Below are 230,686 nucleotides of genomic sequence, written 5' to 3'. Positions count from 1 at the left end.
ATGTATGAATACCATCCTGCAATTTGGTACAGACGAACAAAAAAACACCTATATGCCACACCTGACTGCAGGTACATGGTCAGGAACAATGTGTCTGACTGAACCACAATGTGGTACAGACTTAGGTCAAGTAAAAACTAAGGCTGAACCTAATGCTGATGGTACTTATGCGATTACAGGGACAAAAATCTTTATCTCTGCCGGTGAACATGATTTAACTGAAAACATTATCCATATCGTTCTTGCGCGTCTTCCAGATGCACCCGCAGGTACCAAAGGTATTTCATTGTTTATTGTGCCTAAATTCATCCCTACAGCTGAAGGTACAGTGGGTGAACGTAATCCTGTGACTTGTGGTTCTATTGAACACAAAATGGGGATTCGTGCATCTGCAACTGCAGTATTGAACTTTGATGGCGCAACAGGTTATCTGATTGGTGAAGTGAATAAAGGCTTACATGCGATGTTCACTTTCATGAACACAGCGCGTATTGGTACTGCTGTACAAGGCCTTGCTCACGCGGAATTATCATTCCAAGGTGCTTTACCATACGCAAAAGACCGTATGTCTATGCGTGCTCTATCTGGTAAAAAAGATCCAGATAAAGTGGCTGATGCAATCATTCATCATGCCGATGTACGTCGTATGCTTTTGACTCAAAAAGCATTTGCAGAAGGCGGTCGTGCCATGATTTATCACGCAGCTCAGCTTGCAGATAAAATGACTGATGCAATGTTACAAGGTGATCAAGCAAAATTTGAAGAATATGATGATAAGCTTGGTTTCTATACCCCGATTCTGAAAGGTTTCTTAACAGAAATGGGGCTTGAATCTGCGAATTTGGGTATGCAAGTGTTTGGTGGTCATGGCTATATCAAAGAGCATGGCATGGAACAAATTGCACGTGATGCGCGTATCGCGACTTTGTACGAAGGTACAACAGGTATTCAAGCACTGGATTTAATTGGCCGTAAAGTGCTGCTTTCATCTAAAGGCAAAGTGGTTCGTGAATATACCGCTGAAATCTTGAAATTCTGTGGTCAACATGCACGTAACAAATATATGCGTCGTTTTGCCTGGGATTTAACCAAAATCTGTGCACAATGGAATGCTTTGACTGTTCGTATCATGCTTGCAGCTCGCAAAGACCGTGAAATCGTATCATCTGCTTCTGTCGATTTCTTGATGTTCTCTGGTTATGCAATGATGGCTTACTACTGGGCGCAACAAGCAGCAGTCGCTTCTGAGAAATTAGCGTCTGGTAACGGTGCTGAAGTTCCTGAGTTCTATAAAGCAAAAATCAAACTTGCAGATTTCTACTTTGAACAATTATTACCACGTTCACAAGGTCATGCTGAGTCTATGGTGAATCCATCTCGTACCATGATGGCACTTGATGCAGAACACTTTAGTTTTGATTACTAAAATTTAACTTTTCGAGAAGAAAAACAAAAGAGCGCTGCGGCGCTCTTTTGTTCATTTAAGATATGGTATTACAAGCTGCACTACAGTGATATTCATTCATTTTTAGCAGAATTACAGCCTTAAAACCCGTAACTTAAAGATGCGCTTAAGCAATCACTTTGAGGTTTTAATGCCTTTAAAAAAATTGATCTGTTTAAAAGCCAACAAAAAACTCTGTCATCCCCTACTATTGAGTTTTAGATGCAGGCTGAGCAATGGTTTTAAGCAACTTAAATCGATTTTTTTCAAGCACATAAAAACGTGTAGTCACTTTATCCACTTCATAGTTTAGATCCATATGCTCTTCTTGTGTGACTAAGAGACGGCTGTTTGGACGTGTTGCAATCACATCTTCAGTCCGTTCCTCACCACCAAAACCGTCCGCTAAAAGCTGCCCAGTACGTTTATTGACAAAAGAATAGACTCTACATCCCCCGCCACAGCCCCACATGGTGGTGACATATTCACCGGCAAAATCTGGTTTTTGTGTTAATGCATCTCTTAGTCGAGTGCGAAACATATTGGCACTTGGATCTGCAAGATCAAGTTTCGCGGTCTTGCCTGTATACACAGCTTTAACAGGATAGTCGCTAAATTGAGGGACAACGTTTTTTGCATATGCCGGCGATGGGCTTGCCACAGCAAATAACATACTGATTAGAAACTTATTCATTGTGATGACCTTAACTTTTAATAGATTATTGTTTTAAGTCAGATCATAACAAAAGCTAAATTGTTGTGCTGTAGATTTATAGAAACTCTTCCAGCACAGAATTTAAAAATACATGACCTTGCGCTGTACATGCCAACTGTGTGTCATCATTTAACATCAATTTACGCTGTTTTAATGAACCAATCACCTGATCTAAATCAGACAAATTCAATCCTGTACGTTCAAGATATATTTGGGCCTGAACACCCTCATTTAAACGTAAAGCATTCATCATAAATTCAAAAGGCATGTCTTGTTTTTCAATACGTTTAAATTGCAAATGTTCAGCAGGCACTTTGGCTAAGTAGTCTTTAGGCAAACGGGTTTTTTGAAAACGGTATACGCCATCAGCTTGGGTAATTTTGCCATGTGCTCCTGCCCCAATCGCTAAATAATCGCCAAATTGCCAATAATTTAAATTATGTGATGACGGTTTTTCTTTACGCCATGCAGACACTTCATAATTGATAAAGCCATTGGCCTTTAAATATTGTTCACCCTGTTCTTGAATGGTTTCCAGAACATCATCTACAGGTAAAATAGGCTGAGTGCGGAAAAAAACCGTATTCGGTTCAATGGTCAATTGATACCATGAAATATGGGTTGCCCCATTTTCGACGGCAAGTCTTAAGTCATATAAGGCTTGTTCTAAAGTCTGTTCTGGCAAACCATGCATCAAATCTACGTTAACACGTTGAAAACCCGCTTGTTTGGCATGTTGAATGGCAGAAACAGCATCATCATTGGAATGGATACGCCCCAGCTTTGTTAAATGATCAGGATTAAAACTTTGTACCCCAAGCGATAAACGATTAATTCCAACATCTAAATAATCTGCAAAAGGATCATGTTCAACCGTCCCAGGATTGGCTTCCAAAGTAATTTCACAATCCGGCTCAAACGGGACTATAGCTTTTAACTGGGTAAAAAGCCACTGATAACCTTGTGCGGAAATCAATGACGGTGTTCCACCACCAATAAACACACTATGAATTTTACGTCCCTGAGCAAAATCTACTTGGGTTTTAAAATCTTCAACCAGTGCCAATAAATATTCTTGCTCTAAATCTAAAGACAGCTTTCCATCGGGTACAGCATGTGAGTTAAAGTCACAATACGGACACTTACGGACACACCACGGCATATGGATATAAAGCGACAAAGGTATATTTTGAGGTGTTAAATCAGTCAAAGAAGGCTCAGAACAAGTTTAGAGAGTGATTATTTTAACATGACTTCTACCATCCGATTAGAACAAGTCATGAATTTGCTTTAGACTGAACATTAACAATAAAAGTAGATGAAGAAGAATGCTGAAATTATCGAGTCAATTATTGTTCCTTTTACCACTCACCATGGGTATTGGCATTGCCATGACCTTTCAAACCGCTATCAATACTCAATTGCGCGAATATCTGCATTCTCCATTACAAGCTGCCCTTTTATCCTTTTTAGTTGGTACACTATTGCTCGCTATTTTGGTGATTGTGCAAGCTGAACAGAGACCAACCCTTTCAAGTTTAGCGGTGATACCTTGGTATCTTTGGCTAGGTGGCTGCTTAGGTGTTTATGCAATCAGTATGAGCATTTATACTGCACCGAAACTGGGTTTTTTAACCCTGTCAGGCTTAATCATTTTTGGACAAATTGCAATGTCGATGATCGTTGACCAATTTGGACTACTGGGTACAGATAAAACGCCAGTAAACTGGCAACGTCTTTTAGGTGGCGTGGTGATTTTTATAGGTGTGCTTCTCACTCTACAACGCTAACCAATCTATTTTCTAAGCACATTTAAAACGAGTATTTACTGTGTCTGCATCGATAAAAGCCACAACTACCCGCTTTGAATTAAAGCAACTTTTTAACTTAATGCTCCCAATTTTAATCACTCAGTTTGCTGCAGCAGGCTTTGGATTGATTGATACCATTATGGCTGGGCATATGTCTCCCGAAGATCTTGCCGCAATTGCTGTTGGTGTAGGTTTATGGATTCCAGTCATGCTGCTGTTTAGTGGCATCATGATCGCAACCACGCCTTTAGTGGCAGAAGCCAACGGCGCACGCACCCCAGAAAACATCCCTTCGATTGTTCGTCAGTCTTTATGGGTTGCCTTATTGCTGGGTATTATTGGCATGCTGGTTTTACAGATCATTCCTTTATTGTTGCCGTTGGTCGGTGTGCCTGAATCTTTATTACCTAAAGCCAGCTTGTTCTTACATGCGATTGCTTTTGGGATGCCTGCTTTTACCATGTATTCAACATTGCGGGGCTATTCAGAAGCTTTAGGCTACCCTCGTCCTGTCACAGTGATTAGCCTTGTTGCGCTTGTGGTACAAATTCCGCTGAACTTTATTTTTATGTATGGAATTGGGCCTATTCCACACTTGGGAAGTGCTGGCTGTGGTTTTGCAACAGCCTTGTTGCAGTGGATCATGTTCATCACGATTAGCATCTATATTTTAAAAGCCAAACGCTACCAAGCCACACAACCCTTAAATATGTTTGAGAAAATAGACCGCGTACTGATTAAACGTATCCTCAAACTGGGATTACCAATTGGTTTGGCGATTTTCTTTGAGGTCAGTATTTTCAGTACAGGTGCAATTGTACTCAGTCCGCTTGGTGAAGTTACCGTTGCAGCACATCAAATTGCCTTATCCATAACATCACAATTGTTTATGATTCCGATGTCATTGGCTTTAGCGCTGACCATTCGTACAGGGACTTATTTTGGCGAAAAGAATTGGTATGCGATGCGTAAAGTCCAAAAAGTTGGATTAATGACCAGTACCTTATTTGCCTGCATCACCATGTTACTTCTGTTAATTCTACGCCCTCAAATTGTGTCCGTTTATACCAGTGACTATGATGTTTCCCAAGCAGCAATATATTTAATTTTATTTGCGATTGGCTACCAACTTATGGATGCATGGCAAGTCAGTGCTGCGGGTTGTTTACGTGGAATGCAAGATACCAAAGGCCCAATGTGGATCACCATGCTGGCCTACTGGATCATCGCTTTCCCTGTTGGGATTTATTTAGCACGCTATACCGATATGGGCGCCGCTGGGGTATGGACAGGACTGATCATTGGACTAACCATTGCCTGTGTTTTATTATTAACGCGTCTGTATATGAACAATAAAAGGTTGAGTCAGGCTTAAATTAAAAACGCTTATATTGAATGCGTTTATCTAAAAATAATGCTGTTTAAATACAGCATTATTTTTTATAAGTGTCCTTTATTTTACTCAGATTGAAGCTGATAGGCTTGCTGAAACTTTTCAGACATCCCAGATTCATTGCCAACCTCTTTTACAATGGCTTGCCCGACAATGACATCAGTCCCATTAAATGTCATCGTCGGAGAACCATATAACTCATAGCCGTCATTTAAAGCTTTACTGACCCGTGCACAGAAATTCACATCATCCTTACCAGTTAAATAACGATAAACTTTCATGATCCAACAACGATTAAAATATTGAAGAATATTTTAATCCAAAACTCCTGAGAAGAAACCGATAGCGTGCTGGGTATTTTAAGATTAAAAATAGCCAAGTAGAAACAAACGCTTAACAAATTAGAGTAGGCAGTTTAACAATAGTCGCCTATGATCAAAATGAATTAAACGTCTAATCCCAATTAAAGGATGGTTACGAATGTCGAAAAGTACCAGTACCCCAGGTCGCCGCTTTATGAAACTTGCGAGTATGACTGCAAGTATCGCGACGAAAACGGTATCAAATTCAATTCGTAACTTTAATGCGGATGAAGAACAAAAAAATGAAGCGCGTAGTAAGCTGTTCCAAGATATTGGTGTTCAAATTGCAGATACCTTAGGAGAAATGAAAGGTGCTGTGATGAAAGTTGGTCAAATCGCCTCGCAATATAAAGATATCTTTCCACCTGAAGTCGCACGGGCAATTGCTAAATTGCAACGTCAAGCACCTGCAATGCCATTTGCTGAAATTAAACAACAAGTAGAACGCGAGCTAGGCAAACCGATTGATCAAACCTTTCTGCATTTTGATGAACAACCCTTCGCAGCAGCATCTATTGGTCAAGTCCACAAAGCCATGTTAAAAAATGGCACTGAAGTTGTGGTCAAAGTACAATATCCTGGGGTAGATGAAGCTTGTGAAAGTGACTTAAAACAGGTTCGTTTGGCATTACGCTTAATGGGTGTTTTAAAAGTAGATAAAAAATTACAAGATCGCTTATTTAAAGAGATTCAAGACAGCTTACATGAAGAACTCAATTACGAAATTGAGGCACAAAACTTGCAAGTTTTTAGAACATTCCATCAAGCTTTGGACACAAAAATCATTATTCCCAAAGTGTTTACAGACTATTCTAGTCGTCGCATCTTAACCCTAAGCCTTGAAAAAGGTGAAAGTATTGAAACTGCAAGTACTTGGGATTTATCTGTGCGCAATGAAATTGGTCGCCGCTTAATCTTGGCATTGGGTCAACAAATTTTCTTCTTAAAACGTTTCCATTGCGACCCTCATCCTGGCAACTTTGCTTTCCGTGAAGATGGCAGTGTGATCATTTACGACTTTGGCGGTGTAAAAACCTTATCCAATGAAATCATTACTCATTTCAAAGCATTGGTCAGAGCTGCACGAAAACAAGATATTGTGACAATTGAAGAGCATTTAACGGTTTTAGATGCGTTAGCTGAAAAAGGTAAGTTTCCCGTAGAATTGTATGAGGCATGGCTTGAAATTTTATTACGACCGCTGACTACACATTATGATTTTGCTGAAAATTCAGCACATCATGATGGCATCAAACTGGTGAAAAAATCATTGAAGTATTGGGATGTATTCAAACCATCGCCAGATACTTTAATGGTAAATCGTACGATTTCAGGACAATACTGGAATCTGATTCAACTTAAAGTCAATGATAATTTAAAAGATCTCTTTGAAGAGCTGGTGCCTTTACAAGACTAAGTTCTATTGATGTTTTTTATTGAAGTCGATTGCATCCAATTCATTTAAAAGTGACATGATCAACGCATTCATTTTAAAAAGTTTCGTTATGCACTTCATCTAATTTTAAGGATAAAACTTTACATTAAACTTATATTTGAAGTCTAAGCCAGATCCTCCTGCTTAGGCTTCTTTTTTATCTCACTTTTTTCCAAGTTCGATATACAACATGAATACGTATCAAATGAGGTACTTTACAAGTTAAATGTAATATTATAACATTACACCATGTTTAAATAATTAGAGGTTAAAACCATGCGCCAAGGTATCCACCCAGAATATCGTCAAGTGTTATTTCATGACACCAATGCCAATGCATACTTTGTTATTGGTAGCACGATCAAGACAACAAACACCAAAGAATATGAAGGCACACAATATCCTTATGTCACACTCGATATATCCAGTGCTTCACATCCTTTCTATACAGGTGAAATTCGTCAGACAAGCAATGAAGGTCGTATTGCCAACTTCAATAAGCGCTTTGCCCGTTTTAAACGTTAATTGAACTGTATGTTGTGTCTAAGCCTAAGCTTCCCTCAGCTTAGGCTTTTCATTTTGAATATTGCACATTATTTTGTGGATAAAAGCATTTGAAAAATATAAAAGCCAATCGCTAAACAGATCACACCAAAAATCACACTAGAAACGGTATAAGCCAAAGCGATTGGAAACTGTCCCTGCCGAATCAGCTGGAATGTTTCCAGACCAAAACTGGAAAAAGTTGTAAAACCACCGAGGATTCCAACCATTAAAAATAATCGAGTTTCATTCTGTAAAATAGGATAGCGTTGGCTAAAAGCAAAAAAAATCCCAGCCAAGAAACAGCCCAAGATATTGATCGACCATGTTGTCCAAGGGAATAGGCTATGTGGTTTAGAAATAATAAACCCTGCACCATAACGTAAACTTGCACCAATTGCCCCACCGCATGCGACCAATAGCCAATTCATGTTTAGATATCCTTAAAACTTTTTAAAAAACGCATTTACCCACCATCCGATTTTTTACAGCTCAGCTTGTGTATAAGCGGATAGTTATCCACAGATTAACATGGAGAAGCTTAACGATCTAATTTAAGTGGCAACTCATTTCTGACATAAAAGTCCAAAGTTGGCACAACAAAGGCAAATACATCTTGTTCACGAACACCCCATTGTTGTAGCAAGGGGCAAGCAATATTAAGCACTTGCGCAGGCAGAACCTGACTAAAATCAAAAGGCATTTCAATATCCCCTTGTGATAGTTTTTCAGGTTGATCGACCCATTCGACCCATGCATGGTCTTGTTCAGCCAGATATTGAATGGCCTCATCCCATGATAAGAATAAATTTTGCCACGCCTCAGGCAAGCGCGGATCTGTATTGATTTGAACCGTGCTGGATAATTGATAAACTGGATCAAGTTCGAGTTCTGTTTGAATCAGCTGTTCAGAGACTTGATGAACAAATTTCTTTGCATATTGTGCTGGCATCGCATCACTTGCCAAACGCCCACTCAAAACATAAAGCTGCTGGTCAATCACAACTTGCTCGAAAATCACCGTTTTATCCTGTTGTGTAGGGGCAATATAAAAGCGCCAATTGCTTTGTTTCGGTGATGGCATCAATTTGCGTAATGGACCTAAAAAAGAAAAACCAAAATGTTCATGCTGATATGTCAGTATGGTAAAAATCGTTTTCCCTTGCTTTTCCCATAACTGAATAGGCTGTGGATAGCGTGAACGAACTTGATCTATATCCACCAACCACGACAAATACACAATATTCTTGACCTGACTTTGTAACTGTAGGAAAGGAATAAAACGCATCAAGATACGGCGTAGTTTTAATAATAATGAGCGTTCAGCAAAAAGACCGATCAGGCTCAAAATAAAGTTTGAATCTTGATTTTTAATATTATGACGATTCATTCCGACCTATTTTTATGGATTTCGATGCTGTTATTTTAGCAAATATGGTTAAAGAATGGCCCATCTCAAAATATTAAATAGCATTACTGAATTATTTAACCATAGGCTATGATATTGGCACGATTTAACACGGAATTTTCACATCATGGCTCAAGAATTATTGAAACAACTTAAAGCAGGCGATGCAAAATTTGCAGATGTCATCAATCATATTGAAGCTCGTTATACCCACACCCCGACTGCATTCCAAAATGGTCAACAGCATAATGCTGCCACAGAGAACCAAGGCAGTGCCAAAGTTTTTTCTTTTGCACAATTAAATGATTTAGATCAACAACAAACGCTAAATCTATTTGCAGAACATTATGCTGCTGTTTTGGCAACACCTGATGCGACAGACCATCAGAACATTCGCCAATTTATGCAAAATGGTTGGAATGGCATCAAATTTGAAGGCGATGCTTTAACTGCAAAATAACAACAATACAATCAAGTCAGGGATCTATTCGATCCCTTTCTACACGATTATGGACGCTCATCATATTGAGGTAAACCGTCACAAATCGTATCCCACTCTGCTTTATAAGCAGTAAAAATATGCATTGTTGGCTTCTGTTCTAAAGCTGTATCTAAAGTTCCAATTCTTAAACGATAGGTATCTGGTGTCTCTGCTTTAATACTGATGATCGGTGAGCCACATTCTTGGCAGAAACAACGTGTTGTTGTTGCTGTCGATGCAAATTTTTTCAGTAATTCCTCACCTTTGGTAATTTTAAAATCTGCTTTTTGAATTGGCGCATTGGTCGCAAATGCTGTGCCATTGGCTTTACGACAACGTTGGCAATGACACTCGATCACCTCTCCAATTTCACCATGAATCTCATAGTGAATACCGTCACACAAACAACTTCCTGTATATATTTTTTCAGCAGACATTAAGAAAATCTCCCTATTTCAAAGGCTATTGGCAATAGCATCAAACTAGCATAAAAGTCGCGTTTTTAATCAAAACGCCATCATTTTTTTGCCTAATCTCATCTATTGAGATATTGATGCACACCCTCACCCGCAGCACGCCCTGTCGCAAAACACGCAGTCAATAAATATCCTCCTGTCGGGGCATCCCAGTCCAGCATTTCACCACAGCAAAATACATGGGGATTGGATTTTAGTTGTAAATGCTGTGTTAATACGGCTTGCTTTACACCACCGGCACAACTGATCGCTTCTTCAATCGGACGAAATCCCTCAAGCTCAATTTTTAAATGCTTAATCTGTTGTGCGAGTTTTTCAGGAGTGTTCCACACTGATTTATCTACCAATTCACGAATCAGATTGGCCTTGGCAGCATCTAACCCTGCTTTTCGCCAGATATTGGTACTGGATTGCTTTTTGGACGGCTGTAATTTCTGTGTAAGCTGTTGAACAGTTTGATCAGGTAACAAGTCTAAATAAATCGACATCGGTTGATTGTGCTGTACCAACTGACGTAATAATCGCCCCTGCTTATAGATGAGACCACTTTCTAATCCATAATGGGTAATCACAATATCACCTTGTGTCTTTGCAGAATTTCCCACCCAAGCATCTACACGTTTAAGAGGCTGACCAAAGACAGGTTGCATATAATTCGACCATATCCGAACCACACCGGCATTGCTCGCTTGAAACGCTTCAATTTCAGAAGCAGGCAACCACTTTTGCCATGCACCATCACTACCTAAACGTGACCATGACACAGCACCACAAGCCAGAATAATCGCATCAAAATTCAAAAGCTGTGCTTCATTGTTCCTGAGATCAAGAATTTCGAGTTGTTGCTGCTTTAAATCTATTATTTGATGACGATAATGAAATTGAACGTGCTGTGCTGCCAACTGCTTTAACCAAGCACGTAACAAAGGCGCGGCCTTCATTTCTACAGGAAAAATTCGTCCTGAACTGCCCACATAGGATTCAATCCCTAAACCATGCATCCAATTTTGAATCCAAGTCGCATCCCACTTTTCAACCCAAGATCTTAACCATTCCACATGATCATAACGTTGAATAAATTGTTCAAATGCTTCTGCATGGGAAATATTCAGCCCTGTCTTTCCAGCCATCAAAAATTTACGTGCAGCAGAAGGTTTCTGTTCAAAAACATGAACTTCATAATCAGTTGTAGATTGACTTAAAACATCTGCAGCCATTAAACCTGCTGGCCCAGCCCCAATGATGGCAATTTTCTTAATTGGCATCAGATGGCTCTGATTGGTTGTCAACACTTTTACCCTGACGTGGTCCAATCTCATCAAAACGGGTTTGATAATGCTCAGGTTTAGCAATAATCAATTGCTGACACAATTCACCACGTTCTAAATATTTAATTTCAAAATGCGTACGCGCTGAATCTGATGCAATCGTTTGTTTTTCATAAGGCAGCTTCCAAACATCTTTTAGTTGCTGTTCTGCTTCAGCAATATATTCAGGAATATTACTGGCTAAAGTGATGCTGCCATTTGGAGATAATCTGGAAATCAGAAATTCAAAAAAAGGCATATTTAACCAGCGTTGCGCAGGGTTATGCGGTTCTGGATTTGGATATAGAATAAAAAACTGTTGTACCTGATTGGGATAAAGTGCATGCACCACCCACGGTAATGCATCAGCATGAATAGGGGTTAAATTTGTTTGACCTTCCAACTGATGCTGTTTTTGCATTGCAATATATTTTTCACGGGTTCTTTCTATCGCAATCAATTTCAGTTCAGGGTGCTGTTCAGAAAAGAGCAAGGCATGTTTGCCCTTTCCTGCCCCAATTTCTACACAAATTGGGTTATTTTCAATACATTGAAAATCACGAGGAGCATGCATACGCTGTGCTTGAAATTGACGAATCGACATAATCAGATCAAACTAACAAGAAATCGTTCACAAGTTTAACAACTCTTTACGGTTTTTGCTTTTTTAAATGAGGATTTCCATATGTCTAAAACTTTTCCTTGCCCCCGCTGCGGTGAGCCTTCTACATGGGAAGGTAATGAATCCCGTCCATTTTGCTCTGAGCGTTGCAAACTGATTGATTTAGGTGCATGGGCCAATGATGAATATACTCTACCTACAGACGACGCACCGCAAGCAGAGGATTCTTAAGCTGTGTGACAAATTTATGTAATCATCACTGACTTAACATACTTAAACGCACCCTTTTCATTAGAAACAATTAAATAAAATTATACTTAAACTTTACAATAACTATTTATTTTTGGATCTGTATAGCGATATGATACTACATGTTTCATTTCACACTTTATATATAAAAATTTGATTAGTTTCAATTTATAATGAAACTTGGAGTATTAAGGTGCCTATAGGCTTAAAATTTTTTGTCGCCATCCTTGCAATTTTATGTGCATTTTTTACTTTTATTGGAGTATATGCTCTCGATTTTTCTCTTATCGTAGTTGGAATTCTATTTGCAATAGTCATCTTATTAATCAAATTAGAAATGGTAAAGGAGCGGTGATTTAAATCAATTTAACACTATTATTGAGTAATTTAATTTTCTCATTCTCCACGCATATTATTTCAATGGTGAGATGAATGACTTTTGCAGGAGTTATTTAAAAATGAGAATAAACAACATCGTTCTATGGTCTATTTTCACTCAGATCATTCACGTTACTATTACAGATTCTTACTAAATATTGGATCATCAATAAACTATACATTTAAAACAAAAATGGTGAGTAAAACATTCATTACTTCACCATTTTCTCATTTCTTATTTTTACTATAAAGCCAGACAGTGAATACTTAACCCGCTTTACTTGCCACAAAAGGATTGTGTTGCTTTTCAAAACCAATAGTACTCATTGGACCATGTCCTGAAATAAATTGAGTTTCATCAGGCAGGGTAAAACATTCACGCTGAATTGAATCTAAGAGCTGTTGATGGTTGCCTTTTGGAAAGTCAGTACGACCGATTGAACCTTTAAACAGCACATCCCCTGTCCAAAGCACGCCATATTTGGCATTGTAAAAAATGACGTGGCCTGGTGTATGCCCTGGTGCAAAACGCACTTCAAACTCTTCATTCCCTAAGCTTAGCTTTTCGCCACCCTCTAACCATTGATTGACATGAACAGGCTCAGGAATTGGAAATCCATAACGGGCAGATACTTCTTGAATCATTTCTAACCAAAACAGGTCTTCTTTATGCGGACCAATCACAGGCACATTCCATTCTTTGACCAATGCACCTACCGCACCTGCATGGTCCAAATGACCATGTGTTAACCATAATGCTTTGACTGTCAGTCCTAATGCTTCAACTTCTTGTTTTAATTTCTCAGGCTCACCACCAGCATCAATCAATACCGCTTCTTTGGTTTCAGAATCCCAAACAATAGAACAATTTTGGGCGAATGCAGTAACGGGTACAATCTTGACTTGTAACATGATAATTTTCCTAAAAAACCCTATACCTGTAAATGAAACTTGAGTGTATTCAATTGAGTCTGTAAAAGTTGCTCAAATAAGTCAATATGATCCGCACGGCTATTTAATGCCGGAATGTAAGCATAGTGTTGACCACCTGCCTTTAAAAACAATTCAGCATTTTGAATCGCCAGCTCTTCCAAGGTTTCTAAACAATCTGCCGAAAATGCAGGACTCAGCACTTGAACAGATTCGACGCCTTGCGCTGCCCACTCTTGCAATAGCTGGTCGGTATACGGTTTTACCCATTCTTGTTTGCCAAAACGAGATTGGAAACTGATCGCCCATTGGTCGTCTTTTAAATTCAACGCCTGAGCTACCTTAAGTGCAGTGATCCGACAACGCTCTGCATAAGGATCACCTTTATCTGCATAAGGCTGTGGGATCCCGTGAAAAGACATCAACAGTTTAGCTGCTGGTCCATATTGCTGCTGATAATCACGCACACTGTTGGCTAGCGCCTGAATATAAAGTGGGTGTTGATAATAATCTCGAATAAAACTTAAACCCGGAATATTGCGTTGCTTTAACAACCATTGTGCAACGGCATCATATAAAGGGGCTGTTGATGTTGCCGAGTACTGAGGAAAAAGCGGGAAAAGAATAATATGGTCATAATGCTTGGTTTTCGCATCATTCAATACAGCATCAATACCCGGTCGCCCATAGGTCATCGCTGGCACAATATCTAAATCTAAATCAGCATTCGTACTTATTAATTTTTCTTGTAGAGATTTAACTTGTTCAAATAGAATTTCACGCATCGGTGAATCATTTGACCAGACTTGTGCATAAGCTTCGGCAACACGCTTTGGTCGAAAAGGCAGAACAAATGCATTTAAAATAATTGCCCATAAAATTTTGGGAATTTCGATGACACGTTGATCTGATAAAAACTGCTTTAAAAAAGCCCGAACAGCTGAAGCTGTAGGCGCATCTGGTGTCCCTAAATTAGCAATAATAATCAGGACTTTAGGTTTAGATAAAGACATTTTCACCCGATTTACAGAATAGTTTATCTCGAATGATCAGCTTAACAGAGTCTTTATCTAAACAAAATTTTTTATCTTAACTCACTCAATTTATTTGATTTAAAAAATTGACGAACGACTGCTAATACGTTGTGAACTTTCAAGTAGTTTCACGCATTTATCCGTCATCTGCCATAGCATACGCTGACGATCATCACGCCCCACAGGGATGATCCATTCATTTTGACGGACTTGCTGCTTAATTGTATGCAAGGAACGCACATTAATCTGCGCTCTAGACACAGCATGGGCACGTGGCATCACCACTTGTGCGTCGGTTAAACCCGTATTATTCAAATATTCGTTTAAGACTTTAGAGAAAAAATCCTCAGACGTCGGTTGTCTAAATTCAACCGATAAAATTTTTAACAGCTCTGCCCAAGTCATCTCACGCACTGGCGATAACTCTTTAAAATTACCATCTTGATAGGCATGCATTCGATAATCAAAATTAAACACTTCATGCAATGAAACTTTGGGTAAAGTTAAAAATGGATCTGCTTCTTTTTTCCCTTGCTCTACGGAAACATGCGCCAACTTTGCTTTTAAACGATCAATCTCATCTTGTAAGACTTGAATATTCTGAGGTCTTACCCATCCTACAACAGGATAGCGCTCTAGCATTTGTGGCATATATGAACGTACCGCAAGTTCTAAATCTCGTAAAGTTCGATAAGTAACGACTTGCTCAACTTCTTTTTGTAGTTGATGTCTAAATTCATTAAACTTTTCTTTTAGCAGCGTACTTTCTTCTTTTAAATGCGGTTCGCGAAATTCAGGACTCTCATGCATAAATACAATAATTGGTTTCTGTTTGGTCACCGCATAAATATATTCAAGATGTAGATAACTCACCCCTGAAACAGATTGCTCACCATATTGACTCCCCAACAACAATAAAACGTAATCACAGTCATCTATCTGACGACGTGCAAATGCGGTACTTAATGGTGTCCGTTGTTCTAATCCCCAAGAAAAAAACCCCATCCCTATAAGGGTTTGTGACACGACCATCCGTTCTGGCTGCATTTCTTTGCCAGATGTTGTAATAAAAACTTGATACCGTTTATCGAGCATAGGTTAACCCATTCTTGTCACACCCTACTTAAATCCATCCATGAGCTTTAAGTTTGATATGCCCTACACTTATGAAAATATATTAAATCTGTTCAATATTGAAAGAATTAGCCGAGTTTTTCAACAATATTTTCTACAGACCATGTAATTTTTGGTTGTATTAGATGTTTGATGACATTTTCTAATTCTTTTGCATTTCCCCCACTCACAAAACATTGTAAACGCACCCCTTTTTCTTGCAAGCTGCTTGATATTAACTCATTTTTTAACAATATACGCGCCGTTTGTCGTGCAACGGCCAATCCAGAATCAATTAAGTTAAGCTGAGGACCGTATAATTCTTGAATACTCTGTTTTAAATAAGGGTAATGAGTGCAACCCAACACCAAATAATCTGAACCTTTTGCAATAACTGGATCTAAAACCTTTTGCAGGCTATGTTTACATTCCAAACTGTTATAACGTCCAGATTCAATCAAGGGAACCAGTTCAAGATTGGTAATCGTCAGTACTTCAACATTGGCAGGTTCTGCAAAACGCTGCATCACATCTTTGATCAATTTTCCACGAAAAGTGGCAGGTGTAGCCAAAACTGAAACCACTTTAGACTGGGTTTGTAGCACTGCTGGTTTTAAAGCAGGCACCAGTCCAACAATAGGAAAGTTTTCACCATAATGATCACGTAAATAATCCAGACTAAATGCTGAAGCGGTATTACATGCTACAACTGCGATTTTACAACCTTGACGATATAACCATTCAATTGCTTGTGCAGTTAATTCACGGATATTTTGATCCGTACGGGGGCCATAAGGGACATGTGCAGTATCAGCATAATAAACAATACGTTCATTTGGCAAATAATTGGCAATTTCCTGTGCAATAGAAAGCCCACCGATACCTGAATCAAAAATACCAATCGGGGCATCTGCCAAGGCTTTTGGCATTGGATTTTCTAGAGGAGAGAGAGGAAGAATCGCGCTCATTTGATCCACTATTGGCATACGGTAAAAATAAATAATAAGATTAAACCTCAAGTCCCTAATTGCAAGTGAAAATCACCACTTTCTAAAGATAAAATGGTATCTCCTTGTTCATTTTCAAGCAATTTCCCATATTCAATCAGGTGGAAAAAAGCAGAACGTTGAATCAAGGCATTTATCCCGAAACGAATATGTACATAAGGTCTTAACTCACCTTGATATTCACGCATAAAAATAGGGTGTTCTGGATCAATCAGTGTAATGTCTTGATTGGTGGTGGTAACTTGTAGATAGACCTGTCCATCGAGATTCACTTGATCAATTTGATTGACCAATAAAGGTTCATCCTCAACTTGAATTTCAATCTGTTCAACTGGGGTTTTTAAATAGAACTTTCCGTCTTCTTTCCAAAGTACTTTTGTAAACAGGTCTAAAAGCGCTTGGCGTTTGATCAATTGACCTTCGTGCCACCATTCTCCATTGGCTTTTACCGTCAAATCCATTTTGCCACAATGCTTTGGCTGCCACTGCTCTAAAGGGGGTATTGACCTTTTGTGACCCGCCTGTACATCTTTTAAGTATTGTGCAATGCTCATTAAGTTTTTATTATCAGAATCTGGCTGATTTTGAGCCGCTGATGTTGAATTATTTTGATTTACCATGGTTTATGCCTTGCTGACTTAAAAATAATACGACTCAGCCAATTGGCTAGATTAGGGTTTCTAACTATACTAGCGCAAAATATATTATTGGTACGAGCGTTAATTCGTATCACGGAATTTTTAGAACACTCATGGCAGCACCGATTTATTAATTCCCAATAAATGCTCACGGTTGCCACCCTTAGAAATATGAGGAGTCCTACATGGAACACATCGAACGCGAATCGATGGAGTTTGACGTAGTGATCGTAGGCGCAGGCCCTGCGGGTCTTTCTGCTGCGATTAAAATTCGTCAATTAGCTCTTGAAAACAATCTTCCAGACCTTTCCGTCTGTGTGGTTGAAAAAGGCTCTGAAGTTGGTGCGCATATCCTTTCTGGTGCTGTACTTGAACCTCGTGCAATCAATGAACTTTTCCCTGACTGGAAAGAACAAGGTGCACCTTTAAATGTACCTGTGACAGAGGACAAAACTTATTTCCTCATGTCTGCTGAAAAGTCACAAGAAGCACCGCATTGGATGGTTCCTAAAACCATGCACAATGATGGTAACTATGTTATTTCATTGGGTAATGTAGTGCGTTGGTTAGGTCAAAAAGCGGAAGAGTTAGAAGTTTCTATCTTCCCTGGCTTTGCTGCCTCAGAAATCCTTTATCATGAAGATGGTTCTGTAAAAGGTATCCAAACTGGTGATATGGGTATTGGTAAAGATGGTGAGCCTACTCATAACTTTACTCCTGGCTATGAACTTCATGCAAAATACACAATTTTTGCAGAAGGTTGCCGTGGACATCTCGGTAAACGTCTGATTGCAAAATACAACTTAGATCAAGATGCTGATCCGCAACATTACGGTATCGGAATCAAAGAACTTTGGGAAATCGACCCTGCAAAACATAAACCAGGTTTAGTGATGCATGGTTCAGGCTGGCCTTTGGCAGAAACAGGTTCTTCAGGCGGTTGGTGGTTATATCACGCTGAAAACAACCAAGTGACCTTGGGTATGATTGTCGATTTATCTTATGAAAATCCACACATGTATCCTTTTGCTGAAATGCAACGTTGGAAAACACATCCTCTAATCAAGCAATATCTTGAAGGTGGTAAACGTATTTCTTATGGCGCACGTGCAGTTGTTAAAGGCGGTCTAAACTCTCTACCTAAACTGACCTTCCCAGGCGGTTGCTTAATTGGTGATGATGCAGGTTTCTTAAACTTTGCTAAAATCAAAGGCTCTCATACTGCGATGAAATCGGGTATGTTGTGTGGTGAAGCTGTATTTGAAGCAATTCAAGCAGGCCATGAGAAAGGTGGTGATTTAGCGGTTGCGCGTGTGGCTGAAGGCGAAGACTTCTTTGCTAAAGAATTGACTGCTTATACTGACAAATTCAACAACAGTTGGTTAAAAGAAGAGTTACATCGTTCGCGTAACTTTGGCCCAGCAATGCATAAATTCGGTTTATGGATGGGTGGTGCATTTAACTTTATCGATCAAAATATCTTTAAAGTGCCATTTACCCTACATGACCTTGCACCTGACTTTAGTGCATTAAAAACTGTAGATGCTGCGACATTTAAACCTACTTATCCAAAGCCAGACGGTAAATTAACCTTTGATCGTTTATCTTCTGTATTTGTATCGAATACCGTACATGAAGAGAATCAGCCAGCTCACTTAAAGCTGACCGATGCTTCGATTCCAGTCAATGTCAACTTACCGAAATGGGATGAGCCAGCTCAACGCTACTGTCCTGCTGGTGTTTACGAGATTATGGAAAATGATGATGGTTCTAAGCGCTTCCAGATTAATGCTGCGAACTGTGTTCACTGTAAGACTTGCGATATCAAAGATCCATCTCAGAACATCACTTGGGTAACACCTGAGGGTGGCGGTGGTCCAAACTATCCAAATATGTAAATAAATAAACCCGCTTCGGCGGGTTTTTCATCTTTAAAAACTGAATTCTCTGAATCTCTTAAACTCCCCATTGTTATCCAATCTACTGGTGAAATTCTTGGATTTAATGTTATTTTATTATTAACACTTTTATTCTATTGATAGAAATCACTCACCTCTCTAATACTATCCAAGTAAGTTTATTTTTTACGTAAAATCATTATGTGTTATTTTATGATGACATCATATTTTTTCTTAAAATTAGTCATCCCACCAAAAGCTCCACCTCTAAAATTACCATCTAATAAAATATAATAATTACCTTTAACTTTAGGTACTCCATATATTCTTATAGAATTTTGATAAAGAAAGTCATTCTCCCCTACTTTTTCTATATTAATACCTGAGTTATCAGGTAAATCTGTTTTTATAACAAGTTCACCAAATATATTTAACTTCTCAATTTCTATTATCGTATTTCTTGCCATACTTCATTTCTGGCAAATTATTAGGTTCAATCTTTATTTGATGGCTGCAACCTAATATAAAAAAATATTGGAAATAAATATATAATTTTCATTTCTAAATTAAGTCTATTTCGCTAATATTTTATAAGGTATTTCAATAACATTAGAGTGTTTAAGCCCGCCAAAAATTTTTGCTGTAAAAACCTTACAGTTAATATTTCTTTTAACATTTGAAAATTCAGGTTTTTTCGTATGCATTAAAAGGACATTGTAACTATACATTTGTGTTTGTTTATTGAACTTCGCATGCTCAGTTCTTGAAATCACTCCTTCCAAAGCATTTAAGTTTTCATCAGGTTCAAAATTTCCATTATTTACATTAAAAGTATCATCTAATGCACAATATATGTAACTACCAGTTTCATTGCTTCCACGATTTGAAAAATCTTTATTAGCTTCAAACTTTAAATTAATATTATTATTAGAATCCAAGCTGGCATCACTATATTTTATAATGATATCATTTGAGTTTGTGCACCCACTTAAGAATAACAAAGCTAGAAAAAATTTAAATTTATTTATTTTTTTCATTTCAAATTACTCTTTAGAGAAGCCATTAATAAATTTAATCCAGTTAAATCTCCGACTACTTTTGTGTCTAAAATTAACTCTGCATCCACATGATTAGCTGTTGTTTCTACATTATACGTAGGACCCTTTTTGGGTCTCCATTGTCCCCCTACATCTGCTACAAGATCACTAAAATTATAACTTTTCGGTGAGCAACTTATATTAATCCATGTTTTTGCATTAACTACAGGATATTTCCAATAAATATCTGATATTACACTAACTTCAACATTTGTTCCTACAGGATCTAATGTTATAAGCATTTCTATTTTATAACCTTGTTTAGTTAAAATACTTGAAAGATGTGCTCCATTCCATCCACCTAAACTGTGACCAATAATATAGACTAAAACATCTTTATTCGGTATTTTTTCGATTACATTTTTTTGAATATCTGTCAGCTTATAAATTTCATAATATCCTAAATAGGTTTCTCCTCGATTTGCAATCACCAATTCATTTTCAACTTCTGTAAGGTCTTTAGCTGCTTGATTATAATAATTTTTCAGCACGTATATCACATTTCTATTTGGCCCACTCCCCGCATATGCTTTTTTATCTCCCGCACCACCTATAAAAAAAATAATTGCCTTCGGTATAGGTTTCGGTGGAATTTTAACATCCCTTTTATTTGAAAAATCTGGATTTTGTGTTGAGGTTGAGCTAGGAAGTTTTTGTGTTGATTGATCAAATGAACCTTTTTCTAATGCTAGAACTTTAAAATTTACTTTTTTATTAGGTCCATATACTACTTCACAACTCAATTTTTCGTCTTTAAAACAATCATAAATTTTGGTTATTCCATACGCACCATTATTTTTCACTTCAAAACTTTGAGGAGAGCTATCTAACCAGCCTCGTTTTAAACTAAACATTCTATACTTAATATGTGGCCAAAGAATTGGACTATCAACTAGTAATTTCAATCTGGCAGTTATCAAAACCCACCCCCATCTATATCTTTGTTTTTTATATCAAATCTAGGGTCATCCAGAATAATTGTATACTCTTTCGGCTCGCTTGATGGAGGAGTCTTAATGAATCCATCTTCAGATAATTTTCCAGTTATTACACTACCATCTGAACCATATAAAACATAACCCGTTCCAGCTGGTAACTTATTTCCTTTTTTATCAGTAGCAAAAAAACTTAAATAATTTAAGCCTAATAGTGGTAACTCTTCTATTTTTGCATCTATTTTTTGCCCACCCAAAAACTTATGCTGCCCCGCCTTACTCTCAAACTTACCCGCAGTGGTCGGTAAAACACCTGCACTACTAATTTCAACTTGCGAACCATCTGCAATCAAAATAATTTTCTTATCCGCTTTAATCTCAATCTTTTCTTCAGTTGAAATAATCTGAATACCTTTACGTGCAATCAAATCCGCACCATCGCCTTGTGCTTGGATTTCAACTTTACCTTTCCCTGCAAATAATCTTGCCCCTTCTTGTGCCGCAAAAAGACTGATCTTTGATTGTGCATGTGCAACTAAATTCTTTTGCGTACTCAATTGAATACTATCACCCGCAGTTTCATAGATTTGTCGATCGGCAGAAAGATGTAGATCTTCATTAGTAGCAAACGCAACCGAATTGGGTGAAGCCAATAACATTAGAGCTTGCTTAAAGGTATCTGCTTGGCTTTTTGCTTCACTGGATTCATCTTTTTCCAAAGATGAAATAAACGATTTCAAATGATCTAAATTTTCTAAAGGATCAGTTTGCTGGTTCTTGGCAACTTCACTTAAGGCCTTGGAATTATTTAGACTACTTTCTAACTGACTTTTGGCGGCGGTCGCATCGAGATGGTTACCTGAAGCTGAGTCTTGAGCATGGGTACTCAGCAATAAACCTTGTCCTGCACGCACTGCTCCCCATTGGTCTGTTCTTAGTTCAAAGCCTTCGCCTCGCCCTTCACTGGTATCGGTTTCTTTAGGATGACTCAGATTACCAAGGTTAAGTTGGCTCGCGCCGTGACTACTTTGTAGCTGGCTGCTGATTTGCTCTGTGGTATCGTCAAATCTAAGCTGGCCATAGCCACTGCCTTTAACTTCTCGACTTTTGATCCCTGCTAATTTTTTGGTATCAGGCAATTGGCCTTTGTCATCAAATTTCGTTGGATTTCGTTGTGCTTCATGAATACGCCCCACCACAAATGGTCGGTCAATATTGCCATCAAAGAAATCTATCACCACAATCTCACCAATCCTCGGTAAGAACCGCGCACCATAGCCTTCACCTGCCCACGGGGTCAGTACATCCACCCAAGCGGAATCGGTGTCGTTGTCATTGCTCCCTGCACCACCATCGTGACTGTGATCTTCATTGCGGGTAAACAGAAAGCGAACTTTAATACGTCCCCATTCATCGACATGAATTTCCTCTCCACTTGGTCCAACCACTTTAGCTCGTTGTGGATGGGTACTTGGACGGTGTTGTAGTGGATGGTATTCAGGAACAGTGGTGATATTACGGCGTTGTAGCACCAATTGATTGGCTTGACGTTCATCGCTGTTGTTGTCTACTTTATTTGAATTGACCCAGTTACTTTGTTCGAGCAAGCGATTGATTTGCTCATTCAGATCTTTGGGTAAGTTATTTTGGTTATAGAATGTCTTTGACGTAATCAGAAACTCTTTGTCTGAGCCACTGTGTTGATCTATTTCTGGGTGTTCGTTTAACTCAAACCAGTAACCTACTTGTGCATCACGTACAGTGGAGTTGGCAACAAATTGTTTGGATTGAGCATCGTAATAATGACTGAGGCTTTGGTTAATCTTTTCAATCTGATTGTTATTTGAAGCAGTTGCTTGATCTCCACCATTCAGGTCTTGAATCCATGCCGGACTGATATGCCAAGCTTGTTCTAAACCGAGACTGGCATTGTTCTGATTTTGACTGTGCTGGTGTTTGCTTTGAACACTGCCTGCACCCTCTTCTTGTTCTAACACATCTGCTTGCCAGCGTTGTACGTGGACAGCGGTGGGTTGTAAGCTACGTTGTCCGATAAAGCTGGTGATGCTGTCTTGTTGTTCTGTGGCACTGCTACGATGGAAGCGGATCCTTCTTCGATCTAGCGCTTTGTATTCGCTGTTATCATCCACCAAACGCAGTTTTTGTGGCTGAATTTGAGTCGCAGAACTAGGCACAATCAATTGTGCTTCATCAATCAACCAGTTGATCCCTTCACTGCGCATCAGGCGGGTTAAAAATGCATAGTCGCTTTCGTTACTCTGCATAATGAATGGGCGGATATCGTAATCTTTTTTCAGGCCACTTTTATCGAGGCTTAGACTGGAGGCAAAGAGTGGGCTTCTGTCTTGCCATTCTTTAAAAAGGGTTTCTATGACTTGCACAACCGACTTATTCATAAACACTCGGCTGTTACGGCGTTTATGCCATAGTGAAGTGGCATCTTCGAGTTTGAGTTTATATAGCGTTAGTGCGCCATCACTTTGCCCTTGTGCGGCCTCAGTAATTACCCCTGTGCTACGAAACAGTTGTCCATGATCTGTGACTTGATCAATGGCCACTCGGCTACCAATGAATTGTTTAAGCGGAATCGTTGCTGAAGTGGCAAGGCAAATCAGTTCAACAGATACACCTTGGTTTAGACCATGTTGTCCATCGATGCGTTGTAAGAAGACTTGGTTGTTTAAGTCTGTATTGCTAAATTGGATATGCAAAGCTCGTTTTTGTGCGTTTAGTCCAAGCTGATCCAATATTTTATAAATGCTATTTACTAAGCTGTTCATTTGAATGAGTTAATTATTATTAAAAAATATGTTTAGATTATAATCATAAGTCAAAATTCTGTCATTTTTAATTTTGTAAAATGATTCAATAACCACAATATAATTATTAAAATTCAATAAATTGAATATAACATAAATTTATTAACTATTAAAAATAGGCTAAATAAATTTCAATATTATTAAATCAATAAAAGGGAAATCATCACATATAACATAGACTGATTTCCACCCATCATGATCTTTTAACCTTTCTTCACTAAATAATGAAATTCCTTATTTCCGGCATCATCTAGTACTTCTTCTTGTAAAATCAACTCATGACCGAGATGCATACAAAATTTAGGAATGTCCCAAGAGGTTGAATTATCAGTTGCAAATACTTCAACGACATCACCTGATTTAGATTTACGAATTGCTTGATGCAACATCATTACAGGCTCAGGACAACGTAGTCCACGCGTGTTTAATTGAATGCTTGCTGTAGGCATCGGTTCAGACATTATCTATTCTCAAAAAGAAGCGAAATCAATCAATAATTTTAACACAAACTCAAATAATGAATAAGGCTTGCAATATATCTATAATATGACACATACATTCATCTATTTACCTAATTTAATAGATAGACATCTGTGTTTTCTTCGGTATGATAAAAAAACATTTACTAGATATTAAGCGTCTTTAGGAAAGATCATGCACGAGGAATCAGGCCCATCGTGGGGAATGCGTGGCTTACGCAAATGGTTAGGAACAGCGCCAGAAACCCGAGATGAACTGCTAAAATTAGTACAAGATTCACGTCGTTTTTTAGAACCCGATACTGTTGCAATGTTAGAAGGCGTATTAGACCTTCCAGCAACAAAAATCCGTGAAGTCATGACTCCGCGCACAGCGATGGTCAGTTTACAAGAAGATGATCAACTTCTTGATATTTTAGATATTCTTATTGAATCTGCACATTCACGTTTCCCTGTTTTCTCTTCTGATCAGCCTGAAAACGTCGTGGGTATTTTACTTGCTAAAGATCTTTTACCCTTTTTAACTGATCGTTCATCTGTTGTAGATGTACATGCGTTAATGCGTCAGCCATTATTTGTCCCAGAAAGTGCACGATCCGACCAAGTTTTGAGAATGTTAAAAAATACTCAAACCCATATTGCCATTGTAATTGATGAATATGGTTCAACAGCAGGGCTGGTCACTTTAGAAGATATTCTAGAAGAGATTGTCGGCGAAATTGAAGATGAGCATGATAACGTTGACGAAGAAGCGCAATTTATCATTCCAGATACAGCCCATACCACAGCCTATACATGGATTGTGCAAGCACTTACACCAATCGAACATTTTAACAATGTTTTAGATGCTGAATTTCCTGACGATGAAGTAGAGACTATGGGTGGATTACTGCTTCAAGAAATTGGTCTAGTGAGTGATCTTCAAGGCCAAGTGGTTGAGCTTGAAGATTGGGAATTTACAATTATTGAAGCAGATGCACGCACTATTCATCTGATTCGAGCTGTACATAAATGAGAGCATACTTTGACAAGCTGTTAAATTCATCACAACAACAAAAACAGCTGCCCTTCATTTTCCCATTATTGATTTCGTTAATGTCAGGCGCAGTGTTCAGTTTAGCACTGGCGCCTTATTATTGGTGGTGGTTGGCAATTTTATCGCCTGCCCTACTGTATGCTTGCTTAAAAGGCCGTACACCACGCCAAGCATTTGCGATTGGCTTAAGCTATGGCTTTGGCCTATGGTTTGTTGGCGCATTCTGGCTCTATACATCGATTCATGTGTATGGAGATACCAATGCTGTATTAAGTGTCTTGATGATCGCCATCATGGCCATTGTCATGGGGCTTTTTACCGCGATTCAGACTTGGGTATATCGTAGATTCTTTCCTGAAACGCCATTAACTTTCGCTCCTTTGTGGGTTATTTTTGAATGGTCGAAGACTTGGGTCTTTACTGGTTTTCCATGGTTATTTGCAGGTTACGCATTCACTGAACGACTCTTAGATGGCTATGCTCCACTGTTTGGTGTGTTTGCAGTATCTTTTGTTGTGATTATCCTTGCTTGTGCATTGGTTGAAATTTTAAATAGAAAAGTCTTTTGGATCTTTCCTGCAATCATTTTAATCCTTGGTGCATGGGGCGCATCGTTTATCACTTTCGTACAACCGAAAGCAGAAAAGCCGCTCTCCGTTTCTTTGATTCAAGGCAATATTCCGCAAGATTTAAAATGGTTGACTGAATATCAGGTTAAAACCTTAGAAATTTACGTCAATTTAAGCCGTACTGAATGGGGCCGAGATCTGATTGTTTGGCCAGAATCCTCGATTCCGTTGTTCCAAACAGATATTCAACAATTCTTGGATATGATGGATCAACAAGCCAAAAGTTCAGGCACAGCATGGGTAACGGGTATTCCTTATTGGGACTTAAAAGAATCACAGAAAAATGGCTATCCAATGTACTACAACAGTATGATGGCTTCTGGCGCGGATTCTTCAGGCTTATATAAAAAACAACGTCTGGTGCCTTTTGGTGAATATATTCCACTTTCAGGATTATTGGCTTGGGTGTTACCTGCGCTACAAAATGATCCATCCATGAGTGGATTTTCCCAAGGTGCATCCAATCAGAAACCTTTTAATATTAAAGGACATGATTTAGCTGCAGCCATTTGTTATGAAGTGGCCTATCCGAATCTCACTCGACGAAATGCGATTAATAGTGACTTTTTAGTGACTGTTTCTAATGATGCTTGGTTCACCGGTACAGCAGGCCCATTACAACATCTTCAAATGGTGCAAATGCGTGCCAAGGAAAATGGACGTTGGTTTATTCGTGCTACCAATACAGGCGTAACAGCATTTATTGACCACAATGGACATATTGTAAAACAAGCCCCTGTAGATCAAAAAGCTGTGCTTCGTGGTGATTTACCTGCCATGCAAGGTGAAACTTGGTACACCCGCTTTAGTGATTATCCTATTTTATTGCTATCCCTCTTATTATTAATTTTAGGTTGGATCTATCGACCTAAAGCAGTCGATATTAGCTTTAAATCTAGACGTTAATGTTTGAATCCCTCATCTCTGGTTTAAGGAGATGAGGTCAGCTTCAACAAAGCGCTTGATTCAATGATTAAAGTAACTTTGTTCCCAATGGCACATTTGCATCAGGCACACACAACGTCACATGCCCATCTTGATTATGGAAACCCGTCACTAAACACTCTGACTGAATCGGTCCAATTTGTTTTTTTGGAAAGTTCACAACAGCAACCACAAGCTTCCCAATTAAATCTTCAGGTTGATACAGGTTGGTAATTTGCGCACTCGATTTCTTTACACCGAGTGCTTCGCCAAAATCAACATGCAAAATATAAGCAGGCTTACGCGCTTTCTCAAATACTTCGGCTTGAATAATTTTTCCTACCCGTAACTCTACTTTAAGAAAATCATTCCATTCTATTTGTTGCATTGCTGAGTCCTCGTATTTTTATCAGTTCATCTCAAGAGATAAAATCATTTTAGATAAATTTAAAGCGATCAACCTTATACAAAACAGACAAATGATCCTGTTAAAAAGACAATCATATTCAATCCAAGCCCTATCAAAACGAAATTGAAAATATTTTCAGCGCATTATTTATTATATTTTTTTCAAGTTTATGCTAAATTATTTTCGCTGATCATAAAGCCGTAAACGTTTACGTCAATCAACGTGCCAACATATCTCCAACAAGGCTTGGGGCTATTTAAATCAAGATTTTAATATTTTGATGCGGCACTGGCGTTTGTTGGTTTACGGAGTAAAAAATGCAAAATTCTAAATCGTCTTATTTTAATTTTAAAAAGATTCCAAATCGCTATGCAGCGATTGTTTTACCTTTGTTACTGTCCATTATCATGACATTTATTGTTTCATGTATCAGTACATTCAGAAGCATGGGTTTTGAGAATTTTTCGCTATACACATGGCTTTCAGCTTGGGGGATTTCTTGGCTGATTGCCTTTCCAGTATTACTTTTTATCTTACCGATTGTGCGCAAAATTACCATGAGCCTGGTTCAGCCGACTTAGTTGAATAAACCTGAATCATTAAATTGTAGTGCAAAAAAACCGAGGATTATACCCTCGGTTTTCCATGATATTTCAACTAAAGTTGAGTCACCAAATAAGACATCATTGCAGCTAAAAATAACATTGGCACATAACGATATGAACGTACTAAATATTGTTCTAATAATGATGAGAATTCAGTTTTTAACTGAAATACTGTCAAATTTAAGGCATTATAAAAACTAATAATAGATAATGCACTAAATACGCTAATCGCCATAAAACCAATCATGATCTGGCTATTGGCATCGGCAACTTGCCAAATATTGAGAAAAAACTGGCTAATCGGTAATAGGCTCAAAATTAAAAGAACAGATTTGAGCATAGTCCAATGAAACTGGCTGATTTCATCTGGTAATAATAATGCTTTCATCTCATCCTCCTAAGCAATTCAGATTGCCCTGAGAACTATTATGCAAGCTTTTAATTAAATAAAAAGTCTATTTTTATACACAATTTAACTTTCTTGTAACTATTAAATATGGGAATAATTCTTATTATAACTCTCAAACATCGTTATTTTAAATAGCTGTTATATTTCAATAAATTAAATACACTTTAGCAAACAAGAAAGATTATCACTTCACTCAAGATTTATTAACTCGATTAAATGAAGTGATTAATCCCATAAATAATAACCTAAATAATCTTCAATTAAGGTTGGTAATAAATATCTGCATCATTTCCTTCACCACCTTGTTTACCATCGGCACCAAACGAATATAAATCAAATTTACGGCCTTCAGAACCTGGGATCACATATTGAATATCATTTTCCCAACTGTCTTTCGGATAACCACCTTTAACATAACCACCAGGTAACCAGTTTTTAGCCGTTGCAGGTTGATTTACAAGCGCGTCTAAACCACCTTCTTGGCTTGTCGGATAACGCCCATTGTCCAGTTTATACTGGTCTAAAGCACCCGCTACACCTTTTAATGCAATTTTAGTGGTGTCAACTTTGGCTTTTTCACCACGTCCCATCACATTGGGTACGATCAATGCTGCAAGTACGCCTAAAATAACAATCACAACCATCACTTCAATTAAGGTAAAACCTGACTGACGAGTCCTATTCATCTTTCGTTGCATCTGCTTACTCTCTATATATTCTTTATAAAAATAATTGGCTTAAATCATATTGTTCATATTGACGATTGGCAACATGACTGCAATCACAATAACCAAAACAATACCAGCCATAAACACCAACATTAAGGGTTCCAGTAAAGCCAATAATGTTGAAATAAATGAGGATACTTCTCGATCCTGCATATCTGATGCACGGCTTAACATTCGATCTAACTCACCCGAAGCTTCACCGCTTTTAATCATTTGTACCATCATCGGTGGGAAATAACCACAACGCTCCAATTGTGTTGCAAGATTTCCACCTTCTGTGACTTTCTCTGCTGCAATATTAACAGCATCTCGTATCACCCAATTGCTACTCACCGCTGCTCCAATTTTTAAAGCATCAACCAATGGCACGCCTGATTGGGTAAGAATAGATAAGGTACTGGCAAAACGCGCTGCATTTATACCACGAGATAATTTACCAAATAATGGCAATCTGAGTGTTAAACGATCAAAAGCATAGTGCCCCGCAGAAGTTCGCAGGAATCGAATTAATAAAAAGATCCCAACCACACTAAACACCAGCATAAAGGGCCAAGCCTGCCGAATAATCTCACTGGCTTTCATTAACGCCACAGTGATCCATGGCAAGGCTTGCTTACTTTGGTCAAAGGTTTTAACAATGTCTGGAACAACATACGTCATTAACCCCATCACAATCGCAAAAGACATAAACATCAAGATGATTGGATAGATCATCGCACCTTGAATTTTCTTTTGCATGGCAAAGCGGTTTTCGGTGTAATCAGATAATTGATCTAAAATTAAATCTAAATGTCCTGAACGTTCACCCGCAGCAACAGTCGCAATATACAAATCTGGAAAGCGTCCTGTTTGTTGCATCGCTTGAGCCAAAGAGTGCCCTTCAAGCACTTTTGAACGTGCCGAAAGTAAAAGATTTTGTACATGCACTTTTTCACTTTGTTTGGCAACTGCTCGTAATGCTTCCTCTAAAGGAATCGCAGCAGCGACCAAAACAGAAAGTTGACGTGTCATTAAGGCCAGATCATAAGCCGAGAATTTACGTTGAAAAAATCCTGAACTTTTATTTTTATCTTTTTGTTCAACAGCATCCACTGTGACAGGAATCAATTCCTTGTCCCGTAGTTGTTGTCGAATCTGGCGTGCTGAATCTCCCTCTAACACGCCTTTTTGCTGCTTTCCTGAAGCATCAATTGCAGTAAATTGATATGCTGGCATTATTATGCTCTAGTTTTCCAAAATTTTTTGATTACGCTGTTGCGTCATACCCTATAAATCATTCATATTCATGTTTATAGATGACTGTTACACTCTAACACAAGCCGAATCTGGACATGAAACAATTTCATCACAGCCTCACTAAATTAATGAGTCACTAAATTAAAAATGTCGAATACCCTTGCTACGCCACAGACGATTTATCGTATTCAAGTTGCTGTTCCAGTCTATTTGAATGACTGCTTTGATTACCAAGTCACCGCTGAACAATATGCGCAAGCTGAAGTCGGTGCGCGTGTTGCAGTGTCTTTTGGCAGACAAAATCTGATTGGTGTTATTGTTAAGAAAGTACCGATTGATGAACCTGTGGATTCTCATTTCAAACTCAAAGCCATTACTGAACTGTTAGATGAACGGGCTATTCTAGACAGTAAAGTTTTAAGTTTATTGACATGGTCATCACAATATTATCAATTTCCTATCGGTGAAGTGATTCAAACGGCGTTACCTACCTTATTACGCCAAGGTAAACCTTATAATTTATTGGCACGTATCTGGAAACTTTTAGACTTACATGCCGAAGACAAAGTTAAACGCTCTGAAAAACAACAAGAAGCCTATAAAATTTTAAAGCTACACCCGAAAGGGACACAGGAAAACATTCTTAATTTAAGTGGTGTTGAAACAGCCACACTCAAAATCCTTGAGAAAAAAGACATTGTTCGTTGTGATTTAGAACCACAAAATGTCACGCCAGAACCTGTGCAATTGGCACAGATGCCACTCACGCCAAATGACGATCAGAAGAAAGCCATTCAAGCGATTTTAAAAGCGCAAAAAAAATATCAAGCATTTCTATTGGATGGTTTAACTGGGAGTGGTAAAACCGAAGTTTATTTGCAAGTGATGCATGAAGTACTTAAACAAGGCAAACAAGTCTTGGTTTTAGTGCCTGAAATCGGCTTAACCCCACAAACCATCAGTCGTTTTCAATCACGTTTTCATTGCAATATCGCCTTACTGCACTCAGGCTTAAATGACACTAAACGTTTACAAGCATGGCAGCATGCGCAAACGGGCAAAGCCTCTATTATTTTAGGTACACGCTCTGCAATTTATACGCCTTTGCCACATTTGGGTTTGATTATTTTAGATGAAGAGCATGATCTTTCTTTTAAACAACAAGAAGGCTTTCGCTATCATGCTCGCGATGTGGCCATGTATCGTGCACATTTAGAAAATTGCCCGATTATCTTAGGTTCTGCCACGCCAAGCATCGACAGTTATTATCTTGCTCGCCAAGAAAAGCTGACACGGATTGAGTTAAATCAACGTGCTGGTGCCGCAATCATGCCGAAAATGCATTTGATTGATTTAAAAGTGGCAAAAAAACAGCATGGCTTAAGTGATGTTTTGATTGCTGAAATCAAAAAACGTTTAGAGAAAAAAGAACAAGTTCTGATTTTTTTAAATCGCCGCGGTTACGCCCCCGTGCTTATCTGTGAAAGCTGTGGTTGGCAGGCCAATTGCCCCAACTGCGATGCTCACTTTACCCTGCATTTAAAGCCTTATCAGCATTTACATTGTCACCATTGTGGTACGATTAATCGTATGCCTGATGCTTGCCCTCAATGCAATCAACAACAATTAAAGCCAATTGGCATGGGAACTGCCAAAGTTGAAGAAACTTTGAATGAGCTGTTCCCTCACTTCCCCGTCTTGCGCGTAGATCGTGACTCAACCAGTCGGGTTGGCAGTTGGCAAAAGATTTATGATCAAATCCAGAAAAGCGAACCGACCATTTTACTTGGCACGCAAATGCTGGCAAAAGGACATCACTTTCCTTATGTCACCTTAGTGGCAATTTTGGATATCGATGCAGGTTTGTTGAGTGTGGATTTCCGCGCCACAGAACGTACTGCGCAATTGATTATTCAAGTTGCAGGCCGTGCGGGTCGTGGTGAAATGAAGGGTGAAGTCTATTTACAAACCCTAAGACCTGATCATCCGTTATTAAACACCTTGATTCATAATGACTATCGGACCTTTGCCAAACAAACCTTAAAAGATCGCCAAGCTGCACTGCTTCCACCTTTTCGTTACACAGCTTTGATTCGTTGTGATTCAAAACATCAGGAAGAAAATTTAAAGTTTTTGACTGAAATGACGCAGCTCCTTAGACAAACTGCCGAAGATAATTTAATTGATATCTGGGGACCGATTCCAGCGCCAATGGAACGTAAAGCAGGGCGTTACCAAGCCCATGTGGTTTTGCTTTCTCAAGATCGGGCAAAAATGCATTTTTATATTCGTCACTGGTGGCAACAACTGTTACATAGCAAACCCTCTACGATGAAAGTCACCATAGATGTTGATCCGCAAGAATTGAGTTGAGTTTATTGTTGTATGTTGAATATCCTCATATCTTGATTCAATTGCTTGCATAACCGAATATTGATGTATTACAACCACTTCCTGCCATTAAGTAAATTGTAATTATCAGTATTTTTATCAATTTCATGGTGCTGATTCCAATTCAATACTTTTTATTCAATATATTTAGGACTTAGCTCTCCACAGACAAAGAATGCTATTTTTCTTGCGGATATGATTGTTTTATAATTTCGTAAAAAAGTAATTAATTCTGAAGATAAAAAATAATCAACATCCCATGATTCTTCTTTTTCTTTATCTAGCGGTAGATTGTATATTAAATTCAAAATCATTCCTGCGCTACGAAAGTCTGAGGAATGAACTTGTAATAATGCTTCTTTTAAACAAAAATCAAGTATTTTACGTGTGCTCTCTACAGAAACAAACGAAGAATTATCAATAACATATTGAAGACAATCAACAATATGCTCATTTTTCCTTCTATTTAGTAAAATATTTCTACTACCTATTATGTTTGCTCGAATAGAATAAATAATATCCATTAATACCCTCCTTCCTATTTCTTCAACATAGCCATAGAAAACTAAAAAAATTTGAATAGTTAATATGAGGTAGAAGTTTTAATATTATGAGTTAATCATCATTTCGGACACATCCTAAATCTTCTGCTCGATCATACCAAATAGCTCCAAGAACTTTATTCTTTCTAGTACCGATACCAAAATAATAGCATCTAGAAACTTCATAAACCGCTTCAGATGAGCCTCTTAAAGCTGATTGTAAATATAATAAAAACGCTTTTTTTTGATTTTTAGAAACATATACTCCTCTTTCATAACTAACAGCCAAATCATACATTGCATCAGGCCATTTCATTTCTGCCGCTTTTTTTAGATATTCAGTTCCTTTGACATAATCTTGTTCCAAAAAATGACCACCATGTAAATACCATGTTGCAATTGCGTAAGTTGCTTCTGGGGATCCTCATTTATATGCAAGGTCTAATAGTTTATAAGCTTGTTCGTAATCTGGAACATCTTGTTTTACAAGCTCACGGACTTTTTGTATCAGTTCATCATTTGTCAAAATTTTCTCCATTTAATTACACTTATTATTGCACTTATCCCTCATACCTATTGCTCCACAAATTGGATTATATAAATAAATATCACTATCTAACTGTTAAAATAATTTCAATCTATTAGTGAATAATCCTTCTAATCTTTTCACAGTCTGTTTCATATCCATTGAGTGGTAAACTATTTAACATCGATTCAAATTGCTGCTTCATTTTTTGATCATTTGAATTGATCATTGATTTGGATTGACTAGAGAGAGAAGCCATTGCTTCTGAATAGCATAGGTTTAAGCTAAAAGAGTTTAGTACACTTCCTAAATAGAAAGCTGTGATAACCAATAAGAGGTAAATTATAGCAAATAGAAATATTTTAAAATTTTTCATATTTATAACCTTACATTAACAACAAGAATAGAAAACTATAAAACAGTCCCTTTGGAGCCTATAAACAAATACAAGTCGTAACCTCATGGATTAAATCCCAACATCTTTTATAATATTTCTTTTGGAGAAAACTAAATCTTACATTCTCAACACTATCTAAGATAATTAAAACTATTTTCCTTTATCATAACTTCTCTCTTTTAGCTTAACATCAAAATATTCTACCCAATTTTCCAACATTTGGATTTCATCTCCAGATACGTTTTTAGATCTATGTCTACTGATAAATTCTTTTAAGTCATTGATTAATAATTCAGTATCTTCTAACTTTACACTTTCATAAAAAATTAAGCTTTGATCATGATTTCTTGAGATTTTATCACCACAAGTGACCAAAATAGCAGTATAAAAATCTACTCTTTCATTCTGTTCTAGACCTTGATTTTCTTTAATCTCATAGTCGATAGAGGTCCATAAATAAGTCGGTATTTTTTCACTAGGCAACCTCATACATATATTCACAACTTTAAATTTTAATAGATTAGACTCTACAAAATATAACTTATGAAATATAGAAATTAAATAAACACATCCTATTAAAAGAAGACCAATCATTAAAGAAAACAAGAATAAGCGTAATTTATTTTTAGTTAACAATTTTTCCCCTCAAATTCTATTTATTTCAATTTTAAGGAACTATGAGGTGATCAATTACCTCATTATCACTTACAATATAGAGTACATCTCCAGTGTCAATTCTTTTAGCATCAATTTTTACTTTTAACGATTTAGCACATTCACACCTATTTTTCTTTTCTCCATAAATGACTAAAGAAGCTTTCTGGAAACCATTTAGTGTCAAATAAGCATTTTCATTTTCAGCACATGAAAATACATCTGTTAATGAAACTAAATAAGACTTTTCATTATCTATTTTTGTAATGGTTGGTTTAATTTTCTCGTATCCTCCATCACATTTATTTTCTTCGGCAAAAATTTCCACTCCCGTTTCGAATGTAAATGTATTCTCTAAATTCTGAGCCCTATTACAAGCTGAAGAGCTTAGAATCACAAATAAACTTAATGATGATTTAAGCCATTTATTCTTTACCATTATTACCCCTCAATCTTGTAGAATAATTAAGCTAGTAATGCAATAAAATTTCAAATGAATAAAAATTAAAAAACACCTTTTCTCTATCCTTGTCCTCAAAGGAGTATTTTATTCTATCCAAACCATCATTGTTTTTAGTTATTTGACTAAACATAAATTGATTAAGGCCTCCTCCAAAATTATTTATCTGAAAATTAGAGATATCTTTAAATAATATAATTAGAGGGTTGGTATCATCTAAATCCGACCCTATTTCCAAAATTAAATTATAGGAAAAATCTTCAAAATCAAAATACATTTTAATAACGATGCTCTTTTCAAAAAGCATTTTGTTAATATTTTATATATTCGTCATTCTATTCAATACTTTTTATTCAATATATTTAGGACTTAGCTCTCCACAGATAAAAAATACTATTTTTCTAGCAGATATGATTATTTCGAAGTTTTCCAAAAAAGTACTTAATTCAATGGATAAAAAGTAATCAACATCCCATGATTTTGCTTTTTCTATAGTTAGAGGTAGATTATGTATCAAATTCAAAATCATACCTGCACTATAGAAATCTGAGGATTGTATTTGCAATAGTACTTCTCTTAAACAAAAATCAAATATCCTCCGCGTACTTTCAACTGGAATAGATGACAAATTATCTATTGCGTCTCGAAGGGAAGGGGCAACACACTCATTTATCCTTCTATTTAGTAAAATATTTCTACTACCTATTATGTCTGCCCAAATAGGATTAATTTTACTATCCATTAGTAACCTCCTGGTGTGTATATAAGATCTGCTGGGGTCCTATAATGACTAAATGGCAACTCAACTCTATTAATCGGCACTTCAAATATCCCTGCTCGTGGAGATGCAATTGCTCTATGATGACCATCAAGTATATATAACTGACCATTATGTTTAGTTACAGTAAGTGGTTCTTGTAAACCGTCTCGCCTAATGCTTTTTGCCAATTTATCTAATTGATTTCTACTCATTGTTGGCCCATGAGTTGGTCTAAGATTAGAAATTTTTTCAACAGGATTGGTTTGTCTTTGGTTGGAGACACCACTTCCACATTGGCCTGCTGCTTGAGCATTACGTAGCTTTTCAGTTAACTCATTAATATTGCTTCTATTATATCTTGCTGGGCTGTAAGTATTACTAATTGTTGAATAATTAAATGATGGATCATAACGTCGAATTTGATTTATTAAAGACGCCGCTTGATAGTTAATAAGAGCTGATCCACCAGAGGGATTTGGAAGCCTGCGATTTAGTCCATCCTCATCTATAAAATTAATCGGATTATTTTCTACATAAGCATATGTATTTAAACCTCCAGCCAATCCAATCGGATCACTCTGAGTATAACGCCCTATACTTGCATCATAATAACGGTTCCAGTTATACCAAAGTGTACTCTCTGCATCATAATATTGCCCAGGGAATCCAAGATTAAAAACACCTAATGTTTCATTCGTCACTGTACGCCCAAAACTACCGTTAGAAGCCTTCCACACCACCGACTTATTTGGGGCAGTAATTGATTCTGCCCGACCCAAATGATCATTGTGTATGAAATGTACATCACCTCTTGTGAACAGAGCGATAGGTTCGCCACCTAACCAGATATAGAAACGGCCTATGCTACCAACTCGCCATGTCTCTGCTGTTAAACGACCATCAGGCGTATAAATATAATCTGTGCGGGCTGAACCATTGACTTTACGACTGCGAAGATTGTCCACATCATAATCATAACGGGTAACGCTTTCACCTGATTTCACTGTTTTAAGACGCCCAAAACCATCATAAGCATAGTTGTAATTAGCTGTCCCGACCGGACCTGTACGAGCAGTTAAGTTTCCAAGCGTGTCATAACTATACGATTGTATACCCGCAGCAGTGGTCATTGATTTAAGCTGATTTCCAGCAGAAATTTCATAACGTGCTGCATTACTGGACTGGTTCAGTCTGTTCGACCCCGTATCGTAGCCCCATCTTAGTGCTTGTACATTTGTACTAGAACCAAGTAAACGGCCCATCGCATCATATTCATGACTAAGGCTCTTGCTATCGTCTACAACATCTTTGACTTGCGTGATCCAGTCATTGCTGTTGTAGCTGTAATCATAGTTTTGTAAGTTTCCACGAATACCAGTCAAGCGATAATCCTGATCATAACTGCGCTTTTCAGTCAGACCATTGCCATAGGTCCAACTTTTAACTCCACCATAGGGTTCATAAAGAATATTACTCACCACAGTTATGATAATATCTGTATCGAATTTGAATATTACCTCCTTGACTCGATTCAGTTCGTCATATATATACACGCTATTAAATATTAGTTCATGACCTTCTTGAAACACACGGTCATAATCATCGTATAACCAGTAATAATTGTATTCTGTACCATCAATTTTAGTCACTTGAACGGTGAGTTGGCCTGATTTGGTATAACCATAGCCTTTACCCGTTATCCCATCTGAGGTTGCACATAATCTTCCAATGCCATTGGTACAATCATCATAACGCCAGACTTGAACCTGATCACCTGTTCTGGCCTGAGTTTTTCGATTCAAGGCATCATAGTTATAATTGGTGATACTGCCATCGGCACGGGTCAAGCTGATGAGATTCCCATCATTGTCATAAGTGTAGCTGGTTTGACCGGTGGCTGGGCTCTTCTGGGTAAGAACTTCCCCGAAACCGTTATAGCTATAGGTGGTTGTATTACCAGCTGGATCAGTGACTGAGGTTAAGTTACCCAGGGAATCCCATGTGTATCTTACAATTGAGCCATCTGGCTGACCTTCTGTAAGTAAACGCCCCATGGCATCATAGCTAAAGGTTTTTACCTGGCCCAGTGCATTGCTTTGTTTAATCACATTGCCATTGCCATCATATTCCTGAGCAATGTTCTGACCATTATTACCTTTGTCGGCTGTTATCCAACCTAACTGGTTTTGGTCATTTACTCGAGCGTAACGAACAGTATTACCTTCACGATACTCTACTCGTTGTAGGACACCCAAATTGGAATAACTGTAGTTCTGTTGGCTGATGACATTACGGGCAGTACCATGACTAATACTGGCAATCGTTCCATTATCGTTATAGGTCGTTTTTTCAACCATTCCATTTGGATAGATGGTTTTGGTACGACCAAAAGCTCCATATTCATAACGTGTTTGGATATACCTCGCCAGTGAATTTTTTAAGGCTTCACTGGTTACTCGCCCCCGGCTGTCATAGCTGTATTGAATGTCTTGCCCATTGGCTGAAGTAATTTTACCCACATTGCCCAAAGCATCATAATCACTATATGTCGCGGTTTGTCCCAAGGCATTCTTAAACTCGATCAGATTTCCAGCCGTGTCATACATATAACGGCTGACCTTTCCACTTTTAGTGACGACCATCGTTGCCAGCATCGTATTGGCGTGGAAGGTATAACTGTATTGTTCTGTACGACAACTGTTTTGGTCACAGACAGAGAAGCTTTTTAAGCGGTTTTTAGCGGGTTCATTGGCAGCATAATAGCTATAAGTTTCCTCTCGAATTAAACGATTAGACCCATCAAGTATTTGAATTTGAGTGATTAAACTGGTTTCTCCAAGGTAGCTATATTTTTTGATATACGCATTGGAAGCATTACCATTTTGGATACCTATAGTTTCTTGAGTGACTCTACCAAAACGATCACGCTGATATTGTGTCTCTACGCCATTCCAGCCTTTGGTGGAAATCACATATCCATTGTTATCGTAAGTATTTTCCATACTGCTATTCGGGCAGTTATTTACCCCACTTCTTTCTACTTTAGCCAGTTTATTTTTTTTATTATCTGTATAAATATATTTAATAACTGCACCTAAAGGATTGGTAACAATTGTATAATTATCAGCAAAAGTTAACCTATCAACTTGTGTACCATCACTCCGGCCACTTTGAACTGCTTTGTTTCCATTAAAATAATAGCTATTGTAAGGCTTGCGATTTATCCATATCCCACTCAGCATATGATAAGAGTCAGCTCCATTTTCTCCATAAAGATAGGTACGTGAGCCTGTATTTTTAGGATAAGAAACTAGATAAAGTGAGCGGTAGTTATGGTGGTATGAATAAATATTTCCAGCAGGATCTATCACTTCTGAGAGTTCACCCGCATACCAAATTAACTTAATAGATTTTCCATTTGTATGTGTGACTTTAATTAATCTTTTATTTTCATCATAAGAAAGTACCCAACCGATACCATAAGCATTTTTTTTACTAAGTAATCTTCCATTGAGCGTATAAGTCTCAACGCCACCATCTGGTAGGGTAACAATAAATTCGTTATTAGATTTCTGAATACGTGTTAATTCATTTAAGTAATAATTTTCACCATTGGGTAATTGTCGAATTCTCTTTCCCTGAGGATCTATAGCTAAACGATAATCAAAATTATGCCTCCATTTTCCATTGACTGAAAAATTCGCAGTGCCAGTAGCAAAAGAATCATAATAGCGAATAAACGCTAAAGGCATCTCACCAGACGTTGTAAAGTCCAGTTCCTGCTGGATTTTTTTCCCAGTTGCAATCACGATAGGATTAGAAGTACTATCTGCGGAACATTCCCTTGCCTCAAAAGCAGGAACAACAAGCTCCGTATCCTCAGAACTAGACGTTGGACCCGTGCTCGTAGAACCACCACCTCCACCAGAAGTACCACCACCAAGCCAAGGATCATTTATGCTAGGGAATGGACTTGGTCTTATAGCCTCTACTTCTATTCTTGGTAATTGACCTACGCCTCCGCTTCCACCAGAATCTGAAATTAAACTGCTTCCATAACCTTCACATACTGATTTTATTTGCTCCCACATATTACATTCGGATCCGCCAGCACTCTTACATGCTGCATATTCCATTTGGCATTCATCCAAAGATATAGCAAATGTTTTGATTGGAAAAAAAATTATAAAAAATAATAGTGCAAATATTCTCATTTTTATTCTCAGTAAATCTTGAACTACGAAATACTGTATCACGCCCGCCATTTGAATAAGAATTATTCTCAATTGATTTTTTAAATAAAATTTATTATCCATTAAGATTTTCTAAATAAATTGAAAAATATAGTATTCCATTTAAGCCCATGATCATCAGCATAAAAGAGATCATTTAGAAAAATGCAAAAATCCACTGCCATATAAAGCAATGGATTTTCAATACAATTTATTATCACGTCTTTATTTACACATCAGTTCTCGTTTTTACCTCGCTAATCACTTTTAAATTTTTATTGGGTAAAAAGACAATTTCTTAATAAATATCTCCAAGTCAATCACAAAATCACGCTACAATTTCTAAAGAAAGAAAAAAACTTAAGGCAAGTGAATGTCACTGTTACTCCAAATCACCATCTTCCTTGGTGCAGCATTAATTCTGGTTCCTCTAGGGAAAAAACTCGGTATTGCCACCGTACTGGGTTACTTATTTACAGGAATACTTCTGGGTCCAAGCGCATTTAACATTGCCAATGATCCAGAGGAAATCATGCACCTTGCAGAATTTGGGGTGATTTTACTGATGTTCCTGATTGGTTTAGAACTTCGCCCACAGCGTTTATGGGAAATGCGCCAATCCATTTTTGTGATGGGAAGTTTACAGGTAGGGGTTACTGGTTTGGTGCTGATGGGAACCATCTATTTAATCTTTCAACAATCACTCCCTGCAAGTTTTGTGATTGGTTTTGCCTTAGCACTTTCTTCAACTGCCTTTGTTTTACAGCTTTTAGAAGAAAAACAACAACTCAATACTACACACGGTCAACAATCCTTTTCGATTTTACTGTTTCAGGATATTGCTGCGATTCCCTTACTTGCCATCATCCCACTCTTAGCAGGCAGCGAATCAAGTCATCATGGCGTTGCTTACTTTGCTGCGATTATCGCCACGTTCACGGGTTTATTTCTGTTTAGTCGTTATGTGATGCGACCATTTTTCCGCTTTGTGGCAAAAAGCGGTGCAACAGAACTGATCACAGCCGTTGGCTTATTTATCGTGCTAGGTGTGGTGTTGTTGATGGATACACTCGGGATCAGCACAACCTTAGGCGCTTTTTTAACAGGTGTGCTTCTGGCTGACTCTGAATTCCGTCATGAACTTGAAGCCAGTATTGCGCCCTTTAAAGGTTTATTGCTCGGTTTATTCTTTATGACGGTGGGAATGACCACACAAATCTCGTTAATTGCAGATATGCCATTACTGATTATTGGTGGCGCAGTCAGTTTAATTCTGATCAAAATGATCGTGATGGCAGCCATTGCACGTTATAAAAAAATGAGTTGGACCAACAGTTTAATGGTCGCAACCTGTTTAGCCCAAGGGGGTGAATTTGCCTTTGTGGTATTAAACGTGGCAAAAAGCGAAAAAGTACTGGCTGAAGCAATCATGGAGCCCATCACCTTAATTGTGACCTTATCCATGGTACTGACCCCCATCTTCTTTTGGCTGGTAAGTACACAAGTATTGCCCTTGATTAATAAAGACAGTGCGCCCAAATATGATGAGATTCCCAACGAACACCCTGCTCTTATTGTTGCTGGTTTTGGTCGTGTAGGGCAAATTGTTGCTCGTTTGGCGCGTATCCGTCATTTTACCTTTACCGCCATTGATAATAATTTACAAAAAATTGATTTTGTTCGACGCTATGGTGGTACTTTGTATTATGGCGATGTGACTCAACCCGATTTACTCCGTGCAGCCGGAATTGAGCAGGCCAAGGTTTTTGTATTGGCAATTGATAATGTTGAAGATTCAATGAATGTTGCGCGACATATTTTGCTCAATTATCCAAACCTTACCTTATTGGTTCGAGCACGAGATCGTTATCACATGCACCTCCTGCGTGATGTCGGAGTTAAACATATTTGGCGTGAAACCTATTTAACGTCCTTGGGTATGGGTTATCGAGCATTGTGTGAACTGGGCATGAGTAAACAAGATGCTTATGATAGTGTTGAGCTATTTAGAAACTACGATGAAGAACTGTTAACACGTCAACAGCGTATTTATACTGATGAGCAAAAGCTTTTTGAAAGTTATCGGGACTTTATTTCGGAGCTTGAGCACCTGTTTGAAAGCGATGCGCAAGTTGAAAACCACAATCCTGAGCAATATAAAGATGTTCCAGATTTGGATGAATCAGGCTTAGAAAGGCCCACAGCAAAAGCTCAAACCACACATGCCAAGCATGATCGTATTAATATTATGCGTGATGACGAAAATTAACTTTAAGATGCACAGTTTTTCAGGTGAAATAAACTTGTGATTTATAATATCGCCACCATCTAAACAGGGATTTGGAGAATTTTATGTCTGATTTACGTCAACGTTTTTATATTGAAGATAGCCCTGTACGTGGTGAAATTGTACATTTAGATACAGCACTACAAACGATTCTATCGCAGCGTAATTATGCACCTGCTGTGCGCATTTTATTGGGTGAAATGTTGAGTGCAACAGCATTACTTGCAAGCACATTAAAAATTAAAGGACGTATTAGCTTACAAATTCAAGCACAAGGTACATTCAAATGGGCGATGGCTGAATGCAACCATTTGGGTGATGTACGTGCACTTGCAGACTATGAAGAAGATCCGCATTTTATGTTGAGTGAAGACAGCAGTACTGTGCTCAGCACGTTGCAACAACCTGTGTTATTTATCAATATTGAACCTGAATTTGGTGAGCGTTATCAAGGAATTGTGCCACTTGATCAACCAACGCTTGCGGCTTGTTTAATGCAGTATTATGACCTTTCTGCACAAATTCCAACACGTATTGTCTTGGCAAGCACCCATCACAATGCAGGCGGTTTACTGATTCAGTTATTACCTCGTAATAATGAAGAAGAACAACAACGTGTAGATGAAGATTTATGGCCACGTTTGATTATGTTGACGCAGACCTTAAAGCCTGAAGAATTGACGGATTTAACCGCACAAGAAATTCTTTACCGTTTATACAATGAAGAAGAAGTTCGTCTGCCAGACGTTGAACAGCTTCAATTCAATTGCACCTGTTCACGCGATAAATGCAAAAATGCATTGATCCAGATTGGTCTAGATGCGGTCAAAGAAACCCTAGAAATTCAAAATCCAATTGAAATGGATTGCCAATTTTGCAATAAAAAATATCAGTTCACTGCAAAAGAAGCTTTGAATCTGTTTGGTGAGCATTTGAGTTAATCTATTAAGATCTGAATGGTTTAAGTTTGCAGAAATTTAACTATCGATTTTTACCAAGAAAAGAGCAAATTCAGTTTGCTCTTTTTTTTCAATTAAAATTCAAAGCATAATCAGCAAGTTTTATAAATTAAAAGGTTGAATAGCTATTTAGAATCGTCATTTACTTATCCAAAGCACCAACCCGAACACACAAAGCCTATAGAACATGAAACACCACCTTTATCAGCAATAAGCGGGCTTTTGCGTTAGATAAGTTTTGAAACAATAACCACACTAAGTTGCTCTTCCATCTGCAGCCAAAAAGGCATAAAACTAGAATAAAGTTAAACAAAATAATGACCTTAAGTATGGCAAAAAATTATTATGAAGATTTAGGTGTTTCTAGAAATGCGACACCAGACGAAATTAAGAAAGCTTATCGAAAACTCGCACGCAAATATCATCCTGACGTGAGTAAAGAAGCCGATGCTGAAGCAAAAATGCAGACTATCAATGTCGCCTACGACACCTTAAGTAATGAAGAAAAGAAAAAGCAATACGATTTTGAACTCGACAACCCCTATGCCAATACAGGTGGGTTTGGTGGGCAATCTACAGGTCAAAGTGGTTTTGATGGTAGCCAATTCCATCGTTCGTACAGTAGCAGTGGTGGACAAGATTTTAGTGGTTTTGAAGATCTGTTTGGACGTTTCGGTGGCGGTTTTGGCGGTGGACATCAACAAGATTTTGGGCAACGCGGCTCTCAGCAACAGCGCAGCTATAAGGGTGAAGATCAACATGCCAGTATTGAAATTCCTGTAAGCATTGGTTATGAAGGCGCGACTCAGAGTATTACCTTACAAATCCCAACCTATAATGCCTATGGTGAACCCGAGGTACAACGGAAAACCCTCCAAGTTAAAATCCCCAAAGGCATGAAAGAAGGTCAGCAAATCCGTCTTGCAAAACAAGGACAAGCTGGAGTTAACGGTGGTGAAAATGGCGATCTTTATATTGAGATCCAATACCAAGACACTGACCGTATCCGTGTTGAAGGTGCTGATGTTTATTACACCGTTGATGTCACACCTTGGGAAGCAGCACTTGGTCAAAGTATTGAAATTGATACCCCAGCAGGTAAAGTAAAAGTTACTGTGCCACAAAATGCCAAACCCAATCAGCAACTCCGTTTAAAAGACAAAGGGATACCGCATAAAACCCCAGGTCATCTTTATTTGGTGATCAATATTGTTTATCCCAAAGCAACCAGCGAAACACAGCAAAAAGCCTATCAACAATTTGCTGATGCTTTTACTGACTTTAATCCCCGTTCATAATTTTATAGATACCAACATAGCCTTGCTAAAGGAGAGCAATCATGACAACTATTCAATATCGTGAAATTGTCTATGACGGTTTCCATGATGCAGAAATCGTGGATGAAAACCTAAATCTAGATCTCAAGCACTTTGCTGAGGCATGCGGTCAAAGTCCGGATTGGATTTTGCAATTGCTTGAATATGAAATTTTACCTGCACGTCCTGAAGACCGTATTCATCAATTTTTTGGAGAAGACATCTCACGGGCACGTCGTGCTTATCGTTTACAACGTGACTTTGAAGCCAGTTTATCTGCCGTTGCAATGATGATGGATTTACTTGATGAAGTTCAACAATTGCGTAAACAAGTCAAACATCTTCACCTTCATACTCATTAATTCATTTCAAAATGTTAATGCCTAGTGACAGGTTAATATTTAACCTGTCATGATGGAGAACTTGTCTCTCCGTTTTTGTTTTTTCGTTTAGAATTTTCTGACAAAGAGGTTAATGAGCTCTGATGAATTCGAAAGTAATGAATAAAAAGTTGAAACACATGTTCCCAGAACACCGCGATCTCATGTGTAGTTTAAAACAAGAAGATCCGCATTTTGCTAAACTTTTGATTGACCATGATGAACTTGATCGTGAAATCAGTCACCTTGAGCTTGATCCACTCAATCATATTCATGAAAATATTGAGCAGCTCAAGCGGAAAAAATTAAGATTAAAAGATCAACTCTACTTAATTTTACAAAAGACAGCTCAGATAAATCCTCAACTAGAATAATGCTTAATTATTTCAGTTTTGTGATTTTTTCGACTTCTTTCATGGTTTGTTTGATCGGTTCATAATCTAAAAACCAGAGTAAATTGACGTGCTGATTTTTATGTTGTTGTGCCAACATATCAATCACACTTCTTTCACCACGTCCAACCAAATGACGGCGGTAAAAATAGATTAACAGCCCAATCGTACAGCCCAACATCACACCCAGCATCACCCAGAAACCTATCGGGCTACGTAGACCTGGAATGAACTCAAAATTCATTCCATATACCCCTGTTAATAAGGTCAATGGCGCAAACACTGCAGTAATAATCGCAAGAATTCGCATATTCTCATTGGTTTGATTGGCGATTGCAGAAAAATGTAAATCTATTGCAGTTTGAATTGCGGTACTTAAGCGTACCGTATATTTTTGAATACGCTCAACATGGCTAACCAGATCATCCACGCGAACCAACATAATATCTTGCTTTTCAGTGCGCTTTTTACCTTTTAAATGTGCATAGTTTTCAACAATTTCATCTCGAAGTTCCTGTAGGGAATCTATTTGTTCTTCGCACAAATTTTCAATTTGTTGAAAAACCAGATTTTCCTGAAACAGTTGATGCCACTTGGTAAAGCGGCGATTGCCTTGCAAAAGTTCTTGTTGCCAGAATTCAACCCGACGAGACAGAGGATTACGTAAATCCAAATAGCCATCAATCATACTATTCAACAAGCGTAGTGCTAAATCTAAAGGCGTAGTCGGTAATTTACGTGGTTTATTTTGTTCTTCTAAACTCTTATTCATGATATTGAAAATACGTGCAAGATAACTTTCAAAGGCATGGTTGCCCTTTTCATGAATGGTGATTAAAGCTTGTGAAGTAATAATAAAACTGACTGGCGAGGACGCCAAACCAAAAACACGATCATGCTGTTCAAGGGCATCTTCGCCACTATCGATTTGATCATCTGGGGTAATTAATTTACGAAAAATCAATAAATCATAATCTTCCATTGCATCAAATGCGCATGGATGTTCGATATTTAAAATATCTCGAATATGGTATTCATTGAGATGAATTTCGGTCGCATTATAGATTTCTTTTTGCCATAGCTCAGCACGATTGACCACATCTTCACGGGTACAATCCACCCAGACAAATTGCTGCTCTGCATTAAAAACAGGTTCTTTTTGTATACAGGTATAAGGTTCATCTGTGTGTTGAAAAAAATAAAAGCTTTGCATATTCACGATATTTTTGGTCTTTATTGTTATGCATCATGCCATAAAAAAAGCCCTGAGCAAGCCAAAGTTGTAACTTTGGCGAAGCACAAGGCAGTCTTTTCTGTATTAAATTTTAATCAAACCCTAAAGGATTTAAACCTTGCAAATATTATGCTTGGTCTACATCTTTCATGGTTAATTTAATACGACCACGGTTGTCTACGTCAGCAACTTGAACTTTAACGTCTTGACCTTCAGCCAAGATATCAGTCACGTTTGCAACGCGTTCGTTTGAAATTTGCGAGATGTGAAGTAAACCATCTGTACCTGGCATGATATTTACAAACGCACCAAATTCAACGATACGAATCACGCGACCAGCATAGATTTTACCTGGTTCAACTTCAGCAGTAAGCGCTTGGATTTTTGCAATCGCAGCTTGAGCAGCCGCTTTCGTTTCACCAAATACACGTACAGTACCGTTATCTTCGATATCAATCGCTGCTTTTGTTTCTTCTGTGATTTGACGGATTGTCGCACCACCTTTACCAATCACATCACGGATCTTATCAGGATTGATGTTGATCACTTGGAATGTTGGCGCATGCATAGAAATTTCAGGACGTGCACGTGAAATCACTTGGTTCATTGCATTCAGAATATGCATACGACCTGCATAGGCTTGATTCAACGCAACTTCCATAATTTCTTCTGTGATACCTTCGATTTTGATATCCATTTGAAGCGCAGTAATACCATTTGCAGAACCAGCAACTTTAAAGTCCATATCACCTAAGTGATCTTCATCACCTAAGATGTCAGAAAGAACAGCAAAACGCTCGCCTTCTTTTACTAGACCCATTGCGATACCCGCAACTGGCGCTTTAAGAGGAACACCTGCATCCATAAGTGATAATGAAGCACCACATACAGAAGCCATTGAAGATGAACCATTTGATTCAGTAATGTCAGATACAATACGAATCACATACGGGAAGCGATCAGCTGGTGGAAGAACAGCTTGTACACCACGACGTGCTAAACGACCATGACCAATTTCACGACGCTTAGGACCAGATTCACGACCTGTTTCACCTACAGAATATGCAGGGAAGTTGTAATGCAACATGAAGTTGTCAGTTTTTGTACCAGACAAGGTATCAACCATCAACGCATCACGAGTATTACCCAAAGTCGTTGTAACCAACGCCTGAGTTTCACCACGTGTAAATAATGATGAACCATGAGCACGATCTAACACACCCACTTGTACGTCTAATCCACGAACAGTTTTAGTATCACGACCATCGATACGTGGTTTTCCTGAAAGGATGTTGTCACGTACAGTACGGTATTTAAGATCTTCGAATAATTCGTTTAAGTCATCTGCAATGCCAGCTTCGTCATTTTCAGGAACGAATTGAGCAGTTGCTTCAGCTTGAAGTGCATCTAAAGCAGCATAACGGTCATGCTTAACAGCAATGGTATACGCTTCAGAGATTTTAGCTTCAAATGCGTCTTTTAATTTTGTACGAAGATCTTCGTTTTTAACTGGAGCAGTCCAAGTTGATTCTGTTGCACCAGCGGCAGCAGCAAACTCTTTAATCGCTTGGATTGCAATTTGCATTTCGTCATGACCGAAAAGCACAGCGCCTAACATTTGGTCTTCTGAAAGTTCTTTTGCTTCAGATTCAACCATCAATACTGCAGATTCTGTACCTGCAACGACAAGGTCAAGGTCAGATTGAGCAAGTTGTTCTAAATTTGGGTTAAGAACATATTCGCCATTGATCAAACCAACACGTGCACCACCGATTGGACCACGGAAAGGTGTACCAGCAATTGCAAGTGCAGCAGACGTACCTAACATTGCAGCAATGTCAGCGTCCATAGTTTTGTCTGAAGACACAACTGTCGCAGTAACTTGGATCTCGTTGTAATACCCTTCTGGGAACAACGGACGAATTGGACGGTCAATTAAACGAGAAATTAAAGTTTCTGCTTCTGAAGCACGGCCTTCACGCTTACCATAACCACCTGGGATACGACCCGCAGCATATTGTTTTTCTTGATAGTTAACTGTAAGTGGGAAGAAGTCTTGACCCGCTTTAGCAGTAGGTTGTGCAACAACAGCAACCAGTACTGTTACGCCACCCATTGTAATTAGAACCGTGTTTGCTTGACGAGCAACACGACCTGTTTCTAGTACAACTTGATGTTGACCATATTGAAATTCTTTACGAATAACATTAAACATTGACATGTATTTTTGTTTCCTAATTTTATTCTAGTGGAGACCCCTAAGGTTTGGCATTCACATCAACCGCATAAATGACAAAGCTTAGAAGCCGACCTCACTAGACAATAAATCTTTAGTTAGACTAATTTTAAACACGAAGAAGGAGCGAATATTCGCCCCTTCCCTTTTATCCAGTAAATACTGGATAGACTTTAGTTTTCATCAGTACAGCATTCAGCATGCAATAATCCGAAAATAAAAGTTTAAATCGAATTAACGACGTAAACCTAAAGCAGCAATCAAATCGCTGTAACGAGTAGCATCTTTACCTTTAAGATAGTCAAGAAGCTTACGACGTTGGTTAACCATACGGATCAAACCACGACGGCTATGATGGTCGTGTTTGTGTTCTTTAAAGTGACCTTGCAAATCATTGATTTGAGCAGTCAATAAAGCAACTTGTACTTCAGGTGAACCAGTGTCATTTTCAGCACGAGCGAATTTTGCAACGATCTCTGCGCGATCTGCGTTTGTTAAAGCCATTCGATTTCTCCGAGATGCTTAATTTAAATATTTGATACAAATCAAATTGATTCTTCAAAATCAATTTAACTGCCGTGCATCACTACAGCAGTCGCCTATTTTAAAGGAAGTGGGGTGAGATTGCAAAAATATCGTACAACCATACGCCATAAGGCTTAATTACAAAACTATTGCATTTTTTTTACAAATCGCATGGCAATTGGGACACTGACATCATGCTCAACTCAGTTCACACTGCCGTGGAATAAAAATAATCATGGAAAAAGATTGTGAAATTGTTTTCAACCAATACCTGCTATGTACCCAAGGACTTAAGCAGTATCACGCAGCGCAAAAATGAAGTTTCTCCAGAACTGGGAGGGATGACCCAACAACAAATTGAAAAGATTTGGCAAAGTATTGAAAACCTGTATCAAACAGGCAACCATCCCCTGATCACCATGTGCTTAAGACGCAAAGGCGAGATTATTCTCAATCGTAGTCTGGGTTATGCGTCTGGTAATTCTGCCGATGGTCTGGCTTCAGATGCAGTACTTGCCAATCCAGACACCCCGATTTGCTTATTTTCAGCATCAAAAATAATTACAGCAATGTTGATTCACATGTTAGATGAAACAGGTGCAATCAATCTATTAGATCCGATCAGTTATTACATTCCTGAATATGCACAAAATGGCAAGCGCCGTGCCACAATTTTCCATTTATTGTCTCACCGTGGTGGAATTCCACGGATAGAAATGGAAGTCACACCAGAACTGCTTTTTGACAAAGATCAAATTTTACAACATCTCTACGCTGCACAACCCATTTCACCTGCTGGTACACATTTGGCTTATCACGCTGTTACTGCGGGCTATATTTTAGGTGAATTGATTGAGCGGGTAACAGGACAAGATATTCGTCAGTTTTTACATGAACATATTGAAAAACCGATGGATATGCAGTTTTTTAACTATGGCTTAAAACCAGAATATAGAGATCAAGTTGCTTTAAATTACCCGACTGGTGTACACCCTAAACTCGGTACAGACTTATATTTAAATCATGTGCTCGGTGGTGGCTTACAACTTGCTGTCGATGTGACCAATGATCCACGTTTTATGGATACGGTATGCCCTGCGGGCAATATTTACACCAGTGCTGAACAAGCCAATCGCTTCTTTGAGATGTTATTGAATGGCGGTCAATATAATGGCAAGCAAATCATGAGTCCTGAAACGGTATTTCGTGCAACTTTGCCTACCTCAACCACCAACATCGACCGAACCTTGCTTGCACCAATGCGCTATGCCTTAGGGCCTATGCTCGGCAGTAACCCAGTGGGTATATTTGGGCCAATGACGGGCCAAGCTTTTGGGCATTTAGGCTTTTCCAACATTCTCTGCTGGGCTGATCCAGAGCGTGATATTAGCGTCAGTATTTTAAATACAGGCAAAGCTGTAGTTGGAACACATATTCCTGCTCTGGCGCAAACGCTTTATCAAATTTCTAGCCAGTGTCCTAAGATCCCTAAAACACAACGTCGAGCATTATTTGGCACAGATCGAACAGAAACCGAATTGGTTTAAATTATCGGTTTAAACAGCGGTTTTGGTTTAAACGCAACAGATAAAATATGAAAAAGCCCTAAGATTAATCTTAGGGCTTTTCCTTTGCGCTGTAGTTTCTTGTTTAGTTATTGTGCTTATCTTATTTATAGTATTTGCTTGTACCCTAAGCAGTTTTTGTTTTTGTACATGACACTTATTTCACAACCATGTGACTAATTATGTCCTTATGTGACTTATTATGCCTGTGACAGACATTGAACAGAAGTCGCATTTACCGCAAGATTATGTGAGAAATAACGTACATAGAGGCAATGGCTGTAGCGTTTTAAAAAACCTACTAAATTTAAATAATTTGATTCTCTTTGAAGTAAAAAATTCAGAATTTAATTTCAATAAAAAAGCCCTGTAGTCTCTCCCAAAACTACAAGGCTTAGCGGCTGTAAGTTTCCTCTTATCACTTACTTTCATGTAAGTTCGCAGTCTCACGACTTTAAATTGTTATTATTTTGCGATTTTACTCAACGATCCTTGCTGAGTTCTTTATGGCTTCATCATCTCAAAAAGTAACAAGAAGCTCTATGCGCAAATCTCTCGAATTCATGTAAGCAATTTCGTACATAGAGATAAATTATCAATAAAAACTACAAAATAACTATACCGTGTTAATCATGCTAACCAATCCACTCATTCTGGTTGTGGTAGTGTCTAAAGCGTGGATAAATGCTTGTCGATCAACCAGTAAACTCACCACTGATTTGGCCCGTGTGATGGCGGTATAAATCAATTCTTGGCTCAACAAGCGTGTTGCTGCAACATCCAAAACCACGGCGGTATGGGTGAATTCTGAGCCCTGAGATTTATGAATGGTTAAAACAAAAGCGGTTTGCATCGATTTAGGCAAACGCGTTGCAGCAATCCATTTGTCTAAACTGGGGAAATAGACTTCAAATTGATCAGCATGCTGGCGATGTTTTAGACAAATTCCGATATCTCCATTGGAAAGACCAAGTTGATAATCGTTATAGCTCATCATCACAGGACGCCCAACATACCAGTCGCCATAACGAGCCAATGTTGGAAGATATTCAAATAATGCTTTTTCCATTTCATGGTTTAAGCTATTCAATCCCAATGCGCCATGCCGAACTGCCGTTAAAATACGATAGAGGTCAAACGCTTGTGTCACCGCTTCAATCTGATGATAAGGCTCTTCGGCCGTCAGATAGCTGTTTAAACTTTGAAAATAGGCTTGAAAACCTAAACTGAGTTTTTGGTAATACTGCGTTAGATCTGCTGGCAAAATCTTTTCAGGCAGATATTCAAGCTGAATCACATCTTGCATATTTGCTTTGAGTTCAACTGGTTTAAGCGCACTCGCCTCAACAATTTCTTGCTCAAAATTCGCCAATAATTCTGTACGGTCTATACTTTGATTTTTCTGTGATTGAATAAACTGTGCCATTTTTCCAATTAAGGCACCATCTTTAAAGCGTTGACTGGTCTGTAGATTGACCCGATTGTGCTGTAATGATTGTACATTCTGTAAATCTGCCAACACCGAACCGACATCCACTGAAGCCAACTGATTGGCATCACCCAAAAGAATTAAACGGCAATGTTCAGGAATCGCCTCAAACAACATCGTGGCTAAATTTAAATCTAGCATTGATGCTTCATCAACCACGATCACATCATAAGGCAATGGCTGTCGCAGATTAAAACGAGGAATATGCTGATTTCCCAAGCCTAATAACCGATGCAAGGTCATGGGATTAAATTGATGTTGGTTCAGTCCAAAACTGTGTAGTTTTGGATCACTCAATGATTTTTGTAATGCTTCCCCCATTCTCTGTGCGGCTTTGCCTGTGGGCGCAGCCATTGCAATACGAATATCAGGAATGGTTTGCTGCAATACTGCAATGATTCTAGCCAAGGTATAGGTTTTACCTGTACCTGGTCCACCGGTAATAATATTAAAAGCATTGCCTGCCACCATAGTTAAGGCAGCTTTTTGATGTAGATCGGTAAGAAGTTGATCAAATGCAACAACATCAACATGTTGAATATTCTGCTGTTTTAACCGTGCCACTTGTATCGCTAAACGGCGCTCAAGCTGCCAATAACGATATAGATAAATCAATCCATGCTGTTGCACAAATGGTGCAACCACTGTTTCAGCTAAACCATGTTGTTCAATATCAGGCGCTACAATCAATGGCTTTAATAAAGCGGTGTTTTGCGCCTTTGCGGAGATACAGCTATCCCCTTGTGTGGTCGCCAATAAAATTTCTTGTACTAATTCAAGTGTCTGTTCATCTAATCCTGAAGCTGTGGAATACTGCGCTAAAATGTATTTACTCCATGTCTCAATCCATTGCGGGACTTGGCTTTCTAAATCCTGTTTATTTTCCACACGGTTATCCTCAGAGTTATCTACAAGGTTTTCAACAGAGTTATCCACAGAATAACTTATTGTTTGCAAAGATGTTCAAGCAACTATTCACACGATTCAACTGGATTTATCCTCAGTAAAATAGCCCAATATGGCATCAAGTCTTAAAATAAATTCCGTCGTGGGTCGCCAGAAGTAGTAACCTTGTCCACTTTGACCATTCATACCACGTAAATACAAATAGGTTGCGCCTCCCAGATCACGATCAATTTGATAATCTTCGAGCTGGATTTTCAAATAACGATGCAATGCCACCAAATACAAAGATGCCTGTAGCCAATAACTGGCATGCGACATGCTGTCCTGAACAGCTTCAAATGAATAACTTTGCTGATCTACACCCAAAAAATTACTTTTATAATCGGCAATATGATATTGCTGACCATCAAAAAACACCAAATCAATTGACCCATTTAAATAACGTGCTGAATTGGCATCTTTAAACTCAGGCATTGCAATGGCATGCTCATCAAACAATTGATGTATACGTTTAATTGCCAAAACTCGATCTGAAAGAGCCAGATAAAATGGAAACTCAGCTAAATGCTCATGTGGTTCAAGTTGCCCCATTTTAAAATGACTGAGAATCGGAGTAGATAAAACATCCTGTAGCCACTCAGCCATCCAGTCAATCAGCGTCTCTTCTACAGCGTGTTCCGTTTGAGAAATGTCCTCACTCGGATTGTCGTTGAGAAACGCTTGCTGATATTTTTCCAGTAACTCCGTCCATAAACTTGAATAATCATTTTTAAAGCGACGACGTATTACCAAACGCCAATAATGCGTATCTTTAAAATCAATATGCTCAAAAATTTCATGCAGGAAATTTCCTGCAATTGTACCCATTGGGAAATTGGCTTTGATCCATGCAAGCGATTGAGTAGGAACGACATCTGTAATGATTTCAACAATGGGTTGTTGAATTTCGTCTTCTGCTCGATCCTGTTTTTGTTCAGAAACGGCCAAAGCATCCTGAATTTGTTGCCGAGTTAAATGCTGAGCCAAAGCACTAAAACTGGTTTTACCTCGAGGATAAAAACGTTGGGTAGGAAAGGCTTGTGCAAGTAAAGGCAATTGGACTTCGATCTTGGTTTTTTCTAAACGTGGTGGACGTTCGGTCAATAAAGCTTGCATGGCAGTTCCAGTATGCTGAAACGTATTTGCGCCCTGACCACGCCAAAATGCCAGCCCTGTTGTAGATTTTTCCTTTACATCACTGAGCATCGCGTACACCCGATAACTGGCGCGGGTCAATGCCACATACCACAAACGGTGATGTTCTGCTAAAGCGCGCTCATTGTGCTGCTCAATGTCTTTTTTATCGAGTAGATTGGCATCATTGATTGCCACCACACGCTGTTGTTCATTCTGTCCTGTTCGTACATTCAGCTGTTCAACGGTCGAGAAATTCAGCGTTTTATTGATCTCTTTAAAGTCTTTATCGGCTCCCAATAAAAACACAAACTTAAACTCAAGCCCTTTGGATTGGTGAATGGTCATTAACTGAACCCCTGCCTCATTGGACAGTTTCCGTTCCATCTCCCACTCTCTCTCCATCGGTGAAGTCAGTTGTTTTAAATACCAATGATAAAGATTTTGTGCACCTTGATAATCTTCACTGTGCTGACTCAATAACTCTGTTAAATGACGTAAATTCACCACCACACGTTCATTGTCACGACTGTGTTTTTCCACCAATTTTGTCCAGACAGAAAATTGGTTAAGCAGATATTGCCAAGCTGTTAAAAACCCTTGATTGAGCCACAGCTCACGAATCTGATCGAACAGTTCAATATAAACACTCAAACCATCAGCATGCTGTTCCAAGGCAATCAATGCTTTTAAATCAAAGCCGATCAGGCGGCTTAACAAAGCCCGTTTTACTTTGGCTTCATTATAAGGATGCAAAATTGCAGCAAGCACAGCCCCAACATCACCTGCTATCTGACTTTCAAAGACACTTTTTTTCGAGGGGCGACTGGTTCGAATCCCTAAAAATTCCAGCGCGGATTGTGCTTTATCTAGGCCATCATGGTTTTTAGAGAGGATGGCGATATCATTTTCATCTACTGCACGATGCACTGATTTTTCAATAAAATATAAACTACCTTGAATACCCTGATTCAGTAGCTCGCGAATTTTCCATGCCACTTGTTCAGCTTCTTGATTTTTATCTTCAAGCTTGATCCACCTTAAAGGCTGTGGATTGACATGGCCTTGATCCAGTAAATCGGGATGCGGACGAGGACCTGCTTGTACTGGGGTATACCAGACCTGTTCACCAAAATCCATTTGGCGTTGAAATAAGGCATCAACCACTTCAACCAAAGGCTTGACTGAGCGATGATTAAAAATCAGATTATATTCATGCCCTGCTTTGCCAAACACATCCTGATGTGCTTTTAAAAAGGTCAACATGTCCCCACCACGGAAACCATAAATCGCCTGTTTACGGTCTCCGACCATGATCATACAACCCTGTTTGACACGGTTGGGATGCCGCCAAATTTGTGCCAACATATCATCTTGATCTTGGTTGGTATCCTGAAATTCATCGACCAGAATCAGTGGATAACGCGCATGAACAAAGGTCGCAAAACGCTGACCTTGTTCGCCTTGCAAAGCCTCTGCAAGGGTACGAATTTGTTGTGCAAAAGTGGTTTCACCCTTTTGCTGTAACACTTGAGGTAAACGTGTTTTAACTTCTTTTGCCAAATAGTATTTTAAGAATGTATTGGTTCCAAGCAGTTGATTTTCATATATCTCAATCTGCGCATAGATACTGAGTAATTGTTGAATAAGCGTGTGTTGATAAAAATCGGATTGTACATTTTCAGGTGCCGCTTTTTTAAAAATTTGCTGCTCCCGAATCACCTTAATCAAGGTTGCAAAGTCGGACTTTTCAGCACTCAGCTTTGAACTTAGATAATGCTTATAGTCATGCTGTTGTAGGGTTTGAATAATTCGCGGCAAGCTCTTGGCAAAAATACGATTCAATCGATCATTTCTAAATTTTGTCCCATTCGCAAATTTATAAAACTCACCATCCAATAAATAATAACTTTGCAAAGTCAGCAATTGATCCAGTTGAATCTTGGCAAGCTGTTCAATCGCCTGTTGGAATAGCTGAACATCTGCATTGGAAAATTTAGGCTCAATAAAATTTGCCGAGGCAAAATTTAAGCTTTGTTCCACCGTTGCAACATAATAATCGACACCATGTAACTCGCCCGCAAACATCAAGCTGTCTACAATATCTTGAGGCTGTTTTTGAATCCATGCGCGAAGTACATCATGAATCAATTGCTGGCTATAACTTTTCGCATCATCAGTAATTTCAGCCCGCTCGATTTTGCCACTTTCAAAAGCAAACTCACGCAGTAATTTCTGACTAAAACTGTCTAAAGTCCCAACAAAAAGTTCATCCAGCTGATCAATCACCAATTTCAAGCGTTCACAGGCATACGCAATCCGTGAGGCAAACATCTTTAACACTTTAGAAAATAATGGATCTGACTCTTGGGCTGCTTTGGTCAAGACTTGCGCTTCGGTTAATTCACGACATGAGTCAAAATAGCGGTATGTTTCCTGTAATCGTAAGCGAATACGTGTTTTCAATTCTGCCGCAGCTTTACGGGTAAATGTGGTCGCAATGACTTGGCTCGGTAAGTATTTTTCTAAAAAAATCCGCACCATCAAGCTTGAGAGCGTATAGGTTTTGCCTGTACCTGCAGAAGCTTCGATCCAGTGCAATCCAGCAAATTGCATATCTTCAATCGGCTGAATCGAAACTTTTTTGGCTGTGCCGTTTTGTGCTGCCGGTAACTGTGAATTTACGGAAGTCATGTTTATTCCTCCGCAACAAATTGATGCTGATAAATCGGCTGATACAACGCATAGCCGAAATGATCACAGGCATGTTTTAACAATGCGGTCGCATCTTGTTCTTGCAAAATAAATTGCCAATCCCGATGCTTTTTACTCCATTCCATTTCAGTCAAATCATAAGGTAGAAACGCATCGCTTTTATTCCATTCATTTAAAAGATCTGCAAAGTTATCGATCAACATGCTTTCCACATGAGGTTGTGTATCCGCATTTAAACCATTTTCATTTAAACGATGTGCAGCTAAACCACCTTCAACAGTCCCGAGTGACCATTGCAACTGCTTATTATTTTCAGCGGGTTTTAATAACAAAGCCGCAGGCAGAACCAGAGGTTCCGATTGGGCATAGGCAAATGCTTTAAACCACGGCAATAAATATGCTTTCGCCTGTTCTGAACTTAACCCCGTACTGATGATCGTGACATCACTAAATACCGCAATACGTTGTAGCGTTTTAGACTTTTCAGCATCGACATTTAAATAGCTTAACCAGAGTAAATATTCTAACCAAACTTTGGCACGACGTTTAGCACGACCGCTTGACGCATCCAAACTCACCCAATGCTGCCCTGCTTGCTGAGGTACTGTGATATTCATAACCAAACCAGCGTCAATTCGCCATTGGCGTTGCGTTGTCAACGTCACATCATCAGCATAACGCTGTAACCGCTCTTTTAAACTGTCTTGCTCCGCCAAACTGATTTGCCATGCGCTGTGCTGAACCTTGCCAATGGGTAATTGATTCTGCAGTAATCCAATCTCTTGAGACCAATTATCTTCGGCAGAATGAGCCGATTGTTTCTGTAAGAAATCTCGAATCTGATAACGTGCCAAACCATCCAGAATTAAGGGTTCGTTCATTGCGGGAATATCTTCTGCGCGCAGATTCTCTACGCCTAAAGTTTTTAAATATAACTGTGCTGGGAAAGTGACATCTTGAATCCACTGTCGCGCATCCAAAACAGTGAGCTCTTCTTGAACAACAGGATATTGTGTATTTGCCCAAGCCTCACGTTTAGCAAGCATTTCCGCTTGACGGATGTGTTGTGCAACATTGAACCATTGATCTTGAAAACGAAGCGGTGTTGTTGACTCAAAACCATTTGGATCAAAAGGTTGTAAAGTATGAATATGATATAAGCACTGCAAATGTTCAGGGACTTGAACCCCCTTAAGCTCAATCATCTGATCAACAGGACTGATATCCTTATTGTCCGTAGATAATGCCGTTTCAGATTGGGCAATCAGGGCAATATGGTTGATCAATTCCTGTAACACGCTGGATGGCTCACGAACTTCACCATCACTCACATCAAAGCCATTATAGAATAACCATAGATTTTCCTGCGCCAATAACAAAGCATCTAGGAAAGCGCCTTGATCATCATCTAGGCGGGAGCGATCCCCCAACTGCGGCTTGAGAATTTGCATCAAATCAAAGGGTAAATGCACATTTCGATCTGGAAATTTACCCCCATCCAAATTTAACAGGACGATCAACTTATAAGGCAAAGGACGAATCTGGCCAATTTGGCTAAAGGTAATCTGACCTGTCGGTAAAGCCTGATCGATTTGACCTTCTAATAAATTTTGAATCTCATTCAATAGATAGGGTAAAGGTAAATAAATATTTTTAAGGATGGGTTGCGCATGTTCATCATAAAAACTGGCTAAAGTCAGCATACGCTCTTGTTTTTTGACAATTTCACGTACGACTTTTAACGACTCAACACCGGCTTGTTCAAACTCAACAATGTCTTGCATCAGTAGTTTTAACCACGCCTCAACATTGCATTTTAACGTGGTATTTTTCCCCAACTCATGCGCAATCATCCAGTCACGGCGCACATCAAAATCTTGATAAATCTGAATCAGTTTAGCCACTAACTCAAAATCACTTTGCAAAATTTGGGCATAACTTAGGGTATTTTCAAAAATCGTATGCTCTGGAATCGCAATACCTAAAGCCAAACGATCAAGAGCAAATTTAAAACTAAAACGAAAATCTTCATCATCCTGACTTAAAGATCGTCGTAAATGTTGTGCATCTAGACCACGTTTAAACCCAGCATTGATCAATAGCTCAATCATTCTTTCTGTATTTGAAATATCCAGAGCGTAACGTAATTGCGTGGCATTTAAACTTAACCAATCTGCAAAATCCTCAACGCTAAAACGACCTTCAACCAATTGAATACGGCCTAAAACAGCACGCCAAGCATTATTGGCATCCAGTTGCGTTACACCAGCAATCTTCACTGGCAGATAAATACTGTCTTGGTTTGGTGTGTGTGGAAATACACTGCGAATAAGTGGTTCAATTTGTTTTAAATCTGGCACTAACACCAAAACATCACTTGGCCGATGTGGCTGTTCAACAGTGCTTTTCATCAGCCAAGCAACCAACTGGTCTTTTAACACTTCAAGCTGTCGTAAAGACGAATGACACACATGGATTTGAATTGAGTCATCCGTTTTGGCAATTGGATAAGCATGCGGTTCAGGCTCAACCAAATACAGAATATCTGATTGTAATTTACTTAATAAATGAATCGGTTCTTCATCGACAAAGGCATCCACCCATTGTCCTTCTTCACCTGAAGACAGATTAGATAAGATCGAAAAGTGATCACGGGCTTGTTTACCAAAACGGGTTAATAATGGATGTCGTGATTCACGAATTTCTGCATTAAAATTCAAAGTAAATTCATCAAAAAACTTTTGAATATCTGCATCAGTCGCTTTGGGATGCTTACTGACAAAACGCGCCTTTACCCGCAAATCATATTGTTTTTTCCAGTTTGGATCGACACTGTCAGCCCAATATTCTTGTGATGGGTTGTAATGTAAAATCACCACATCCAAATATTGTCCCAGTCGTCTTAAAAACTGTAATTGACTTGGTGGTAAATCCAATAAAGTAAAGATAATCAGCTGGCTGGGTAATTTCTTTAAGGCTTGAGGGCGTTGTAGATCATCATCCATGATTTGCCAAAAATCATGATCAATACTTTGCATTTCAATAAAATCGTCATGAAATGTATGTTGCCACAACCAACGTTGCCAAGTTTCCAGCTCTTGTGCCTGATTTAAAGTAAATGCTGAAATTTGTTGATTGGTTTTAAAGAATTGCTGTTCGAGGTTAAGTGCTTGACCTCGTCCCCACTGCCCTAGCCAATTGCCTGGGCAACTACATGCTTGTCCATTGTTCTGTTGGCAACCGCGTTGACAGTCCCCACGATACAACATGTAATGACTGAACAATTTTGACACTTGTTCAGAGACCCAATACAACATACTTTGTTTTTTGAGTTGCTTCTCTAAACCCTGTTCCAGTTGCGAGGCTGCATCATAAATACGTTGGATAATGCCATGCAAAGGATGATCTTGGGCTAAGCTATTTTCATCCTGCTCAATAAAACTTTTCAACGTTTGGTAAATTCGCCACTTCATAATCAAACGCGGAATATTGGCTTTACGGACTTTGTCTTTGTCATCTAAAACTTGTTGATAAGCAAACCACTGAAAACCACGAATACGTTGATGAAATTGACTGTTGGCACTGATGCCTTGTTGTTCAGCAATACGTTGGCTCAGCCATTCTTGTACCGCAGGACTTGGGACAATAAAATGTTGTGTTTGCAAGACTGCAAAAGGATTCTTAGATGGCCGAATGGTATTTTGCAAAAGCCCTTGCACCAAGACATCAATGCGTTGGCTTTGAATCACATGAATGGCCATAATCCCTCAACTTTCAATCTTCTATTGTCTACGTTTATGCACAAAACATAAACATTCGCCACTATACAACAACACCATACTATGGCATTTTTAAAACATTATTTGGAAATAACTTCACAATTTCAAGCTTAAACATGCATTTTCAAAAATATGAGAAAAAGCTTGAAACAAAGGTAATTGTTTTATGAAAATTGATAAACTTCCAGACGCAATCGATCCAAGCTTAAACTTAGAACAAATTCGTGATGAATGCTTGGAGCAAGTGAAAAAGCGCTCTTATGTCTCTGCTGGTGTCGCAGTAATTCCTGTTCCGTTTTTAGATGTGGTGATTGATGTCGGGATGCTGTCGCTTCTAATTCCTGAAATCAATGCCCGCTTTGGTTTAGCACCAGATCAAATCAGTGTTTATGATCCTGCAACCAAGAAAATTCATTGGAATGAATTACGCAAACGTGGTTTTGAGTTTTCTGGTTTAGTGGTTGCGCGTACTGCGGTAAAGGCATCATTAAATAATATGGCGGCTAAAATCATTACCAAACAAGTGACCAAGTTTATCCCATTGGGTGGCTCAATCATTGCAGCAAGTTTAGGCTATATTGTGATGAAAAAAGTTGCTGAAGCGCATGTAGATGAATGTTATAAATTAGCCAAAAATATTCAAAATAAACAAACGCAAAAGTTAGTCAGCTAAGCGCTGCCATACTTTAAGATCTATACTTAGTAAAACAAAGAGATATCAGCTGATATCTCTTTGTTTTTTGTTCATTGTAAAAATACAGCAAATTCTTCAAGACTGAGTCGTGAGGGATGAAAAGAATTAATTTTCTCATTCACTTCGGCATAGCCTAAAGACATGCCACAAACTAATTGTTCATCATCTGTAGCACCTAAAATTGGCATGATAATCTTGTGATAATCATTCCATGATGCTTGGGGACAGGTGTCTAAGCCCTGCGCTTTTGCAAGTAACATAATATTTTGCATCAACATGGCGATTGCCATTTTTGCGCCCGCTTCTAATTGACGATGCGTGGTAAAAAATAAGCCGATAGGCGCATCAAAAAACTTAAAATTTCGAAGCTGTTGCTGATGCATTTCCTCTCGTTGTTGTTTGCTAATGCCCAGTACAGCATACATCCCCCAACCATTCTCCCGTCTACGGCTCATATACGGTTCAAACCATTGCTCAGGATAATAAAGATAAGGGGCAGTAAATTCACTTCTTGAACTTTGACCAGAATAAATGGAATCCGCCGCTGCAATCACTTCTTGGCTAATCCTCAATTTGATATTGCCCTGAACCACATAGACTTTCCACGGTTGCGTATTGGTTCCAGAAGGTGCGTAACTGGCTTTTCGCAGCAGATCCTGAATGATCTCAGGATCTACAGCCTGATCTGTAAATGCACGTACAGAATGTCGATTTAAAATCACTGCTTCGACCAGATTATTGGCTGTCAATTCCATTTATTCCCTCATAGATCAAGACTAAAAGTTATATCCAACGTTGATATTCCACCTAAATTTCCAATCATTGCTATAGTCTGAATTCGTCGAGGTATAGCCAGTTGAGTTTTTAGCCCCACCCAACACATTGACATTTTTCCCGACACTTCCATCTACCCAAATTAAGAAAGGCATCGCATTAAACTGTACCCCAAAGGTGTCCATTTGCGAGCGATCCCAGCCGGCTTTGTCTTTCCATAACACACTATAATCATTATAGAATTTTACTGTTTTTAAATTCGGAAAATACTTGGTTTGCACAGGTTGGGTATAACCGATATTAAACGAACCAATCGTCCCTTCAGCTGCGACAAAATAAGCAGGTGTTATACCATTCGCTTGCATTAAAATTTGATCATTATTTACACCCTCCGGGTTTTTTGCATCATATTTATAGCGAATCGCTGAAGTTTGCACATTCCATTTTTCGTAATTGTTTAAGCCATGCACTCCAAATGCATAATAATCGCCATTTTTATCCGTCGCTTTATTACGCAATTGTGAATATGCCCCACTGACACCAAACTCCTGTTTACCAAATTCCAAATCCATTTTATGGGCATAACGCAGATTAAGCTGATTTCTTTTTTCGTTAAGATATTGTTGTTGGTGAGGCAGCACATTATCCAATTTATCCGCCGAACCAGACTCAGGCGAGTAACGAATATTGCCTGGACTCATGATTGGCATATACGCCACGCTAAAATCATGGGTTGGCGAGGTGTTTTTCCAACTCAATCCTGGCGCTACACTGTCGGCAAATCCTAAGAAAAATGGAATAGGGAAAGTCCATGCATGCTCTGGGAATGGATAAATTCCAAAAGGCTTATAAATAATTCCGGCCTGAAAATCATTATTGTCATCAGGTTTATAGCCGACAAAACCATGTTCAACAGAACGTTTATGATCACTTTGGAAGGCATAACTTACATCCAAATAAAATTGGTCATATTTGCCCTTAATATTTAAACGGGCATTATCCAACAAAAACTTGCCATTATTGGGGCTTTCCCATCGCTCATCACGATAATTGGTTCGGACAAAACGCCTAATTTCAATTGTTTTAAACCATCTTCAGTTTCCCATTGGAACGGTGAAGGTTGTGCATTGGCATAAGCTTGAAATGAGATCAAACTCGATATGATTAATCCTAAATATTTAATTTTAAACATGAGAACCTCCTCAGCAATTTGTTCTCCCGAACGCATTGCCATTCAATTTTTTTAATTTATTTGTTTACTAATGTTTTAGGCAAAGACAGCACAATGAAACAACTCAACAATAAACATGCTGAGAACACGATGAGTGCGCCTTCTGGTTTACCGGTAATCTGAATGGCATACCCCACCAAAGTGTTACTGACTAAGCCGGCAATGTTGGCAATAGAACACGCCAGTGCAAACCCTGTCGCCGCCGCAGTTCCTGATAAAAAAGTTGCAGGAAGACTAAAGAACACGGGGATGGTGCCTGTGGTCGCAATCGCAGCAATCGAGAACAAAATCAAGGTCATGACAATATTGGTACTAAACATTGTGGTTAAAAACAGTGCGACTGCACCAAAAATAAATGGTACGACCATATGCCAACGACGCTCTCTATATTTATCTGAACTCCGCCCAATGACTAACATTGCAATCAAACCAACAATACTTGGAATGGCAACCAGTAAACCGATATTTAATAAGTTGGCGACCCCAGTGGTTTTAATAAATGTCGGCAACCAAAAGCCCATAGAATAGGTACACAGCAACATCGAAAAATTAATTGCACCGAGTTTCAGGATATTGGTATTGAAAAATCCATCTTTAAAACTATGCTTTTGTTTAGCAGAGTCATTGCCTTCTAAATCTTTATTGAGATTTTTTTCAAGGATTGATTTTTCAGCATCATTGAGCCATTTGGCCTTAGAAAAGTGATTCGGTAACATTTTAAATGTCAAAATACCCAAGATCACACTTGGAAGTGCCTCTAAAAAGAACAGCCACTGCCAACCTGCCCAGCCATAAACTTGATCAAAGGTGGTCATGATCCAACCTGAAAGCGGACTACCAATAATCACCGCCAAAGGTAAACCAATCATAAATAAGGCAATGATCTTAGCGCGATAATATGTTGGGAACCACGTGGTTAAATAATACAAAACCCCAGGTAAAAAGCCTGCTTCCGCAGCACCGAGCAGAAACCTCAGCGCATAAAACTGCATCGGTGTCGTCACAAACATGGTTAAACCAGACAGAATCCCCCATGTAATCATAATGCGCGCAATCCAAATTTTTGCGCCGACCTTTTCCAGAACCAAGTTACTGGGTACTTCAAAAATAATATAGCCAACAAAGAAAAGCCCAGCACCTAACCCAAACGCAGCCTCACTCAAGTTCACATCATTTAACATGTGTAATTTGGCAATCCCGACATTAATTCGGTCTAAATAGGCTGCGATATAACAGAAACACAGGAATGGAATCAGTTTCCAAATTACTTTTTTATAAACCTGAACCTCTTGTTCAGGGTAAATTTCTTGTGGTTTTACAACACTGGTAGACATATCTAACTCCTTTAGATCACAAACCAAGTGAGTTGTTTTTCTTGTAATACTTAGAACAAAATGAACAAAGCTTTTATGTCACTGATGATCTGCACATTCTCTTTTGTTTTAATGCATCACCAAAAACCATTCTATCCTTGGTTTTTTATTACCCTAACATCCATAATTTTTAGTTGTATCAGTCATCAATTTTTGTTTTGAGTGAAATAATTCAAGACTTCTTGTTTTGATACAACATCTCCATACTTACTATCGATATCAAACAGATTGGCTTCATGCGGTTCACGATGACGATCCCCAACACAGTCACGGATCACAATGGTTCTAAATCCATGTTGCACAGCATCTACGGCTGTTGCGCGAACACACCCACTGGTCGAACAGCCCACAATAATCACGGTATCTATCGCCTCAGCGTTTAAAACCGATGACAAACTTGTAGCAAAAAAAGCACTTGCATAATTTTTAGTGATCACCAATTCAGTGTCGAGCGGTTGAACTTGTGGGCAAAATTGAGTGGCTGGATTATCCACCGTCATCGCTGCCATTACAGGTGATTTTTTTACCCACATTCCTCCGTCAATTTGATTTTTAGCGTGATAAAGAATATTGGTGTGAATCACTAAAATATTCTGTTCACGTGCCAGTGCTAAAACCGCTTCAGTTTCTTGAACTGCGGTAATCACATCTGGCGCATATAAAGGCTCAGATGCTGTAATATAAGACTGGATAAAATCGACCAACAACAGCACAGGTTTCTTGCCAAAGCCAATTCGATTTCCCCACACACCTTGATAATTATCATTCAGGGATTGTTGCTTCATTCCACACTCCTTATGCATATGCGCCAGAGAGCAATGCACCAGCACCCGGTACAATCGGCTCTAAATCCATTGCTTTAAGCATCTGATAGGTTGTTGCGATTGCCGCTGAAATCACGGGCTTACCCGTGAGTGCCTCAACTTTAGCGACTGCAGAAAGTGACTGCATTTGTACACATGCTGAAAGCACAATCACATCTGCATCTTGGTAATTCAGCTTTTGCACAATGTTGGGTAATTGAGCAGGATCATGTTGTGCAACAGCAATGTTGTCAGCGATTTCTAAGGCCACATAATCTAAGATTTCAAAACCCTCTTCACCAATGTAATTCACCACCAATTCAGTTAAGGGTTTCATATACGGCGTAACAACAACGATTTTTTTCGCCTTCATCAGTTTCAAACAGTCAACCAAAGCCCCCGCACTGGTGACTACAGGCGCTGCAGCATCATTATCAACCGTGACTTGATGTAGACGTTTTTCTGACTCACGGTGATAACCGATGCCCATGGACATAATCGCAACCAGACAGGCATATCCCAAGACATCCACCTTGGCATCTGAAAGTTCTAAAGCACAACGATCAGACTGCGCATCCATTGCCACAAGCTCTTCTTTCTTGACATGTTTCATCCGCATACGGCTAGAATGAAAGGTAAATGTTTCAGGACGAATCAGTTGACGTGCTTTCAACATCGCTGGAATTTCAGTTTCCATCGTGGTATTGGAACTGGGTACGATTTGACCAATTCTATAAATTCTTTGCATGATCATTCCTCCTTAAATAAGCCTCTGTTCTAAAAAATCTGAAAAGCCTGCTAAGAACCCATTTAAATCATCCCAAGGAATCATATGCCCTGCATTTTTCACACAATTCACCAAAATTCGTGAATTAAGCAATTGGATTTCTGCAATATCGCCTGCCAAGATCACATCACCTTTGCCAGCCACCATCAATAAAGTTGGCACTTTGACTTTTGGGATATATTGATGAATATCAATATGATGAAAATCATGAAAAGACTTGATAACGGCTGGTAAATAACAACTATGTAGCCACTCTGCGCGCAATTGTCTTTGCGCTAAAGTCCAAGATGGGCAATATTGCTTCATGTCTTCCGCATTCATACCCTGAATAGATTGCTGAATAGAGTCGACATACCAGGATAGCTGGCTCGGGTAAGCACGCCGTCCTGGACCTGAGACAGGAGGATCAATTAAGACTATTTTTTTCAAACCTTTGGGCTCAAATGCAGCACAGCGAATCGCAAAACGCGCACCCATCGAGTGCCCAACCAAATAATAAGATTCCAAGTCTAATTTTTTAACAAAATCCAGAATATCTTGTGCGCAGGTATCAGTGTCATATTGCAGATGCTCCCCCGAAGAAGACAAGCCTCTGCCTCGAATATCCAAAACATAGACATCAAAAAATTGAGCTAATTTCTCCGCTACAAATCCCCAGGTAATGGCAGGACTGGTAATCCCGGGGATCAACACCAAAGCATGCCCTTTCCCACCATAACGAAGATAATGTAAACGGACTTGATTGGCCGCTACATTTGACCCATACAGGAATTGACTCATACGGTCTCCTCCTCATTTAACGCTTGTGCATATACATCATATCCATACACCCAAGTTGGATCTTCTTGGCTTTTTAAGAAGGTATTGGCATTGGAAACTTCTTGCACTCGACTGGCACGTTGTTTACGATTTTGTTCATATAATTTGAAAGCCTCTTGATAGTTGTCTAAACCTGTTTGCAGCAAACAACGCGTGAGCATTGCGGCATCTTCAATCGCCATACCTGCGCCTTGTGCCATATGCGGTTTCATGGGGTGACAAGCATCACCGAGCAACACCATACGGCCATTGCTCCATATCGGTAATGGATTACGATTGTTTAATGGCCACTTGGTAATATCTTCACTGGCTTCAATCATGGCTTGAATGGTTGGATGAAAATCTTTAAATGTTTCAAATAGTTCTTGTTTTGAACATGGTACAAAACTTTGCCCTTGGAAATCCCATGCTGGATGAGGCACACCTGTAACAAAGTAGTACTCATCACGTTCTTTAGTGGTGTAATAGGCCATCATATGACGATCCTCATACCACCATTTGACACAGTCATCTAAATCAAATTGCTGTTTTAATTTCTCTAATTGTTCTCCTTTAATCATGGCACGGTGCGCAACCCAGCCACTGTATAAAGGTGCTTCTGGTCCAAGAATGATTTCTCGGATTTTTGAGTTAATCCCATCAGCACCAATCACAATATCAACATCACTCACGGTGCCATCTTCAAAGCTTAGCGTTATCCCATCTAACTTTTGAACAACAGCACTTAAGCGCTTGGCAAAATGTAATTTGTCTTGCTGTAAAGCTTCGATTTGTCGAGCATGCATATCACCACGATGAATCGTGATATAGGTCGCCCCGTACCCGGTCAAACTGACATTGGACATATAGTCTGCGGTATTTCCATCGCGGCTGACCCAATGCGTTGGATGACATCCCATGTCTTCCAAGTCTTGCTCCAAGCCCATTTCTCGAAAGATTTTCATAATGTTTGGGCCAATATGAATACCAGCACCTAAACGAGAAAATTCTGTTGCTTGTTCATAGACATCAACATCAAAACCCGCTCTCTGTAGCAGTAGCCCCATTGAAGCGCCACCAAGACCTGCACCAATCACTGCAATTTTTTTTGCTTTATTCATTGTTTACTCCATCAAACAAATTTTTCTTTTAATAGATATACCTCACGATAATATTAAAGTCTATACACTTTAAATTCTCAAACAAATCTCAACCCATAAAATCAATTAAATATTTGTTTATTCTTAATAATTAATTTAATTACAATGATGTAATAAATGTACATTTTATATTATCAAAGTGTATACTCTTTAAAAATACAAAAAACAGCGATGAAAAAGGAGCACCATCATGCCTGTAAATAACACTGAACTGACCCAAATGTTTGAGCATGTTTTAACCTTATCCAAGGTCGATGAAACACAAAGTGTGGCGATTTTAAAAAGTCATTATTCACATCAACAAACCGTTCAAGCCGCACTTGATGCAGCATGTCGGTTAAAAGCTAAAGTGTTTATTTTAGAATTACCTTCATTTAATCACCCCCAAGCCATGGGGAACGATATGACCGCTTATTGTGGTGATACTGCATTAACGGGTAATTTTGCTGCACAACAAGCACTTGAATCTGTCGACCTCATCATCGACACCATGATGTTGCTGCACTCACCAGAACAAGAACAGATTTTAAAAACAGGAACACGAATTTTACTGGCCGTGGAACCCCCAGAAATTCTCGCTCGTATGCTGCCCACACAAGAAGACAAACATCGGGTTCAAACTGCTGAAAAATACTTAAAGAAAGCGAAAAGTATGCATGTAACCTCAAAGGCAGGCACAGATTTTTATGCTCCGCTTGGGCAATACCCTGCTGTAACTGAATATGGCTTTGCTGACGAAGTTGGGCGCTGGGATCACTGGCCGAGTGGTTTCTTATTCACTTGGCCCAATGAAAATATGGCAGAAGGCATCTTGGTTTTAGATATTGGTGATATTTTATTACCCTTTAAAACCTATGCCCGTGAAAGAGTCACTTTAGAAATCGAAAAGGGGGTAATTACTCAAATTCATGGTGGATTTGAAGCAGAATATCATCGTGATTATATGAAATATTTTAATGATCCAGAGGTGTATGGAATTTCACACATTGGTTGGGGCTTACAACCTCGAGCACAATGGACAGCGATGGGTTTGCATGATAAAAATGATGGAATGTGTATGGATGCACGTGCTTTTAATGGTAACTTTTTATTTTCAACGGGACCCAACACAGAAGTAGGTGGTAGCCGCAAGACACCATGTCATATGGATATTCCACTTCGTAACTGCACAGTGAAACTCGATGATTTAGTGGTTGTTGATCAAGGCGTTCCTATAGCGCTTAGTTAACGCTAAAAACGAGCCACTAAAACTCAACCAAAGCATAACGACCAAGTAGCATTATGGTCGTTATTTTTATGCAATCCCTTTATACTAGCCCTATTAAAGTTTTTAAAAATCTTCAATATTTTAAATCTTCGGGTCTAATTTTCCTCACATGATAAAGAAGTCAAACATGAATGATGAATATGTAATTGAAGAACAAGTGGGATATTTACTTAGACGGACTTACTTTCATCATTTAACGATTTTTCAACAAAGTTTGGATGAAACTCGCCTCACTTCGGTTCAGTTCGCTGTACTTTATGCCATTAATAAATTAAAAGAATGTTCACAAAAAGAACTGGTTGAGGAAACCGGTATCGACCAAGCAACCATTCGTGGCATTATCCAGCGATTAAAAGACAAGCTTTTTATTTCACAAGATCCTGATCAACATGACAAACGCAAGGTGCTGATTCATATTACACCATCGGGCATCCAAGAGCTTTCGCAAGCGATTCCAATTGCGGCAAGTATTAGTGATTTAACCCTAGCCGCATTAAATCCCGCCGAAAAAATTGCTTTAAAATTTTTACTTAAAAAAATTCTGGGGCATCCATTAGATTAGGATCTTTTGCCCCATTGATCATTATGATAGGTATCACACTAAAGCGTAGAATAAGAGCATCTATTCTTTAGTGCGATACTGTTTATAACCTCAACTTAGCTGTTACTAGCAAACAATCAATCCGCTTTTAACTGCTTTAAAATCGTTTTAAGGATTTGAATACGTGCTGTGTACTTATCATTGGTCGCAACCACATGCCACGGCGCATACTCGGTATCAGTTCGTTCAAACATATCCGCAGCAGCATTTAAATAATCGTCCCAGTGTCCACGATTTCGCCAGTCATCAGGGGTAATTTTAAAGCGTTTATGCGGTGTTTGTTCACGTGCTTTAAAACGTGCTTCTTGTTCATCTTTGCTGATTGCCAACCAAAATTTAACCAACACGGTTTGATTATCGGTTAAATCTTTTTCAAAGCGATTAATTTCATCATAGGCACGTTGCCATTCCGCGGGCTTGGCAAAGCCTTCAATACGTTCAACCAATACTCGACCATACCAAGTACGATCAAAAATACTGATCTTTTCCTCGGGTTGAATCTTGGTCCAAAACCGCCATAAATAGGGTCGACGCAATTCATACTGTTCTGGTGCAGCAATGGTATAAATCTCGTATTCACGTGGATCAAGATTTTTCACAATCCGCTTGATTGCCCCACCTTTACCAGCTGCATCCATGCCTTCAAAGGTAATAATGACATTGCGTGAATCATTGCGTAGCGCTTCCGACACTTTTTTGGTTAATTTCTTTAATTCAGCTTTGTATTGGTCTTTATCCAGTTCTTCTGTCGCGGGTTGCAATAACGACTCAGGTACAGTTGCCTGTTTCCACTTGGTTCTCACCGCTGTTTTATGTCGAGGCAACTGCTTTAACGCTTGCAAAATATACTGAGCAAATTGTTGATCTCGTGCAACACAATCTTCGCAATCAATCACATACCAATCATCAGTAAAACGTTGACGTAATTTTTGCACAATGTCGTATTGTTTTTTATTCCGCCAATCCAAACCCATTAACTTATGCCAACGCTGTTCAGACGCATCCATTGAATCTAAACGCTTTTGTAAGCTTTTCCATGGTAGATCAAACCAGATTTTAATCACATCGACATGATTATTTTTTAGGTCTTGTTCATAAGCACGCATATTTTCAATATAGGTATCGAACAAGGTTTCATCTAAGGGTTTAGAAACATGCATCGCTGTTGACAATAAGTCACTGTACCAATTGCCAAAAAACAACTGAATTTGCCCTTCTGATGGAATGTGCCGTGCATAAGGCTGCCAAAAACTTTGTTTACTACTAAATAAACTGGCTGGATCTGCTTTAACCCGTAAGTAGCGAGGATCAACCCATTCACGTAATTGTTTAACCGCTTCCCCTTTCCCCGCAAGCTCGATACCACTGACTAAAATAACCAAGCTTTTGGCATTATTTTTATCTTTAGAATTCTTTAAGGCATATTGTGCCTCAATCAGATCAACGGATAACTCTTCTTCATCACGTAATGCAAACGCTAATTGTTCTTCAATCATCTGCTTCTCTATGGTCTGAAACTTCAACTGAGTATACCCATTCCCTAAAATAGAGTTATATTATTTTTCTGTATAAAATCTTTGATATTGGCTATTTAAAAATCCACTGACCATATTTCTCTATTGTTTTTTAACTTTTGTCATAGTGATACGTGCCAACTGCCTTTATGCTGTTGCTAAACGAAATCTAGAGTTTTTATATGTCAAAACTTGCTGCACTTGATCAGCTTTTAGAACAATATCAACAATTGAGTTATCACACTGACCCAATTCTAGAAAAACGCCTGCATGAAGCGCAGGACTGGTTAAAAATGCGTATTGAAAAGACCCATCATGCGCTATTCAATCAAAAAGAAAATCAATTGATGGCAAAATATTTTATCAACCGCTTATATGGTGGGCCTGAATTTGATGATTTGGCGATACAGATTGAACGTTTATTAAAATATGCACATAAAGCAGAAAAAATTCTCCCTGAAAATGCCATTAAGACCGGTTTAAAATCTGTTGGATTGGCGGTACTTGCTATGCAACTCGATGAACAAGTCGCGGCACAATTACTCAAGGATTACCCTGTTGATCAAGTGATTGATGATGAAATGATGCGACTGACCTTGCTGAAATTAGATCAAGCAGAAGCCCGTCAACAACAGCTGGGTTTATTGGATGATTTGGGTGGTGCACTAGACAAATACATGCGTTCATTTATTATGCATACTGCATTTAAAATGTGTAAAGGCACTGCAATCAAATATAAATTTGAATTGATGTATGACTTTATTGGCGAAGGTTTTATTGCGATGAAACCGATGAAATCTGCAGCTGATTTTATCCATGCATTTACCCTAAAAGAACGTGATATTGTCGAAAAAGTGCATGCTGGAGATCCCAATCCATTTCAGGATTAATTTAATTTTTGGCTGTATCAAACCGATCTCTAAGATCGGTTTTTGTATATTATTCATAACAATTTCATGATCAGGACTGCAAAATTATGCAGAATCTGTCATTATGCAGAGCAATATAAAATTTCCCATTTTTGTGTTCAGGAGTGACTCAAATGTCGAATGAAAACCAAAAGCCTACAGCCCCTGCTGAAACGGCAACGAATACAGACAAAGTGAGTCCATTTCTAACAGAACCATTACCGCAAGGTACTCCACAAGGTCAACAACAGTCCTTGCAGCAACAACTGGTAGATACGCCAGTTTCAGGGACTGTGCCAAAATACAACCTCCCACGTGGTGCCAATACAGGTAATGTCGGCGCAACTACGCATTTCGGCTACAAAACTGTTAATAGTGAAGAAAAAGCGCAAAAAGTCGCTGAAGTCTTCCATTCTGTCGCAAGCAAATACGACATTATGAATGATTTAATGTCATTTGGTATTCACCGCCTTTGGAAACGCTTTGCGATCAATATGTCAGGTGTACGTCGTGGTCAGCACGTGCTTGATATTGCAGGCGGCACAGGTGACTTAGCCAAAGTTTTCAGCCGCGAAGTTGGCCCGACAGGTCATGTGGTTTTATCTGATATTAACGAGTCAATGTTGAATGTTGGTCGTGATCGTTTGATTGATGCTGGCTGTACCAATGTTGATTTTGTATTGGCCAATGCTGAAACCTTAGAGCCATTTGCAGACAATAGTTTTGACTTGCTCACCATCAGCTTTGGTCTACGTAATGTGACCGATAAAGACGCTGCACTCCAAGCGATGTATCGTGTATTAAAGCCAGGTGGTCGCTTATTGATACTTGAGTTCTCAAAACCAGTATTTGAACCATTTTCAAAGCTATATGACTTCTATTCTTTCACGGCTTTACCATTTATGGGCAAAGTTGTTGCCAATGATGCAGAAAGTTATAAGTATTTGGCCGAATCTATTCGTATGCATCCAGACCAACGCACCTTAAAAGGTATGATGGAAAATGCCGGTTTCCAAAACTGTGATTACCACAATTTAACCGGTGGTATCGTGGCGGTACACCGTGGCTTTAAACTGTAATTTCCTCAAGATATAACAAGCAAGGTTGAATTATGTGGTCAATTCTGGCACTCGGTGCAGTTGAACGATTAATCAATCAGTTTATTAATTTGGATGCAATTACCCGCATCCAATTTAATCAGTTACAAGGCAAACTGTTACGTGTCGTGATGGATACGCCTCAGCTTTCTGTCGATGTTTACTTTGATCAAAATAAAATCCGTCTTGAACCGACTGTGACTGGTAAAAGCGAAACACCTTCAATTTTTGAACAACGTCCTTTTGACAAAAATGTTGCGATTGCAGAAGCGACAGCAACATTACATGTAAAGAATGTTGTTGAATTGGCTAAATTATTTGTTGCGGATGATATTGGCAATATTCCTCTACAAGGTGATTATCACCTGTTACAGGACATTCAAAATATTATCCAACAGCTTGAGCCTGATTTGGCAGCCCAGCTTAGCCCGTGGATTGGTCCTGCACTCGCACATGAAATTGGCAAAATCCAACTGGCGCCAAAGCATCTCAAACGCTCACTGCAAAGTCATTTATTTTTTGTGGAAGACTTTTTAAAAGAAGACACTGGTGTATTGGCTCCGCGTTGGCAAATGGATGATCTGCAACAAGATACCCGCCAACTTAACCAAAATATTGACCGACTTGAAGCAAAAATTCAGCAACTTCAATCTCACTTTACTCAAAATCAAGATCAGGTAATTTAATATATGATTCCGCATATTGCCCGTTTATTCGAACTTTGGCGCATCGCCGCGCACTATAGACTCGACACACTGGTCCCTGCGGAAGAATTACCTGAAAAAGCTCGGCATGCTTTAGCTTTAATTCGCTTACACCCTGCGGCATGGTCAAGTAAAGAACGTAAAAACCCGCTCAAGCTTAAAGAAGCATTAGAAGAAATGGGGCCTTTAGCAATTAAGCTGGGGCAATTACTTTCCACGCGTCGTGATTTAATTCCACCTGAAATTTTACAACAATTGGTTTTATTACAAGATCGGGTTAAACCCTTCGAGGTCAATATTGCAAAAGCGCGTATTGAGCAATCGCTGAAAGCCAATATTTCTACAATTTTTGCCCGTTTTGATGAGCAACCTTTGGCTGCTGCATCTATTGCACAAGTCCATACTGCTGCGCTCCATGATGGTCGTGAAGTGGTGGTGAAAGTCACTCGTCCAGATATTCGCAGTCAGATTCTACAGGATTTTGAAATTCTGCAATGGCTTGGAGCAAGCTTAGAAAAACGGCTTGAAGCAGCTCGTGCAGTGCATTTGTCTGAAATCATCCAGAATTATCGTCAAGTGATCTTAAATGAACTGGATCTTACGCTAGAAGCAGACAATACCCGTCGTATGCGTCATTACTTCACGGGTTCAAGCATGATGTATGTGCCTGAAGTCTATATGGACAGCAAAGATGTTATGGTTGCTGAGCGGATCACAGGCGTTCCCATTTCGGATATTGAAACCTTTGAAAGGCTTGGGATGGATCGTAAAGATCTTGCTGAAAAGGGTTTAACGATTTTCTTTACGCAAGTATTTCGTGACAATTTCTTCCATGCTGATATGCATCCCGGCAACGTATTTGTTGAAACATTAAATCCAAGCCACCCTCGTTATATTGCCCTTGACTGTGCGATTATGGGTGAGCTATCTAAACAAGATCAGATGACCGTTGCACGTATGTTGCTTGCGGTCATGAACAGCGATTTCTTACAACTAATTCAAATTGTGCATCAGGCAGGCTGGATTCCACCGGGCACTGATCAAGATGCGCTATCCCGTGAAATGCGTCGTACTGTTGGACCAATGGTGTCCAAACCGATGCATGAATTGGACTTTGCGGGTATCTTGATTCAAGTCATGGACATTGCGCGTCGTTTCCATTTAGAAATTCCACCACAATTGATGTTATTACTCAAAACACTAGTACATGTGGAAGGTTTAGGCACCGATTTATATCCTGAACTCGACATTTGGAAACTGGCAAAACCGATTCTCACCGAATGGGTAAAAGCACAAATGAATCCTCAGAAAAACTTAAAAGAGTTAGGACAGAAAATTCCTGATTTACTTTTAGGTGCACAGGATTTCCCAACCTTGATGGTTGACAGCTTAAATGGTTTAAAAAATCAATCTGCATGGCATGCAAAACAACTGCATGAGTTGCAAATGATGCGTTTAGAAGTGGAACAGCAACAAAAACGTAGCTGGATTTTCGGCAGTATCATGGCGATTTTGCTCTCTATTGCAATCATTGCACCGTGGTATATTTCAATTGTCTTGATTGTCTTGACCACTGTTTTAGCAGTTTGGCGGATTGCCAAATAACACGATTCAGCCTATTCAATGAATAGGCTTTTTTGTCTATGACTGCTAAGTCACCGAGTGACAGCTCTCGCCATTGTTCAATCTATCACGCACTCTAAAATAAAAAATATTCGTTTGAGTGAGTGAAATCATGACCCAAATTCTACAAAAACGCCCTGCAGCAATCACCTTACGTGCAGGCTCACTCGCCAAACAACACATACAACAAGAAGGCTTATCTGCACATCAAGTCGATATGATTCCCGGCGCAGCTGGTGGCCCTAAAGGCATTGGTTTAATGGGCTTGGATCAGGCGATTTTCGGTGATTTTCTAAAGCGTGCCAAACAACGACGCTTTTTAATCGGTTCATCCGTCGGTGCATGGCGCTTTGCTGGAATTTTAGCGCAAGGTGAACAACTCGGTCCTGAACGTTTGGCTGAGTTATATATCAACTTGCCCTTTCATAAAAAGATGACCATTGCAGAGATTGAGAAAATATCTCGCGAGATGCTGTACAGCATTTTAGACCAACACAGCCAAAAATTGGTCGAACATCCCGAATATCACCTTACGATTATCGCAGCCAAAGCAGAACATTTATTTCAAAGTGATCAAAAGCTTGCACTGTATAGTTCCTTACTCGGCATTATCGGCAGTAATGCAATTTCAAGAAACCATCTGAATAAATTTATGCAACGGGTCATCTGTCAGCCTGCACAGTTCCCACAATTTAAAATTCAGGATGACGCTTTTAAAACTCATTATTTAAATTTTAATCAGCACAATGTTGCGGATTGGTTGATGGCCTCAGGTTCGATTCCTGCAGTTACACCTGCGGTAAAAAATATTGCCGATGCGCCACAAGGCGCGTATCGAGATGGCGGTTTGATCGACTATCACATTGATTTGCCTTTTGAAAGTAAAGGGATTGTTTTATATCCACATTTTGCCGACAGCATCATCCCAGGCTGGTTTGACAAAATGTTTAAATCTCGCACAGCCAATCCTGCAAACCAAGCACGGACTTTACTGATCTCGCCTTCTCAAGACTATTTAAAATCTTTACCTTTAGGACGTTTACCAGATCGTAAAGATTTTGTGATGAAAGGTCTGGATGATCAGAAGCGAAAACAATTGTGGAAGCAGTCTGTGGCAGAAAGTCAGCGACTAGGTGATGAATTTTTAGAAATGCTGGATAAACAAAATTTTGCTGAAGTGATGCTAGATTTATAATTGTTCCCCTCCCATTGATTACCTCATCCAGCGATCAATAAATGTGATTTTCAACAGCTTAAATACATCACAACAGCATTCTCGATGACTTGAGATATCAGCCTGCAACATGAGCCAGTCATGGCTCAAACTTTACATATGTATTTTTGTACTGAATTTAATCCGTGTCTGGCCTGGTCTATAGGCGTTGATTTTTGGCTAAGATCCATTAGTAAATAAAGAGCTTGATTTAAATTTCTGCTTGTTAATTCCCTACTTTTTGTTAAATTTAAATCATTCAAAGCACTTACTCTAATAATGAATCAAACTAAAACGCCAAAATTTGCCATCGTCGGCGCAGGAACAGCAGGGCTTGCTACTGCAATTTTACTCGCACAACAAAATATTCAGGTCACTATTTTTGAGAAAGTATCTGAGCTTGAACCTGTCGGTGCAGGCTTATTGCTTCAACCGTCTGGACTTGCAGTTTTTGAGCACTTAGGTGTGCTTGATGATGCGGTTAAACTCGGTGCAATGGTCACAGGCTTAGAGGGACAACTCGCCAATGGTTTTAAACTGGTAGATAGCCATTATGCCCAAGCTCATCCCGATTTTTATGGTTTAGGTATCCATCGAGCAAGCTTATGTCATGTCTTGCAAAACAAATGCCATGAATTTCCTGAACTGATCACTTGGCACATGAATGCCGATATTGAAAAACTTAAAGAAACAGCAGATGAAATCCGAGTTTTGGGTAGGATCAATGGTGAATCTTTTGATGAAGTCTTTGATAGCGTTATTGTTGCCAATGGTGCACGAAGCCAGTTAAGACCGATCGAATGGGTTAAAATCGATCAAGCTTACCCTTGGGGCGCGAAATGGACCATTGTGCCTGAATGCTTGCAGCTTGATACTCAAATTTTGCACCAATTTTATGATCGCTCTAAGATCATGATGGGAATCTTACCTACAGGCACAATTCCCTCTCAGCCCAAGCAACGACTTTCAAGTATCTTCTGGAGTCTTCCAACCGATCAGCTTGGAAATTTTTTGCCTCATCAACAAGCCCGTGCTGAGTGGTTAAAAACGCTATCCAAACGCTGGAAGCCCGCAGCTGAATGGTTAGAGCAAGTAATCGCTAATCCTGAAGAAACGCAACAATGGCTTTCTGCCCATTATCGCGATGTAGTGCTGTCTAAATTTGGGCAAGGTCGCATCGGTATCATTGGAGACGCAGCACATGCCATGAGCCCACAGCTTGGACAAGGTGCAAATATGGCGCTTTTAGATGCATGGGCTTTGGGACAAGCAGTTCAAGTTGCCCGAAATAATCAAACGATCGATTATGCAAAGCTATGGCAGTGCTATCACCAACATCGCAAAAGCTCATCTGCATTCTATCAATTTTTAAGCCGTTTACTCACGCCCCTTTACCAGTCTGATCTTTGGTGGGCAGGCGGTTTACGAGATCTAAGCTTCTCTTGGATGTACCGTATCCCTTATTTTCGTAAAGAAATGGCAATCACTGTGTCGGGATTAAAATCGGGTATGTTTAGTCAAATGAAGTATGAAGATATTGCTCGATCGTCTTTGGTAAGAGAAAAATAATGTGCACTCAAGTTACCCATTCTGTAATTTTAAAACGTGAGCAAGCGTTTTAATCTCGACTCAATCCATAATCAATATTTTCCTAAAATGCTGGAAATAACGTACACTATACAACCGCTACCATGTCAACGTAGCGCTCTTTCTTTTTATAACTTGGTGAAATCCTATGAACAATCTGCAATGGCTCGATGAAGTAAAATTTAACGAACAAGGACTTATTCCTGCTATTGCACAGCATCATCAAACTGGTCGTATTTTGATGGTGGCATGGATGAACCGTGAAGCATTACAACTGACTGCTGAAAAAATGCAGGGCGTTTATTTTTCTCGTTCACGAAATAAATTATGGTTTAAAGGCGAAGAGTCTGGCCATTTTCAAACCGTTTACGAAATCCGTTTAGACTGTGATGCAGATGTCATCGTCTTACAAATTGAACAGCATGGTGGAATCGCCTGCCATACAGGTCGAGAGTCTTGCTTCTATCGCAAGCTCACTGCAACTGGTTGGGAAATTGTCGATGCACAATTAAAAGATCCAAATGCAATATACGGTGAAAAGCCTTCATCGAATCCACATACTATTGCCATGAATACATCCAATGCGCAGGCTGAACAAGTCGAAGTCTTGGGTTATTTAGGCAAAATGATGGCTGAACGTAAAGCAGCTGATCCAGATTCTTCTTATGTGGCAAAGCTTTACCATAAAGGTTTAAATAAAATCTTAGAGAAAATTGGTGAAGAAAGTATTGAAACCATCATTGCTGCTAAAGATTTTAAATCTGAAGCGTGTGAAGATCATAAAAATGATCTGATTTATGAAGTTGCAGATCTATGGTTCCATACCATTGTGATGCTTGGTTATTTTGAGTTGGATGTGCAATTGGTACTCAACGAACTTGCACGCCGTCAAGGGCTTTCTGGCTTAGTTGAAAAAGCCAATCGAGATCATTAATTTGGCATTTATAAAAAAGGCAGCGAAATTTCGCTGCCTTTTTTATTCAAAAATTGAAATTAAGAAGATTTTTTCTCAACCGAAGGTGCAATCGGATCAGCCGTAATATAACCGACAGCTGCTGCAAACTTATTGTTATAGTTGGTGTTAATCGCTGCATCAAGTTGCGCAAGCATGTCTTTACTTAGACCACTACGCACACCATCTGTCTCTTTATAGAAACGATTCCATTCATCACCTGGATGCTGGAAGTTGCTCATAATATAGGTCCAGCCATTTACTTCATCAACAGCATGTAAACCTGTTGATTCAGCACCCGCAGGAGCAGATAAAACACGATCCAATTTCTTTGTATCTACATTATAAGCCCACAAGTAATTATTCAAATGATTACCTGAATCTTCACCGATAAATAACACGCGTAACTTTTCAGAGAACTTCAAGTTATCAGGGCTAGCAATTTGTGATGGATCAGCAGTATTCCCGAAACTATCAAAACTAATGTCTTTTCCTTTGAGCAATACGCTTGATTCACTTGGAACCCATTCACTATTAATTGCTACATTTGTACTGTCAATTTGTCCGCCAGCCAATTTATGCTCTAAAATACCGCCAGCGGTAATTTTAGGGAACTTCACATTATGCTCAGCAAGATAACCACTGCCCCCTTCAACCATTGAGTCAACAATGTTTGCTAAAGCAGAGTAAGCTTTCTTATCTGTGGTATTTACGGTCGTTCCTTCATTTTTCGTCAATGCCATAGATGCACCGACATAAGCTGCATAACGGTGAGTTTCAAGGAATGCTGCTGCAAGTTTAGTTTTATCCGAATTATCTTTTAATTTTAGATAAACGCCTATTTTGCTTAAGTAAGTAAATTTGAACCCTTGGGCTTCCAATTCTGCTTTTTGACTGGCCTGTTGCAGTTTCAAACGAGCTTTTGCAGCATCTGCCAATACTTTTTGATCAGAAGTTGGAGTTGCCGCATCAAGTGCTTGTCTTTCATCAGTCGTAGCATCTGTTGGATATTTTGCAATTTGTAATTTTGATTCAAAAATATCAGTAGATTTAATACCACTTTTAATCAAGTTTTCAATTTCTGCACTGGTTGCGTGACCGAGTTTAATCCAAGAAATTTTACCTGCTGTTATGTCGGTTAATTGCGTTATGTATTTTGCAACATACAACGTTCCCGCAGATAAATCTTTTTCTTTATCTGCAATAAACATAAACAAACCACCATTGGTATAGTCATCACCCATAAGTACTGTACGATTATCCGCAAATACTTGTACCAACTCATGTGAAATACGACCTAGGCAGTAATGCTTTTTCACTGAACCAGTACCATCAGCTTTTACTGTAATTTCAGGTAAATGCCCATAGTTATATGGATTTGCAGAGGTCTCATCACCATATATATTTTTACTGAATGCTTTAAGTGTCGCTGCTGATTGACCTAATCCCTGATTAAATGCATCTGGCTCGTATTCTTCACTTGAAAGATGTGTTCCCCAAGGTGATAAACTCGCACCACAAGTAATCCATAGGCCATGTGCACTAGACGTATCTACATTGTGGTATTTAATTAAAGTTAAATGACCTGTTTTAGGATCTTGATCTAGAGTAAGGACTGCAATTGGTGATGACAACTTACCGTAAGTATCTCCGCCTGCTTGATCTTTAGTAAGGTATTCAAACTGAACCACATGAAATACTGGATTTCCTGTTACACCCAAAGCTTTTTTATCGGCATCGGTAAAGTCTTTGCCAGTTGCTTGTTTAAAACTGATTAGAGAACTACCATCTGGACAGTCAGAGAAAAATTGGCGTTCTTTGCCTGCTACAGATCTATCGATAATGGGTTGGTTTTTAATATCATAATAACCACCTGCTATAACTTTACCACCTTTACCATCTGGAACTTCAGTGCCTGTTAAGAAGAATGGCTTATATCCCAGTTGATAAGTGGTTGAGCTACCATCATCCCAATTAATCGAAAGTTTTGAAGTACATGTTGTAGTAGCCATTGCTGCAACAACTGTCGGTGCATCCATTGGTATAAATGTTGCAGATTTTAATTTAGCTGGATTGATCGGTGGTTTAACTGCAGTATTTTTATCATCATTACAACCTGCAAGTGTGGCTGAAGTTGCCATTGCCCCAAGTGGAAGAAATGGAATGCTGGCTAACCAAGTAAGCACTTCACGGCGTGTATGTCGGCTGGCTGAATTTGTCATAACTTTATCCGAATATGTTTTAGAATTTTCCCGTGCTCAGTTTAGAAAGCAGTTATGACAATCTAGTTTCACTTTTAAGTCATTTTAAAGACAAAAGCCCCAATACCTCATATTATGATAAAAATGATCAGGATACGCCCCGCAGATTCTTAGCACAGTCGTTTAAATAACATCTTGTTAGATTTCACCCTAGTGCTGAGCAATTTTTGCTATACTCTGTCCCATATTGAATTTTCAAGCTAATAAGATTTTATAAATACTGTGCCTTATTCTTTTACACCCACATCTGAGCAAAGCTTTGCAATCGCAGAAGCGAAAAAAGGACAATCATTTAAAGTGATTGCCTATGCTGGCACAGGTAAAACCACGACTTTGCAGTTAATCAGTGATGCGATGACGGAGCGCCGTGGGATGTATTTGGCCTTTAATAAGGCAATTGCCACAGAGGCACAGAATAAATTTCATCAAAATGTAGATTGCCGCACCTTCCACTCTTTGGCTTTTCGTAGTGTGTCGCGTGGAGTAACCGATAAATTACGTCTGCCGCGTTTAAGTCCCAGTTTTATTGCCAAAGAATATCGTCTCGAACCGATCACGCTTAGACGTTTAATGGGCGGGCGTTATGAAAAATATGTGCTAATGCCCAGCCGTTTGGCGAGTTTAGTTGCCAATGCTGTAAGCTATTTCTGCTCGACCAGCTCACAATATCCAGCACCACGTCATATCCAAGCACCAAGTTGGCTACATGCAGATGATATCGAGTCTTTACAAAAACATCTTTACCCTGCTGTAGAAAGACGTTGGTTAGAGTCGATTGATACCAATCATCAAGCAGGCATAGGTCATGATATTTATTTAAAACTCTGGGCATTATCAGATCCATTTATTCCAGCAGATTATGTGCTCTTTGATGAAGCACAAGATGCAGATCCATTAATGCTTGGTATTTTATTGCGTCAGCGTAATACCCAAGTGATTTATGTGGGTGATGCACATCAACAAATTTATGCATGGCGTGGTGCGGTCAATGCCATGCAACAAATGCCACTTCCTGAATCTCGTTTAACCACTTCATTCCGTTTTGGTGATGCGATTGCAGATGTGGCCAATCATTTGCTCGGTGCATTGGATGAAACTGTGCCTTTATTGGGCAATCCTGAAATGAAATCGAGTGTGGTCAATAAACCACATACTAAAATGCGTGATGCGATTTTATGTCGCACCAATGCACGTGCAATGGAGTTGCTTCTTTCTGGTCTCGTGCAAGGCGATAAAGTTGGACTACAAGCCGATCATGCAAAACTCAACCGTTTTGTTGATGCTGCAAGTTTACTTAAACAAGGTAAACGTGTTGTTGATGTACCTGAACTGGCCTGGTTTAACTCTTGGCATGATGTACATGAATATTGTGAAACCAATGATGGCAGTGATATCAAACCCTTAGTCAAATTGGTTGACGATCACGGTACGGAACCACTCAAAAAAGCACTTGCTAAAATAACCCCAATAGAGCAAGCTGATTATGTGATTTCAACTGCACATAAGGCCAAAGGGCTAGAATGGAATCGTGTACATATCGAAGATGATTACCAATTTAAAATAAACGGTTTAGAACATAAAATCAGCGATGAAGAATTAAGGCTGTTATATGTCGCCTGTACACGGGCAAAGGTCAGCTTAAATATTCATCACATCTATGATCTCGTGCAACAATTGAAAGTAAAAGCGCCATTTAAAAATAAAGCAACAGCATAAGGTTTTTGACTCACTCATCTGTATCAGCGAAAAAAATCGCAAGGTGAAAATATCAACAGCTTTTATGCTGTCCGTCAATTTTCAGGTATCCTATGAAACTAGCAGCAATTCATTTTCGCCACACATACCATTTTGCTGATTTAAAAATAGACTTTAATTATAAAAACAAACCAATCAGTTTAATTGTTGGCGAACAAGCCAGTGGAAAAACGGCAATTATTAAAAATATTTACCAAGCTTTGACTTGGTTTCCTGCACGTCTAAAAGATTTGCGCACACCTGGTGTGGTAATGCTCGACCAAGACATTATGCAAGATCGAGTGCAATCCAAAATAGATGTTAAAATCAGTTTCCCAATAGAGTTTGGTCAACTCGCAGAAAGCACTGCAACAGCAGAACAAGATCCACAAAGTTGTCATTGGCAATTATATAAAACCTTAAATAGTTCTGGTGTTGGTCTGAGTAAAGTTGACTTAGTACAACTCGAACAATTGGTAGAACGTTATAATCTAGTGCTCAAAAAAGATCCTGTTCAAGGCTTACCTTTAATTGCCTACTACCCTGCTGAACGATTTGTAAATGAAGTGAATATTCTCAATAAAAATAATCCTATTATTTTACAAGCGCACAATGCCTATGAATTAGTACCGATTCCATATACCACCTTTGCACGATTTTTCGAATGGTTTCGAGAAATCAGTGATATCGAAAATGCGCAAATCGCGCAACTTTTTCAAAGTGTTTTAGCACAAAAAGAATCTTCAAATCAAAGTGATGAGGATTTTCAAAGTATTTTATTTCAAGCCCGTGCTCAGTTACATGCACCCAGCTTAAAAGCCTTAAAGCAAAGCTTAAGTATCGTTCTTCCTGAAGTCACAGATCTCTATTTAGAATATCAACCCAAATTACAATTGATGGTCACTTATAAAAATCAAAGTCTGACTTACTCACAACTGTCGAATACGGTTAAAAATTGGTTAGCCTTAGTCGGTGATTTGGTACGTCGCATGTGCATACTCAATCCTTTAAGTCTTTATCCTTGTGAAGAAGGTGAAGGCATCTTACTGATTGATCAAATTGATGTTGATTTAGACCAATTTGGCCTACAGTTAATTCTCGATCGTTTAAATCAAGCCTTTCCTCGTTTACAGATCATCGCCACAGCCAGCCATGAAGAGCTGCTTGAGCAAGCCGACGAATATCAATGTTTTAAACTGGACAATAAAAAGCTTTATGAAATTCAGAACAATAAAGTATGGCAAGAATACCAAGATATTTATGCAAACTTGCTCAAAGAGGTTCCCAAAAGCGCTGAACAGGACTTGCTTGAACCCGAACCCAATCTGCCAGTAAATGTTCAACAGCTTTTTGAGCAGTTTAAACACCTGAGTGAAGAACAAAAGACCGAATTAAAACGTTTAATGCAGTCTGGTGATGACCAAACGTCACATAAGTTCTTATTATAAAAAACCTCAGCCTAAACCCGTCAATAGCAGACAGTGAATGATCATCAATTGTGAAACACTGTCTTTTATACTCCATTCTCAAATCATGAATATATTCACATTCATATTCATTGTTCTATAAAGTTCCAAATGTACTAGATTGATTGTTACCGCATGCTTTTCAAGCAGCAAAAAGTCACATGAAGCGTATAATTACAAATGTTTGCGTAAAAAATGACAAAATAAATTGATGTTATTCTACTCATGTAATAAGATGAAAAAATCAATTTAAATTAGATTTTTCAATGCAAATTGATTTTCTAATCGCTTTCTCAAGTTGCGCAACACAACTCATTTTTTAATTACTAATTTAATTCGGCTTTCAAGATTTAAGTTATTGGACTGTTCCTTGCATTCCTCAAATCCTTGAAAGATAAGATTCACATAGGTTTCACGACCTATTCACGACAATGGATACGCGTGTGCTTCCGATTATTATTCTTTTACCATTAATACTTGGCACTATCGTTGTTCTGTGGCTGAAGCAATTCTCTCGCGGGGTAACAGCCTTAGGGGCAATCGGGGTCAGTTTAAGCAGTTTTATCTTGCTGCTGACTCAAGCGAAAATAGTATTAAGTGGACAAGCCGTTTTAGAGCAGTGGCAATGGCTACCTCAAATTGGTATTGATTTTAGTTTCCGATTAGATGCGTTAAGTTTAATTTTTTCATTGCTGATCACGGGGATCGGCACACTCATTTATATCTATGCCTATTATTATCTAAACCCAAAAAATTCTCTCAGTAAGCTCTATGCATTGTTGATGCTATTTATGGCCGCAATGTTGGGTATTTCTTTATCGAATAATTTAATTATTTTATTGGTTTTTTGGGAATTGACCAGTATTTCATCATTCTTGTTAGTAGGCTATTGGAGTAACTACGACGCCGCGCAACGTGGTGCACGGATGGCACTCACCATCACAGGTATGGGTGGCTTAGCCATGCTAGGTGGATTTATTCTGATTGGTCAAATCGCAGGAACCTATCAAATTGACCAACTCACCATGATGGCGAGTACAATTCAAAATAGTGGTTTATTTGTTCCCGCTTTATTGTTGATTTTATTGGGTGCTTTTACCAAAAGTGCGCAATTCCCCTTCCATTTCTGGTTGCCTAATGCCATGGCAGCACCAACCCCTGTCTCAGCCTATCTGCATTCAGCAACCATGGTAAAAGCAGGGATTTTTCTGGTTGCACGCTTACTGCCAATCTTTGTTGGCTCAGCACTGTTCCATAATCTTGTCACCACAATTGGCCTGCTGACCTTATGTATGGCGGCATTTTTTGCCATCTTTAAAGAAGATTTAAAAGGCTTACTGGCTTATTCAACCATCAGTCATTTAGGTCTGATCATGTGCCTTTTGGGTATAGGCTCACCTTTAGCCGTGGCTGCTGCAGTTTTCCATATCATCAATCATGCAACCTTTAAAGCGGCATTATTTATGCTCGCTGGGATCATTGACCATGAATCTGGTACACGGGATTTAAGAAAGTTAAGTGGGCTTTGGCAACTTCTTCCATTTACAGCAACATTAACCATGATTACCGCCGCAAGTATGGCGGGTGTACCTTTGACCAATGGTTTTATCTCAAAAGAAATGTTCTTTACTGAGCTATTGGCAAACTTATCTGGTGGCTATGTTGTGTTGGCAGCGATTGTTGCGACATTGGCAGGTTTATTTGCGGTTGCTTACTCAGTTCGTCTGGTACATGGTGTATTTTTTGATGGTGATGTGGGGCCTAATGTTCCCAATAAAAATGCCCATGAGCCGCCAATCGGTATGCGAATTCCAGCAATCATATTGGCAACTTTATGTATTTTAGTGGGGATCATTCCTGCACTGCTGGTTGAAAACATTGTCAATGCGGGAACACGCGCATCAACACAAATTGCAAGTTTTGAAGGGGTTCATTTAGCCATCTGGCATGGTTTTAATTTACCGTTACTGATGAGTGCAATTGCCTTAATTGGTGGTGTGATTTTCTATTTCGCCTTGGCCAAATGCGGGCGAATTCGTGAAATTGATCTTGATCCACGCTTAGGTCGTTTCCAAGGCAAATTATTATTTGAAGATTTCCTTAAAAATCTCTTGCTGATTTCACGCAAAATTAAGAAAAAGACTGAAACTGGCTCATTACAAAATTATTTATTGTGGATTTTGGCCTTAAGTATTGCCGTGGTTGCCACGCCATTGATCAACCAAAATTTAACCACAGGAACACGTGAACTCACACATGCACCCTTTACTGCGATCGTGCTGTGGTTGTTGTTGTTCTCTGCCTGCTGGATGATGCTGTGGTTTCACCATGAACGTATCAAAGCAGTTCTGATTAGTGGCGCAATTGGTTTGGTCGTGACAATGATTTTCATCACACTCTCTGCGCCAGACTTAGCACTGACACAAATTACCGTGGATGTTGTCACGACTGTTCTGCTATTGATGAGCTTATCACTGCTTCCTCAATTGACCCCTTATGAGTCCAGCCAAACCCGTCGTTGGCGTGATGCAGTCATTGCAATTGGTGGCGGTATTGGTATTGGTTGGATTACTTGGTTAATCATGACACGTGATCATAACTCGATTTCATGGTTCTTTGTTCAGCAGTCAATTCCGTTAGGCGGTGGCTCAAACATTGTCAATGTCATTCTGGTTGATTTCCGTGGTTTCGATACCTTTGGTGAAATTGCCGTATTGGGTATCGCAGCCATTGGTGCACTGTGCATGATGGATGGGATGCGTGCTCATGGCACCACGATCACTCAAGGTCTGAGCTATCGTTTCAATCCATCTCCGTTGATGTTCCGTATGACGGCTTCATGGGTACTGCCGATCGCACTTGTGGTAAGTCTGTATATTTTCCTACGAGGACATAATTATCCAGGTGGCGGCTTTATTGCAGGCTTAATTACCTCCATGGCATTGGTGATCCAATATATCGCGATTGGACAAGATCAGGCTGAAAAAATGCTGTGTGCTCAATCTGGTCGTTTATACGAAATCTGGATTGGTTTAGGGCTGATCATTGCTGGGCTTTCAGGTCTGGCTTCATGGTTCTGGGCACGTCCGTTTCTTACCAGCGCACATGTTTATGTGGAATCAGGACTATTTGGCAAATTCCATCTTGCCTCTGCTGCAGGATTTGACCTTGGCGTATATGTCACGGTTGTTGGTGCAGCCATGTTACTCATTTCTGTTTTAGGCGACTCTAGACATTCAAGCATGTCTGGTCCAGTACCCAAGGAGTAATGCATGATCAGTTTAGAATTTTTAATTGCATCTGCGATTGGATTATTGGTTGCCTCAGGAATTTATCTGATTCTTCGTGCACGTACCTTTCCAGTCGTTCTTGGATTAGCCATGATTGGCTATGCAGTCAATATCTTCCTGTTTTCTATGGGAAGAATACAAATCAGTTCACCTGCGATTTTAACCCAAGCCAGCAAAGTCACTGACCCTTTGCCTCAAGCTTTAGTGCTAACCGCAATTGTCATTGGCTTTGCAACGACTGCTTTTATTGTTCAATTGGCATTACGCAGTCGTTATGAGTCTGGGACAGACCATGTAGACACCAAAGAGGAACCGAGTAATTTTGACCCACGTGAGGATGAGCCATAATGACCAGCTTTTTAGATTTTTGGTATGCTCATTCTCCAATCCTGAGTATTTTAATTCCTGCATTTACAGGCTTTATGCTGATTTTATTAGGCAATCCTGGTTCAGGCGCTTTAAAACATGATTGGCGACAACCTTGGCGCCGTGGCATTAGCTTAATCTCGGTTATGCTTGGACTCGCCACTGCGATTGCTTACTTGATTCAAGCCAATACCGGGAAAATCTTTGTTTATCAACTTGCTGAATGGTCTGCACCATTTGGGATTGTCTTGGTACTGGATCGCTTATCGGCGTTAATGCTGGTTCTCACCTACACACTTGCCGCGCCTGTATTGTGGTTTGCCAGCAAAGAATGGGATGAACGTGGGCGTTATTTTCATGCCATGTTCCATCTTCTTTTAATGGGTCTGACTGGTGCATTCTTAACAGGTGACTTATTTAACCTGTTTGTATTCTTTGAAATATTACTGATGGCATCTTATGTCTTGCTGTTACATGGTCAAGGCAAAGCCCGTTTCCAATTAGGCATTCACTACGTCACCATCAACTTACTGGCTTCTGCCCTATTCCTCATCGGTTTAGGCATGATTTATGGCAGTGTGGGCAGTTTGAATATGGCCGATGTTGGCCGTTTATTACCGACATTGGAACATGATCAACATCGTCTTGCTATAGCAGGTGGTTTGCTTCTATTTGTTGTATTTGGCATCAAAGCAGCCATGTTACCTGTGGGGTTTTGGTTGCCAAAAACCTATGCTGTTGCCGCGACACCTGTTGCTGCTATTTTCACTATCATGACCAAAGTGGGTGTGTATGCAATTTTACGGGTCAATGGTACTGTCTTTAATGATCAGCTTGGTCAATCGATCTTTAGCAATTATTTATTGCCAATTGGTTTAGTCACATCATTATATGGTGTGATTGGTGCACTCGCAGCTGAACGCTTACGCCGCTTCGTTGGCTTTATGGTGTTATCCTCAGTCGGAACGATTTTAGTTGCCATTGCCATGTTTAACACACAGGCATGGGCTGCTGGATTGTATTACCTTGTTCACAGTACCATCATTGCCGCTTCGTTCTATTTGCTCTGTGGTTGGATTACTTCACAGCGTGGTGCAATGAAAGATCATCTCAAAGTCGCACCAAAGATGAAGCAAGACAAAGTCATTGCCATGACGTTCTTTCTTATCGCTTTGATGATGGCAGGTTTGCCGCCATTTAGTGGTTTTTTAGGCAAAGTCTTAATCTTACAGGCAACTGCAAACTTGGCTGCACAAGGCTGGATTATTGCGATTATCTTGATTGTGAGTTTTTTAAGTATTCTGGCATTTACACGAGTCGGATTTATCCTGTTTTGGCGAGCGACGACACCTGAGGACAACCCGAAAGAAGACGCTTATACAGCCTATCAAGCCTTACCCGAGCAAGCTCCTCCACGCAATGACAAAAGCGTTTACCTGCTATTGGCAGGACTGATTGTCTATGTTGTTTGCGCTGCTCCAATTTTAAATTATGTTGAAAAAACTGCGCTGCAAGTTTCTGATGCATCACTTTATCAACAGCGTATTTTAAAATTGGATGGGCATGGTGAAACTATCAGTGTACAACCTTTCGATCCGCACTATGTACCTGAAACAAAATACAATGGTGAAATGGTTGATCCAAATGCACACTATATTCCCTATATCATTAGCCCAGAAACCCTAAAAGGCGAACATATCTCTGAATTTAAGCAACGCCAAATTCAGGGGCAAGAACAGCAACAACATGTTGAAAATGCTCAACTCAAGCCTATGGAGCAATAAATGCAAAATAAATCATTATTCGCTCGTATTTTACCGCATCCTTTTGTGTCGGTGATTGTGGCAATGAGTTGGCTTATGTTGAACCATAGTGCTGAAAGCTTTGATTTTGTTGTGGCAATCAGTTTGGGATTAATCATTCCTAAACTGATTCAACCCTTTATCATTCATACACCCAATATTCATTGGAAAAGCGCCATTCAATTATTTTTTGTGGTGCTATGGGACATCATCGTCAGCAATATTAAAGTTGCTAAACAAGTCTTAGGCCCAACCAAAAATCTCACCCCAAAATGGTTTCGAGTTCCATTGGAAACTGACCATGAACATGTCAATACTTTACTGGCGATGATCATTACCACCACACCAGGTACAGTCAGTGCTGGAATTGATCAAGAACGTGGCGATATTTTGGTTCATGCACTAAGTTGTGATGATGTAGATGCAGAAATTCAAGCCATTAAAACCCGCTATGAAGTTCCGTTAATCGAAATCTTTGACCTGCAACGAGGAGCACGTTCATGAGTATTTTACCTTATGCACTTGGCATTTGCCTGCTCGCTGTGACCATCTCTATGTTGTTATGTTTGATTCGTTTGGTGATGGGCCCTTCTATCGTAGATCGATTACTGGCATTGGATACATTGTTTTTAAATGCAACCTGCTTAGTTGTCATTCTTGGTATTTATTGGGCAAGCACTTCAATGTTTGAAGGCGCATTATTGGTTGCAATGCTGGGCTTTGTTTCAACTGCTGCACTGGCTCGTTATTTTACAACGGGTCATGTGGTTGATTAAGGAGAAAGTACATGGAAAATAATATGCAAATTGTCATGGAAATCATCGTTTCATTCTTCTTGATTGTCGGTGCATTTTTTACCTTGGTGGGTGGCATAGGTATGGTCAAATTACCAGACTTATTTATGCGTCTACATGCACCGACCAAATCCAGCACCTTGGGCTTAGGCAGCTTTTTAATCGCGGGAATGATTTACGCAGCGTTTAACAGTCGTTTAGGTTTTGCAGAGTTATTGATCACCCTGCTTGCCTTTATTACAGCCCCAGTATCAGCAAACTTAATTGCGCAGGCAGCAATTCATTTACGTCTGCGTTCAACCTCTGGTGATGTACCTGAAGCGATTAATCGTCCTTTACCATGGCAACGTCAAAAAATCATAAAACAGTTTAAAGATAAGATTTAATTCATTTTATGACTGATTGTTGATTGTTGATTGTTGATTGTTGATTGTTGATTGTTGATTGTTGATTGTTGATTGTTGATTGGCTAAATTGAATTGGACTGAGTGTAAATGCATATTGACTTAGTCCGATTTAAGCCACAATCAAGCTTAGATCGTCTGAAATACGTTATCATCAAACTATAGTCAACCTGTTAAAAAACGCATACATAAGAATATAATTTCTCTTGATTAATATTTCTAATTAAATCAATTGTATGGAAAATAAATTGTTTGATTATAAAAAAGTTTGTAATGCCACACCTTACATTCAAAGTTTAAATACCATTGCGTAGGCGATGCCTCACTTTTCAGAGATGAAAAGATGACAAAAATCTTCTGTTTGGCGAGGGGTACATCCTATACCCCCGCCCAACGGCGACATCCATGTCGCCACACGATAGGACAACCATCTAAGATTCAAAAATACAAAAAACGAATTGATAACGAATAGTTTCTAAAGGTTCATGGGAAATATAAATTTATTTATAATCAATAACTTGTATAATAATTTAGGTGATTTGACTATATAATCAATGATTTAGAATTTTCCCTATAAAATAAGCCTGTGCAATCCTTACTGCTATATTCATTCTCTTTTAAAAAATCATCTAAGTATGATGTTAGGCTCTTCTATACAACATAAATCTAAAATTCAGCCCTAGTCCTCTTCAATGAAATCTGTACAATAAAAATCAGCTAAATAAAAGAGATCAGCGATGTATACAGGTATCGTTCAAGGCTTAGAAAAAGTTGTAAACATCCAACAAGGTGATAATTTTACAACCCTTTATATTTCCAATGAAAATGGCTTTTTTAACGATGTTTTTATTGGTGCCAGTGTTGCAATCGATGGGACATGCCTAACCGCAACAAGTTTTGATGCTGTTGCAAATATAGCCTCATTTGATGTTTCAGCACTGACCACTTCTCTCACTACATTACAATTTTTAAAAATTGGTGATGAAGTCAATATCGAAAGATCTATCAAAGCAGGCATGGAAAACGGTGGGCACAATATTTTTGGGCATATCGAAGGTATGGCAACCATTGAAGATGTGGTTCATACCGGTGAAACGCTACACATTGATATCGTTATTCCAGATGACAATATCAAATACTTCTTTAAAAAGGGCTTTATTGGACTGCAAGGTTGCAGCTTGACTGTCAATCGCGTGGATCGAAAAACCAATGAAATTTCAGTGGATTTAATCCCCGAAACCTTACGTTTGACGACATTTAAACATGTCCAAATTGGTGGCAAACTCAATTATGAAATTGACCAAATGACCCGCACTATGGTCGATACTTTAGAAAGTATCCATCAACGTCAGCAAGAAGACTAAAAGAGCCAATCTTATAAATTGGCCCTTTGATCTAAAGCATTGTCTTAACTATATAACGGCAGATGAACTTCTTCTTGGAAACTTTCCATTCCATAATCATCTGCCAGCTTTTCTTTCCAGTACGCCACAATCTTCGAATAATCAATTTCATCAGGATGAAAGTCAGATTTGTAATAAGATAAATATTCAGGAATCAATGAAATCAACATTTTAGAAATCATATATACCCCAAAGATATTTTGCGGCACTTTAGGTAAACTTTTTCTCCAGTCTTGCATAAACAAACGGGTAGCCGAATAAAACGTTAAACTTGCAAAACCCGTAGTCACATTACGCATCACTGTACGACGAGTCCGATCATCTTTATAAATCGCCTGATATACATCAAATGCCACTGCACGATGCTCAATTTCTTCGATTGCATGCCATACCCAAAGTTTAACCGCATCATCATCCAGAGTGCTTAAAACTTCAGGATGACGAAGAATATAGCCACCCAATAATGCAGTAAAATGCTCAAAAGCTGCGGTAACAGCAAGTTGTAATTTTGGATGTACACTTTTAATCAGTGCATCTCGACGTGCTAACCATGCTTGAAAACTGTCTAAGTTATAATCATCACGGCGCCATGCATCATTAAATTCCGTATGGGCTTTGGAGTGCATGGCCTCTTGACCAATAAATGCTGCAATTTGCGCTTGCAATTTTTCATCCGTGATTTTGTCACGTACATTACGCACACTATGTACAAAGAACTGCTCACCAATCGGAAATGTTGAAGAAAGCGCAGTTAATAAATGTGACATCACAGGAGAATTCGCAAAAAAATGCCTGCGAATTGCTTTTGGGTTAAAGCTTGGTTTACGGACTTTAATACCAATAGCTTTAGGACGATTTAAATATGATTTTTCTGCCGTCGCTTGAACTGTTGACATAAGGATAATCCTACATTTGTCTGAATTTAAGCTATATTGGCACAATCTCAATATTTGTATATTGCAGAATCATCCACACAGTTGACCTAAAATATCATTTTCAAAAAAACACATGGCTTAATTAAAAATCTAAAAAAATTAAAAACATAATTTATTGATATAATTAAACTTATTAAAAATAAATATATTTCTTATCTTCACAAAAAAGTGCTTTATCGTTTACACAAAACCTAAAATCGAGATTTATAAGCATGCTTTTATTGACTTAAATGACATTTTTCAATCAGGTTGAGTTGTGTTTTAATTTTTAAAACAATCACATAGGATCTATTCAAAATTAGAACTCAATTTATGAATGTTCTCACTTAGACGGCCCCAATATAAACATTCAAAAAAGCATGTGTTTTATAGAACTCAAACAAACATGATTCGTCTAGGAATTTTTTTGTATAAAAAAACAAATTGTTGCTTTAGTGTGATTGGCAAATTTTATGACTAAACCACTCTACTCATCGCCTTTTATAGCTGATTTAATCTTTAAAACTGCTTCTTTCAACGCCTTCACTTTGAATTAGCTTTGCTCAGAAAAACCATGTGCCCAAGCAGATAAAGCATCCAGTACAGGAATAAATGTTTGACCAAATGCAGTTAATTCATAAACCACTTTGACTGGAGGCTTGTCACCAAATACGGTTCTGGAAATAAAACCATTCTCTTCCAGTTGCTTAAGTTGCAAACTTAAGGTCATTTCTGTGATATCTGGCATATCACGCTTAAGTTCATTAAAGCGTTTTGATTGCTCTTTTAAGTAATAGAGAATCACGGTTTTCCATTTCCCACCGATTAAATCCATCACCATGCTAATCGGACAGTGATAAGTCTTATCGTGAAAGGTCACTTCACATGTATTTTGCTCAGTATTCATTTTTTCATCCAGCTATCAAAATGGATAGTTATTGTACATAAAAACTATAATATTTATATTCACTATAATTTTTATAGTTGGAAAAACCAAGATGGCATTACTGATTTTAGCGCATCCCAGTTTTACTGAATCTGTCGCAAATAAAACCATTGTCGATGAATTATCAAGAACTCAAACTGATTTAGAAATTCGTCATATTCATGATTTATATCCAGATTATCAAATCGATATTACAGCTGAACAAAGTGCACTATTAAGACATGAGCTGATTATTTTACAATGTCCTATGTACTGGTTCAGTATACCTGCCATTTTAAAAATTTGGTTTGATCAGGTATTTACACATCAATTTGCCTATGGTTCTAAAGGAGACAAGCTCAAAAATAAAAAGCTTTTGCTGAGTATGACCATTGGTCAACCTGAGCAGAATTTTAGTACAGAACAACAGCATTCATTATTGGAGGACTTTTTATCTCCAATTCAAAAATCAGCACTTTATACCGGAATGGAATATTTAAAACCCGTGTTCTTATATGATATTTCAACTGTTTTAGGACATACACATACTGAAATCAGAACTCGGGCAAAACAACATAGCTTAAAGCTAAGTCATTATCTGCAAACGATTGACTCAGATTAATTTTTTGATTTTTTTTGCATTAAAAAGCCCGCATGACTGCGGGCTCTTAAATAAATGTTATTTAATGTCTAAAATTAAACATCAAGATAATCCAAAATTCCTTCAGCAGCTTCACGACCTTCCCAGATTGCAGTCACCACCAAATCAGAACCACGTACCATATCTCCGCCCGCAAAGATTTTTGGATTAGAGGTCTGGAATTTAAATTGTTGTTTTTCAGCTGCAATGACTCGGCCAGAACCATCTAACCCAATATTTGCACCTGCAAACCATTCTGCTGGGCTGGTACGGAAACCAAAAGCCAGCAATACCGCATCTGCGGGTAAAACTTCTTCAGAGCCTGGAATCGGTTCAGGACTACGACGACCACGGCTATCAGGGTCACCCAGCTGGGTAGTCACAACTTTTACACCCGTCACTTTACCGTTTTCACCAACGATTTCGATTGGCTGACGGTTGAACTGGAAGTCCACCCCTTCTTCACGCGCATTTTTCACTTCACGACGTGAACCTGGCATATTTTCTTCATCACGACGGTAAGCACAAGTTACCGACTCTGCGCCCTGACGGATTGAAGTACGGTTACAGTCCATTGCAGTATCACCACCGCCTAAAACGATGACTTTTTTGCCCTGAACACTAATGTATTCAGATGGATCTTTTTCCCAACCTTGTGTACGGTTAACATTTGCAATCAAGAAATCCAGTGCATCATAGACACCATCAAAATCTTCACCTGCAAAGCCACCTTTCATATAGGTATAAGTTCCCATACCCATAAATACAGCATCATAGTCTGCAAGCAATTGATCGATGGTGATATCTGTACCAATTTCAGTATTTAAGCGGAATTCAACACCCATACCTGTGAAAATTTCACGGCGGCGTTTCATCACATCTTTTTCCATTTTGAATTCTGGAATACCAAATGTAAGCAATCCACCAATTTCAGGACGCTTGTCAAATACAACAGGTTTTACCCCGTTACGAACTAAAATATCTGCACAACCTAAACCTGCAGGACCTGCACCAATAATGGCAACTTTTTTGTTGGTCCATTTTACCGATGACATATCTGGACGCCAGCCCAAAGCAAAGGCGGTATCGTTGATATATTTTTCGGCATTACCAATGGTCACAGCACCAAAACCATCATTCAGGGTACAAGCACCCTCGCATAAACGGTCTTGTGGACATACCCGACCACATACTTCTGGCAAGGTATTGGTTTGATGGCAAAGCTCAGCCGCTTGGAAAATACGTCCTTCTGCGATCAGTTTTAACCAGTTTGGAATATAGTTATGTACTGGACATTTCCATTCACAATATGGATTACCACAGCCTAAACAACGGTGGGTTTGGTTTGCTGCAACTTCCGCTGTAAAAGGTTTATAAATTTCCACAAACTCTGCTTTGCGGACATTAATATCTTTTTTCTCTGGATCTTGGCGTGCTACATCCAGAAATTGAAAGTCATTATTCAGGCGTTCAGCCATGTCTCTCTCCGTGGGTGAGCGTGGATAACTTCATTCGCTTGTGTATATCTGCGAAGTTATCCACACCTACCTAAAATTTGAGTAGTGGAATTATTGTGGATCTGCTTGAGTTGTTTTCAAAAGCGTTTGTAAATTAGCCGCTTTTGGTTTCACCAGCCAGAATTTACGGCTATAGAAATCAAACTCGTTGCGAATCTTGTACGCCCAAGCACTACCTGTTTCAGCAATGTGTTCATCTAAGATACGAAGTAAGAATTCTTGATGTTCTTCCATCGCTTCTGTAGAAATACGGTTTAATTCAATCAATTCGTGGTTGTAGTAATCAACAAAGTCGTTATCTAAGTCAAGTACATAAGCAAAACCACCAGTCATACCTGCACCAAAGTTGTGTCCAACTTTACCCAGTACAGTCACGATACCGCCTGTCATATATTCACAGCAATGGTCGCCTGCACCTTCAATGACCGCAAACGCGCCAGAGTTACGTACAGCAAAACGCTCGCCCGCTGTACCCGCAGCAAATAATTTACCGCCTGTCGCACCGTACAAACAGGTATTGCCGATAATTGCCGTTTCTTGAGTTTGGAATGGTGAACCTTTTGGTGGGAAGATCGATACTCGACCACCTGCCATACCTTTGCCCACATAGTCGTTTGCATCACCTTCAAGGCTGATATGCAAACCACCCGCATTCCAAACACCCAATGACTGACCCGCAGTTCCTTTTAAATTCACTTTAACAGGATGTGCTTCCATACTGAGGTTGCCATAACGTTTGGCAATTTCACCTGAAAGACGCGCACCAATTGAACGGTCACAGTTACCCACAGTAAAATGGAACTCACCACCGGTACTTGCTTCAATCGCAGGTAGCATTTCTGCCACCATTTTCTCAGCAAGAATACCTTTATCAAAAGGTTCATTGCCTTGTACTTGGCAATATTGCGCTTTACCTTCCGCAGATGGGTGTGATTCTAACAATGCACTTAAATCTAAATGCGCATGTTTATCCGTTTCACCTGGCAACATCTCAAGTAGATCAGTACGACCGATCAAATCTTTCAATGATGCAACACCTAAAGCAGCCAACCATTCACGTGTTTCTTCCGCAATAAAGTGGAAGAAATTAATCAGCATTTCTGGCTCGCCAATATAATGCTCTTGACGTAAATGATCTTGCTGAGTTGCCACACCTGTTGCACAGTTATTTAAGTGACAAATACGCAGGTATTTACATCCAAGCGCGATCATTGGGGTAGAACCAAAACCAAAGCTCTCCGCACCTAAAATCGCAGCTTTAACCACATCTAAACCTGTTTTCAAACCACCATCAGTTTGTACACGTACTTTACCACGCAGGTCATTGACACGAAGTGCTTGATGCGCTTCTGAAAGACCCAATTCCCATGGTGAACCCGCATGATGAATAGAGGATAAAGGTGAAGCCGCTGTACCGCCGTCATATCCAGAAATGGTAATGAAATCTGCATAGGCTTTTGCAACACCTGCTGCAATTGTTCCCACCCCTGGCTCTGATACTAACTTCACAGACACCATGGCTTGTGGATTGACTTGCTTCAAGTCAAAGATTAGCTGTGATAAATCTTCAATAGAATAAATATCATGGTGTGGTGGTGGTGAAATCAAAGTCACACCTGGAACCGAGTAACGTAAACGCGCAATTAAGCCATTCACTTTACCGCCCGGTAACTGACCGCCTTCACCTGGTTTTGCACCTTGCGCTACTTTGATCTGTAACACTTCAGCAGATGTTAAATATGCAGGTGTTACACCAAAACGACCTGAAGCAATTTGCTTAATTTTAGAGTTACGAATAGTGCCATAACGTGCAGGATCTTCACCACCCTCACCCGAGTTCGAACGACCACCGATTGTATTCATTGCGATCGCAATGGCTTCATGTGCCTCCGGTGACAATGCACCTAAAGACATACCAGCAGAGTCAAAACGTGGCAGAATTTCTTCTACTGATTCAACAGCTTCTAATGGTATAGAATGATCAGTTTTGAGTTTTAATAAGTCACGAATTGTCGCAATTGGACGGGTGTTCACTAACTCTGCGTATTCTTTAAAGTCAGCATAATTGCCTGAACGCACCGATTTATGCAACGCATTGATCACATCAGGATTAAATGCGTGGTATTCCTTATCAAAGACAAACTTGAGCAAACCTCCTTGTTCAATTGGCTTACGTGCTTTCCAAGCAATATCTGCTAGTTTTTTTAAGTCATTTTCAAGGTCAATGAATGTTGCACCTTTAATACGGCTTGGCACACCTGTAAAGCACTTACTGACAACTTCTTCAGATAAGCCGACTGCTTCAAATAACTGTCCACCACGATAAGATGCGACTGTTGAAATCCCCATTTTTGAGAGGACTTTGAGTAAACCTTTATCAATACCTTTGCGGAAATTCGCTTGTGCATGAATTGGATCACCCAATAACTCACCTTTTGCAATCAAATCGTTGATCACATCATAAGCCAAATAAGGGTAAATCGCAGTTGCACCAAAACCTAAGATCACGGCAAACTGATGTGCGTCACGTGCAAGTGCAGTTTCAACAATGATGTTTGCATCTGTACGTAAACCAGCATTAATCAAGAAGTGATGAATTGCACCCGTCACCATTGCAGCATTTGCCGGTAAAAAGCCTTCACGGATTTTACGATCTGAAATAACCAATAAGGTTTTACCATCACGAATCGCTTGTGCAGCTTCTTCACAAATACGTGAAATCGCGGCTTCAAGACCTTCAGCTACAGGATAATTCAAATCGATATCTGCAATTTCGTAACCTTTACGACCAAGGGTACGAATCTGATGCATTTTAGAATTTGACAGTACAGGGCTCGATACAATTAAACGATCTGCATGCTCTGGACCTTGTTCAAATACATTTTGCTCACGGCCAAAACAGGTTTCCAATGACATAACGATTGATTCACGTAATGGATCAATCGGTGGATTGGTCACTTGCGCAAATTGCTGACGGAAATAATCTGTCACATGACGCACTTGGCGAGACAATACCGCCATTGGCGTATCATCACCCATTGAACCGACAGCTTCCTGTCCACTTTCAGCGATTGGACGAAGCAGTTGGTCACGCTCTTCAAATGTCACCATAAACATTTTTTGAGCCGCTTTAAGGTCATCACCTTTTAAGCCTTGATCACATAAATACTCTTCAAGCTCTGGACTACCTTGTAAGCGAACTGAGTTTTCACGTAACCATTCACGGTATGGACGCATTTTTTTCAGATGATTGCTCACATCTTTGGTATCGAGCAATTTTCCAGTCAATGTATCAATCACCAAGATTTGACCAGGACCTACACGGCCTTTAGAGATCACATCTTCAGGTTCATAACCCCACACACCAATTTCTGATGCCAGAGTGATATAACCATTTTTAGTGATCACCCAACGTGCCGGACGTAAGCCATTACGGTCTAACATACAAATTGCATGACGACCATCTTGGATCACCAGACCCGCAGGACCGTCCCAAGCTTCCATATGCTTAGAGTTGAATTCATAAAACGCGCGTAAATCCGCATCTAATGTTTCAACGTTTTGCCACGCTGGTGGAACAAGCATGCGTAATGCACGGAATAAATCCATCCCGCCACCCACAAGCAGCTCAAGCATATTGTCCATACTTGATGAGTCTGAGCCTGTACGGTTTACAATTGGACTCAGTTCAGTAATGCCTGGCAATAATGGATTTTCAAATTTTGGTGTACGTGCCACTGCCCAGTTACGGTTTGCAGTAATGGTGTTAATTTCACCATTATGTGCCAAATAACGGAACGGCTGTGCCAATGGCCAACGGGGTAAAGTATTGGTTGAGAAACGTTGATGGAATACAACAATGTGTGAGTCCAAACGTTCATCAGCAAGGTCTGTATAGAATTCTGCAATATATGCAGGCATCATTAAGCCTTTATAGGTGATCACTGTAGAACACAGTGTAGTCACATAAAAATAGGGATCAGCTATTAATTGTTGTTCTGCACGACGACGTGCCATAAGTAACTTACGGTTAAATTCAACCTCAGTCACACCCATTGGGCAATTGACAAAAATTTGTTCAAATGCAGGTAAAGACTGCATTGCGATTGAACCCAAGGCATCATTATTGGTTGGAACAACACGCCAACCAATCACACGACAGCCTTCTTCTTCAATTTCATGGGTTAGAATTTGCTTTGCATGGGCCGCAAGTGCTGGATCTAAATTTAAAAATATCGTCCCGACCGCAAAAATTTCACTCAGTGTAATGTCACTGATCTTTTTTGCTTCTTCACGGAAAAATGCTTTAGGCATAGCCAAGAGCAAGCCACAACCATCACCGGTCTTACCATCTGCGGCAATACCACCACGGTGCGTCATACAGCTTAGACTATGAATCGCGGTCTTGACTAAATCATGACTCGCATCACCCTGCATATGGGCAATCAAGCCGAAACCACAGTTATCTTTAAACTCATCCGGTTGGTATAAACCTTGAGCGGGAGCTACAGTGTTAGGCGATGGCATGTGCATAGCGTACCCTTCTTTCTACATAGGCCCATGAAAGGGCGAAAAACATTCGAACACTCAATTACGATTTTTAAGTATTTTCTTAACCCAAGTAAACCACTGAGTCAGAATCGAATACCAGTCTGTTTTTACTTTAATTGCAAGATTGTTTTACAACTTCCGCACTGAAATAAAGCACTCAATCAGACTTAAATCGCACACCAACTGAATCATTTCGCTCCAAAACAGGGACAATCAACTCAATTAGCGCAACAATAAAGCAAAAAATATGCCAAATTTTATTTTTGTTCACCAAATCACTAAAAGATAGTGAAATAAAGATATTCTTTAAAATTCTAAGCGTCTTATAAAGGCATTTATAGCACCATTTTTGTGCAAATATAAAATTAAATAATTAATTCTGCTTCATTTTAGAGCTAATTTTAATTAAATGGATCACTGACTTCATGCTCAGCTGGCTTTTTATCAGCAGTAGCACCAGTTTCTTTATTGTTGCTTGAAGGCTGTGCACGAGATTGTGACTTTTGTACATCTACTACATTGCCAGATGCATCACGACGGGTAATTGTGGTTTTGGTGGTCTGGTTTGCAGGAGTTGAACCCGTTAAAGATGACAATGCTGATTTTGCTTGAGCCAATAGCGTTTCATCAACTACAGGTAAAGGTGCAGATTTTAATTTCACTTGATAGAGTTTATTTGCACTTGCCATTTCATCTGAGCCCAGATCATTAACTAAAGCACTATATTTTTCAAACTGGATCGCTTGTGGATGGATAGATGCAGGCAGTTTTAAATTTAATTGTTGTAACTGGCGCTTGGCCTGATCATCACTTTTAAATAGACCATAGGCTAAAACATATTGCTCTGCTTGATCTTCACCGCTTAAACGGAAATAAATAAAATTTTTACGATCCGCTTGTTTCTGTAAAAATCCCAGGATGACATCTTCATCCGAGGTCTTAAATAACTCTATCGACCAAGCTTTCTTATTTTCTTGAAAAAACTTTGTACCACGAAATTCTGCATCATGGCTACCCGCAGTCACAATACGTGTGGTCATTTCAAGTGGACGTACTTCATCCATCAAAGCACCTAAATGCGATGTTGCGGCAACTTTTTCAGGTTGAATTTGAACTTGGGACTCTTCAATCGGATTGACCACAGTGACCAAATCTTTGGTGTCGGTCACTGCCCAAAAAACCAGTGCCACCAAAAGACAGATTAATCCACCAACCAACCAAATATATTGTCGAATATTTTGCCAATTTGTACGAATTGCTGCCATTTGGAACTAACCTTTTCTATAACTGATTCGCGAGAATCGCTTGTTTCATCAACTCAACATCAAAATCTTTAGTGATGATGGCTTGGCCGAGTTGTTTTATCAATATTAAACGAAGTTGACCATTTAATACTTTTTTATCATGTGACATATATGCCAAAAATTCATCGAGCGGAATTTTAGGACATGCTACAGGTAATTGAGCACGTTGTATGATTTTTTTTGTACGTTCCAGATCATCGGATGAAATCCATCCCATACGCTGAGATAAATCAGCAGCCATCACCATACCCGTTGCAATTGCTTCTCCATGCAACCACACCCCATAACCAAGATATGATTCAATGGCATGACCAAAAGTATGGCCTAAATTTAACAAGGCACGTTCACCTTGCTCTTTTTCATCATTGGCCACAATTCTTGCTTTATGCGCACAAGAACGGTAAACCGCTTCAGCCAATAATTCTGGATCTTGGGCAATCAGCCCATCCATATGCTCTTCTAACCATGCTAAAAAGTCTAAATCACCCAGTAACGCATATTTAATTACCTCAGCCAAACCTGCTGAAAGCTCACGTTTAGGCAAGGTTTTGAGTTGTGCCATATCAGCCAAAACCACTTGAGGTTGCTGAAATGCACCAATCATATTTTTGCCTAAAGGGTGATTAATTCCGGTTTTCCCACCAACACTCGAATCCACTTGAGACAACAGTGTGGTTGGAACTTGAATAAAATACACGCCTCGTTGGAAACAGGCTGAAGCAAAACCAGCCATGTCACCAATCACACCACCACCTAAAGCCAAAACCGTACAATCACGATTAAAGCCAGCTTGAAGCAAAGCATCAAAAATCAAATTAAGGTGCTGAATATCTTTGTATTTCTCACCATCAGGCAAAACACATGTTGTAACCTGCTTACCCAATTGTTGAATCGCCTCAACATAGTGCGACAAATACAAAGGCTGAACTGTGGTATTTGTAACAATCATCACTTGATGTCCCTGAATATAAGGTTCAAGTAATTCTTGAGGATTCAAATGACTACCAATAAAGATTGGATAACGACGTTCACCCAGTTCAACATGTAAAGTTTGCATGATTCTGCCAAATAACAATGAATGATAATTTACTGACTAAATAATTTCTTTTGAAACGATCAGTTGCAATATTCTCAGCGCTAAATCTCGCGCAGCACCCTGATTGGTTTCAATAATATAATGTGCAACATCTCTATACAGTGGATCTCGTGCTTTAAGTAGATCCTTTAACTTTTGCTCAGGATTCTCGACTTGTAATAAAGGACGATTTTTATCTCGATGTGTACGTAATAATTGGATTTCTACAGGGGTATATAAATAAATCACAATACCTCTATGCTTGAGATATTCTCGATTCATGGCTTGAGTGACAGCACCACCACCTGTTGCAACCACTAAATTTTTTTTTGATGTGAGTTCATCAATCACGATTGTTTCTCTTGTACGGAAACCTTGTTCGCCTTCTTTTTCAAAAATCCAAGGAATAGATGCCCCAGTTTTTCTTTCTATTTCATGATCGCTGTCTAAAAACTCACGACTTAACAGTTCCGCTAGATGCCGGCCAACTGTTGTTTTTCCTGCTCCCATGGGCCCTACCAAATAAATATTTGGTAGGGTTTCCAACTCTTTGCTTGGCAAGGAGTCACCTATCGAATTGCTTTCATTGAAAGTATATTAATGATTTCTGGTACGACTGTCATTAACAATTCTTGGTGTCACAAAGATTAGTAATTCTCGTTTATTATCAGACTTTACATCTTTTCTAAATAATCGCCCTAGATAAGGGATATCTCCCAGGAAAGGCACCTTGGTTTGACTTGATGTAGTTTCTTGTTCAAAAATCCCCCCCAAAACAACTGTCTCACCATTATCTACCAAGACATTGGTATTGATCTCATTTTTATTCAAAATGATTTCACCATTCGGTGCCACCCCACCACGTGAATCACTGGTAATATTCAATTGCATTTGCACCTTACCATCTGGGGTAATACTTGGTGTAACATCCAAACTCAATAATGCATCTTTAAATTCCGTGGTTGCAGTTGCAGCGCCTCCTGCTGTTGATGTTGTTTGATAAGGAATTTCTTGACCTGATGAAACTTTGGCTTTTTGCTTATCCGCCGTCATCACTTTTGGTGTTGAAATCACTTCACCATAACCATCAGATTGTAAAGCTGACAATTCTAGATCCAACATAAAATCAGACATACTAATTAAACCAAATGCAATTTTGCTTGCGCCCGCCGTGGTGACACCAAGATCGACATTTAAATTATCGGGCCGAGTAATAGTATATTTCCCATCATCATCTGGAGTTCGTAAATCCCATAATGTCTTATCGCTTCCTCCAACCAGCAAGTCATTATTCTTGTTAATCCCTTGGGATAAAATCCCCCATTTCACACCCATTTCTTTGGTAAAATCCGTTGTTGCTCGAACAATACGTGCTTCAACCATGACTTGTTTTACCGAAATATCTACCAAATCAATCATTTTACGAATTTTATCAATATTATTTGCAGTATCATTAATAATTAATGTATTTGTTCGTGTATCTGCAACCGCACTCCCTCTTAAGCTGAGTAGACTTTCTAAAGCTAAAGAATCTGTATTCGTGGTATTATTCGCCTGCGCACCTTTAGGATTTCTAGAGTCCTGTAATAATTTAAGAACTTCTGCAACTTTAGCATAACTGAGTTGAATATATTCAGTTTGAATTGGCGCTAATTTGACACTTTGTGCAATCGCTTTTGCTTCATCTTCTTCAGCTTTAATCAGCTCGGTGACAGGTGCAATCCAAATCACACTACCATTACGACGCTTGTCTAAATTCTTGGTTTTTAAAATAATATCTAAGGCCTGATCCCAAGGTACATCTTTTAAACGTAAAGTAATATTACCTTGAACTGAATCTGCAGCCACCATATTAATACTGGTAAAATCAGCAAGCAGCTGTAGCACACGGCGTACTTCGATATCTTGAAAATCCAGCGAGATTTTCTTACCGGTATAAGACTGACTTGAACTTGGGCGATTTACTTTATTTTCTACAGGACGTTTTAAACTCACGGTCAGTTTATTTTCCGCTTGGAAGGCCATATATTCATAGCTACCAGCAGATTGAATGGTAATCACGCCATTTGAACCATCATTATAAGCATCCACAGAAGAAACTGGGGTTGCAAAATCATTGACATTTAAACGACGAATTAAATGTGCAGGAATTTTATTTCCTAAGGTTCGAATAACAACTTTACTGCCCTGTTGCTGTACATCTACAGGTGTATTTGCACCTGACAGATTTAAAATAACCTGGCCTTCGCCAGCATTGCCACGCTGAAAACCGATATCTGCGATGCCTTGATTTTGCTTATTCAGCGTAGATGCAGATGAGGCATAAGTCGGTAAAGCAGCAGCTTGATTGGCATTGTTAATCTTTAAAATAAAGGTATTCCCTTCAACACGTGTTGTAAAAGAACCACTATTTTTTAAATTTACCGTTAAGCGTGAACGTTGATCATCGGCCGTAATATCCACCGTCGACGCTTCTTCACTTGCCACAGCAATAGACGGCTGATTGATCGTTTGCTTCGCCTGATCAAAATCCAAAATCAGTCGAGATGGATTATCCAATTGATAGGCTTGAGGCTGTGGCGGTAAGCCATTAAACATCACCCGAATTTCTGTACCTTGCCCCGGTATTTTCATCGGTACAATATTGGTCATGGTTGTTTGTGCTGCTGCAACCTGCATAATCGCAATTGACACTGCCGCCATAGTAAATTGACGAAGTTGACTATTCATAAACTTACCATCCCCGTTAAAGATATTTTTCAAACTCTTTTTCATTTTTATTCCTTTATTCCGTTTTAATCTATTGGACCGATTAGAACTAGACTCCGTGGTCTTTCTATATAACCGTCTCGACCATCTGGAACAATTTCCAATAAATCAATACGGGTCGGCGTAATCTCAATAATTCGCCCCTGATTCATGCCCATGTAATTGCCAAGTTGTACCCGCTCAATCTCACCATCAGGTGTTTGAATCAAACCCACTGTTTGCCCAACGGCCCCTTTCATACTCCCTTTCAGTGTTAATGACTCTAAAGGATAGCTTTCAAGTGGCTGTGGCTGTCTTGAAAAATTCGGGTAGACACGCTTGCCTGACATGATTTTTAATTCATTTGCCAATGAACTTGGCAAAAATGGGCTGCGTAATTGTTGGGCTGAATAATTAAAACTCGGTACAGGATTGAATACTGGTGCAGGTTCAATCGGCAGTGGTTGCTGATTTCGAATATTTGCCATCTCTTGATTAACGGCATCAATTCTAGAATCACACCCCACCAAAAGCATTGCAAATGAGATTCCACAAACTATTTTACTGAGCTGTTTCATTGTGGCGTCCCTCCTTGCTGAGGTGTCGTTGTCTGCGCAGCAGTATTGACAGATTTATTTATCTTCTGCTCATCAGCACCGATATAGCGATAGGTTTTTGCTTTAATTGTATAGTCAATCACTGGCACATCAGATTTTTTATCTTGGCTAGGTGTTCCTGTAATTGTGAAATCATGCAAAGTGACAATACGTGGTAACGCCGCCAGACTACTTGCAAAACTGCCGAATGAATGATAATCCCCTGTTGCATCAATCGAAATTGGCTGCTCAATAAAGAACTCCTGCTTCACTTCTGGTTCTAATTTGATATTCTTAAATTTCAAACCAGAACTTACTCCTGTCACGTTAATGTCTTCAACCAGACTCGGAATTTCAGTTTCTTTAGGAAGCTGTTCTAATTGCTGATTAAAATTTGCTTCCATTTGTTGCAATTGCGCTTGATATTGCTGCAAGTTTCTTAATTTAGAATCCTTTTCTTTAAATTCATTTAATAAGTTTTGTTCAACTGTACGCGCTTGATCAATTGCATCTAATTTAGGTCTAATTGCTAAAAAATAGCCAATTGCACACACCAAAAAAAACAAGAATACCCAACAGGTGACTTTAACGGATAGAGGCCAACTGCCGTAGTTATTCATATCCAAGGTATTAAACTGTTGAAAAAACTTCTCAACGGTCATCTTGTTCTTTTTTGGAGCATCATTTACAGATGATTCTAATTGCTCAAAATCTTCACGACTCATTTTGCACCCCCAGCAGCTGGAACTTGTTCAGCTTTAGTTGTATCCCCATCTGCAGTCGCTGCTATTTCACCGATATCTACAGTCACAACAAAACTTCCATATGATTCTTCCACACGAGGAATCACCGAAGTCTGTTCTTTATTTTTATTTTCATCTGCGGCTAAGAATGAATTCATAAACGCATTTCGATACCATTCAGAAGCTTCTAATCCACGCAACAATTCAGCAACTGTGTTTGGACTTTCAGCTTTCCCCTCAATGGTAAATTTATCGCCCACACGACTAAATTTTGTGATGTACATTTGTGCAGGGACAATCCGAACCAATTCATCAACGAGGCGAACAATCACAGGACGTTGACCTTGTAAGCCTTGAATCAGTTTCATCCGTTCAATAATGGCATTACGACGTTCTTGTAAACCATCTAAAGTTTTTAATTGCGTATCTAAATTTTGATTGGTACTGGTCACCAATTGATTGGCTTGCTCCTGATCTTCTAACTTATGATCAAAATAGAACCACGCCAATAACACTGTAACTAAGCCAATCAGTGCAACCCCAACACATATTGCAACAAATTGCTTCTTCTTCTGTTCTCTTAGCTCATCACGCCAAGGGAGTAAGTTAATCTTTGCCATTAATCAAAACTCCTCAAAGCCAAACCACACGCAACCATTAAAGAAGGTGCATCATTTTCTATTTTTTTTAAGTCAATTTGTGGTGAAAACCCCATCTGCAAGAAAGGGTTTGCAATCGTGACCCGATAACCGAGTTTTTGTTGTAATAATTTTGCCAACCCAGGAATATTGGCATTACCACCCGCCAATAAAATATGGTCGATCTCGTTAAACTGAGAAGATGAAAAGAAAAACTGTAATGAACGAGCAGCTTGTTGTACCACTGCTTCTAAAAACGGCATTAAGACTTCTGTTTCAAAATCGTCAGGTAAAGTCCGATCTTTTTTGGCCCGACCAGCTTCATCATAAGACAAGCCATAGCGGTTCTGTACATCTTGAGTCAGCTGCTTGCCACCAAAAACTTGCTCTCGGGTATAAATGATCTTGCCATTTTGCATCACAGACAAGGTGGTCATGGTATGGCCGATATCCAAGATACCCACAAGATTTACACCGATTGGCAAGGTATCGGAAAAGACATCAAAAGCACGCTCAATTGCATAACTTTCTACATCTGCAATTTTAGGTGATAAGCCTGCAATTTCTAAAACTTCAACACGAGAATCGATATTCTCTGCACGTGTTGCAACAAGTAACACATTGACTCGATTTGGATTTGCCAACTTATCGTTTAACACTTCAAAATCTAAACTGACTTCATCCAGCGGGAAAGGGATATATTGTTCAGCATCCATTCGAATCTGAACTTCTCTTTCCTCATCCGACATATCGGCATCCATTTCGATGATTTTGTGAATCACCATAGATGTAGGTACAGCAACCGCAACATTTTGCGATTGAGGATTGCCAATATTGACTGCCCTTTCCAACGCATCAGCAACTGCTTCAGGATTAAGAATGTTTTTTTCAACAACACTCCCATCAAGCAGTGGACTTAATCCATAACTTTCAACCCAGTAACGACCGTTCTTAACAGAGAGCTCTAAAATCTTTACAGTAGTAGAACTAATATCTACTCCTATTAACCCCTTATTTGGCTTACGATATAGTCTAAGCACGATTGATTTCCTATTATTTTTTTATCCCCAATAAATAACACAAACCGACTGCATTTGGTCTTAATTTTTTACAGATACAATATCCCATCTAACAATCCATCACATGAGAAGCTATACTGAACGCAATTAGTTTGCCATTAGCTATTATTAAAACTTACTTGTTATGAAAAAGCTATCTTGTTCAGGTTATATTCATCCCTTTTTTTTGCTGATTATCATTATTTTAGTCGCAATTCCGATGGGCTTTTATGGAATGTATCTATATATTGCCCCATCACTACCAGAAATGAGCTCTTTAAAAAAGGCGCCATTGCTTAAACCTTTGCAAGTTTATTCAGCAGATAATCAGCTGATCGCTGAATATGGTGGCAAGCTTTCGGTGCCTGTTGAGTACAAGCAGATCCCACCGCATTTCATTCATGCCTTCCTTGCTGCTGAAGATTCATCGTTCTTCGAACATAGCGGGATTAGCTTTAAAGGCTTAGGGCGTGCAGTGAGTGAAAGTGTCACTGGATCAAATGTACAAACAGGTGGCTCAACAATTACCATGCAGGTGGCTAAAAATTATTATTTATCACCTGAACGAACACTTAAGCGCAAACTTACCGAAGTTTTTTTGGCACGTAAAATAGAACAAAATCTATCGAAAGAAGAAATTTTATCTTTATATGTCAATAAAATCTTTTTGGGTAAAAATGCCTATGGTATTGCTGCTGCAGCAAAAATTTATTATGACAAAAGCTTAGATCAACTCAGTGTCGCACAAATGGCAATGATTGCGGGTTTACCCAAAGCACCATCAAAATACAACCCTGTGGTTAACCCTGAACGCGCATTAGAACGTCGCAACTGGATTCTTGGCCGCATGTTACAACTTGGCTATCTTAAACAAGCAGAATACGAAAAAGCTGTCGCTGAGCCGATTAATCTGAGTATGCCTGATCGCGGCTTAAGTAATCGATTTCCCTATGTAGGCGAAATGGTTCGCTCAGAATTGGTTGAAAAGTTTGGTGAACAAGCAATTGATTCGGGTTATAAAGTTTATACAACGGTCAACAGCAAACGCCAACAATATGCAGAAGATGCAGTACAAAAAGGCTTGGAAGATTATGATCGTCGTCATGGATGGCGTGGTGCTGAAGCACATGATAAACCTTTAAAAGAATTCATTGCTTATGCCAATACCTACCCTGCTGAAGTCATCAAGGTAGGCAGCAATAGTTTTGATGCCAAAATGCAAGATGGTTCAACAGTGACTGTGCCTTGGTCAGGTATGTCATGGGCAAGAAAATATATCAATGCCAATGCAGTTGGTGGGGCACCAAGCCGTGCTTCGCAGATTGTAAGTGTTAAAGATATTATTCGCTTACGTCCCAATGAAAATAAAACCGCATGGTCATTGGTCCAAACACCAAAAGCACAAGGTCAACTCATTGCAATCAACCCGAATGATGGTTCAATTGAAGCTGTGGTGGGTGGATACAACTTTTACCAATCTAAATTTAACCGCGCAATACAAGGTTGGCGTCAACCGGGTTCAACCATTAAGCCATTCGTTTATGCGCTAGCGCTTGAACGTGGTATGACCCCTTATACCATGGTCAATGACAGCCCTATTACAATTGGTCGTTGGTCACCAAGAAACTCAGATGGCCGTTATTTGGGTATGATTCCTTTACGACGTGCATTGTACTTATCTCGTAATACGGTATCTGTACGTTTATTACAAAGCGTAGGTGTAGAACGTGCGCGCCAATTATTGATGGATTTTGGCCTACAAGAAGATCAAATCCCACGTAACTTCACGATTGCGCTCGGTACCCCACAAGTACTTCCAGTTCAAATGGCAACTGGCTATGCAGCAATTGCCAATGGTGGATATCGTATTCAACCGCATTTCATCAGCCGTATTGAAGATGCTTATGGCAAAACCATTTATGAAGCAGCGCCTGAATATGCGTGTATTCCATGTATCAATCAAAAAGAGACGGTAGCCGATACCCAAGCCATCACCCCGGATGATGAAGTCATTGAAGGTGCAAACCTTACAGTGGATGAGGTTCAAACTCCATTAAGCAAAGAAGAACAAAGTAAATATCGTCAAGCACAACGAATTTTAAAATCACAATCTGCTTTTGATATGGCAAATATTCTTCGTGATGTGATTGTGCATGGTACTGGTCGTGCAGCACTTAAAATTGGTCGCGATGACATTGGCGGTAAAACAGGAACAACCAATGATGCTAAAGATGCGTGGTTTGCAGGTTTCAACGGCAAATTAGTTGCGATTGCTTGGGTCGGTTTTGACCAGCCTTCAACACTTGGTCGTCGTGAATTTGGTGGGATCGCAGCGCTTCCAGTTTGGACCGGCTTTATGGGTAAAGCCTTAAAAGACACGCCATCTGCTTGGGTACATTTTGATAAAAATGCCAAAGCACCAATCTCTCGTGAAGAACGTAATCAGACACAAGTTGAAGGTGCTACTCAAAATGAAGGCAATGGTTCATCACCGCCTTTAGCCCGTCCAATCTTTAAACCTGCACCTGTTACACCATCACGTAATTCATCAAATGACTTTGAAGACTTACCTGATGAAGGTTCAGATCAACCGCTAAAACCGAACAAAGTAACACCGCCTGCAATGAATCAAGGCAGTGCAAAACGAGAAAGTGATTCTCTTGAGAATTTGATTAATGAAGTTCAATAATTAGTTTCTCAAATAAAAAATGCCATCAATTGATGGCATTTTTTATGGCTTAGTTTTTTATTTTTTTTTCTGAAAAATATATATTTGAAAGGCTGCCTTTAACATCGTTTTAACTTGTGCTTCCAAAACTAACCGCTTTTCAGGTTTTGCTTTATAAGCATAAGGGGTCATCGCAATCAGGTTTTTGAGTTGTGCTTGATCCAGCTCAAACGTCGTTTCGATAATCGGCTGCTCTATTAATTCAAAAGATGCCTGTAATTGCGTGACAAACTTTTGCGGTTCATGGGCTTTAACTTCATCAAACAAGCCCTGACGCATCCCATATAAATGCTCTGGTGCAGGTGTTACCACCATCAAATAAGCCTTCGGCTTAAGTACTCGGAGTATTTCTTCTTCTGGGATCGGGCTAAATAAGCTGGTACACAAATCAATCGAATGATCCAAAACAGGTAGAGTCGCTCCTGTTCCCACAATCCATGTCACATCTTTATTGAGTTTTGCAGCAACCTGAACTGCATTTTTTGCAATATCAACCCCAATACATTGCATCACTTGATGTTGCATTGCATCGGTATAGTAGCCTTCACCACAGCCGATATCCAGCAGGTTTTCAACCTGTAACTCACGAATTTTCTCAACCACGGCTTGCTGTAAAGGTGCATAAAATCCACCACTTAAAAATCCACGTCGTGCTTGTACAGATTCAGGCGTATCCCCTGGATTTTTACTATGCTTATGTTGTACTACATGTAAATTTACATAGCCTTGTTTTGCCACATCATAACTATGATTATTTACACAGCGCCAAGTCCGATCCGATAGGCTCAATGCCTCACGACATACAGGGCACATCAACAAATTCATCGTATTCTCCAAAAGATATTTTTAGGCCATAAAAAAAGCCGGCAAATGCCGACTTTTCAAATCACTTTGGCTTAACGTAATTTTAATGTCATTAGACCTAAAACTACCAGCATAATTGTGATAATCCAAAAACGGATCACCACTTGAGTCTCACGCCAGCCTTTTTTCTCATAATGATGGTGCAACGGTGCCATAAGAAATACACGTTTATTGCGCATACGTAATGATCCGATTTGTAAGAATACCGAGATTGCTTCTACTACAAAGACCCCGCCCATAATTGCAAAGACGATCTCTTGACGAACCATTACCGCGATAGTGCCCAGCATTGCACCTAATGATAATGCACCGACATCTCCCATAAAGACTTGGGCAGGATGCGCGTTGTACCAAAGAAATGCTAAACCCGCTCCAATCATTGCAGCACAAATAATCACCAGCTCAGAGGTATATTTTACATAGGGAATATGTAAATAATTGGCAAAGCGTATATCACCTGCCAAGTATGCAAAAACACCTAAACCTGCGGCAACCAAAACAATCGGCATGATCGCCAGACCATCTAAACCATCAGTCAAATTCACTGCATTTGATCCACCATTGATTACCAGATAGGTAAAAATAATGAAGCCAATACCCAATGGAATTGAAGACAATGGAATACTCAGATTTTTAAAAAATGGTATCAACAAATCCAGCATATTCGCTGTATGTACAGGGCTGTCTTGCTGAGTTGCAATGATATACAACGCAATACCCGCCCCCAAAGAGCCAACCGAAGTCCAAAAGAATTTCTTCTTGGCAGGTAAACCCGCATTGTCTTTATAACGGACTTTAATCCAATCATCCGCCCAACCTACAGCACCAAAGATCACCATAACAGCCAAGACGATCCATACATAAGGATTGGATAAATCTGCCCAAAGCAAGGTACTGATCCCGATTGAAAGCAGAATTAAAATCCCGCCCATTGTTGGCGTACCCATTTTTTTGGCATGATTTTCAGGTGCATATGAACTGACAGCCTGACCATATTTGAGCGCTTGTAATTTACGGATCATTACTGGTCCCAAGGCCCAACCAATCGCAAGTGCAGTCAATACACTGAGCAATGCTCGTAACGATAAGTATCGAACAACTTGGAACGCGTTCTCATAACCCGCCAAGTGTTGAAATAACCAATACAGCATTAAACTTTCTCCATCAAATCAGCCATCAACGTTTCCATATGGGTATAGCGAGAACCTTTAAACAGGAAACTCATGGACTGTGGTTGATGTGTTGCAATTAAACTTAACAATAAAGGTAAAGCTTGTTCTTGGCTAAGAAAAGCTTGTAATTTTTTACCATATTGAGTGCTTCGCGCACCTTCTTGTGTAGCAGGAGCAAACTCACCTACTGCAACAACAAATTGAATCCCATCCACTGAAACCAGATCACGACCCAACATATAGTGTTGCTGCGCAGCAGTATCGCCCAGTTCACCAATATCGCCAATCACCATCACTTTGATCCCTTGCTGTTGCGCAAGTACTTCAGCTGCTGCACGCATTGAAGTCGGGTTGGCATTATAGGTATCATCAATAAATAAATGCTTGTGCTTATGAATAAAATTCAAACGCCCTTTTGCACCTTGTGCCGACTCCAAGCCGATCACAATATCGTCTAAACCAACACCAATCGCTAAGGCAAATGCTGCCGCTGCTTCTGCATTATGGACATTATGTTCACCTGCAAAAGGAAGATTGACGGTTCTTGCACCTTGAGGCGTATTGAGTGTAAAGATTGCAGACTGTGCGTATAACTGAACATCTGTCGCAAAGACTTCGCCACCCTGACCAAAACTTAACACTTGCTCAGTGTCTACCACTTGACGAATCGTATCGGTAAAATCATCCTGAGCAGGAACAATTGCTATTCCAGCTTGATCAATATGACGGTAAATTTCAGATTTGGCACGGCAAATTCCATCACGCCCACCAAATTCGCCTAAATGTGCAGTTCCAATATTTAAAATACCAGCAACATGTGGCTGTACAAGATTTGAGGTGTAATCAATTTCACCTTGATGGCTTGCACCAAGCTCCATCACCGCATATTGATGTTCTGAACGCAGCTCCAATAGCATCATTGGCACACCAAGATCATTATTTAAATTACCACGTGTAATCAAGGTCGGAGCTAGACGTGAAAGAATACTCCCCAACATCTCTTTGGTGGTGGTCTTACCACTACTGCCTGTAAGTGCAATCACTTTTAATTGTGGATGTTGAGCACGACGATACGCACCTAAATACCCCAATGCCAAACGTGTATCTGCAACGACAAGTTGGCAGATATTCACATCAACAGGATGGCTAACGATGGCAATTTGGCAGCCATTCTCAGCCACTTGGGCAACAAAATCATGTGCATCAAAACGCTCACCTTTGAGCGCCAAAAAAGCATCACCTAATTCAGCATGACGTGAATCAGTCAAAATACGTTTAATTTCACCTTGTGGTGCTTGATCTAAATACCAATAACCTTGGGTAGCTTCAGCAAGTTGTGCTGCTGACCATGGCTCCAAAGGCACAGTACTGGTGGTAGAGGTGTGCATCTCTTATTCCTAGTGAGCTGGATAAGCTGAATTGGGTTTATGATGTTGTGCGTCTATTGCCGATTGCACTTCAACGACATCGTCAAACCAATGACGAACACCATCAATTTCTTGATAATTTTCATGCCCTTTTCCGGCAATCACAACAATATCACCTGATTGTGCATGCTTAACTGCATATTTGATTGCTTCACGGCGATCACGGATTTCGTGAACCTCATGCTGGCTAAAATCAATTTCATACTTCATATCGGCAAAAATTTGCTCAGGATTTTCTGTACGCGGATTATCTGAAGTGATCATCACAGGATTGGCTTGTTCCAAAGCTGCTTTGGTCATCAATGGGCGTTTACCGCGATCACGATCACCACCACAACCAAAGACGGCCCAAAGCTGATTTTCAACATGACGTTTTAAGGTTTTTAAAACCTGAGTTAAAGCGTCTGGTGTATGTGCATAATCCACCACAAACAGACGATCCTGATCACGAATCACCTGCATACGTCCAGGTGCACCTTTTAGGTTGGTTACGGTTGCGATAAGTTGTTTTAAATCAAAACCTGCTTGTTCAGCAACAATTAAACTGGCCACCAAATTTTCAATATTAAAATGCCCCAGCAATGGGCTATTCACGGTAAATTCAGCTTTGGCTGTTTTGAGATGGAAGATTGCCCCATCTAAACTATATTTAATCCCAAATACTTGGTAATCAGCCGCTTTAGAGGTTGAATAAGTCAATACTTTCGGATGTGACAGATTGCTGCTTGCAGCATTCATCATTAGGTCTGCATGCGCATCATCTATGTTAATTACTGCAACTTTTAACGCAGCAAATTTAAACAGTAACGCTTTTGCCTCAGCATAGGCTTCAAGCGTCCCGTGATAATCCAAATGATCTCGACTCAGATTACTATATGCAGCAATCTCAATATCACAACCATTTAAACGACCTTGTTCCAAACCATGCGAGCTTGCCTCAATTGAAGCGAATTCAGCACCTTGCATAGCAAAATCATGCAGAAGATTTTGTAAATGCAACGCATCTAAAGTGGTATGCGAAGATGCTTCTAGGTTTGGCAGAATCCCGTTCCCCGTAGTTCCCATCACTGCACATTTTTTATTTTGTAATGCCAGTAATTCAGCAACGAGGCGTGAAATCGTGGTTTTACCATTGGTTCCCGTGACTGCAAGAATTCGCGCAGCTTTTACAGGAGATGTCGCTTGTAAATATTGTTTTTGCCATTGTCCCATCAACTGACGCACATCTGGGCAGATCAATGCAGATTCAAAACCTAAATCTGTTTCACTAATAATGCCCAATGCGCCTTTGTCTAAAGCGATTTGAGCGAATTGTGCAGTCTTTTCTGGTTGCGAATAACTGGTCAAAGCAATAAAAATTTGCCCTTGTTGTACATAACGACTATCTAGAGAAAAGCCATTAAATGACTCAGACATCCAAGCCTTTGTATTATCAACTTTATAAATATCTTGAAAATTAATCATTATAGTTTACCTATGGCTTGGCCTTAGCCGTTTCAAGAGGTTTATCTAAAGGCACATTCATTAAACGTAAAGATTCTTGCATAATTCGGGCAAACACTGGAGCGGCAACCAAACCACCATAGTATTGTCCACGCGGATTTTCGACTACAACAATAACCGCCAAACGAGGATCACTAATCGGTGCCACACCAGCAAATAAAGCACGGTATTCAGTATTCGAATAACCTCTATGGTCAGGGCGCAACTTGTGTGCTGTACCTGTTTTACCACCCACGCGATAACCGGGAATATTGGCTTGCTTTGCAGTACCACCAGGCATCGTAACTTGCTCTAACATCAACAAAACTTCATCAGCAATTTTAGGCGCTAAAACCTGTTTACCTTTGGGCTGATCATTTAATTTATAAAGACTTAAAGGATATTCCACACCATGATTGGCCAACATTGCATAGCCTTGCGCCAACTGTAAAATCGTAGCATTTAGACCATAGCCATAAGCCATTGTACCAATTTGCGAAGAATTTAACTTTTCAGGTGGAAGCACTAAACCTCCACTCTCACCTGGGAATTTAACCGCCGAGCGCTGACCAAAACCGACCTTTCTAAAGAAACTTGGCAAGGTTTCTTTTGGTAAAGACAAAGCAATTTTTGCCGAACCGACGTTCGAGGATTTAATAATCACACCAGTGACGGTCAACGAACCATAGTTATGCGTATCACGAATGGTATGTGAACCTAAACGCATCGAACCTGGGCTGGTACTAATCACCGAGTTTGGGGTATATTTGCCACTTTCCAAACCTGCTGCAATGGTAAAAGGTTTCATGGTTGAACCAGGTTCAAACATGTCAATTGCACCACGGTTACGCATGGCATCTTTATTACTTAAGCCATTTTTATCATTAGGATTATAAGAAGGCCAACTCGCCATAGCCAGAATTTCGCCCGTTTTTACATCCACAGCAATTGCAGAAGCAGAACGTGCATTATTGGCAACACCCACCGCAGTCAACTCACGATACATAATATATTGCAAACGTGAGTCGATACTTAAGGTGATATTCTCCCCTGCTTTCACTTCTTTCACAACTTCAGGGGTGGTAATACGGTTACCATGTTTATCACGAGAAATCTTTTGCTCACCATCTTCACCAGCCAGACGGGAGTTTAACTGCATCTCTAAACCTTCAATCCCCGTCCCTTCACTATTGGTGAGACCAATAATTTGTGCATTGGGTTGTGGTTGAGGATAATAACGTTTATAGGTTTTCTCGGCATAAACGCCAGCAAATTTATGTTGGGTAATAAAATCTGCTTGTGGTGGCGGAACTTCTTTTTTAAGTACCAAATAACGAGAACGTGGACGTTCATTTAAACGTTTTTTTAAGTCGGCACGATCAAGACCAACCGCATCTGCCAATTCATCTAAATTTAAATTTTCATCAGGCAATTGGCGTTTGAGTTTACGACTGTTGGGTGTCTTCTGTAATTCAGCCGTGATGGTATCAAACTGTTTTTTAGTCTCAAAATATTCACGTGGATCAATCACCACTTTCATGATTGGAGAACTGATTGCCAAAGGCACGCCATGACGATCACTAATCACACCACGCATGGCTTTTAATGTTTCAGAACGTAGAATGTTGGCATTGGCTTTATTTTGTAAAAAGTCTTTATTAATCACTTGCACATAAAATGCACGTCCGACCAAGCCGACAAAACATAAAAGCACCACGCTCCACATTAAATAGAAACGCCACATATCTATCGATACAGTACTTTTCTGGGTAATGGATGGCTGCTTTTTACGTGGCTGCCGAGTCGGTTTAGTTTGCTTATCTGCCATACAGATGCCTTACTTCTTCTGCTCTGATTCAGTTGGTAATGAAATGACAACTGTTTGCGCAGCTGGCGGTGAATACATTCTCAATTGTGTTACTGCGCGTGTTCCTATTTGCGCAGTTGCACCAAATGTTTGTTGTTCAATGAGCAAACGTCCCCATTCCGCATTGATATCTTCACGTTCACGCATATAACTATTTAAATCACGAAAATCATGACGATAAGCAAAGACTTGCAACACCACCATAAAGGCACTGATCAACACTGCGACAACCAATACGCCATAAACAATCGCTTTTTTTATTGCCAGCTTATGACTTGATTCTTCTATAATTTCTTGTTTCATTCTGCGCCTTTTTGTTCTAAGCGTTCTGCAACTCGAAGCCAAGCACTACGTGAGCGAGGATTGGCTTTGACTTCTTCCTCACTGGCACGAATTCTGTCAACTTTTTTCAGTCGACGAGTATCTTGTACTTTCTGAGGCAATCCCCAACCATTATCTTCTGGCAACGTTGATTCTTTTTGAATAAATTGTTTAATAATCCGGTCTTCAAGTGAATGGAAACTAATGACTGCCAAACGTGCATTTGATTTTAACAAATCTACGGCTTGAGGTAAAAAGGTATGTACGTCATCGAGTTCTTTATTAATTTCAATACGAATAGCTTGGAACGTCCGTGTTGCAGCATGTTTATTCTTTTCCCACTTAGGATGCGCAACTTTCACAATTTCCGCTAATTTTCCAGTGGTTTCAATATAACCTGCTTGCTTAATCGCACGTGCAATACGACGACTATAACGTTCCTCACCATATTGAAAAATCACATTGGCCAAATGTTCTTCGTCTACATCCAGTAGCCAATCTGCGGCTGTTTGTCCTTGAGAATTATCCATACGCATATCAAGTGGTCCATCTTTCATAAAACTAAAACCACGATCTGCTTGATCTAGCTGTGGTGATGACACCCCTAAATCTGCCATAATCCCATCGACTTGATAAATATCCAATTGATTTAATTCTTGTTGTAAATCTGCAAAACTGGCATGAATAATTTTAAAACGAGGATCTTCTTTTTCTAACTGATATGCCACTTCTAATGCTTGTGGGTCTTTATCAAAAGCATAAACTTTTGAATGTTCATCTAATTTAGACAACAATAAACGGGTGTGTCCACCACGCCCAAATGTCCCATCCACGTAAATTCCTGTATTGCGATCTGCAAGTAAAGCATCGACAGTTTCATGTAGTAATACAGAAATATGAGACATAATTATGGTTTCAGTTTAAGCAAAAAAAGTAACTGCACATTATTACCTTGTTTTGCCAAAGCTCCAAACGACTTTTTGTAGGGAAATATTACTTTTTATAGAGAAAACCGTTTTAAAGTGCTTTTTATAAAAGTTCAGTACAAAAAATAGCTCATCCATCCTGCTACAAAGCTTTATCGTGTCTTGAGCATTTTCACATCACCATTATCAAAATACGCTAAAACACGCCAACCCTGTCGGAGATAAAATTCAAAAGCACGACTTTTTTGATCGGTTTCCAAGCAAATTTCTTGAAAATATTCAAATAATAAATCTTCTGCTTTTTTCAAAAGCGCAGTTCCGACACCTTTGGCTTCAAAATCAGGGTGAACAAACATGGCAAATACGCTACCGTCGGTTAAATCTGCGATCGAAAAACCACACACTTGATGCTGCAGCTCTGCAAGCCAGACAGTCGAAGTATTTTGAATTAAATCCAATATGACCGACTCAGTGATACCCAGTTCAGTCAGTTGTTGTTTTGACAAATGGTTTTCTTTGACTGACGTTCGTATATCAAAAATAACCTCAATATCATTTTCAGTCGCAAGCCTTAGCGTAATATCCATAGTTTAAATTGATTACTCACTTTGATATTAGTCTAACTGATTCATAACAGAATGAAAAAACCTCCTAAAAAGGAGGTTTTTTCAATCAAAATAGTTGATACTCAGCGCTTGCTATTATAAATCTGATCGAAAACACCGCCATTGGCAAAGTGCGTCTGCTGTGCTTTTGCCCAACCACCAAAGACTTCATCAATGGTAAATGTTTTCAGTACAGGGAATTGGTTGGAATATTTAGCTAAGATTTTTGCATTGCGCGGGCGATAGAAATGACGTGCTGCCATATCTTGACCTATTGGAGAATACAAATAGTTAATATAACCCGTTGCTAACCATTTATTGCCATTCTTCTCTACTGTTTTATCAACAATTGCCACTGACGGTTCAGTCAAAATTGACATCGATGGATAGACAATATCAAATTTATTGCCAGATGCTTTCTTACTCACCATGGCTTCATTTTCCCAAGTCAGTAAAACATCACCAATCCCACGTTCAGCAAATGTGGTCATCGATGCACGTGCAGCTGGATCCATAACTTTTACGTTATGGTACATCTTAGAAACAAACTCACGTCCTTTAGCATCATTACCACCCGGTTGTTTAAGTGCATAGCCCCAAGCTGAGAGATAGATCCAGCGTGGTAAACCGCCTGTTTTAGGATTAGGGGTAATGATTTGTACACCAGGTTTGGTCAAATCTGTCCAATCCTTGATACCTTTGGGATTGCCTTTGCGTACTAAAAACACAACGGTAGACGTATACGGTGCTGAGTTATTTGGAAATTCTTTTTCCCAACCTGGATTAATTTGACCTGATTTCACAATTTCGTTGATATCATTGGCCAAAGCTAAGGTCACTACATCACCTTTTAAGCCATCAACCACAGCTCGTGCTTGTTTTCCCGAACCACCATGCGATTGTTTAAAATCAACAGTCTTACCTGTACGAGATTTCCAGTAAGCGCCAAATGATTTATTAAACTCATCATAAAACTCACGCGTTGCATCATAAGACACATTTAAAAATTCACGGTCAGCAGCATAACTTGCTGTCGTTGCAACAGTTAATCCCGTCGCAATAACCATAGCACTCATCAGTGCTTTAAAATTAGTTTTCATATTATGAGTGCTAACATCGCTAAAATTATTCTAAATATATGAAATAAGCGAATAAACTTCAATCAAAAAGCGAAATACCCGCAAACTTAGCACAGATTAAAAATCAATCTATTGTTTTAATTAATAAAAGCGCTCAACATCGCTGTGGTGTATATTTTGTCTGTTTTATTTATTTTTATCGCAAATGTATCAAGCTAAAAAAAGCCCCCCTTTGATCAAAGAGGACTTGTTTGTATTTGATTCAAATTACTTTTCAGCCGTAAATTGATCGTAAATCCCCCCATTGGCAAAATGGGTTTTTTGCGCTTTTGCCCAACCGCCAAAAACTTGATCGATAGTAAAGAGTTTAATTTTTGGAAATTTTGCCGCATATTTGCCCGCAGCTTTGGCATTACGCGGACGGAAATTATATTTTGCTGCCAAGTCCTGCCCTACAGGTGAATAAAGATAATTTAAATAGCCTTTCGCTAAATTACGATTACCATCTTTATCAACCACTTTATCGACGATTGCGACTGAAGGCTCAGCTAGGATTGAAATGGATGGATAAATAATTTGATATTTATCTTTATCTGGACCAGACGTCGCCAAAATTGCTTCATTTTCCCAAGACAACAAAACATCGCCAATACCACGATCCGCAAATGTTGTGAGCGAGCCACGTGCGCCTGAATCTAACACTTTGACATTTTTATATATTTGTTTAACTAATTCACGCGCTTTTGCATCATTGCCACCCGGTTGTTTTAATGCATAGCCCCACGCTGATAAATAAATCCAGCGCGGCGCACCGCCTGTTTTAGGGTTTGGTGTGATAATTTCAACCCCCGGTTTTACCAGATCATTCCAATCTTTAATTGCTTTGGGATTGCCCTTACGCACTAAAAAAACAACGGTAGATGTGTAGGGTGCAGAATTATTTGGAAATTCTTTTTGCCAGCCTTTTTCAATCAGACCCGCATTGACAATTTCATCAATATCATTAGCCAAAGCCAATGTCACCACATCTGCTTGCAAACCATCTACCACTGAGCGTGCTTGCTTACCAGAACCACCATGAGACTGCTTAAATTCAATATCTTGGCCTGTTTTTGATTTCCAAAATTGACCAAAACTCTTGTTATATTCTTGATAAAATTCACGGGTAGGATCGTAAGATACATTTAAAAATTCTTTCGCTGCATAGGCATTCCCTGTGACGATTAAACTGATCGCACTTAAAAGCAGTAGTTTTTTCATTTCTTTCTCGGTTTCTAATGATTTAGAAGCACTATATTTTTATTGTTTTAATTTAACAATCAATTACTTATAAATATTTAAACTATCTTATTCATAATTTAAGATATCTAAAAATGTGTATTACTCATGTAAATTATTGAGTATATTTTTTACACAAATTAACCTAAACTTGAATTCTTCACGATTCATCCACATTTATATGTTATCAATTAAAATATTACATTTCGTTTCAATGATTGTTTTTTAAACATTTTTTGTGTAGTATTATTAAAAAATGTGACGTAGTTATGCTTTTTGTAAGTTGTTTTGCTACAATAAACATGTTCAAGAACAAAAATTTGACCATCAAGGGGAGCCGATGGAATGAATGATTCTTATTTAAAGATCTTGGGCTTAAGTCTGGGACTCGCAGTGATGGCACAAACAGGCCATACTGCTGCAATTAAAGATACGACCAAGCCAATACAATCATTAATTGTTGTGGTAGACAAACAATCACCGATTGAAAAAGCGCTCAATCAACAAAAGCGTGGCGAGAATAAACTGATCTCAGATAAAGATCAGCTTAAAGTTTTAACATCGATTAAAACCACAGCCTCACAAAACTTTTTAGCTGAACAACATCAGAAATTTTCTTGTTTTGTGCAAGCTTTATTCCAACCGCATACTTTGTAAAAATTTGATTTAGAAAAATAAATTCTACGCTCCTCAAAAGAATTTAGAAGCCCAATCGTTTATTGGTGAATTAACCCTTAAGCAGTTGGGCTTTTTCGTTATAATAGTTTCAATTTACATTCTGAATAATATTTAGTTATGAAAGTCCGTACTCGTATTGCACCCTCTCCAACTGGTTTTCCGCATGTAGGCACTGCCTATATCGCCTTGTTTAATTTATGCTTTGCACAACAACATGGTGGCGAATTTATTCTTCGTATTGAAGATACCGACCAACTCCGCTCAACCCCTGAATCTGAAAAAATGATTTTAGATTCGCTGCGTTGGTTAGGTTTAAATTGGTCAGAAGGGCCTGATATCGGCGGACCTCATGCTCCTTATCGCCAATCTGAGCGAATGGGAATCTATAAACAATATGCTTTAGAACTTGTTGAAAAAGGTCATGCCTTTTACTGTTTCGCAACGGCGGAAGAGCTTGATCAAATGCGTGCTGAACAACAAGCCCGTGGTGAAACCCCTGGTTATGACGGTCGTGGCTTAAAACTTTCCCCAGAAGAGGTACAACAGCGTTTGGCTGCTGGTGAAGCTCATGTGATCCGTATGAAAGTCCCTGAAGAAGGCGTTTGCCAATTCAATGACTTACTTCGTGGTGAAGTGGAGATTCCTTGGGCGCAAGTCGACATGCAAATTCTACTCAAAACAGATGGTTTGCCAACTTATCATTTAGCCAATGTAGTCGATGACCATTTAATGGAAATCACCCATGTGATTCGTGGTGAAGAATGGATTCCATCTGCACCAAAACACCAGTTGCTCTACCAATATTTTGGTTGGGACATGCCAACATTGTGCCATATGCCATTGTTGCGTAACCCAGACAAGTCAAAATTGTCTAAACGTAAAAATCCAACCTCAATCAACTACTATAAAGACATCGGTGTGCTGCCTGAAGCCTTACTAAACTATTTAGGCCGTATGGGTTGGTCAATGCCAGATGAAAGAGAAAAATTCTCTTTGGCTGAAATGATTGAACATTTTGATATCCAGCGTGTGTCTTTGGGTGGTCCAATTTTTGATGTTGAAAAACTAAACTGGCTCAATGGACAATGGATTAAAGCACTCAGCCCTGCTGAACTGTTAAATACACTTTTGGCTTGGAAATCTGATCGCCAAACCCTAGAAGATATTGCTGCGGCCATTCAACCACGTATTAACTTACTGTCTGAAGCGGTAAATTGGGCTGGTTTTTACTTCAATCAATTCCCAACATTGACCAAAGAGCAATTTGACAGCAAAAAGTTGACTGAAGAACAAGTTCGTCAAAGCTTACAATTTGCAATTTGGCGTTTAGAAAGCTTGTTTACTTGGAACAACGATACTGTGAGCCAAACCTTGATGGATTTGGCGAATCAAATGGAAATCAAACTCCGTGATTTCATGCCAGCATTCTTTATCGCAATTGCTGGTTCAACATCATCGACTCCTGTGATGCAATCGATGGTCACCATTGGCCCGGATTTAACCTTTGCCCGTTTACGTCATGCACTTGAAATTGTGGGTGGCCCGAGCAAAAAAGAAGCAAAAGTTTGGGAAAAACTGAACGAAAGCATCAAATTGCCGAAAAATGATGCAGTTGATGAAGCTTAATTAAATTTTCTGTTGACGTGTGAGCGCAATATCCCTAATATTGCGCTCACACAGACTGGGGGTTATAGCTCAGTTGGTAGAGCGCTACAATGGCATTGTAGAGGTCAGGAGTTCGATCCTCCTTGACTCCACCAAAAGTTTTACCTGTGTTGCCTCACTTGTCCCTATCGTCTAGAGGCCTAGGACATCGCCCTTTCACGGCGGTAACCGGGGTTCGAATCCCCGTAGGGACGCCATATTCAAGATGGCGACATCTTTGTAAAAAACCCAAGCACAATGACTTGGGTTTTTTATTGCCTAAATTTTGCTTTTAAGCTGCAATTCAGTCTTTTTTGCATTCTAAAATAGAACGATTAGAATATGCTTAGATTATAAATGTGGAGCCACCATGCAATACCAATGTCCAAAGTGCCAAAGTCGAAAAATCTTGCCTGTTACCCATGGGAATACGCCTGCTGTACGTCCTGTTGTTCCAAAAAGCTTGGTATTTTTGATTCCGTTACTGTTTATTTTGTTGTTACTGGTCGTCATTAGTATTGTGATGTGGATTTTCAGCAACGGTGCAGGTCAAACATTGCAAATTGCAACAGTTGTGGTCTTCATTGCAGCTGTGATTGCAGGGGTAATGTTTTGGCGTGATCTGCCTGATTTTAAAATATCAATGCAATCATTTATGCAAGCCAATAAAAGCTGGAAGTGCCGTGACTGCAATCATGAGTGGCAAATCTAATCCTTCAGCTTTGCCTCATGTTCAAATCAAACCATTCACCTTAATGTGAATGGTTTTTTGCTTCATCTGTATGTGTGTCATCATCAGCATTACTGTGATCATGCCCATCTGATTCATGCGAATGCACCATACACTCATTGTCTTCAATTTGTAGCGTCATCTCAGTAATCCCATGTTGATGGCTGAGCATTTCCATGACCTGTTGATACACTTGATTCCGATCCGCTTCTGGTGCAAATAAATGTACTGTCAGATGCACATTTTTAGATGTAATGGCCCAAACCTTAAGTTGATGAATACTTTCTACACCTTTAACCGATAAAAGATCATTACGTAATTTTTCAATATCAATTTCCTCAGGCACACCTTCCAGTAAGATATTGATACTTTGTTTTAGCAGAACCCATGTTCTTGGTAAGACCCAAAAGCCAATGAGTACAGCAATAATCGTATCCACCCACATCCAGCCAGTGAAATAAATAATTGCGCCCCCGATGATCACCCCCACAGAACCGAGTGCATCACTCAATACTTCCAGATAAGCACCTTTTATATTGAGGCTTTCCTTTGAACTGGAGAATAAAATCTTCATTGAAATGAGGTTAATCACCAACCCAATAACCGCCACAACCATCATACCGACACTCTGAATTTCAGGGGGTTGGCTAAAGCGCTGATACGCCTCATAGAGAATATAAATTGCAACCACAAACAGCATCATGGCATTAAACAGCGCTGCTAAAATTTCAAAACGCTGATAGCCAAAGGTCCGTTTATCATCTGCGGGTAATTTACCAATTTTGATGGCAACCAATGCAATTGCCAATGCTACTGCATCAGTAAACATATGTGCTGCATCGGACAATAAAGCCAAGCTTTGCGTCATGAAACCCGCAATCACTTCAACAATTAGAAAGGTACTGGTTAACGCCAATGCAAAGGTTAGTTTTTTTACATTTCCTTCTGTGACGACAGCATGACTATGATCATGCCCTTGTTGTTCACTCATGTTCATACCTCTGATTTTGTTTTATCAAAATATTGAATATTTTTTCTATTTATTATTGATAATAATTATTATTATCAATAATAAGGTTTCTTCTATATAATGGCGACTATATTTTCCACAGTTCAAATACCCCTGTTAATGGAATATCGACAATGAAAAAATACCTCTACCTTTCTGTACTTCTTTGCTCTTATAGTTATGCACATGAACCCTATGTTGCACCTCTGGGCTATAACACCACAAATACACAAATCCCAGTGATTGCATCCTATGCTGAAGAAGCACTAAATGCAGAACATGCCATGAAACAAACCGCACTCAACGTGATTCAACCAGATCAAAGCAAGTTACAAGTTGAAGCTGCAAGCACTTTAAAATCGGCTACGGTGTTTGACTTAGCCTTACCACAAGCAGGCACCTATCACCTGTTCAGCAAAGCGTCTTTCCCACTCAAATATGTCCAACATAATAAAGAATGGAAAATGCTTTTTGATGTCCCTGCTGAGAAAGCAGGTAAGATCGCTGAGCGCGAATATGTGATTCCTGCTGACTTTAAGAAACCGCCTGTACCGATCACCATTAACCGAGAATGGTCAATCCAAAGCTATATTTCTAAAGAAAAAACGTCACCTATTCAAAACAACACTGATGCTGCAATACAAGTCGAATTTAAAACCCACCCCAACAGCATTACTGCGCAGCAACCTGTACAAATCTTGATTAAAAAATCAGGACAAGCACTCAAAAATGCTGAACTGCTCATCCGTGCTCAAGGGCAAACCGATAAACAAGCGCAAAAAGTTCCGGTTGCTCAAGATGGTTCAGCGACAGTCACTTTTCCTTATTCAGGGCAATATCTGCTTGAAATCAGTGAAGCATTTAACCAAACCACTCAACCTGTAAATCAAAATTACACCATCATTAGTTTAGGTGTATTGCCTGTTAGCCAATAATAAACTGTCTATACAGTTTCAATGCCTCACCCTTCTTGGCTAAGAACGGTGAGGTTATTTTTAAATTAACGATCAACCATCCGTTTGTGCTTTAACTTTACGTTCATTCATCCAGCGATAAATCACCGGTAAAATCACCAAAGTCAGTAAGGTGGATGACATGATGCCGCCAATCACCACGGTTGCCAGTGGACGCTGAACTTCCGCACCTGTCCCTGTAGCCAACGCCATCGGCACAAAACCTAACGATGCCACACAAGCCGTCATCAATACGGGCCTTAAACGTAAAATTGCACCTTGCCATGTGGCCTGATAAACATCGAGTTGTTGACGTAATTCCTTAATAAAGGTCAACATTACCAAACCATTTAATACTGCCACACCTGAGAGCGCAATAAAGCCCACACCTGCAGACATCGACAATGGTATACCGCGAAGCCACAGTGCAATCAAACCACCACACAGTGCAAATGGCACACCAGTAAATACCAGCAAACTTTCCTTAAAGTTATGGAAAACGGCCATCAACAACACAAAAATAGTTATCAACGCCAGAGGAACGACCAGCTGCATACGTGCCTTCGCAGAGGTTAGGTTTTCGAACTGTCCGCCATAACTCAACCAATAACCCGCAGGCATTTCCTGCTTCGCCAAAGTCGATTGTAATTCGGTGACAAATGAGCCCAAATCGCGCCCTTCGACATTAGCGGTCACAACGACACGACGTTTACCATTTTCACGACTAACCTGATTAATACCGAGGATATTTTCAACTTTAGCCACATCCTGAAGTTGGATTAGACCACCATTCGGTGTTTGAATAGGTAAAACGGCCAGATGTTCAGGTGTACGTTGAGCATCATCCAGACGAATCACAAAGTCGAAACGGCGGTCACCTTGTAAGATCTGACCAACATTCTGCCCGCCGACACTGGTTGCCACCAAGTCTTGAATCGCTCTCACCGACAGACCATATTGCGCTGCCGCGGCTTTGTTCACTTCAACATTTAAAAGTGGTAGGCCTGAAGTCTGTTCCACATTGACGGCAGTTGCGCCAGTAATCCCTTTGATTTGTTGTGCAATCTTAGTGGCTTGCTGATTCAACACCTCCATATCATCGCCAAAAATCTTGATCCCCACATCACTTCGCACACCAGAAATTAATTCGTTGAAACGCAGCTCAATCGGTTGAGAAAACTCACTATTATTTCCGGGTAATGTACCAAGAAATGCAATCATACGTTGACGTAGCTCATCAATTGTTTGCTTTGGATTCTTCCACTCATCACGTGGCTTTAACAGCACCACAGCATCGGAAATATTAGGCGGCATGACATCTGTTGCCACTTCTGCCGTCCCTGTACGGGCAAATATGGCTTTGATTTCTGGAAACTCTTTGAGCAATAACTTTTCAGTATTCTCCTGCATACGTAAAGACTGCTCTAGGCCAGTACTTGGCGAACGCATTTGTTGCACTGCAAAATCGCCCTCACTCAAGGTGGGGGCAAATTCACTGCCAATTTGTGTGGCAAGCACGCCCGTTAAAAACAGAATACTCACAGCAAGGGTGACGACTAACATTCTGAAGTTATAGGCTAAATTGAGTAGTTTTTCATATTTTTGCTTTAACCACAGCATCCAGCGACTTTCTGTTTCTTTAACTTCACCATTAACAAATAAAGCCACTGCAGCAGGGACAAAAGTAACAGAAAGAATGATTGCACCCACCAGTGCCAATACCACCGTCATAGCCATCGGATGGAAGAGTTTTGCTTCAACACCAGACAGAGCAAAAATAGGTAAGTACACCACCAGAATAATTAATTGACCAAAGATTAAAGGGCGACGTGCCTGTTTAGCCGCAAGAAAAACTTCTTTAAAACGTTCTGCTCGTGAAAGTAATCTGCCTTTTGCATGCTGTGCCTCTGCCAGTCGCCGAATACAGTTTTCAACAATAACGACTGCACCATCCACAATGATCCCGAAATCCAGTGCGCCTAAGCTCATCAGATTGGCACTAATTTTCTGCTCAGCCATACCCGCCAAAGTAAACAGCATCGATAACGGAATCACACACGCAGTAATTAACGCTGCACGGAAATTACCAAGAAATAGGAACAAAATAACAATGACCAGAATCGCCCCTTCTACAAGGTTCTTCTGTACTGTACTAATCGCACGCTCGACCAAAGCTGTCCGGTCATATACGGTTTGAATCACAATACCTTTCGGTAAAGACTGCTGAACTTCCTTGATTTTGGCATCCACTGATTTCGCCACAGTACGGCTATTTTCACCCATCATCATCATGGCGATACCGAGTACTGTTTCCTCGCCATTGTAAGTTGCACCACCTGTACGTAAATCATGTCCAATCGAAACAGTCGCTACATCTGCAACTCGGATCGGAAAACCATTTTTATTGCCGATACTTACATTTTGAATATCTTCAATATTGTTCAAGGTTCCTGGAACACGTACTGTCAATTGCTGCCCATTAGTTTCAATAAAACCAGCACCACGGTTTTCATTGTTTCCAGTTAAAGCGTTTTGTAGATCACTGACAGGGATTTGTAATTGTTGCAAACGATTTAAATCAGGCGTGACCACATAGGTTTTATTAAAGCCACCAATGGAGTTGACCTCTGCAACACCAGGAACACGTTGTAACTGCGGTCGTACAATCCAGTCCTGAATTTCACGTAAATCCATCGCTGTATAGGGCGTACCATCAGGTTTTTTCGCATTCGGCTCAGCCTTGATCACCCACTGATAAATCTCACCCAGCCCTGTCGATACAGGAGACATTGTCGGTGCAATATCATCTGGCAGTTCGGTTTGGGCTTCTTGTAAGCGTTGATTAATCTGTTGTCGTGCCCAATAAATATCCGTCCCATCTTTAAAAATAATGGTCACTTGCGATAAACCATAACGGGAAATAGAACGGGTCAACTCTAGCTTAGGTAAACCCGCCATCGCAGTTTCGATGGGGTAGGTAATCCTTTGCTCAACTTCTAATGCAGTAAAACCAGCCGCTTGTGTATTCACTTGCACTTGGGTATTGGTGATATCGGGTACAGCATCAATCGGTAATTTTTGATAACCGTAAATCCCCACGCCAATCCATGCCACAATAAACAGCATGACCCAAATGGCATTTTTAATCGAAAATTGAATCAGTCGATCAAATAAACCTTCAGGTTGAGGTAATGCTGAATCCGCATCGAGATCTAACTTAGAATCAGAAGAATCATTAATGCCCATGGCTCGCCTCTCCTTTTTCCAATTCAGATTTCAGCAAAAAGCTACCCTGACCTGCATATTGCTGACCTTGAGTCAGACCAGACTTCACTTCAACCCACTGACCATCACCAGATACCTGACCCAGTACAACAGGCTGTGCAGTAAACTCGATTTTCTTATCATGTTCACTGGAAACGAAAACAATATCCTTTCCTTCAACTTTCTGTATGGCACTTTTGAGTACACGTAATGCTTGAGCAGTGCCTTGCTGTTGTAGCTGAACATTGACCATCAAATTCGGACGTAATTCAGCCGCATTCGACAATACTTTGGCACGCACTTGTAAACGTCCAGTCTGCAAATCAGCTTCACTATTTAAACTTTGAATCTGTGCTTTAAAAGTATTCCCCGTTTGCAGTGACTTAAATTCAACCTGCTGATTGGGTGCAATCGCTGAAAACTCAGAACTTGGTACAATAAATTCAAGCCATAGCTGATCCAGTTGATCAATGATAAATAACTGGCTGGCAAGCTGTACATTTTCACCCATGACCAAATCTTTTTTGCTGATGATGCCTGCGATTGGTGCTGTGAGAACATAGCGACCATTACTGCTCGATGAGGCACCAAAAGCAGATAAACGTGATCTGGTTGCTTGTACCTGAATCTGTGCTTGTTTATAGGCATTGTAAGCCCGTTGATAATCCTGCTTGGCAGAAATACCTTGTGACCATAACTGACGCTCTCGTTCATAGTCCTGACGTGCCAGCTCTAAGCTTGTTTGTGCGACCTGTAAATTCGCCTGCTGATCAACCAAATCAGGCACCACCAAGGTCGCCAATGCCTGCCCTTTTTGCACACGCTGTCCCAACTCAACATTGACTGCAACCACCTGCCCACTAAATGCAGGTGATACATGTGCTTGACGGTCGGTATTGACCATAACCTTTGCAGGATAAGAAGCTGATTTGGTAACAGTGCCCATCTCTACTTTAGCAAGTTTGATTCCTTGTTCAGTAATCTGTTGCGCGGTCAGACTAATGGCTTCAGCATTCTCTTTCTCGCCACCCTCTTCTTCACTGTGCTTCGCTTCTTCAGCACCGTCTTTGGTGGTTCCCTTAGCATTTTCATCATGTGAATGCCCTTCTTCAGCATGCCCTGCTTCATTTTCACCAGCATCATTGCTACTTGCTTTTTTAGATGAAAAGAACAAACCCATAGCAATAAGAGCAGTCATCACAATAGTAATGATGATCAGTAGGCGTTGAGAAATTTTGCCTTTCTGAAGTTTAAAAGATTTAAATTGATTCAGCATATTAATTTCCCCCACCCACGATTGGTAAAGCTTGTGTTTCCTGCCATAAACTCTGATTGATCTGTGCTAAAGCGTCTTTTGCCATGATTTGACTTGGTTCAATACCCAGACTCAGACTTTCCGCTTCAATGGCACGTTGCCAGCCATCTTTCAATAATTGCACTTTTCTCAAACGCACTTCTTGCAACTGTAACGTTGCGAGTTGCACATCGTTAACGGCAAATTTACCGACAGTAAACCCCTGCAAAGTTTTACGTTGAACCTGAGCTGCAAGCGGAATCTGAGACTCATCGACTGCTTTAAACTGTACTTCCAGTCCTTGCAATTCAGTCAATAATGTTCCCACCTGCAAAGCATTTTGGCGGAGATAAAATTCCTGTTGTCTGCTGAGTAAATCCTGCTTTGCTTGGGCAATTTGCACACCATATTGCTGGCGATTGAAAATATTCAATGGGATCGAAACCCCCACGACTAAGGTATTGTCAATCGATTTTTCAGGTGATCGGTTACGATTCACGCCTAAATTCACAGTCGGATTAGGCCGTGCCGAAGCTTTTAATTGCGCCACTGTCGCTTTTGCCTGCAACACCTGTAACTGACGTGATTTTTCAAAAAGATTGTCCGCGAGATATTCTTGTACCTGTTGGTGTGTCGAAGATGGCCATAAAGATTGAGGATTTAAACCGATACGAATCGATTTATCAGCATCCCCCCAAAGGTTGGACAATTGCTGCTTGGCAACTTGCACCTGCAAATCGGCTTGACGATATAAGCGAGCATTTTCTGCATGACTCAGTCTGGCACGATCTACATCAACCTGAGCGACACTCCCGGCTTGATAGCGCTTCTGAATCGCATTCAGATTTTCTTCACTGACGTTGAGCTGCTCTTGAACCACGTTGCGTTCTAACTCAAAAATCGCGAGCTGTGACCATTGGTATTTCACAGCCAATTCAAGTTGAGCCTGATAAATCCGCTGATTTAAGTCACTTTGATCTTTTGAAAGTTGTGCCAACCTCTGTGCTGACTTACGTTCACCAAAAATATCCAATCGTTGAGAAACACCAATTGAAAGCTCTTGATCTTGATTGGAACCAAAACCCGTTTGCGATACGGATAACTCTGGATTTGTCCACAGTTTTGCTTGTTTGATGTTCGCCGTTGCAATTTGTTGCTGTGTTTGCCAGACGTTCTGCGTTTGCTGATATTGCTCAGTTTTTGCAATTGCCTGTTGTAACGTTAATGCTTGAGATGGGTTGTCTGCCCAACTAAGAGATGACATCACACTCAACATCAGTGCACCGAGCAAAGACGGCCTAAAACCAAATACAGGCTTTTGTACTAAATTACGTATTTCTTTTGACATAAAAATGCCCCACTAAATTAAACCATTAGCGGTGGGCAATCTTTTTGGCTACCCCACCTTATAGCGGGGATGAGAGAGGCGGAGGATTAGGCAAATATAGATCGGGTGACTGGTACAAATTATTCCAGCCAATAAAGCGGGATTCAGGGTAGCCTATAAACTTAGGCTGCGCTGTTTGTTGCTGATCATCAACCACAATAAAATGCGCAAAGGAAGGCAAATGGTCACGATGATCATCATTTATATGATTAAGGAAATCATTGGAACGTACATCATGTTGGTGTGCTGATAATTGTTTTGACGCGGACTGATCAGAAATCGGTTTATCTATCCCATACACATCCAATAGCTGCGGATGCTGTTGCTGATCTTGAGTACAATCAGGCGCATTATGGTGCCCAAAATGTTGACTAATTAATCTTTGTGATGGAAGCGCAGTATTTTCATGATCACAAAAAGCCGCCGCTACATTCCAAAGACTTTGGAACATAAACAAACTAAGCAAGACTGTGATGAAAACACTTGAGCGTTTCACAGATTCTATCCGAAATCAAAAAACAACCTAAATATAGCAAATTTTCTCAATGTAATAAAATTACAGTGCGTGATTTAATACTTTAAATAAAAATTGCTGGTTTGTTAAATAATGTATTTTTTAACAAATGTGTAAAAATCGCAATTGACAAATTACATTTAACTATTTGCAAAGTGAAAAAAATCAGCTAGATTAATTATATCTAATCATTTTTTTGTGATTAGCAGTCTCTTTTACTTTGTTAATGGATTAGCAAGGAGGTTGTATATGTTGGTACATATTTTTAACCGTTTTTTAGGAGATTCAACATCTCGCCGGGCATTTGAACAGAATGTTTCCGAAGCTGCTCTCGAAAAAGCGCAAGCACATCATTTTGAAGATCAAAATCTAAGTTTAGATGAAATCGCAAATCGTAATGCTATGTGGTGCTACTTAAGAGCTGCTTTACGTGGAGATCAAGAAGCTCAGTATAAAATGGGACTCAGCTACTTAAATGGACAACTTGGGTTAGACCGAAGTTATAGTCATGCAGAAAAGTGGCTTGAACAAGCTGCACATCAAGGTCATACCCACGCCAAAGAACAATTAAAAAAAGCATATGATGAGCTTGCTTTTTCATAAATCATGATAAAAATATTACATATATCCACCTATAAACAGAGTTGAAATAAACTCTGTTTACTTAAAAATATATTCAAATTTTCAAGTGAATTTATTTGGTTATGTTTTATACAACAAGATTGATTTTTTGCTTTTAATACTCATTTTTATATGGTAAAAATCACGAAATAAGTAAAAATATAATAGAGTATTTACTCTAAAAATATTTTATAAATTCAGTCACTTAATACTAGTATTTTTATTTTTTTTGTATATTATTGCCTTCCAACAAAAGTGATCATCTTTTAAACAAAGACCCAATCACCCGAAACAAAAAATACAGCATATATTTATGCCAGTAGAATCAGGAAAATAGCTATGAATCAAAAATTAGAGCAACTTTTTCAAAAAAAGGTTCAAGGTAAAATTGCACTAATCACAGGTGCATCTAGTGGTATCGGTTTAACGGTTGCAAAAAAACTCGCAGCAGCAGGTGCACATGTACTTTTAGTGTCTCGTACTGAAGAAACATTGAAAGAAGTTCAAGCTGAAATTCAGGCTGAAGGTGGGCAGGCTGATATTTTCCCTTGCGACCTAAATGATATGGATGCTATTGATGAAGTGTCTAAACAAATCATTGCCTCTGTTGATCATATTGATATTTTGATCAATAACGCAGGTCGCTCGATTCGCCGCGCGGTACATGAATCTGTTGACCGTTTCCATGATTTTGAACGTACGATGCAGCTGAATTACTTTGGCGCAGTTCGTTTAGTTTTGAATATTTTACCGCAAATGATGGTTCGTAAAGACGGTCAAATTATCAATATCAGTTCAATTGGTGTTTTGGCGAATGCAACTCGCTTCTCTGCTTATGTTGCATCAAAAGCAGCATTGGATGCATTTAGCCGTTGTTTATCTGCGGAAGTACATTCACATAAAATTGCGATTACTTCAGTTTATATGCCTTTAGTCCGCACGCCGATGATTGCACCGACTAAAATTTATAAATATGTACCAACACTTTCGCCTGAACAAGCAGCAGATTTAGTGGCATATGCGATTGTGAAACGACCGAAGAAAGTTGCGACAAACTTAGGCCGTTTAGCTTCTATTACTTATTCGATTGCGCCTGGAATCAATAACAAATTAATGTCAATTGGCTTTAATTTGTTCCCAAGTTCTACTGCGTCTGTGGGTGAGCCACAAAAATTGAATCTGGTACAAAGAGCATATGCGCGTTTGTTCCCAGGTGAGCATTGGTAAGCTTAAGATGTCATGGAAAGTTTACGCTTGAGTAAGCTTTCCAACCAATCAATAAAGAATTGGAAATATACTGGTCGATACTTTCTTTCTAAAAAAAGAAAATTGATGGGTATTTTTAGACATGCTTCGTGCTCAAATATTCTGGTTAATCTTTTGGTCTCGATAAACGGGATTGCATCAAAAGCTGGAATCTGAATAATCCCCAACCCCTGCAAGCCCGCATGTAAATAACTTTCGGTATCCTCAACTGAAAGTTGATAAGGAAGTTTGATCTGGGTATCTTTAAAAACCAGACTTCCAAAATCTGAATCCATATTTTTCATTTGATAACCGATCATAATATGCTGATTTAACGGTTCTGTTTCTAAAGCATTCTCCAATGTATTTAAGTATTCTGGAGCAGCCACCGTATATAAATCAACCTCTGTGATAGGCCTCACAATTAGATTTTCATTCATCACATTTCCAACACGAAGCACACAATCCAGTCTCTGTTCAATTAAATCTGAATAATGATCGTGGCTATAAATTGAGACTTTAATATTCGGATACTTTGCATAGAATTCATGCAGATAAGGAAGAAGATATTGCGTTGAAATTCTTAACGGTAAGCCAATTTTAACTTGTCCCTTATATTGACGGTTTTTTAATTTAAACTTATTTAGCCCTTCAGCCTGAAAAATCAATTGTTGAACTTCTTTAAGAAACTGAACCCCATCATTGGTTAAGTTAACTTTTCGTGTGGTTCGATTAAATAACAATACTTGATATTCTTTTTCTAAGCCTTGTATTGCATAGGTAATTGTTGAACGTGGTAAATCCAGCGTTTTAGCGACTTGGGCAAATGAATGCTTTTCCGCAACTAAGCAAAAAATTTTTAGCCGGTCAATTTTATCCATTTATTATTCAACTTTTTCAAACAATCTATTCGATTCTAATCACTATTTAGAACAAAAAATAGCTTTTAGAATTTCAGCATCATTTATCAAAATTGGAGAATAAAAATGATGCAGCATAGCTTAAAAGATAAAACAGTGATTATTACGGGTGGCGCTAAAAACCTAGGTGGTCTGATCGCGCGAAAATTTGCAGAACAAGGAGCAAATCTTGTCATTCACTACAACAGCCTAGAAACCCAAAAAGATGCAGAAGAAACACTCAAAGCCGTTGAACAACTTGGTGTTAATGCAACGTTGATACAAGCAGACCTCTCTAATATTCAAAATATCGAAACATTGTTCATCAAAGCCAAAGAAATCTTTGGTGGTGTCGATATCGCGATTAATACCGTAGGACGCGTACTTAAAAAACCATTGATTGAAACAACAGAACAAGAGTTTGATTCAATGAATGACATTAACAATAAAATTGCCTATTTCTTCATCCAATCTGCGGGTAAACATCTTAACAATGGTGGAAAAATTTGTTCTATCGTGACCAGTCTTTTAGCAGCCTACACAGGATTATATTCAACCTATGAAGGCTTAAAAGCACCTGTGGAGCACTATACACGTGCAGCATCGAAAGAGTACGGCGATCGTGGTATTTCCGTCACTGCTGTTGCACCGGGTCCAATGGATACACCATTTTTCTATGGTCAAGAAGCGCCTGAAGCCGTGGCCTATCATAAATCTGCCTCTGCACTGGGTGGTCTAACCAAGATTGAAGATATTGAACCTTTGGTACGCTTTTTAGTGACAGAGGGTTGGTGGATTACAGGTCAAACTATTTTTGCCAATGGTGGTTATACAACACGTTAATAATAAACTGCCCATTTATTGAAATGGGCAATTTATTACTAGAACTGATGATTCCGATCCACCCATTCTGCAGTCAGTGCAATGGTCTGTTTAAGATTGGTTTCTGGTATTTGCCATTTCTGATTTAATGTTAAAAACTGATCCATATTTAATTGCTCAGTTCGGATAAAGCTCAACATCTCAGCAGATAGATCCAGCTTTTGAGCAAGCCACTTCCATCTTAAAATCAATTTTAAGATGCGTAGCGAAACAAAATATTGCGGTGCTTTTAGATTTAATCTGTGAGCCGCATTGTCAATAAGAGCTTGTAAAGAAATCTGAGTAGGATTGGCAATCAATATATCTTGGTGAATTGCAAGTTGATCCTGTGATGCTTTGAATATCGCATTGACCAACATGGTCACTGAAACCAAAGGTAAATAATGCTGAGGGGTTGCAGGAATTGCGGTCATTTTACCCTGTTTAAGCTGGGTAATCAGATGAGCAATTGGTTGGTTTTTTGCAATTTCACCAGAATTTTCATCCCCTACCACTGTTGCAGGATGAATCACTGTCCAGTCAATTTTCAACTGTTGCGCGCATTTTATCCAGGCAAAATGAGCTTCAATTTTAGAAGCCTCATAAGCACCCAGTTTTTGGTACACCCGCCTCCAATTCGTACTCTCGATATTTTCTAAACAGACTCCAGCATCTTGTAAGTGCTGAGTGAGTGTCAACATATAACCAGAAAGATGAATTGCCCGTTTCAATTGGCAATGCTCGTTTACGCATTCAAGTAAATTGATTAAGCCCTTAACATTAACTTCCCTTGCCTGTTGTATCGAAAGATTCCATGCAAATAATGCACTGGTATTAAATAAATAATTTACCTCAGCAAGCCGTTTCCAATCTTCAGCTGAAATACCCAAATCAGGCAAGGTAACATCGCCTTGTAGACAGAATAACTTTTGATGACTTATTCCTTGTTTTTCCAGCCACGCTCTCAAACTCGGCTCTTGCTGATCCAGACGACGACACAAAGCAAAAACTTGGTCATTGCTTTGAAGTAATCGTGCTACAAGAAATTTACCAATAAACCCTGTTGCACCAACCACCAAAGCAACTTTTTCTACACTTTGATTATCTTGCATCACTTTATACACCCTTTATATGCTCACACTTAAGCTAAAGGATGGAGTACACTCCACAGTCAAGTGTTTCTTGCAAATACATAAAATTTGGAGCAAGTGATGTTAATCGGTGAATTATCAGAGCAATTAAATCTCAGTCGGGATACCATTCGTTTTTATGAAAAGCTTGATCTTATCCGCCCATTGACACGAAATAATGGTTATAAGGATTATTCAAAACAAGACTTACAGCAATTACAACTGATTCAAGTCGCTAAAAATTTAGGTTTTACTTTGGCTGAAATTAAACAGATTTTAGACTTGGTCAACGTCAATGAAATTCCAGCAGAACAATTTCATATGATTTTAAAAGACAAGCTCAGTGTCATTGGTGAAAAAATTCTCCAATTACAAAATATTCAAAATCTACTTGAAAATCTTGTGGTCGGGGAAGCATGTCCATTTAAAAAAGATTGTGATCTTTCCGCAATTGTCTAATCCATAAAAAAACCGCCTTACGGCGGTTTCTTTATGGAGAAATTAAGGCTTATTTAGATCCTTTAATCCCTGCTTGTAATAACAACGCACCTAAACCACCAATTTTGTTTTCTTGAGGTTTAGCTGCTTGTGGTTTCTTGTCATGACGTGGTGCTTTGTCTTTATTGTCATGGTTTGGACGACCTTGCTGTGGACGTTTACCCTGAGGCTTACGCTCACCACGTTGTTCATTGTTATTGAACTCACGCTTTTGACGTGGTGCTTTAGCTGGTGCTTCCGAACCTTCTGGGCGCATCGATAAATTCACGCGATTTCGCTCAGCATCTACTGTCAACACACGTACTTGTACGATTTGCCCTGGTTTCACAACTTTATGTGGATCAGAAACAAATTCATTGGCAAGTTCTGAAATATGTATTAGACCATCTTGATGCACACCAACATCGACGAATGCACCGAAGTTAGTCACATTGGTAATCACACCCTCAAGCTGCATCCCTTCAGTCAATTGACTGACTTCAGTGATATCTTCACGGAATTTTGCTGTACGGAACTCTGGACGAGGGTCGCGACCTGGTTTTTCCAACTCGCTTAACACATCTTGAATTGTTGGTAGACCAAATTTGTCGTCAGCAAAATCTTCTGCTTTCACTTGACGAATAATTTCTGTATTACCAATGATATCTTTCACTGTGGTCGCTTTCGCTTCAACAATTTTGTTGACCAAACCATACGATTCAGGGTGAACAGATGATGCATCTAAAGGTTCTGAGCCATCTTGAATACGTAAGAAACCAGCAGCTTGCTCAAATGTGCGCTCGCCTAAACGTGGTACATTTTTCAATGCTTGACGATTGTCAAAACGACCATTTTCTTTACGGTAATCTACAATTTGCTGTGCAATGGCTTTATTTAAACCTGCGATATAGCCCAAGATTGCTGGAGATGCTGTATTTACATCTACACCCACCGCATTCACACAGTCTTCAACCACAGCATCTAATGTTTTTGCCAAATTGGTTTGATTCACATCATGCTGATATTGACCTACACCAATAGATTTAGGGTCAATTTTTACCAGTTCAGCCAATGGATCTTGTAAACGGCGGGCAATTGAAACAGCACCACGAATCGCAACATCAAGCTCAGGCAGTTCAGCAGAAGCCAATTCTGATGCTGAGTAAACAGATGCACCCGCTTCACTTACTGAAACACGCGTTAATGTAAGATCCGCATTTGCAGCCATCATTTCTGCAACAACAGCTTCAGTTTCACGACTCGCAGTACCATTGCCAATCGCAATTAAATCGACATTAAATTCACGACAAAGACGTGCAAGCTCAGCAATCGAACCTGCTTTATCTTCTTTTGGTGCAAATGGATAAATTGTGCTATGCGCAAGCACATCACCTGAATTTGAAACAACCGCCAGTTTCACCCCTGTACGAATACCAGGGTCAACACCTAAAGTTGTACGTGAACCTGCAGGTGCAGAAAGCAATAAATGACGTAAGTTTTCTGCAAACACGTCCATTGCTTCTGATTCTGCTGCAAGGCGCTTTTCAGTCAACAAAGAATGCTCAATCGTTGGGCGAATTTTACCTAACCAAAACAGTTTTGCAATTTGCTTTAAGAAATCTTGACGTGCTTGTGGCTGAACACTTTCAAGCGCGTATTCAGTTTCAATACGTGCAAGTGGTGCATGATCATCACCATCAACTTTAAGACCCAATACATTTTCTTGGCGGCCACGTAGCATTGCCAATAAACGATGCGAAGGAACTTTATTTAAATTTTCAGAGAAATCAAAGTAATCACGGAATTTCTTACCGACTTCTTTTTTCTCATCAGATGCCACTAAACTTTTTAACACCGCTGTTTTGGCAAATGTTGATTTAAGTTCCGTGGTTAATGAAATATTTTGTGCCCAGTCATCAATGATGATGTGTTGAATCGCGTCTAATTGGCTTTCAACATCTGGGTATTCTTCATGGCTAAAACCAGCCAAAGCTTCAGTCGGATCAATTTGCTCTGCGATAATTTTCTCAGCAAATTCCCCTAATCCTGCTTCTCTCGCTTTGAATGATTTACTGGTACGTTTTGGACGGTACGGTGCGTAAAGTTCTTCTAATGCATTTTTTGTTTCAGCGCCATTTACCCGAGCAAGTAAGTCATCAGAGAGCTTATTTTGTTCTTTTAATGATTCGATTACTTTTTCACGGCGTTCAAATAAATCACGTAGATAAACAAGGCGTGTATCAAGTTGGCGTAATTGGATGTCGTCTAAGCCTTGCGTTACTTCTTTACGGTAACGTGCAATAAATGGAACACTAGAGCCTTCATCTATCAGTTTAATGGCAGCTTCTACTTGGTTTGGACGTACGGCAAGTTCACTTGCCAACTGCTGAACTAAGTCAGTCATCGTGTTTAATTCCACAAGGATAAGGACTAAAAGTTAGTGATTATAAAGACCAAGACCATAAAATCCACAATTGTTTTGCAAATTAGCAGTGAAAAAAGTGATAAAAGATCATTTTTCTTGAGTTTTTACAGTGCAATCGGGTATTTCATCCTGCTTTGCTGCATTTAAATTGCTTTGTAAAATAATTTTTCCAACTTTCCACTGTGCACCTTTGCGCTGTCCACCGCCATGAGAATTGAAATATTGCAAATCACACGGCTGATAACCCTGTTTACTTAGACGCTCTTGTACAAATATTGGTGGTGCTTCCATATACATGATTTCTTTCAGCAAAAATGCAGCATAGCGTCGCTCCTTGAGTCGAAAGTTACCCTGCACATCTGTTTGCGTTTCACCAACTTGAACCTGATCAATCGGTTGGTCAAATTGGTCAATCACTTGTCCTGAGATTTCAGGTCTGGAAAGTCGGCTAATACATGCACTTAAAGCAAAACTTATTGCCAAAATACATAAAACTTTCATTTGCATATGGTATATCTTTTTATTTATAAACATAGAATCATCTTAAATCGTTATAGATGTTGTTTTTTGGTTTCAAAACAGCCTGAAAATTGTATTTTTGAGCAATTTGATACATAGTCTTAACAAGAGCTTAGGCAGTATACTGAGATTGACGAATATTTATAATTTACAACATTAAGGGAGTACATCATGAGTTTGGTTGTACCTGCTGAAAATACAGATATCGTACATAACGAAACTGACCGCGTCGAACGCATTTTAGTAGTCGATGATGATGTGCGTTTACGTACCCTTTTACAGCGTTTCCTTGAAGATAAAGGCTTTGTGGTAAAAACGGCCCACGACGCAACGCAGATGGATCGCCTATTACAACGTGAGTTATTTTCACTCATCGTTTTAGACTTTATGCTTCCTGTAGAAGATGGTTTAAGCATTTGTAGACGTTTACGCTCATCAAATATAGATACACCTGTCATCATGCTGACCGCACGAGGCAGTGACTCAGACCGTATTGCTGGCTTAGAAGCTGGTGCGGATGATTATTTGCCTAAACCATTTAATCCAAATGAGTTATTAGCACGTATTCGTGCCGTATTACGTCGTCAAGTCCGTGAAGTTCCAGGTGCACCAAGTCAAAACGTAGAAGTTGTGTCTTTCGGCCCTTGGTCTTTAGATTTATCAACACGTACCCTGACGCGTGAAGGGCAAGTGGTCACATTAACCACAGGTGAGTTTGCGGTCTTGAAGGCATTAGTTCAGCATCCACGTGAACCATTAACACGTGACAAGTTGATGAATCTTGCACGTGGTCGTGAATGGGGTGCAATGGAACGTTCAATCGATGTTCAAGTTTCTCGCTTACGTCGTTTGATTGAAGAAAACCCTGCACGCGCACGTTATATTCAAACAGTTTGGGGCGTAGGTTATGTGTTCGTTCCAGATGGTGCGGAATAAATAGATCTTGATTCGATAGCATGAATCAGTTTCAAAAGTACTGGTCACATACTTGGTTTTGCATGTGTCCAGTATTTTTTTATCCATATTTATTCATCCTAAATAATAGTCTTGATGGCTTTGCCCTAGAGCTACACTTATTTACTTATGATTTCACTGGTATTTTAAATATAAGCATATTGGGCGACTCTACAAAAACTGTGTGATCTCAATGCAATAAGTCTCTTATTTTATTGAGTTTAAATATTTTAATCTGAGTATTTATGACAATAAATAAGTTAAAGCCGAGTAACCTAACATTTTTAATATTGCGATAAATCTGCCATCCTTTAAACTGAAATCCATAGATTAAGAATATCGCACAGATTGGAATGCTCCTGTGAAATTAGAACCCATAGACCCACAAGAATTTACCGACTTTGTCACCTACAAAGAACGCAAACGTACACCTTGGGAACGCTTCCTCGATAAAGTCAAACCTCGTTCAGCGGCAATGCGCACCACAGTATTGGTGGTATTCGTGGTGTTCTTTAGCCTATTTATGTCACTGTGGTTTTTCTGGAAAACGCTTTATTTACCTGAAATTCAACAACATGCACGTTTTTTGGCAGTTGAACTGGAAATGGTCAATAATCCGCGCTTGCAGATTTACCATGACGAAATACAACTCGATATTGACGAATGGTTAAAGCAACGGGTTGGCGTTGAATATGTTACAGATCCCAAAGAATACCCAAATGTAAAAGACAAAATTATTGCAGATTTCTTTACCAATCGTATTGAGAACCAGCTTGCTCAAGAATTAAAAATCAAAGATGTGACGGTTTATTTCCAGTTTAAACCCAGTCCGCGCATTTGGGTTCAAACCCCTGAAATGAATGGCAATTGGGTCCGTGAACCTCTCAATACCTATGCTAACTATAGTCCTGAACTGATTTTAGCCTGGTTATTGGGTATTCCACTGATTGCCGCAGCGATCATCCTGACACTGGTCAGACAGCTCAACCGCCCGTTACGTCGCTTACAACATGCAGCAAATAACTACAGTAAAACAGGAAAGGCACCCTACTTGGAAACCAATCACGGACCACAAGAAATTCGTGAGGTGAATCAAGCTTTTAACCAGATGGTGTATACACTTGAACAAACTGAACGTGATCGCCAAATCATGTTGGCGGGTATTTCTCATGATTTAAGAACACCGCTGACACGGATCCGTTTAAGTGCAGAGATGATGTCTGATGATGACTTTTTAAAAGAAGGTTTGATTTATGATGTTGATGATATGGATGCCATTTTAAGTCAGTTTATTTCCTATATGCGTGATGGCTCAGATGAGGAGCTTCAAGAAACCAATATCAATGCTTTGCTACAAGAATTAATCATTCAGTTTAAACCCTTAGATATTCAGTTCACACCGCAAGAATTACCGATCATTACTGCACGCTCACTGTCGTTAAAACGCCTGATTGGCAATCTCATCAACAACTCAAAACGCTATGGGGCTGAACCAATTGAACTCAGTGCTTTTGTAGAAGACGAGCATATTAAAATCTGTGTAGCAGACAATGGTGAAGGAATTCCCGAAGACCAAATTGAAGGACTTATGCAACCTTTTGTCCGTGGTGATGCCGCACGTACAGTACAAGGGAGTGGTCTAGGTTTGGCCATCGTCAAACGAATTGTGGATATTCATCAAGGTGAACTGTTGATTTCCAACCGTCCTGAAGGCGGCTTACAAGCCATCATTTCACTACCAACTTCAATAAAAGTTGAGGAAGAATCGATACCTACAAATCCAATTCAAAAAATCAAACAAAGTTTGAGTGATCACTTTTAGTGATTGCTCAATAAACCAGCACTTAACTTTGTTTATTTAACAAACAGCCATCATTATTTTATTAATAAATAATAACTTAAAAACCATCACCAGAATTTATACCTGCATTTATTGAAAAAATTAGACCTTAGCATTAGAGGCATGCACAATTCAGTTTGAGGGCGGTACAATCCGTCTAGTTTTGAACAAGAATTGAGCGTAAACCATGTCTTTAGATCGTATTCGTTTAGCATCTCTCCATGACAAAGTCATGAGCGCAGAACAAGCTGCAACTTTTATCCAAGATGGGATGACTGTGGGGATGAGTGGATTTACTCGTGCAGGTGAAGCAAAAGCTGTACCTTTAGCGCTGGTAAAACAAGCCAAAGTGAATCCGTTGAAGATTACTTTAATCACAGGTGCAAGTTTAGGTAATGATCTAGACAAACAATTAACTGAAGCCGGTGTACTTGCGCGTCGTTTACCGTTCCAAGTCGATAACACTTTACGTAAAGCCATCAACAACGGTGAAGTGATGTTCATCGATCAGCATTTGTCTGAAACTGTTGAGCAAATGCGTAACCTTCAGTTGAAAAAACCTGATGTTGCGGTGATTGAAGCGATTGCGATTACTGAAGATGGTGGCATCATTCCAACAACATCTGTGGGCAACTCTGCAAGCTTTGCAATTTTTGCTGAAAAAGTGATTGTTGAAATCAACACCAACTTAAGCCCTGCTTTTGAAGGCTTACACGATATTTACATCCCAACCTACCGTCCAACACGTCAAGCAATTCCTTTGACGCATGTTGATCAACGTATTGGTACACCTGCAATCAATATTGATCCTGCAAAAATCGTGGGTATCGTGATTAACAGCGAATATCATGACTCTCCATCAACGGTGACACTACCAGATGATGAAACTCAAGGTATTGCCAACCACTTAATCGCATTTTTTGAAAAAGAAGTTGAAGAAGGTCGTTTACCTTCAAATCTTGGTCCTTTACAAGCGGGCATCGGTTCAATTGCCAATGCGGTATTAACTGGTCTTAAAGATTCTAACTTTGAAGATTTGGTGATGTATTCAGAAGTACTGCAAGACTGTACTTTCGAGTTGATTGATGCGGGTAAAATGAAATTTGCTTCAGGTTCATCAATTACCCTTTCTGCTAAATATGGCGAAAAAGTATTTAACAACCTAGAACAATACAAAGACAAACTGGTTCTACGTCCACAAGAGATTTCAAACCATCCTGAATTGGTTCGCCGCTTAGGCATCATTGGGATCAATACTGCACTTGAGTTCGATATTTACGGCAACGTCAACTCGACCCATGTGTGTGGTACCAAGATGATGAATGGTATCGGTGGTTCAGGTGATTTCGCACGTAATGCACATTTAGCAATCTTCGTGACCAAATCAATTGCAAAAGGTGGCGACATCTCTTCTGTTGTTCCATTTGCTTCACATATCGACCATGCTGAGCATGATGTTGATATTCTTGTGACTGAACAAGGTCTTGCTGACTTACGTGGTTTAGCGCCTCGTGAACGTGCTCGTGCAGTCATCAATAACTGTGCTCACCCAATGTATCGTGATGCATTGAATGATTACTTTGATCGTGCATGTGAAAAAGGTGGTCAAACACCGCATATTCTTCGCGAAGCACTTTCTTGGCATTATAACTTTGAAGAAACAGGCCATATGCTTGCTTCTTTAGAAGATCAAGCTAAAAAATCTGCATAAGATTTTAAATCTGATGTAAAAAGTAAAAACGCCCTTCAGGGCGTTTTTTTTATGGGCTTATTTGGGTTTGAATGCCCACCCACTGATTTTTTAAATATCTAAAGACTCAGATTGCAACACGCACTTTATCTTTCTTTTCAATAAACGCCACACCAGCTTGGTCCTGATTAATCATCTCAACCGCTTTCTCTGCAATCATAATTGCAGGGGCATTGGTATTGCCATTCACCACTTTTGGCATGATTGACGCATCGACCACACGCAGGTTTTGAATACCATAAACCCGTAACCGTGGATCAACCACAGCCATATCGTCTACCCCCATTTTACAACTTCCCACAGGGTGATAAACGGTATCTGAGCGATCTCTTAAAACTTGGCGAATGTCCTCATCTGTTTTTACCGTGGCTGTAAATAAATCTTCTTTAATCATGCTTTTAAAAGCATCAGATTGCATTAATCTCTGAGTGAGTTTAAAGCCTTTAACCATTTCTTCTAAATCAGATTCTTCACCATAAAAATTCGGATCAATCAATAAAGGATCATCGATACTTGGCCCACTTATCTTAATCGAACCCCGACTGACTGGATTTAAAAGGCAGACATGACAGGAAATACCATGCCCTGTGTGCATCGTTCGTGCATGGTTATCCACCAGTGCAATCACAAAATGTAATTGTAAATTCGGTAGACTTTGCTCATTTGAACTTTTAATAAAACCGCCACACTCAGCAAAATTCGTAGTCATCAAACCACGGCGTTCTTTACGATAACGCCTAATTTGTTTAAATAGATCAATTGAACCTGGAATAGATAAGCCAAAGGTGCCTTGAATTTCACTGACTTTATAACCAAAAATAAAATCAGGATGATCATGAAAATTTTTCCCTACACCAGGTAAGTGCTGTTTCACCTCAATGCCATGTTGCGCAAGTTCTTGTTGGTCGCCAACACCTGAAAGCATCAGAATCTGTGGCGACTGCATCGCTCCCGCACTCAATAACACTTCTCGACGTGCAAAGATTTGTTTCAGCTGACCACATTGCTTGTATTCCACCCCAACAGCCACGCCATTTTCAATCAAGATTCGCTGAGTCTGTGCATGGGTTTCAACCGTTAAATTTTTACGATCTCGGTGAGGAAATAAATAAGCCCGTGCGGAACTACAACGCTCCCCATTGATATGGGTCACTTGATAAACGCCTAAACCTTCCTGCTCTTCTCCATTGAAGTCATCCAGAATTCGATAACCCTGCTCTTTGGCGGCTGCGATATATTTTTGCTGTAAGGGATTATCACTGCGTAAATCAATAACTGAAAGTGGTCCAGCATTGCCATGATATTGATTTTTAATTCTTTGGTTATTTTCAGACTTAATAAAATAAGGCAAGACTTCATCATATGACCAACCAGTATTGCCTAAGGCTGCCCAATCATCATAATCTTGTCGATGCCCACGGATATACACCATGGCATTAATTGCTGACGAGCCACCTAAGCATTTTCCACGAGGCTGATAGCCTTTACGACCATTTAAGCCCTTTTGCGGTACAGTTTCAAAGGCCCAGTTATTGATCTTGGTTGGAATGCTAATCACTGCTGCACAAGGAACTTCTACTTTCCAACCCTCACCTGCCCCCCCTGCTTCAAGTAGACAAACAGAAACTTGCGGGTTTTCTGATAAACGCCCAGCCAACACACAGCCTGAGCTTCCACCACCGATAATAATATAATCAAATTCCTGTTTATTCACGTGAAGTTCCTTTTTTGTTTTAAATTATGCCTCCATTATTATGCACACTTTCAATCAATAAAAAATCACTATTCTCAGCCTATCGCGTTTTTATAAGTTAACAAACTCAACAAAAATTATTTACGTATTGTCTAAAAAATAAACTTATCAACTGAGGCTTTTTATATTAATCTGCTGTAAAGATTGTTTTAAAAAACAAGAGATAAAAATTCTATGTTTATTATCAGACAGTTTCAAGAAACCGATTTAGATGAAGTCATCGCACTGTGGGAAGTCTGCGATTTAACCCGTCCTTGGAACAACCCAGAAATTGATATCTTCCGTAAAGTCGCACAAAAAGACGGATTGTTTCTATTGGCGGTCAAAGATGAACAATTGATCGCTACGGTTATGGGGGGCTATGATGGGCATCGGGGCTGGGTCAATTATCTTGCTGTCCATCCTCATGATCAACGTAATGGTGTTGCAACTGCATTGATACAACAACTTGAAAAGCGTTTAGTTGCATTAGGTTGCCCCAAACTGCAACTGTTAATCCGTAAGGATAATATTGATGTACAAAGCTTTTATGAGCAACTCGGCTATGAAGAAATCGAAGTCGTGTGTTTGGGTAAACGTCTTATTTCAGATTAAAAATCTCTCGAATCCATCTGCTTTCATGGCGATTGACAGAAAAACTTAGAATTTATAGCCATATGACAGCCCTAAAATGTCCTGACTCATTTTGAGTTTCGCTTCACCACCACCAAACGCAGGGGAAATTTTGCCTTTTACTTCATCTTCTAAGGCATGTGTATAGGCAATACTGATTTCTTGATGTTGATCGAAATTCCAAGTTGCACCCACGCTGAGGTGGTCTTGAATTACCCCAGGAGCAAGAATATTTAAAAACACTTCACTGTCTGGAATCGGTTGATCATTATGACTATAACCGGCTCTTAGTGTGAGCTTTGGATCGGCTTGATAAGACACACCCAGTTTATAGATATTGATATCATTCCAGCCAAACCCTGGCCCTTGTGGTGAACCAAAAGCATGACCTTGTTGTAATTGTGCAAGATCAAAAGGATTTCCTACCGATTTCACATCCGAATAGTTAATTCGTTGTACATCCGCAGCCACTGTTAATAGAGGTGTGATTTTGACAGCTACACCCACACCATAACTTTCAGGAACATCAAAGTCACCTCGTTCAGCAAATAACCCACGATATCGATCAAAGCGATCTGCATTAATTTTTGAAGAATAATTTGCACCTAAGGTTAAGCGTTGATCAAAGAATTTTCCAGCCCAACCGATACGCGCACCAATGCCAGTCGCAGAATCTTTTCCACGATTACTTAAATTTGAAGCATCGGCTGAAAATCCGCTAAACCCAGCAATTCCCCGTGCTTCAAAACGTTGATAGAGAATATTGGTTGCAATTCCGATAGATTGATTTTCTGAATATTTCCAAGCAACTGCTGGAGTAATAAAAACTTGTGTTAAATCCACTCCTGCTGTTCCACTGTTGCCAAATGCTGCAAATGGATTATTTTTATATCCCGTATTCATTCCACCATTCCCATATATTGCTAAACCTAAAGCAACTTGATCATTGATTTGATGGTTGAATGCAAGCTCTGGGAGTACAAAATATTTGCGTCCATTGCCATCATATTGACCATTGGCGTTGGGATAAGCTTGTGGCATTTGATTCGCTGTAATCTCAGCTGAACGATCAGGTGAAAACACGGTTGCACCCACATCAATACGATCACCAATCCAGCTTAAGCCTGCTGGGTTATTGGCAATCGTTAATGCATCTTGAAATTGAGCGATTGAGGTCCCTGCATTGCCTTGGGCTTTTACCCCATAGCCATGCATAAAATAGCCTGTCGTTGCAAAAGCGGTAGAACTGAATGCCGATAGCCATACAGCAATGGATACTATTTTAACTGGAGCTTTCATGATTTATCTTACTTTTAAATAATATATAAGTAAGTATATTGTTAGCTATATCTATTGTAATCAAAGATAAAATGCGATCCTTATTTTATTTGTGCATAAAGCATTTTTTCTTTGATTTTTTAATTTTACCCACTCTTAAAAAAACTGGGAATGTGATGGTTAGATCTGCAAGCTCGCTGGTTAATGCTTCAGCTAGATCAAGTAATGGATGATCCTGATTTCTTTCGCAATAGTGTTTAATTGCAGACCAAGTAGATAAATACTTTAATAGTTGTGCAGAGGACCACTGGTACTGCATCTTAAACTCAGCAACGTTTATTTCATCAAAAGGAAAGGGAATGGTTTTATATTCTTCATCGATATAACGGCGCTCCGCATCCCAATAACCATCTAGTTTTTCAGCATATAAGCTTTGAATCATGGTATTGATGGCTGCATTTTCGACATGAATTAAGCCGTAACCGATTACAGCAAGAATACCTTGTGGTTTTAATGTGCGTTCAACTTCTTTATAAAAGCCATCAAAATCAAACCAATGAATGGCCTGAGCAACAGAAATCAAATCAAAACTCTGTGCTGTAAATGAAGTCTGTTCAGCAGATTGTACTTGATAGCTCACATTGTCAAAATAAGGCGCAAGGTTTAATTGTTTTTCGCTCATATCTGTTGCAACAACATGATCGAAATAAGGGCTAAGCAATTGAGTAAATTGACCTGAACCCGCACCACAATCCCAAGCAAAACCGCGCTCTGGAACATGATTTAAAATTTCCTGAACCACTTCTTGCGGATAACTCGGTCGAGCTTGCTGATAAAGCTGGCTGCCTGATGAAAATAAATCTTTCATTGTTCTTATAACAATCTATTTCACTTACCAAAGGTTTATCTTACGATATTTATAGTCCATGGCAAGATATTTTGTAAGACAATGAGTTCAATTTACGCATTCTCAATAGCATGCTGTTTTTAATGATGAGCATCTATTTTTTAATTGATGATAAAAAGCAGGCAATAAAAAACCCCAAACAATGTTTGAGGTTTTTCAAATATGGTGGCGAGACCCAGGATCGAACTGGGGACACACGGATTTTCAATCCGTTGCTCTACCTACTGAGCTATCACGCCGATGGGGCGTATTAAACAATTTAATGGTTTAGTCGTCAAGCATTGAAATCACTAAAATCATTCAATAGTTTATTTTTACAACAAAAACCGCCTATTTATTCTAAATAAGGCTGTTTTTTATGCGTTTTTCAGCTTTAGAGGGCAAATTTTGGCACGCTTAATTTGCTGAACTAAGGTACTCTTCCTCGCTTTAAGTTTTGCAAACTCAATTTAATTTTTCCCAAAGTGTTCTGGTCGTGACGGCAATATGCTGCTGAGATCAGCTCAAACTTATAGTTCTGAAAAATAGCCAAATAAAAAAGCAACCTGATCAGGTTGCTTAAATTGGTCAAAGATCCAAGATGATCTTAGATTTTACCTAAGTGAGCTAAACAACGATGGATTGCTCCACAGCCCGGCTCAAAGTTTTTAATGCCCTTTTTTTCCTCGATACGACAAACTTCTTCGACCAAACGTTCTGCAACGCCGCGTCCGCGGTTAGCAGGATGCACCACAATATTTTCCAAAGTCCGACTTTCACCTTGTCCAGTACACCATAACGCACCAATAATCTTTGTATTAAATTCTGCGACATAAAGTAAGGTATAATGAGCCAAGTTTTGCTCAAGTTGTTCTATGGCATCATGACCATCCCCAAACTCGGGACTGGTGTCATATAATCGCTCAAGCTGATCGCGAACTTCTTCATTTTCTAGTGAAGTTTTAGCATGTACGGTAATAGGCATTGATTAACCCTCCTGAGCAATCTAATATGCTGTCACTTTCGTCACAGCGAAATATCTTTACATCAAACTTTTAATTTTTGACGTTTTTTGAGGAACGTGTCTATGGCGCAACGTATCAGTGAAGTGGTAAGAAACACCAACGAAACTAAAATTCGAGTTCGTGTGAATCTTGATGGTACTGGTCAAGGCACGCTCAATACAGGTGTTCCCTTTTTAGACCATATGGTTGATCAAATCAAGCGTCATGGTTTATTTGACATCGATATTCATTGTGATGGCGACTTAGAAATCGATGATCACCATACCGTAGAAGACTGTGGAATCACACTAGGCCAAGCATTTGCGCAAGCACTCGGTGATAAAAAAGGCTTAAAACGTTATGGTCATTTCTATGCACCACTTGATGAAGCTTTAAGCCGTGTCGTGGTTGATTTATCAGGTCGCCCAGGTTTATGGATGGATATCCCATTTACACGTGCCCGTATCGGCAGTTTTGATGTGGATTTATTTTCCGAGTTTTTCCAAGGCTTTGTAAATCACGCTTTAATGACTTTGCACATTGACAATTTAAAAGGCAAAAATAGCCATCACCAAATTGAAAGTGTTTTTAAAGCATTTGCACGTGCGCTTCGCATGGCGTGTGAAGTTGATCCGCGTGCAGAAAATACTGTTGCATCGACGAAAGGAACCTTGTAATGACCCGTATTGCCCTTCTTGACTATGGCATGGGAAATCTTCATTCAGCAGCCAAAGCACTCGAACATGTTGGCGCAACTGTAGATGTCACAAATGATCCAAAATTAATCGCTCAGGCAGATAAAATCGTATTTCCCGGTGTAGGGGCAATGCGTGATTGTATGCAGGGGATGCATGAAGCAGGTATTGATGAGGTTGTGCGCCATGCTGCGTTTAATAAACCGGTACTTGCCATTTGTGTCGGCATGCAAGCTTTGCTTGAATCGTCAGAAGAAAATACAGGCACTCAAGCGCTGGGTATTTTTGAGGGTGTGGTAAAACATTTTCCAGATATGGACGGCTTAAAAGTCCCTCATATGGGCTGGAACCAAGTCCATCAGGCAGATCAAAATCATCCGATGTGGAAAGATATTGATCAAGATAGCCGTTTTTACTTTGTACATAGCTATTATGTCGAACCCAAAGACCCGTCTCTTGTTGCTGCAACATGTGATTATGGTTTGCAGTTCTGTACGGCTATTCATAAAGAAAATTTATTTGCGACACAGTTCCATCCTGAAAAGAGCCATACAGCAGGTTTACAGTTACTGAAAAACTTTGTGGAATGGAAAATCTGATTCATTCAGATCAATTTCATCCCAATTTATATCTCTAAAAATCAAGTCAATTGCGATCGGCTTGATTTTTTATTTTATTTGGACTTTATTTTTTATCGTCTGTTTATTATGATTCAAACAAATTGAATAAAAATCCAACAATTGATTTTAAAAATTGATTTAAAAACCTTAATTCATTCTAGGAACATAACAATGTCTTCTAATTTTCAAACCCATGATTCAGCTTTAAGTGCCAGTGGCCGTTTTGGTCGATTATCCTATTTAGGCTGGAATATGCTGTTGGGTCTATCCATGTTTGTACTGGGTATTATCGCTGCATTATTCATCCCTGCTTTAAGTAACTCACCTTCAAATACGCTCATCTTTATACTCGGCGCAGTTGCGATTATTATTTATATCGCGGTAATCTACTTCAGTTTTATTTTTACAATCCGTCGCTTACATGACAAAAACCAAAGTGGCTGGTTATCTCTTCTTATGCTTTTACCTTTGGTGAATTTATTCTTTTTTGTTTATTTAAGCTGTGCAAAAGGAGATGCTGGGACAAATAACTATGGTGCACCTCGAATTACTCGTGGTTGGGAAAAAGTATTGGCTTGGATTTATATTGTGATCTTCCCGATTAGTATTCTAATCCTTGCAGTTACAGCAATTCCAGCATATCAAAGCTACCTTGACCAAGCGCAACAGTTTCAGCAATATCAACAACAAATCAATCAATCTGAATAAATCAGCCGAAATAACCACCCTATTTTTATAAGGTGGTTATTTTACTCTTTGGTGACAAAACCACCTTCTAATGGCTCAACACTAATTTTAATATCCGCTTTTAAATTTAAAGCTGCATAACGGTCTTTAATTTCGTTGATCAACTGTTCCATGGTGACATGGCTTAAATCCAATTCAGACTCAGCATATGCTTTGGTCACCAGATCTGCTTTATCTTGCTGTTTAGATTCCATATTCCAGCGTTCAGTCATCCCGACTAAACGTGCCAATTCAATTAAACTTTGTGCGCTCGATGGCGTTGAGTTTTGCAACCATTTGGTCATGGTTCCTTTTGAAGTTTCGAGTACGTTAACAATATCACTGGCTTTTATATTTTTATCCTGAATTAATTGCTTTAAACGCTTGGCGCCTTCTATAAAAAGATCATCATCTTTTTCAACCATACAATTTATTCCTGTGTTTTTGACCCACAAAACTATCATCTTTTATTCAAAGTTTGTTATAACACAATATGGTTAATATTTTTAATGCTTAAACTGGTCGACTAAAATTTGTGAGCTTAAATTTGTGAATATTCAAACTCAGCAACTTCCTAGTAAAGAACAAATTCAGAGCTTTCCCCGTTTTCAAAATTTGCCTTTGAGTAACATTGTTGTGATTAATAGCTTGCAACAATGCCAAGCAATTGAAGCAGAATTAAAAACGGCGCACATTTTTGGTTTCGATACTGAGTCCAAACCTACCTTTAATAAAGGTGAAATTCAAACTGGCCCACATCTTATTCAATTGGCGACATTTGAAAAAGCCTATTTATTTCAAGTTTCCCCAGATATTTTGGCTTTTCTAGCGACCTTTTTTGAAAATCCTGATCAGATTAAAGTTGGTTTTGGCTTAAAAAATGATGCACATTTATTCCGTAAAAAAGGCATGCAACTCAACAGTGTCATCGAACTTTCAAAATGCTTTTCGAGGTTTGGCTTCAATAATCCTTTAGGAATTAAAAATGCCATGGCATTACTATTCCAAGTCAATTTCCCTAAAAGTAAATCTATTAGCACCTCAAATTGGGCACGTAAAATTCTCACAACACCACAAATTGAATATGCAGCAGCCGATGCCTATGCTGCACTTTTAATTTTCGAAGCCTTATTGGATTTAGACTTAATACCTGACACGATTGCACATACTCAGCTTAAATTGAGCATTCGCCCCAATAAAAGCCTAAACTGACACTTAGAAATTGATCAAGTTTTTGCTAAGATGATGATCAATAAATTCTTCATTGAGATTAAGCAAGGAGCGAAAGCATGCTGATCATCCCGGCAATTGACCTGAAAGATGGTAAATGTGTTCGTTTAAAACAAGGTCGTATGGAAGACGATACCGTATTTTCTGATGATCCTGTTGCAACAGCACAGCATTGGGTAAATGAAGGCGCTCGTCGTTTGCATTTGGTTGATTTGAATGGGGCTTTTGCTGGAACACCAATTCATAAACCTGTCGTTGAAGCAATTGCAAAAGCACAGCCTGAACTGCCAATCCAGATTGGCGGTGGTATTCGCTCTTTGGAAACAATCGAACATTATTTAGATGCGGGCGTTTCTTTTGTCATCATCGGCACCAAAGCAGTTCAAAATCCTGAATTTGTTGAAGAAGCCTGTAAGAAGTTTGCGGGACACATTATTGTCGGTATTGATGCGATCAATGGTATGGTTGCAACTGATGGCTGGGCAAATGTCACTGATGTAAAAGCCACTGATCTTGCAAAACGTTTTGCGGATGCCGGTGTGTCTAGCATTGTTTATACCGATATCGCACGTGATGGTATGATGCAGGGTGTCAATGTTGAACAGACGGTAAACCTTGCGCAATACTCAGGTCTTCCAGTGATCGCCTCAGGCGGTGTAACCAATCTGGATGATGTGCGTAATTTAAAAGGTAAACCGGGTATTTTAGGTGCGATCACAGGACGTGCAATTTACGAAGGCACATTAAACCTACGTGAAGCGCAGCTGTTATTGGATGAACAAGGCTTTTAAGTTCCCAGTATAGATTGGATTAAAAAAGAGAACCGAGCTGTTCTCTTTTTTATGTGTTAAAGAAGGTATTTAAATCACTACATCCAGATTTAAACCAATGTATTTTCAAAATGTTGCATTTCAATTTTACTTGCTAAAAAGGGCTTCATTGCCGTAAACCACTGTTTAAACTCATCTGTTTTCATAAAAACATCTGTATGGGTTTTAAGATCAATCCAGTGAATTTGTAGTATGTATTTTTGATTGTCTTCTATACCACGGATTAATTTAAATTTTTCACAACCTTGGGCATTCCGGAAGGTGTCTGATAATTCATAAAATTTCTTTTCAAAAGCCATTTGTTGACCATCAACAATATGAAATAAAGCCTGTTCGATCACCATGATTTATTTCTCTTTATCAAAATTTTAATTCAATATGCTAGCACGACTGCATGACAATTGAGTGATTTAAATACCCGATTACTCAGCTTAACATCTGCACAATACTGTGCTTTCGCGTAAAATAGCCCTGCTCTTCTACATTACTTTATTTTATGTCTTCCTCTCCCCTCGCTTTATTTTTAAAGTCCAGAACGCCTCAAATTGCACTGATCCTGATGACCATGATTTGGGGTGGTACATTTGTCATTGTACATTATGCCCTAAACTATAGTTCCCCTATGTTTTTTGTCGGTTGTCGTTTTGCTGCAGCGACCATTGCTGTTGGATTACTGTCTTATAAATATCTAAAAGGTATCAATTTAAAAGAGCTCATCGCAGGTGCGCTGATTGGTGGCATGATTGCCACAGGTTATGGCTCGCAAACTGTCGGTATGCAAACCATCAGCAGTAGTGAGTCTGCATTTTTAACAGCATTATATGTGCCCCTTGTACCGATTCTTATCTGGGTGATTTTTCGCAAAAGACCACATATCATGACTTGGCTCGGTGTTTTACTGGCGTTTATCGGTTTAATTTTTTTGACAGGAAATGGTTTTCATCACATTGATTTAAATACGGGGCAAATCATTACATTAGTTGGCTCATTTGCAATTGCTATGGAGATTATTCTCATCGGGCATTTTGCAGGGAAGGTCAATATTCAGCGTGTAACGGTGATTCAGCTTGCTTTTGCTTCATTGATTTCATTTGCCAGTATGCCTTTTGTGGGTGAGCTGGATATTCCAGCCTTTTCGTGGCAATTGGTGATGCTTGCTGTTGGACTGGGCTTAACCAGTGCTTTATTACAATTGACGATGAATTGGGCACAACGCTCTGTCGATCCTTCTCAAGCTGCCGTGATTTATGCTGGCGAACCAGTTTGGGCAGCTTTATTTGGAAGAATTGCAGGTGAACGCTTACCTTTGCTGGCTCTTTTTGGTGGTTTACTTGTGGTATTGGGGGTGATCATCAGTGAATGGAGACCCAAATTTTTATACACACGACAGCTTAAAGAAAATTCAACTGAGATAGAAAAACAGCGTTCTTAATTAGAACGCTGTTTTCACTAAAATTACGCTTTGATCAAGCTGTATTGCTCGGGAACAAGATCCATCAAGGGTGATTTATTCAGTTATATCGGTAAGGCTTGATCATCATTCAGCGCAATAATGCCTCGAATGGCGCGATAGACAATCCATATCCAAGAAATAAATAAGGTGGCAGCACAAAAAATCGTAGCACCCACGGCAACACCCGCAAAGGCATTGACATTATCCATGGTGAAAAATAGAAAAATAAACGGAATAAATGCAATTACCGTCCAGACTAAATACCACCAAAAAGTGCGAATTTGCCATCTAAAATGACTTTCGAAAATCGTACCACGGACCGAATTCAATTTTACATAATTGATAATCAATGCAATGATTGCAAGAATTCCCGCAGAAAAAATTGCAACAATATAAAGGATATATAAAATTAAAGTCAGAGATTTACTATTATTTGGATCAACATAATTATTCATTGTAAGCCCTTTTAAATTTGCTAACGCCCGTTTAAATCTTAAACATATTCAAAGGCGAAATTAACCATAAAATCAATAAAATATTAAAGAATATGGTACACAAATAAATCTTTTTAAAGGGTTGTTTTTGTGTTTTATGTCGTAAGCGTTGCTGTGCTAACCAAGCTGCAGGCCAACCACCTAAAAAAGCTAAAATATGCAGGGTATTTTCAGGAACACGACGCTGATTGCTCTGCGCAGCTTCTTTATCTTGTGCATAAAACCAATAGGTCATCACATTGATAATACTGACAAAAAGAATAAACATGCCATTGAGCAAACCGCTTATGGTCAAAATTGCCAAAGCAATAATATAAACAGTGCACAAAATTTGCATCGGCTGTAATTTAGCCTGCTTTGCTGCATGTAACTGCTTGGCTTTAGCCGCTTGCTGGCTTGTGACTTTCGCCATTTGTGTGGCTTTTAAATATGTGACTTGTTTTGCTTTATAACGCCCTTGGCCGTCTAATTGCACCACATATTCAAGGGCACAGCCCACGATTGGGCGTGGCCCTTTTTGTGCAAAATCTTTGATGTGTAAAAATACGCGATCTTTTACACCATCATTTGGTTGAATAAAGCCATAGCCTTTATCATCGAACCATTCAACTAAACGACCTTGATCACGCATTTTCTTTCCCACAAAAAGCTATTAAGCAGTCACGAACTTTAATCTTTCAATCAACATATTACGCATTTCTTGCGGATTTTTCTGCAAAATATCGTCACCTGTGCGTGCTTCAGCGGCATTCATCTGAGCGATTTGTAAACGCATCATCCAAAAGCGACCTGCGGCCATAGCCAAATATAACTCTAAACAAGCTCTTTCATCTTCAGTCAGGGGACGAATCGAGGTATATGCATTTAAGAAAGCCGTTGCTTTGGCTTCATTCAAGCGAACACTTGGATATTCTGTACAAAAGTCATTTAAGGTAATCGCAATATCAAAAAGTAATTCATCTTGATTCATTTCATAAAAATCTAGAATGCCTTTTAACTCATCGCCTTCAAACAAAGTATTGTCACGGAACAAATCTGAATGAATAAAACCTTTAGGTCGATTTGGATACATCATGGTCAGTGCTTCATATAAACCTAAAAGGTTATTCAGCAAAGCGCTATCAGCCACATCCAAAGTCGGTTTAATTTGTTGAGCAACGTTATACCAATAGGCATGATCACGCGCCACTTGACGCTGTAATGGGAAGTCTTGTAACGCCACATGCATTTTGGCCTGTGCTACAGCAATTTGCTCAACTTGAGCGATTGTAGAAGGCATCGGATGTTTACCTGACATCCGTGGCGCAATTTGTGCAGGTTTATCTTTTAAGCTATGAATCGACTGACCGCTATGTTTTAACGGAACAGGAACTGCCAAACCTTGTTGCCCCAAGTGTTCTAAGACAGGAATTAACTCTCCTGCTGCTTGTGCATCCATATTTTCAAATAATGTTAATACAAACTGTGTTCCATCAGCACAAATGATAAAATAGTTGGTATTTTGCACACCGCCTTGAATTGGTTTAAGTTCAACCACCTCTAATCCATAAGGTGCTGCAAAATGTTGAACTTCTTTTAAACTCAAAGTGGTATAAACCGACATAGAAAACCTGCGAAAAAACTTACATAAGTTTGATAGAATAACCGCTTCGACTATCGAGGTGTAGCACCTAAGTCACGAACTTTCATAATCGCCTGTTATTTTTGGAAAAAATTATGCTCGCTAAACGTATTATTCCTTGCCTGGACGTAGATAATGGTCGTGTGGTGAAAGGTGTCCAGTTTCTGGATATCCGTGATGCAGGAGATCCTGTAGAAGTTGCCCGTCGTTATAATGAGCAAGGTGCAGATGAAATCACCTTTTTAGACATTACCGCAACATCAAATGGCCGAGATACCACTTACCGTACGGTTGAACGTATGGCTGAAAGTGTGTTTGTTCCACTTACAGTCGGTGGCGGTGTTCGTAAAGTTGAAGATATTCGTTTGTTATTAAATGCAGGCGCAGATAAAGTCAGCATCAACTCTGCTGCGGTATTTAATCCTGAGTTCGTTCAAGAAGCGTCTCAGCGCTTTGGTGCACAATGTATTGTTGTAGCAATCGATGCGAAAAGAACCGGTGAAAATAAATGGGAAATTTTCACCCATGGCGGCCGTAAACCAACAGGCATAGATGCGATTGAATGGGCGGTCAAAATGGCAGAATTCGGTGCAGGTGAATTATTGGTTACCTCTATGGATGCAGATGGGACGAAAGCGGGTTATGACATTGGTCTAATGCGTCAAATCAATGATCGTGTCACCATTCCGACCATTGCATCAGGCGGTGTGGGTAATTTACAACATTTAGCAGATGGTATTTTAAAAGGTGGTGCCGATGCTGTATTGGCAGCCTCGATATTCCATTTTGGTCAATACTCTATTCCTGAAGCGAAACAATACCTTGCTGAACAAGGGATTGAGATGCGTCTTTAATTAATTGTGAGCGCACATATATAGAAGAATGTTATTTTGGCATTCTTTTATATATGCAATTGATTTAGTCTGATTCAAATAGCAAAAATTAAAATACCAAGATAAAACTGATAAACAATCCATATGATTTTAAATAGCTCCTCGTAGCTCATTTTATACAAAGTACCAAGCCTTAAACTCAATAGGCCTACTAGTTCATCAATCAAAAAACGATCATTTAGAGTGAATCATATTGGTATTGAAAGTCCCTTCTCCTTTTGGGAGAAGGCTAGGATGAGGGGGCTGTTTATTGATTTATGGTTTTAAAAAAATTTCAAAGAGGCCTACTGCCATCAAAAATTGAATAAATGATTAATCTCGAATCAGTTTAGCAATACTTTTATATGAAAAAAAATCATGGTTATTGGGATTACTTATTCTGGTTATTTGCTTTAATCTTATAAGGGTAATTTCATAAAAATAAGCGTGAATCATTATGGATTTAATAAAAATAATACGGAAGCTCAACCAAATTGTCAGCCATAAATACCATTATTCCAGCCCCTATCATACATTTAAAATGTCTGAATCAATGCATACTTACCATCGCGCAACCAGTTATGAACATCTGGCGCTTAACCAGCGTGACCCTCTTGATTTAGATCAGCTGTTAAATGAAAAAATCCAAAAATATCAACGCAACGCGATTTGGTATTTTTTACATTCAGCACTTAAAGGATATAGCACGGCCCAATATAAATTAGGCATGATTTACCTACAAGGCCAGCTCGGCCTATCGCCAGATAAAAAGAATGCATACAAATGGTTGTTGCTTGCCGCCAATCAAGGTCATCTCGAAGCACAACACCAACTTTATCGGCTTTATTTACAATAAAAAACCAGCTCGAAAGCTGGTTTTTTTGATCTACAAAATTAGTGATTAACCACCAATTTTTTTGTATTTGGTACGTTTTTGCACAGCAGCATCACCCAAACGCGCTAAACGATATGCTTCATATTCAGCATAGTTACCTTCGTAGAATTCTGGCTGTTCATTTTCAAATGACAAGATATGTGTAGCAATACGGTCAAGGAACCAACGGTCATGCGATACCACCATGACAGTGCCAGGGAATACAAGAATTGCATCCTCTAGCGCACGTAAAGTTTCAATATCCAAGTCATTTGATGGCTCATCCAGTAAGATTACGTTGGCGCCCATCTGAAGGATCTTCGCAAGTTGTAAACGGTTACGTTCACCACCTGACAATTCACCAACACGTTTTTGCTGATCTTGACCTTTAAAGTTAAAGCGACCGATATAGGCACGAGATGCGATCTCGTAATCGCCAATTCTTAAGATATCTAAACCGCCAGAAACTTCTTCCCAGACTGTTTTATTGTTATCTAAAGTGTCACGAATCTGACCAACATAAGCAACTTTGACAGACTCACCCAATACAACTGTACCGGTATCTGGTTGCTGTTCGCCTGTCATCATACGGAATAAAGTGGTTTTACCCGCACCGTTTGGACCAACGATACCAACAATCGCAGTTGGTGGTACTGTGAACGATAAGTTTTCATAGAGTAGACGGCCATCAAACGATTTGCTGATGCCTTCAACTTCTACAACCTTATTCCCTAGGCGTGGACCAGGTGGAATATAGATTTCAGAGGTTTCATTACGTTGTTGGAACTCACGTGAGTTAAGCTCCTCAAAGCGCTCCATACGTGCTTTGTTTTTCTTTTGCTGACCTTTAGCATTTGAACGAACCCATTCCAATTCTTTTTTCAATGCTTTAGCAAAAGATTCTTCTTGTTTATTTTCCTGCTCTAAACGTGCATTCTTTTGTTCCAACCAAGAAGAATAGTTACCTTGGTAAGGAATACCATGTCCACGGTCAAGCTCAAGAATCCACTCTGCAACATTATCCAAGAAATAACGGTCATGGGTAATCGCAACGATTGTACCGGCAAAGTCTTTTAAGAAACGTTCTAACCAAGATACAGATTCTGCATCCAAATGGTTAGTCGGTTCGTCCAGCAATAACATGTCTGGTTTAGACAATAACAAACGACACAATGCTACACGACGACGTTCACCACCTGAAAGTAAGCTTACGTCAGAATCCCATGCTGGAAGATTCAATGCTGCTGCAGCTTGATCCATTTGGTTGCTAAGGTTGTGTGCATCCCAAGCATGGATAATTGCTTCTAATTTCTCTTGCTCTTTTGCAAGTGCATCAAAGTCAGCATCTTCAGCTGCATATTCAGCAAAAACTTCATCTAAACGTGCCAATGCATCTAATGGTTCACGTAAACCATCTTCAACGTTTCCACGCACATCTTTATTTGGATCTAATGGTGGTTCTTGCTCTAGATAACCGATTTTAATACCTGGTTGCGCACGAGCTTCACCTGAGAAATCTTTATCTACGCCAGCCATAATACGGAGTAGGGTAGATTTACCTGCACCGTTTAAACCAAGTACACCAATTTTTGCACCTGGGAAAAATGATAAAGAGATGTCTTTTAGGATTTCGCGCTTAGGCGGAACCATCTTCGACACACGGTTCATCGTGTAAATATATTGGGCCACGTAGGACTCCTCTATAATGAATAGAAATTCGCAAAATGCGAATAAATAAATACCGTCAATTATACGCTGAATTTATCTATTTTTGTTCAGATTTGTCCAATTGATTGAGATATTTTAAAAGCATCAAGAAAACATTTTTCCACACCGATAAACGTAATCAAATCGCGATCTCACACATGATCACGAACAAAAATTCGGCTGATACTGATATACAAATTGCGTCTTGGTTTGAGTTGAACTTGGTGCATTGTAGTTTGACAATGATTTCAAAGCAGAAAAACTAATGGCAGCACGTTGTACAACCTTATTGGTGTAATTTGCATTTGGATCTTGATACTTAAACGAGACTTCAACTACAGCAGGTTTTAATCCTGCATAAGGTGCTTGGGTATACCATAAACTCATATCTACCTCTGCATCAAACTCGCCTAAATCAATGCTGACCCCACGATAACTTCGTTCATAAATGGTGAGTCCACCTACAGGTGATAACAGCTGATTATCACTGATGGCAAAGGTTTCTTTAAATTTTGGAAAATGCGTATGGATGTCTAAAAACTTATTGATTGTCCGTGTATTTGCCACTGTGGTGGATTTACTGGAACCCACCAAAAATCCTTGTGTTGCTGTTTGCGTGATATCATCTTCAAGCTTGGTTTTGGCTCCCGCAGTCGAGCTACTCAAATCGGAAAAATCAGACAGATAATGATCATAGCTTCTAAATTTAAGCGTTACTTCAGATGCTCCGTTTTCAATCCGTTCTCGAAAGCTATAGCCCATATTATTGAGTAGGCAACTGCTGGGTGAATCATAAAAACGTATTTGGCGTTGCTTGTCTAAGATCATCGTTCCTGAAACTGTACGGGTAATTTGTTGTGCAATAATCGTTTTGGCTTGTTGCATATAGCTATTTACGTTAGCGGACTCATTGGCATAGCTAAATTTGTCTGGCTGTAACAACAATTTATATTCACGCGATGTCACTTGCGGTACAGACCAAGCAGTTGTAGTGATTAAACTTGTTAGAACGGTGAGAATGGCTATTTTTTTCATTGAGGAACCTATTATTTTTAAATGATGGTTATAGAAAAAGCCGCCTCTTGGGCGGCTGTTGTTATGCAATTATTGGCCTTTTAAATTCAATTTATCCATGATGTATAAGGTATTGATATCAATACGTGTACGTGCCGCATCCAGATACTTTGGCTCCATGCCTTTGGCATTATTCCAAAGCCCCATATCGTCATCATTTAAAATCCCAAGTGTCGTACTATTGATCAACCACAGACCTTCCATTTTATCATGTGGATATTTAACCGCTTTCCCCATATCCAGTACCAATGTTTTAGGTGCTGGAACAATATTAAATGCTTTTAAACCGTCCCAGCCTTTATCCAATTGGTATTCTTCTAAGGTCTTGCCCGCAATGGTTAAACCGAGCTTTTCATCTTGTTTGACATCATTTTGTGTTTGAATATCTTCTAAATTGGTGGCTTTGCTTAAATCAATACGATAGACATTTTTCATCACATTTGGCGTATCTTTATAAAACAATCCATCTCGTTCTAAAACCAGAAATTGTGTTGCACTGAGGGCAATAATGGCAGAGTTTGAATTTTCAGCTATCTCTTGCTGATATAAATATTGTGCGACTTTGCCTGTTTCAAGATTAATCGTCACAATACGCGTCAACGTTGATTTATTGACATTTTTATTCGGTAAACTCATGGTCGATTGCATAATCCCAACCAAAGTTTTTTGGTCTGGGCTAATGGTTAAGCCTTCCATCCCTCGATTGGCACGGCGATAGCTAAACTCATTGGGCAAAGTCCAATTGTTGCGTTTATCAGCCTTAAATGGATTGATACGCCCTATTTCTTCACCATTGGCATCATAATGCACAATATGCGGTCCATATTCATCGCTGACCCAGAACGTACCATCGTTAAGTGCAGTGAGCCCTTCACTATCCAAGCCATAATCATCCAATCGAATTGGATTACTCACCACATCGTAAGGCTTAGTTGGATCTACAGTAATCACTTTTCCATTGACATCATACGGTGTTTCCCCTGTGCCGCCTAAAGCAGAAGTGTTGGGTAGTCCTGTGATGTCTTTTCCATCGCGATCTTTTAAATTGATGGTTTTAATTAATTTCACAGTACCATTGTCTTGAACTTCAAATAAACCAATTTTCGGCACATAGTCTGGAATGGCGAAAACCTTACCAGCACCATATAATTTATCAGTAAAGTCTGCATTTGGCCCCCGATCGGTCAATGCATAGAATTGCTTTTTATTACTTGGATGTGCAGCAACATCAGAACCAAAACCACCCTGACGAATATCAAACGAGCTATCAATGGTCGTACCATTCGCAGAGTAACGTCCCAGTACGTTAAATGGCAATGCTACACCTTGTGCAAACAAATTGGGCTTACAACTGTTTTCGGTTTTAGTGATTTCACTGGCTTCAAGTTTGCCATTACCATTGCGGTCTAAACCGCTCTGCATACGTGTTCCCCCCATTACACAGGCTTCATCACCAAATGCCAATGTTATATTTTGGGTTAAGGTCTTCTGTGTTGTTGAATCTTGATCATCATCAGAACATGCGGTCAAACCCAGTAAACTACAGAGGACTAAAGTTAAAGTGCTTTTATGGCGGGTCAGTTTATTTATTGCTGCTTTTTTCATTGTGTTTTTAATAACTGAATTTATGGAATTTGTTATGCTAGTTTCAGCAAATGACACCACAATGACAGCTCACAAACTCAGCGATATTCGGTCTATTTTTCCTCATTGATACTCAATTTATCTCAGGCTGCATTGTTGGCTTTATCTGTTTTTATGATTTTAAAATATATAAACCCTTGTTTACTTCATATATTTATTTGTTACACTCTATTGAAATTTAATAAAAAGTTGACGGAAGAACATGACATATAAAGACGAAACTCTTGCCATACATGCAGGCTATGAACCAGAAGCAACCACTAAAGCGGTCGCCGTTCCAATTTATCAGACCACCTCTTATGCCTTTGATAATACCCAACATGGTGCGGATCTATTTGACCTGAAAGTTCAGGGTAATATTTATACACGGATCATGAACCCAACGACCGCTGTGCTTGAGCAACGTCTGAGTGCGCTTGAAGGCGGTATTGGTGCTTTAGCATTGGCTTCGGGTATGTCTGCGATCACCTATTCTATCCAGACCATTGCAGAAGCGGGTGACAATATTGCATCGGTTTCAACACTCTATGGTGGAACATATAATTTATTCGCTCACACTTTGCCAAAACAAGGCATTGAAGTGCGTTTCTTTGATTACCAAGATCCTGAAGCATTGCGTGGCTTGATTGATGAAAAAACCAAGTTGGTTTTCGTTGAGTCGATTGGCAATCCGCTGGGTAATATTATTGACCTAGATGCTATTGCTAAAATCGCACACGAATATGGTGTACCCGTGATTGTGGATAATACCGTTGCAACACCTGCCCTACTGAAACCTTTTGAACATGGTGCAGATATCGTGGTGCATTCATTGACTAAATATATTGGCGGTCATGGTAATTCAATTGGTGGTGCGATTGTCGATAGTGGTAAATTCCCTTGGGGCAAATATCCCGAGCGCTTCAAAGTCTTAAATACCCCCGATCCAAGTTATCACGGGGTGAACTATGTAGAAGCTTTAGGTGCTGCGGCATATATCGCCCGTGCACGTGTTGTTCCATTAAGAAATACAGGCGCAGCGATCAGCCCGCTCAGCGTATTCTTAATTTTACAAGGCTTAGAAACACTGAATTTGCGTATGGAACGCCATACTGAAAATGCACAAAAAGTTGCTGAATATTTACAGGCACATCCAAAAGTAAAATGGGTCAACTACGCAGGTTTAAAAGATCATCCACAACATGCTTTGGCACAAAAGTACGTCAAAGGTAAACCGTCTGCAATTCTGTCTTTTGGTGTTGAAGATGGTCGTGAAGGTGGCACCCGTTTTATCGATGCATTACAGCTGTTTACGCGTCTGGTGAATATTGGCGATGCAAAAAGTTTAGCCTGTCATCCAGCAACCACCACGCATCGTCAACTGAATGAAACAGAGCTAAAAGCAGCAGGCGTAAGTATTGATATGGTGCGTTTATCTGTGGGGATTGAACATATTGATGACTTGATTGCAGACTTAGAACAAGCACTTGCTCAAGTGTAATTTTCTTTTTGTGATCTTAAATTTTCCAAATAAAAAGACCTGAATGATTCAGGTCTTTTTATTTATAAATTCAATTATTTACCTTGAACTTTTTGTTCAATCTCTTCAACACTGGTATGTCGCGCATCAAAACCTTTTGCCATATAAATCACTTGTTCTGAGATATTACGTGCATGGTCACCAATCCGCTCCAGTGAACGCAATACCCACATCACATTGATAACACGACTAATATGACGTGGATCTTCGATCATATAGGTCATCAGTGTGCGCGTCGCGGATTGATATTCACGGTCAATATCGGCATCGGCCAACAAAACTTTTAATGCTTGTTCTGCATCCACACGCGCAAAAGCATCTAAAGCATCATGAATCATGACACGCACTTGATTGCCAATATGCCGTGTTTCCATATAGCCACGCGGCGATTCGCCCTCTTCACATAAAGTCTGTGCAATACGGGCAATTTTTGCAGCTTCATCACCAATACGTTCTAAATCGGTATTGGCTTTACTCATGGCAATCACCATACGTAAGTCGATTGCAGCTGGATGACGACGCGCCAAAATCAAAGTCAGTGCTTCATCAATTTCTCGTTCATAACGATTGACTGTATTGTCTTGAAATTGAACATCAATCGCCATATTGGCATTGGTATCCAATAAAGCATGCACTGCATTTGCGACTTGTTGTTCTACCAAACCGCCCATGGTCATAAATTTGGTATTCACATCCTGTAAGTCCTCATTAAATTGAGAAGATATATGATGGTTTAATACAGGATTACTTGGGCTCAAGGTCAGATGCTCCACACGCAACAAAAACTATTTTTATGGGTTAATATTAAAGCATATTCATTATGAATGTTTTATGACAAGTATTTTTCTTTCAAATGAATTTCTCAATATCGCTCATTTCACTTCTGATCAAAGCAATTAGAGTAAAGATACTACTACAATTTGCTGAATTTACATATGTCACTTTGCTGTGAGCATCCATTTATCGTAAATTCACGATGCTGTACTCAGCTTAATTTTTGCAGATCTTAAATCAGACACATGACTCAGTTTCTTGCAAAAAGTAACGTTTCATTATCACAAAACTACAAAATATTTCATTTATTTAGCCTCGATTCAGCGACAATGGCATCGAACAAAACTGAGCTTCTTTTAAATGCTGGTCGAATGAAATTTCCTCGCAATACCCTTCATTTTCTCATTTCAGGCATACTCGTTATCTTGAGTTGCATGGTGGTTATCGCGTGTCAAAAACCCACAACCGACATTGTCAAAGAATCCAAAGAAGCGCCGCAAAAAGAAAATCCAATTCCTGATTTAACCCAAATTTGCCAAAATCTCAAAAATGAGATGCTGGCAATCAATGCAAAAAGAACCACGCTTGCGATAGAACAAGTCAATCAAGATATTCGTATGTGTTTGCCCTTGATGAAACCTGCGGAACAAATGGAATTGATGCATCAGTCGAAACGTATGTATCAACAATTTTTACAAATTGAGCGCACTTCAGAACAACAACAAGCATTTGAAAACTATGCTTTAGATCAAGCTGCATACCCGACCATTCAACAGAGTAAATTTGAACAACTTAATCTGCGTGACCAATATTTATTACGTCACAAAGGCCAAGCGTATATCGAATTGACCGAACAAACAGATGATAAAATTGTCTATCGGAGAAGCCCACAATATTTAGCAAAAGTTTTCGCGCCGTATCTGACTGCGCCTGAACAAGTTTTTATCGAAAATCTTGCACAACAAAATACCCAACCGCTTTTTAAAAACCACAAACCCGATATTGAGGCTGAAGAAATTGCAAAAAGAGCTAAGTTTTGGCAAGAATATCTGCAAACTTATCCCAATAGCCCTTTTTTACATGATGCGCAGTTCTTAAAAAATGCCTATAGCAGTTTATTGTTTTTAGGCACTGAAGAAGCACCTATATCGAGCAGTTTTGAAAATCAAACTGATATCGATGCAGCCAGCTGGTTGGTGATTGAACGCTTGGCAAAATCCAATGATGGTGAGCTTTCAGCTCAGGCCAAGAAGTTTGTTCATTTTTTAGCGATGAGCAAAGAGCAAAGACAGCAAAAAATTCAAATTAGTGAAAAAGAACGCACTAAACTGGAAAATATCCCTCAATTATTGGCGCTGTCCCAGCTCAATCAATATCTAAATTTAAGCCCGATCGACTTTAAGCATGTTAAAAAAGATTGCTTTAGTGATGCGATTTGTTCTAACAGTTAGATGTTATTTTAGCTCAATTTTTATTATCCTTGTGACATTCAAAAATACACAACAACAGTCATACTATGAAAGCTTTAAAACAACATCTATCACTCACAACACTCTGCCTGTGTACCCTATTCAGCGCTTGCCAAAAGCACGAGAACAATCAAACAATTGAGACAACTAAAGCAGCTTCTAAAGCGACTCAGACCAGTACAGCTGAAATACCAGCACTTCCACAAGACTGTAACGAGATAGATACAAGCATCAAAAAATTAGAAAAAACGGTCATCGTTGAAGATTTAAATGACCTCAATCAATTACTAAAAAAATGCCTCGCATCTGCGCCGCTAAAAACACGTTATCAATGGCAAGCAAAAATTGAAGGCATATATCAAAAACTCATCACCGATGCCTCGCCTGAAGTCTTTCAATATATGACCGATACACTTGCAGACGGTCAGTCTATGACAGCTCAACAAAAACAAGAACTGTATAAAAAGTTAAAACCGCGTGAAAAATATTTAGTTGATCACGCAAAGGACTTATATTTAGCAAAATTTTATATCGGTGAAGGTGAATACACCTTTGTACAGCATCCACAATATGATCTGGATATTTTTGCACCCTATTTAGAAAAATCAGATCAGGTTTACTTTAAACAGATCCGTAAAGAATATACAGGTGCCAACTATATTATGGACGCAGGGCTAGCAATTAGTTTTGATGAAGTGGCCAATCGACTGTTATATTGGGAAAAATTTAATAAAGACTACCCCAACAACCATTTTAAACCTCAAGTCGTAGAGAACATTGAACAATACCGTAGTGCACTTTTTCAAGGCGACGACAACACCCGTACGCTTTGGTTCGATGACGATAAAATTGCAGATGAACAAGCAATCAAAGCGATTGAAAAAATTGCAAAAAGTAAAACTGCAAGTAGCCAAACTGCACAGAAATTTGTGAATTTAATCAACGCAAGTGAAACGCTTTGGCAGCAAATGCCAAAACCATCTAGACAGTATCCTGAAGATAACTCACCTGAACAGCAAGAGATCCGAGCACAACGTGAGGCATTTGAACAAAAAATTAGAAAATCTGTTGAGGAAATTCTGACTCAAAAAAATAATTGAAATTGATATCGGCATGCCAGCATATTTTTAATGAGAACATGCTAAGATTTAAACATCGCTTGACGGAGCGCGAGTAATTCCTCGCTGAGATTTAGTCAGTTTTGCATCTCCTTGCCAAAACTTAAACTAAAGTACCGTTGAACCTGATCAGGTTAAGACCTGCGTAGGAATCAAGCATCTAAAAACTGACAGCCCATAGTTTATCTATTTTTTCGCAATAGCGCTTTATTCTGATGATGGATTTAGCAGATAAAATAGACTAAATTTGCCACCGTTTTTGGTCGTGCTTGATTCGTTGATGTCATTCATAAGGATCATTGTAATGAACCAATTAACGAATCTATCCCCTGCTGATCAATTGGCTCAACACGAGCAAGAAGCCAAAGATCTGACTCGAATTTTACCCGCATCTAAAAAAGTTTATATTCAAGGTTCACGCCCAGATATTCAAGTACCGATGCGTGAAATTGAACTCACGGATACACCGACAGGCCTTGGGGGTGAAAAAAACCCACCGATTATGGTCTACGATACTTCAGGTGTTTATACCGATCCCAACGTACACATTGATTTGAATAAAGGCTTACCCAATGTCCGTGAAACTTGGATTGAAGAGCGTGCCGATACTGAGCATTTAGCCAGCTTAACCTCTAAATTTGGCCAAGAACGTCTGAAAGATATTCGTACTGCTGAAATCCGTTTTGCCCATATTCAAAAACCACGTCGTGCAAAAACAGGCAACAATGTCACACAAATGCATTATGCCAAACAAGGCATCATCACGCCTGAAATGGAATACATTGCGATTCGTGAAAATCAGCGCCAGCATGAAGGTGTCGATATGCGCCAGCATGCAGGACAAAATTTTGGTGCACACAACCTCATGGAGATTACCCCTGAATTTGTGCGTAAAGAAGTCGCTGAAGGCCGTGCCATTATTCCAGCCAATATTAACCATCCTGAATGCGAACCCATGATCATTGGGCGTAATTTCTTGGTAAAAATCAATGCCAATATTGGCAACTCAGCTTTGGGTTCATCGATTGATGAAGAAGTGTCGAAAATGACTTGGGCAACCCGTTGGGGTGCTGACACCATCATGGACTTATCGACGGGTAAAAATATCCATGAAACCCGTGAATGGATTATCCGCAACTCACCAGTTCCAATTGGTACGGTACCAATTTATCAAGCACTTGAGAAAGTCGATGGTGTTGCTGAAGACCTGACATGGGAAATCTTTAAAGACACCCTGATTGAACAAGCTGAACAAGGTGTCGATTATTTCACCATTCACGCTGGGGTCTTATTACGTTATGTGCCGATGACAGCCAATCGTTTAACAGGGATCGTATCACGCGGTGGTTCGATCATGGCGCAATGGTGTTTGGCGCATCATGAAGAAAACTTCCTCTATACGCATTTTGATGAAATCTGCGAAATCATGAAAGCCTATGATGTGTCTTTTAGCTTAGGCGATGGTTTACGTCCGGGCTGTATTCAGGATGCCAATGATGAAGCACAATTTTCCGAATTACGCACTTTAGGTGAACTAACCCATCGGGCATGGAAGCATGATGTTCAGGTCATGATCGAAGGGCCAGGCCATGTGCCAATGCATATGGTCAAAGAAAATATGGACTTGCAACTTGAAGTTTGTCAGGAAGCACCTTTCTATACTCTTGGTCCGCTCACCACCGATATTGCTCCGGGCTATGACCATATTACCTCGGCAATTGGTGCAGCGATGATTGGTTGGTACGGCACTGCAATGTTGTGTTATGTGACTCCCAAAGAGCATTTGGGTCTGCCCAATAAGAAAGATGTTAAAGACGGGATTATCACCTATAAAATCGCAGCCCATGCAGCGGATTTAGCCAAAGGTCATCCGGGCGTACAAGTTCGTGACAATGCTTTATCTAAGGCACGCTTTGAGTTCCGTTGGGAAGATCAATTCAATCTCAGCTTAGATCCAGATACTGCTAGATCGATGCATGATGAGACTATGCCTAAAGAAGCACATAAGTCTGCGCACTTCTGTTCAATGTGCGGACCTAAGTTCTGCTCGATGAAAATCACCCAAAACGTGCGAGATTATGCACAAAATCAACAAAATGCAGCCCACCCTGTAAATAGCGAAACGCTTATAGAAGATGGTCTCAAAACCATGAAATCCGTTTATCAGGAACAAGGGCAAAAGTTGTACCATAAAGTGTAAAGATTAAAAAAAAACTTTTGTCTTTCACTATTTCTCAGTTAGGATGAAGTGAATATGTTTCATCCTAACTGTGCACATGAACATCATTCAGCAAGCAACCTACACCCATAATGATGTAGAAATACAATCTCGTGAATATGCTTTTAAAGGTTTTGTTCAAGTCGAAAAAGTGAGCTTGCGACACCGATTATTTAATCAAACTGAATATACCTCAGCCATTCAACGTGAATTAATTCGCCGTAAAGAAGCTGCTGGTGTACTGATTTATAATGATCAACAACAAAAATTTGCATTGATTGAACAGTTTCGTGTAGGGGCAATTGATGATGAAATTTCACCTTGGCAACTCGAAATCATTGCAGGCGTACTTGATGGAGATGAATCTCCAGAAAGTTGCATTCGACGGGAAAGCATCGAAGAATCTGGATGTGAATTAAACCAAATCAAACACCTGTTTAGCTTCTATCCATCTGCTGGTGCATGTGATGAAATCTTTCATCTCTATGTTGCGCAAGCCGCATTACCTGCTGAAGGTGGTGTGTTTGGTATGCCAGATGAAAGTGAAAATATCCAACTTCATATCATTGATTATTCAGATTTGAGTCTATTATTAAAAAGTAATCGTTTAAAAAATGCACCTGTGATTATGGCTTTGCAATGGCTACAACAGCACTTGCATGCATTTGAAGATGTCTAGGGGAAAGGCATGCAATCAGAGATATTGCCGCAAACAGATAAAGATAGAGTGATTATCCAAATCACAGATACACACCTGATGGATAAACCTGATGCAGAGTTTGTCGGGATTAATCCTGAAGAAACCTTTCATGCCGTCATGGATGATATTCAGCAACGCTATAAAAATATCGATCTGATTTTACATACTGGTGATTTGGCTCAAGCTGCATTTCCAGAAACTTATGCGCGCTATTTAGAATATATGCAGCGTTTTGGTGTCGATTTTTATCAAATTCCGGGAAATCACGACAATATCAACTTGTTCCCGTTCCATTCGCCAGAACCTATTCCAGCAGTGATTGAGTTAGATCAATGGCGTATCATTTTGCTGAATAGTGCTGTGGGTGGACGTACTGATGGAAACATTCAAACGGAACAATTGGTCCATCTAAAACGGCTATTGGAACAATTGCGTGACAAATTTATCCTTATCGCCTGTCATCACAATCCTTTTGATATGCATTCCAAATGGCTCGATCAACATAAGCTCAAAAATGCCGATGAATTAAAAGCCGTACTCGAACCCTTTGATAACATCAAAGCCGTGTTACATGGTCATGTTCATCAAGAATCCTATAATGTATGGAATGGAATACAGTTTATTTCTACTCCTGCGACGTGTGTACAATTTAAACCCCTCAGCCAAGAGTTTTCATTTGATCCAATTGCGCCTGGTTACCGTTGCTTACATTTAAAAGCCAATGGTGAATTTGAGACCGCTGTACACCGCTTGGATCACTTCAAAGTTACAATTAATGAAGAAATTTCAGGTTACTAGCTTTTCATTTTGGTTTTTTTCTATTAAGTTATTCGTCCAACGAGATATGCAGAAAGTCGAATTCAGGGTTAGGTGACTTTCATCTTGGTAAAAAAATCTATATGATGACGCCCCCGATAGATTCATTCTGTTGGTAGTGATAAAAATACTTGCATATCACCATATTTTTTGCGTATAGATAATACGTATATGATGAGGAATGCCCTTTATGGCGAATGACAACCAAAATCAAGTCTTGGAAGAACAAACAGCAATTGCAGATGACAAGTCTGTAAAGCGAGTGCGTAAAACCAAGCCGAAGACCAATGAAAACGGTACTACAGCAAGTCTATTCGGTATCGAGCCTTATCAGCCAAAGAAAAATGAAGAATACATGTCTGAGGGGCAACTCGAACATTTTCGTAAAATTTTGCTGGCATGGAAAGCAGAATTGATGTCGGAAGTGGATCGCACCCTAAATACAATGCAAGATGAATCTTCTTCTTTACCTGATGTAAATGACCGTGCGACGCAAGAAGAAGAGTTTGCCATTGAATTACGTACTCGTGACCGTGAACGTAAACTTATTCGTAAAATAGAGCAATCTATTGAAGCGATTAAAAATGATGACTATGGTTTCTGTGAAACTTGCGGTATCGAAATTGGTTTACGCCGTTTAGAAGCACGACCAACTGCAACTTTATGTATCGACTGTAAAACCCTTGCAGAGATCAAAGAGAAGCAAAATAACGGTTAATACTGTGTCAAATTCCTCCCCAACCCTCTCTTTTCCAAAGGGAGGGAGGAAGAGTACCGTATACAAAGGTCGGTTTGCACCGTCCCCCACAGGGCCATTACATTTTGGTTCCTTAGTGACCGCTGTCGCGAGTTATTGCGACGCTAAAGCGCATCATGGGCAATGGATCGTCCGCATCGAAGATACGGATATTCCACGTATTTACCCAGATAGTGAACAGCATATTTTAAAGTGCCTAGATGCTTTTGGCTTCCAATCCGATGCTGAAATCATTTATCAACAACATCGCTTAGACATTTATCAATCTGTAATCGAACAACTCAAACAAAAACATTTCGTTTATGCCTGTGAATGTACCCGTAAAATATTAGGCTCAAATCATATCTATGCTGGCACCTGCCGAGACAAACAGCTCGACTTTCAAGACCAAGCCATTCGTGTAAAAGTTTCTGATCAAAACATTTGTTTCAATGACCGCTTACAAGGACAACATTGCGCGAACTTACAACGCGATTTGGGTGACTTTGTACTAAAGCGTCGTGATGGCATTATCAATTATCAACTGGCAGTCGTTGTCGATGATTATTTACAAGAAATCAGCCATGTCGTGCGTGGTGCGGATTTATTGGATAATACTGAACGTCAAATTTGGCTAGGACAGCTTTTGGGTTATCCCACTCTTGAATATATGCACTTACCCCTCGCCATGAATCATTTGGGGCAAAAACTCTCTAAACAAAACCTTGCGCAAGCGCTTGATCTCAAACATGCACCTGTATTGCTGTTACAAGCGATTATAGCACTTGGACAAGCTCCAATAGACCTAGATCAGCCAGATCTCATGTTGGCTCAAGCTGTCGCTCAATGGGATATTTCTCGCATTCCTCAAGGGACAACGCTACAATCCATTTATCAGTAATCCCTGATTAAGCAACAATACCAACATAAGAATACCAACATCATTCAGGATTGAGATGAACCTTTTAAAAAATCTAATAACGCTGAGTTTTCTCATGATCACAGGCCTTACACAGGTCTATGCACAAATGGCAATTTTATGTATTTCCCCGATTTCTAAAACTGCTGTTGTTGATGAAATGAGTGGCGCACCACGTGAACAATGGGGTAAACCATTACCAACTTATTCAGTTCAAGTCGATCGCTCTGCAATCATCAAGGTCGATCACAAAACCCCAATCAAACTTAAACTTGCAAATACCGCTGGAAAACATCAGATCAAGATTTATGCCAATGGTGTATTGGAAACTTCGTTTTATTATTCCCCAACAGCGATAGATGTATTACGACTGAGTGAGTCCGGTTATCAAACTTGGGATTGGGTAAAATTTAAGACCACCCAATCGGCATTAAAATATTGCAATACGCAAAATCCAAACTAAATTACCCATAAAAAAAGCCATTTGTGATCAAATGGCTTCCCTATTTGAGCTCAATAAAAAATTAAAAACTAGACTCTTCTCGCGCTGGATTGGCATCCTTGGTGGTTGCATCAATTTTGAGAATTAAACTGATCATCACCGCACACATAATTAAAGATGAACCACCATAACTAATAAATGGAAGCGTTAGCCCCTTGGTCGGCAACATGCCCATATTCATACCCGCATTCACCAAGATCTGTAATAAGAAAATAATACTGATCCCGTAAGCCAAGTAACCTGCGCGCAAATATTGATGATTGAGCGCACGCTGACCGATACGAATACAGCAAATCAACATCACAAATGAGAGCAGCAAAACGGTCGAAATACCAAAGAAACCGAATTCTTCACCTAAAATTGCCAACATAAAGTCAGTATGTGCTTCAGGCAAATAAGACATTTTTTGAATACTATGTCCTAAGCCTACCCCAAACCATTCACCACGACCAAAGGCCATCAAGGCATTCGACAATTGATAACCAGAGCCCAAAGGATCAGCCCAAGGGTTTGAGAATGACATTAAGCGTTCATAACGATATGGTTCAAACACGATTAAGGATACAAATGCCACCAGAATCGCACCAAATGCAAAGCCGAACTGGATCATGGGTGCACCAGCCAAGAAGAACACACCCAGCATCGAAACAGCAATCACCACTGTTGCCCCTAAGTCAGGCTCTGCAATAATTAGTCCGACCGTCAGCAACATCACCACACCTAGACGTACCAAGCCCTTAATATTATTACGGACCTCTTCAGCACGACGAACCACATAGTCTGCGGTAAATATGGCCATCATCACCTTGGCGACTTCGGTTGCCTGCAAGGTAAATCCACCTACACGAATCCAGCGTGTTGAACCATTGACTTCTGTACCCACCACCAAGACGGCGAGTAATAAAGCAATGGTGATCAACCACAATGGAAAGGTATTTTTAAACCAAAGGTTGAGTGAAACTCGATAGGTAATTGCCGCCGCAACAAAAGCCACCACGATCGAAATTGCATGACGAATCACATAGTGAAATTCGTTTTCATGCATCCGTTCGGCATAAGGCATTGAAGCCGAAGCCACCATCACCGTACCAATACACAACAATGAAATGACGCAAAATATCAGTACATTACGCGGCGTAATCTCTGCCGGCAATTTTGGCATCCAGCGATCATACACTTGGTGAATCTTACTTATAGTCGTCTGAGCTAACCCAGCCATACTTATTTCCTTATGATTCTTTTTAGTTTAGAGCATTTACATATTCAACAAAGCGATGACCACGCTCAGGATAGCCTGTAAACATATCAAAGCTTGCACATGCAGGTGATAATAGCACTACATCTTGCGCATGCGTATGTTGTTGACAAAGTTCTACAGCTTGTTGCAAAGATGCTGCATGTAGCAGCGTTGTTGTCCCTGCAATGGCATTTTCAATGATTGAGCGATCTTCACCCATCAGTATCGCAACTTTGGCATATTTTTGCAGAGACTCACGTAGTGCAGTAAAGTCCTGCCCTTTGCCCTGACCACCCAAAATAATAGCAACCTGACCACCTTGGGCTTCAATTGCAGCACCTAAGCCATCCAATGCCGCTAAAGTTGCACCGATATTGGTGCCTTTAGAATCATTATAATAACGAACGCCATTCACTTCTTTAACGAATTCGCAACGGTGCTCTAAACCTTTAAAGGTTTTTAAGGTTTCAAGCATTTTATCCAATGGTAAACCAATCGCTTCACCCAAAGCTAAACATGCCAAAGCATTGGCAACATTATGCGTTCCTTGAATATACATCTCTGAACTTTTGAGTAGACGTTCACGACCTCGCGCTAACCAAATCGTACCGTTATCTTCTCTTAGGATACCGTATTGTTTTAAATCAGGTGCATTGAGCCCAAAGCTTTGCATCGGTGTGACATCTGGTACCAATGGGCGAGTTAATGAATCGTCACGGTTATATACGACTTTTTTCACACCTTGGAAAATACGATGTTTTGCCGCATGGTAACCTGCCATATCCCCATGACGGTCCAAGTGGTCTTCACTCATGTTCAAGACCACAGCCACTTCTGCATTTAAACTCGAGGTTGCTTCCAATTGAAAGCTGGAAAGTTCAAGGATATAAACATCTGGATCATCATGGGTTAAATCTAAAGCAGGACGACCCAAGTTACCCCCTACCGCAACCTTTACTCCTGCTTCTTGCGCCATTAGGCCAATCAAAGTGGTCACGGTACTTTTTGCATTTGAGCCAGTAATCGCCACAATCGGTTTATCTGTAGCACGGCGGAGAATTTGAATTTCACTGATGACTGGAATGCCTTTTGCAATCGCAGCTTGAATTGCTGGTAACTGAGGATCTAACCCCGGGCTAATGACAATTTCTTCAGCTTGTAAAAGTAAATCTTGATCGAGTTGACCGAAGCTGGTTTGAACTGCTGCTGGAATTTGCTCATGTCCTGGTGGAACTTCACGAGAATCTGTGACTGCAACACGGTAGCCATTTTCATGAAGAAAATTTACGGCTGAAACGCCTGAAATTCCAAGCCCAGCCACAACTTTTAACCCACCACGTTGTATTAACATTTTTGCTCACCAGCATTAAGATTTTAAAACTTGCAAAATGTTAGCACTTTGGCGATTTGAAAGCTTTTTCTGTTTGCACTTTCTGGATATTTTTTTGTGTCAGTGCGTAAAAATAGCAGCAGATTATTTTAATAAATACAGCTGATTTCTTAAATAAAACCACTCGCGTTTTTATTCTATTCTCAATATGAATAAGCCGAATGTTGAGGATCAGCATTCGGCTTATTCATCGGGGCAGTTTATGACTGTTTGAATCTGATTAAAATGAATCGAGCAGTAAAGATAATAAATTACCCGCGCCATAACCCGCACCAAGTAACAGCGCAATCCAAATCCATCCGCCTAAAATGTTATACAACATGAATACAGGCATTTTCATATGCCCTGCACCCGCTGCAAAAGGAGCAAAAGAACGAACAAAAGGCACAAAACGGGCAACCAGAATGGTTTTTCCACCATGCTTTTCAAAATAATGGTTGGTCTTTTTAATATATTCAGGCTTAAACCAACGTGAATGCGCGTGGAAAAACTTAAAACCCAGCGCACGTCCCGTATAATAGTTCACCATATACCCCAAAATTGAAGCAATAATCAGCAACACACCCATATAGTGCAAATGCACAGATTCAGCGGTAGAACATAAAGCACCGACAGCGATCAATAAACTATCGCCAGGGAGAAAAAACATAAAGACTGAGCCAGTTTCTGCAAAAATGATTAGAAACAAAATGGCATAAATCCACAGCCCGTAATTTTCTAAAAAAGTGGGCAATAATTGTTCTAAATGCAATAAAAATTCAAGCAATACTCAACTCTCTTACAGAAGAATTCACGATATATTAGCCTAATTTAATCATGTATATATTAAAAGGCCTAAATAAATTAGGCTTTTTTTAATCGGTTTTGGTTTTTATTTATTTTAAAAAACCATTGGCTGCCAGAAATTCCATACTGAGTTTAGACTCTGCTTTTGGCTCAGCAGCTTTATCACCAAGTAACAATCTTTCTATATAACGTGCCAATACATCGACTTCTAAATTCACTTGAGAGCCCACTTTCCACGTTCCAATATTGGTCCGTTCAGCAGTATGTGGAATTAAATTTAAACTTAAGATATTTCCACGTAAATGATTGATGGTGAGGCTAATTCCATCTACAGTCACAGAACCTTTTTCAGCCAAATATTTAGCAATTTCAACAGGTGCAGTGACTTCGAAATACAGTGAGCGAGCATCTGAACGCACTACGGTGATTTCACCCACAGCATCGACATGTCCACTAACGATATGTCCACCGAAGCGTGTTGTTGGCAACATTGCTTTTTCTACATTGACCGCCTGCCCCGCTTTCCAACTTGCTAAAGTCGAACGATTTAAGCTTTCACGGGACACATCAGCAGCGTACCAGTTTTCACCCCAATCGATCACAGTTAAACAAATCCCATTGGTTGCAATAGAGTCGCCCAAATGTACATCAGACATATCCAAGTCTGTCTGAATACGTAAGCGCACATCACCGCCTACATTTTGTAAACTTTCGACTTTACCCAAACTTTCAATGATACCTGTGAACATAATTCTACCTACTGCTGCAGTGAGAGGAACTGATGAAGTTCAATCGTGTTTATTTTGCATTTGCCCATATTTTAAAGGCAAAGGTGCATTCTTACCATAAGGCCAGTTGCGTACTTACACCTGAGGTATCCACACCACCCAATTCTGCAAAATGATAGAGTTGACCCAACAGCTGACGCAATGGTGGTCCAGACTTAGCATGGGTATCGGTGATTACAATAAACTCAAGCACACGTGCGCGTTCAGACTGACGCTGTTTACTGACACGATAACGAGGCACATCCTGAGTCAATAAGGTGACTTTGCCACGTTTCAGATTGGCCGCCAATAAGTCTTTGGCCTCAATATTTCCATCGGTTGAGTAACTGGTGAGAATATAACGCGCATTAATCGTTTCCAACAAATTCTCATAAGCTTCTTGTGCATGCTTAGAAGAATTATAAGGACTTGGGCGTTCTTTACGCCATGCACGGTCAATCCCACTTTTAAAACCTTTGGTATCTGGTGTCGGTAAATCAACTTGATCCCACAGTGTTAGCGAGTTGAGTACATGATAATTACTACTATAGGCATGTTGGTTATACGGTGGATCTAGATAAGCCACATCGACTTCAAAACCACTCATTTGATTTGCCAAGTGCTGTGCATCTACACACCACACTTCTGCCATCGGTGTTTTCTGCTTATTTTGCCCGACTTCACTAAAGCGACTCGGTGTAAGCCACAATAACGACTCAATCCGTTCCAACGCAGTTTGGGTCTTACCGCCCCAACCATGATGGAAGCTTTTAAATACACCGCTGGTATTACTGACAAAACTTGCTGAATAGAGCAAAGGTGCCAATAAGGCACTCATTTCTACATCGTCAATTGCACCCTGTGCTTGCCAAGTGGCAATTTGCTGACGAATTGCATCTATACGCATCCCATTACGGCGTTTAAAAAATAAACGGTCTCGTGCTGGGTCATAAATTTCATCATTCCGCGGACAAAGGTTATGCGTAACCCATCCTTTCACTTCAGGTAAACGGTTTAAATAATCGATGGCTTTTTGATACCCACCCAATTCTTTAAATGCAGGTGCATCTGTGCATGCCAAAATGGCATGATTTAATGCATGGCTATACGGTTCCCAATCATTGGCAATCACCCGATAGCCATTTTGACGTGCTAAACGTGAAACCACCCCACTGCCTGCAAAAAAATCGGCAAAAATCGGGGCGCGTTTACCCTTAGGATTCAAAGTACCTGTGATTTCAAGCGCTTCAAGAATCAGATGCAACAAACGACGTTTGTTTCCCAGATAGGGAACCAACTGATGAAAAAGATATTCATCTGTTGTACGCGCAGCATGACGACGTTTATGGTAAACCGATGATGTTGACTCTGGATTCATACTGACTCTTGTGAAGGGATAAGTCTTAAGCGAATGTCATCACCAAACTGATGAACATCTTGTAACTTAAAACGTAATTGTTGTGCCATCGTTTCAAATTCGGCATTGAACATGGCACGTGCTGATTGTCCTAAAAAGGTTGGCGCAACATAACTGATTAATTCATCCACCAGTTTTTCCTGCAAAAATGCAGTGGATAATGTCGCACCTGCTTCAACCAACACATCGTAAATTTGGAAATCTTTTAAAGTCGTAAGCAAATCTTTTAAAGATTGTACTTCTAATTGTACCACGCCCAGCTTGGCAAGTTCTTGACGAAATGGTCCCATGACCATCACTGTTTCAGGCGCGCTAAGAATTTGAGCATTGAGTGGCAAACGCCCTTGTCGGTCTAAAATCACCCGCTTAGGCTGGACAATCGTTGCAATATCAATATCACCCAATGAACGCACATTTAATTGAGGGTCATCTGCCAAAATGGTATCGATCCCGGTAATCACTGCACCTGAAATAGCCCGCCAATGCTGAACATCTTGACGTGATTCAGCCCCAGTGATCCATTTAGACTCACCAGACGCCATTGCTGTACGGCCATCTAAACTTGACGCAACCTTTAACCGCACATAAGGCACACCCGTTGCCATTGCTTTTAAAAAGCCTTGATTGAGTTGAGCCGCTTGTTGCTCACAAACCCCTGTTTCAACCTCAATCCCTGCCTGGCGTAAAATATCCACGCCTTTTCCCGCCACCAAAGGATTTGGATCAGCACATGCAATAACAACTTTGCTGACACCCGCTTCAACCAAGCCTTTAGCACAAGGTGGTGTACGGCCATAATGCGCACAAGGTTCCAAAGTGACATACGCGGTTGCGCCCTTGGCAGACTCGCCTGCTTGACGCATGGCAAAAACTTCGGCGTGTGGCTGACCAGCTCTAGGATGAAAACCCTCTCCCACCCATTGCCCATCTTTTACAATGACACAACCGACGTTCGGGTTTGGTCGTGTGGAATATTGTCCAAGCTTCGCGAGCTCAATTGCTTTCTGCATCCAAACCTGATCTATGTTGACATAATCTTCGGGTTTAGAATTTGAATCAAACTCAGACATAAAATTCCTAATCAATAACGTTCAAAAATAAAATTAGTGGTCTTGCCCACGATCTTGCATTTGTTCAATTTGATGACGAAACGCATCAATATCTTGGAAATCCTGATACACCGACGCAAAACGCACATAAGCCACATGATCCAATGCAAACAAAGATTTCATGACAATTTCACCAATGGTGCGTGAACGTACATCACGTTCACCGAGGCGGCGAATTTGCAATTGAATATCACTAATGACGGTTTCAATCTGTTCTTGAGTCACGGGTCTTTTTTGTAAGGCGTGCATTAAAGAGCGTCGTAATTTTGCTTCGTCAAACGGTTCATTTTTACCATCTGACTTGGTCACGCGTGGCATGACCACTTCATAACTCTCAAATGTCGTAAAACGTTCGCCACAACTGATACATTCACGACGTCGACGAATCTGGCTACCTTCAGCGGCCAAACGAGAGTCGATTACTTTACTATCTGCAGCGTTGCAAAATGGACAATGCATAGTGGTTTTATTGAACAAAATTCATGATTTCAGCTAGTGTAGCAAAAAAACCTGATTTTGTTGAGCCTTTCGCAAGATATGGAAAAAAAACAGCCCTTACGGACTGTTTTATACTATATATAGTTATTATTCTAATTAGATTGATTATTCGATACGTTCGCCATGTTGGCTTAAATCGAGACCCATACGCTCATCATCAGATTCAACACGGATCCCAATCACAACATCGATAATTTTAAGTAGGATAAAGGTCACAACTGCTGAGTATGCGATTGTTGCTAACACACCTTCAACTTGTACCCATAATTGATGCATAACATCTGTCGGTGCTTTGTCGCCCATAATGAATGAACTGGCAAATACAGCTGTTAAAATCGCACCAACAATACCGCCTACACCGTGTAAACCAAATGCATCCAATGAGTCATCTGCTTTAAGGATACGTTTAAGACCAGAGATTCCCCAGAAGCACACTACACCACCGATTAAGCCCATGATCAACGCACCACTTACCGTCACAAAACCTGCTGCTGGCGTAATCACAACCAGACCAGCAACTGCACCCGATGCTGCACCCAATACTGAACCTTTACCACGAACAATTTTTTCAACCACTAACCAAGCAATTGCTGCCGCTGCGGCTGCGATTTGAGTTGTGACCAAAGCATACGCTGCTGAACCATTTGCACCTAAAGCAGAACCACCATTGAAACCAAACCAACCGACCCATACCAAGCTTGCACCCAATACAGTTAAAGTTAAGTTATGTGGTGCCATAGATTCTTTGCCTAAGCCCATACGTTTACCCAGTAAATACGCAGCAACTAGACCGGCAACACCCGAGTTAATATGAACAACAGTACCACCAGCAAAATCAAGCGCGCCATCATTCATTAACCAGCCACCACCCCATACCCAGTGTGCAATCGGTGCATAAACAATAATGACCCAAATCGTAATGAATGTGATCCAAGCACTGAATTTCATACGATCAGCCACAGAACCACTGATAATGGCAACGGTAATAATCGCAAAAGTCATTTGGAAAATAACGAAAAGAATTTCTGGAATTGTGCCACTCAGCGCATCTGTTGTAATTCCAGATAACATGATTTTATCGAAACCACCAATAAAAGCGTTACCAGAACCAAATGCAAGTGAATAACCAATGACCACCCATACGATGCTGACCACTGCTGCGGCAGTAAAGCTTTGCGCCATGGTGGCAAGCACATTTTTCTTACGAACCATACCGCCGTAGAACAATGCTAAACCGGGAATTGTCATCAGCAATACAAGTGCTGTGGATACAAGAATCCACGCTGTATCACCTGTATTTAAAGTTGGTTTTTCTGCCTCTGCTGGAGCAGCTGCGGCAGTCACCGTTTCAGGCGCAACGGTTGCCGATGTATCGGCAGTCACATCACTTGCCGTTGCAACAGCTGTAGATGCAGGCTCAGCTACGTTTTCTTCTGCCCACGCAACTGATCCGCCAAGAAGTGCGCCAGACAGGCTGAGCGCTAATAGCATTTTTTTCATTCGTATCCCCCAACCTAATTTTGTGAGTTATGTATTGATATACATAACCAGCAATCTTCGTGCCAAATTAAACAGCGTCTGGACCTGTTTCACCTGTACGAATACGAATTACTTGCTCTAAATTAGTCACGAAAATTTTTCCATCACCAATTTTGCCAGTGCTAGCAACGCGTGTAATAGATTCAATCACTGAATCTACCATGTCATCACTGATTGCGATTTCGATTTTCACTTTAGGCAGAAAATCAACAACATACTCAGCGCCACGATAAAGTTCAGTATGCCCCTTTTGACGACCAAAACCTTTAACTTCAGTTACGGTAATCCCTTGAACGCCTATATCAGACAGTGCTTCACGCACGTCATCTAATTTAAACGGTTTTACAATTGCAGTTACGAGCTTCATATTGTTTTCCTTCGGCTTATTTCACCAGTAAGGTTTTATGTTCAATTTTCATGCCAATCTTATTAATGGTTGGGGTGATTAATTCAATCAACATGCATTGCCTTTATAACCTATTGTATATACTTAGGTGAAGTTGCAACTTTAAAAAACACATAATATTGCGTGTTTTTTTAGATTTCATTGCTAAATTATAGGAGACATCATGCTTTACGCATCGGATAAAAAATTACTTAAATAAAATCAATACGCGATGTTACACTAGGCAAAGAACATTACTCATTTGGATTCCTCATGATTGAAACATTATTACAAGCAATTTTGGAACAGGTTGATCAGCCTAAAAAAGACATAGAACATAATTTACGCGCCTTGCTGAATGAAGCCATTTCTAAAATGGATATCGTTTCAAAAGACGAAATTGAACGTCAAAAGACTGCACTAAATAATGCCAATTTACGTTTGACCGATTTACAAGAACAGGTCAAAGCACTTGAGGTGCTGATTCAGGATAAAAAATAAACCAAATTTGCACATTATTGGTGCAAAAAATATAATAATGATTAAAAATAAAGCAAAAGTGGAAAACAACAATGTCTTTAGCCAAAATTTATACCCGAGGTTTGCTCGGGCTACATGCACCTTTAATTGAAGTTGAGGTCCATGTTAGTGCAGGGCTGCCTTCTTTAACAATTGTTGGCTTAGCTGAAGCAGCAGTTCGTGAAAGTAAGGATCGAGTTCGATCTGCCATTATCAATAGTGGTTATCAATTCCCTACCAAGCGCTTAATCATCAATCTCGCACCTGCGGATCTTCCCAAAGATGGCTCTCGTTTAGATCTGCCCATTGCACTCGGTATCTTGATTGCCACAGGGCAACTTCCTGAAAATGTCACAGATCATTTTGAGTTTATTGGTGAATTAGCACTGGATGGACACTTAAGACCAATTACAGGGACCTTAACCATTGCAATGGCATGTCAAATGGCCAAGCATCAATTGATGTTGCCGCAGGAAAATGCTGCTGAAGCAGCGCAATTGCCTGAATTTCAGGTATTTGCTGCACAGCACTTAAAACAAGTCTGTGAGCATTTCTTAAATCTACAAAAAATTGATGCAACTGCTCGGCAAAAAATACCGCAAGACAATACCTACAAATTTGATTTAGCAGATGTCAAAGGGCAATTACGCCCACGACGCGCTTTAGAAATTTCAGCAGCAGGTGGACATTCCCTTTTATTTAAAGGCCCACCAGGTACAGGTAAAACCCTGTTAGCGTCACGCTTACCGAGTATTTTGCCAGCCTTAAATCCACAAGAAAATCTTGAAGTTGCCAGTATTTATTCAATTGCCAAGACCAAACACCATTTTGGACAGCGCCCATTTCGCGCCCCACACCATACCGCGTCTGCGATCGCTCTTGTCGGTGGCGGTTCAAATCCAAAACCCGGAGAAATTACGCTGGCACACTTAGGGGTGCTATTTTTAGACGAGCTGCCTGAGTTTGACAAAAAAGTGCTCGAAGTTTTAAGGCAACCACTTGAATCTAAAGAAATCGTTATTTCTAGAGCATCACGCCAAATTACATTTCCCGCCAACTTTCAATTGATTGCAGCAATGAACCCCTGCCCTTGTGGTTATGCATTTAACCAAGACAGTCGCTGCCAATGTTCGGCTGAAGCAATTAAACGCTATCAAAATCGAATTTCAGGTCCATTATTGGATCGCATTGATTTACATATCGATGTGCCACCATTAAAAGCCCAAGAATTACAGGATCAAACGCCTGTCGAAGATTCAGCAACTGTACGGGAACGGGTGATTGATGCGTGCGATTTTCAAATCCAAAGACAAGGCTATTTAAATCACAACTTATCGCCAAAAGACTTAGAAAAATATGTGATTTTAGATGAAACATCCAAGCAGATGCTGGAAATGGCACAACAACGTTTGAATTTATCTGCTCGGGCATATCATCGTATTTTACGTGTTTCAAGGACCATTGCAGATTTAGCTCAAAGTGAGCAAATCCAAAGTGCCCATTTAACCGAAGCCTTGTCATATCGGGGAACTCAATCTTAGAATCCAAGCTATGACGTATAGAAGATAAATAACATGCTAAATTTAACCTTACGCAACGAACATGCAGATGATATTGAAAATATTTTCAATCTCACTCAACTGGCTTTTCTAAATGCAGCGCATACCGACCATACTGAACACTTGATCGTCAATGCACTCAGGGATGCAAATCAATTAACCATTTCCATTGTTGCTGAATTGGATCGACAGATTATTGGGCATGTGGCGATTTCACCTGTAGAGATTTCGTCTGGCGCACAAAATTGGTATGGCTTAGGTCCAATTTCAGTTGCACCAGAATATCAACACCAAGGTGTTGGCAAAGCTTTAATCCAACACGCATTACAGCAGTTACAACAATTCAATGCCGCAGGATGTGTGGTGCTTGGAGATCCCGCCTATTATTCCAAATTTGGCTTTCAGCCTCATGACCGTTTGATCCTTGAAGGTGTGCCTGCTGAATATTTTCAAGCCCTTACATTTAACCAAAGCATTCCACAAGGAACGGTAAAATATCATCCAGCATTTGAAGTGAAAGCCTAATTTGATTTCAAAATCGCAAAAAATAAAGGTGACTCATGGTCACCTTTATAGATTTTAATTTGCGCTTAGAAAGCTTTAGTTAAAGTAAACACTGCACCTGTTTCAACAGCTCGTTTTGCTACATTAGTTAAACCGTCTGTATCCGTATTTGTACCAATCGCAGCAAGTTCTGCTGTCAGACTTGGAATTGATTTTGGTACATAAGTTACGCCTACTTTCCAGTCCACATAATTATCATCGCCATTGAAGTTATATTTATCGTCATCTGTAACAACGGTATAACCGACATTCGCAACACCACCAAAACCTGTAGAACCAAATGGTACTGAATAGCCTGCATTCACATTCCAGCTACTCGCATCTGCGCCAGCATAATCATTGGTATAGTTAATATTGGTAAGAATGCTATCACCTTCCGTAAATGCATTTTTAAAGGTTAATTTACCGTACAGTTCTAACCAATTTAAATCACTTGCACTTGGGTAGTTATAATACCAAAGACCAACATCTAGAACTGGCTTGCTCGCAAAACCTTCAAGTGCTGTAGAATAACCAATATAAGGGTCAAGCTCTAAATGTGGATCTGGACCGCCAAAATTCACATTTGAACCAAATATACCCGCATACAAACCAGAAGAATGTGTCAATGCAAAAGTGGCTTGCACAGCTGGATCATTTTGAGCTTGAGTAACACCACGAAAACGGTAGTCACTCGTTAAAGCAGCACTGCCTGAAAAACTTAAACCTAATTGTGAAAGCGTCGTATCCTCCGCCATTGCTATTGTTGCTGTAGACGATAGAACTGCCAATGTTAGTGCTTTAGTTGAGAATTTCATCTTGAGTGCTCCCCCATCATATGATGTTTATTTGTTATGCTAAAATTTGATGAACTCCCTAAGCAATTAGCAATTGCCATGCCAAGATGAAATTCAAGCTGTTTATAAAATTCAGCAATATTCAGCAATCTATTGATAATCAATAGTTTAAAATTAAAAGATTGTGGATGATTTTTCTTATTCTTCAGTTGTTGAACATATGCTATTTCAAGCATCACTTGATGGAACTGATTCATACTGACCTACTTTAAGCATGGTTTTAATGCAAAGTAGTATGAAAAATCTAAGCGTAAATTTTCTATAACGTGCTTTATTGTTGTCATAAAAAGCGTATAAATATTGCTTTATGCTTTTCATATCAGCTTATTGTAATGGTGCATATTATTCTTTTGCTCAAAAAAAGCACACATTTTAAAAAATGCCTAAAAAAAGTGCATGCCCTATCTTCGGTCATACACTTTGATAAAATAAGGAAGAGAAAATAACTCACTCATATTCATCTTAAAAACTATAAGTTAATCTTAAAAACTATAAGTCAAACCAAATACCAAATTGTCCTTATAATCTTCACCTAAACGGTCTTTACCACCAATTACATAGTCTAATGAAGCTGAAACACCTGTATTAGCAATGACTTTACTGAGCCCCAAGCGCATTTCACTTAACGCAAAATCCTGTTCTGTCTGCACAATACTGTCATCATGATGACTGTTATATAGAGATGCACCAATAGCCGTGTTGAAAATAAAATCTTGAGCCAAAGCATGACGATACGCAATGCTGAGATAAATATCACCCGCATTGGCAGAGGATGCATCGGCTAACATCACTGAAGCACCTGCGGTTAAATTTTTATAACTCAGCTCAGCAGATAGATCGGTATAGGTGGTTTTACGATGATCTGCTTGATCCGCATAAACAGTACCCCCTTTATGATAAACATATGCAGTGGTTTTTAAGTTATAGCTCCAATTTTGTGCAATTTCTTGAGCATAAGCTAAATAAAAATTATTTTCAAAACCATGATCTTGCGTATCATCTGCAGGGTTGTAGCTCAGTGTAGAACCCCAATACCCCACCGTGATGCCACTTTTATGTGCATAACTTAAACCGCCTTGCACAGCGACATCATCATTTTCAACTCCACCTCGATAAATGTACTTGGATACCAGTCCCACATTTCCAGAGATCGTACCATTTTCAACCAAGACATTTGCTTCTTCAGCAAATGCCGGGCACGACGCGATACAAATAGGCATTGCCCATAACAGTTTAGAAATAAGTGAGTTCATGATGACAAACGGGTGGGCGTATAAATAAAGGCGAATTTTACTGTGTTTTTAAATTTTTGGTAAAAAACATGGAGATAAATTCGACATATTTTTCAATTTATTTCATATTTCACATAAAATCAGCATTTTAACAATTCTTTAGAACTTTTTTTCATAAGAAAAGAAATTAATATTGTGTAAAACATTACAGAAATGTAATATTTTTAAGCAAAAGAGATTCCCTTTTTATAGATTAAATATACAATTCATCCACAATCTGTTCTGAATTCGATCAGTCAGTGCAATCTATTCTCGTTCACGAGGCAATTCATGTTGAATGCTCCAAAACTTACTTTAGCTGTATTAATTAACGCGGTTCTAATATCCCCTACATTTGCTAGCGAACAAAGTGATGCAAAAGGGTTCGTTGAAGATGCCAAAGGTTCTGTATTATTTCGTACAGGTTATATTCTTCGTGATAAAAAACATGGTATTGACGATCAAAGCTCATTTGCACAAACGGCAATTGTTGACTTAGATTCTGGCTTCACTCAAGGTATCGTCGGTTTCGGTGTTGGTGTAGTTGGTGATGGTTCTTTTAAAATCGGTCCAAACACCCATGCTGGCAATAATATGATTGCACTCAAAAATAATGGTGCAAGAGACGCAAATGGACGAGTTGATCCATATGATCATTGGGCACGTGGTGGCGCAAACGTAAAAGCTCGTTTCTCAAATACAACTGTACGTTATGGTACGCAAGTTCTCGACTTACCGGTACTTGCAAGTAATACAACGCGTCTTGTTCCTGAATATTTTACAGGTACGTTATTAACCAGCCATGAAATTAAAAATTTAGAACTTGTTGCGGGTAAATTCACCAAAGACCAAATGTCTGATCAGATCAAGACTGATGGTAATAAATTAGATGATGCGATTGTTTGGGGTGCTAAATACAAATTTGATGACCAGCTTAGCGCGTCTTATTATGGTTTAGATTCTAAAAATGCGTTAGAACGTCATTATATCAATGCCAATTATAAATACCCATTGGCAAATCAAAGTTCTTTAACTTTCGATTTCAGTGGTTATCACACCAAGTTTGATAAAAATGCCAATACCTATTCTGCAACAGGTCCTGTCGATGTGGGTTATGCAAATACAGGTAAAGCAGGTGTAGAAAAAACCAATAATATCTGGGCATTGTCTTCTACTTATAATCAAGGTCCGCACACTGTGATGTTGGCTTACCAACAAAATACAGGTGATGTGGGTTATGACTATGGTCAAAATGCTGACGGTTTCCAAAGTATTTATCTACCAAACTCTTATATGTCTGATTTTATTGGTAACCATGAAAAATCAGCACAAGTTCAATATAACCTAGACTTTAGCAATTATGGTGTTGCTGGCTTAAATTGGACCACAGCATTTGTTTATGGTTGGGATATTAAAGTCCGCAATGTAACTGATGATGCACAAGAACGTGAATTCTTTAATCAGGTGAAATACACCATGCAAAGTGGTTTTGCAAAAGATGCGAGCTTACGTCTACGTCACTCTTACTACCGTGCAAGTGAAGCGTATAATCCTGTCTATATTGGTGATACCAATGAATGGCGTATTTTCTTAGATATTCCTGTGAAATTTTTCTAATTTAGAATAAATCCACAGAAACAAAAAAACCTGCATTGAGTCATGCAGGTTTTTTTATAGGTTTGAACATTTTTCAATTTTCAAACCACGTTTTAATCAGGCTTATTTTGCAGCTTCGATTGCTTTTAAAACTTCAGCTTTTGCAACTTCTGAACTTTCCCAACCTGTCAATTTAACCCATTTACCAGGCTCTAAATCTTTGTAATGTGCAAAGAAATGTTCAATTTGATTCAACAACAAAGCAGGAAGGTCTGAATACTCTTTCACATCTTTATAAAGCGGAGTCAATTTGTCATGTGGAACTGCGATCAGTTTCGCATCAATACCACCATCATCTTCCATGTTTAATTTACCAACAGGACGACAACGAATCACTGAACCATGTACCAATGGGTGTGGAGTTACAACCAATACATCTAATGGATCACCATCTTCAGACAATGTATTTGGTACATAACCATAGTTCGCTGGGTAGAACATCGCTGTACCCATGAAACGATCTACAAATAAAGCATCTGAATCTTTATCTACTTCATATTTAATCGGTGCAGCATTTGCTGGGATTTCGATAATTACGTAGATGTCATTTGGTGCATCTTTACCAGCAGGAATATTGCTATAGCTCATAGGATACTCTTTCAAGTGAGGTCTTATTTAAAATCTTGTCGATTATAACGCTAAATCGCGCAAACAGATGCGGATTATACATTTTGCATCATCAAAATGAATGAATTTCATCGAAAACTGTTTAGACGATTCGAATAACCAATAACAATAAAATAATTGGGCAAGCTAAGGACAAAGCCCAAATAATGGTACGTAGCGCTGAAATATTCGCCAGATAGCAAATTCCATAAATAATGCGTAACACAATATACGCGATGCCTAACATCATAATCAGATGTTGTGATACCACCATATACTCTGCCATTAAAATCGCAGCAATAAATAAAGGTAAGCTCTCAAAACTATTCTGTTGTACTGCATTGGCACGTGCAGCCAAACCTGTGGTTTTGGCTAAAAATTCACGGGGATTCTGATTATCAGCAGCTTTAAAACCACCAGACGCTTTTGCAATAATGGTAAAAACATAAGGAAGTAAACAGGCAATTAGAATTAAATATATGATGCCATCTATCCCAGACATGATTTTTTCTCATGAAGTGTTAATGCGAGTTATCATAGCATGGCATGAACAGAATATTTTTTGTTAAATGCAGAGTTTTGCAAAATTGTGTAGTGAGGACAATAACGTGCAACCAGATCAAAATGAATTGTTTGAGGTTTTAGAAAAGCAGCGCCATCAACAAGCGGAGATTGATCGTATTCTTAAAATTGTATTGCCAATTTTGGCTTTTCTCTTGTGCGTGATTTGTGCAAATTACAATTGGCAATCCACCTTGGGAACGCTCATTGTTTTGGTGGTGGCTTTTTTTGCCGTTGGTATAAAGCGTATGAATCTATACTTTTGGTTAGCTATTATTGTCGTATACTGTTTAATCGATATTTATTTTAGCTATAGCAGTATTCATCCTTCTGCACTAGGGCGTCAAATGGGCACTATGCTAACCTTTACAGCAATTGTTGGCTTAAGCCGCCCCTATATTGATGGTTGGTATATTCGTTCTCACAAAAAATAAATGTTGAAATCACCGCATAAAGCGATCGATTACTTTACATCGAAGATAAAAAAGCGCCACTATTGGCGCTTTTTTATCTTTAATTTTTCAATTATTTACGTAAATCTTTACGTAGGATTTTACCTACATTTGATTTTGGTAAATCATCCATAAACTCAACATAACGCGGACGTTTATAACCGGTTAGGTTTTCTTTTGCATATTCAAGAACTTCTTCAGTGGTTAAAGATGGATCTTTTTTCACTACAAATAGTTTTGGCACTTCACCAGATTTTTCATCAGGTACGCCAATTGCAGCCACTTCAAGCACTTTAGGATGTTGCGCAATCACTTCTTCAATTTCAGAAGGATAGACGTTGAAACCAGATACTAAAATCATGTCTTTCTTACGATCGACAATTTTGAAATAACCACGGGTATCCATGATCCCAATATCACCTGTACGGAAATAACCGTCAGCTGTCATGACTTTTGCAGTTTCATCTGGACGATTCCAATAGCCTTTCATGACTTGAGGACCACGAATTGAGATTTCACCCTGCTCGCCTTGTGACAAATGATTGCCATCATCATCTAAGATCGCAACATCCGTCAGTGGTAAAGGAATACCAATTGTGCCACTAAACTCAGTCGTTGCAGGTGGGTTTGCAGTTGCGACTGGAGAAGTTTCAGATAAACCATAACCTTCAATAATGATGGTTCCTGTAACTTTTTTCCATTCTTCAGCAGTTGACGGTAACACAGCCATACCACCGCCCATCGCCATTTTTAACTTACTAAAGTCGAGCTGTCTAAATTCTTCATTATGCACCAGCGCATTAAACAAGGTATTTACCGCAGGGAAGAAACCTGGTTGGTATTTACGTAATTCTTTAATCACTGCAGGTAAATCACGTGGATTTGGAATCAGAATATTTGCTTGACCTTTATACATACCATACATCGCACAAACCATAAATGCGAAGATGTGATAAAGCGGTAAAGCACAGAAGATACGATCATCTTTAGCGCCATCACCTTGGCCAAATTTACTTTGGAAAATACCGTCACATTGCAACAAGTTTGCAACTAAGTTACGGTGGGTAAGTTCCGCTCCTTTTGAAACACCCGTAGTACCGCCTGTGTACTGAAGTACAGCAGTATCACTGAGTGTCATAGTTGGACGTTTATAATTACTTGGACTTACTTTTGCCAATGCGGCATTAAACTTAGTATGTCCTGGAATATTCCAATCTGGAATTTGTTTACGCACTTTACGTAAAACAAAATTTACCAAAGTACCTTTTAAGGTACCTAACATATCGCCAACTGAAGCAATGACAACATGTTTTACTGGTGTTTTACCAATAATCGCTTGATAAACAGTCGCAAAGTTTTCAACAATGACCAACGCTTCAGCGCCTGAATCATTAAGTTGGTGTTCTAATTCACGTGCTGTATAAAGTGGATTCACATTCACAAGTACCAAACCTGCACGGAGTACACCTAAAGCGACAACTGGATACTGAAGGACGTTAGGCATCATCACTGCAACACGTGAACCTTTTGCCAAACCTAAACTTTGCAAATAAGTTGCAAATTTACGGCTTGCCAATTCAAGATCACTGAATGACATCACTTTATCCATGAAGATAAAGGCATCACGTGAACCAAATTTTTGGAAATTACGCTCAAAAATATCAATAAGAGAGCTATTTTCCTGTGGCAATTCTACTGTTTCTGGAATCCCAGTTTTTTGATATTCAGCGAACCAAACTTTTTCCATAATGCCATAATCTCCAATCAGTAATCCTTAGTTTTAAACTGTTTTTCTCAATATTGAACATAATTTTTTGGCTTCTTTGTGCTCAATATTGCATCCATTTTCACGAACACTTTGCATATATAACGTATTTCAATCCAAGGATGCTAGTTTTATCTTTGAATCAACAGTTTATTTGCTTTTTGATATCCGCGCGGCAACAACTGACCTTTTGATGCGCGTTTACCGATATATTTCTGTAAATCTTCCCCTTTTAATTTTAATTGTTGCTGCCCTGCAAGCACTTGTATTACTTCATCTAAATTCAAAGTTAACATAAACTGAACAGACTCATTAGTTTCAAGTTGTATCAACTTATTTCCTTTACCTTTATTGAGCGTTGGCAAGTCAGATAATTCAATTAAAAGTAGGCGTCCTGCTGAGCTGAGTATAGCCAAATGAGTATGATTTTCAACGACTTCGATTGGCATTGCTGTCGCATTTTCAGCAACAGTCAGGAATGTTTTACCTGCTTTGGCATTGGTATCCAATTGTTTAGCTTGCGATTTAAAGCCATAACCTTTTGAACTTACAGCAACTATTTCTTTTTCTTCATCTTCAATCAGGACTTGCATAAAGCCCACACCATTGGCTGGAGAAAGTTTTGAACTCAACGGTTCTCCTAAACCACGCGCCGATGGCAAACTATTGATGGCCAAAGCATAACTTCGTCCAGTTTCATCTAAAATATATACTTTCTGATTCGACTTACCTTGTGCTGAACTTAAGTACTGGTCACCGGCACGGAAATTTAATTTTTCAACATCAATATCATGACCTTTGGCTGCACGAGCCCAACCCGCCTCAGAAAGGATCACCGTTACCGCTTCAGCAGGCATTAAATCTTGTTCACTAATGGCCTGTGATTCTTCACGTTGCACAACCGGTGAACGACGATCATCACCAAACTTCTTCGCATCATCTTTAAGTTCTTCGATAATCAAAGATTTTAATGACTCTGGATTTGCAAGTTGTTCACGAATCACTGCTGCTCTGGCCTCAAGTTCTTCTTGCTCACGGCGCATTTCCATTTCTTCAAGTTTTGCCAAATGGCGTAACTTAAGCTCTAAAATTGCTTCTGCCTGAACTTCATCAATATTGAAACGCATCATCAACACGGGTTTAGGCTGATCTTCTTCACGAATAATTTTGATCACTTCATCTATGTTCAAATACGCAATGATCAAGCCACCGAGAATATGCAAACGCTTTTCAATTTTATTCAAATGATATTGCAGACGACGTGTGACAGTGCTCTTACGAATTTCAATCCATTCTAATAAAATGCGACGGATTGATTTGACTTGCGGACGACCATCAGCACCGATCATGTTCATATTGACACGATAACTCGACTCTAAATCGGTTGTCGCAAATAAATGACTCATGACTGCATCGGCATCGATACGATTTGAACGTAATACAATCACCAAACGTGTTGGGTTTTTATGGTCTGATTCATCACGTAAGTCACTGACCAATGGCAGTTTTTTGGCTTGCATTTGATCTGCAATTTGCGTGATGACTTTTGAGCCAGAAACTTGATATGGCAGTTCAGTGATGATAATTTCATTTTTTTCAATGGTATATACTGCACGGGTACGATAGCTACCACGCCCAGTCATTTGAATTTTTAATAATTCATCACGTGGTGTAATAATTTCTGCTTTAGTCGGTAAGTCAGGTGCAGGAATATATTCTGCAATTTTTTCATCTGTTAAGTTTGGATTACGGATTAAAGCAATCGTACCTTTAACCACTTCACGTAAATTGTGTGGCGGAATATCCGTTGCCATTCCCACTGCAATACCAGTGGTACCATTGAGTAAAATATTTGGTACACGCGCTGGTAAATTGACTGGCTCTTTCATTGAACCATCAAAGTTATCTTGCCAATCACAGGTCCCTTGACCTAATTCAGAAAGTAACAAATCACTATAAGGAGAAAGTTTGGCTTCGGTATAACGCATGGCTGCGAATGATTTAGGATCATCAGGCGAACCCCAGTTCCCTTGCCCTTCAATAAATGGGTAACGATAACTAAATGGCTGTGCCATCAACACCATGGCCTCATAACAGGCTGAGTCACCATGCGGATGGTATTTACCCAATACATCACCGACTGTACGTGCAGACTTTTTCGGCTTACCGCTTGGTTTTAATCCCAATTCGCTCATCGCATAAACGATACGGCGTTGTACAGGTTTTAAACCATCACTAATGTGTGGCAATGCACGATCCATAATCACGTACATGGCATAGTTGAGGTAAGCTTGTTCAGTAAATTCTGCTACGGAACGATTTTCTGTCGCATGATGCGCAAGGCTTGTCATAACAACCTTTTATCCTAAATAAGTGCGTTCTAAATAAATGTTTTGTATCTACGTTCTTATGCTAAGTCGCAGGGTCTGACTACACAAGTGCAAGTGTACCCTACAACGACAAATTGCGTCTTAAGATCTTTCTAATGACGTAAAATTATCCATTTTTTAAGAAATGAGCAACTTTTATTTAAACTGCTATTTTTAAATTGGGGTATGCGCTTTATTTCAAATGAAATTTATAAATGCTGAAACTTATTGAAGTGGTCCATTTCGCGTTTGTATAGAATGGATGCTCGAACTCAACAACCATCCGATCCCATATAGAAGCAGCAAAGTAACAGGAACTACGAAGCTGTACGCTTGCGTCCAAGACAGCCGATCGAATAAAGGGCCTAACCCAATTGCATTAAATGCCGACACTTGAAAACCTATGGGTAATTGTAAGAAAACAAAGTTTCCTTTGTTATCCGTCATTGGATCTAATGCGATATAAAGGCAAAATGCGGTAAGTAAAAGATAAACAATACAAAAGCTTAATCCTATTTTACTTTTCATTATTTCGCCCTCAATACTGGTCTGATCTATTGCATAATATCTCTATAAATGATTGGTTTTTTAATTTTAATGTTAGAGAAATTAAAATGGCTGAGAGGTAAGATTAACCCTATATCAGCCATTGTATACTTTTTCTTTGTTATCATTTTTTTAGCGCTATGTTTTTATATATTTCAATAAACGACTATAACCCAATCTCTTCTAAGGTCTTACCTTTGGTTTCTTCACCCAAGACCAAAACCACAGCGGCAACAGCGAAAAGTACAATCGTAAACATCATAAAGACGGAACTAAATCCATCACTTGCCACCATCATATGGGTCACCACCAACGGTGCAACAATTCCCCCCATACGACCGATTGCAGATGCCCAACCTGAGCCAAAAGCACGAATATTGGTTGGGTATTGTTCAGGTGTATAAGTATATAGCACCCCCCATGCACCCAAATTAAAGAACGACATTAAGCATCCCCACAACATAATCATATTGACTGAGGTCGCTTGGCCAAAGAAGTAAGCAGAAAGCGCACACAGACCAATAAAACCAGCGAGGGTTGCTTTACGTCCAAGCTTTTCCACCAACCAAGCCGCAGCCACATAACCGGGTAATTGCGCCAAAATCATCCCGAGTACATATTCAAAAGACTGCACAATGGTATAGCCCTGCTTGACCAGCAGACTTGGTAACCAAGTAAAAATGCCATAATAAGAATAGACGATGCCAAACCAAATCAACCACAGCATCAGAGTACGACGGGCAAACGCTCCTGACCAAAGCTGTGAAAATGAAATCGTTTGTTTTGCTGAAACAGGTTTGACTTCAATGGTTTCAATCACTTCCACACCACACTGCCGTTCTAGTTTCTGTACCAGTGCATGGGCTTCTTCAATTCGTCCACGGTTAATCAAATAAGGAACCGATTCAGGCACTTTTTTGAGAATCATAAAAACATAAATTGCAGGTAAACCACCAATCAAAAATGCTATATGCCAACCATAATCAGGAATTACAAAATAAGAAATAAGTGCAGCAACAAGCCAGCCAAGTCCCCAGAAACTTTCTAACAGTACAATAAATCGACCACGTACTTGAGCGGGGATATATTCGCTGACCAAAGTCACCGCCACAGGAAGTTGCCCACCCAACCCTAAGCCGACAATAAAACGGAACAGCAATAACCAAGTCAGATTCGGTGCAAAAGCACATAACGCGGTTGCAATGCTATAGGTCACCAAAGTAATCGCAAAGACTGTTCTACGACCAATTCGATCAGCCAAACCACCTGAAAATACAGCACCAATTGCCATACCCACAAAGCCAATGGAGACTACCCAGCCTTTTTCAGTAGGGGTCATTTGCCATTCTTCTGCCATTTTGGTGAGAATAAAGGAGATCAGTCCTGTATCCATGGCATCAAACATCCAGCCCAGTCCAATCACCCAGAGTAAGGTATAGTGAAATTTACCTATGGGTAAGCGTTGTACACGTGATACTAAATCCATAATGCACTCAACAAATATGTAAAAGCAGAAACAACTTTGGCTCGCTGTTTAATTTTAAAGACTGAACAGCAGAATTTCTCCTGCTAGTCCGTCAAAATCTTTAAACTCTTTAGAATGGAAACCATTGTTTATCAATATTTTTCTTGAAGGTATATTTTCGGGATCAATGATAGCCATGAGATCCTTTAAATATGCTTGTTTTTTTGCATGCTCAATTAAAAATGTAACAACTTGACTGGCAATGCCTTTCCCCCAATATTCGGGTAAAAGCATATAGCCCAACTCCGCAGTTGTTGCTGTTGGCTGATCCAACTCGAGTTTAGCTAAACCGATAAAGTCATTTGTTTGAGTATCAAGAATTTTATAATTTCCCAATGCCACATCATAGGCATTCTTGGATAAAATCTTGGCAAATTCGGTATGCGCTTCCTCAAGCGTTAATGCTCGCTCGGTAATCATTTGCATGACTTTAATATTTTTGACCAATTCAAAATACACAGCAAAATCTAGGTCAGTAAATTTTTCAAGTTTAATATTTTGATGAATCTGATATGACATACCAAGCTCAAAGTTAAATGCAGAGATTCACAATCAATAGCTGCTGTTCAAGCATCCATCCTTAGGACTCATCTTTAGAAGATGCCGATTGTTCATCATCATCTTTATAGATAAATTTCGGCATTTCCAAACCAAAATAAATCGCCACACAACGTAATGCAAAACCAAAAACTAAAGTAGAAACCACGGTAATTTCAAGCGATAAACCGAAATCTATACAGAACCAATAGAAAATCACTGCAACAAAGGAAATCGACGCATACAGTTCACGACGAAATACCAACGGAACATCATTACACAGAATATCTCGTAGAATACCACCAGATACCCCTGTTAACACCCCAGCAACGGCGGAAACCACAAAACCATGTCCCATTTGCAAGGCAATTTGACAGCCAATAATGGTAAAACCAATTAAGCCTAAAGCATCCAACAATAAGAAAATTGAATGTAAATGCTTCATCCATTTGGCAATAATAATGGTGACAAAGGCAGCACAGCATGTCAGAACAAGGTATTCAGGATGTTTCACCCAAGTCAGTGGATAATGTCCAAGTAAAACATCTCGCACAGAACCACCACCGAGTGCAGTGACACAGGCAATCAGTATCACCCCAAACCAATCCATACTGCGTCGTCCTGCGGACAATGCTCCAGTCATGGCTTCTGCTGTAATGGCTATAATATAAATAATCGTCAGTAACATTGCCCTTCATCCACTGATGGGAAAAGATGCGCGCTATTTTAAGTCAAAAATGAACTAAAAGTTATAAAAATTGTGCGCAACATTGCTTAAATTTTTTGGTGGATCCACAAATACACGGCTGTTTCATGGTGATTGGCTGATCTGTGGTTGGATCTAGGAAATACCATATACCAGCATGCTGGACAAAGTGTGAAACTTCATGGTGTATTTGAGCCTGCTGACCATCATGAAAATGTGCTTTAAATTCAACTTGAGCATGGTTTTTATCGAGCTTTTCTTGGGCTTGCACCACTTCAAGACTGAGCCATTGATTGGCTTTGCTCCAATCTGAAATCGCTTTAACATCCAAAGCTTGCTGCTGTCCAAGCGCAGTGGTCTGAACAATATAATCAATCTCATGTTTGGTAAAAGCACTATAACGCGAACGCATCAACTGTTCTGCTGTCTTGGCTTTGTTCTTCCCCAAATGTAGCGGCTGACAACATTCAGTATAAAGCGCTGAACCACATGGGCAGGATAGATTGGACATGAAAATACTCAAAATCTGAATAGGTTCAATGATAATCCAACCCAGCTGGAAGTCGAACCTATTCTTTCTATATGAATGATGTTATCCAGCCATCATTTTAACCATCAGTTTTAAATCATTATTTTCAACAATAAAATAAAAAGAAGCCAGTCTTTCGACTGGCTTCATTACAACAAATCCATTAGGACTCAGCATCTTTAGATTTTGTTAATGCCATAATATGCACCTTCTCAATCTTATGTCCATCCATCGTTACCACTTCAAACTCATAACCATCGACTTGAAGTTTCTGACCATTTTCAGGCAAACGCCCGAGATGGAACAAGATATAACCTGAAAGGGTTGAGTATTGTTCCGATTCATCGACTAAATCACGACCCAACAGCAAAGAAACATGACGAATATCAGTTGAACCTTCAAGGATCAACGAACCATCTTCAAGACTTTCCGCAGCAGCTTCTAGTTCATCTTCATCAGGGAACTCGCCTGCGATTGCTTCAAGTACATCAATCGGTGTTGCAATCCCTTCAATCGACCCATATTCATTTAATACAATCGCCATTTGTAAAGGTGCCTGACGAAGTTGTTCCATCACCATCAACACTTGCGCATTTTCGTGCACAATCACAGGCTCACGTAAGTGCTTTTCAAAATTTAAAACACCCGTTTCGATATAATCATTTAAAACTTTATGGGTTAAAACAATACCCGCAATATTATCCAATTCACCATGTGCCAAAATTAAACGTGAATGCGACATTGCCATCAAATTTTCTTTAATGCTGAATTCGTCTTCATCCAAATCTAACCATTCTAATTCAGGGCGCGGTGTCATGACCGATTTTACAGGACGTTCTGATAGCCCCAAGACCCCTTGAACCATAACACTATGGTAAGCACCATTTTCATCATCAAAAATTTCATCTGCCAGTGCTTGTGTTGCAATCACATCATCCGCTTTACCATTTTGACTATCGGCACTTTTCCCACCTAACATTTTCAATACTGCTGAAGCTGTACGGAAACGTAAGTCGGTCGTTGTCACCATTTTCTCTTGGTTTTTACGCATGGTTTGGTTCATAAACTCGATCAGTACCGAGAAACCAATCGCTGCATATAAGTAACCTTTTGGAATGTGATAACCAAAACCTTCGACGATCAATGAGAAACCAATCATCATCAAAAAGCCAAGACATAGAATCACTACTGTCGGGTGCTTATTGACAAAGTCCATCAAGGCTTTTGATGCCCACAGCATAATAGCTACAGCAATCACCACAGCAATCATCATCACTGAAAGTTCTTTCACCATTCCCACAGCGGTGATCACACTATCGAGGGAGAATACTGCATCTAAAACAACAATTTGAACAATGACCATCCAAAATACAGCATGTACAGGATTTTCTTCTTTAAGATCCTGACCACCTTCAAGGCGCTCATGTAGTTCCATTGTGCCTTTAAACAATAAGAACACACCACCAAACAGCAGGATCAGATCACGCCCAGAAAAAGCATGCTCAAAGAGATGGAATAATGGCTCAGTTAATGTCACCACCCATGCAATAGATGCCAGTAACACCATACGCATACAGAGAGCAAGTAAAAGCCCAATAATCCTTGCTTTATCACGTTGTTCAGGCGGAAGTTTTTCTGCCAAAATTGCAATAAATACAAGGTTATCAATACCCAAAACGATTTCTAAAACAACTAAAGTTGCAAGACCAACCCATGCAGAAGGATCAGACATCCACTCAAGTATCATTGATCTTGCTCCATTGAAAATGTGCAATAGCTATTTTCAGCATGTGAGAACTGTAAATTTCGGAATTGAGAAGAAAACTTTAGTGTATTTTGAACTATTATTTTGTCTAAAGATTGTGCATTTTCGGAGCGACTACAACCACTACCCATGATGATTCATTTGTTGATAAATAAGCGTTAATTATAGGCAATCCAGACAGAAATTTCATCTAATTTATCAGGATTTTTACTGATTTACCTAAAATTAAATACAAAATCAAAGCGATACAAATCATTGCAAAAGCGCCGATAACACAACATGTTTTTGTCACATTTCTTACTTAAAGTAGTAGAAATGTATAAGAACATGATAAGTTAAGGTGAAAAAATAAATTATGAATAGTGTATTGCCTGTAATGATGAATAAACCTTTCGAATTAGATCAACAACAACATAAAGCCACACAATGTTTAATTGCACTCTATTGTGGCTCCCGACCTGGAAATAACCCCACCTATCGAGAAAAAGCCATCCAGCTTGCCCAAGGCATCGCAGAACAAGGTTTTGGGATTGTCTATGGGGGTGCAAGTATTGGCTTAATGGGCCAAGTTGCAGATACGGTCACTGAACATGGTGGTGATGTTGTTGGTGTTATTCCTGAGTTCATGTTGGATTATGAAATTGCCCATAATCAATTAACAGAATTACATATTGTGCAAAACATGCATGAACGTAAAGCAATGATGGCTGAACGTGCAAGTGCTTTTGTCGCACTGCCAGGTGGCTTTGGTACCTTTGAAGAAATTCTAGAAGTCGCGACATGGGGACAATTGAATCAACATCAAAAACCGATGATGTTATATAACGTCAATGGTTTCTATGACCATTTGATTGCGCAATTAGACCATGCTGTTTTTGAAGGTTTTTTACCGCCTCAACATCGGGCAAAACTGATTGTGTGTAATCATGCAGATCAAATTTACAATGCCATTAAGAACCTAGAAAGCCCAAAACAATTTATTGTTTAAACAGCTGATTATTAAAATATATTCTTAAAAATGAGCCTTGATCAAAGGCTCATTAACTTTACAATCAACTCAAAAGTATTCATTGCAACTCTTTTTATTGATTCAATAAATCATAAAACCGATCCATTCTGAAACAATTGCCATGCATAAATCAAAACTGCAGCAGCCACAATCCAGCATAACGTTGCAATCCCTAAACAAGACCACATCGAAAGTTTAGTTGCCAGTAAATAGACCGTGAGCAAATAAATGAAATACGGAATCAATGACCACAGCCCAAATAAAGCTGTTTGCTTTAAGGCTTCAGCACCTTTTTCCTGCGCCACAATCACATGTGCGATCAATGCAAATGTTGGAAAAAGTGGGACTAAACCTGCAATATAAAATGCCTTACTTTTTGAAAGAATTGAAATCAACAAAACCACTGCTGCACCCAGAATACATTTCAAAAATAAGGACAACATCTAAAATTACTCGAACACATGATCAGTGCAAAGAGTTTACGCCAAGCGTGTAAATTTGAAATCTAAAATATTAGAAATTTAGTGACGTAGAAGTTGCGCGTTTAAAAAGCGCGTTTTAATTTGCCACGGTTAATAAAAGTAACCAAGCCCATAACAATTGCCATCAGGATAAAAAAGATAAATTTTAGCTCATTTCTACTCAAGTGAGACTCAGATTTATTCACTTCAGCTTGGGTAAAATCGGCTGGTACTGGCGGCAATGGTGAGGCATAAGTGGGTTGAATATTTTTTAAATTTAATTCACTGAGTTCAGCAGGCTTTTCGCCTTTCCCCACTAAAACATAAGCCGCAACAATGTCAAAATCCAAAGGATTTTGAATTCCAAATTTCACTTTGGTGGGTTCATAAGTGTTGTATTCAGGGATCCAATCATTCACTTGACTATAAATACGAATGCTATCTGTTTTTTCCAATATCGGATCTGTAATCAGCTGTTCTGACGTATCTTCAATGAATGCCTTTAAGCCTTTGAATTGCCTGAGAGAATATTGATTAGTTTGCGTCAAATTTTCTGCGATCAGTGCTTGGTATACAGCATGCTCACTGGGATTGGCTTTATTTAACAGACCTTGATTGTCCATGACAAAATCAACTTTTGCAGTAAGTCCTGGATAATTTTGTCGCCCAACCAAATAAACCGCGGTCCAAATCTGATCCCCCGCTTGTACATCTTCTAATTCTAATTCGTACAATTGATTGGGTTTTAAATTTAACACTTGATCAAATAAAACTTGTGAAGTCTCGCCAGCCAAGACATTGCAAGAAAATGCAAAACAAATAACTGATATAATTTTTCGTATATTCATTTTCAAGCCCTCCACAAGTGCGATAGATATCACATATTTTATAATAAAAACAATGGTTAATCACAGAAACCTTGTCTAACAATTCTCTTTTTTAGATAAGTGGTTATTGATCGCATCACGGGACCAATCTTGAAGCTGATCTGGTTTATTCGTTCTACCCTATGCAATATCGAAATAAGTATTCAGAAATCAGCACAGCATCAAAAAACTGACTGCATATCTCATTTTTCTTCAATGACTTATTTTTAATAAATTATAGCTTTGAATTTAAATTAGCTGAATGCGACCCTAAAAATTATTGAAAACCATCATAAACATATGAATCTTATTATTTTATTTAAAAACTCAAACTCCATCACAGTTTTAAATGGTCAGTTACATGACACAATTTGTCGTTTAAAAACTATTTTTTACAGCTTGAACAAAATTAAATCGCTATCATATACCCCTTTAATTCGCATAATTTCGAGAAAGCTTTTATGAGTCAAAGTCATATCCGTATTCGAGGCGCACGTACCCATAATTTAAAAAATGTGTCACTCGATATTCCACGTGACAAGTTTGTGGTCATCACAGGACTCTCAGGCTCAGGGAAATCATCTCTGGCTTTCGATACCTTATATGCTGAGGGTCAGCGCCGTTATGTCGAATCTTTATCTGCTTATGCACGTCAGTTCCTTTCACAAATGGAAAAGCCTGAAGTTGATTCAATTGAAGGTTTAAGCCCTGCGATTGCGATTGAACAGAAGTCAACCAGCCACAACCCACGTTCAACCGTGGGAACCATTACTGAAATCTACGACTATTTACGTTTACTCTATGCGCGCGTTGGCACACCTTACTGCCCAGAGCACGACTTGCCGATGGTTGCACAGACTGTTTCTGAAATGGTCGACGCAGTGAAAGGACTGGAAGAAGGTACAGCGTTGATGCTACTTGCGCCCGTTGTCCGTGAGCGTAAAGGTGAATACAGCAACCTGTTTGAGCAATTACAAAGTCAAGGTTTTGTCCGCGCGCGTGTGGATGGTGAAGTGATTGATATCGATACACCACCAGAACTCGATAAAAAGAAAAAACATACCATTGAAGTCGTGGTTGACCGTTTTAAAGTCCGTGATGATTTAGGTAACCGAATTGCCGAAAGTTTTGAAACAGCATTACGTTTAGGCAGTGACCTTGCGATTTTATCGTGGATGGGTGGTGAACATCCTGACCGTGTATTTTCAGCAAAACATTCCTGTCCTGAATGCGACCGTGCTGTTGCTGAACTCGAACCACGTTTGTTCTCGTTCAATAATCCATTTGGTGCCTGTCCTGTCTGCGACGGTTTAGGAACACGTAGTCATTTCAGTGCTGAAAAACTCATTCCAAATCCAGATGTTTCTATTAGCCAAGGTGCAATCCGTGGCTGGGACAGACAACGTCCATACTATTACAGCATGATTCAGAAAGTTGCAGATCATTTTGGGTTTTCTTTAGACACCCCTTGGAATGAACTCGACGCTGATACGAAAAAGAAATTTCTTTACGGTACAGGCAAAGAAAAAGTTGATCTTAGCTATATCGATGAGCGTGGTCGTAAACACAATCGTGTACAACCTTTTGAAGGCATTTTGCCTCATTTAGAGCGTCGTTATCGTGAAACTGAATCTAATTATGTCCGTGATGATCTGGCGCAGTACTTATCCAATGCCGCTTGTGATGCTTGTGGCGGCTCACGTTTAAATGAAATTTCACGTCATGTCCGTGTTAAAGACAAAACCATTGCCCAAATTACCAAAATGTCGATTGGTGATGCTGAAAGTTACTATCAAGATTTAAATCTTGAAGGTGCCAAAGGTGAAATTGCCGATAAGATTTTTAAAGAAATTCGCGAGCGTTTGCACTTCCTTGTATCAGTCGGTTTAAATTATTTAAGCCTGTCTCGCTCTGCTGAAACACTCTCAGGTGGTGAAGCACAACGTATCCGTTTAGCCTCACAAATTGGTGCTGGTCTAATGGGGGTGATGTACGTTTTAGATGAGCCATCCATTGGTTTACACCAACGTGATAATGATCGTTTACTTGAAACACTGGTTCGTTTGCGTGATCTAGGTAATACAGTTTTAGTGGTTGAGCATGATGAAGATGCAATCCGTGCAGCTGACCATATTATTGATATTGGTCCGGGTGCTGGTGTGCATGGCGGTCATATCATTGCCGAGGGAACCTATGATGAACTCGCAGCCAATGAGAACTCTCTAACAGGAAAATACCTATCTGGTAAGTTAAAAATTGCGGTGCCCAAAGAGCGGGTTAAACCACCGAAACCTGAAGAACAAATTAAACTGATGGGTGCATCAGGGCATAACTTACAAAATGTTGATTTGACGATTCCTTTAGGTGTGATGACTTGTGTGACAGGTGTTTCGGGTTCAGGTAAATCAACCTTAATTAACCGTACCCTGTTACCACTTGCTGCAACACAATTAAATGGTGCAACCACCTTAACTGCTGAAAAGTTTGATTCGATTGATGGCTTACAGTTCCTTGATAAAGTGGTAGACATTGACCAAAGTCCTATTGGGCGTACTCCACGTTCTAACCCAGCGACGTATACTGGTTTGTTTACCCCGATTCGTGAATTGTTTGCGCAAACCCCTGAAGCTAAAGCCCGTGGTTATGCTGCAGGTCGTTTCTCGTTTAACGTCAAAGGCGGGCGCTGTGAGGTGTGTGAGGGGGATGGTATGATCAAAGTTGCCATGCACTTCTTACCCGATATGTACGTGCCTTGTGATAACTGCCATGGTCAGCGTTATAACCGTGAAACTTTGGAAGTTGGTTATAAAGGCAAGAATATTTCTGATGTATTGGAAATGACTGTCGAAGATGCGATGCATTTCTTTGATACAATCCCTGTGATTCACCGTCGTTTGGAAACCTTAAACCAAGTCGGGTTAGGCTATATCCGCTTAGGTCAGTCTGCAACAACGCTATCTGGTGGTGAAGCGCAAAGGGTCAAACTGGCACGTGAGCTAGCAAAGCGTGATACAGGTAAAACCTTGTATGTACTGGATGAACCAACCACTGGTTTGCATTTCCACGATATTGCCAAACTGCTCGATATTCTTCATGAACTACGCAATAAGGGCAATACCATTGTTGTGATTGAGCATAATCTCGATGTGATTAAGACGGCGGACTGGGTGATTGATTTAGGCCCTGAAGGTGGTGCAGGTGGTGGTCAGATTATTGCGGAAGGTACCCCAGAACAAGTGGTAAAATCTAAAGTTTCACATACAGCGAAGTTCTTAAAACCGTTGTTAAAGTAATTCACTGTATCTTCCCCCTCCCTCCTTTAAATAAGGGGGGAGTTTCTCTCTTTATCCCACAGGACTTAGGAGGAGATTAATCAGCTAAGCTCGAAATTAAATAGCTCATATAATTTTTATAAAACTCAGATTCTCAGCCTTTTTTCATCCTATATTTCAATAATCATCTGCTTAATTTTGTGATTTTTTAAAGCAAATTTTGCATTTCTAATTTAAACAAGGCAAGATCAATGCATAGCACAGGATATTTTCCTTATGAAGCTTCTTTACTCATGCCTTTTAGTCCCAAGTATCTGTTTACTCAGCAGTTGTAGCATAAACATTGCGGGTGGTAATGGCAGACCCGACAATCCTTATTTTATAACCACCCAACCCTTACTAATTAAAAAAATACAGCTTCCTGCTGGCTCAACTTTGACCTATGAAAAACAGGGCTTTAAAACAGGCAGACAAAGTCAGTTAATGAATGAAAGTAAACTGAAAGGCATCTCATTGCCGAGTGGACAAACCATTATATGGGCCGGTGTGCCAATCAATGCAATCAACAAATTCAGCAACTCAGAAATGCGCGGCTTTAGCCTTAACGCAGAATTTAAGCAGCTTGCTCCCAATCAAAACTCTGGCTTCTCCAAACAGTGGCAACGTTGTGGTGATGATCTAGGGATTAGTATTAAAAATACAGAGGATTGGTCATTTAATCCAAGTAATATTGTTGATGTGGAAAGCTGTAGTGTGCTTTATCAACGCTACTTTAAAGACAATGCCGAACAGCAACGATTTTTAAATCAATTGTATGCTGAGTTGCTTAAAGTCACTTCAAAATAATTCAGTATTTTTATCATTAAATGCTGACGATAAATCAACTTTTTCAAACGGGTTAATCATCATCAAGATACCCAATCGATCATCCCACAACTTTATTTCGACCTTGTGCTTTGGCTTTAAATAGCGATGCATCTGCCCGATTAAACAAAGCTTCCCAACTTTCAGCCCCTGTTGCCACGCCAATACTGACAGAAACATTCAGCTGTTCGTTAGACATCGAACTATTAAAATTTAACCGTGATACATCAGCCAAAATACTTTCAGAAATTTGTAATGCCCAATCCCATTGGATGCGATCAATTAAAATCAAAAACTCATCACCACCAAAACGTACAATTAAATCGGATTGCGCAATATTTGCTTTTAAACATCGAGCAATTTCAACAATAACCGAATCACCTAAAATATGTCCAAAGCGATCATTCACATATTTAAAATTATCAATATCCACCATGATCAAGGTCAACTCTTGAAAGCGATCAGGTTGTGTTGCGATATTTTTTAAATAAACCTCTAAAGCGAGTCGATTTGAAACACCGGTTAAGCTGTCGGTGTTGGCACTATTTTGTAATTGAAATTCAAAAGCATCGCGTTGCTTGAGCATTTCTTTTAATTTATCCAATGCATCGGTTAGGGTATGCACCTCTTTGGTTTGTATCGAAGCTGCACCTATATAATCACGCTCTTGAACTTGTGATAACTCTAAGATCATATTTCTTGCATATATCAAGGGTTCAAATAACTTTTTACGTGTATATAACATCGTAAAAACTGCTACCGACAATGACAAAAGAGAAATAAATAAAGTGATAAAAAATTGACGTTGCTCCGATTCCATTCGATGACGCGCACTTAAGGCGTGGGTTTCAAGTAGATATTTTTGTAAATTTACCACCGTGGTAAACTTATCCACGATTGCATCTGTCAGTTGGTTTGCCGTTAAAAAATAAGGCTGCTGATTTCTACTCTCTTGCACCAAACGATTTACAATGGGTAAACCTTGGTCAATAAATTGAGTTTTTACTTGACCATATAAATAAAGATACTCAGGGGTTTTTAAGGATTCTATTTGCATGGTATCCATCAAACGCCATAAATATTTAACCTGTTCTTGCGTTTGTAATGAGCGTGCTTTGTTATATTCAGGCAATGGTTCGGAAAAGCTTAGGGGTGCCATGATATTGGACGCGACTCGTCCAGATTGATCACGTAAATCAGCCAATATCAGCACAATTGAAGCATAATCAGTCACATCGCTATTATTCTTTTTTGAATGGTTAATTAATTGCTGCAACATGGCTCTACAACTGTCCCATGCCCGAAACATTCCCTGAATCACTTGATCCATTTGCACTGAATTACGTTCTTTTAACGGCAAGGCTAAATAAGCATCGACTTGTTTACGGGCGATGTTCAAATCATGTCTTAATTGAACATCTACTTGATCCGCCAAACTGGTAAACCCCGCCTTGTTTAAGGTCTCTACGGTTAAATTAATCTGTTGATCTACGTCCTTACGATAGTCCTGCAATTCTTTTATTCTGTCTGGAAAATTTGCTGTCGAGCTCGACATTGCTTTATTTGTTGGCGCTCTTTCCCGTGAAATTTTATTGGATGTTTCAGCAAAAACTTGCAAGGCTTGAATATTGACTAAAGCTCGATTTGCTCGGCTATACTCTCGATAATTACTGATGATTTGTGGAACAGCAATTAACAAAACAGACAAAATGATGACTGACATGAGGATAAGCAAACGCGTGCTTATTTGTTCTGATCTGAGTTCATGCACCATCACCATGGTCCTGTGGGAAGTTATATCGTAATAAAGCTAAAGAAATTTTGTTTATATTATAGAATATATACACATAAACTACTCCACATAATCAAGTTTAATCTACAGCGTTCAACTGCTTTATATTATCGTTTTTATAGATGAGTAATATTCAAAATTCACATTTTACATATAAATAGAATTTGCATAAAATTAGACTCAGATAGAAATTCTCATGATTTGAAAATATATATTTTTTATTGCCCAGTTTTCCCCAATAAACTGGGCATTTTTTTACCTACTGCATTTATCTCAAATAAAAGAATAAGCCTAATTTATCTAAGATACTTAATGTCAGTTGCTTACGTTCAGCAGGATCATCCCCTGTCTGCATGTGCATATTTAAAGCAAAAGCAGTGATCTGACCATTCGGCTGTTCTATCCATCCTGTATACCAACCCACTTGTGGCTCAACATCCATTCCCCAGCCACTTTTGGCATAGAGCTTGGAATCACCACGTCTTTCGACATAAAGCATATCTTTGACTTGCTGTTGTACAGCATCATCAAAAGGCAATGTTTTCTTTGCCAATTGATAAGCAAATTTAGCTTCTTGCTCTGGGGTGATTTTCAATGGACCAACCAACCAGAAATTATCCACCTGTTGACCAATTTGTGTATTACCAAAACCAACACGTTTGACTTCTTGACTCATCAAATCCAAACCAATACGTCGTGCCAACTCCTGATATACAGGTACGGCGGAAGCCTGCATTGCTTGTGCCAAGGTCATATCTTTTTCCCAAGCAGGAAAAGATCTTTTTTCACCATTCCACTTAAATACTTCTGTATTTGTCGCTTTCGCATGTTGCAAACCAATTAAGGCATTCAACATTTTAAAAGTAGAGGCCGGAATATACGCAGTCTTGGCTCTATTTAAATCATTCCCATAGCGTTTAAATTGAGTTCCATCATAAGTCACAAAGACGGCTTGAGTTTGCGCATAATTAAACAACAACGGAATTTCACTTGTTCTTTGTGATGAAGCTGGATCATGCAAATTGGCATTAGAAACACAACCTGAAAATGCCACACTACTCAGAATGATCAATACACTGCTTTTTATTTTAAATTTAAATAGGTTATTACTCATAAACTTTACTTAGGCATTGACTCAATCTGAAATAGTGTAGATGAGCCCATGAATTATTTTTTAAATTGAATGTAAGAAAATATTTACAGGTGCAATATATTGGTGCATAATGCACCTCATTAGGGCAATTTATTAATATTCCTCAGCAGAATTTATTGATTTGCTCCAGATTTTGGCGAAAAATCCCAGTTTTCTTTGAAAATTGGGATTTTTTTTGGCAAGAATCATGCCAACATAATTCATCTTTTGTTTAATTATGCTATATATTGGTGCAATATTTTTATGATCTATTTAATGCGATTTGCTTTGAATTTTTAAATAAAAAAAAGCCCAACCTTGGGGAAAGCTGGGCATATAAACTCAAAATCTCAAAAAAATTCATTTAAAATGAATGAACTTTATTGACTCATTATCCAAAATATCTTTTACTTTGTAAAACCTATTAAATTGATCGGATATAAATTAATTATCGTTTTTATAAATAATTGAGAATAAAACAACAATATTCACATGAAATGATTATACAATCACAAATTAATTCTAAAAATAAGCAGAATTTAATGACATTTTCTTGACATTGATCGCAAAACAAACATCGGTAATATCGATCAAAAAAACACAAATAAACAATAAAATGAATGTGTTAATTTAACAATTTGATATCTGTTTTATATGAAATAAAACTTTTGTCTGAATTTAGTATGTTGTTCTAATTAAGTTTTTTCTCAGGTTGACGTAAAGCTGTTCAAATGTACGTTTTTTAAACAATGTAAATTTCATGTATCTACTTTGTAAACAGTGGCCTTAAACGTCATTGACTTAATATCTTGTTACAATACAATGCCGTCTGTTTCACCAATTTCTCCTATTGGAAAAGATTATGAAAAAACTCGGTTTAGCCACTGCTTTATTATTAGCCATGACCGGCGCTCAAGCATACCAATTTGAAATTCAAGGTCAATCAGAGTATATCGATACAACTGAAAATGACAAAGATTTCACTGGTGGTTTGCAAGGTACTTACTACTTCAAAAATGTTGACTCTTCAAAAGGTCCATTGGCTGAAGCAGCGTTTTTAAACCAAGCTTCGAATGTTTCTTTAGCATATAACTATGGCGAATTAGATGCTGATGTAATTGCACATAACTACGGCGCTAAAGCTGAACTTTATGTTCCTACTCCATATGTACCTGCGTACGCAAGTGCTTCTTATAGCCACACGATCCTTGACGGTAAAAATGGCTTGTCAAATGATCAAGGCGATCGTTTTGCATTAGAAGTGGGTGCTCTTCCTACTCAAAACTTCTTAGTTGCTGTTGGTTATACTAACGTTGCTGACCAAGTTGCTTTAGATGCATTCAATGTTATGGGTAACGGCGTTGCTAAAGCGACTGCTGAAGCTGCAACAATTGGTGAAGACCAAGACGCAATCACTGCACGTGCTAAATACGTTGGCGGTATTGACGGTACAAATATGTCTTTAGCGTTTGAATCAGGCATTATCTATGGTGATGCGACTGCATACCAGTTCAAAACTGATTTCTATTTGAACCCACAATTAAGCGTTGGTGCTTCTTACGCAGCGTCTAGCTACGAAGGTACGCCTGATTCAGCTTGGGGTGCAAACGTAAACTACTTCATCACTCCTGCGATTGCAGTTGGTGCGAGCTACGTAAATGCAAACTACGAAGCGAATAAAGGTCAAGCAATTTCGTATGTTGGTGATACGCAAACTGTTGGCTTAAACGCTAAATTCCGTTTCTAAGTTGCTTAGAAATTGAATTAAAAAAAGGACTCATACGAGTCCTTTTTTATTGCCTTTCTTTTTAAATAAACAACTTAGTTTCTCAGTACATTTAAGAAATGTAGATGACGTTCATATTGGTCAATGATGTCTTGAATCAAGTCTTCTTGCGTCCACTCCATCACATCATAGTTTTGACCACCTTCTCTTAAAAATATTTCTGCTTGATAAAAATCATCGGTTTCCTGATGTTCTTCATTCATCATAAAACTTGGCGCAACCATTTTGCGTGCAATGACTTTATAGATAAAATTGAACTCATCATGATGATCCACACTCAGTTGAACACCGTCTTCAGTTTCTTTAATCACCACATTTAAATCACGGCGTTTAAACTCAAAACGAATACTTTCAAAAGCCTTAATCACATCAACCTGAATATAATGTTGTACTTCGGCCAATGTATGCGGATAGTGCATGATTAAGCCTAAACGTTGCTGCCAACTACGTGGATTTTGCACAGCTCTCGGCGTGATTCTTGCCACTTGTAAAGCCTGCATTTTGGTGACATCTAAGCGCAATGCTTTGACTAAGCCCCAACACAACAGCAGCATAATAAAAGTGAATGGTAGTGCACTCATCATGGTGGCCGATTGTAGCGCGCCTAGCCCACCAACCATTAAAAGAATGATCGACAAGACCGCCATTAAAACAGTCCAGAACAAGCGTTGCCATATCGGCGAATTTTCTGTTTTCGCAGTGAGATAATCGGTCACCAATGCACCAGAATCCGCAGAGGTAACAAAGAACAACACCACCAGCAGTGTCGCAATAAGACTAAACACACCTGAAAAAGGCAGATGGGTTAAAAACTCAAACAATGCAACTGATGAATCTTTTTGTACCGCAGAAATCAGCCCCGTCTGCCCTTGTTCCAAAATACTAAACAAGGCAGCATTGCCAATAAAACCCATCCAGATCAAGGTAAAGCCTGTCGGAATAAGCAGTACACCGACAATAAACTCTCGAATGGTTCGACCTTTTGAAACACGCGCAATAAACATACCAACAAATGGTGACCAAGAAATCCACCATGCCCAATACATAATGGTCCACCCCCCAATCCAGCCATTCGATTGATAAGCATATAAATTAAAGGTCATGCTAAACAAATTCGAAATATACTGTCCAGCGTTTTGAATAGTTGCTTGTAGGATATAAATACTGGAACTGGCGAGGAATACAAAGCCTAGCAATACCAAAGCTAAAATCAGATTCAGTTCAGAGAGTCGTTTAATTCCTTTGTCTAATCCGAGGAAAACCGACAACGAAGCCAGCGTACTCACCACAATAATCAAAAAGATTTGGGTGCTAATATTACTTTCCCAGCCAAATAAATAATTTAAGCCAGAATTAATTTGAGTTACCCCAAATCCTAACGTGGTAGCCACACCAAATACCGTACCAATGGTGGCAAAAGTATCGACCGCATCTCCGATTGGGCCATGAATTCGTTGTCCAATAATCGGAAATAAACCCGAACGAACTTTGAGTGGCAAGTTATAGCGAAAAGCAAAATAAGCCAGCGTTAAGCCAACAACTGCATAGATAGCCCAAGCATGTAAGCCCCAATGGAAAAAGGTAATTCTCATTGCTTCTTGGGCAGATTCTATGGTTTGTGGATCACCAGCAGGTGGATTGACATAATGCATGACAGGTTCTGCAACACTGAAGAACATTAACCCGATCCCCATACCCGCAGTAAATAGCATCGCAAACCATGACCCATTACTATACTCAGGCTGACTATGATCAGGTCCAAGCTTGATTTTACCCATGTCAGAAAAGGCAATAAAAATCAGCACAATTAAAAATATTGCGACAGATAAAACATAGAACCAACTAAATGAATCGGTGATCCAGCGGTTCATCCTTTGAGTAATCAGTTCAAAGGCATTTGGTGCAAAGACAACAACGGCTAAAAAAAGCGCAATAATTCCAACAGTGCTCAAGAAAACATTTGGATTGACATTGTCAAACCAAGTGATTTTTTTGGAAGGCATATTTCCCCCAGGTTTTTATACTCAATGGACAGACTTTTTAAAGTCAAAAAAAGGCATTCACAGGTGTGAAAAAAGACGAATCCTGTAGAACAGCGATTGGATTCAGGCCACATTATAATTTAAATTAACATTTTCAACAATTTACTAAATGTAACAAGATCATTAGCTCATGATTTTGGTTTATTTTCAATATATTGCAGGGCAATCATCCGTGAGACGATCAGGGCAAAATACATCACGCCACAGAACATTTGCAACATTGAAATCACCCGCGCAGCAGGTGCAACAGGAATCAAATCGGACAATCCTGTTGCCGATTGCAAACTAAAACTAATGAACAATAAATCCAGCCAAGATTGGTAGTCCGCAACATGATTTGGGTTTTGAAAACTCTGTGGAACCACCAATTGACAGATACTGTATAAGAAGGCAAATCCCCATGCGATCAGGGTAAATACTGCACCTGCAGCAAACAGCTCATCTTTGGTTAAATAACGATCTGCAAACATATAACGGATTAAACCATATGCTGCACAAAAATAAGCGGCTGCTTCAAATGAATGTGCAAAGATTTGCAAAGTAACAGAATGAAAACCGATCAACATTAGAAAGGACAGTACAAATGCCCCTGTGACAAAGGTTAAGCCCAACAGTGTAAATGTCGGTGTTTGTCGAATCACTTTGGCAATAATCAGTAACGCGGATACACCGAGTAACCAAGTTAAAATTTGATAACTTCTGCTGGCATTGGTATAAACAGATAAAACTAAAATAAGCAGTTGGACCAACAATAACCATGCTGATGGTAATTGTTTAAAACCTTTCCAAAATTCGATCATTGAACGCATATTTTCTGATTCTGATTGTTCTTTTAAACATTCAAATTAACATATTCATTGGGTTTCTTAAATCCTTTCAATTTTTCGTGATCATTCAACTGATCAATCAGCATCAAACAAGCTGTATATCGCTTAAAGGCTCAAACTGGGATGATTGAGTTCTAGTTTTGCATCACCCATAAAAAAACACCTTCGAAAAGGTGTTTTTTAGGCTGATCTCAAATCACTTAGTGATCTGAAGCACCAGAGATACCAATACCTGTTTGTGAACGTACAAACTGTGCATCAAATGCTTTGCGCTCTGCTTCTGCACGTGCAGATTTATCTGTCACAGAGAATAACCAGCAGCAGATGAATGCTAATGGCATGGCAAAGATTGCAGGACCATTGAATGAGTTGATCGGAGTATCAGAGATTTTTAATGTGTCTACCCAAACTGCTTTAGACAAGATAATTAAAGTCACCGCTGTCACTAGACCGACAACACCACCTACAACAGCACCACGTGTAGTTAAGCCTTTCCAGAACATTGAAAGAACCAATACTGGGAAGTTTGCACACGCCGCGACAGAGAATGCTAAACCAACCATGAAGGCAACGTTTTGTTTCTCGAACAAAATACCTAAGATCATCGCAAAGATCGCAAGACCAAGTGTTGCAATCTTCGACATACGTAATTCAGATTCAGGGGTTGTTTGACCTTTTTTCAATACGTTTGCGTACAAGTCATGTGAAATTGCTGAAGCACCTGACAGTGTCAAACCCGCAACTACCGCAAGAATCGTTGCGAATGCAACTGCTGAAATAAAGCCCATGAACAGATCGCCACCCACTGCATCTGCAAGGTGTACCGCTGCCATGTTATTACCGCCAACTAATTCTAGTTTGCCAGTCACAGCCATTTTTGCAACATCAATAAATTGTGGGTTGTTTGATACGAAAAGGATCGCACCGAAACCAATAATGAAGGTTAATAAATAGAAGTAACCAATGAAACCTGTTGCAACAACCACAGATTTACGTGCTTCTTTAGCATCTTTAACTGTAAAGAAACGCATAAGAATATGTGGTAAACCTGCTGTACCAAACATGAGTGCTAAACCAAGTGACAAAGCATCGAGTGGGTTTTTCGCCAAACTGCCTGGTCCCATAATTTTGGTTGCATCATCAAGACTAACATCATGTACTTTTGCAAATACATCAATAGATTGCTTGAACATTTCAGAGAAGCTATAACCGACAGAATGCATCACCATGAACGCCATGAATGTTGCACCTGAAAGTAACATCACTGCTTTAATGATCTGTACCCAAGTTGTCGCCAACATCCCACCAAAGATCACGTAAGCCATCATCAGAAGGCCAACAATCACAACTGCGATGTTATAGTTCAAACCAAATAACAGTTTGATCAACTGACCTGCACCCACCATTTGAGCAATCAAATAGAAAGCCACAACAACAAGTGAACTGATTGCTGCAAGTGTACGTACTGGTTTTTCTTCTAAACGGAAAGAAACTACGTCAGACAGGTTATATTTACCTAAGTTACGTAAACGCTCAGCAACCAAGAACAATACGATTGGCCAGCCAACCATGAAACCCAGTGAATAAAGCAAGCCATCAAAGCCTGAGCTAAACACCAATGCAGAAATACCCAAGAACGATGCAGCAGACATATAGTCACCTGCAATCGCTAAACCATTTTGGAAACCAGAGATACCACCACCAGCGGTGTAGAAATCCGCGGTATTGGTGGTTTGTTTTGCAGCCCATTTGGTAATAAATAAGGTTAAACCAACAAAAATTGCAAACATAATGATTGCATGCCAGTTAGTCGCTTGCTGCTGAGCTTCACCTAAATCTGGGCCTGCTTGTGCAACAGTAGAAAGCAGTGCAGTAGATGCAAGAGCTGCTTTAGTCTTTAAAGAGTTCCATTTCATCTTAGTGCAGTCCTTTTTCGTGGGCGATTGCTTCGACTTCTTTCATTGCATCTGCATTCAATTGATCCAATTTATTGTTGGCAATATATGAGTACACACCACACAATACGAAAGATAAAACAATAATTCCTAAACCTAAAGGAATCCCCCAAGTGGTGATGCCACCACTAAATGAACTCATTAAAAATTCTTTGTTATAGCCAACTAAAAGCATAAATCCAACATAAACGAACAACATAATTGCAGTTAATGTCCAGCTTAATTTACTTTTTTTAGCAACCATTTCCTTGAATTTTGGATTTTGTAGAATCGCCTCTACCTGTCTCTCATCCATAACCATGCTCCTTGATAAGCGACCAGAACGCTGGTTGCTTTTTTTAATATTTTTTTACATGGTCAAAATTAACAATATTGTGGGGTTCTCGTAACTTAGACTTTGGTCGTTAAATTTTGAGCAAAATAAACGAGACAGTTCATGTATGCGTTATTATAGGCGCAGCTTTTTATACTGTAGTCCTTATGAACAGTTGGTTAATTATAGGGGTTCTGGCCCTTTACATCCTCATTCTATTCGTTTGTGCTTTCTTTGGTGAGAAGCATGCGAGTCGATTAAGTACGCGCGGCAGGATGCTTCTCTTTAGTCTAACATTGGGGGTATATTGCTCATCTTGGACATTTTATGGAGCAACAGGTGCTGCAGTACGTGAGGGAATTATTTTCCTTCCGATTTATTTAGGACCTTTATTATTTGTCTGGTTGGGTTATGACATTTGGCGTCGTTTAGGTCGCGTTCGACAACATCATGCGATTTCTTCAATTGCCGACTTTGTGGCAGCACGTTATGGTAAAAGTGGAACATTAGCGTCCTTAGTGACCATCTTGGCTGTTATCGCCATCATTCCTTACTTAGCACTACAATTACGCGCCATTGCGCTTAGCGCTTCCGTCATGCTCGATCACAATACCCAAGTGGTCTCCACCACCACCAATGGTGTGCTTGGTCTTACCGCTGTATTGGCGATCTTGGCCATGATGTTTGGAACAAGACAAATTGCCAATACCGAACAACATGGCGGTTTAATGCTTGCCGTTGCTTTTGAATCATTTGTAAAACTATTTGCCCTGCTCTGCGTGGCATTTTTCTTTATTTTTGATCATCCACAAAATATTGTACAGATCTCACAGGATGTGCAAAAAACTTTTCATGAAGTACAACTGTTTGGTGTGCCAGACACCTTTTGGGTTCAAACATTATTGGCCTCATTGGCGATTATCTGTTTACCACGTCAGTTCCATGTGGCAGTGGTTGAACTACGCGATGAAAAACATATACGTGGTGCAAGACGGTGGTTTGCGGCATATTTGATTCTGACCATTATTGCCATTATTCCAATTGCCAGTTGGGCTCTTCATGCAGCACCTAAGTATCTCACCATACCTGATGTTGCGGTACTCTCATTACCGATTAGTTATAACCAAGACTGGTTATCTTTACTGGCATTTTTAGGTGGTTTTTCAGCATCAACAGGTATGCTGTTAGTCTCGTCTGTGGCACTGTCCATCATGCTGAGTAATGACTTGATTATGCCTTCTCTATGGAAGTTTGGCATTCTTTCTCGTCATGACAAACGCTTACCACAGGTACTTAAATTTACCCGTCGTGTGTGTATTTTAGCGGTAATGTTACTTGGATTTTTATTCTTCCACTTCTTTAATGATATTGACCAATTATCCACCTTTGGGTTATTGGCATTTAGTGCAGTTGCACAATTTTCACCGGCTTTAATTGGTGGTTTATACTGGCGTGGTGGAAGTCGCCAAGGGGTTTATGCAGGCTTGGTCGTAGGCTTTATCCTTTGGTCATATACCTTATTATTACCAACGATTTTACGTAGCTTACCAGTTGAGTATAGCCAGTTTGCACATCAATTTTTGATGTTTGGACCTTTAAATATTGAATGGTTAAGACCAGAAGCCTTATTTGGCTTTGAATCTTTTGCCCCGCTTACCCATGGTGTAATCTGGGCACTTGGCTTAAATATTACTTTATATATTTGGGTCTCTCGTATTTATCGCCCAAGTATTGCTGAGCAAATTCAGGCAGAGAGCTTTTTCTATTATGAAACCAAGCCCTTACCTGCACAAAATACCTCTACCGATATTAATTATTTACACCATGATGTCGCTAAACTTAAAGTCGGTGATCTGATTGCACTTGCCAAACGGATTACTAGTGAAGGCCCAGCAACCCATGCCTTTCAGCAATTTTGCACCATGAATAATGTGGTGCTCAATGAGAATAGCAGTGCCAATGGGATGTGGTGGCGGTTCACTGAACAATACCTCGCAGGCACAATCGGTGCAGCCTCAGCACGGACATTACTCACCACGGCTATGGTCAATAATGGCTTGGCGTTAGGCCAAGTGGCAAATATTCTCGACCAAGCGTCACAATGGCAACGCTTTAACCAAAATCTCATCATGACCATGATTGACCACATGACCCAAGGCGTGAGTGTGGTTGATGAAAACATGTGTTTGGTTGCATGGAACAACCAATATTTAAAGTTGTTTGATTATCCAAAAGATTTAGTCTATGTCGGTTGCCCAATTGCCGATTTGATTCGTTATAACGCAGAGCGTGGCGAATGTGGTCCAGGCTCGGTAGAAGAACATGTACGTAAGCGAATTCATTGGATGAAAGTCGGTAGCGCACATGAATTTGAACGGATTCGTAAAGATGGCCGTGTGATTCAAATGCGTGGTAATCCCATTGAAGGTGGTGGTTTTGTTACGACCTTTGCGGATATTACTGCATTCCGTGAAAATGAAGCGGTACTTGAAGCACGTGTGTCGGACCGTACTCAACAGCTTGCAAATGCCTTATCTGAACAACAACTGGCACGTGAGCAAGCCGACAAAGCCAATATGTCAAAAAGCCGCTTTATTGCAGCAGCCAGTCACGATTTGCTTCAACCGATGCACGCAGCACGCTTATTCAGTACTGCTTTAGAACAAAGCGTACAATCGGATGAAGATCGTAAAACCTTACAACAGCTTGATCGTGCCTTACATGGTGCTGAGAGTATGTTGTCTGCCCTTTTGGATATTGCACGACTGGAAGGTGGTTCAATCCAACCGAAACGCCAAGCTTATCCGCTGCATGATTTATTGAGTGATTTAGAACTGCAATTTAAATCAATCGCTGCACAACGCAATATCCAATTGCATGTCCATGATGCCCAATTCTGGATTGATACCGACCCACAATGGATTCGCCGTATCATCCAAAACTTTGTTAGTAATGCCTTACGTTATACTGCTCGTGGACGTGTGATTGTTGGTGTGTTACGCGCGTCCAATCGCCCAAATCATATCCGTATCGGTGTCTGGGATACCGGTCCGGGGATTGCAGAAGAACAACGCATTAAGCTGTTTCAAGAGTTTGAGCGTTGTGGACATACCTCGCCATGGGGTGAGCAAGGCCTAGGGCTTGGTCTAGCAATCGTACAACGTATGACCAGTTTGCTTGATTATCCTGTGCATGTTTACTCTGAATTGGGTAAAGGTTCATGCTTTATGATTGATGTGCCAATGGTAGCAGCACCTAAAGTGGTTTCATCACCTGTACAAGCGGTACCATTAAAAGCCAAAGCTTATAAAATCTTATGTTTGGACAATGATGATACGATTTTAGAGGGTATGGCAACGCTACTGACCAAATGGGGTTATCAAGTCTTTAAAGCCACTGAACCTGAACAAGCTTTGGAAATTATTCAAAAAGAAAATATTCAAGTCTGGCTGGTTGATCAGCATTTAAATCACGGCAAAATTGGCTTAGATTTTATTGTCGAAAACCGTCAGGAAAATGTTCCTTCAGCACTGATTACTGCAGATTCTGATCCTGAATTACCAGAACGTGTTAAAGACCTCAACGTGGTGTTGTTGAAGAAACCATTGAAACCTGCTTCTCTTCGAGCATGGTTATCTGGCTTGAAGATTTCTAAATAATCTTCCACTACGTTCAACCCTTTTCAGTTTATTGATCACGTTCTTCTTTAATGTTTTGAAACATTTACAACCTCTAGATCGTTGCATTCTAGAGGTTTTGTAACGCAATTTTTTAAGTGGAATAGCAATTTTTTTTTAGCTTTGTGCAAAAGCATTCAAAAAATAGCAAAACTTGAACCCATTTATTGACTAAAAACTTCAAAGCCCTCTTTTCTATGGCAAATAACATCAAAATAGTAAATATACACTTGTATAGTTAGTTACAATTTTCTATTTATATGATTTTAAAAAATAAAAAAACACTTTTTACCCTATCTACAACTTTAGTCGTATTCCTATTGCATCTCAGATAAATCAAAAATTACTTCAAGACAAAATCACGCTCATGTTTAGGAAAACAAAAACAGCGCTTGAATTCAATTTTAAATAGGATTTTTAACCATGAATATTTCAGAAACTGTTCCACATGGGCTACACCAAGCTCAACAATTTCATCGTCAATATGGTGCAAATGCAATCTTGCCTGAAATTGATTGGCAAGATCTGTTTAAACACAGCAAACTCCACGACACACAAATCCAAGCACTCAACACGATTTATCAAGCAGCTGTGCCTTTAGCACTTCAAGTGTTTGAGGAATTAAAATTTGATGTATTTACCCCTGTTGCTTACCATCCTCAAGGCTTAGGTCTGTTTGATAAATTAGCGCAACAAGAAGAAAAACTGGTTCAACGTCTCGAAGATGAATGCGAATGTTTAAATGATGAAGTTCGTCATCAAGTGTGGAGCATGTTACTGCGTGGCGGTGCGGTACTGGTCTTTAAAGCATGGTTAGGTAAAGTAAAAACCGGCGAAAATACCTTAGATATGACCCAATTTGATGAATTATCAGATTTGCTTTTTATCAAAACCTCACCGACAACATTGGCAGCTCGTTTAAAAATCGATGCACATGCAGATTACGACCATGTTTTCCTGATGTATGGCAATGATGTGTTTCTAGACCGTTTTAATAGCTTAGAAGCGGCTGCTTTATTTGTAGATTTAGGTGTTTATGATGCAGCATTCTTAAGTCTACGTGATGACCGAGTAGCAGATTACCTAAAATCTAAAGGCTATGTCACCCATGAACAAATTGAAGATTTAAAATGTGCTTTAAACCCATTGGGCTGCCCTGATCAAGTTTCGAAACAAGACTGTTTAGCTTAATCCTCATGCTTGAATGATGTATAAAGAAAGCCAGTCAATTGACTGGCTTTTTATTAGAGTGAAGCACCAATACATTTTATCGTGTATTAATACAATGCTTTAGGCAATTTAATCTGAATAATTTCATTATCATCCGCACGCTTTGCATTTCGTCCTGATGAACCAGGGAAGTTATTGTCATTTAAAACAGTTAAAGTATTTTTATTTTCAATAATCACATCTTCAATGGTTTCAAATGGAAAAGCAAAAGTTGTTGCTGTACCAATATCTCCATCACGCGCTGTACCATAGAGATTATTCGGGTTGGCGATATTCATAAGATCAACTAAGTCAGAACGTTTTACCGCTTTCCCAGAATCCCCTAATTCAATTTGAATCAGCTTCTTATAACCATCTAACTTGTTTTGACTCGCATCACGCTCAATGATAATGCCAGATTTATCATCAAACATTTGGAAGTCACCAATATTGGTCGCCTTGGTATTCAAGGTAAAATAATAATATCGGCCAGTATACGCTTTCTTCTTCACATCAAATTGTGAGATAAGTAACTGTTGTGTGGTCTCGCCTTTTAACGGTTTTTCTAACAAAGGATATAAATATTGACCATCCTTAGACAATGCCATTCCTTCAAAGCCACCGCTTTGCTGAACCAAAGGCTCTACATAATTTATGTTGGCTTTATTGAATTGATTTTGCGGAGAACGCAATTCCACACCAGCTTTCAATGGATGAGGTAATGCAATCGGCGCATCAAGCAGTATTCCATCTCTATCAAAATGCAGTAAATATGGTCCAAATTCATCCCCAATCCAATAGGTACCATCCGCAGTACGTTGTATCGATTCAGGATCAAAATCCGCCCCAGTGAGTAAACGATCAGTGCTGTTTTGATTGATGATTGAAAATGGTATTAATTTATTGGGATCACGAAGCTGAATAAAGCTCATCACTTGAACTTTTGCAGATCCTGCTGATTTCGTCCGAAAATCAGGTTTTACTTGATAAACACGGAGTAAAAAGTCAGATGAATTGTCTTGTGTACCAAAGCCATTGTCTGCCATGACCATATAAGTGCCATCACCGTTCTTTACAGCACCCGAAAAGCCTTGAACTGGCTGACCTTTAAAAGGCGGGAATATGCCATTGGCGCCCTTTACAAAGGCACCTGAGTTTGGACCAGCTGCATAAGTTTCGACATCAAGTTTGGCAAATGAAACCAAGGTCGGTACAGTGACAGATGGTTCAAATGAGAAATCATTGTCATCATCATTGCATGCGGTTAAAGCCAATACGCCTAACGCTAAAACAGAATAAGCAATTTTTTTCATAAAGGTCTTTTTTATTGATTTAAATGAGCTTTATTAGAAACCAATAGCATGACATTTTGAGGTCATTTCAATGACAATATTGCGTCAGTTTGATGATACGTAGATATGCTTCACGCAGCATATACTCCACCTTATAAGCGCGCACCAGCTGAATTAACATATTGAATTTAAATAATATTAATAACGGAGTAATCTATTCCATCTACTTTGATTCATATTAGGTTGAGCTAGACTTGAATATCGAAACCCAAATCCACATCACAGGCAGCTTGACCACCACGGATTCCCCAATTTTCAGCGGGAATTTCTCTTAATAAAATTTTGATATGATCTTTGGGAATCCCCAATACAGATAGATTCTCTACAATACTGCGATACAAATTTCGCTTGGTATCCAGTGTACGCCCAGCAAAACAATCAATACGAATCAGGGTAAATTTTTCAGGATAAAGCTTATTCGGTGGACATTGAAAGCGATGTGGTTCATGTACCAATAAACGAATATCACGATCATATTCAGGAATTTTAAAAGCGCTTACCAATGCATGATGAACAGCATCGATTAAGCCCACTTCTTGCGCTACAGAATATTGATAGCGAACTTCAATTGTAGTTGCTGGCATTATTGTTCTCAATTTATATTATTGTAAATCGAAAGAATAGCATAATTTCTATACAATCTTAGCAATTAAGCTGATATCAATTCAGCTGCTTCCACATCTTTTCAATAACATAATAATCCATTGATTTAAATTAATTTTTTACTTAGGCAACAGTCTTAATAACCCCGCATTTTTCCCATCTTCCAAAACCCAAATCGAACCATTATGGGCGGGATGGATATCTCGAATGCGTTGCTGCATGTTTAAACGCTGTACCTCTCGAACAGGCTTCGATTCAGTATCAACCACAATAATCGCCTCTGAAGACAACCCACCAATCAAGGCTTTATGATTCCATTTCGGGAATAATTCATCTTGATAAAAGACCAAACTGGAGGGTGATATTACTGGTGTCCAACTAATTTCTGGCGCCTTAAATTCAGGGCGCGTCGCATGATCTGGAATCGATTTTCCTGAATAATGATCACCATTGGAAACAATCGGATAACCATAATTTTCGCCCTTCTTAATCAGATTTAACTCATCTCCTCCTTTAGGCCCCATTTCAACCACCCACAATTGACCCTTTGCATCAAAAGCCATACCTAATGGATTACGATGACCCAACGACCATACTTGTTTTGCTATCTCACCTTGCTGAGTAAATGGATGATCTGCAACAACAGTACCATCATCATTCAATCTTAAAACTTTGCCTAAATTGGAATTCATATCTTGGGCGGGATCAAATTTCTGGCGTTCACCAGAACTAATCCAAAGCTTACCATCCTTTGCAAAAATCATTCGATGTGCATAATGCCCTTGTCCTGAAACCTTAGGAACTTGCTCCCAGATTCTTTTAATATTGATTATTTGAGGCTTTTTTTCTTGTAGATTTAATTCACCACGAATCACAACCGCACCATATCCCCCTTTTCCTGTTTCGGCATAACTTAAATAAATTTGATGATTGTTTGCAAAATCAGGATGTAAAACAATATCACCTAAGCCACCTTGTCCACCATAAGCCACTTCGGGAAGCCCTAAAATTTCTATACTTTTCAATGTGGAAGGATCAAACAGTTTTAGCTTTCCTCTCCTTTCGGTAATCAGTAAACGACCATCAGCCAACTCAGCCATTGCCCAAGGTTCATCAAATGTCGCTACTTTTTGGATCTGATAGGTCTGGTTGATCAGCGAATTTGCTGTAGTGGTTTGATTATTTTGAGCATTACATGCACTCAACAAGCTACTGCTGAGCAATAGAGGTAAATAGATTAAGCACTGTCGAAAAGCCTTCATTTTAGATTCCCTCAATATTGTTATGACTTATCGATTTATTTTAAACAAAAGTATCCATCTCACCATTTCATATTGGTAACTGAGCGAATTGGGTCTTAATTTTTAATTGGATCATCTTGTAAGCTTTAACCTACAACAATCGCAGTGATTAGCGAATATACGGACCTAGACATTGCGCTTATCATAGCAAACATAAAGAGACAGGAAGTCTCATTGAGAATAAGAAAACACACAGGACGTGAGATTCGACAGGAGTCAAATCTAACACACCAATACGAAGAAAACCCCATCAGGATGATGGGGTTTTCTTTTTGCATCTACAAAAATCTATTTATTTTCAGTCACTTATGCACTTCAATTCTTTCGTAGCTTTCTCTTTCATTATTCCAATAAACACCCCACATAAAAAAACACCCCGCTCTCGTTAGAGATCGGGGTGTTTTAGATTTAAAAGCTGGCGATGACTTACTCTCACATGG

At 39.4% G+C, this 230,686-nt stretch carries 199 protein-coding genes, 3 tRNA genes and 1 riboswitch (1 of these 203 cut by a window edge); of the genes, 81 read left to right on the top strand and 121 right to left on the bottom strand.

Annotated elements, in window-relative coordinates:
- Nucleotides 1–1,426, top strand: partial view of an acyl-CoA dehydrogenase C-terminal domain-containing protein gene (locus tag F981_RS21240; protein ID WP_004725609.1) — the 3' portion only. The gene continues 398 nt to the left of window position 1, outside the view; only the last 1,426 of its 1,824 coding nucleotides appear in the window; the start codon falls outside the window, past its left edge; it ends in the stop codon at nt 1,424–1,426.
- Between the two features lie 226 nt (nt 1,427–1,652).
- Here F981_RS21240 and F981_RS21235 read toward each other — a convergent pair whose 3' ends face one another.
- Nucleotides 1,653–2,138, bottom strand: coding sequence for a hypothetical protein (locus F981_RS21235; protein ID WP_004725607.1), 486 nt, complete (start codon nt 2,136–2,138; stop codon nt 1,653–1,655).
- Between the two features lie 76 nt (nt 2,139–2,214).
- Nucleotides 2,215–3,369, bottom strand: coding sequence for a radical SAM family heme chaperone HemW (gene hemW / locus F981_RS21230; RefSeq protein ID WP_004725605.1), 1,155 nt, complete (start codon nt 3,367–3,369; stop codon nt 2,215–2,217).
- Between the two features lie 118 nt (nt 3,370–3,487).
- Between hemW and F981_RS21225 the strand changes: the two genes are divergently transcribed.
- Both F981_RS21225 and F981_RS21220 read left to right on the top strand, forming a co-directional pair.
- Nucleotides 3,488–3,949 (top strand): DMT family transporter, encoded by a 462-nt coding sequence (locus tag F981_RS21225; RefSeq protein WP_004725603.1) that lies wholly within the window; start codon nt 3,488–3,490, stop codon nt 3,947–3,949.
- A 40-nt stretch (nt 3,950–3,989) separates the two neighbouring features.
- Complete coding sequence (locus tag F981_RS21220; protein ID WP_004725601.1) at nt 3,990–5,345, top strand: MATE family efflux transporter; 1,356 nt, start codon at nt 3,990–3,992, stop codon at nt 5,343–5,345.
- An 83-nt stretch (nt 5,346–5,428) separates the two neighbouring features.
- On the opposite strand, the gene F981_RS21215 is transcribed toward F981_RS21220, so the two are convergent.
- The gene (locus F981_RS21215; RefSeq protein WP_004725599.1) at nt 5,429–5,644 is read right to left on the bottom strand and encodes a DUF1737 domain-containing protein; all 216 of its coding nucleotides are present in this window, start codon (nt 5,642–5,644) and stop codon (nt 5,429–5,431) included.
- Nucleotides 5,645–5,843: 199 nt separating this feature from the next.
- On the opposite strand from F981_RS21215, the gene F981_RS21210 reads away from it, so the two are divergent.
- Nucleotides 5,844–7,142, top strand: a complete 1,299-nt coding sequence (locus F981_RS21210; RefSeq protein WP_004725597.1) for an ABC1 kinase family protein — start codon at nt 5,844–5,846, stop codon at nt 7,140–7,142.
- Between the two features lie 294 nt (nt 7,143–7,436).
- Nucleotides 7,437–7,685: a type B 50S ribosomal protein L31 gene (locus tag F981_RS21205; protein WP_004725595.1), complete on the top strand. Its 249-nt coding sequence runs from the start codon at nt 7,437–7,439 to the stop codon at nt 7,683–7,685.
- 68 nt (nt 7,686–7,753) lie between these two features.
- On the opposite strand, the gene crcB is transcribed toward F981_RS21205, so the two are convergent.
- Nucleotides 7,754–8,134 (bottom strand): fluoride efflux transporter CrcB, encoded by a 381-nt coding sequence (gene crcB / locus F981_RS21200; protein WP_004725593.1) that lies wholly within the window; start codon nt 8,132–8,134, stop codon nt 7,754–7,756.
- Between the two features lie 110 nt (nt 8,135–8,244).
- Nucleotides 8,245–9,093, bottom strand: a complete 849-nt coding sequence (locus F981_RS21195; RefSeq protein WP_004725591.1) for a DUF2071 domain-containing protein — start codon at nt 9,091–9,093, stop codon at nt 8,245–8,247.
- A 145-nt stretch (nt 9,094–9,238) separates the two neighbouring features.
- On the opposite strand from F981_RS21195, the gene F981_RS21190 reads away from it, so the two are divergent.
- The gene (locus tag F981_RS21190; protein WP_004725589.1) at nt 9,239–9,571 is read left to right on the top strand and encodes a HopJ type III effector protein; all 333 of its coding nucleotides are present in this window, start codon (nt 9,239–9,241) and stop codon (nt 9,569–9,571) included.
- Between the two features lie 47 nt (nt 9,572–9,618).
- Here the strand turns inward: F981_RS21190 and F981_RS21185 are convergent, their stop codons facing one another.
- The 3 genes from F981_RS21185 to F981_RS21175 form a co-directional block, all read right to left on the bottom strand.
- Entirely contained in the window at nt 9,619–10,029 is a 411-nt protein-coding gene (locus tag F981_RS21185) for a GFA family protein (protein WP_004725587.1), read from the bottom strand.
- Between the two features lie 98 nt (nt 10,030–10,127).
- A complete protein-coding gene (locus tag F981_RS21180; RefSeq protein WP_004725586.1) occupies nt 10,128–11,333 on the bottom strand; it encodes a TIGR03862 family flavoprotein in 1,206 nt (401 codons plus the stop codon).
- The gene (locus tag F981_RS21175) at nt 11,323–11,985 is read right to left on the bottom strand and encodes a class I SAM-dependent methyltransferase (RefSeq protein WP_171066964.1); all 663 of its coding nucleotides are present in this window, start codon (nt 11,983–11,985) and stop codon (nt 11,323–11,325) included. Before F981_RS21175 ends, F981_RS21180 begins: the two co-directional genes overlap by 11 nt.
- 75 nt (nt 11,986–12,060) lie before the next feature.
- On the opposite strand from F981_RS21175, the gene F981_RS21170 reads away from it, so the two are divergent.
- Nucleotides 12,061–12,228, top strand: a complete 168-nt coding sequence (locus F981_RS21170) for a DNA gyrase inhibitor YacG (protein WP_004725583.1) — start codon at nt 12,061–12,063, stop codon at nt 12,226–12,228.
- 663 nt (nt 12,229–12,891) lie between these two features.
- Here F981_RS21170 and F981_RS21165 read toward each other — a convergent pair.
- The 5 genes from F981_RS21165 to F981_RS21145 form a co-directional block, all read right to left on the bottom strand.
- A complete protein-coding gene (locus F981_RS21165; RefSeq protein WP_004725581.1) occupies nt 12,892–13,536 on the bottom strand; it encodes an MBL fold metallo-hydrolase in 645 nt (214 codons plus the stop codon).
- A 20-nt stretch (nt 13,537–13,556) separates the two neighbouring features.
- Nucleotides 13,557–14,567 carry a ferrochelatase gene (gene hemH, locus F981_RS21160; RefSeq protein WP_004725580.1) on the bottom strand — a complete coding sequence of 337 codons (1,011 nt, stop codon included), beginning with the start codon at nt 14,565–14,567 and terminating at the stop codon, nt 13,557–13,559.
- A 99-nt stretch (nt 14,568–14,666) separates the two neighbouring features.
- Nucleotides 14,667–15,683: a DUF4062 domain-containing protein gene (locus F981_RS21155; protein ID WP_004725578.1), complete on the bottom strand. Its 1,017-nt coding sequence runs from the start codon at nt 15,681–15,683 to the stop codon at nt 14,667–14,669.
- 107 nt (nt 15,684–15,790) lie between these two features.
- Nucleotides 15,791–16,669 (bottom strand): glutamate racemase, encoded by an 879-nt coding sequence (gene murI, locus F981_RS21150; RefSeq protein WP_016539370.1) that lies wholly within the window; start codon nt 16,667–16,669, stop codon nt 15,791–15,793.
- Nucleotides 16,670–16,716: 47 nt separating this feature from the next.
- Complete coding sequence (locus F981_RS21145) at nt 16,717–17,328, bottom strand: DUF1285 domain-containing protein (protein ID WP_004725575.1); 612 nt, start codon at nt 17,326–17,328, stop codon at nt 16,717–16,719.
- A gap of 203 nt (nt 17,329–17,531) precedes the next feature.
- On the opposite strand from F981_RS21145, the gene F981_RS21140 reads away from it, so the two are divergent.
- Nucleotides 17,532–19,244: an electron transfer flavoprotein-ubiquinone oxidoreductase gene (locus F981_RS21140; protein WP_004725573.1), complete on the top strand. Its 1,713-nt coding sequence runs from the start codon at nt 17,532–17,534 to the stop codon at nt 19,242–19,244.
- A 206-nt stretch (nt 19,245–19,450) separates the two neighbouring features.
- On the opposite strand, the gene F981_RS21135 is transcribed toward F981_RS21140, so the two are convergent.
- The 5 genes from F981_RS21135 to tusA all read right to left on the bottom strand — a co-directional run bounded on the left by F981_RS21135 (nt 19,451) and on the right by tusA (nt 24,577).
- A complete protein-coding gene (locus F981_RS21135; protein WP_004725571.1) occupies nt 19,451–19,711 on the bottom strand; it encodes a hypothetical protein in 261 nt (86 codons plus the stop codon).
- Between the two features lie 105 nt (nt 19,712–19,816).
- Nucleotides 19,817–20,281 (bottom strand): hypothetical protein, encoded by a 465-nt coding sequence (locus tag F981_RS21130; RefSeq protein ID WP_004725569.1) that lies wholly within the window; start codon nt 20,279–20,281, stop codon nt 19,817–19,819.
- Nucleotides 20,278–21,195 (bottom strand): alpha/beta hydrolase family protein, encoded by a 918-nt coding sequence (locus F981_RS21125; protein WP_228129051.1) that lies wholly within the window; start codon nt 21,193–21,195, stop codon nt 20,278–20,280. Before F981_RS21125 ends, F981_RS21130 begins: the two co-directional genes overlap by 4 nt.
- 62 nt (nt 21,196–21,257) lie before the next feature.
- Nucleotides 21,258–24,077: a type VI secretion system Vgr family protein gene (locus F981_RS21120; RefSeq protein WP_004725565.1), complete on the bottom strand. Its 2,820-nt coding sequence runs from the start codon at nt 24,075–24,077 to the stop codon at nt 21,258–21,260.
- Between the two features lie 242 nt (nt 24,078–24,319).
- Nucleotides 24,320–24,577, bottom strand: coding sequence for a sulfurtransferase TusA (gene tusA, locus F981_RS21115; RefSeq protein ID WP_004725563.1), 258 nt, complete (start codon nt 24,575–24,577; stop codon nt 24,320–24,322).
- 193 nt (nt 24,578–24,770) lie between these two features.
- Here tusA and F981_RS21110 point away from each other — a divergent pair, with 193 nt between their 5' ends.
- Nucleotides 24,771–25,610 (top strand): HlyC/CorC family transporter, encoded by an 840-nt coding sequence (locus F981_RS21110; RefSeq protein WP_004725561.1) that lies wholly within the window; start codon nt 24,771–24,773, stop codon nt 25,608–25,610.
- Nucleotides 25,607–27,166, top strand: coding sequence for an apolipoprotein N-acyltransferase (gene lnt / locus F981_RS21105; protein ID WP_004725558.1), 1,560 nt, complete (start codon nt 25,607–25,609; stop codon nt 27,164–27,166). The genes F981_RS21110 and lnt overlap by 4 nt, the downstream gene beginning before the upstream one ends.
- Nucleotides 27,167–27,233: 67 nt before the next feature.
- Here the strand turns inward: lnt and F981_RS21100 are convergent, their stop codons facing one another.
- The gene (locus F981_RS21100; protein WP_004725556.1) at nt 27,234–27,572 is read right to left on the bottom strand and encodes a tRNA-binding protein; all 339 of its coding nucleotides are present in this window, start codon (nt 27,570–27,572) and stop codon (nt 27,234–27,236) included.
- Between the two features lie 338 nt (nt 27,573–27,910).
- On the opposite strand from F981_RS21100, the gene F981_RS21095 reads away from it, so the two are divergent.
- A complete protein-coding gene (locus F981_RS21095) occupies nt 27,911–28,174 on the top strand; it encodes a DUF2798 domain-containing protein (protein WP_004725554.1) in 264 nt (87 codons plus the stop codon).
- 76 nt (nt 28,175–28,250) lie between these two features.
- Here the strand turns inward: F981_RS21095 and F981_RS21090 are convergent, their stop codons facing one another.
- The 3 genes from F981_RS21090 to gspF all read right to left on the bottom strand — a co-directional run bounded on the left by F981_RS21090 (nt 28,251) and on the right by gspF (nt 30,550).
- Nucleotides 28,251–28,586, bottom strand: coding sequence for a hypothetical protein (locus tag F981_RS21090; protein ID WP_004725552.1), 336 nt, complete (start codon nt 28,584–28,586; stop codon nt 28,251–28,253).
- 281 nt (nt 28,587–28,867) lie between these two features.
- Nucleotides 28,868–29,305: a type II secretion system major pseudopilin GspG gene (gene gspG / locus F981_RS21085; RefSeq protein WP_004725550.1), complete on the bottom strand. Its 438-nt coding sequence runs from the start codon at nt 29,303–29,305 to the stop codon at nt 28,868–28,870.
- A gap of 39 nt (nt 29,306–29,344) precedes the next feature.
- Nucleotides 29,345–30,550 (bottom strand): type II secretion system inner membrane protein GspF, encoded by a 1,206-nt coding sequence (gene gspF / locus F981_RS21080; RefSeq protein WP_004725548.1) that lies wholly within the window; start codon nt 30,548–30,550, stop codon nt 29,345–29,347.
- A 168-nt stretch (nt 30,551–30,718) separates the two neighbouring features.
- On the opposite strand from gspF, the gene F981_RS21075 reads away from it, so the two are divergent.
- Entirely contained in the window at nt 30,719–32,944 is a 2,226-nt protein-coding gene (locus F981_RS21075) for a primosomal protein N' (protein WP_004725546.1), read from the top strand.
- Between the two features lie 152 nt (nt 32,945–33,096).
- Here F981_RS21075 and F981_RS21070 read toward each other — a convergent pair whose 3' ends face one another.
- The 6 genes from F981_RS21070 to F981_RS21035 all read right to left on the bottom strand — a co-directional run bounded on the left by F981_RS21070 (nt 33,097) and on the right by F981_RS21035 (nt 40,437).
- A complete protein-coding gene (locus F981_RS21070) occupies nt 33,097–33,486 on the bottom strand; it encodes a hypothetical protein (RefSeq protein ID WP_004725543.1) in 390 nt (129 codons plus the stop codon).
- A gap of 91 nt (nt 33,487–33,577) precedes the next feature.
- Nucleotides 33,578–33,904, bottom strand: a complete 327-nt coding sequence (locus F981_RS21065) for a tetratricopeptide repeat protein (RefSeq protein ID WP_151027106.1) — start codon at nt 33,902–33,904, stop codon at nt 33,578–33,580.
- A 673-nt stretch (nt 33,905–34,577) separates the two neighbouring features.
- A complete protein-coding gene (locus F981_RS21055) occupies nt 34,578–35,063 on the bottom strand; it encodes a hypothetical protein (RefSeq protein WP_004725538.1) in 486 nt (161 codons plus the stop codon).
- A 31-nt stretch (nt 35,064–35,094) separates the two neighbouring features.
- Entirely contained in the window at nt 35,095–35,520 is a 426-nt protein-coding gene (locus F981_RS21050; RefSeq protein WP_004725537.1) for a hypothetical protein, read from the bottom strand.
- A 370-nt stretch (nt 35,521–35,890) separates the two neighbouring features.
- On the bottom strand, nt 35,891–36,283 hold the full coding sequence (locus F981_RS21040; RefSeq protein ID WP_004725532.1) for a hypothetical protein: 393 nt from the start codon (nt 36,281–36,283) through the stop codon (nt 35,891–35,893).
- Nucleotides 36,283–40,437: an RHS repeat-associated core domain-containing protein gene (locus F981_RS21035; RefSeq protein ID WP_004725530.1), complete on the bottom strand. Its 4,155-nt coding sequence runs from the start codon at nt 40,435–40,437 to the stop codon at nt 36,283–36,285. Before F981_RS21035 ends, F981_RS21040 begins: the two co-directional genes overlap by 1 nt.
- Nucleotides 40,438–40,906: 469 nt before the next feature.
- On the opposite strand from F981_RS21035, the gene F981_RS21030 reads away from it, so the two are divergent.
- From F981_RS21030 to F981_RS21010, 5 genes are all read left to right on the top strand, one after another.
- Nucleotides 40,907–42,802: a monovalent cation:proton antiporter-2 (CPA2) family protein gene (locus F981_RS21030; protein ID WP_004725528.1), complete on the top strand. Its 1,896-nt coding sequence runs from the start codon at nt 40,907–40,909 to the stop codon at nt 42,800–42,802.
- An 83-nt stretch (nt 42,803–42,885) separates the two neighbouring features.
- Nucleotides 42,886–43,761: an Hsp33 family molecular chaperone HslO gene (gene hslO / locus F981_RS21025; protein ID WP_004725526.1), complete on the top strand. Its 876-nt coding sequence runs from the start codon at nt 42,886–42,888 to the stop codon at nt 43,759–43,761.
- Between the two features lie 347 nt (nt 43,762–44,108).
- Nucleotides 44,109–45,077, top strand: coding sequence for a DnaJ C-terminal domain-containing protein (locus tag F981_RS21020; RefSeq protein ID WP_016539160.1), 969 nt, complete (start codon nt 44,109–44,111; stop codon nt 45,075–45,077).
- Nucleotides 45,078–45,118: 41 nt separating this feature from the next.
- Nucleotides 45,119–45,457: a chaperone modulator CbpM gene (locus F981_RS21015; protein WP_004725521.1), complete on the top strand. Its 339-nt coding sequence runs from the start codon at nt 45,119–45,121 to the stop codon at nt 45,455–45,457.
- 122 nt (nt 45,458–45,579) lie between these two features.
- Complete coding sequence (locus F981_RS21010; protein WP_004725519.1) at nt 45,580–45,849, top strand: HP1242/YdcH family protein; 270 nt, start codon at nt 45,580–45,582, stop codon at nt 45,847–45,849.
- Between the two features lie 7 nt (nt 45,850–45,856).
- Here the strand turns inward: F981_RS21010 and F981_RS21005 are convergent, their stop codons facing one another.
- The 3 genes from F981_RS21005 to rpsO form a co-directional block, all read right to left on the bottom strand.
- Complete coding sequence (locus F981_RS21005; protein WP_004725517.1) at nt 45,857–47,080, bottom strand: magnesium transporter CorA family protein; 1,224 nt, start codon at nt 47,078–47,080, stop codon at nt 45,857–45,859.
- Nucleotides 47,081–47,228: 148 nt separating this feature from the next.
- Nucleotides 47,229–49,316, bottom strand: coding sequence for a polyribonucleotide nucleotidyltransferase (gene pnp, locus F981_RS21000; RefSeq protein WP_171066962.1), 2,088 nt, complete (start codon nt 49,314–49,316; stop codon nt 47,229–47,231).
- A 255-nt stretch (nt 49,317–49,571) separates the two neighbouring features.
- Nucleotides 49,572–49,841 (bottom strand): 30S ribosomal protein S15, encoded by a 270-nt coding sequence (gene rpsO, locus F981_RS20995; RefSeq protein WP_004725514.1) that lies wholly within the window; start codon nt 49,839–49,841, stop codon nt 49,572–49,574.
- A 269-nt stretch (nt 49,842–50,110) separates the two neighbouring features.
- Here rpsO and F981_RS20990 point away from each other — a divergent pair, with 269 nt between their 5' ends.
- Nucleotides 50,111–51,409 (top strand): serine hydrolase domain-containing protein, encoded by a 1,299-nt coding sequence (locus F981_RS20990; protein ID WP_004725512.1) that lies wholly within the window; start codon nt 50,111–50,113, stop codon nt 51,407–51,409.
- A 634-nt stretch (nt 51,410–52,043) separates the two neighbouring features.
- Here the strand turns inward: F981_RS20990 and recD are convergent.
- From recD to F981_RS20975, 3 genes are all read right to left on the bottom strand, one after another.
- The gene (gene recD / locus F981_RS20985) at nt 52,044–53,804 is read right to left on the bottom strand and encodes an exodeoxyribonuclease V subunit alpha (protein WP_016539156.1); all 1,761 of its coding nucleotides are present in this window, start codon (nt 53,802–53,804) and stop codon (nt 52,044–52,046) included.
- Nucleotides 53,805–53,900: 96 nt separating this feature from the next.
- Nucleotides 53,901–57,689 (bottom strand): UvrD-helicase domain-containing protein, encoded by a 3,789-nt coding sequence (locus F981_RS20980; protein ID WP_004725508.1) that lies wholly within the window; start codon nt 57,687–57,689, stop codon nt 53,901–53,903.
- Nucleotides 57,690–57,691: 2 nt separating this feature from the next.
- Nucleotides 57,692–61,471 carry an exodeoxyribonuclease V subunit gamma gene (locus F981_RS20975; RefSeq protein ID WP_004725506.1) on the bottom strand — a complete coding sequence of 1,260 codons (3,780 nt, stop codon included), beginning with the start codon at nt 61,469–61,471 and terminating at the stop codon, nt 57,692–57,694.
- 184 nt (nt 61,472–61,655) lie between these two features.
- On the opposite strand from F981_RS20975, the gene F981_RS20970 reads away from it, so the two are divergent.
- Complete coding sequence (locus F981_RS20970; RefSeq protein ID WP_004725502.1) at nt 61,656–62,162, top strand: hypothetical protein; 507 nt, start codon at nt 61,656–61,658, stop codon at nt 62,160–62,162.
- A 71-nt stretch (nt 62,163–62,233) separates the two neighbouring features.
- Here the strand turns inward: F981_RS20970 and F981_RS20965 are convergent, their stop codons facing one another.
- The 8 genes from F981_RS20965 to F981_RS20935 all read right to left on the bottom strand — a co-directional run bounded on the left by F981_RS20965 (nt 62,234) and on the right by F981_RS20935 (nt 69,070).
- Nucleotides 62,234–62,938 (bottom strand): nitroreductase, encoded by a 705-nt coding sequence (locus tag F981_RS20965; protein ID WP_004725501.1) that lies wholly within the window; start codon nt 62,936–62,938, stop codon nt 62,234–62,236.
- Between the two features lie 21 nt (nt 62,939–62,959).
- On the bottom strand, nt 62,960–63,964 hold the full coding sequence (locus F981_RS20960; RefSeq protein WP_228129050.1) for a hypothetical protein: 1,005 nt from the start codon (nt 63,962–63,964) through the stop codon (nt 62,960–62,962).
- Entirely contained in the window at nt 63,943–64,149 is a 207-nt protein-coding gene (locus tag F981_RS24285) for a hypothetical protein (RefSeq protein ID WP_228129049.1), read from the bottom strand. The genes F981_RS20960 and F981_RS24285 overlap by 22 nt, the downstream gene beginning before the upstream one ends.
- A gap of 56 nt (nt 64,150–64,205) precedes the next feature.
- A complete protein-coding gene (locus F981_RS20955) occupies nt 64,206–65,522 on the bottom strand; it encodes an MFS transporter (RefSeq protein ID WP_004725495.1) in 1,317 nt (438 codons plus the stop codon).
- A 185-nt stretch (nt 65,523–65,707) separates the two neighbouring features.
- Nucleotides 65,708–66,346: an isochorismatase family protein gene (locus F981_RS20950; protein WP_004725493.1), complete on the bottom strand. Its 639-nt coding sequence runs from the start codon at nt 66,344–66,346 to the stop codon at nt 65,708–65,710.
- Nucleotides 66,347–66,356: 10 nt separating this feature from the next.
- Nucleotides 66,357–67,112: a maleate cis-trans isomerase family protein gene (locus F981_RS20945; RefSeq protein ID WP_004725492.1), complete on the bottom strand. Its 756-nt coding sequence runs from the start codon at nt 67,110–67,112 to the stop codon at nt 66,357–66,359.
- Between the two features lie 12 nt (nt 67,113–67,124).
- Nucleotides 67,125–67,931 carry an alpha/beta fold hydrolase gene (locus F981_RS20940; RefSeq protein ID WP_004725490.1) on the bottom strand — a complete coding sequence of 269 codons (807 nt, stop codon included), beginning with the start codon at nt 67,929–67,931 and terminating at the stop codon, nt 67,125–67,127.
- Nucleotides 67,928–69,070, bottom strand: a complete 1,143-nt coding sequence (locus tag F981_RS20935; RefSeq protein WP_004725487.1) for an FAD-dependent monooxygenase — start codon at nt 69,068–69,070, stop codon at nt 67,928–67,930. The genes F981_RS20940 and F981_RS20935 overlap by 4 nt, the downstream gene beginning before the upstream one ends.
- A gap of 229 nt (nt 69,071–69,299) precedes the next feature.
- Between F981_RS20935 and F981_RS20930 the strand changes: the two genes are divergently transcribed.
- The gene (locus F981_RS20930) at nt 69,300–70,337 is read left to right on the top strand and encodes a 2,5-dihydroxypyridine 5,6-dioxygenase (RefSeq protein WP_004725485.1); all 1,038 of its coding nucleotides are present in this window, start codon (nt 69,300–69,302) and stop codon (nt 70,335–70,337) included.
- A 166-nt stretch (nt 70,338–70,503) separates the two neighbouring features.
- On the top strand, nt 70,504–70,938 hold the full coding sequence (locus tag F981_RS20925) for a MarR family winged helix-turn-helix transcriptional regulator (RefSeq protein ID WP_004725483.1): 435 nt from the start codon (nt 70,504–70,506) through the stop codon (nt 70,936–70,938).
- 116 nt (nt 70,939–71,054) lie between these two features.
- Here F981_RS20925 and pap read toward each other — a convergent pair whose 3' ends face one another.
- The gene (gene pap, locus F981_RS20920) at nt 71,055–72,473 is read right to left on the bottom strand and encodes a polyphosphate:AMP phosphotransferase (RefSeq protein WP_004725481.1); all 1,419 of its coding nucleotides are present in this window, start codon (nt 72,471–72,473) and stop codon (nt 71,055–71,057) included.
- Between the two features lie 200 nt (nt 72,474–72,673).
- Here pap and F981_RS20915 point away from each other — a divergent pair, with 200 nt between their 5' ends.
- The 7 genes from F981_RS20915 (at nt 72,674) to hisIE (ending at nt 80,557) form a co-directional block, all read left to right on the top strand.
- Nucleotides 72,674–73,381 carry a DUF8198 family protein gene (locus tag F981_RS20915; protein ID WP_004725477.1) on the top strand — a complete coding sequence of 236 codons (708 nt, stop codon included), beginning with the start codon at nt 72,674–72,676 and terminating at the stop codon, nt 73,379–73,381.
- Between the two features lie 152 nt (nt 73,382–73,533).
- Nucleotides 73,534–74,478 (top strand): bifunctional demethylmenaquinone methyltransferase/2-methoxy-6-polyprenyl-1,4-benzoquinol methylase UbiE, encoded by a 945-nt coding sequence (gene ubiE / locus F981_RS20910; protein ID WP_004725476.1) that lies wholly within the window; start codon nt 73,534–73,536, stop codon nt 74,476–74,478.
- Nucleotides 74,479–74,510: 32 nt separating this feature from the next.
- The gene (locus tag F981_RS20905) at nt 74,511–75,182 is read left to right on the top strand and encodes a ubiquinone biosynthesis accessory factor UbiJ (RefSeq protein ID WP_004725474.1); all 672 of its coding nucleotides are present in this window, start codon (nt 74,511–74,513) and stop codon (nt 75,180–75,182) included.
- A 3-nt stretch (nt 75,183–75,185) separates the two neighbouring features.
- The gene (locus F981_RS20900) at nt 75,186–76,805 is read left to right on the top strand and encodes an ABC1 kinase family protein (RefSeq protein ID WP_004725472.1); all 1,620 of its coding nucleotides are present in this window, start codon (nt 75,186–75,188) and stop codon (nt 76,803–76,805) included.
- Nucleotides 76,806–76,935: 130 nt separating this feature from the next.
- On the top strand, nt 76,936–78,018 hold the full coding sequence (locus tag F981_RS20895) for a patatin-like phospholipase domain-containing protein (RefSeq protein ID WP_004725470.1): 1,083 nt from the start codon (nt 76,936–76,938) through the stop codon (nt 78,016–78,018).
- Nucleotides 78,019–78,315: 297 nt separating this feature from the next.
- Nucleotides 78,316–79,605: an FAD-dependent oxidoreductase gene (locus F981_RS20890; protein ID WP_004725468.1), complete on the top strand. Its 1,290-nt coding sequence runs from the start codon at nt 78,316–78,318 to the stop codon at nt 79,603–79,605.
- Between the two features lie 166 nt (nt 79,606–79,771).
- The gene (gene hisIE / locus F981_RS20885; RefSeq protein WP_004725466.1) at nt 79,772–80,557 is read left to right on the top strand and encodes a bifunctional phosphoribosyl-AMP cyclohydrolase/phosphoribosyl-ATP diphosphatase HisIE; all 786 of its coding nucleotides are present in this window, start codon (nt 79,772–79,774) and stop codon (nt 80,555–80,557) included.
- Nucleotides 80,558–80,616: 59 nt separating this feature from the next.
- Here the strand turns inward: hisIE and F981_RS20880 are convergent, their stop codons facing one another.
- Nucleotides 80,617–82,797, bottom strand: coding sequence for a PhoX family protein (locus F981_RS20880; RefSeq protein ID WP_004725465.1), 2,181 nt, complete (start codon nt 82,795–82,797; stop codon nt 80,617–80,619).
- Between the two features lie 261 nt (nt 82,798–83,058).
- Here F981_RS20880 and F981_RS20875 point away from each other — a divergent pair, with 261 nt between their 5' ends.
- The 9 genes from F981_RS20875 to F981_RS20835 all read left to right on the top strand — a co-directional run bounded on the left by F981_RS20875 (nt 83,059) and on the right by F981_RS20835 (nt 94,056).
- Entirely contained in the window at nt 83,059–84,552 is a 1,494-nt protein-coding gene (locus F981_RS20875; RefSeq protein WP_004725463.1) for a UvrD-helicase domain-containing protein, read from the top strand.
- Between the two features lie 92 nt (nt 84,553–84,644).
- Nucleotides 84,645–86,018 carry an ATP-binding protein gene (locus F981_RS20870; RefSeq protein WP_004725461.1) on the top strand — a complete coding sequence of 458 codons (1,374 nt, stop codon included), beginning with the start codon at nt 84,645–84,647 and terminating at the stop codon, nt 86,016–86,018.
- 449 nt (nt 86,019–86,467) lie between these two features.
- A complete protein-coding gene (locus F981_RS20865; protein WP_004725459.1) occupies nt 86,468–89,305 on the top strand; it encodes a monovalent cation/H+ antiporter subunit A in 2,838 nt (945 codons plus the stop codon).
- Between the two features lie 3 nt (nt 89,306–89,308).
- The gene (locus F981_RS20860) at nt 89,309–89,674 is read left to right on the top strand and encodes a Na+/H+ antiporter subunit C (RefSeq protein WP_004725457.1); all 366 of its coding nucleotides are present in this window, start codon (nt 89,309–89,311) and stop codon (nt 89,672–89,674) included.
- Nucleotides 89,674–91,476: a monovalent cation/H+ antiporter subunit D gene (locus tag F981_RS20855; RefSeq protein WP_004725455.1), complete on the top strand. Its 1,803-nt coding sequence runs from the start codon at nt 89,674–89,676 to the stop codon at nt 91,474–91,476. The genes F981_RS20860 and F981_RS20855 overlap by 1 nt, the downstream gene beginning before the upstream one ends.
- On the top strand, nt 91,477–91,998 hold the full coding sequence (locus F981_RS20850; RefSeq protein ID WP_004725454.1) for a Na+/H+ antiporter subunit E: 522 nt from the start codon (nt 91,477–91,479) through the stop codon (nt 91,996–91,998).
- Complete coding sequence (locus F981_RS20845) at nt 91,995–92,270, top strand: monovalent cation/H+ antiporter subunit F (RefSeq protein WP_004725452.1); 276 nt, start codon at nt 91,995–91,997, stop codon at nt 92,268–92,270. The genes F981_RS20850 and F981_RS20845 overlap by 4 nt, the downstream gene beginning before the upstream one ends.
- 23 nt (nt 92,271–92,293) lie before the next feature.
- Entirely contained in the window at nt 92,294–92,674 is a 381-nt protein-coding gene (locus tag F981_RS20840) for a Na+/H+ antiporter subunit G (RefSeq protein ID WP_034615073.1), read from the top strand.
- A 755-nt stretch (nt 92,675–93,429) separates the two neighbouring features.
- A complete protein-coding gene (locus tag F981_RS20835) occupies nt 93,430–94,056 on the top strand; it encodes a riboflavin synthase (protein ID WP_004725448.1) in 627 nt (208 codons plus the stop codon).
- Between the two features lie 44 nt (nt 94,057–94,100).
- Here the strand turns inward: F981_RS20835 and F981_RS20830 are convergent, their stop codons facing one another.
- Both F981_RS20830 and F981_RS20825 read right to left on the bottom strand, forming a co-directional pair.
- Nucleotides 94,101–94,991 carry a metal-dependent hydrolase gene (locus tag F981_RS20830; RefSeq protein ID WP_004725446.1) on the bottom strand — a complete coding sequence of 297 codons (891 nt, stop codon included), beginning with the start codon at nt 94,989–94,991 and terminating at the stop codon, nt 94,101–94,103.
- 571 nt (nt 94,992–95,562) lie between these two features.
- Entirely contained in the window at nt 95,563–95,916 is a 354-nt protein-coding gene (locus tag F981_RS20825; RefSeq protein WP_004725444.1) for a winged helix-turn-helix transcriptional regulator, read from the bottom strand.
- Between the two features lie 91 nt (nt 95,917–96,007).
- Here F981_RS20825 and F981_RS20820 point away from each other — a divergent pair, with 91 nt between their 5' ends.
- On the top strand, nt 96,008–96,556 hold the full coding sequence (locus tag F981_RS20820; protein WP_004725442.1) for an NAD(P)H-dependent oxidoreductase: 549 nt from the start codon (nt 96,008–96,010) through the stop codon (nt 96,554–96,556).
- A gap of 74 nt (nt 96,557–96,630) precedes the next feature.
- Here F981_RS20820 and F981_RS20815 read toward each other — a convergent pair whose 3' ends face one another.
- The 10 genes from F981_RS20815 to F981_RS20770 all read right to left on the bottom strand — a co-directional run bounded on the left by F981_RS20815 (nt 96,631) and on the right by F981_RS20770 (nt 110,786).
- Nucleotides 96,631–98,052, bottom strand: a complete 1,422-nt coding sequence (locus tag F981_RS20815; protein WP_004725441.1) for an FAD-dependent oxidoreductase — start codon at nt 98,050–98,052, stop codon at nt 96,631–96,633.
- A 90-nt stretch (nt 98,053–98,142) separates the two neighbouring features.
- Nucleotides 98,143–102,618, bottom strand: a complete 4,476-nt coding sequence (gltB, locus tag F981_RS20810) for a glutamate synthase large subunit (RefSeq protein WP_016539152.1) — start codon at nt 102,616–102,618, stop codon at nt 98,143–98,145.
- A gap of 425 nt (nt 102,619–103,043) precedes the next feature.
- The gene (locus tag F981_RS20805; protein ID WP_004725438.1) at nt 103,044–103,907 is read right to left on the bottom strand and encodes a hypothetical protein; all 864 of its coding nucleotides are present in this window, start codon (nt 103,905–103,907) and stop codon (nt 103,044–103,046) included.
- A 16-nt stretch (nt 103,908–103,923) separates the two neighbouring features.
- Nucleotides 103,924–105,003 (bottom strand): 3-dehydroquinate synthase, encoded by a 1,080-nt coding sequence (aroB, locus tag F981_RS20800; RefSeq protein ID WP_004725435.1) that lies wholly within the window; start codon nt 105,001–105,003, stop codon nt 103,924–103,926.
- 36 nt (nt 105,004–105,039) lie between these two features.
- Nucleotides 105,040–105,582: a shikimate kinase AroK gene (aroK, locus tag F981_RS20795; protein ID WP_004725433.1), complete on the bottom strand. Its 543-nt coding sequence runs from the start codon at nt 105,580–105,582 to the stop codon at nt 105,040–105,042.
- A 36-nt stretch (nt 105,583–105,618) separates the two neighbouring features.
- Nucleotides 105,619–107,796, bottom strand: a complete 2,178-nt coding sequence (pilQ, locus tag F981_RS20790; protein WP_004725432.1) for a type IV pilus secretin PilQ — start codon at nt 107,794–107,796, stop codon at nt 105,619–105,621.
- A 20-nt stretch (nt 107,797–107,816) separates the two neighbouring features.
- Nucleotides 107,817–108,347, bottom strand: a complete 531-nt coding sequence (locus F981_RS20785) for a pilus assembly protein PilP (RefSeq protein WP_004725430.1) — start codon at nt 108,345–108,347, stop codon at nt 107,817–107,819.
- Nucleotides 108,344–109,090, bottom strand: coding sequence for a type IV pilus inner membrane component PilO (locus tag F981_RS20780; RefSeq protein WP_004725428.1), 747 nt, complete (start codon nt 109,088–109,090; stop codon nt 108,344–108,346). Before F981_RS20780 ends, F981_RS20785 begins: the two co-directional genes overlap by 4 nt.
- Nucleotides 109,087–109,728: a PilN domain-containing protein gene (locus tag F981_RS20775; RefSeq protein ID WP_004725427.1), complete on the bottom strand. Its 642-nt coding sequence runs from the start codon at nt 109,726–109,728 to the stop codon at nt 109,087–109,089. The genes F981_RS20780 and F981_RS20775 overlap by 4 nt, the downstream gene beginning before the upstream one ends.
- Entirely contained in the window at nt 109,728–110,786 is a 1,059-nt protein-coding gene (locus tag F981_RS20770; RefSeq protein ID WP_004725424.1) for a pilus assembly protein PilM, read from the bottom strand. Before F981_RS20770 ends, F981_RS20775 begins: the two co-directional genes overlap by 1 nt.
- Before the next feature lie 163 nt (nt 110,787–110,949).
- Between F981_RS20770 and ponA the strand changes: the two genes are divergently transcribed.
- Nucleotides 110,950–113,493, top strand: coding sequence for a penicillin-binding protein PBP1a (gene ponA, locus F981_RS20765; protein ID WP_004725422.1), 2,544 nt, complete (start codon nt 110,950–110,952; stop codon nt 113,491–113,493).
- Nucleotides 113,494–113,550: 57 nt separating this feature from the next.
- Here ponA and F981_RS20760 read toward each other — a convergent pair whose 3' ends face one another.
- The 10 genes from F981_RS20760 to F981_RS20715 form a co-directional block, all read right to left on the bottom strand.
- Nucleotides 113,551–114,357: a putative RNA methyltransferase gene (locus F981_RS20760; protein ID WP_004725418.1), complete on the bottom strand. Its 807-nt coding sequence runs from the start codon at nt 114,355–114,357 to the stop codon at nt 113,551–113,553.
- A 71-nt stretch (nt 114,358–114,428) separates the two neighbouring features.
- Entirely contained in the window at nt 114,429–115,547 is a 1,119-nt protein-coding gene (gene mraY, locus F981_RS20755) for a phospho-N-acetylmuramoyl-pentapeptide-transferase (RefSeq protein WP_004725416.1), read from the bottom strand.
- A complete protein-coding gene (locus F981_RS20750) occupies nt 115,547–116,956 on the bottom strand; it encodes a UDP-N-acetylmuramoyl-tripeptide--D-alanyl-D-alanine ligase (RefSeq protein WP_004725414.1) in 1,410 nt (469 codons plus the stop codon). Before F981_RS20750 ends, mraY begins: the two co-directional genes overlap by 1 nt.
- 9 nt (nt 116,957–116,965) lie before the next feature.
- Entirely contained in the window at nt 116,966–118,462 is a 1,497-nt protein-coding gene (locus F981_RS20745) for a UDP-N-acetylmuramoyl-L-alanyl-D-glutamate--2,6-diaminopimelate ligase (RefSeq protein ID WP_035371648.1), read from the bottom strand.
- A 7-nt stretch (nt 118,463–118,469) separates the two neighbouring features.
- Nucleotides 118,470–120,305 (bottom strand): penicillin-binding protein PBP3, encoded by a 1,836-nt coding sequence (gene ftsI / locus F981_RS20740; RefSeq protein WP_004725409.1) that lies wholly within the window; start codon nt 120,303–120,305, stop codon nt 118,470–118,472.
- Nucleotides 120,306–120,314: 9 nt separating this feature from the next.
- On the bottom strand, nt 120,315–120,647 hold the full coding sequence (ftsL, locus tag F981_RS20735) for a cell division protein FtsL (RefSeq protein WP_004725407.1): 333 nt from the start codon (nt 120,645–120,647) through the stop codon (nt 120,315–120,317).
- Nucleotides 120,644–121,570, bottom strand: a complete 927-nt coding sequence (gene rsmH / locus F981_RS20730; protein ID WP_004725405.1) for a 16S rRNA (cytosine(1402)-N(4))-methyltransferase RsmH — start codon at nt 121,568–121,570, stop codon at nt 120,644–120,646. The genes ftsL and rsmH overlap by 4 nt, the downstream gene beginning before the upstream one ends.
- A gap of 173 nt (nt 121,571–121,743) precedes the next feature.
- Nucleotides 121,744–122,178 (bottom strand): GNAT family N-acetyltransferase, encoded by a 435-nt coding sequence (locus F981_RS20725; protein ID WP_004725403.1) that lies wholly within the window; start codon nt 122,176–122,178, stop codon nt 121,744–121,746.
- Nucleotides 122,179–122,279: 101 nt separating this feature from the next.
- Nucleotides 122,280–123,296, bottom strand: a complete 1,017-nt coding sequence (locus F981_RS20720) for a sulfate ABC transporter substrate-binding protein (RefSeq protein WP_004725402.1) — start codon at nt 123,294–123,296, stop codon at nt 122,280–122,282.
- Between the two features lie 246 nt (nt 123,297–123,542).
- On the bottom strand, nt 123,543–124,535 hold the full coding sequence (locus F981_RS20715; protein ID WP_004725400.1) for a sulfate ABC transporter substrate-binding protein: 993 nt from the start codon (nt 124,533–124,535) through the stop codon (nt 123,543–123,545).
- A gap of 363 nt (nt 124,536–124,898) precedes the next feature.
- On the opposite strand from F981_RS20715, the gene F981_RS20710 reads away from it, so the two are divergent.
- The 5 genes from F981_RS20710 to F981_RS20690 all read left to right on the top strand — a co-directional run bounded on the left by F981_RS20710 (nt 124,899) and on the right by F981_RS20690 (nt 127,587).
- Entirely contained in the window at nt 124,899–125,210 is a 312-nt protein-coding gene (locus F981_RS20710) for a hypothetical protein (RefSeq protein ID WP_004725398.1), read from the top strand.
- Nucleotides 125,211–125,348: 138 nt separating this feature from the next.
- On the top strand, nt 125,349–126,857 hold the full coding sequence (gene gltX, locus F981_RS20705; RefSeq protein WP_004725395.1) for a glutamate--tRNA ligase: 1,509 nt from the start codon (nt 125,349–125,351) through the stop codon (nt 126,855–126,857).
- 58 nt (nt 126,858–126,915) lie between these two features.
- A tRNA-Ala gene (locus tag F981_RS20700) sits at nt 126,916–126,991 on the top strand.
- Between the two features lie 26 nt (nt 126,992–127,017).
- A tRNA-Glu gene (locus F981_RS20695) sits at nt 127,018–127,093 on the top strand.
- 152 nt (nt 127,094–127,245) lie between these two features.
- Complete coding sequence (locus F981_RS20690; protein ID WP_004725393.1) at nt 127,246–127,587, top strand: hypothetical protein; 342 nt, start codon at nt 127,246–127,248, stop codon at nt 127,585–127,587.
- A gap of 40 nt (nt 127,588–127,627) precedes the next feature.
- Here the strand turns inward: F981_RS20690 and F981_RS20685 are convergent, their stop codons facing one another.
- Complete coding sequence (locus F981_RS20685; RefSeq protein ID WP_004725391.1) at nt 127,628–128,596, bottom strand: cation diffusion facilitator family transporter; 969 nt, start codon at nt 128,594–128,596, stop codon at nt 127,628–127,630.
- Between the two features lie 152 nt (nt 128,597–128,748).
- Between F981_RS20685 and F981_RS20680 the strand changes: the two genes are divergently transcribed.
- A complete protein-coding gene (locus F981_RS20680) occupies nt 128,749–129,549 on the top strand; it encodes a DUF4198 domain-containing protein (protein WP_004725389.1) in 801 nt (266 codons plus the stop codon).
- A gap of 72 nt (nt 129,550–129,621) precedes the next feature.
- Here F981_RS20680 and F981_RS20675 read toward each other — a convergent pair whose 3' ends face one another.
- Genes F981_RS20675 through F981_RS20660 form a run of 4 tightly spaced genes read right to left on the bottom strand, consistent with a single transcriptional unit; the run spans nt 129,622 to nt 136,008 of the window.
- Nucleotides 129,622–132,813 carry an efflux RND transporter permease subunit gene (locus F981_RS20675; protein ID WP_004725386.1) on the bottom strand — a complete coding sequence of 1,064 codons (3,192 nt, stop codon included), beginning with the start codon at nt 132,811–132,813 and terminating at the stop codon, nt 129,622–129,624.
- Nucleotides 132,803–134,107: an efflux RND transporter periplasmic adaptor subunit gene (locus F981_RS20670; protein ID WP_004725384.1), complete on the bottom strand. Its 1,305-nt coding sequence runs from the start codon at nt 134,105–134,107 to the stop codon at nt 132,803–132,805. Before F981_RS20670 ends, F981_RS20675 begins: the two co-directional genes overlap by 11 nt.
- 1 nt (nt 134,108) lies before the next feature.
- Nucleotides 134,109–135,473 (bottom strand): TolC family protein, encoded by a 1,365-nt coding sequence (locus tag F981_RS20665; RefSeq protein ID WP_004725382.1) that lies wholly within the window; start codon nt 135,471–135,473, stop codon nt 134,109–134,111.
- A gap of 58 nt (nt 135,474–135,531) precedes the next feature.
- The gene (locus F981_RS20660) at nt 135,532–136,008 is read right to left on the bottom strand and encodes a hypothetical protein (RefSeq protein ID WP_004725380.1); all 477 of its coding nucleotides are present in this window, start codon (nt 136,006–136,008) and stop codon (nt 135,532–135,534) included.
- Nucleotides 136,009–136,275: 267 nt separating this feature from the next.
- Here F981_RS20660 and F981_RS20655 point away from each other — a divergent pair, with 267 nt between their 5' ends.
- Entirely contained in the window at nt 136,276–136,629 is a 354-nt protein-coding gene (locus F981_RS20655) for an SEL1-like repeat protein (RefSeq protein ID WP_004725378.1), read from the top strand.
- 357 nt (nt 136,630–136,986) lie between these two features.
- Complete coding sequence (locus F981_RS20650) at nt 136,987–137,874, top strand: SDR family NAD(P)-dependent oxidoreductase (RefSeq protein WP_004725376.1); 888 nt, start codon at nt 136,987–136,989, stop codon at nt 137,872–137,874.
- Nucleotides 137,875–137,876: 2 nt separating this feature from the next.
- On the opposite strand, the gene F981_RS20645 is transcribed toward F981_RS20650, so the two are convergent.
- Nucleotides 137,877–138,773, bottom strand: coding sequence for a LysR family transcriptional regulator (locus tag F981_RS20645; RefSeq protein WP_004725374.1), 897 nt, complete (start codon nt 138,771–138,773; stop codon nt 137,877–137,879).
- 105 nt (nt 138,774–138,878) lie between these two features.
- On the opposite strand from F981_RS20645, the gene F981_RS20640 reads away from it, so the two are divergent.
- Nucleotides 138,879–139,634 (top strand): SDR family oxidoreductase, encoded by a 756-nt coding sequence (locus tag F981_RS20640; protein ID WP_004725372.1) that lies wholly within the window; start codon nt 138,879–138,881, stop codon nt 139,632–139,634.
- A gap of 38 nt (nt 139,635–139,672) precedes the next feature.
- Here the strand turns inward: F981_RS20640 and F981_RS20635 are convergent, their stop codons facing one another.
- Nucleotides 139,673–140,764, bottom strand: a complete 1,092-nt coding sequence (locus F981_RS20635) for an SDR family oxidoreductase (protein WP_004725370.1) — start codon at nt 140,762–140,764, stop codon at nt 139,673–139,675.
- 99 nt (nt 140,765–140,863) lie between these two features.
- Between F981_RS20635 and F981_RS20630 the strand changes: the two genes are divergently transcribed.
- Nucleotides 140,864–141,241 carry a MerR family transcriptional regulator gene (locus tag F981_RS20630; protein WP_004725368.1) on the top strand — a complete coding sequence of 126 codons (378 nt, stop codon included), beginning with the start codon at nt 140,864–140,866 and terminating at the stop codon, nt 141,239–141,241.
- A 49-nt stretch (nt 141,242–141,290) separates the two neighbouring features.
- Here the strand turns inward: F981_RS20630 and F981_RS20625 are convergent, their stop codons facing one another.
- On the bottom strand, nt 141,291–143,663 hold the full coding sequence (locus tag F981_RS20625) for a Tex family protein (protein WP_004725366.1): 2,373 nt from the start codon (nt 143,661–143,663) through the stop codon (nt 141,291–141,293).
- 108 nt (nt 143,664–143,771) lie between these two features.
- Nucleotides 143,772–144,191 (bottom strand): hypothetical protein, encoded by a 420-nt coding sequence (locus F981_RS20620; RefSeq protein WP_004725365.1) that lies wholly within the window; start codon nt 144,189–144,191, stop codon nt 143,772–143,774.
- A gap of 183 nt (nt 144,192–144,374) precedes the next feature.
- Here F981_RS20620 and ompR point away from each other — a divergent pair, with 183 nt between their 5' ends.
- The 3 genes from ompR to F981_RS20605 all read left to right on the top strand — a co-directional run bounded on the left by ompR (nt 144,375) and on the right by F981_RS20605 (nt 148,708).
- A complete protein-coding gene (gene ompR, locus F981_RS20615) occupies nt 144,375–145,139 on the top strand; it encodes an osmolarity response regulator transcription factor OmpR (protein WP_004725363.1) in 765 nt (254 codons plus the stop codon).
- A 379-nt stretch (nt 145,140–145,518) separates the two neighbouring features.
- Nucleotides 145,519–146,979, top strand: a complete 1,461-nt coding sequence (locus tag F981_RS20610; protein WP_004725361.1) for an ATP-binding protein — start codon at nt 145,519–145,521, stop codon at nt 146,977–146,979.
- Between the two features lie 205 nt (nt 146,980–147,184).
- Nucleotides 147,185–148,708 (top strand): acetyl-CoA hydrolase/transferase family protein, encoded by a 1,524-nt coding sequence (locus tag F981_RS20605; RefSeq protein ID WP_004725359.1) that lies wholly within the window; start codon nt 147,185–147,187, stop codon nt 148,706–148,708.
- Between the two features lie 106 nt (nt 148,709–148,814).
- Here the strand turns inward: F981_RS20605 and F981_RS20600 are convergent, their stop codons facing one another.
- Nucleotides 148,815–150,461: a GMC family oxidoreductase gene (locus tag F981_RS20600; RefSeq protein ID WP_004725357.1), complete on the bottom strand. Its 1,647-nt coding sequence runs from the start codon at nt 150,459–150,461 to the stop codon at nt 148,815–148,817.
- Between the two features lie 213 nt (nt 150,462–150,674).
- Between F981_RS20600 and F981_RS20595 the strand changes: the two genes are divergently transcribed.
- A complete protein-coding gene (locus F981_RS20595) occupies nt 150,675–151,094 on the top strand; it encodes a GNAT family acetyltransferase (protein ID WP_004725355.1) in 420 nt (139 codons plus the stop codon).
- 45 nt (nt 151,095–151,139) lie between these two features.
- Here the strand turns inward: F981_RS20595 and F981_RS20590 are convergent, their stop codons facing one another.
- From F981_RS20590 to F981_RS20575, 4 genes are all read right to left on the bottom strand, one after another.
- Nucleotides 151,140–152,411: an OmpP1/FadL family transporter gene (locus F981_RS20590; protein ID WP_004725353.1), complete on the bottom strand. Its 1,272-nt coding sequence runs from the start codon at nt 152,409–152,411 to the stop codon at nt 151,140–151,142.
- 85 nt (nt 152,412–152,496) lie between these two features.
- Complete coding sequence (locus tag F981_RS20585) at nt 152,497–153,258, bottom strand: class I SAM-dependent methyltransferase (RefSeq protein ID WP_004725351.1); 762 nt, start codon at nt 153,256–153,258, stop codon at nt 152,497–152,499.
- Between the two features lie 202 nt (nt 153,259–153,460).
- Nucleotides 153,461–153,536 (bottom strand) — tRNA-Phe (locus F981_RS20580).
- A gap of 347 nt (nt 153,537–153,883) precedes the next feature.
- Complete coding sequence (locus F981_RS20575; RefSeq protein ID WP_004725349.1) at nt 153,884–154,261, bottom strand: GNAT family N-acetyltransferase; 378 nt, start codon at nt 154,259–154,261, stop codon at nt 153,884–153,886.
- A 102-nt stretch (nt 154,262–154,363) separates the two neighbouring features.
- Between F981_RS20575 and hisB the strand changes: the two genes are divergently transcribed.
- From hisB to F981_RS20560, 3 genes are all read left to right on the top strand, one after another.
- Nucleotides 154,364–154,957 (top strand): imidazoleglycerol-phosphate dehydratase HisB, encoded by a 594-nt coding sequence (gene hisB / locus F981_RS20570; protein ID WP_004725347.1) that lies wholly within the window; start codon nt 154,364–154,366, stop codon nt 154,955–154,957.
- On the top strand, nt 154,957–155,574 hold the full coding sequence (gene hisH, locus F981_RS20565) for an imidazole glycerol phosphate synthase subunit HisH (RefSeq protein ID WP_004725345.1): 618 nt from the start codon (nt 154,957–154,959) through the stop codon (nt 155,572–155,574). The genes hisB and hisH overlap by 1 nt, the downstream gene beginning before the upstream one ends.
- Before the next feature lie 192 nt (nt 155,575–155,766).
- Complete coding sequence (locus F981_RS20560; RefSeq protein ID WP_004725344.1) at nt 155,767–156,303, top strand: DUF805 domain-containing protein; 537 nt, start codon at nt 155,767–155,769, stop codon at nt 156,301–156,303.
- A gap of 41 nt (nt 156,304–156,344) precedes the next feature.
- Here the strand turns inward: F981_RS20560 and F981_RS20555 are convergent, their stop codons facing one another.
- Entirely contained in the window at nt 156,345–156,746 is a 402-nt protein-coding gene (locus tag F981_RS20555; RefSeq protein WP_004725342.1) for a transcriptional regulator, read from the bottom strand.
- 124 nt (nt 156,747–156,870) lie between these two features.
- Here F981_RS20555 and F981_RS20550 point away from each other — a divergent pair, with 124 nt between their 5' ends.
- Both F981_RS20550 and hisA read left to right on the top strand, forming a co-directional pair.
- On the top strand, nt 156,871–157,533 hold the full coding sequence (locus F981_RS20550) for a 3'-5' exonuclease (RefSeq protein WP_004725340.1): 663 nt from the start codon (nt 156,871–156,873) through the stop codon (nt 157,531–157,533).
- Between the two features lie 77 nt (nt 157,534–157,610).
- Entirely contained in the window at nt 157,611–158,342 is a 732-nt protein-coding gene (gene hisA, locus F981_RS20545; protein WP_004725338.1) for a 1-(5-phosphoribosyl)-5-[(5-phosphoribosylamino)methylideneamino]imidazole-4-carboxamide isomerase, read from the top strand.
- Nucleotides 158,343–158,431: 89 nt separating this feature from the next.
- Here the strand turns inward: hisA and F981_RS20540 are convergent, their stop codons facing one another.
- A complete protein-coding gene (locus F981_RS20540) occupies nt 158,432–158,725 on the bottom strand; it encodes an antibiotic biosynthesis monooxygenase family protein (protein WP_004725336.1) in 294 nt (97 codons plus the stop codon).
- A 152-nt stretch (nt 158,726–158,877) separates the two neighbouring features.
- Here F981_RS20540 and F981_RS20535 point away from each other — a divergent pair, with 152 nt between their 5' ends.
- Entirely contained in the window at nt 158,878–159,813 is a 936-nt protein-coding gene (locus tag F981_RS20535) for a DMT family transporter (protein WP_004725334.1), read from the top strand.
- Nucleotides 159,814–159,896: 83 nt separating this feature from the next.
- Here the strand turns inward: F981_RS20535 and F981_RS20530 are convergent, their stop codons facing one another.
- The 3 genes from F981_RS20530 to F981_RS20520 are packed head-to-tail and all read right to left on the bottom strand — an operon-like array spanning nt 159,897 to nt 161,931.
- A complete protein-coding gene (locus F981_RS20530) occupies nt 159,897–160,289 on the bottom strand; it encodes a DUF4870 family protein (protein ID WP_004725331.1) in 393 nt (130 codons plus the stop codon).
- Between the two features lie 31 nt (nt 160,290–160,320).
- Entirely contained in the window at nt 160,321–160,959 is a 639-nt protein-coding gene (locus tag F981_RS20525; protein WP_004725330.1) for a DUF1294 domain-containing protein, read from the bottom strand.
- 21 nt (nt 160,960–160,980) lie between these two features.
- Nucleotides 160,981–161,931, bottom strand: a complete 951-nt coding sequence (locus F981_RS20520) for a homoserine kinase (RefSeq protein WP_004725326.1) — start codon at nt 161,929–161,931, stop codon at nt 160,981–160,983.
- A 113-nt stretch (nt 161,932–162,044) separates the two neighbouring features.
- Here F981_RS20520 and hisF point away from each other — a divergent pair, with 113 nt between their 5' ends.
- Both hisF and F981_RS20510 read left to right on the top strand, forming a co-directional pair.
- Entirely contained in the window at nt 162,045–162,803 is a 759-nt protein-coding gene (hisF, locus tag F981_RS20515; protein WP_004725324.1) for an imidazole glycerol phosphate synthase subunit HisF, read from the top strand.
- A 571-nt stretch (nt 162,804–163,374) separates the two neighbouring features.
- Nucleotides 163,375–163,677: an SEL1-like repeat protein gene (locus F981_RS20510; protein ID WP_016539147.1), complete on the top strand. Its 303-nt coding sequence runs from the start codon at nt 163,375–163,377 to the stop codon at nt 163,675–163,677.
- 45 nt (nt 163,678–163,722) lie between these two features.
- Here F981_RS20510 and ettA read toward each other — a convergent pair whose 3' ends face one another.
- The 3 genes from ettA to F981_RS20495 all read right to left on the bottom strand — a co-directional run bounded on the left by ettA (nt 163,723) and on the right by F981_RS20495 (nt 168,081).
- The gene (ettA, locus tag F981_RS20505) at nt 163,723–165,384 is read right to left on the bottom strand and encodes an energy-dependent translational throttle protein EttA (RefSeq protein WP_004725320.1); all 1,662 of its coding nucleotides are present in this window, start codon (nt 165,382–165,384) and stop codon (nt 163,723–163,725) included.
- Nucleotides 165,385–165,564: 180 nt separating this feature from the next.
- The gene (locus F981_RS20500; protein ID WP_004725318.1) at nt 165,565–166,437 is read right to left on the bottom strand and encodes a hypothetical protein; all 873 of its coding nucleotides are present in this window, start codon (nt 166,435–166,437) and stop codon (nt 165,565–165,567) included.
- A gap of 69 nt (nt 166,438–166,506) precedes the next feature.
- Complete coding sequence (locus F981_RS20495) at nt 166,507–168,081, bottom strand: esterase-like activity of phytase family protein (protein ID WP_004725317.1); 1,575 nt, start codon at nt 168,079–168,081, stop codon at nt 166,507–166,509.
- A 241-nt stretch (nt 168,082–168,322) separates the two neighbouring features.
- Between F981_RS20495 and F981_RS20490 the strand changes: the two genes are divergently transcribed.
- On the top strand, nt 168,323–169,600 hold the full coding sequence (locus tag F981_RS20490; RefSeq protein ID WP_004725315.1) for an O-acetylhomoserine aminocarboxypropyltransferase/cysteine synthase family protein: 1,278 nt from the start codon (nt 168,323–168,325) through the stop codon (nt 169,598–169,600).
- A 74-nt stretch (nt 169,601–169,674) separates the two neighbouring features.
- On the opposite strand, the gene phoU is transcribed toward F981_RS20490, so the two are convergent.
- Nucleotides 169,675–170,397: a phosphate signaling complex protein PhoU gene (phoU, locus tag F981_RS20485; protein WP_004725313.1), complete on the bottom strand. Its 723-nt coding sequence runs from the start codon at nt 170,395–170,397 to the stop codon at nt 169,675–169,677.
- A gap of 261 nt (nt 170,398–170,658) precedes the next feature.
- On the opposite strand from phoU, the gene F981_RS20480 reads away from it, so the two are divergent.
- From F981_RS20480 to F981_RS20445, 8 genes are all read left to right on the top strand, one after another.
- A complete protein-coding gene (locus F981_RS20480) occupies nt 170,659–171,864 on the top strand; it encodes a hypothetical protein (RefSeq protein WP_004725311.1) in 1,206 nt (401 codons plus the stop codon).
- Between the two features lie 65 nt (nt 171,865–171,929).
- Nucleotides 171,930–172,982 carry a hypothetical protein gene (locus tag F981_RS20475; protein ID WP_004725309.1) on the top strand — a complete coding sequence of 351 codons (1,053 nt, stop codon included), beginning with the start codon at nt 171,930–171,932 and terminating at the stop codon, nt 172,980–172,982.
- 53 nt (nt 172,983–173,035) lie between these two features.
- Nucleotides 173,036–173,169, top strand: a riboswitch (TPP riboswitch).
- Between the two features lie 135 nt (nt 173,170–173,304).
- Complete coding sequence (gene thiC / locus F981_RS20470; protein ID WP_004725307.1) at nt 173,305–175,200, top strand: phosphomethylpyrimidine synthase ThiC; 1,896 nt, start codon at nt 173,305–173,307, stop codon at nt 175,198–175,200.
- 76 nt (nt 175,201–175,276) lie between these two features.
- The gene (locus tag F981_RS20465; RefSeq protein ID WP_004725305.1) at nt 175,277–175,897 is read left to right on the top strand and encodes an NUDIX domain-containing protein; all 621 of its coding nucleotides are present in this window, start codon (nt 175,277–175,279) and stop codon (nt 175,895–175,897) included.
- A gap of 9 nt (nt 175,898–175,906) precedes the next feature.
- A complete protein-coding gene (cpdA, locus tag F981_RS20460) occupies nt 175,907–176,716 on the top strand; it encodes a 3',5'-cyclic-AMP phosphodiesterase (protein ID WP_004725303.1) in 810 nt (269 codons plus the stop codon).
- 208 nt (nt 176,717–176,924) lie between these two features.
- Nucleotides 176,925–177,452, top strand: a complete 528-nt coding sequence (gene dksA, locus F981_RS20455; protein WP_004725300.1) for an RNA polymerase-binding protein DksA — start codon at nt 176,925–176,927, stop codon at nt 177,450–177,452.
- A 4-nt stretch (nt 177,453–177,456) separates the two neighbouring features.
- Complete coding sequence (gene gluQRS / locus F981_RS20450) at nt 177,457–178,371, top strand: tRNA glutamyl-Q(34) synthetase GluQRS (RefSeq protein ID WP_004725298.1); 915 nt, start codon at nt 177,457–177,459, stop codon at nt 178,369–178,371.
- A gap of 94 nt (nt 178,372–178,465) precedes the next feature.
- The gene (locus F981_RS20445; RefSeq protein WP_016539144.1) at nt 178,466–178,852 is read left to right on the top strand and encodes a hypothetical protein; all 387 of its coding nucleotides are present in this window, start codon (nt 178,466–178,468) and stop codon (nt 178,850–178,852) included.
- A gap of 61 nt (nt 178,853–178,913) precedes the next feature.
- Here F981_RS20445 and ftsW read toward each other — a convergent pair whose 3' ends face one another.
- From ftsW to glnK, 9 genes are all read right to left on the bottom strand, one after another.
- On the bottom strand, nt 178,914–180,110 hold the full coding sequence (gene ftsW / locus F981_RS20440) for a putative lipid II flippase FtsW (RefSeq protein ID WP_004725295.1): 1,197 nt from the start codon (nt 180,108–180,110) through the stop codon (nt 178,914–178,916).
- 22 nt (nt 180,111–180,132) lie between these two features.
- The gene (gene murD, locus F981_RS20435; RefSeq protein ID WP_004725293.1) at nt 180,133–181,479 is read right to left on the bottom strand and encodes a UDP-N-acetylmuramoyl-L-alanine--D-glutamate ligase; all 1,347 of its coding nucleotides are present in this window, start codon (nt 181,477–181,479) and stop codon (nt 180,133–180,135) included.
- Nucleotides 181,480–181,738: 259 nt separating this feature from the next.
- The gene (locus F981_RS20430) at nt 181,739–182,284 is read right to left on the bottom strand and encodes a VTT domain-containing protein (protein ID WP_004725292.1); all 546 of its coding nucleotides are present in this window, start codon (nt 182,282–182,284) and stop codon (nt 181,739–181,741) included.
- Between the two features lie 109 nt (nt 182,285–182,393).
- Nucleotides 182,394–183,053, bottom strand: a complete 660-nt coding sequence (locus F981_RS20425; RefSeq protein ID WP_004725291.1) for a riboflavin synthase — start codon at nt 183,051–183,053, stop codon at nt 182,394–182,396.
- Between the two features lie 91 nt (nt 183,054–183,144).
- Nucleotides 183,145–184,449 carry a DNA adenine methylase gene (locus F981_RS20420; protein WP_004725289.1) on the bottom strand — a complete coding sequence of 435 codons (1,305 nt, stop codon included), beginning with the start codon at nt 184,447–184,449 and terminating at the stop codon, nt 183,145–183,147.
- The gene (ribD, locus tag F981_RS20415) at nt 184,446–185,558 is read right to left on the bottom strand and encodes a bifunctional diaminohydroxyphosphoribosylaminopyrimidine deaminase/5-amino-6-(5-phosphoribosylamino)uracil reductase RibD (protein ID WP_004725287.1); all 1,113 of its coding nucleotides are present in this window, start codon (nt 185,556–185,558) and stop codon (nt 184,446–184,448) included. Before ribD ends, F981_RS20420 begins: the two co-directional genes overlap by 4 nt.
- A gap of 33 nt (nt 185,559–185,591) precedes the next feature.
- The gene (gene nrdR, locus F981_RS20410; RefSeq protein WP_004725286.1) at nt 185,592–186,056 is read right to left on the bottom strand and encodes a transcriptional regulator NrdR; all 465 of its coding nucleotides are present in this window, start codon (nt 186,054–186,056) and stop codon (nt 185,592–185,594) included.
- Nucleotides 186,057–186,200: 144 nt separating this feature from the next.
- The gene (locus F981_RS20405) at nt 186,201–187,595 is read right to left on the bottom strand and encodes an ammonium transporter (RefSeq protein ID WP_004725284.1); all 1,395 of its coding nucleotides are present in this window, start codon (nt 187,593–187,595) and stop codon (nt 186,201–186,203) included.
- 67 nt (nt 187,596–187,662) lie between these two features.
- Nucleotides 187,663–188,001 (bottom strand): P-II family nitrogen regulator, encoded by a 339-nt coding sequence (glnK, locus tag F981_RS20400; RefSeq protein ID WP_004725283.1) that lies wholly within the window; start codon nt 187,999–188,001, stop codon nt 187,663–187,665.
- Between the two features lie 291 nt (nt 188,002–188,292).
- Here glnK and F981_RS20395 point away from each other — a divergent pair, with 291 nt between their 5' ends.
- The 3 genes from F981_RS20395 (at nt 188,293) to F981_RS20385 (ending at nt 190,622) form a co-directional block, all read left to right on the top strand.
- Nucleotides 188,293–188,520 carry an accessory factor UbiK family protein gene (locus F981_RS20395; protein ID WP_004725282.1) on the top strand — a complete coding sequence of 76 codons (228 nt, stop codon included), beginning with the start codon at nt 188,293–188,295 and terminating at the stop codon, nt 188,518–188,520.
- Nucleotides 188,521–188,591: 71 nt separating this feature from the next.
- Complete coding sequence (locus F981_RS20390) at nt 188,592–190,079, top strand: YifB family Mg chelatase-like AAA ATPase (RefSeq protein ID WP_004725279.1); 1,488 nt, start codon at nt 188,592–188,594, stop codon at nt 190,077–190,079.
- A 33-nt stretch (nt 190,080–190,112) separates the two neighbouring features.
- Entirely contained in the window at nt 190,113–190,622 is a 510-nt protein-coding gene (locus F981_RS20385; protein WP_004725278.1) for a GNAT family N-acetyltransferase, read from the top strand.
- A gap of 65 nt (nt 190,623–190,687) precedes the next feature.
- On the opposite strand, the gene F981_RS20380 is transcribed toward F981_RS20385, so the two are convergent.
- The 3 genes from F981_RS20380 to F981_RS20370 form a co-directional block, all read right to left on the bottom strand.
- Nucleotides 190,688–191,458 carry a TorF family putative porin gene (locus F981_RS20380; protein ID WP_004725276.1) on the bottom strand — a complete coding sequence of 257 codons (771 nt, stop codon included), beginning with the start codon at nt 191,456–191,458 and terminating at the stop codon, nt 190,688–190,690.
- On the bottom strand, nt 191,455–191,694 hold the full coding sequence (locus tag F981_RS20375) for a hypothetical protein (protein WP_004725275.1): 240 nt from the start codon (nt 191,692–191,694) through the stop codon (nt 191,455–191,457). The genes F981_RS20380 and F981_RS20375 overlap by 4 nt, the downstream gene beginning before the upstream one ends.
- Nucleotides 191,695–191,979: 285 nt before the next feature.
- Nucleotides 191,980–192,750 (bottom strand): TorF family putative porin, encoded by a 771-nt coding sequence (locus tag F981_RS20370; protein ID WP_004725274.1) that lies wholly within the window; start codon nt 192,748–192,750, stop codon nt 191,980–191,982.
- Nucleotides 192,751–193,059: 309 nt separating this feature from the next.
- Here F981_RS20370 and F981_RS20365 point away from each other — a divergent pair, with 309 nt between their 5' ends.
- The gene (locus F981_RS20365) at nt 193,060–194,385 is read left to right on the top strand and encodes an OprD family outer membrane porin (protein WP_004725272.1); all 1,326 of its coding nucleotides are present in this window, start codon (nt 193,060–193,062) and stop codon (nt 194,383–194,385) included.
- A 102-nt stretch (nt 194,386–194,487) separates the two neighbouring features.
- Here the strand turns inward: F981_RS20365 and ppa are convergent, their stop codons facing one another.
- A complete protein-coding gene (gene ppa, locus F981_RS20360) occupies nt 194,488–195,012 on the bottom strand; it encodes an inorganic diphosphatase (RefSeq protein WP_004725270.1) in 525 nt (174 codons plus the stop codon).
- Nucleotides 195,013–195,133: 121 nt separating this feature from the next.
- The gene (locus F981_RS20355) at nt 195,134–195,532 is read right to left on the bottom strand and encodes an MAPEG family protein (protein WP_004725268.1); all 399 of its coding nucleotides are present in this window, start codon (nt 195,530–195,532) and stop codon (nt 195,134–195,136) included.
- 106 nt (nt 195,533–195,638) lie between these two features.
- Here F981_RS20355 and F981_RS20350 point away from each other — a divergent pair, with 106 nt between their 5' ends.
- Entirely contained in the window at nt 195,639–196,025 is a 387-nt protein-coding gene (locus F981_RS20350; protein ID WP_004725266.1) for a hypothetical protein, read from the top strand.
- A 91-nt stretch (nt 196,026–196,116) separates the two neighbouring features.
- Here F981_RS20350 and F981_RS20345 read toward each other — a convergent pair whose 3' ends face one another.
- From F981_RS20345 to F981_RS20310, 7 genes are all read right to left on the bottom strand, one after another.
- Nucleotides 196,117–197,790, bottom strand: coding sequence for a long-chain-fatty-acid--CoA ligase (locus F981_RS20345; protein WP_004725264.1), 1,674 nt, complete (start codon nt 197,788–197,790; stop codon nt 196,117–196,119).
- Nucleotides 197,791–197,939: 149 nt separating this feature from the next.
- Nucleotides 197,940–200,159, bottom strand: coding sequence for a DNA topoisomerase IV subunit A (gene parC / locus F981_RS20340; RefSeq protein WP_004725262.1), 2,220 nt, complete (start codon nt 200,157–200,159; stop codon nt 197,940–197,942).
- A gap of 730 nt (nt 200,160–200,889) precedes the next feature.
- On the bottom strand, nt 200,890–202,209 hold the full coding sequence (gene niaP, locus F981_RS20330; protein WP_004725257.1) for a niacin transporter NiaP: 1,320 nt from the start codon (nt 202,207–202,209) through the stop codon (nt 200,890–200,892).
- A 54-nt stretch (nt 202,210–202,263) separates the two neighbouring features.
- The gene (locus F981_RS20325; protein ID WP_004725254.1) at nt 202,264–202,767 is read right to left on the bottom strand and encodes a GNAT family N-acetyltransferase; all 504 of its coding nucleotides are present in this window, start codon (nt 202,765–202,767) and stop codon (nt 202,264–202,266) included.
- A gap of 61 nt (nt 202,768–202,828) precedes the next feature.
- Nucleotides 202,829–203,473 carry a trimeric intracellular cation channel family protein gene (locus tag F981_RS20320; RefSeq protein ID WP_004725253.1) on the bottom strand — a complete coding sequence of 215 codons (645 nt, stop codon included), beginning with the start codon at nt 203,471–203,473 and terminating at the stop codon, nt 202,829–202,831.
- 61 nt (nt 203,474–203,534) lie between these two features.
- Nucleotides 203,535–204,002, bottom strand: a complete 468-nt coding sequence (locus F981_RS20315) for a YchJ family protein (RefSeq protein ID WP_004725251.1) — start codon at nt 204,000–204,002, stop codon at nt 203,535–203,537.
- A gap of 181 nt (nt 204,003–204,183) precedes the next feature.
- Nucleotides 204,184–205,767: a TerC family protein gene (locus F981_RS20310; protein WP_004725249.1), complete on the bottom strand. Its 1,584-nt coding sequence runs from the start codon at nt 205,765–205,767 to the stop codon at nt 204,184–204,186.
- A 373-nt stretch (nt 205,768–206,140) separates the two neighbouring features.
- On the opposite strand from F981_RS20310, the gene F981_RS20305 reads away from it, so the two are divergent.
- Complete coding sequence (locus F981_RS20305; RefSeq protein WP_004725247.1) at nt 206,141–206,773, top strand: LOG family protein; 633 nt, start codon at nt 206,141–206,143, stop codon at nt 206,771–206,773.
- Between the two features lie 110 nt (nt 206,774–206,883).
- On the opposite strand, the gene F981_RS20300 is transcribed toward F981_RS20305, so the two are convergent.
- Together F981_RS20300 and F981_RS20295 are read right to left on the bottom strand one after the other, a co-directional pair.
- Nucleotides 206,884–207,237, bottom strand: a complete 354-nt coding sequence (locus F981_RS20300) for a GlpM family protein (RefSeq protein WP_004725245.1) — start codon at nt 207,235–207,237, stop codon at nt 206,884–206,886.
- A gap of 101 nt (nt 207,238–207,338) precedes the next feature.
- Complete coding sequence (locus F981_RS20295; RefSeq protein WP_004725243.1) at nt 207,339–208,103, bottom strand: hypothetical protein; 765 nt, start codon at nt 208,101–208,103, stop codon at nt 207,339–207,341.
- A 479-nt stretch (nt 208,104–208,582) separates the two neighbouring features.
- Between F981_RS20295 and uvrA the strand changes: the two genes are divergently transcribed.
- On the top strand, nt 208,583–211,414 hold the full coding sequence (uvrA, locus tag F981_RS20290; RefSeq protein WP_004725241.1) for an excinuclease ABC subunit UvrA: 2,832 nt from the start codon (nt 208,583–208,585) through the stop codon (nt 211,412–211,414).
- A 255-nt stretch (nt 211,415–211,669) separates the two neighbouring features.
- Nucleotides 211,670–212,239, top strand: a complete 570-nt coding sequence (locus F981_RS20285; RefSeq protein ID WP_004725240.1) for a hypothetical protein — start codon at nt 211,670–211,672, stop codon at nt 212,237–212,239.
- A gap of 79 nt (nt 212,240–212,318) precedes the next feature.
- Here F981_RS20285 and F981_RS20280 read toward each other — a convergent pair whose 3' ends face one another.
- Complete coding sequence (locus F981_RS20280) at nt 212,319–214,031, bottom strand: GGDEF domain-containing protein (protein WP_004725238.1); 1,713 nt, start codon at nt 214,029–214,031, stop codon at nt 212,319–212,321.
- Between the two features lie 286 nt (nt 214,032–214,317).
- A complete protein-coding gene (locus tag F981_RS20275) occupies nt 214,318–215,163 on the bottom strand; it encodes an OXA-274 family carbapenem-hydrolyzing class D beta-lactamase OXA-274 (protein WP_004725235.1) in 846 nt (281 codons plus the stop codon).
- A gap of 880 nt (nt 215,164–216,043) precedes the next feature.
- On the opposite strand from F981_RS20275, the gene omp33-36 reads away from it, so the two are divergent.
- Nucleotides 216,044–216,928 carry a porin Omp33-36 gene (gene omp33-36, locus F981_RS20270; protein ID WP_004725233.1) on the top strand — a complete coding sequence of 295 codons (885 nt, stop codon included), beginning with the start codon at nt 216,044–216,046 and terminating at the stop codon, nt 216,926–216,928.
- 74 nt (nt 216,929–217,002) lie between these two features.
- Here the strand turns inward: omp33-36 and F981_RS20265 are convergent, their stop codons facing one another.
- The 4 genes from F981_RS20265 to F981_RS20250 all read right to left on the bottom strand — a co-directional run bounded on the left by F981_RS20265 (nt 217,003) and on the right by F981_RS20250 (nt 222,086).
- Entirely contained in the window at nt 217,003–218,970 is a 1,968-nt protein-coding gene (locus F981_RS20265) for a BCCT family transporter (RefSeq protein WP_004725232.1), read from the bottom strand.
- 167 nt (nt 218,971–219,137) lie between these two features.
- Entirely contained in the window at nt 219,138–219,818 is a 681-nt protein-coding gene (locus F981_RS20260) for an ion channel (RefSeq protein WP_004725230.1), read from the bottom strand.
- 218 nt (nt 219,819–220,036) lie between these two features.
- Nucleotides 220,037–221,752 (bottom strand): cation acetate symporter, encoded by a 1,716-nt coding sequence (locus F981_RS20255; protein WP_004725228.1) that lies wholly within the window; start codon nt 221,750–221,752, stop codon nt 220,037–220,039.
- A gap of 1 nt (nt 221,753) precedes the next feature.
- Nucleotides 221,754–222,086 carry a DUF485 domain-containing protein gene (locus F981_RS20250; RefSeq protein ID WP_004725226.1) on the bottom strand — a complete coding sequence of 111 codons (333 nt, stop codon included), beginning with the start codon at nt 222,084–222,086 and terminating at the stop codon, nt 221,754–221,756.
- A gap of 185 nt (nt 222,087–222,271) precedes the next feature.
- On the opposite strand from F981_RS20250, the gene F981_RS20245 reads away from it, so the two are divergent.
- Both F981_RS20245 and F981_RS20240 read left to right on the top strand, forming a co-directional pair.
- The gene (locus F981_RS20245; protein ID WP_004725224.1) at nt 222,272–225,763 is read left to right on the top strand and encodes a PAS domain-containing hybrid sensor histidine kinase/response regulator; all 3,492 of its coding nucleotides are present in this window, start codon (nt 222,272–222,274) and stop codon (nt 225,761–225,763) included.
- Between the two features lie 441 nt (nt 225,764–226,204).
- Nucleotides 226,205–226,972, top strand: coding sequence for a hypothetical protein (locus F981_RS20240; protein WP_004725221.1), 768 nt, complete (start codon nt 226,205–226,207; stop codon nt 226,970–226,972).
- Between the two features lie 86 nt (nt 226,973–227,058).
- On the opposite strand, the gene F981_RS20235 is transcribed toward F981_RS20240, so the two are convergent.
- From F981_RS20235 to F981_RS20225, 3 genes are all read right to left on the bottom strand, one after another.
- Entirely contained in the window at nt 227,059–228,303 is a 1,245-nt protein-coding gene (locus F981_RS20235) for an esterase-like activity of phytase family protein (protein WP_004725220.1), read from the bottom strand.
- 227 nt (nt 228,304–228,530) lie between these two features.
- Nucleotides 228,531–228,926, bottom strand: coding sequence for a tautomerase family protein (locus tag F981_RS20230; protein WP_004725218.1), 396 nt, complete (start codon nt 228,924–228,926; stop codon nt 228,531–228,533).
- Nucleotides 228,927–229,064: 138 nt separating this feature from the next.
- Nucleotides 229,065–230,207: a PQQ-dependent sugar dehydrogenase gene (locus F981_RS20225; protein ID WP_004725217.1), complete on the bottom strand. Its 1,143-nt coding sequence runs from the start codon at nt 230,205–230,207 to the stop codon at nt 229,065–229,067.
- Between the last annotated feature and the right edge of the window lie 479 nt (nt 230,208–230,686).

Source organism: Acinetobacter guillouiae CIP 63.46, from assembly GCF_000368145.1.
GTDB lineage: Bacteria > Pseudomonadota > Gammaproteobacteria > Pseudomonadales > Moraxellaceae > Acinetobacter > Acinetobacter guillouiae.
This window is presented reverse-complemented; position numbering and strand designations above follow the sequence as displayed.

What these genes read in the sequence shown, in the direction of transcription:
- F981_RS20355 (WP_004725268.1), bottom strand. Translation starts at nt 195,532, where the DNA reads ATGTCTGGGATAGATGGCATCATATATTTAATTCTAATTGCCTGTTTA.
- F981_RS21205 (WP_004725595.1), top strand. Translation starts at nt 7,437, where the DNA reads ATGCGCCAAGGTATCCACCCAGAATATCGTCAAGTGTTATTTCATGAC.
- F981_RS20315 (WP_004725251.1), bottom strand. Translation starts at nt 204,002, where the DNA reads ATGTCCAATCTATCCTGCCCATGTGGTTCAGCGCTTTATACTGAATGT.
- F981_RS21110 (WP_004725561.1), top strand. Translation starts at nt 24,771, where the DNA reads ATGCACGAGGAATCAGGCCCATCGTGGGGAATGCGTGGCTTACGCAAA.
- ubiE (WP_004725476.1), top strand. Translation starts at nt 73,534, where the DNA reads ATGTCGAATGAAAACCAAAAGCCTACAGCCCCTGCTGAAACGGCAACG.
- F981_RS20530 (WP_004725331.1), bottom strand. Translation starts at nt 160,289, where the DNA reads ATGAATAATTATGTTGATCCAAATAATAGTAAATCTCTGACTTTAATT.
- F981_RS21030 (WP_004725528.1), top strand. Translation starts at nt 40,907, where the DNA reads ATGTCACTGTTACTCCAAATCACCATCTTCCTTGGTGCAGCATTAATT.
- hisB (WP_004725347.1), top strand. Translation starts at nt 154,364, where the DNA reads ATGGCGCAACGTATCAGTGAAGTGGTAAGAAACACCAACGAAACTAAA.
- F981_RS20940 (WP_004725490.1), bottom strand. Translation starts at nt 67,931, where the DNA reads ATGAGTCAATTCCTGTATGGGTCAAATGTAGCGGCCAATCAAGTCCGT.
- F981_RS21215 (WP_004725599.1), bottom strand. Translation starts at nt 5,644, where the DNA reads ATGAAAGTTTATCGTTATTTAACTGGTAAGGATGATGTGAATTTCTGT.
- F981_RS20475 (WP_004725309.1), top strand. Translation starts at nt 171,930, where the DNA reads ATGAAAGCTTTAAAACAACATCTATCACTCACAACACTCTGCCTGTGT.
- F981_RS20245 (WP_004725224.1), top strand. Translation starts at nt 222,272, where the DNA reads ATGAACAGTTGGTTAATTATAGGGGTTCTGGCCCTTTACATCCTCATT.
- F981_RS21070 (WP_004725543.1), bottom strand. Translation starts at nt 33,486, where the DNA reads ATGGATATTATTTATTCTATTCGAGCAAACATAATAGGTAGTAGAAAT.
- F981_RS20725 (WP_004725403.1), bottom strand. Translation starts at nt 122,178, where the DNA reads ATGGATATTACGCTAAGGCTTGCGACTGAAAATGATATTGAGGTTATT.
- F981_RS21020 (WP_016539160.1), top strand. Translation starts at nt 44,109, where the DNA reads ATGGCAAAAAATTATTATGAAGATTTAGGTGTTTCTAGAAATGCGACA.
- F981_RS20235 (WP_004725220.1), bottom strand. Translation starts at nt 228,303, where the DNA reads ATGAAAAAAATTGCTTATTCTGTTTTAGCGTTAGGCGTATTGGCTTTA.
- F981_RS20925 (WP_004725483.1), top strand. Translation starts at nt 70,504, where the DNA reads ATGAATGATGAATATGTAATTGAAGAACAAGTGGGATATTTACTTAGA.
- F981_RS20555 (WP_004725342.1), bottom strand. Translation starts at nt 156,746, where the DNA reads ATGGTTGAAAAAGATGATGATCTTTTTATAGAAGGCGCCAAGCGTTTA.
- F981_RS20970 (WP_004725502.1), top strand. Translation starts at nt 61,656, where the DNA reads ATGAAAATTGATAAACTTCCAGACGCAATCGATCCAAGCTTAAACTTA.
- F981_RS20445 (WP_016539144.1), top strand. Translation starts at nt 178,466, where the DNA reads ATGATCACAGGCCTTACACAGGTCTATGCACAAATGGCAATTTTATGT.
- F981_RS20915 (WP_004725477.1), top strand. Translation starts at nt 72,674, where the DNA reads ATGTCAAAACTTGCTGCACTTGATCAGCTTTTAGAACAATATCAACAA.
- F981_RS20325 (WP_004725254.1), bottom strand. Translation starts at nt 202,767, where the DNA reads ATGTCATATCAGATTCATCAAAATATTAAACTTGAAAAATTTACTGAC.
- F981_RS20680 (WP_004725389.1), top strand. Translation starts at nt 128,749, where the DNA reads ATGAAAAAATACCTCTACCTTTCTGTACTTCTTTGCTCTTATAGTTAT.
- F981_RS21035 (WP_004725530.1), bottom strand. Translation starts at nt 40,437, where the DNA reads ATGGAATATGCAGCATGTAAGAGTGCTGGCGGATCCGAATGTAATATG.
- F981_RS20520 (WP_004725326.1), bottom strand. Translation starts at nt 161,931, where the DNA reads ATGTCGGTTTATACCACTTTGAGTTTAAAAGAAGTTCAACATTTTGCA.
- ftsI (WP_004725409.1), bottom strand. Translation starts at nt 120,305, where the DNA reads ATGGCAGATAAGCAAACTAAACCGACTCGGCAGCCACGTAAAAAGCAG.
- F981_RS20900 (WP_004725472.1), top strand. Translation starts at nt 75,186, where the DNA reads ATGATTCCGCATATTGCCCGTTTATTCGAACTTTGGCGCATCGCCGCG.
- cpdA (WP_004725303.1), top strand. Translation starts at nt 175,907, where the DNA reads ATGCAATCAGAGATATTGCCGCAAACAGATAAAGATAGAGTGATTATC.
- F981_RS20845 (WP_004725452.1), top strand. Translation starts at nt 91,995, where the DNA reads ATGAGTATTTTACCTTATGCACTTGGCATTTGCCTGCTCGCTGTGACC.
- F981_RS21130 (WP_004725569.1), bottom strand. Translation starts at nt 20,281, where the DNA reads ATGAAAAAAATAAATAAATTTAAATTTTTTCTAGCTTTGTTATTCTTA.
- F981_RS20950 (WP_004725493.1), bottom strand. Translation starts at nt 66,346, where the DNA reads ATGAAGCAACAATCCCTGAATGATAATTATCAAGGTGTGTGGGGAAAT.
- thiC (WP_004725307.1), top strand. Translation starts at nt 173,305, where the DNA reads ATGAACCAATTAACGAATCTATCCCCTGCTGATCAATTGGCTCAACAC.
- glnK (WP_004725283.1), bottom strand. Translation starts at nt 188,001, where the DNA reads ATGAAGCTCGTAACTGCAATTGTAAAACCGTTTAAATTAGATGACGTG.
- ponA (WP_004725422.1), top strand. Translation starts at nt 110,950, where the DNA reads ATGAAAAAGCTATCTTGTTCAGGTTATATTCATCCCTTTTTTTTGCTG.
- F981_RS20645 (WP_004725374.1), bottom strand. Translation starts at nt 138,773, where the DNA reads ATGGATAAAATTGACCGGCTAAAAATTTTTTGCTTAGTTGCGGAAAAG.
- rpsO (WP_004725514.1), bottom strand. Translation starts at nt 49,841, where the DNA reads ATGGCTTTAACAAACGCAGATCGCGCAGAGATCGTTGCAAAATTCGCT.
- F981_RS20955 (WP_004725495.1), bottom strand. Translation starts at nt 65,522, where the DNA reads ATGTCTACCAGTGTTGTAAAACCACAAGAAATTTACCCTGAACAAGAG.
- F981_RS20495 (WP_004725317.1), bottom strand. Translation starts at nt 168,081, where the DNA reads ATGAAAAAAGCAGCAATAAATAAACTGACCCGCCATAAAAGCACTTTA.
- dksA (WP_004725300.1), top strand. Translation starts at nt 176,925, where the DNA reads ATGGCGAATGACAACCAAAATCAAGTCTTGGAAGAACAAACAGCAATT.
- F981_RS20490 (WP_004725315.1), top strand. Translation starts at nt 168,323, where the DNA reads ATGACATATAAAGACGAAACTCTTGCCATACATGCAGGCTATGAACCA.
- F981_RS20830 (WP_004725446.1), bottom strand. Translation starts at nt 94,991, where the DNA reads ATGTCAACAGTTCAAGCGACGGCAGAAAAATCATATTTAAATCGTCCT.
- F981_RS21040 (WP_004725532.1), bottom strand. Translation starts at nt 36,283, where the DNA reads ATGGATAGTAAAATTAATCCTATTTGGGCAGACATAATAGGTAGTAGA.
- gltX (WP_004725395.1), top strand. Translation starts at nt 125,349, where the DNA reads ATGAAAGTCCGTACTCGTATTGCACCCTCTCCAACTGGTTTTCCGCAT.
- F981_RS20405 (WP_004725284.1), bottom strand. Translation starts at nt 187,595, where the DNA reads ATGAAAAAAATGCTATTAGCGCTCAGCCTGTCTGGCGCACTTCTTGGC.
- F981_RS21145 (WP_004725575.1), bottom strand. Translation starts at nt 17,328, where the DNA reads ATGGTAAATCAAAATAATTCAACATCAGCGGCTCAAAATCAGCCAGAT.
- F981_RS20855 (WP_004725455.1), top strand. Translation starts at nt 89,674, where the DNA reads ATGACCAGCTTTTTAGATTTTTGGTATGCTCATTCTCCAATCCTGAGT.
- F981_RS21075 (WP_004725546.1), top strand. Translation starts at nt 30,719, where the DNA reads ATGTCGAATACCCTTGCTACGCCACAGACGATTTATCGTATTCAAGTT.
- F981_RS20820 (WP_004725442.1), top strand. Translation starts at nt 96,008, where the DNA reads ATGGCATTACTGATTTTAGCGCATCCCAGTTTTACTGAATCTGTCGCA.
- hisF (WP_004725324.1), top strand. Translation starts at nt 162,045, where the DNA reads ATGCTCGCTAAACGTATTATTCCTTGCCTGGACGTAGATAATGGTCGT.
- F981_RS20775 (WP_004725427.1), bottom strand. Translation starts at nt 109,728, where the DNA reads ATGGCAAAGATTAACTTACTCCCTTGGCGTGATGAGCTAAGAGAACAG.
- F981_RS20250 (WP_004725226.1), bottom strand. Translation starts at nt 222,086, where the DNA reads ATGGATGAGAGACAGGTAGAGGCGATTCTACAAAATCCAAAATTCAAG.
- F981_RS20840 (WP_034615073.1), top strand. Translation starts at nt 92,294, where the DNA reads ATGCAAATTGTCATGGAAATCATCGTTTCATTCTTCTTGATTGTCGGT.
- F981_RS20465 (WP_004725305.1), top strand. Translation starts at nt 175,277, where the DNA reads ATGAACATCATTCAGCAAGCAACCTACACCCATAATGATGTAGAAATA.
- F981_RS20260 (WP_004725230.1), bottom strand. Translation starts at nt 219,818, where the DNA reads ATGCGTTCAATGATCGAATTTTGGAAAGGTTTTAAACAATTACCATCA.
- F981_RS20535 (WP_004725334.1), top strand. Translation starts at nt 158,878, where the DNA reads ATGTCTTCCTCTCCCCTCGCTTTATTTTTAAAGTCCAGAACGCCTCAA.
- F981_RS20310 (WP_004725249.1), bottom strand. Translation starts at nt 205,767, where the DNA reads ATGATACTTGAGTGGATGTCTGATCCTTCTGCATGGGTTGGTCTTGCA.
- F981_RS20690 (WP_004725393.1), top strand. Translation starts at nt 127,246, where the DNA reads ATGCAATACCAATGTCCAAAGTGCCAAAGTCGAAAAATCTTGCCTGTT.
- uvrA (WP_004725241.1), top strand. Translation starts at nt 208,583, where the DNA reads ATGAGTCAAAGTCATATCCGTATTCGAGGCGCACGTACCCATAATTTA.
- niaP (WP_004725257.1), bottom strand. Translation starts at nt 202,209, where the DNA reads ATGGATTTAGTATCACGTGTACAACGCTTACCCATAGGTAAATTTCAC.
- omp33-36 (WP_004725233.1), top strand. Translation starts at nt 216,044, where the DNA reads ATGAAAAAACTCGGTTTAGCCACTGCTTTATTATTAGCCATGACCGGC.
- F981_RS20675 (WP_004725386.1), bottom strand. Translation starts at nt 132,813, where the DNA reads ATGGGCATTAATGATTCTTCTGATTCTAAGTTAGATCTCGATGCGGAT.
- F981_RS21195 (WP_004725591.1), bottom strand. Translation starts at nt 9,093, where the DNA reads ATGAATCGTCATAATATTAAAAATCAAGATTCAAACTTTATTTTGAGC.
- F981_RS20510 (WP_016539147.1), top strand. Translation starts at nt 163,375, where the DNA reads ATGCATACTTACCATCGCGCAACCAGTTATGAACATCTGGCGCTTAAC.
- ppa (WP_004725270.1), bottom strand. Translation starts at nt 195,012, where the DNA reads ATGAGCTATAGCAATATTCCTGCTGGTAAAGATGCACCAAATGACATC.
- F981_RS20295 (WP_004725243.1), bottom strand. Translation starts at nt 208,103, where the DNA reads ATGAATATACGAAAAATTATATCAGTTATTTGTTTTGCATTTTCTTGC.
- F981_RS20895 (WP_004725470.1), top strand. Translation starts at nt 76,936, where the DNA reads ATGACCCAAATTCTACAAAAACGCCCTGCAGCAATCACCTTACGTGCA.
- mraY (WP_004725416.1), bottom strand. Translation starts at nt 115,547, where the DNA reads ATGCTGTATTGGTTATTTCAACACTTGGCGGGTTATGAGAACGCGTTC.
- murI (WP_016539370.1), bottom strand. Translation starts at nt 16,669, where the DNA reads ATGAGCGCGATTCTTCCTCTCTCTCCTCTAGAAAATCCAATGCCAAAA.
- ftsL (WP_004725407.1), bottom strand. Translation starts at nt 120,647, where the DNA reads ATGAAACAAGAAATTATAGAAGAATCAAGTCATAAGCTGGCAATAAAA.
- F981_RS21005 (WP_004725517.1), bottom strand. Translation starts at nt 47,080, where the DNA reads ATGCAAAGCTTTTATTTTTTTCAACACACAGATGAACCTTATACCTGT.
- F981_RS21050 (WP_004725537.1), bottom strand. Translation starts at nt 35,520, where the DNA reads ATGGTAAAGAATAAATGGCTTAAATCATCATTAAGTTTATTTGTGATT.
- nrdR (WP_004725286.1), bottom strand. Translation starts at nt 186,056, where the DNA reads ATGCATTGTCCATTTTGCAACGCTGCAGATAGTAAAGTAATCGACTCT.
- F981_RS20965 (WP_004725501.1), bottom strand. Translation starts at nt 62,938, where the DNA reads ATGGAATTGACAGCCAATAATCTGGTCGAAGCAGTGATTTTAAATCGA.
- F981_RS21185 (WP_004725587.1), bottom strand. Translation starts at nt 10,029, where the DNA reads ATGTCTGCTGAAAAAATATATACAGGAAGTTGTTTGTGTGACGGTATT.
- gltB (WP_016539152.1), bottom strand. Translation starts at nt 102,618, where the DNA reads ATGCCATCGCCTAACACTGTAGCTCCCGCTCAAGGTTTATACCAACCG.
- F981_RS21155 (WP_004725578.1), bottom strand. Translation starts at nt 15,683, where the DNA reads ATGCTCGATAAACGGTATCAAGTTTTTATTACAACATCTGGCAAAGAA.
- F981_RS21165 (WP_004725581.1), bottom strand. Translation starts at nt 13,536, where the DNA reads ATGTTACAAGTCAAGATTGTACCCGTTACTGCATTCGCCCAAAATTGT.
- F981_RS20880 (WP_004725465.1), bottom strand. Translation starts at nt 82,797, where the DNA reads ATGACAAATTCAGCCAGCCGACATACACGCCGTGAAGTGCTTACTTGG.
- F981_RS20265 (WP_004725232.1), bottom strand. Translation starts at nt 218,970, where the DNA reads ATGCCTTCCAAAAAAATCACTTGGTTTGACAATGTCAATCCAAATGTT.
- F981_RS20630 (WP_004725368.1), top strand. Translation starts at nt 140,864, where the DNA reads ATGTTAATCGGTGAATTATCAGAGCAATTAAATCTCAGTCGGGATACC.
- F981_RS21225 (WP_004725603.1), top strand. Translation starts at nt 3,488, where the DNA reads ATGCTGAAATTATCGAGTCAATTATTGTTCCTTTTACCACTCACCATG.
- F981_RS20760 (WP_004725418.1), bottom strand. Translation starts at nt 114,357, where the DNA reads ATGAATTTGTTGATGTGCCCTGTATGTCGTGAGGCATTGAGCCTATCG.
- F981_RS20240 (WP_004725221.1), top strand. Translation starts at nt 226,205, where the DNA reads ATGAATATTTCAGAAACTGTTCCACATGGGCTACACCAAGCTCAACAA.
- F981_RS20575 (WP_004725349.1), bottom strand. Translation starts at nt 154,261, where the DNA reads ATGCCTATTACCGTACATGCTAAAACTTCACTAGAAAATGAAGAAGTT.
- F981_RS20815 (WP_004725441.1), bottom strand. Translation starts at nt 98,052, where the DNA reads ATGGCTGAACGCCTGAATAATGACTTTCAATTTCTGGATGTAGCACGC.
- F981_RS20785 (WP_004725430.1), bottom strand. Translation starts at nt 108,347, where the DNA reads ATGAAACAGCTCAGTAAAATAGTTTGTGGAATCTCATTTGCAATGCTT.
- F981_RS20275 (WP_004725235.1), bottom strand. Translation starts at nt 215,163, where the DNA reads ATGAGTAATAACCTATTTAAATTTAAAATAAAAAGCAGTGTATTGATC.
- F981_RS20595 (WP_004725355.1), top strand. Translation starts at nt 150,675, where the DNA reads ATGTTTATTATCAGACAGTTTCAAGAAACCGATTTAGATGAAGTCATC.
- F981_RS20720 (WP_004725402.1), bottom strand. Translation starts at nt 123,296, where the DNA reads ATGAAAACTAATTTTAAAGCACTGATGAGTGCTATGGTTATTGCGACG.
- F981_RS20715 (WP_004725400.1), bottom strand. Translation starts at nt 124,535, where the DNA reads ATGAAAAAACTACTGCTTTTAAGTGCGATCAGTTTAATCGTCACAGGG.
- hisIE (WP_004725466.1), top strand. Translation starts at nt 79,772, where the DNA reads ATGAACAATCTGCAATGGCTCGATGAAGTAAAATTTAACGAACAAGGA.
- F981_RS20905 (WP_004725474.1), top strand. Translation starts at nt 74,511, where the DNA reads ATGTGGTCAATTCTGGCACTCGGTGCAGTTGAACGATTAATCAATCAG.
- aroB (WP_004725435.1), bottom strand. Translation starts at nt 105,003, where the DNA reads ATGCAAACTTTACATGTTGAACTGGGTGAACGTCGTTATCCAATCTTT.
- F981_RS20590 (WP_004725353.1), bottom strand. Translation starts at nt 152,411, where the DNA reads ATGAAAGCTCCAGTTAAAATAGTATCCATTGCTGTATGGCTATCGGCA.
- F981_RS20650 (WP_004725376.1), top strand. Translation starts at nt 136,987, where the DNA reads ATGAATCAAAAATTAGAGCAACTTTTTCAAAAAAAGGTTCAAGGTAAA.
- F981_RS20750 (WP_004725414.1), bottom strand. Translation starts at nt 116,956, where the DNA reads ATGCACACCTCTACCACCAGTACTGTGCCTTTGGAGCCATGGTCAGCA.
- F981_RS20300 (WP_004725245.1), bottom strand. Translation starts at nt 207,237, where the DNA reads ATGTTGTCCTTATTTTTGAAATGTATTCTGGGTGCAGCAGTGGTTTTG.
- F981_RS24285 (WP_228129049.1), bottom strand. Translation starts at nt 64,149, where the DNA reads ATGTTTAAAATTAAATATTTAGGATTAATCATATCGAGTTTGATCTCA.
- F981_RS20225 (WP_004725217.1), bottom strand. Translation starts at nt 230,207, where the DNA reads ATGAAGGCTTTTCGACAGTGCTTAATCTATTTACCTCTATTGCTCAGC.
- F981_RS20890 (WP_004725468.1), top strand. Translation starts at nt 78,316, where the DNA reads ATGAATCAAACTAAAACGCCAAAATTTGCCATCGTCGGCGCAGGAACA.
- F981_RS20320 (WP_004725253.1), bottom strand. Translation starts at nt 203,473, where the DNA reads ATGTTACTGACGATTATTTATATTATAGCCATTACAGCAGAAGCCATG.
- F981_RS20230 (WP_004725218.1), bottom strand. Translation starts at nt 228,926, where the DNA reads ATGCCAGCAACTACAATTGAAGTTCGCTATCAATATTCTGTAGCGCAA.
- hslO (WP_004725526.1), top strand. Translation starts at nt 42,886, where the DNA reads ATGTCTGATTTACGTCAACGTTTTTATATTGAAGATAGCCCTGTACGT.
- hemH (WP_004725580.1), bottom strand. Translation starts at nt 14,567, where the DNA reads ATGTCTTTATCTAAACCTAAAGTCCTGATTATTATTGCTAATTTAGGG.
- F981_RS20480 (WP_004725311.1), top strand. Translation starts at nt 170,659, where the DNA reads ATGACTCAGTTTCTTGCAAAAAGTAACGTTTCATTATCACAAAACTAC.
- F981_RS21100 (WP_004725556.1), bottom strand. Translation starts at nt 27,572, where the DNA reads ATGCAACAAATAGAATGGAATGATTTTCTTAAAGTAGAGTTACGGGTA.
- gspF (WP_004725548.1), bottom strand. Translation starts at nt 30,550, where the DNA reads ATGCCAGCATATCAATTTACTGCAATTGATGCTTCAGGAAAGCAGCAA.
- F981_RS21190 (WP_004725589.1), top strand. Translation starts at nt 9,239, where the DNA reads ATGGCTCAAGAATTATTGAAACAACTTAAAGCAGGCGATGCAAAATTT.
- F981_RS20945 (WP_004725492.1), bottom strand. Translation starts at nt 67,112, where the DNA reads ATGCAAAGAATTTATAGAATTGGTCAAATCGTACCCAGTTCCAATACC.
- F981_RS20420 (WP_004725289.1), bottom strand. Translation starts at nt 184,449, where the DNA reads ATGAATCCAGAGTCAACATCATCGGTTTACCATAAACGTCGTCATGCT.
- F981_RS20525 (WP_004725330.1), bottom strand. Translation starts at nt 160,959, where the DNA reads ATGCGTGATCAAGGTCGTTTAGTTGAATGGTTCGATGATAAAGGCTAT.
- F981_RS20860 (WP_004725457.1), top strand. Translation starts at nt 89,309, where the DNA reads ATGATCAGTTTAGAATTTTTAATTGCATCTGCGATTGGATTATTGGTT.
- F981_RS20865 (WP_004725459.1), top strand. Translation starts at nt 86,468, where the DNA reads ATGGATACGCGTGTGCTTCCGATTATTATTCTTTTACCATTAATACTT.
- F981_RS21235 (WP_004725607.1), bottom strand. Translation starts at nt 2,138, where the DNA reads ATGAATAAGTTTCTAATCAGTATGTTATTTGCTGTGGCAAGCCCATCG.
- F981_RS20285 (WP_004725240.1), top strand. Translation starts at nt 211,670, where the DNA reads ATGAAGCTTCTTTACTCATGCCTTTTAGTCCCAAGTATCTGTTTACTC.
- F981_RS20980 (WP_004725508.1), bottom strand. Translation starts at nt 57,689, where the DNA reads ATGACTTCCGTAAATTCACAGTTACCGGCAGCACAAAACGGCACAGCC.
- F981_RS21090 (WP_004725552.1), bottom strand. Translation starts at nt 28,586, where the DNA reads ATGAAAGCATTATTATTACCAGATGAAATCAGCCAGTTTCATTGGACT.
- F981_RS20370 (WP_004725274.1), bottom strand. Translation starts at nt 192,750, where the DNA reads ATGAACTCACTTATTTCTAAACTGTTATGGGCAATGCCTATTTGTATC.
- tusA (WP_004725563.1), bottom strand. Translation starts at nt 24,577, where the DNA reads ATGTCTGAACCGATGCCTACAGCAAGCATTCAATTAAACACGCGTGGA.
- F981_RS20825 (WP_004725444.1), bottom strand. Translation starts at nt 95,916, where the DNA reads ATGAATACTGAGCAAAATACATGTGAAGTGACCTTTCACGATAAGACT.
- murD (WP_004725293.1), bottom strand. Translation starts at nt 181,479, where the DNA reads ATGTTAATACAACGTGGTGGGTTAAAAGTTGTGGCTGGGCTTGGAATT.
- pnp (WP_171066962.1), bottom strand. Translation starts at nt 49,316, where the DNA reads ATGTTTAATGTTATTCGTAAAGAATTTCAATATGGTCAACATCAAGTT.
- F981_RS21180 (WP_004725586.1), bottom strand. Translation starts at nt 11,333, where the DNA reads ATGCCAATTAAGAAAATTGCCATCATTGGGGCTGGGCCAGCAGGTTTA.
- hisH (WP_004725345.1), top strand. Translation starts at nt 154,957, where the DNA reads ATGACCCGTATTGCCCTTCTTGACTATGGCATGGGAAATCTTCATTCA.
- F981_RS20560 (WP_004725344.1), top strand. Translation starts at nt 155,767, where the DNA reads ATGTCTTCTAATTTTCAAACCCATGATTCAGCTTTAAGTGCCAGTGGC.
- F981_RS20665 (WP_004725382.1), bottom strand. Translation starts at nt 135,473, where the DNA reads ATGTCAAAAGAAATACGTAATTTAGTACAAAAGCCTGTATTTGGTTTT.
- F981_RS20685 (WP_004725391.1), bottom strand. Translation starts at nt 128,596, where the DNA reads ATGAGTGAACAACAAGGGCATGATCATAGTCATGCTGTCGTCACAGAA.
- F981_RS20975 (WP_004725506.1), bottom strand. Translation starts at nt 61,471, where the DNA reads ATGGCCATTCATGTGATTCAAAGCCAACGCATTGATGTCTTGGTGCAA.
- F981_RS21210 (WP_004725597.1), top strand. Translation starts at nt 5,844, where the DNA reads ATGTCGAAAAGTACCAGTACCCCAGGTCGCCGCTTTATGAAACTTGCG.
- rsmH (WP_004725405.1), bottom strand. Translation starts at nt 121,570, where the DNA reads ATGTCTCATATTTCTGTATTACTACATGAAACTGTCGATGCTTTACTT.
- F981_RS20305 (WP_004725247.1), top strand. Translation starts at nt 206,141, where the DNA reads ATGAATAGTGTATTGCCTGTAATGATGAATAAACCTTTCGAATTAGAT.
- F981_RS20585 (WP_004725351.1), bottom strand. Translation starts at nt 153,258, where the DNA reads ATGAAAGATTTATTTTCATCAGGCAGCCAGCTTTATCAGCAAGCTCGA.
- F981_RS20280 (WP_004725238.1), bottom strand. Translation starts at nt 214,031, where the DNA reads ATGGTGCATGAACTCAGATCAGAACAAATAAGCACGCGTTTGCTTATC.
- F981_RS20805 (WP_004725438.1), bottom strand. Translation starts at nt 103,907, where the DNA reads ATGGCAGCAATTCGTACAAATTGGCAAAATATTCGACAATATATTTGG.
- F981_RS20385 (WP_004725278.1), top strand. Translation starts at nt 190,113, where the DNA reads ATGCTAAATTTAACCTTACGCAACGAACATGCAGATGATATTGAAAAT.
- F981_RS20380 (WP_004725276.1), bottom strand. Translation starts at nt 191,458, where the DNA reads ATGAAATTCTCAACTAAAGCACTAACATTGGCAGTTCTATCGTCTACA.
- F981_RS20425 (WP_004725291.1), bottom strand. Translation starts at nt 183,053, where the DNA reads ATGTTCACAGGTATCATTGAAAGTTTGGGTAAAGTCGAAAGTTTACAA.
- hisA (WP_004725338.1), top strand. Translation starts at nt 157,611, where the DNA reads ATGCTGATCATCCCGGCAATTGACCTGAAAGATGGTAAATGTGTTCGT.
- F981_RS20375 (WP_004725275.1), bottom strand. Translation starts at nt 191,694, where the DNA reads ATGAATCAGTTCCATCAAGTGATGCTTGAAATAGCATATGTTCAACAA.
- F981_RS20635 (WP_004725370.1), bottom strand. Translation starts at nt 140,764, where the DNA reads ATGCAAGATAATCAAAGTGTAGAAAAAGTTGCTTTGGTGGTTGGTGCA.
- F981_RS20620 (WP_004725365.1), bottom strand. Translation starts at nt 144,191, where the DNA reads ATGCAAATGAAAGTTTTATGTATTTTGGCAATAAGTTTTGCTTTAAGT.
- gspG (WP_004725550.1), bottom strand. Translation starts at nt 29,305, where the DNA reads ATGCAACGAAAGATGAATAGGACTCGTCAGTCAGGTTTTACCTTAATT.
- F981_RS20850 (WP_004725454.1), top strand. Translation starts at nt 91,477, where the DNA reads ATGCAAAATAAATCATTATTCGCTCGTATTTTACCGCATCCTTTTGTG.
- F981_RS21135 (WP_004725571.1), bottom strand. Translation starts at nt 19,711, where the DNA reads ATGGCAAGAAATACGATAATAGAAATTGAGAAGTTAAATATATTTGGT.
- F981_RS20390 (WP_004725279.1), top strand. Translation starts at nt 188,592, where the DNA reads ATGTCTTTAGCCAAAATTTATACCCGAGGTTTGCTCGGGCTACATGCA.
- F981_RS20780 (WP_004725428.1), bottom strand. Translation starts at nt 109,090, where the DNA reads ATGAGTCGTGAAGATTTTGAGCAATTAGAATCATCTGTAAATGATGCT.
- F981_RS20670 (WP_004725384.1), bottom strand. Translation starts at nt 134,107, where the DNA reads ATGCTGAATCAATTTAAATCTTTTAAACTTCAGAAAGGCAAAATTTCT.
- ftsW (WP_004725295.1), bottom strand. Translation starts at nt 180,110, where the DNA reads ATGGCTGGGTTAGCTCAGACGACTATAAGTAAGATTCACCAAGTGTAT.
- F981_RS20605 (WP_004725359.1), top strand. Translation starts at nt 147,185, where the DNA reads ATGTCTTTAGATCGTATTCGTTTAGCATCTCTCCATGACAAAGTCATG.
- ribD (WP_004725287.1), bottom strand. Translation starts at nt 185,558, where the DNA reads ATGTCTGAGTTTGATTCAAATTCTAAACCCGAAGATTATGTCAACATA.
- F981_RS21095 (WP_004725554.1), top strand. Translation starts at nt 27,911, where the DNA reads ATGCAAAATTCTAAATCGTCTTATTTTAATTTTAAAAAGATTCCAAAT.
- F981_RS20625 (WP_004725366.1), bottom strand. Translation starts at nt 143,663, where the DNA reads ATGACTGACTTAGTTCAGCAGTTGGCAAGTGAACTTGCCGTACGTCCA.
- F981_RS21125 (WP_228129051.1), bottom strand. Translation starts at nt 21,195, where the DNA reads ATGTTTAGTTTAAAACGAGGCTGGTTAGATAGCTCTCCTCAAAGTTTT.
- pilQ (WP_004725432.1), bottom strand. Translation starts at nt 107,796, where the DNA reads ATGAAAAAGAGTTTGAAAAATATCTTTAACGGGGATGGTAAGTTTATG.
- F981_RS21015 (WP_004725521.1), top strand. Translation starts at nt 45,119, where the DNA reads ATGACAACTATTCAATATCGTGAAATTGTCTATGACGGTTTCCATGAT.
- ompR (WP_004725363.1), top strand. Translation starts at nt 144,375, where the DNA reads ATGAGTTTGGTTGTACCTGCTGAAAATACAGATATCGTACATAACGAA.
- F981_RS21170 (WP_004725583.1), top strand. Translation starts at nt 12,061, where the DNA reads ATGTCTAAAACTTTTCCTTGCCCCCGCTGCGGTGAGCCTTCTACATGG.
- F981_RS20255 (WP_004725228.1), bottom strand. Translation starts at nt 221,752, where the DNA reads ATGAAATGGAACTCTTTAAAGACTAAAGCAGCTCTTGCATCTACTGCA.
- F981_RS21140 (WP_004725573.1), top strand. Translation starts at nt 17,532, where the DNA reads ATGGAACACATCGAACGCGAATCGATGGAGTTTGACGTAGTGATCGTA.
- F981_RS20930 (WP_004725485.1), top strand. Translation starts at nt 69,300, where the DNA reads ATGCCTGTAAATAACACTGAACTGACCCAAATGTTTGAGCATGTTTTA.
- F981_RS20835 (WP_004725448.1), top strand. Translation starts at nt 93,430, where the DNA reads ATGTATACAGGTATCGTTCAAGGCTTAGAAAAAGTTGTAAACATCCAA.
- F981_RS20500 (WP_004725318.1), bottom strand. Translation starts at nt 166,437, where the DNA reads ATGAAAAAAATAGCCATTCTCACCGTTCTAACAAGTTTAATCACTACA.
- crcB (WP_004725593.1), bottom strand. Translation starts at nt 8,134, where the DNA reads ATGAATTGGCTATTGGTCGCATGCGGTGGGGCAATTGGTGCAAGTTTA.
- F981_RS20870 (WP_004725461.1), top strand. Translation starts at nt 84,645, where the DNA reads ATGAAACTAGCAGCAATTCATTTTCGCCACACATACCATTTTGCTGAT.
- F981_RS20640 (WP_004725372.1), top strand. Translation starts at nt 138,879, where the DNA reads ATGATGCAGCATAGCTTAAAAGATAAAACAGTGATTATTACGGGTGGC.
- F981_RS21120 (WP_004725565.1), bottom strand. Translation starts at nt 24,077, where the DNA reads ATGAACAGCTTAGTAAATAGCATTTATAAAATATTGGATCAGCTTGGA.
- F981_RS21010 (WP_004725519.1), top strand. Translation starts at nt 45,580, where the DNA reads ATGAATTCGAAAGTAATGAATAAAAAGTTGAAACACATGTTCCCAGAA.
- F981_RS20365 (WP_004725272.1), top strand. Translation starts at nt 193,060, where the DNA reads ATGTTGAATGCTCCAAAACTTACTTTAGCTGTATTAATTAACGCGGTT.
- pap (WP_004725481.1), bottom strand. Translation starts at nt 72,473, where the DNA reads ATGATTGAAGAACAATTAGCGTTTGCATTACGTGATGAAGAAGAGTTA.
- lnt (WP_004725558.1), top strand. Translation starts at nt 25,607, where the DNA reads ATGAGAGCATACTTTGACAAGCTGTTAAATTCATCACAACAACAAAAA.
- parC (WP_004725262.1), bottom strand. Translation starts at nt 200,159, where the DNA reads ATGACAAGCCTTGCGCATCATGCGACAGAAAATCGTTCCGTAGCAGAA.
- F981_RS20710 (WP_004725398.1), top strand. Translation starts at nt 124,899, where the DNA reads ATGAATGATTCTTATTTAAAGATCTTGGGCTTAAGTCTGGGACTCGCA.
- F981_RS20655 (WP_004725378.1), top strand. Translation starts at nt 136,276, where the DNA reads ATGTTGGTACATATTTTTAACCGTTTTTTAGGAGATTCAACATCTCGC.
- F981_RS20395 (WP_004725282.1), top strand. Translation starts at nt 188,293, where the DNA reads ATGATTGAAACATTATTACAAGCAATTTTGGAACAGGTTGATCAGCCT.
- F981_RS20935 (WP_004725487.1), bottom strand. Translation starts at nt 69,070, where the DNA reads ATGAATAAAGCAAAAAAAATTGCAGTGATTGGTGCAGGTCTTGGTGGC.
- F981_RS20540 (WP_004725336.1), bottom strand. Translation starts at nt 158,725, where the DNA reads ATGGTGATCGAACAGGCTTTATTTCATATTGTTGATGGTCAACAAATG.
- F981_RS20345 (WP_004725264.1), bottom strand. Translation starts at nt 197,790, where the DNA reads ATGGAAAAAGTTTGGTTCGCTGAATATCAAAAAACTGGGATTCCAGAA.